The organism is Nocardia sp. Marseille-Q1738 (assembly GCF_965283145.1).
This window is the reverse complement of the sequence record NZ_CBDIMS010000008.1, coordinates 111,889-337,967: the sequence shown is the minus strand read 5'-3', so window position 1 is coordinate 337,967 and position 226,079 is coordinate 111,889. Positions and strand designations below refer to the sequence as shown.

Sequence of the window (226,079 nt, the reverse complement as noted above, 5' to 3'; positions counted from 1 at the left end):
GTTGCCGATATGCCACTGGTTTCCGATGTCGCTCGTGACAGTCTCGAGGGCTTGTCCGTCGGTGATGCGCTGGGTGCTCAATTCTTCGTGCCGGGCCATTCGCTACCTGATCTTCTCGCTGGCCGAGTGCCGGCGGCGCCGTGGGAATGGACCGATGACACGGAGATGGCCTGCTCGGTGTACGCGCAGATCCGCGGCTGCGGCCGGATCGACCGCGACGCGCTTGCGGCAGCCTTCGCCGACCGTTGCGAGCCCTACCGGGGCTACAGTGGCGGCACAGTCGCTGTGCTGCACGAGATTCGCGACGGACGGCCTTGGGCCGACGCGGCGGGCGCCCTGTTCGACGGGCGCGGCTCCTGGGGCAACGGTGCTGCCATGCGGGTCGCTCCGCTCGGAGCGTATTTCGCCGGGAACCTGGACCGTGCCGCGGCCCAAGCCGCATTGTCGGCCGAGGTGACGCATCGGCATCCGGAAGCGATCGTGGCCGCCATGGCGGTTGCCGTCGCGGCCGGGCACGCCGCGGCCACCCGCGGAAGAGATTGCGCGCCTGAGGAATTGTTGGCCGTTGTGGAGCCGTACCTGGTCGAGGGCCGGACCGCCAGTGGTGTCCGCCGTGCCCGGCGGTTGTTGGGGCGCTCGGTGGCCGAAGCGGCATATGAACTCGGTAATGGTGCGCAAGTCAGCGCCCAGGACACGGTGCCGTTCACCCTGTGGGCGGCCGCGACCTTTCTCGACGACTATCCCGCTGCTGTTACCGCATGTGTCGAGGCCGGTGGTGATGCGGACACCACGGCCGCGATCGTCGGCGGGATCGTGGCAGCGCACACAGGCATCGGCACGCGAAGCGGCGTACGCGGAATACCCGCGCAGTGGTTATCGGCGCGAGAGCCACTGCCTGCCTGGGCGACGGATGGCGACGCCCGGCAAGAGCTCGACGACAGGCACGGCTCGAACGTGCGGTAATGCCGGGATCGGGTGGTGAATAGCTCGCCGATCGCGGTCATCGTGGGGCATGGGTACTTCGACCGGCATCGATTCGCCGTCGCTGGGTTGCGGATCTTCGAAGCCTGTCAATCCGACATCGAAGACCTCGCAGAGGAACATGGCCACCACGACTACATGTGGTGGGCACGATCGCCAAAGTCGTTCTGGAGCTTCTGGCTCCGGCAGTCGGCCGGGAGACCGACCGATCGTGCGGTGACCGGTTATGTGGCCCTATCCTGCTGAACCACTCGCGGCCGGAGGATGGACCGGCAGTGCGCGACTCGCAGGCTGCGGCAGTTGGCGCAAGCGTCGGTGGTGCGGTTGCCGCGGATGCACCGGAACCCGAACTACATCCTGGCCGCGTATATGGCTCGGGTACATGAAATCTCAACACGCACTACTTTGCCGAATTGAGTGTGTTCAGCCAGCCGGTGACGACGCGTTTGGATCCGGCGAGTATGGCCGCAAGCTCACGACTGATGTTGGGTATCTACCGCTATATCCACGTACAGTTGCTACCTTGGCCGGACGCCGCTTCCCAGCGCCTTGCAACACAAACCACTACTGAGACACGGCCTAGCAGCGTTCATACTGACGCGCGTAGGGCTGCGACTCCGGTGGAACATCGCGCCAGGATTCCTGGCAACCGCCGATGAAGACCGCGAAAACGGGGACGTTGCGTGTTTGGATCGTGTAGTCGACCACGGCACCGGGCTGGGCCAAGTAGGGGAGATGCTTTTCGGCGAGTTGTGTTGCCTGCGCAGCGGTGAATTGCTTTCCGACAGGAGGGTATATCGCGACGTCCAGGGTGCGGCCTGCTTTGCCGGGCGGGTCGTATACGGAAATCTCGACGAAGAACGGGGTGGGTTGATCGGTCAGGAACCACTCCCACATCTCGAGTTCACCATTGGACGGGAAGCGGGGTCGGCTGTACGGGAAGCGGAATGGGCGGTCCGTGTGGAGCCACCCGGGTTCCAGGCTCGAGTGATTCTTGAACCCGCTCTCCTCATGAACGGTGGACACCGTCCAGTAGTTGGATGCCAGTTCGGGGAAGTCCTGGATGATTCGGCGCATCGCCGCGGTGGCACGGTGGGGTTCGGCCTCGGAGCCCGCTGAGACGCTGATGGAGTTGCTCATGCGGTTCACGTCGCCGCCGCGTGACCGCCAGTGCACCTGCGTGCCGGTACCGGGGGCCGACATTCGTACCCAAGTGTCTGTCGTGTGGGCTTCGCTGCCCACGTCCCGGCCGAAATGCCAGCTCGCAGAATAAGAGTCCGTCATCCGGTCGATGTTGACCGATGTCGGGTCTCCTTGGTAGCGCGGCGGAAGCTGTTGGGCGCCCATAACACTCACCACAGACGCGGCCTCGGCTGGTGTCGCGTCATCCTCGAGCTGCACGTCGAGTCGGGATGTGTACTTGCCGTCCCGGTAGTGCTGGAACCAATGTGACGCATCGGCCACCCCGGGAAGGGCCCGGATGGCAGTCTCGATCACGCGTGACCAGCTGTCACGCTCGGCCTGGTCTGGTCCTTGTGCCGGAATAGCACATCCTGTCAGCAGGACTGCCGCCATCATCAATATGACGGTCGGGGTGGTTAAGCGCATAACGTTTCATTCTGGCATCCGGGGTGCCAGGCGATGCTAGCGAATTTCGGTCATGACGTTGGTCGGATCATTGCCAGCGACACTGCGAAGTGGTGGCCGACCGACCCGACCCGACCCGGCGCGGCCACGGCGGCGGCGATACCACGAACTCGCCACCACCCACCGAGCCGGATTCGTCCTGGCCCGCGTCGTCGAATGGCTCGAAACATCGGGAGACACGACCCAACGGCCGCGGCCGCTAGAGCCGGGCCCCGCCATGGCGTCGAGGAGCTGGCCCGTGCCCCAGCCCCACAGTCGGCCCGCCGCCGCAGGATCCAACCACGCGGCGGGCCCACTCATGCCATCGCACTGTAGCCGCATACCGTCGCCCGCTCGCGGTGCACTTTTACTGTCGATTTGCTTTGACGGCCAGATAGCTCCCCACCAAGTGGCCGCCGGTGGGGAATTTCCACTCGCTGCTGATAGCAGTCCCACCATCGCGTCGTTTGGGTGTACCCGGTGTCTCGATCACGGGTTGTGGCGTGTGAGGTCCGGATGCTCGAGCGCGGAGCGGTATCGGGATGCTCCAGCGATGCTGAGTCCGAACAGGTCGCAGATACGTCGAATGTCGCCGCCGGTGGCGTGGAGTTCGTCGAGAATTCGATCTTCGCGGATGGCTTGGGCGGTCAGGCCGAGTCGTTGCGTGATCCATTCCACCCCGACGGGTTCAGTGCGGATGGCCGTGCGCTTGCTGATGAACAAGTATGGGTTGAACGAATTGGGCCAGCGCCGTGCGCGTTCGGACAACCACGCCTGGATCCGGACGCGAACCGGCCCGGCGAGGGGGATGACGCGAGTGTCGAGATGAAGTCGACCCGAATGGATGTCGGTAAGCCGAATGGTGCGCAGATCGCCGGACCGCAGGGCGTGGAACGCGGTCAGCGCGACTGCTGCAGCTGTGACTGGGTCGGATGAGTTCAGGCCGTCTCGGATGACGACTGCGGGCAGAGGTATCGGGTGGCGACGTGAATGCGTGCCGGTGCTGAGTTCTCTCAGCGGATTGATGAAGACGATCCGCTGAGCTTTCAGTACTCGGAACAGGCATCGCAGTCCTTGGCCCATCGCGGCTCGAGGGTTGCCGGATTCGGGTAGGACGGCGATGACGTCGTCATGGGTGATTTCGCGCAGGGACAGGTGTCCGGCGGCCGCCCAGTGTCGGAGAGCGGGCATGCACCAACGCAGGTACAGACGCACAGTCGCTTCCGACCGCGGGCGGCGGCGTGGCGGAGTGGGGCTGCCTTCGATCATGATGGTGCGCCAGCGGCAGATTTCGGTGTGCATCGGCTCGGGTAGTTCGGCGATCATGTCGGCGAACCAGTCTTGAAACGCCGGGGTCCGGTCGTCATCGAGGACGCCGGCGGCCTGGCAGATCTCCAGCAGGCGCAGCGTGGTCAGCTTGATTTGGTGCAATTGCAGGATCTCGGTTGCCCGCAATGGCGCACCGGGAGTGTCTTGCAGGCTGAGCACGATCCTCAGTCCAAGCAGGGTCGTCTTGAACGCGGCCTTGCTCCACCCGTCCCGAGCAGCGTGGTCGACGAGGAATTGCTCGAGGTAGGCGGCCATCTGTGGGTCTGCAGGTTCAGTGAAAATGGCCGGGTGCACCTAGCCGCGTCTGCGCAGCACGAGCAGGCCCACGATGATGCCGACCACGACGACGGCTGCGGCGCCGAGGCCCGCGACCAGCAGCCATCGACTCCGCGACCCGGTTTCCGCGTCGTCGGCGGCGGCCACGGCGTCCGTCTGGTGCGCGACGCGCTGTGCGGACGCCTTCTCCCCGAAGACGCCGTCGGCGACGCCGGAGGAGTATGTCGGTCCCGGTTCCTGCGCGCCGGTGACGGTCAGATCCAGCTGGATCGGCACCGGCGCCGCGTTGCCCTCTTCGAAGGTCGAGCCGACCTTCACCGCGATGTAGTACCAGCCCGGCACCGATTGCCTGCGGGCCTTGATGTCGTCGGCGGTGCGGTTGGCGTAGCGGATCGGGACCGTCGCCGCCGCGTCCTTGCTCGGCAGCACCGTGTCGGTTCCGGTGTAGGCGCCGGTGTCGAAGCCGATCTCCTTGCGGATCGGGCTGTAGAGCACGGTGCGGATATTGGAGAGGTTGTCCAGGCCGCGTCCGCCGTTACCGCCGAAATGCACGCGGTAGGCCAAACCCTGGCCCCAGTCCAGCCGGACGCGGTAGAACACGAACTCGCCTTGCCGCAGGGTGTCGGTGTAGCGGCCGCTACCGGCGAGCGGCGCGGCAACATTGAACGATCCGCCGCCGGTCACAGGGGTGCCGGAACCGGTCGGCTCGGCGAAAGCCGTGGGGGTCGTCGTGGGGGCTTTGCCCGGATCGGCCGCCGGGGGCTCGATGCCGACCAGCAGTTCGATCGGCAGTCGCTCCGGGACGCCGGAGGAGACTTTGTCCCAGGTCAGGGCGAAGGAGTAGCGGCCGCCGCCGCGGCATTTGTCGCCGCTGGCGCTGCCGGTGCGCTCCTTTGTCGCGCCGTCGAAGGCCTTGGCGACGGTAAGTGCCTCGCCGTCACTGGATTTGGTGGTCAGCTCGGATTCGAAGACGTGGCAGTCCTGACCGTCCGCGCCGTACACGCGCAGTTGGAGGGTGTTGAGGTCATCGGTCGGCCCGACGTCCGGGACGCGCGGAAACGACACCGTGCCACTGAAATAGGCGGTCGCCCCCGCGGGCACGTCCACCGCCCAATACCGAGTCTCCTTCTGGCCGATGGTGTCGAGATACTGGCCGGGGGAGGCGACCGGCGCGGTCTCATGGCTGCCGGTGCCGGTGATGGGCGTTCCCGCGGCGCGGTAGTTGCGCAGGGCCGCGGCACTCACTCGCGGCAGGACACGTTCCAGCGCGCGGCCGTCGGCCGCGTCGGTGTAGGTGCCGCCGGTGGCCTGCGCCATGCAGGTCAGCTGGGCACGTGCCTTCGCGTCGACCGCGAAGCCGATCGCGTGCATCACCAGATCGATGCCGCGCTGCTTTACCTCACGCGCGACCTCGCACGGGTCCGGCGGGGCGCAGGTGTCATCGCCATCGGAGACCAGCACGACCGAGCGCGGGCCGGAGCCGGGCAGGGCGTCGGCCGCCTGGCGCAGGGCGGTGCCCATGGGGGTCCAGCCGCGGGCCTGGATGCCGTCGACGGCGGTGGTCAGCGCCGCCTTGTCGAGTGCGTCGGCGGGCCGCAGCAGCCGGACGTCCCGGCATCCGGCGGCCTTCTCCGCCTCGGTGTTCCCGGTGCTCGTGCCGTAGGTCACGAGACCGACCTTCGACTCGGCGGGCGCGGCCTCGACGAACGAGCGGACCGCGCTCTTGGCGGCGTCCATCATGGTGCCCGCCGGATCCGGTCGTTGCATGGACCCGGACGCGTCCAGGATCAGCATGGTCGGCGCGTATTGCGGCGGCTGTTCGGCGCGGCCGGGCTGCGCCGATGCGCCGGGGGCGGCAAGTGCCGCACCGATGAGAAGGGTGGCGAGCACGGCGGTGAACTTGGTGAATCTCGGCATGGTCCTCGTCAATGTGTTCGCCATATCGCATGGCACGCGGTACATCGTTCCCGCACACCGTATTGGGCAAACACTCCGCGCAGCGATCCGAACTGCCCCACCACGGGAAGTGGCCCGCGCGAGGACGTTCGCGCGGGCCACGGGGTGATGTGGATCAGTGCAGGTCGCGCCTGCGGAACGCGGCGATGCCGACGGCGAGCAGAGCCGCGGCGATCCCGAGCAGCCACAGCACCGGCTCCGCCTGGAACTGCGCGCCGGGCAATTTCGGCGGATGGACGAACGGCACCAGATCGACCATCCACTGCGGCAGTCCGTCCAGCGAACCGACGAAGAAGATCACCACCATGGCGCTGAGCACGGCCCAGGCGACCGGCGCGAACCGCGGCACGACACCGTACAGGGCCACCGCGATGCCGGTGACCACCCAGACCGCGGGCAGCTGCACGGCCGCGGCGCCGATCGACTGCGGCAGCCGCGCGCCGAGGTCGCCGTCGGAGGCGCCGTAGACGATGCCGATCGCCGCACCGGAGATCAGCAGTGCCGCCGCGGGACCGAGCAGCGCGAAACCGATGTGGCTCAGCGCGTAGCGGGCGCGGCCGACCGCACCGGACAGCGTGGACTCGACTCGGGTGCTGGACTCCTCGTCGTGCAGCCGCAGCGCCGCCGAAATCGAGTAGGCCGCCGCGGCCGCGGCCAGCATCGTGATCGCGTAGGTGATGAACGACTCCTGCAACTCCTGCGAACCGCCCATCCGGGTGACCATGTCGCGGACGGCCGCGCTGCCGTCGAGCATGTCACCGACGCTGTTCACCGCGCCGCCGATCAGCAGGCCGTACAGCGCGAAGCCGACCGTCCACGCCACGAGGGTGCCGCGCTGCAGCCGCCAGGCCAGCCCGAGTGGACCGGCGAGGCCGGCGCTCGCCGTCGACGGTCCCGGACGTTCCGCGATCAGTCCCGAGCCGGTGTCGCGGTTGCCGAGCAACACGTACGCTGCCGCGGTAGCGAGCACCGCGACGGCGCCGAGCGGGATCAGCACCCACCAGCGTTCCTCGGCGTACGGGCGGATCTGCAGGCACCACCCGATCGGCGAGAACCAGGACAGCACACCGTTTCCGGCGTCGCCGACCGCCCGCAGGGCGAACGCGGCACCGAGCGCTCCGAACGCGACGCCGCGCGCCACCCGTGCCCCCGCGCTCACCTGGGCGGCCACCGCGGCGATGGAGCCCCACAGGATGCCCGACGCCGCCAGCGCGGCACCGAAGGCCACCGACCCCGCACCGGGCAGGTCGGCGCCGTACAGCGACAGGGCACAGGCGATCCCGGCGAGCAGCGCGCCGGCGTAGGTCATGATGAGGGTGGCGGTGAGGCCGGCGAAGCGGCCGATGCTGGTGGCGCCCACCAGTTCCGCGCGTCCGGTCTCCTCCTCGACCCTGGTGTGCCGGATGACCGTGAGCACCGTGGCGATCGCGATCATGCTGTACATGGCGCCTGCTTTCCAGGTGCCGATCGAGCCGAGCTCGGAGCTGAACACCGGGCCGTACATGGCGATGAGCGCCGGGCTGTCGGCCGTAGTCTTCGCGAAGTTGTCCAGATCGGCCTGGGTGCTGTACAGATCCTTGACGCTGACCACCTGGAACGCGGGCATCAGGCCGATCAGCAGCGTCCATAGTGGCAGTACCACCCGGTCCCGTCGCAGATACAGTCGCAGCAGCCTGGCGGTTCCCGCGAATTCTCCGCCGCCGAATGCCGGTGCCGCGGCGGCGCGGTCGGCGATGGCGGTGGTCATGCTCGCACCTTCTCTCCGGTGGTCGTGGCGGACTCGGCGGTGTCGCCGTCGACGTGGTAATGCCGCAGGAACAGCTCTTCCAGCGTCGGTGGCGCGCTGGTGAGACTGCGAACGCCGGTGTCGCCCAGCACCCGGATCAGCTCTCCGAGGTGCTCGCCCTCGACTTGGCAGCGCAGCGTGGCGCCGTCGAGCTCGATGTCCTCCACACCCGGGATGCGGCTCAGATCGCCTGGGTCGCCGAGCAATTCGGCGGTGATCGACGTCCGCGAGAGATGGCGGAGCTCGGACAGCGACCCGCTCTCCACCGTGCGTCCCGCCCGGATGATGGTCACCCGGTCGCACAGCACTTCGACCTCGGACAGGATGTGACTGGATAGCAGGACGGTTGTGCCGCGCTCCTGCGCCTCGTGCACGCACTCCCGGAAGACCTGCTCCATCAGCGGGTCCAGGCCCGAGGTCGGCTCGTCGAGCAGCAGCAGCCGGACGTCGGAGGCCAGCGCGGAGATCAGGGCGACTTTCTGGCGGTTGCCCTTGGAGTAGGTGCGCGCCTTCTTGCGGGGGTCGAGGTCGAAGCGCTCGATGAGTTCGGCACGCCGCTTCTCGTTGATGCCGCCGCGCATTCTGGCCAGCAGGTCGATCGTCTCACCGCCGGACAGTGACGGCCACAGCGTGACATCGCCTGGGACGTACGCCAATTCGTGGTGCAAGGCGACCGCGTCGGCCCACGGGTCGCGGCCGAAGAGCCGAGCGCGCCCGCCCGTCGCCCGTAGGATGCCCAGCAACACCCGGATGGTGGTGGACTTGCCCGCGCCGTTGGGGCCGAGGAAGCCGTGGATCTCGCCCTCGGTGACCGTGAGGTTCAGCCCGTCCAATGCGGTGACATGGCCGAAGGTCTTGCGGAGGTCGCGGACCTCGATGATGTCGGACATCAGTTCTCCTTGGTGAATGTGTCCAAGATCGTGGGATCGGTGAGCAGGCCCTGGGTGTAGAACTCCAGAGCCGGAGGAGTGAGTTCTTCGGTGAGTTCCCGAATCGCTTTGCGGTAGTCGATCTTCTCGCCGCGGTTCTGGCGCATCTGCATGTAGAGCAGGGTCGCGCCGACGTTCAGCATCATGAGGTATCTGGCCCGCGCGGCGGGGTCGCGGCTCGGTTTGATCGTGCCGGTCTCGACGCCCTTCTCGAGATATACCTCGGCGTCGGCGGCCATGTGATCGAACAGCGATTCCGCCATCGGTCCCCCCGCCTGGAGGCTGCGCACCATGTAGGCCACCAGCGGCGCGTACGACTCGATCTCGGCGAGGGCATTGAGCATGCCCGACGCGACCGATGACGCGGTGATCGCCTTGATCTTCTCGTCACGGATCAGCTGCAGCACCCGGTCGTCGCAGGCTGCGCGCAGGCCGTCCTTGGAACCGAAGTGATGGTTGACCAACCCGGGGGAGACACCGGCGGCGGCGGCGATCTTGCGGACTCCGACCTGGAATCCGTGTTCGCCGAATACCTCGATCGCGGTATCGCGAATGCGGGCCGCGGTGGTCAGATCCGCGGTGGATCCTTGCGGAACGGGCTGTCGGTTAAACACATGTTCAGTATATTAAACGCATGTTCAATGTCTAGCAAGAGCCCGTGTGGACTTGTCGCGTCAACCGTTTGGGCCCCGCGTGCGGGGCTATCGTCGAGTCATGACGACCGGCACGACGACCACGGCGGATCACCTACGCGCGGCACTGGACGGCCCCTGGGCGGCGGTCCGGGAAGAAGCTCGAATCCTGCTGGCGGGCGATGAGTTCACCGCGGACCCCTATCTGGACTACAAGGCCGCGCGGGCGCGGGTGCTCGACCAGATGCGGGCCATCGCCACGATGGGATTGGCCGAGCGAGGGTTCCGCCGGGAGCACGGCGGAACCGGCGAGCCGGGTGCGGCGGTGGTCGGGCTGGAGATGCTGGCCTACGCGGATCTGTCGCTGTGGGTGAAATCAGGGGTGCAATGGGGACTGTTCGGCGGCGCGGTGGAGAATCTCGGCACCGAACGGCACCGGGAGTACATCAAGCAGTTGATCTCGCTGGATCTGCTCGGGTGCTTCGCCATGACCGAATCCGGGCACGGCAGCGACGTCGCGAACCTGGAGACCACGGCGACCTACGATCCGCGGACCCAGGAGTTCGTGGTGCACTCGCCGACGCCGTCGGCGCGTAAGGACTACATCGGCGGCGCGGCCGAACATGCCAGGATGGCAGCGGTTTTCGCGCAGCTGATCACCAACGGCGCGAACCAGGGCGTGCACTGCCTGCTGGTGCCGATCCGGGACGAGAACGGCGCCGACCTGCCCGGCGTGACCACCTTCGACGACGGCCTCAAGGGCGGTCTGCCGGGCGTGGACAACGGGCGCATCGTGTTCGATCACGTGCGGGTGCCGCGGGAGAACCTGCTCAACCGCTACGCCGACGTCGCACCGGACGGCACCTACAGCTCCGAGATCGATAACCCCAGCCGCAGGTTCTTCACCACGCTCGGCACGCTGGTGCGCGGCCGGGTCAGCGTCGGCGGCGCCGCGTCGGCCGGTGCGCGGGTCGCGCTGAGCATCGCGGTGCGCTACGCGCTGAAGCGCCGCCAGTTCGCCGACCCCGACACCGGGGTGGAGACCGTGTTGCTGGACTACCGCAGCCATCAGCGCCGGCTGCTGCCGCTGCTCGCGAAGTCGTACGCGCTCGCGTTCGCGCAAAACGATCTGGTGCGCCGGATGCACCTGGTGCAAACCGGTCAGGATCTGGAACCGGGCGCGCAGCGCGCGCTGGAGAAGCGCGCCGCGGGCCTGAAGGTCGCGCAGACCAGGCACGCCACCCGTGCCATCCAGGAATGCCGCGAAGCATGCGGCGGCGCGGGCTATCTGACGGAGAACCGGCTGGTCACGCTGAAAGCCGACACCGACGTGTTCACCACCTTCGAGGGTGACAACGTCGTGCTCACCCAGTTGGTGGCCAAGGAATTGCTCACCGCCTACGCCGACGAGGTGCGCGACCTGGACGCCTTGGGGTGGGTGCGTTTCGCCGCCACCATGGCCGGTGACGTGGTGCGCAAACGATCGGGTGTGCGCCAGCTGATCCAGACCCTCCGAGACCGCAGTGGCGAGTCCGTCGACGACGGTGACCTGTCGCGCCGGGCGGTGCAGCTGCAGCTGTTCGCCGACCGCGAGGACTACCTGGTTCGGACCGCGGCGCACCGGCTGCGCGCCCGGGCCCAGGACACCCGCCCGTTCGAGGCGTTCAACAACGCCCAGGACCACATCCTGGCCGCTGGCTCGGCGCACATCGACCGCTTGGTGCTGGAGGCGTTCATCGAGGGCATCGCGGGCATCGACGATCCGGACGCGCGCGAACTCGCGGGATCGATGTGCGATCTGTACGTTTACTCCACCATCGAGGAGAGCCAGGCCTGGTTCATCATGCACCGGTTCATGTCGGTGGAGCGGGCGAAGGCGGTGCGCCGCGGTGTGAACGAACTGGTCGACCGGCTGCGCCCGCACGCGCTGACCCTGGTCGAGGCCATGGGCGTCCCCGAGTCGATGCTGCGCGCGGCCATGCTCGACGACGCGAGCGTGTACGAGCGGGCCTAATGGCGCGGCCGGACGGAACCTGTCCTCGGGTCTTGCCGCGGCCGACTAATTCGGCAGCCCAGCACAGCGATATCACCATCGTGATCGCCGCCGCGACGCCGCCGAGAATATCGGTCGGATGGTGATAGCCGAGGCCGATCATCCCCACTGCCGCCGCCGGCATCGCCACGCTCGCCACCGCGCAGACCACGCGCCGCGCATGCGCCAGCTCCGCCAGCAGCACGAAGGTGGCCGCGATCGCGACCAAATGGACCGTGTGCCCACTCGGGTAGGCGAGATAGTCATGCCACTGTCGCCCCCATAGTGGTTTCAGCAGCCAGGTATTGATCGCAACGGCCAGCTCCGGCACGACGAGCATTGTCGCTGCACGTCGTAGATCGCCACGGCGAGCGAACCAGACGCAAGCCAAGACCAGCAGCGGAAGCAGGACGTACCCATTGCTCGGGACGACGAGCGCTTCGTAGATACCTGGTCGCGCGTCGAGTGCCGCGTGGATGGGATCGGCGATCGCGCGATCGAATGCCGAGGGTCCTCCGTCGGAGGGAAGAGTCGCAGGAACCGCAGCGGTGGCGGCCGCGCCCGTGGCGGCGACACCGGCACGGAGGGTTACTACGGGAGCGTTCTTTCCTCGACCGGTCTGCCTGACTGCGAGCACCGGTCGACGATAGCGAGCCAACGACCCGCACCAGCTGCCGAACCGCAGCGGTGCGCCCTTCGACCGCTCAGCCAGGTCCGTAGGTCGTGATCGCGGTGACGACGAACCACAGGACCCACACGAAAACGACGACCATGCCGATCGCCAGGACGGTGCGCATCACCGCGCGACCGAAATCGAGATCGCCCGGCTCCCGCGGATACAGCTTCCACGGGCTGTACCAGGGCGCCCGGACGACGAAGGCGGAGGCCGACGCGTCCCGTTCCAACTGCGCGAGTTCCTCGGCGTACGCCTCCGCCTGCGCCTGGTTGGGGCCGCCGTGCCACAGCGTGATGTCGATCGGACCGAGGAAGCCTTCGGCGAGCAGGTCCTGCGGGGCGGGCAGATAGGGCAGGATGCCAAGACCGCGGAACGCGACGGCGACGTCGTTGGCGGTCCAGAGGAATTTCTCCTCCGCGGCGAGCGCGTCGAAATAGTGCCGCAGCCGGGACGGGTCGTCGCCGATGATCACGTCGAAACTCGGGTCGCCCCAGGCCTGCTCGAGCCGCAGCTGGGCGCCGGGCAGCGGGACCACCAGCGCGACGCCGTGCACGACGCGCTGCCCGAGACCGCGGGCGGCCAGCCACTCCTGCAACGCGAAGGTGTGCTCCCGCGACTTCTCCAGCGGCGTGCGGCGGTCGCGGCTCTCCATCGCCGCGGGCTCGCCGTTGATCGTCCACGGTCCGTTCAGCGGGACCTCCAGCACACCGTCCTGCCTGGCCACGAGCGCGTCGACCTCGATGATCACGCAGCTGGTCGGCGTCCAGATCACCGCATCGAACGGATGCAGCCGATCCTTGTGGAACAGGCTGCAGGTGATCGTCGCGACACCATGCGGACTTTCCGGGTCCTTCCAGGTGCGCAGCCAATCGATGAGCGCGCGCTCGGCATTGGTGCCTGCGGCGTTCTGCACTCGCACGAGCATTGGCGACCGCCCTTCACGTCGACCCGACAGGGGACAGAATACGAGGTACCGAACCGAGTTCGCCGCGCCCACGCCAACACTCGGCGTGTTGAACGGTTTCCGCGGCCGGAGCGCTTGCCGCTACTCCGGCTCTTCGGCCGCGACGCGGCCCGCTCGGACCGCATCGACCAGTTCGGCGTGATCCGCCTCGGTCCGATCGGCGTACCGCACCGCGAAAGCGGCCACCGCGTCGTCGAAACGCTCGTCGCCGTCCAGATATCCCGACAGCAGGCGTGGATCCAGCGAGCGCGAATGAGCCCTCGCCAGCAGCGCGCCCGCCAGTCTTCCGTAGTCGTCGAGGTCGTCCGCGGGCAGTTCGGCGGGATCGATGCTGCCCTTCAAATTACGGAATTGCCGCACTATGAACGGCAATTCGACACCGTCCCCGGTCGGGTCGAGTGTGGTCCAGCCCAGCAGAATGTCGGATTCGGACTGAACCAGCCTGGTGCCCTGCACGATTCGCTCGCCCTCGTGCCGCACCGCGCGGGTGGGCAGGAACGGGGCCAGCGCCGAGGGATTGGCCTGCTTCACTTGCAATACCAACGCCTCACCATCGTTGCCGTGTAGCAGCGCGAGGTAGGTGTGCATGCCGACGCTGCCGGTGCCGACGATCCGGAACGCGATGTCGGAGACCGCGAATCGGGCCAGCAGATTACGCCGTGACTCGGGCAGGCTTTCCGCGTAGCGCTCCAGGCCGTCGGTCACCGCCTCGGCGACGTGCGCGTCCACCCCGGTGAGAATCGGGGGGTCACTGATGAATCGGTGCTTGCGGATACCGGTCTGGTGGTCCTCGAGGTGCTCGGTCCACTTGGCCACCACCTTGGCGCTGGTGTTCTTGCGCGCCTTCTTCGCCGCCTTCTTGAAGTCGTCGAGCAGGTCGTCGGCCTTGGCGCTGGTGATCACCGATTCGTCCGGAAGCGCGCTCCAGGACGCCATGAACGGCATCGCGGCCAGCGCGTCGACGGTGCGGCGGTAGGAGCCGGCGGCGTCACGCGCCGCGGCCCGGCAGTCGTCGGCATCGGCACCGGATTCGCGTCCGGCAAGCACCAGGCTGGCCGCGAGCCGCTCCAGGTCCCATTCCCACGGCCCCAGCACGGTCTCGTCGAAATCATTGATGTCCATGATGATGTCGCCACGCGCCGTGCCGTACAGGCCGAAGTTGGCCGCATGCGCGTCGCCGCACAGCTGGGCGCGCAGACCACTGTCCGGGCTCCCGGCCAGATCGGCCGCCATCAAGCCCGCCGCGCCACGGTAGAAAGTGAACGGTGAGGCGATCATCCGCCCGATGCGCAGCGGTATCAGGTGCGGCAGCCGCCCCGCGTTGCTCGCCTCGATGAAGGCGAGCACGTCCGGGCGTCGCGCGCCGGTCGCCTCCCGGTCCCGTTCGGTGACCGGAACCCGCTGACGCAGCGCGCGCCCCTCGGCCCGGACCTCCTCCGCGGGGATGAAGGAGCGCAGGTCGATACCACTGTCTGACACAACGGATCACGCTAGCCGGTGCGGGCCGCGCGCTGGTGCGGGGCCGGCCTCAGTGTGCCGTGACCGACGGCGGCACCGGCTCGATCGGCAGCCGCAGCGCGCCGGGAGCCGCCGCGGGCACCGCGGGACGCGCGGGCGGCACCGGCGCGATGCGCTGGTAGGCCGCGCCCAGCTCCGGCCGGGTGTCGGGTTCGCCGCGGTTCGGCCAGAACGCCATCGCCCGCTCGGCCTGCGCGGTGATGGTCAGCGACGGGTTCACGCCGAGGTTGGCGGTCACCGCGGAGCCGTCCGCCACGTGCAGGCCTGGATGTCCGTAGACCCGCTGGTAGGGATCGATCACGCCGGTCCGCGGACTGTCGCCGATGACGCATCCGCCGATGTAGTGGGCGGTGGCCGGAATGTTGAACACGTCCATGATCAGGCCGTGGGTATCCCCGTCGATCTTCGCACCGAACCGGCGGCCGATCTCGTGCGCCAGCGGGATCCAGGTCGGATTCGGCTCGCCGGTGCCCTGCCTGGTGCGCAGCAGACCGCGGCTGCGGAACGAGGTCAGCGAGTTGTCCAGCGACTGCATGATCAGCAGGATCACCGACTTCTCCGACGCGTGCCGTGCGTTGAGGCTGCGCAGGAAGACCAGCGGGTGCAGCAGTATGGCCAGCAGGAAGCGCAGGAAACGGAACGCGCCGCCGTCCACGATCGGCACCGACATCGGGAACAGCGCGTTCTGCCCTTTGCCGTAGTGGCACACCTCGACGTGGGTGTCCGCCTCCGGATGGATCGAGGAGGTGATCGCGATGCCCTCGGCGAAATCGCGGCGGGTGCGGCTGACCACGTTGAGGATCGCCTCGGAGTTGCTGCGGGTCAGCTCGCCGAGCCGGGGCGAGAGGTGCGGCAGCACCCCGTCGTCGCGCAACTTGTGCAGCAGCTTCTGGGTGCCGAGGGCGGCGCCGGCGAACACCACCTGCTCGGCGGTGACGGTCCTGCGCTGCTTGCGGATCCAGCGGCCGGACCGCTCGGTGTCGACCGCGTAGCCGCCGCCGGGCAGCGGGCGGACGGCGGTGGCGGTGGTCAGCGGATGCACCTGCGCGCCCGCCTGTTCGGCCAGGTAGAGATAGTTGGTGGTGGTCGTGTTCTTGGCGTTGTGCGGGCAGCCGGTGAAGCAGCGCGCACAGTGCACGCAACCGTTGCGGCGCGGGCCGGCGCCGCCGAAGTAGGGGTCGTCGACCTCCGCGCCCGGATCGCTCTCGTTGAAGAACACGCCGACGTCGGTCGGGTGGAAGGTGTCGGCGACGCCGAGGTCCCCGGCTATCTCCTCGAGCACCTCGTCGGCCGGGGTGGTGCGGGGATTGGGAGCGACGCCGAGCATGCGCTTGGCCTGGTCGTAGTACGGCGCCAGCTCCGCGCGCCAATCGGTGATATGCGCCCACTGCCGGTCGGTGTAGAAGTTCGGCAGCGGTTCGTAGAGCGTGTTGCCGTAGATCAGCGAACCGCCGCCGACGCCGGCGCCGGAGAACACGGCGCACTTGCCGAGCAGGCTGATCCGCTGCGGGCCGGTGAGGCCGAGGCGCGGCGCCCAGATCGATTTGCGCACATTCCAATTGGTGCGCGGGATGTCCTCCGGGTTCCACCGGCGACCGGCCTCGAGAACGCCGACCCGGTAGCCCTTCTCGGTGAGCCGCAGGGCGCTCACGCTGCCACCGAAGCCGGAACCGATCACTACCACGTCGTAGTCGAATGCGGACATTGCTTCCTCTCGCTCACCGGACTATACGGTGAGAAATTTTTCTACTCATTCTGTCACGACCGAGTTGTGGCGGAAAACATCGTCGCACGCGACCGGCCGCGCGGATATCCGAAAAATCGGCGCGTGGAGATGGCCAGGGTAGGGGTCGGTGGGGTATGCACGGGGTCGTGACAACCGAATCGGGTACCGCGGAACCGGAGGGACGCGCCACCGCCGGGGCGGGGCAAGGCGTGTTCGCCGACCGCATCCTGACCGTGCCGAACGTGCTGAGCGTGCTGCGCCTGCTCGGCGTTCCGCTGTTCCTGTGGTTGCTGCTGATCGAGCGGGCCGATGGCTGGGCGTTCGCGCTCCTGGTCGCCAGCGGTGTCACCGACTTCCTGGACGGCAAGCTCGCGCGGCTGCTGGACCAGTCCTCCCGGCTGGGCGCGCTGCTGGATCCGTTCGTCGACCGGCTGTTTCTGGTGACCACGCTGGCGGCCTTCGTGATCCGCGGCCTGCTGCCCTGGTGGGTGGCGGCGCTGCTGGTCGGGCGCGACCTCCTGCTCACCGCGACGCTGTCGGTGTACAAGCGCCGTGACCTGCCCCCGCCCGAGGTGATCTATCTGGGCAAGGCGGCCACCTTCGCGCTGATGTCCGCGCTGCCGTGGCTGCTGGCCGGGCAGATGGACTGGGCGGCCGCCGGTTTCGGGCGGGCCTTCGGCGGGGCATTACTCATCTGGGGTACGGCGGTCTACCTGTGGACCGGCGTGCTCTATACCGGCAAAGCCATCGCCGTCGCAAGAGCGATACCGGCTGTGGGGCACCGGACCGCTTAGCCGATAGAGTTTGCGTGCAACGTTCAAAAGAAAGGACGGCATGTGACCCAGACCCCCGAGGATCTGCGCTACACCGAGGAGCACGAGTGGGTTCGCCGGATCGCCCCGACCCGGGTTCGGGTGGGCATCACCGACTACGCCCAGTCTCAACTCGGTGACGTTGTGTTCGTGCAGCTGCCCGAGACGGACGCGGACGTGGCCGCCGCGGACAGCATCGCGGAGGTGGAGTCGACCAAGAGCGTGTCCGACATCTACGCGCCGTTGAGCGCGAAAATCGTTGCGGTGAACGACAAACTCAGCTCGGCGCCGGAGACGTTGAACACCGATCCCTACGGTGAGGGGTGGCTGTTCGAACTGGAGGTGAGCGATGCCGCGAGCCTCGACGTGACGCTCGGTGAACTGCTGGATGCCGCAGGTTATCAAGGAGTTATCGGGGGCTGAAGCAGCCTTCCCAGTTCTACCTGCACGGGTGCGGCCCGGCAGGGTACGGTCAATGCCAACAGATGCACCCGGCGGCTGTGCCGGGGATCTAGGGACTCGACGGCAGGTCGTGGTGCCAGAGGTATCACCTGCTTGCATGGATAATCAGGTTCGAGGAGGAGAGAAACGGTGAGCGAGAACAAAGACCCGGGTTACGGGGAGACCGCGGCCGAGACGACGTCGGTCTTCCGCGCGGATTTCCTGAACGAGGTCGACGCGTCGCGCGCCGGAGAGGTGACCGGCGAGCAGCCGGTCCAAGGGGTCGAGGGTCTGCCGGTCGGAGCGGCTCTCCTGGTCGTCAAGCGTGGCCCGAACGCGGGCTCGCGGTTCCTGCTGGATCAGCCGACCACGTCGGCGGGTCGCCACCCCGACAGTGACATCTTTCTCGATGACGTCACCGTCAGTCGTCGGCACGCCGAGTTCCGTCAGGACGACGATTCCTTCCAGGTCGTCGATGTGGGCAGCCTGAACGGAACGTACGTGAATCGGGAGCCGGTGGACTCCTCGGAGTTGCAGAACGGCGACGAGGTGCAGATCGGCAAGTTCCGGCTGGTATTCCTCACCGGACCGCGCGCCCAGGTGACCGACTCGTCGGCGGGTGCGGGGAGTCTATGACAGCGCCGACGCTGGGTCTCACACCTCTGGAAAGGCTCGGGGTCATGAAGGACCTGGCGCGGTGACCGGTGCGGCGCAGTGGGCACGCGGAGGGATGTCGATCGGCTCCGTGCTCGACCTGCTGCGCCCCGACTTTCCCGACGTCACCATCTCCAAGATCCGCTTCCTGGAAGCGGAGGGCCTGATCCGGCCGGAGCGGACGCCTTCGGGCTACCGCAGATTCTCCGTCGCGGATGTCGAACGGCTCCGGTTCGTACTGACCGCGCAACGCGACCAGTATCTGCCGTTGAAGGTGATCAAGGAACAGCTCGAGGCAATCGACAGTGGTGCGGCGACGCTCGGCGTGCGGGAAGCCCGCGCCCGAGCGCACTCCGTGCCGACCGGGGTGACGGAGTCCGGGCACGTCTCGCCGGATGGCGAGCAGTCCACGCGGGGTTCCGACCGCGGCGGGCGCCCGGCCCCGGCGCCCCGGCGGCTGGGTGTCGTGCCGAACGAGATCTCCCCGGACGACCTACGTTTCGATCACGAAATCCGGGTCACCCGGGCGGATCTGCTCGACCAGGCCGGGATCGATGACCATTTCCTGGCCGACCTCATCCGGGCCAACCTGATCACGCCGGGCCCGGCGGGATACTTCGACGCCGACGCGGTGACGTTGGCCAAGACGGCCAGGGCGATGGCCGAATTCGGTTTGGAGGCGCGCCATTTGCGGGCGTTCAAGCTCGCGGCCGATCGGGAGGCCGCGCTCGTGGCGCAGATCGCCGCCCCGATCGCGAAGAGCCGCGACGCGGATGCCCGCGCCCGCGCGGAGGAGACGGTGCGCGAACTCGCCGCGCTGTCGCTGACATTGCACACCTGTCTGGTGAAGTCCTCGGTCCGGAGTTCGCTGGGGGGTTGACCCCTCCGCGGCTCGGGTTCGGCGGGTTTCGCCGACCCAACACGCTGATTTCGGCTGTGTAGACCGATCGCTGGACCGGTGCGGGTTCGCCTAGACTCGTGGTACGGCTAGCTCTGCAGCGGTCATGCCGGGCCGGCGGCGAGTATGGGAGGCAGTGCGATGAGCGAAATGCGCGTGATCGGCATCCGTGTCGAGCAGCCACAGAACCAGCCCGTGCTGTTGCTCCGCGAGGTGGCGGGCGACCGGTACCTGCCGATCTGGATCGGGCAGGCCGAAGCGACCGCGATCGTGCTCGAACAAGAGGGGGTGACCCCGATACGCCCGCTGACGCACGATCTGATCAAGGTCCTGATCACCGAGTTGGGGCACACCCTCAAGGAGGTCAGGATCGTGGACCTGCAAGAGGGCACCTTCTACGCGGATCTGGTCTTCGAGAACGATCTGCGGATCTCGGCGCGGCCGTCGGATTCGGTTGCGATCGCCTTGCGGGTGGGTTGCCCGATCTACGCTGAAGAGTCCGTCCTCGAGGAGGCCGGCCTGGTCATGCCGGACGAGCGCGAGGACGAGGTGGAGAAGTTCAAGGAGTTCCTGGAGTCGGTGTCTCCGGACGACTTCAAGGCGACCGACAGCTGAAGTAGAGGTCGAGAGTTTTACCGCGCGTCGCGTTTGGCTCGACGACGCCGCTCCCTGGACAATCGGGGGGAGTAATCTCGACAGTTGGGCCACGTCCGTTTCGGCCGAATCCGCACCGGTTCGGTCGACGGAGCCGGGTCATCGATGAGGCTGGGAATGCGTCGGCGAAGCAAGGGAGTGGTCAGTGGCAGAGCAATCGCAGGATGTGGTACAGCCAGGCCTGTTCCCGGACGACTCGGTACCTGACGACCTGGTCGGCTATCGCGTCCCCAGTGCCTGCCAGGTGGCCGGGATCACCTACCGGCAGCTCGACTACTGGGCGCGCACCGGTCTGGTGGTGCCCTCCATCCGAAGCGCGGCGGGTTCGGGGAGCCAGCGGCTGTACTCGTTCAAGGACATCCTGGTCCTCAAGATCGTCAAGCGGCTGCTCGACGCGGGCATCTCGTTGCAGAACATCCGCATCGCGGTCGATCATCTGCGCAGCCGCGGCGTGCAGGACCTGGCGGGAATCACCCTCTTCTCCGACGGCACCTCGGTCTACGAGTGCACCTCGGCCGAGGAGGTCGTCGATTTACTGCAGGGCGGGCAGGGCGTCTTCGGCATCGCCGTCAGCGGCGCGATGCGTGAACTAACCGGCGCCATCGCGAATTTCCCCGCGGAACGGGCGTCGACGGTCACCGAACGACCCGAAGACGAGTTGTCGTTCCGCCGCAAGGCGCGGATGAACCGCAAGACGGGTTAGACTCCGCGCTCGAGACAGGACGATCGACAGCGCTCCCACAGCCGGGTCAGGCGCGCAGCCTCCCGGCCGTGGTGCGGGGTAGTGCGGTCGCGGCAGAGGAAAGGGCCGCCGCGGCAGCGAGGAGGGGGGCGCTGTGCGGGCAGCCGATGACATCACCGAGTTGGTCGGGACGATCGGCCGCATCAGCGCGTTCCCGACCGTCGATGAGCTGAACGGATTCGCCGACCTGCTTGCCGCCGATCATCCGGAGCGGGTGTCGATCACCGAACTCGGTCGATCGCGCGGCGGTGATCCGATTCGTGAGGTACGGGTCGGATCCGGGGCACGGCACATCCTGGTGCTGGGCAACCCGCACCCGAACGAGCCCATCGGCATGGCCACGATCCGCCATCTGCTCGGCAGGATGGTCACCGACGACGCCGCGACCTTGGGCGCCACCTGGCATTTCGTGCTCTGTGTCGACCCGGACGGAACCCGGCTGAACGAAGGGTGGTTCGCGGGCCCGCACACCAGGACGGGCGTGGCGCGCGGCTTCTACCGCCCGCCCGCGGCCGAGCAGCCGGAATGGTGCTTTCCGACCGTGTGGCGCGGCCGGTCCGTCGGCGTCCCGCTGCCGGAGACGAAGGCCATGATGGCGCTGATCGACCGCACCCGGCCCGCGCTGATCGCGTCGCTGCACAACGCCGAGTTCGGCGGCGGGTTCTTCTACACCTCCGGCGGCGATGCCGAGTACTGGTCGGCGCTCACCGATCGGCTCTCGGCGGCGGAGGTCCCGATCTACCTCCGCGGACCGGACGCGCCGGGCGCTCGCACGCTGGCGCCAGGGGTCTTCGAGCTGCCACTGTTCGGCGCGATGGCCGACTTGCTCGCGGCGAAGGGCCTCGACGCGGTCGCCGCGCTGGGCGGGGGTGGCTGCCGGGACTACACGGCGCGCTACGGCACGGCGATTCTGGTCTGCGAGTTGCCACTCTGGGTCGACGAGCGAATCGGCGACGGATCCGCGGGCGACCGTGTGCTCGGCGACCTGCTGGACGCCACCGCGGCCGACTACCGGGCCATGGCCGAGATCGCCGCCGACGTGCTCGCGCGAGTGACCGGCCGATTGAGCGGCCGCAGCCCGTTCGAGCGGTCGGTGCGCGCGTTGGTCGCCGGACTGCCGGGTCTCGCGGTGAGCAAACAGGCTGTGCCGGAACGGAATCGGATCGCGACCAGGGGCGAGATCTTCGTCGAGCAGTACGACTGGACCGCGATGCTGCGCCTGCGGCTGGGCGGCATGCTGCTGCGGCTGCTCGACGACGAATACCGCCGCGACGCCACGCCCGCGCTGGCCGCCGAACGCGCCCGGTTCGCCGCGGTGTTCGACCAGTGGTGCGCCGACGTCGAGCAGAACGCGCCGGGCGTCGCGGTGCCCCTGGAGCGCCTGGTGCGGATCCAGTCGGAATCGATCCTGCTCGCGGCGACCAGACTGCGTGACGGCCTGCCGATCTGATGGCCTGGCGATTTGCCGGTGTGGCTCGCCCCCGAGGAACGCGACAGCTGATCTCGGGAGTACATGGGTAACTCATCGGGAACGCCCAGAACCCGAGCGGCACTCCACGCAGGACCTGAACGCAAATCCCACGTCACCCGACTAGTACGGCCTGAAGTCCCGGAGAGGCGGGACAGCCTGAAGACGCGGAGAGGCGGGCAGCTTAGACTGACGGTGCGTCGCCGCCGTGCGGGAGAGTCCCGGTCTCGAAGCGAGTCCGGGCGCCGAAGGAGCAGCACCTCCCCGTCAATCTCTCAGGCAACAGGGACCGTGCGGGCTTCGGCGCCTCTGGAAAGCGGTGGCTTCGAGCCGCCCGCCCATGGGGAAAGGGTCTCGGCCACCGGTCGCGGCACCCGAATCTCTCAGGCGCCACGACAGAGGGGGAGGGCCGGTACCCGTCGACCGCGCGGTCGACCCGACCCGACCTTGGGAGCTGTTGTGACTCGCTCATTCGCCGACCGCCATATCGGACCCGACCGGGAGGAACTAGCCCGGATCCTGGAGGTCGTCGGCGTGCCGTCGCTCGACGAGCTGGCGGCCAGGGCACTGCCCGCCAGCATCCTGGACGGTGACGGCCTGACCGGACTGCCCCCGGCGGCCAGCGAGCACGAGGTGCTCGCCGAACTCGCGGAACTCGCGCAGAGCAACACCGTCGCCACGTCGATGATCGGCCTCGGGTACTACGACACGCTCACCCCGCCGGTGCTGGTGCGCAACCTGCTGGAGAATCCGGCCTGGTACACCGCCTACACCCCGTACCAGCCCGAGATCAGCCAGGGCAGACTCGAGGCGCTGCTCAACTTCCAGACCATGGTGTCGGAGCTGACCGGCATGGACGTCGCGAACGCCTCCATGCTGGACGAGGCGACCGCCGCCGCTGAGGCGATGACGCTGCTGCGTCGCGCGGGCAGAGCAAAATCCGGACGGCTACTGATCGACACCGATCTGTTCCCGCAGACCAGGACGGTGCTCTACACCCGGGCCGAGCCGCTGGGCCTGGAGATCGTCGAAGCCGACCTGTCCACCGGCGTGCTGCCCGATGGCGAGTTCTTCGGTGTGCTGGCGCAGACACCAGGGACCTCCGGCCGCGTCGTGGACTGGACCGGCATCATCACGGCGGCGCACGATCGCGGCGCGCTCGTCGCGATCGGGGCCGACCTGCTGGCGATGACGCTCATCACGCCGCCGGGTGAGCAGGGCGCCGACGTGTGCTTCGGCACCACCCAGCGCTTCGGCGTCCCGCTCGGCTTCGGCGGCCCACACGCCGGGTACCTCGCCGTGCGTCAGGCGCAGGCCCGCCAGCTGCCCGGTCGCCTGGTCGGCGTCTCGGTGGACGCCGACGGCGACCTCGCCTACCGGCTCGCGCTTCAGACGCGTGAGCAGCACATTCGCCGGGAGAAGGCGACTTCCAACATCTGTACCGCGCAGGTGCTGCTGGCCATCGTGGCCGCGATGTACGCCGCCTACCACGGCGCCGACGGTCTGCGCGCCATCGCTCGCCGGGTGCACGGGCACGCCGCGGCGATCGCGCGCGGGCTGGACGGCGCCGTGGTGCACGACAGCTTCTTCGACACGGTGCTCGCGCACGTGCCCGGCGGTGCCGAAGCCGTGGTGGCGAAAGCGAAGTCACGCGGGATCAACCTGCGCCTGGTCGACGCCGACCACGTCGGCATCGCCTGCGACGAGGCGACCACCGACGCGCATGTCGCGGCCGTGCTCGAATCCTTCGGTACCGCGATGTCGTCCGAGCCGGGAGCGCCCGCACCGGTCGCCGCGATCGAGAATCGCACTTCGGAGTACCTGACCCATCCGGCGTTCACGAAGTACCACACCGAGACGGCCATGTTGCGCTATCTGCGCTCGCTGGCCGACAAGGACATCGCGCTGGACCGCAGCATGATTCCGCTCGGCTCCTGCACGATGAAGCTCAACGCCACCGCGGAGATGGAAGCCATCACCTGGCCCGGCTTCGCCCGCGTGCACCCGTACGCTCCGGTGGAGGACGCACCCGGTCTGCTGCGGGTGATCGCGGACCTGGAACGCTGGCTGTCGGACATCACCGGCTACGACTCGGTGAGCTTGCAGCCCAACGCGGGCAGTCAAGGCGAGTACGCCGGACTGCTGGCCATCCGCCGCTACCATCTCGACCGCGGCGACACCCATCGCGACACCTGTCTCATCCCGTCCAGCGCGCACGGCACCAACGCGGCGTCGGCGGCCATGGCCGGGCTGCGCGTCGAGGTGGTGAAGTGCCGCGACAACGGGGACGTCGATTTGGACGATCTGCGCGCCAAGATCGCCGACCACGCCGACCGGCTGGCCTGCATCATGATCACCTACCCGTCCACGCACGGCGTGTACGAGCACGAGGTGGCCGAGTTGTGCGCGCTGGTGCACGACGCGGGCGGCCAGGTCTACGTCGACGGCGCCAATCTCAATGCCTTGGTGGGTCTGGCCAGGCCCGGCCGTTTCGGCGGCGACGTCAGTCACCTGAATCTGCACAAGACGTTCTGCATCCCGCACGGCGGCGGCGGTCCCGGTGTCGGCCCGGTCGCGGTCCGTGCGCACCTGGCGCGCTACCTGCCCGGCGATCCGCTGGAAGCGGGGTCGCATGCCGTGTCGGCGGCGAAGTACGGCTCGGCGTCGATCCTGCCGATCACCTGGGCATATATCCGCATGATGGGCGCCGACGGGCTGCGCAGGGCCACGTTGTCGGCGATCGCGTCGGCGAACTACATCGCGCGGCGGCTCGACGAGTACTTCCCGGTGCTCTACACCGGTGAGCACGGCATGGTGGCGCACGAGTGCATCCTGGACCTGCGCGAGATCACCAAGCAGACCGGCGTCACGGTCGACGATGTGGCCAAACGTCTCGCGGACTATGGATTTCACGCGCCGACCATGAGCTTCCCGGTGGCGGGCACGCTGATGGTGGAGCCCACCGAGAGCGAAAACCTCGCCGAGCTGGACGACTTCATCGAGGCGATGATCGCCATCCGCGCGGAGATCGACCAAGTCGCCGCAGGCGTGTGGCCGGTGACCGACAACCCGCTGCGCGGCGCGCCGCACACCGCGGCGTCGCTGGTGGGAGAGTGGGAGCACCCCTACAGCCGGGAGATCGCGGTCTATCCACGCGGTCTCGGGCATGCCAGGGCGAAGGTATGGCCTCCGGTGCGCCGGATCGACGGTGCGTATGGCGACCGCAACCTGGTGTGCTCATGCCCGCCCCTGGAGGCCTACGCGGACTGAGTCCGACAGACCGCACTAGTCCGCTCAGGTCGCGGCACCCAGCCGTACTCCCCGTCGAGAGCGGCCGCTACGGGCGATTCGATCCTCGGGAACGTTGCCGCGAAGGGCGCACGGGCGGGTGCGCGATTCCGGCCGCGATGCGGTATCGGGCATGCCAGGGCGAAGGTGTGGCCTCCGGTGCGCCGGATCGATGGCGCCTATGGCGACCGGAATTTGGTGTGCGCTTGTCCGCCTCTCCGCGATTTCGGCCGTCGACAGTTGGTCAGGTCACAGCGCGCAGCCGCACCTGACACGAGCACGCCGTCCCAAACGCCCGAGGTTCGGGACGCGACAACTGATCTCGGAAGCACATGGGTAACTCACCGGGTACCCCCAAAACCCGAGCGGCACCCAACGCAGGACCTGAACGCGAATTTCCCGTCACCTGACTAGTACGGCCTAAAGACGCGGAGAGGCGGGGGAGCCTATGGGGTGGTTAGTGACTTGACGACGGCGGAGCCGAAGCCGAGGTCGTTGGAGGTGGCCAGGCGGGTGTAGCTGCCGCCGGTCTGCTGCGCGAGCGCCTGGAGGGTCTGGGTGCCGCTGCCGCCGAGGACGATCACGTCGATGCGGACCGGGTGGGCCGGGTCGATCGCGGCGGTGATGCTCGAGGCCAACTGGGGGCCGGTGACGGTGGAGTCGTCGTCGGGTCCGTCGGTGATCAGCAGCACCGAATTGGTGCGGCCCGGCGCGTAACCGGAGACGGCGCTCTTGTACGCGGCGATCAGGGAGGGGTAGGCCTCGTCGGAGCGGGATTCGCTGGGACGCAGGGTGCTCAGCGCGGTAGTGATCTTCGTGCGCTGGTCGTCGGAGAGCGCGGCGGTGGCCGCCGTCACCTCGTACGGATCGGTGCCGTCGAGGTTCTTGCCGAACGCCCAGACGCCGAGGCCGAAGTCGGGCGGCATGACCGTCATCGTGGAGTTGAGGGCGGCGACGACGTTCGCCAGTCGCGTCTTGGTCCCCTCGGTGGTGCCCATCGACGCCGACACGTCGACCAGGACCGTGGCCCGCACGCCCAGAACCGGGTTCGCGAGTGTGGCGCGCACTTTGTCGAGCGCGGCGCGCGACGGTGCGGCGTGCGGCGTCTGCGGCGTGCCGGCGAAACCGGCCGCGACGAAGAGCTGTGCTTGCTCCGGGTTGCGCAGGTAGTCGGTGAACCGTCCGGCGATGAGATTCTGCGTCTTGTCCACCCAGGATCCGGACATCAGCGCGGCTGGGTAGTCGGCCGTCGGCGCCGACCCTGCGGGCCGGAACGCCGCAAGCCCGGGCTGCGCCTTCAGTTGCTGTTCGGTCGCCGCCACCGCGTGCACCGGACCGTTCTGGGCAGCGACCGCGGCCAGCGCGGCCGTGGTGTCGGTGACTTGCGGGGCGTCGACGGCGAGCCCCGAGATCGCGGCGACCACTTGACCGGACCGCGCGGCATCCTCGGTGAGCGGATCAGCGCCCGACACCGCGGAGCCGACTGCGGTGGCCGCGGCCAGCGTGGCGTCACCGGACGGCACCGCCATGCGCAAGCCGCCCCAACCGGACAGGCCGAGCTCACCCAGCGACCCCTGTTGCAGGCGGGGTAGATCCGCCCACGAGATCTCGGCCTGCTCCAGCGCGCCGCGCAGTTCCTCCGGCACCGCGAGGACGATCGGGCTTGCGGCCACCGGCACGGGCGTGCCCTCGATCAATCCGGGCACCCGCATGGATTCGATCGAGCGGGTCGAATCGGCGATCCACAGCGCGGGCTGCGGACCGAGCGCCTGATTCCACGGCTTGCCGCTGGTGAACGCGGCGATGACGGCCGAGGACGGCTGCGCGGTCACCGCGACCCGCGCGCAATGGTCGCGCACCTTCGGCGCGGTCGCGTTGTAGCTGTCCGCGATGGCCCGCACCTGCTCCGCGATGCCCGGATCGGCGGTCACGTGCAGCGTCGCCGGCCCCTCCACGCACTCGGCTGCCGCCGCACTGTCCTGGTCGGCCGCGCGATCGCGCAGCTGGAACCAGCCGACGACGATCGCGGCCAGCAACGCAACGGCAACCACTGCGATAACCGGACCTTTGCTGACGCCCCGGGATCTGGTTCCGCTGCGATGAGAGCCCACGCGGTCAGTGTATGGTCACCCGCACCGAGCGGACTCGGCGAGGTTCCCACCGCCCGAGCATGCGGCGCGCCCGATGCGACCCCTCAGCCGTCGCGTGCCGCCCGATCGGTCCAGCCTCGCCGCCGGCTCCGCTGGCGAAGAAGAAGGCCGGATCGGTGACCACGGGGCTTCGACGCATCGCCGCACGTCTGCCCGACAGTTGGTGGCGTGACAGATCGACGGTCCGCCGGCACGCGCGACGGGCGCGCCGGCGGAACCTCATCGGCGAATCACGCGTCCGCGGTCGAACTCGCGCCCGCCCCAGACGCCGGATTGTCCGGTGCGCGCGGCGAATTCAGCGCACGCGGCCAGGATCGGGCAGCGGGCGCAGACTTCTCGCGCGTAGCCGAAGTCCTGCGACGGGTACGGGAACCAGGCTTCGTGGTTGGGGTCGCCACGGCAGGCCGCCCGGTGCCACCCTCGGGAGTCCGAGAGCGGGAGCAGGTCGGCCAGGGTCAATTCCGTGACGGCGGTGGTCGCGGTGCGCGTCATCGCGATCTTCTCCTTTCTCGGGTCGTGGTCAGGTGGTGGCGAGCTGCTTCCAGATCCGCCGCTGCTGCCTGACCCGGTGGGTGGGTGCTTTCGGTTCCCAGAGCAGACGCATGCCCGCCTCCTCCGGGGTGCGGTCGGCCTTGGTGGTATTGCATGGAGCGCAGCAGGCCACCAGGTTGCTCCAGGTGTTCGGGCCGCCCCGGGACCGCGGCCGGATGTGGTCCACGGTGCGTGCCCAGCCCGCGCAGTAGCCGCAACGGTGGTTGTCCCGGCGCAGCACGCCCGCCAAGGTGGCCTTGCTCTCGTCGTTGACCAGCGTGGTGTGTGTCAGGTAGACGTAGCGCAGCAGTCGAATCGTCTGCGGCAGAGCGAGTTCCACGTGCCGCGACCGGATCGGGAAGTGCGGCTCGCGGTCGGCGATCGACTCCGCGGCACCCGCGACGAGCAGCACCACGGCACGGTCGGCCTTGATCTCGTCGAGCGCCTCGTAGGAGGCGTTCAGGACGAGGACTCCGGTGTGTATCCAGTTGTCGGCGGTCACCGCCGCCGGATCGGCGGCACGGCGGAACGTCATGGGAATCACCATGTTTCGTGGGAATCGAGCGAAGGGAGAGGAATGCGGCGGTCAGCCGATGGCCTGGAGGCGGCTGTCGTCCGGTTCGCCGTGCCGCGCACGGGTAGGTTCGCCGAACGCGTCGCCCGCGGTCGACAACCGCGTCGTCTCGACATCCATTCGCTTGGTCGTCTCCGGAATCACTGCCGCCCCTCCTCTCACTGCTCAGCGACCACCTTCGATGCGGTGGTCATCGTCGAAACACATGGTGGCACAGCGCACCCGCCGTTGTCGGGTCATTTTTCGGCGGTGCGGTGTCTCTGAGCGCGTCGTCGATCAGCGGTGCCCGGATGGCTTGATGGGAGCTGCCCCGCTGACGTGCCGATGGCGTGCCTCCCGGTCCTTCCAGTGGTGTGCAGGCGGGCACTGCCGATCGTGCGCCTGACCGCCCGGTCGATCAGGCCGGCCGCAGTTCGGCCGCGCCGAAGGAGACGTTGAACCGGTCGCACCAGATGGCGACGCTGGTCAGCTGGGTGAGGTCCGTGTCGGCGGGCACGGTGTAGTTCTGACTGCCCTGATTGCCCTTGAGCTTGCCCAAGTCGGTGTGCACGCCGTCGTCGAAGACGAACCACCCGTCGCGCCCCTCGCGTACCGGGGCATCGGTGAGCCAGACGTGCAGGTCGGGCCCGTCCGAAGTGTCGAGGTCTTCCAACCGCAGCACCCTGCCGCCGTCGGGCAGTTGCAAGATCACGACCGTGCCCGCCGTCGCGTGCTCATGCGAGACGAACGTGCCGCGGGCGATGGCGCGGGGCTGCGGTACGTCGGCACCGGGTGCCGGACCGGCGGAGACCGACGGCGCCGCCTCCTGGACGGCGGTATCGGTGAACAACCGCCACGGCTGGAACAGGGCCAGGCCGACGCCGAGCCCGGCCACCACCAGCACGGCGACGATCCAGGTGATCGGCGAACGGGTGATCCTGCGTGCGGACACCATGGCATCTCCTCGGACGTCGTCACATGGCCTGCGAGTTCATTCTGCCTGGAGGCCGGCGTCTCCACCGGACAACGGGCTCGGGGAGCGGCATGCCCGTGGTCCGGTCCACGCGGGTCAGAGATTCCCGACGATGTGCTCGAGGCGCTGGGCCACGAGTTCGCACGCCTTCTCCCGCAGCGCGGGCCGGTATCCGCTCGGGTACACCGGGTCGCCGGGCGCGTAGTCCTTCAGGACCTGGCGGCGTCGGTCACCACGCCGTCGAGCAGGGTGGTCGCGAGGATCTCGGCGATCTCGCCGGGGGAGCGGTCGCCGTGCGGGCGGTACCAGAACGTCACCATGTTCAGCATGCCGAGCACGCTGTTGGTGACCACGTGGTCGTCGGTGCGCAGCAGCCCCTCGGCGTGGCCCGCGTCGATGACCCGCTGCCAGCAGCGCTGGACCCGGTCGCGCAGGTCCTGGAGCTCGACGGCGCGCTCGCCGGTCAGTGCGCCGACGTCGCGCAGCTGGATGGCCACCGCACGCTGATGGCGAATGATCAGCCGGACGTGACTGTGGATCAGCTTGCGCAGCTTGGCGATCGGATCGTCCGGGCCCGCGGCGATCTGTTCGGCGTCGACGAGCATCTGCTGGATGTAGTCGCGCAGGATCTGCCACAGCAGCTCCTCCTTCGAGCCGATGTGGTAGTACAGCGCGCCGCGCTGCACGTCGGCGCGCTCGCCGATCTCGGCCACGCCGGTGCCGTGGAATCCCTTCTCGGCGAACAGGTCGATCGCCGCGCGCATGATTCGGTCCCTGGTGTCGCTCGCCGTCGATTCGGCGGCGGGCGGGCGGCCGCGGCGGCGCGACGGCGCGGTCATCGGGCCGGGTCCAGCACGACCTTGCCCACACCGTCGGCTCGATCGGCGAACATGCGGTAGGCGGCGGGTCCGTCCGACATCGGAAGCTGATGGGTGACCACGGCTTCGGGCCGAAGCCTGCCGCCCGCGGTGAGTTTCAGCAGGGTGGGCAGTTCGTATTGGACCGAGCACAGTCCGATGTGGAACTCGAGCTCCTTCACCTGCGCCGCCATCATGTGGAACGGGTAGGCGCGGTTCTGGCTCACGCCGACCACGCTGACCCGCCCGCGGTGCCCGACCGCGCTGATCGCGAGCTTGATGGTGGCGTCGGCGCCCACCGCCTCGATCGCCACGTCCGCGCCGCCGCCCAGCGTTTCGCGGATCGCCTGCTTCGGGTCGTCCGATTCGACCGGCTCGGCGCCGAGATCGGCGGCTCGCTTGCGGCGTTCGGCCAGCAGGTCGACGCCGAGCACCCGCGCCGCGCCCATCGCGAACGCGGACTGGACCGCCATGAGCCCGACCGGACCGAGCCCGATCACCACGACCGTGTCGCCCGGCGCGATCCGGGCGCGGCGGGCGCCGTACCACGCGGTGGGCGCGTTGTCGGTGAGGACGACGGCGGCCGCGTCGCTCACCTCGTCGGGCAGCTTCGCCAGGTTGCCCGCGGCGTGCGGGACGGCGAGCAGCTGGGCCTGGCAGCCCGGCAGCAGCGAGCCGCCGAGCCCGTAGCAGGCGTCGACCGGCAGCGGGTGCCGAGCGCACGCGGCGACGATCCCGGCGCGGCACTGGGCGCAGCTGTCGCAGCCCACCGAAGCGGGCACCAGCACGCGGTCTCCGACGGAGAAGCCGCGGGTCTGCGGCCCTAGTTCGACGATCTCGCCGACCGCCTCGTGCCCGACGCAGTAGCCGGTGGTGGACACGAAACCGTGTCCGCCGTAGATGTGCAGGTCGCTGCCGCAGATACCGGTGGCGGTGACCCGGACGATCGCGCCGTCGGGTCCGGGCAGCGCGGGGTCGGGACGATCGGAGTAGGAAATCCGTTCCGGGCCTTCGTAGGTCAGTGCTTTCATCGCCAGCCTCCGTCCACGGCGAGGGTCGCTCCGGTGCAGAACGCCGAAGCATCGGTTGCGAAGAACAATGCGGCGCCGACGATCTCGTCCGGCTCTCCCACGCGCCGCAGTGCGTTGTGCTTGGTGAGTTCGATGCGCAGCTCGTCTGGCCACGCGCTGGCGATATCGGTGGCGAACGGGCCGCACTGGATGGTGTTCACCCGCACCGTCGGCGCGAACGTCTGGGCCAGCCCTCCGCTCAGAGCGCCGAGCCCGGCCTTGGCCGCCGAGTAGGGGACCGCGAACGGCTCCGGTCTGGTCGCCTCGATCGAGGAGATGTTGATGATCGAGCCGCCTCCCGCGGCCGCCATGCGACCGCCGATCAGCGCCGACAGCCGGAACGGTCCTTTCAGGTTCACGCCGATGACTTTGTCGAACAATGCCTCGGTGACCTGATCCAGGCTCGGGTACAGCGGCGACAGCCCGGCATTGTTGACCAGCACGTCGACCCGTCCGAACTCCGCGTAGACCGTCTCCACCAAGGCGTCGCACTGCGACCAGTCGCTGACGTTGCAGGCGACCGGCAGGGCGCGGCGGCCGAACCGCTCGGTCACCTCCTCGGCGACGGCGGCGCATCCGTCCGGCTTGCGGCTGGCGATCACCACGTCCGCGCCCGCTTCGGCGAACGCGAGCACCATCTGCTTGCCCAGGCCCCGGCTCCCCCCGGTGACGACGGCGACCTTGTCGGTGAGTGACACCTGAACTCCTGCTGTGTGGGTAAATGTTCCGATCAGTACATTAAATCGGCCCCGCGATACGATCAAGGGGCTGTGCGGCCGACCGCCGACGGCCGCAAGACCCGCCGGGCGACGAACCTGTTCACCACGGCGTGGCGGAATGGATGGGGCAGAGGCCGGATGACCCGGCGCGCGGTGGCACCACTACCCGCGGGTAACATGACCCTGTTTCCCACTTGGCTTTCTCGGAAGTGAGGCAGTAGATGACAGAGCGGATTCAGGTCGGCGGGCTCCAGGTGGCCGGCGTTCTCCACGAATTCGTCGAGAACGAGGCGCTTCCCGGTACCGGCGTCGATTCCGCCGCGTTCTGGGCCGGCGCCGAACAGGTCATCAACGATCTCGCTCCGCGCAACCGCGCCCTGCTGGCCGAACGCGACGAGATCCAGGGCAAGGTGGACGCCTGGCACGCCGAGCACCCCGGCGCCAATTACGACAAGGCCGCCTACAAGAACTTCCTGACCGAGATCGGGTACCTGCGGCCCGAGCCCGCCGATTTCCGGATCGCCACCCAGAACGTCGACGACGAGATCGCCGTTACCGCGGGCCCGCAGCTGGTGGTGCCGGTGATGAACGCCCGCTTCGCGATCAACGCCGCGAACGCGCGCTGGGGCTCGCTGTACGACGCGCTCTACGGCACCGACGCCATCTCCGAGGCCAATGGCGCGGAGAAGGGCACCGGCTACAACAAGGTGCGCGGCGACAAGGTCATCGAGTGGGCGCGCAACTTCCTCGACGACGCGGTCACCCTGATCACCGGCTCGCACATCGGTTCGAGCTACTACAAGATCGTCGACGGCGAGCTGGAGGTCGGCCTGGAGGACGGCACCAGCATCGGTCTGGCCGACGCCTCCCAGCTGGTCGGCTACCTGGGTGATCCGGAGTCGCCGAGCTCGGTGCTGCTGAAGCACAACGGCCTGCACATCGAGATCCAGATCGACCCGCAGTCGCCGATCGGCAGCACCGACACCGCGGGCGTCAAGGACGTCGTGCTGGAGTCCGCGGTCACCACCATCATGGACTTCGAGGACTCGGTCGCCGCCGTGGACGCCGAGGACAAGGTGCTGTGCTACCGCAACTGGCTCGGCCTGATGAAGGGTGACCTCGCCGAGAAGGTCACCAAGGGCGACAAGACCTTCACCCGCACCATGAACCCCGACCGCGTGTACACCGCGCTGGACGGCGGTGAGCTGGTGCTGCACGGCCGTTCGCTGCTGTTCGTGCGCAACGTCGGTCACCTGATGACCTCCGACGCGATCCTCGACGCCGAGGGCAACGAGGTGCCCGAGGGCATCATGGACGGGCTGATCACCTCGCTGATCGCCAAGCACAGCCTGGCCGGTGACGCGAAGCTGACCAACAGCCGCACCGGCTCGGTCTACATCGTGAAGCCGAAGATGCACGGCCCCGACGAGGTCGCGTTCACCAACGAGCTGTTCGGCCGGGTCGAGGACGTCCTCGGCCTGGAGCGAAACACCCTCAAGGTCGGCATCATGGACGAGGAGCGCCGCACCACGGTGAACCTGAAGGCGTGCATCCAGGCCGCCGCCGAGCGCGTGGTGTTCATCAACACCGGCTTCCTCGACCGCACCGGTGACGAGATCCACACCTCCATGGAGGCCGGGCCGATGGTCCGCAAGGCCGACATGAAGTCTCAGCAGTGGATCCTGTCCTACGAGGACTGGAACGTCGATACAGGTCTCAGCGCAGGTTTGCCGGGACGCGCACAGATCGGCAAGGGCATGTGGGCCATGCCGGACCTGATGGCCGACATGCTCACGCAGAAGATCGGTCACTCGCGCGCGGGCGCCAACACCGCCTGGGTGCCCTCGCCGACCGCCGCCACCCTGCACGCGACCCACTACCACCTGGTCGACGTGTTCAAGCGGCAGCAGGAGATCGCCAAGGGCGGCCGCCGCGCCACCGTCGACGAGATCCTCCAGATCCCGCTGGCCGCCGAACCGAACTGGACCGACGAGGAGAAGCGCCAGGAACTGGACAACAACTCGCAGTCCATCCTCGGCTACGTGGTGCGCTGGATCGACCAGGGCGTCGGCTGCTCCAAGGTGCCCGACATCAAGGACGTCGCGCTCATGGAAGACCGTGCGACCCTGCGTATTTCCAGCCAGCTGATGGCGAACTGGCTGCGCCACGGCGTGGTCACCGCCGACGAGGTGGTGGCCAGCCTGGAGCGGATGGCCCCCGTCGTGGACCGGCAGAACGCCGGTGACCCCAACTACCGGCCCATGGCGCCGGACTTCGCGGGCAGCATCGCCTTCCAGGCGGCGAAGGAACTGATCCTGGAGGGCACCAAGCAGCCCAACGGATACACCGAGCCGATCCTGCACCGCCGTCGTCGCGAGGCGAAGGCCCTGGCCTGCGTCTAGTCCGGCGGGTGTCGCGAATCCCCTGGCCGAGTCACGGCCGGGGGATTCGTGCTTTTCACGAGTTTCGATCCTGTTTATCGGTCCGTTACCCTGGGTGCCGCACGAGATCGTCTATTTGTGAGGAAGATTCATGGGAAGCGTTGTGCTCGACATCGTGGCATTGGTCGTCAACCGCGCGGCGATGTTCTGGAATTGGATGGCCACCGGATCGGCGGGCTTCCCGCCGCTGTGAGCCTGCGGCGCATGCGGATCTAGAGCATTGAATCCCCTGGTCAGGAGCATTGGCCGGGGGATTTTCCTTTCTCGGCCGGATCGATACGTTCCGGAATGTTTGTTTCACCGTCCGGTCGTGTGTGGACCGGCCTGACATGGGTGAGTGAGCGTCGTGATCGCCCCGAGCGCGGGCGATTCGGTATCGATACCCGCGCGTGAAACCGTTGTCCCTCGTATCTTGAACACGTGAACTCCGCAGGTCCCGTGCGCACGCGCACTCCCCGTTGGTTCGTGCTGTGGATGGGACTGCTGACCGCGTGTATCGCGGTCTGCTGCGCAGCGCTGTTCTGGCAGCTGGCCGCCGAGGGGACGTTCCCGACCCTGGTCGTGCTGTGGGTGGTACTCGGCGTGCTCGGCGGGATCGCCACCCTGTTCGGACTGCTCGGACTGCTCCGCTACCGCGCTTACTTCTACAGCCTCGCGTCACCCGTCCTCATCGCGGTCTTGCTCGGGCTGACGTTGTACGGCGTGCCGCAGAGCACCGGCTGGAAACTTTCCCGCGCCATCCTCGAGGACCAAGCCGCCGATTGCGTCAACCCAGGTCACCGCACCCGCCTGGGCCTCTACACCATCACCTTCATCACACCCCGCGACGGCGGCTGCCTGTTCTACACCCAGGCGGGCGAATCGAACTCGGAAGGATTCGCCTACTTCCGCGACCCGGCAACCCCACCCCACCTCGGCCCGCCCGCCATCGACGGCATCGAGTACGCCGCGTTCGACCGGCAGTGGTACCGGTTCGTGGACGATCACTGAACCTGGTCGTCGAAGACCTCTTCGAGGGTGTTCGCCGTGGCGGCGCGGGCAAGCCAGGCGGTGAGTCGGGTGTGGTCGGTGCAGGCGTTGATCTTGGAGTCCAGTGCCGCTGGGACGTCGAATCCGCGGGCCTCGAGCACGGTCAGCAACGCGTTGGCTTCTGCCTCGGCTTTGCCTTCGGCTTTGCCTTCGGCGTGCAGCTGATTGAAGAACTCGCTGTAGTACGGGGACGTGTCGGTCATCATCAGCATCTCCAGAAAGTGCCGGGCCGCCGCTTTCGGCAGTGCGGCCAGTACCAGGTCAATGTACCTTTTGCCGTCCGCGGAGTGGTGTGCAGTCGCGGCGAGGGCGGTGAAAATCGAGTCGCGTTCGGGGTCGTTGCGATGGGCTATGGCGGACAGGGCGGCCAGGTCGGGGCGCTCGAGGGCGGTATCGGCGTCGCCGACCACCGGCACGTTGGCCGGGCTGAGCACCATCGGTGAGAGCGTGAATCCGGGCGCGACGGTGATCGGACGACGGCAGTGCCCGGCGGCGCGCTCGTTGGGGCAGACCACGACCAGCAGCACGAGGCAGCGCAGGCGGGCTCGCAATGTGGTCAGGTAGACCGGCCAGCTCCATGTCTTGTCGTCGTCGCGTTGGAGCTGAACCTCGACGACGATCCCGAGGACGGGGACGGTGGCGGCCGTGAGGGTAACGACCAGATCGGCGCGATACTCGGTCGGCTCGATATCCGGTAGGTCGCCGGAGTCGACGCGCGCGTGATCGTACTCGGGAAGTGCCAGTCCGAGTGTGGAAGTCAGGAGTTCGGCGACCAAAGTCGGTCTGCGCCGGACCAATTCGATGAGAACTTCGTGTACCGACGAGGGCATAGCGCGCACGGTACCGATAGCCACCGACAGGTAGCGGTGGCGCGTATCACCAATCGATCGGCAATGCCTGGCGGGGTTGGATCCAGAGGGCTTCGGCGAGTGCGCAGAGGGTTCCGTCGGCGCGGGCCAGGGCCACGCCGACCATGTATTTCCGGCCGTCTTGGGAGATCGGCCAGCCGTAGGAGATATAGGGCTCGCCGGCGCGGACGGGCTCGAACTGGGTGGCGGTGAGGGCCGCGGTGACCGCGCCGGGGCGCAGGTCGCGCAGCGCCATCGCGGACCAGCCGCCCGGGCAATCCAAGGCGGCCCAGACGTTTTCGGTGGCGAGCAGGCCGTCGGGTCCACCGAGGGACGGGTCGGGCGTCCAAGCGGAGACGACCATGTCGTGCGCGGAAACGGCCCAAGGCGACAGCCGCAGCCCGCGGCCGGGCGGGCAGGCGGCGCCGCAGCCGTAGCAGTGACTCATCTTGCGCAGGACCTGCGCGGTGGCCGTGGCCGCCTGGATCTCCGCCCAGGTGGGCACTGGTGGTGGGCTGATCGTGACCACCGACGCCGACGCTTCGGCGAGCACGGTGCCGTCCTGATCGGTCAGCGTGGCACCGCCGGAGCTGCCGGAGGACAGCATGATCGGGGTGTCCACGGTGACCGCGCGCCGGAAGTCCACGCGCACTTCCGCAGCGCTGCTCGCGGAGGCGAGCAGTCCCGCCACGTACCCGCCGAACGCCACGCCCGGATAGCCACGCACGTGTCCCGGCACGGTGAACGCATCGGTGCGAATCATCGGTAGCTCAACCTCTCCCGGCGACGATCATGATCCGGTCACGTCAGACGATACCGCCGGACCGGGTATGCTCTCGCGCCGCGGTGCGGAACTGGTCACGCCGCCGACCGGCCGCCGTCGACGAGGATGATCTCGCCGGTGACCAGAGCTGGCCGGATCGTCTCGGCAGTGGCAACACGCCGCACCGCCCCGGCATTCCACTCGCCGCGGCGCCATACGTCCGTGCAGGTCGACGGCTCGGTGGAATTCCGCCATGACGACCGCTGTTGCGCCGAGGGTGACGAAAGCTGGCATGAACGTACTGATCGTGTACGCCCACCCGAAGCCGGACTCACTCACCGGCGCGCTGAAAGACGTTGCTGTGCAGCAGTTGCGGGCGGACGGGCACGAGGTGCGGATCACGGATCTCTACGCGATGGGCTGGAAAGCCGCTGCCGACACCGATGATTTCGGCTCTGTCGAGGAAAGCAATTTCATGCTCGCCTCCGGCGAGGCTTATCACAACGGGACACTCAGCCCCGACATCCGCGCCGAGCAGCAGAAACTGCTCTGGGCGGACACCGTGGTCCTGCATTTCCCGCTGTGGTGGTTCGGCCTGCCCGCCATCCTGAAAGGCTGGGCGGATCGGGTCCTCACGTGCGGCTTCGCCTACGGGGCCGGAGGCAAGGCGGTGCCGAGGTACGGAGCGGGCGTGCTGGCGGGACGGCGCGCGATGCTGGTGGTCGGCATCGGAGGCAAGCAGCCGTCGTATTCCGATCGCGGCATCAACGGGCCGGTCGATGATCTGCTGTTCCCGATCCACCACGGCATCCTGTACTACACGGGTATGGACGTGCTGCCGCCGTTCCTGGTGCACGACACGATCCGGCTCGGCTCGGAGCGTTTCGAGGAGGTCGCGGACGACCTACGGCGCCGGATGTCGGACCTGCCGGGACTGGACCCGATCCGGTACCGCCCGCAGGGCGGAGGCGACTACGACCGCAGTCTGCGCTTGGAGCCGGGCCGCGAGGCGGACGGCGCGACCGGGTTCGGGTTGCACGTGGCGTCCTGACTACGCGACGCGGTCAGGGCAGCGGGACGGCCCCACGCTGGGTCAGCAGCATCCCTAGCACCCCGGCTTCCTGACCCTGCCCGTGGATCATCGCGCGGGCGAACTCCTTGACCGGACCGGAGTGCAGCAAGCTGTCGGCGGCTTCGGCCATCGCGATGCCGCCTCGATGGTGGCGAAACATCAACTGGAGAAACAGGATTTCGGCCTCGCGGCCGCGCGCCGCCGCCAAGGCGTCGAGCTCGGCGGTGGTCGCCATCCCCGGCATGGCTCCCGGGCTCACGGCCGACGCGGCGGGGACGGTGGCCGAATGCCGATGCGCGGTGGGCATCCACGCCATCGGACGCGCGGCGGCCGGGGCCGCCTCTGCCAGGCGTAACCAGCCGAGCATGGTCCCGATCTCCAGGCGCTGCGTGCGGTCGAGTTGCTCGGCCAATCGGGCGACCGCCGGATCGGCGGCGCGGTCGAGCCGCTGCACCATGAGCAGTGCTTGCTGGTGGTGGGCGGTCATGTCCTGCGCGAAACCGATTTCCACCGCAGTGAGAATCTTTGTTACGGAAGGCGTTTCGGGGAACACCAGCGGTCGTAACGCGGCGCCGAGCACGAGCAGCGCGAAGGCCGCGGACGCCGCGGCCGCGGTTCGGGTCCACGATGACATCGTCACGACCCCACGATCGACTTCTGGTCCGGCGGCGGCGAATACACCTCGTCATCCAGCTGCAAAACCATGAATCCGTTGTCCGAACAGGCGACGTAGAGTTGCGAGCCGCGCCATTCCGGCGGCGAGAAACACCAGTCCGTGGACACGTCGCCGAAGGCGAGACGGCCGGTGCGGGGCGTGGTGGCGTCGTGCGGGTTGAACTGTCCCTCCAGCACGGCGCGCACCGCGGGCGGCGTGCTCATCAAGGGCACGCCGATGATCGAGGCCAGCGCGTGCGGCGAGTTCCACAGGCTCAGGTTCTGGCCGGTGCGGGCGGGCGGGTTGTAGTAGGCGATCTCGCGGATGGCGAACGGATCGCGGATATCGAAGACCCGGATGCCGGAGGAGATCCACCCGCAGGCCAGCGCGGTCGGATTGTCCTGGCGGTCGGCGGCGCAGTAGTGCGACTCGTACGCGAACGCGGATCCGCCCATGGACGAGCCGATATTGCTGTCGATGTGCTGCGGAAGGTTGATTTCCAGCTTGATCTTGCCGGCCACCTTGGGCGCGGTCTCGTCGGAGATGTCGATGAGTTTGACACCGCCGGAACCACCCTCATCGACGGTGTACAGGTAGGGCTTGCCGTCGTAGCTGACCGGGACGCTGTGCTGAGTGGCCCAGCCGTCCGTCCAGAACACCCGGCCGATATGGTGCACCTGCGGATTCGGGTCGCGGCGCTGCACCGCGCTGATGTCCAGGACGGTGAATCCGCCGAGGGCGGAGATGTACATCCGGTTGCCGTCCGGGCTGATGCCGAACCCGTGCGCCTCGATGCCGGTCAACCCCTGCCAGATCACGCGCGGATGGGCCGGATCGGCGAGGTCGATAGCGCTGACGAAGCCGGGCGCGATCCCCGACGCCCAATAGGTGTTGCCGTCCGGGGAGAAGCCACCCTCGTGCGTGGTGATCGGCAGGGGCATCAGCATATTCGTGCCCGGCCCCGGGTTGAGCAGCCGCGGGTACGCGCAATCGGAGACGTCGTACACCGACAGATAGCCGACACCTTCACCGACCGGAACGCCGGTGCCGACCAGCAGTTTGCGTTCGGTGTTGACCTTGAGGCTCTCCCAGGTGCCCGCGAGCATGGCGGGCTCGGTCAGCGTGACCGTCGGGCGCGGATTCGCGGGATCGGACACGTCCAAAACCTGGACGCCGCGTCCCTCGCTGATCAGGTTGCCGGGAAAGAACGAGCCCAGATACGCGCAGTGCTCGAAGCTGGTGGAGGTGATGCCCGCGCCGCGGCCCGCGTACCCCCCGACGAAGGACATGTTGCACCGGTAGCCCTGGGTACTGCGCCCGCTGTCACGGTCGGCCGCGGTGACGTCGCCCTGCAGACCATTCTCCGGCGCGGAGCCGGGTCCGCAGTTCGCGCGGGGGACCGAAGTGCGCCCGACGTCGAGGAATTCGTGGATGGCGTTCTGGATGCCGGATTGCGGATCAGCCGAGGCGCTCGCGGGCAGCAGCATGGCCGTGACCATGCCGATGGTGAACAGAACCAGCGTTTTGGCGCGGCAGAGTCTGGCCATTGGGCGCATCGTCGCGTCCCCCCAACTTCGTCTTCGGAACCGGGCAGTCCGGGCTGACTGGGACAGTCACCGAACTGACTGAATGGTAGTAATACTCGTTAACTTGAAGGAGGGTTTCGGCGAATCCCGGGCACGATTCGCGAAGATTTTCGCCGAATCGGCGCCTGCGACGACGTCAGTCCCGGCGGCCGCTGCCGATTCGTTCGTCCGAGGCCAGCAGTTCGTCGCAGACGCCGAGGAAGGTCCGGCGCAACTCGGCCGCCCGCTCGGCCAGCGCGGACTGTGCGCGGACGTACTCCGCACGGCCCGCGGGCGTCTCGATGCGGACCGGCTCGTAGCCGTACCGGGACAGGTCGTAGGGGCTGGCGCGCATGTCGAGTTCCCGGGCCGCGCAGGCCATCTCGAAGCAGTCCAGCAGCAGGTCGGAGGAGATCAGCGGGACCAGCTTGAAGCCCCACTTGTACAAGTCCATGTTCGCGTGCAGGCAGCCCGGCTGTTCGCGGCGGAGCTGGTCGGCGCGCGTCAGCGGATCGGCATTGCGGCCGACGGCTTCCGGGGTGAAGAAGCGGTAGGCGTCGAAATGGGTACAGCGCAAGGACATCGATTCGACCACCGCATCGGTGCCCGCCCGTCCTAGCCGCAACGGCACCTGCTGGTGGCGGATATCGTCGGTGCGGTACACCATCGCCCACTCGTGCAGGCCGAAACAGGACAGCTGGGTGGGCCGGGACGCGGTGGCGCGCAAGAGATTCGCGACGAACGCGAGGGTGTCGTAGCGCTTGGCCAGATACGCGGGGTCGGCGGTGAAGACGTTGCCGGGCGCGGCATCGCCCGCATCGATCGCCGGACTGTCCATGGTGACGCGGTGATATCCGCGGGCGCCGTCGTACTCGGCCGCGTCGGCGAGCGCGATGCCGTACCCCGGGTGCCAGCGGCGCAGCTGGGCGGGTTTGTGACCGTAATAGGTGAACAAGAAGTCGATCACCGGATGCGAGGACCCTTGCGCCCGCCGTTCGAGATACGGCCCGACCAGATCATCGAGCCGGGCGCGGTGCGCCGCGGCGGCCGCCCGCCACCGCGCGCCAGGCAATACCCGCACGGTCACGCCGGCACCCGGGAGTATCCGCCGCCCGGACGCGCTGTCAGGGCCGTCATTCGATCACCCGGTGCGTGACGTCTCGGACGGTGCCGACGAACTCCTCCACCAAGTCCTCCAAGGCGACGATGCCGGTGGTGTTGCCCCGCTCGTCCACCACCCGGCCGAGGTGGCTGTTGGTGCGGCGCAGGCGGGCCAGCGCCTCGTAGAGCGTCGTGCCCATGCTGACGGTCGGCAACGGGCGGATGTCGGTGCGCGGGATCGGCGTCGCGGGACCGGCGCTTTCGTCGGCGACCTTGTCGAGCACATCCTTGACATGCAGGTAGCCGACCAGCGAGCCATCGCTCGCCCGCACCGGGTAGCGGGAGAACCCGGTCTCCGCGACGGCGGACTCGACGTCGCCGAGCGTCGTCCCGTTGCCGCGCAGCGGAACCGACCGTGTCGCCTGCAGCGGCACCACCACGTCGGCGACCACGCGTTCGCTGGTGCCGAGCGCCTGGGTGAGGCGCCGGTGCTCCTCTTCGTCGAGCAGGCCCTCCGAGCGTGATTCGCCGATCATCTCGGCCAGCTCGACCATGGACACGGTCGCCTCGAGCTCGTCCTTCGGCTCGATCCGCAGCAGCCGCAGCGACAGGTTGGCGGACAAGTTGTAGAGGGCGATGAGCGGCCGGGCCAGCCGCAGCCACACCAAGTGCGCCGGAACCAGCAGCAGCGCACTGCGTTCCGGACCGGCCAGCGCGATGTTCTTCGGGATCATCTCGCCGAACAGGATGTGCAGGATGACCACGATGGTCAGCGCGATGGCGAACGCCACCGGGTGCAGCACCTGCTCGGGCAGGCCGATCAGCTCGAACGGGCCCTCCAGCAGATGCGCGACGGCGGGCTCGCCGACCCGCCCGAGCAGGATCGAGCAGATGGTGATGCCCAGTTGCGCGGCCGCGAGCATCATCGAGAGATTCTCGCCCGCCCGGATCACCGTGTTCGCGTTGCGTTTGCCCTGTGCGGCCAGCGCTTCCAGCCGGTCGCGCCGGGCGGAGATGAGCGCGAACTCCGCGGCGACGAAGAAGGCGTTGCCGCCGAGCAGCACGATCGTGAGCAGCACGCCCAAGATGTCACCCATGGCTGTGCTCCCTCGTGGCGAGGGTGCCGGCGGCGACCGGGATCAGGCGCACCCGGTCGATGCGCCGTCCGTCCATCCGTTCCACCCGGGCGATCCAGCCGCCCGCCTCGGGATCGTCCGTCGCGGACCACTGCTGCGAGCGGGGATTGGGCAGCACGACTTCGTCGCCGGCCATCGGGATGCGGCCCAGCTTGGTCAGAACCAGGCCGCCGAGGGTCTCGTACTCACCTTCCGGGGCGTCGTATCCGGTCGCCCGGGACACCTCGTCGATACGCAGCAGGCCCGAGCAGTCCCAGCCGTCCGAGACGCGCCGGACGTCGCGTTCCTCCTCGTCGTGCTCGTCGCGGACGTCGCCGAGGATCTCCTCGATGATGTCCTCCATGGTGACCAGACCCGCGGTGCCGCCGTACTCGTCGACCACGAGGGCGACCTGCATGCCGTCGGCGCGGATGCGTTCGAGCACCTCGTCGCCGTCCAGGCTGGCGGGCACGATCGGGACCGGACGGGCGAGCATGTGCAGGGGGAGGGTCCTGCGCTCACCGGCCGGATGCGTGAACGCCTGCTTGATGTGCACGAAGCCGAGGGTGTTGTCGAGGTCGCCGTCGATCACCGGGAACCGGGAGTAGCCGGTGCGGCCTGCCGCGTCGATGAGATCGGCGATGGTGTCGTCCTTGTCCAGCGATTCGATCGTCACCCGTGGCGTCATCAGTTCCTCGGCGCTGCGCTCGCCGAACTGCAGCGAGCGATCCATCACCTGGGCGGTGCGCTGATCGAGGGCCCCGCGCAGGGCCGAGGTACGGACCAGGGAGCCCAGTTCCTGCGGCGAGCGAGCCGAGCGCAACTCCTCGGCGGGTTCCACGCCCAGCCTGCGGACCACCCAGTTGGCGGTGCCGTTGAGGAAATGGATCATCCACTTGAACACCACCGAGAACGTGACCATCGGACCGGCCGTGACGCGGGCGGTGGCCAGCGGCTTGGCGATGGCGATGTTCTTGGGTACCAGCTCGCCGTAGATCATCGACAGCGAGGTGGCCAGGACCAGAGCCAGCGTGAGGGCGATACCGTGCCCGGCGGCGTCGCTGAGTCCGATACCGGTGAAGACCGGCTTCAGCAGCTTGGCCAGCACCGGTTCGGCGATATAACCGGTGACCAGCGTGGTGATGGTGATGCCGAGCTGGGCGCCGGACAACTGGAACGACAGCGTGCGGTGCGCTTTGCGGACCATCCTGGCGCGGACGTCACCGGTGCGGGCATGCGCCTCGACGGTGCTGCGTTCCAGCGCGGTGAGGGAGAACTCGGCGGCGACGAACAGGGCGGTGCCGACCGTGAGAGCGATGAATCCGATCAGGCTGAGCGCGGTGAGCGCGACGGACATCGTCAGCACCACCTGAACGGTGCCGGGAAGCGGCCTGTGCGGAATGGGACTACTGCGGGGTGGAGGACGCCGGGTTCGTCACCCGGCTCGATAGAGGAGCCCTCCTGTGCGGCGCCCTCGGACGCGGGTGACAACTGGATCCTTTCGCGAAGTCGTGGTGCCGGTATCCGGCAACCACTATGCTACCGGCCCACGCATCGGGTCGCGTGGGCCGGTGCCGCTCCGGTCCGCGTGTCGGGAAACCAGCCCACCGCGGCGGTTCCCCGGGTGGCTTCGCAGCCGTCGCTGGTGCGGTAGCTCCGCGCTCACCAACCGCTCGGCAGCGGGCGTCCTTCGGCGAATCCGGCGGCCGACTGCACGCCGAGCACGGCCCGGTCGTGGAACTCGGCGAGCGTGCGCGCCCCGGCGTAGGTGCAGGCACTGCGGACGCCGGAGCAGATGTGGTCGATGAGGTCCTCGACGCCGGGCCGCTCCGAATCCAGCCGCATCCGGGAACTGGAGATGCCCTCCTCGAACAAACCCTTACGCGCGCGGTCGAATTCGCTGTCGGAGGCGGTGCGCGCGGCGACGGCCCGCTTGGACGCCATGCCGAAGCTCTCCTTGTAGGCGTTGCCGTCGCGGTCGACACGCAGGTCGCCCGGGGACTCGTAGGTGCCGGCGAACCAGGAGCCGATCATCACGTTGGACGCGCCGGCGGCCAGGGCGAGCGCGACGTCGCGGGGATGGCGGACGCCGCCGTCGGCCCAGACGTGCACGCCGAGTTCCTTGGCGGCGGCGGCGCATTCGGCCACCGCGGAGAACTGCGGACGGCCGACGCCGGTCATCATCCGGGTGGTGCACATGGCGCCGGGGCCGACACCTACCTTGACGATGTCGGCGCCCGCCTCGGCCAGGTCCCTGGTGCCCTCGGCGGATACCACGTTGCCCGCCACCAGCGGGACGCCGAGACCGAGATCGCGGACCGCGGCGAGGGTTTCGAGCATCTTGGCCTGATGGCCGTGCGCGGTGTCGATGACGAGCAGGTCGGCGCCGGAGTCGACCAGGGACTTGGCCTTGGCGGCCACGTCGCCGTTGATACCGATCGCGGCCGCGATGCGCAGCTTGCCCGCGGGGTCGACGGCGGGCTGGTAGATGCCGGCGCGCAGCGCGCCGGTGCGGGTCAGCACGCCGGCCAGGGTGCCGTCCTCGGCGGTGAGCACGGCGAAGTCGGCGTGCTGGGCGTGCAGCAGGTCGAACAGGTCGCGCGGGGTGGTGCTGGCCGGTGCCCGCACGAAATCGCCGTCCGCGACCTCGCGCAACCGGGCGAAACGATCGACATCGGCGCAGGCCGCCTCGGTGACCACGCCGACAGGACGCCCGCCGTCGACCACGACGACGGCGCCGTGTGCGCGCTTGTGCATGAGTGCGACGGCCTCGGAGACCGAGCGGTCCGGCTCGAGGGTGACCGGGGTGTCGGCGGTGAGCGAGCGGCTCTTGACGAACGCGATGGTGTCCGCGGCCGCGGTGATCGGCAGGTCCTGCGGGAGCACGACGAGACCACCGCGGCGGGCCACGGTCTCGGCCATTCTGCGCCCGGCGACGGCGGTCATATTGGCGACGACGATCGGGATGGTGGTGCCGGACCCGTCGGCGGTCGAGAGATCGACGTCGAAGCGCGACGCGACGTCCGTCCGGTTCGGGACGAGGAAGATGTCGTCGTAGGTCAGGTCGTACGGCGGCTGATGACCGGGGAGAAAGCGCACTTGACCGATCATAACCGGGAGCCGACCGGCGCGGGCCGTCGTCGGTCATCGACCCCGCGGTGCGCATCCGGCGCACCCGCTGTCCGCCACCGACACGGAAGCCGGCCGACTTTCCGCGCGGCGAGGACAGGGAACCGGTGGCGGCCGGCGCGACGTGTCAGGCGGTCGCCTGTGAACGCGAGAGTGTGACGGTGGTAGCACACATGACGACGACCGCGATTCCGGTGATGACGAGGCCGGACGTGGTCGTGCGCAACCTTTCCTCCAGCACGGCGATGCCGATGAAGGCGGCGGCCAGCGGTTCGGCGATGGTGACGGCGGGCAGCGAAGTGGCCAGCGGCCCGGCCTGGAACGCGCGTTGCTGGAGGTAGACGCCGGTGCCGCCCGCCGCGATGAGCGCCCAGGTCTGCCAGCCGCCGAGCACCTGGCCGAGACCGTGCTCGAACAGGTCGGTGACGTAGGAGGTGAGGGCGGCGGCCAGTCCGTACAGCGAGCCGCTTGCCGCGCCGAGCAGCAGCGCGCGCCACGCCGGGTCGGCCGCGGCGACGCCGCCCGCGGTCGCGGCGGCGATCAGGCCGAGCAGAACGCTCAGCGGTAGCAGCCAATCCCGCAGTGGCGCATTCGCATTGCCCGCGGCCGGATTACCGATGAGCAGGAAGCAGGCCAGCGCGGCGGTGAGCGCCAGCGCGGCCGCCCAGGTGCGGGGTGTGACGTGACGGTCGTTGAGTCGTGCCGACAGCGGCAGCGCGAAGACCAGCGCGCTGACCAGGATCGGCTGCACCAACAGCACGGCGCCCAGCGCGAGCGCCGCGACCTGCATGGCGTATCCGCCCGTGTCGCCGACGACGCCCGCCCACCACCGCGGATTGCGTAGCAGGGAGCGGACCAGGGATTCCCCTTCCGGCACGGCGGCCGCCGCCCGCTGCTGCGCTACCGCGGCGACCGCGAACAGCAGAGCGGCGAGCAGCGCGCAAAGGACGGCCGCGGCCGGATGTGTCACGACCGATCAGTGTGCTCCGCGATTGCCACGCGGCGGCGGCTGCTGGGATCGCACGGCGCGTCGCCGTGTTCGCCCTGCCGTGTCACCGGAGGCCGAACCCGCGGCAAGGCGGGAGAACCCACCCGCGCCAGAGTTCCGGACGGGTGCGGCATCGGCGGTGCGTGCCAGGCTATTGCCCGTCGCGGACTTTCCCCCGGCATTCGCGCCGCCGCGGCGAGTTGTCACCGGCCCGCTGACCCGGCCCGCCCCGGAGTGGCTCCCTGACTGTGTCGCGTCATTCGTGCCACGCCCACTGGCCGCGGTCGGCTCCACGTGCCGCCCCGGATTCCGCCGCGCGGGTTTCCGCGTTTCCGCGCGGGGCGTCGAGGCCGAGCGACCCGACTGTGTGGTTTCACTCGCGCCGCGACCTGCGGTGCCGGTCGGTGCTGCGCGCCGGCCCCGCTTCCGCCGGGCCGGCGTGTCGGTGACAGGTGCCGCGGGCGCGGTCGGTGCGGCCACCGGAACGCCGGACGGTCGGCGCGCGCCGGTGATCTCGATCAGCGTGCGGTCGCCGGGACGGACTTCGACTCCGTCGACCTCGACCCCGGCCTTGCGCGCCATCGCCTCGACCTCACGGCGCTCCTCGTCCATCACCAGCGTGACGACCACGCCGTCCTCGCCCGCGCGGGCGGTGCGCCCGGCCCGGTGCAGGTAGGCCTTCGGCTCGGCGGGCGGGTCGACGTGCACGACGAGGGAAATCCCGTCGACGTGGATGCCACGTGCGGCGACGTCGGTGGTGACCAGCACCGGCACCGAGCCGTCGGCGAACGCGGCGAGGGTGCGGGTCCGGTTGTTCTGCGCCTTGCCGCCGTGCAGCGCGCCCGTGGCGATGCCCGCGCCGCGCAGCTGTTTGGCGAGCCGGTCGGCGCCGTGCTTCGTACGGACGAACATGATGGTCAGCCCGTCACGCGCGGCGATCTCCGTGGCGACCGCCCGCTTGGCCACCTTGTCGCGCACGTACAGCAGGTGGTGCGACATCGTTGCGACCGACGCCGACGGCGGCGCGGTGGAATGCGTGACCGGCGCGCGCAGGTAGCGCTTGACCAGCTTGTCCACCTCGCCGTCCAGCGTGGCGGAGAACAGCAGGCGCTGACCGTCGCGCGGCGTGCGGTCGAGCAGCTTGGTCACCTGCGGCAGAAAGCCCATGTCGGCCATGTGGTCGGCTTCGTCCAGCGCGGTGATCGCCACGTCGGAGAGGTCGGCGGAGCCTTGCGCGAGCAGGTCGGCGAGCCGTCCCGGTGTGGCGATGAGCAGGTCGACGCCGCGGGCGAGCCGGTCGGCTTGGCGTTTGATCGGTGCGCCGCCGACCACCGAGGCCACGCGCAGGCCGAGCGCGAGCGCCGGTTCGTCGAGCGCCCGCTCGATCTGCGCGGCCAGTTCGCGGGTCGGCACCAGCACGAGTCCGCGCGGCCTGCCCGGCTTGGCCGCAGCGCCCGCCAGGCGGGTCAGCATCGGGAGGCCGAAGGCCAGGGTCTTGCCGGAACCGGTCGGGCCGCGGCCGAGCACATCCTTGGCGGCCAAGACGTCCGGCACCGTGGCGGCCTGGATCGGGAACGGCATATCGATGCCGTCGCGTCGCAGTGCCTGCACGAGCACGGCGGGCAGGCCCAGCTCCGCGAAGGTCACGGTGGGCGCCGCGGCGACCGTGGTCGATGGGGTCACGAGGTGGGTGTGCCTTTCGTTGCACAGCGAGTTCGAGCGAGAACGCGCTGTTCGATGGGATCGATAGCGGTGCACGATGCGGTTCACCGCGTTGCGGCTCGAGCGATGACGCGCCGAGAGCCGAGAGAGTGCGGCCGACCGGAAAGCCGGGCCGAGTGTCCAGGATACGTGGCCCGGGCGTCAGCCGTGGAACAGCCGACTCAGCTCCACGAGCCAGGGGACGGCAACGGCCAGCGTCGGCACCACCAGGATAGCGGCGGAGCCGAGATACGCGGCGGTGGCGATGCGCACGTCGCCGATCCGCTCGCTGAGCCGCTGGATACGGATGAGCGTGGTGGGTCCGCCCGCGGCGAGCGCGCCTTGCGGCGCGGTGGACTTCGCGCACGCGACGAGGGCCCGGGCCAGCGGCTTGGGGCCGGTGACCTTGACGGCGGAATCGTCGGCGAGCAGTTCGATCAGCAGTTTCACCGAGCCGAGCGCCGCCTTGCTGCGCACCAGCCGGGGGAACGCCTCGTGCACCGCGGTGAACGCCTCCAGCACCAGATCGTGCCTGGCCCGCAAGTGCGAACGCTCATGGCTGACGATGGCGGTGATCTCGGCGTCGGGGAGCTTGGTCAGGGTGCCTTCGCTGAGCACGACGCGCTGGCGCAGACCGGGCAGGCAGTAGGCGATCGGCTCGGTGGCGGCCAGGACCCGGATGTCGGCCGCGCGCCGCTGCGGACCGCTCTGGTCGAGCAGGTCGACGAGCATCCGGTGATGTGCCCGCCGCCTGCGGGTGTGCACGCCGACCCGGATGATCGCGTAGATGAGCCGCCCGCCGATCAGCAGCGTCAGCGCGAACACGAACACGTATGCCGACCACAGCGGCAGACCGAGGGCGTCGATCTCGCGCGTCGGCGCGGTGGTGGGGCGACCGTCCGGGCCGGGCACGAGCAGCTCGGCGGCGATGGCCAATCCGGAGCCGAACGCGCTGAGCACGGCGGCGAGCGCGATGGCCTGCCAGAGCACGAGCGCTGCGCGGGGCGTCCGGTAGGTCCAGGTCGCCCGGCTGAGCAAGGCCGGGGCAGGCCCCGCGAGAAGCAATGCGAGTCCGGCGAAGACCGGCGCGGTTGCGTTCATCGACTCAGCTCACTGCGTTGTGGGGCCAGGGCGCCCGAGGAGTCTACTGCGGCGGCGGTGCCGAGTCCTCCTCGGTTGCTTCGAGCTTAGCGAGTGCTTCGCGTAGTGCGGCAGCCTCGTCCTTGCCGACCTGCTCCACGAAGTGCACCAGCGCGGCGGCGCGGCTGCCCGCCGCGTCGGCCTGTTGCAGCGCGTCGACCATCAGACTGGCCACCAGCTCGTCGCGGGTGTGCACCGGCGCGTAGCGGTGCGCCCGATCGTCGCGCCGCTGGACCACGAGGTTCTTCTTCGCCAAGCGTTGCAGCACGGTCATCACCGTGGTGTACGCGAGCTCACGGCGTGCGGCGAGCGCCTCGTGCACCTGCCGGACCGTCTGTGGTTCGTCGGCCGACCACAACTGGTCCATGACCGCTTTCTCGAGTTCACCAAGACCTGCCATTCCACAATCTTAGGTACTCAACGACGAGGATGCGTACTACAGGGTGTCGTAACTATGAAGTAGCTGGTGTGGCATTTCTCATAGTGGCGGATTCCGGTGGCGCGGCCGCCGGTCCGCCCGCCTTGCCGCGCACATGCCTTGCGCCGATCGGCACGATCATCGGCCGGCCGGAAACCGGGTCCTCGAGCACGGCGGCGTCCAGCTCGAAGACCTCGCGCAGCAACTCGACGGACATCACCTCGGCCGGGGCGCCGCTGGCGACCACGCGTCCGGCGTGCATGACCACCAGCTGGTCGCTGTAGCGGATCGCGAGGTTCAGATCGTGCAGCACCATGACGACGGTGCGGCCCAGATCGGCGTGCAGCCGGTCGACCAGGTCGAGCACCTCGATCGAATGCGCCAGATCCAGGTAGGTGGTCGGCTCGTCGAGCAGGAGGATGTCGGTGCCCTGGGCCAGCGCCATGGAGATCCAGGCGCGCTGGCGCTGCCCGCCGGACAGTTCGTCCAGCGCGCGGTCGGCCAGGTCGGCGATACCGGTTTGCTCCAGCGCCGTCATCACCTCGGTTTCGTCCGCGGCCGACCACTGCCGGAACCAGGACTGGTGCGGGTGGCGTCCGCGTGCGACCAGATCGGCGACGGTGAGTCCTTCCGGGGCGACCGGCGATTGGGGAAGCATGCCGATGATGCGGGCCACATCCTTGGTCCGCATCGTCGAAATGGCCTTGCCGTCCAACAGGACTCGGCCTTCGCGTGGCCGCAGCAGGCGGCCGAGCGAACGCAGCAGCGTGGACTTTCCACAGCCGTTCGGCCCGATCACCGTGGTGACCACACCCGGCGCGATGTCGAGGCTCAGACCGTCGACGATCACCCGTTCGCCGTAGCCGAGGGTGACACCGTCGGCGCCGAGCCGGTGCTCCGGTGCGTCGGCCTGCGCCGTGGTGTCGGGGGTGATGTCCGCGATCGTCATGACAGCGTCGCCTTCCGGTTCATACGCACGAGCAGATACAGCAGGAACGGACCGCCGAACGCCGCGGTCACCACACCGACCGGCAGGTCGACCGGAAATATCGTGCGCGATGCGACATCCGCGCCGACCACCAGGATCGCGCCCATCAGGGCCGCGCCGACGAGCGGTTCGCCGGGCGTGCGCAGGAGGCGGCGGGCGATCTGCGGGGCGGTGAGGGCGACGAAGCCCACCGGCCCGGCGGCGGCCGTGGCCAGGGACGCGGCCACCACGGCCGCGCCGATCAACACGGCCTGCTGCGTCTGGATTCGCACGCCGAGCGCCCGCGTGGTCTCCGCACCGAGGCGCAGGGCGGCGAGCGTGCGGGCGGAGCCGAGCGCCAGTACGGCGACGACGGACACCGCGACGGCCGTAGGTGCCAACTGCGCGGAGTCGGCCGAGTTCAGTGATCCGTTCAGCCACAGCTGCGCGCGCTGGGCGTCCGCAAGGCTGGCTCGGGTGAGCAGCCAGCTGATGGCCGCCAGCAGCACTGCGTTCACGCCGACGCCGATCAGCACCAGCCGCAGTCCGGTGGCGCCGTGCGCGCCGGTCGGGCTGCGTCCCCAGGCGAGCAGGTAGACGGTCACCGCGGTGAGCAACCCGCCCGCCAGCGCGGCCAACGGCGCGCCCACCGAGGCGGCCAGTCCGGTGCTCGCGCCGCTGCTGACGACCAGCACGCCGACCGCGCCCAGGCCCGCGCCCGAGGTGATGCCGAGCATGTCCGGCGCGGCCAGCGGGTTGTGCAGGATGGACTGAGTGATCGCGCCCGCGAGGCCGAGCGCGAGACCGACCACCAGCGCGGTGAGCGCGCGTGGGAGCCGGGATTCCAGCACGATGAACCGCTGCGCTTTGGTGCCACCTCCGGTCAGCACGTCCAGCACGCGCCCGAGCGGCAGATGTGACTCGCCGACCGCGATGTCGAGACACAGCAGTCCGAGCGTGATCGCCGCGAGCACCGCGACGGTCAGAACCATCGTCGGCCGCAGCACGATCGACACCGGGCCGACGCGCAGGGCGGGACGTGCGCTCGTTGTTCGTAGCGAAATCGTCACCGCGTCACCAGCTTCGGCAGTGCCAGTGCTACCGGCACGACGCGCGGCGCGAGCGCGGGGTCGGTGGCCTCTGGCGAAATTGTCACCGTCTCACCAGCTTCCGGATTGCCAGGGATACCGGCCCGACGTGGAGCGGGACGCGTGCTCGTGGTTCGTAGCGAAATTGTCACGGGCTGACCAACTCCGGAGCAGCGGCCGGACGCAGGAGGCGAGGCCATGTATTCGTGGAACGCGGCGAAACACTCATAGGCTCACCAGCTTCCGGCGCCGAACGAATGCGATGAAGAACGGCGCGCCGAGCACGGCGAGCATCACACCGACCTCCAACTCGCCGGGCCGGACCACCATGCGGCCGAGGACGTCGGCGATCAGCAGCAGCAACGCGCCGAAGAGTCCGGAATACGGAATCAGCCAGCGATAGTCCGGTCCGGTGACCGTCCGCGCGAGATGCGGGACGGCCAGGCCGAGGAACGCGATCGGCCCCACCGCCGCCGTCGCCGCGCCCGCCAGTAGCACGACGGCCGCCAGTCCCAGCGCACGGCTGCGGCCGACGTGCACGCCGAGCCCGCGCGCGACCTCGTCGCCGAGGCCGATCAGATTCAGTCCCGGCGCCGCCACCGTCGCGAGCAGCATTCCGGCTCCCAGAAACGGAAGCACCTGCCAGAACACCGCGGCGTCGCGGCCCGCGACCGTGCCGACCACCCAGAACCGGTAGCTGTCCAGGGCGGCGGCGTCGAACAGCACGACGGCGTTCGTCATCGCCTGCAGGAACGTGGTCACCGCCGCGCCCGCGAGCACCAGGCTCAGCGGGCTCGCCTTCCCGCCGCCCACGGCCGAGGTCCCGAACACCACCAGCCCGGCGAGCAGCGCTCCTGCGAAGGCGAACCAGATGTACTGCTCCGGTGCGCTGAACGAGAACAGATACACGCTCAGCGCCGCGAGGAACGCCGCGCCCGCGTTCAGTCCGAGCAACCCGGCGTCGGCGAGCGGGTTGCGGGTGTAGCCCTGGATGAGCGTGCCCGCGATGCCCAGCGCCGCCCCGCAGACCAGCGCGAGCGCGGTCCGAGGAAGACGCAGACCGCGCACGATCTGCTCTTCGGTCGAACCGGCCGCGCAGGTGAAAGGCCCGCCCGGGCAGGTGAGCGCATGGTGCACGGCGTCGTACACGGTTCCCGGCGCGAGTGCGCGGGCGCCGACCGCGATACTGGCCACCACGGCGAGCAGCAGGAGCGCGGTGACGGCGAGGAGCCCGGAAAGACGACGCCGCCTCGCGGTGGCAAGGGAAGTCACGGCGACGAACTGCTCCTGAATCGGCGGCACGGTTGCTAAGTCTGGTAAGCCTAACCTATCTTTCGCTATCGACGGCGCACGGCCGAATGTCCGTGGCGACGGAGCCGATCCCCGAGGAGGTTCGATGACCGAGCTCATCACCATGCCCCATCGATCGACTGTGGCGTTCGGACGCGCCTGTGCCCGGCTCCGCGCACTGCAACCGGAGCATCCGCGGGTCTACGCCGTGGCCGCGATGGCCGAGCAGGGCAAGCGGCGCTGGTGGCGACTGTCCGACGGCGTACGCGAGGGTCGCGTCGAACTCATGTACCGGCGTCACGCGGCGGAGATGATCAGCGCCGACATCGCCGCGGAAGTGGTTGCCACGGCGTTGATTCACGCGATCGCGGGGCGGGTTGTCGCACTGCTCGTGGCGGAGGGGCGGGCATGGGACCCCGGCCTGGAGAACCTCTGGATCCACACCGACAACGATGGCGGCATCGACTGGGCGGGGTTGTCGGACACCACTGTTCGAGTGCTGGACGGCGATCCGCTTGCGGGCGAGCCGGGCGTGGTCGCCCTGCCCTGCGCGGAGGCGATGTACGTCTGGCTCGCGCACCGCTGTGCGTCCGCGCTGACGATCGTCGAAGACAACATGACGCGCTGCTCCGGGTTGAGCCGTCGCCGGTTCTGGTCGCTCGTCGTCGAATCCATCGCGGGCGCTTCGACTTACGTACCGGATCTCGCGCGGACCGATTCCGCCGTCGGCGCGCGGCGTGGTCAGGGCTTGCTGGCGGCCATGGCCGAGCGCGGACTGCCGGTGCGCCGATCCGGGACTTGCTTAGTTAGGTAAGCCTGACCTATAATTGTCTCGGCGTACGGATCGCGAGAGAGTCCCGAGGGCTGCGGTGACCCCCGATCCCTTGCCGCGACGGGCTCCACCATTGGTGGGGCCCGTCGCTCTGCTTCCGTGTGAACTATGTCGCGGCGCCCTGCTCTGGCGTGCCGTCACGCTCCGGGTCTACGCTGTCGCCGACACGAACGTGAAACCCGCCGAGCGCCAGGGTATCCGACGTCCGGGCAGGCGTCGGCCGGTCCGTCGCCGCGCCCGTGTCGCGATCATCGATGCGCAGCGCCGCGCACCGCATCCGAGTCGTCGACGAGGCCATGCACGTGGTCGGACAGGCCTTCGCGGTGGCTCACCGAACAGTCCGAGGGGTGTGCCGGTTTGCCCAGCATCAGAGCGTCCCGTTTTCGTTCGATCGCGGCCGTGTCGGCCACTGCGGCAGTGCTCGCCTTCCCCGCCTGCGGGCGTGGCGAGCAGCCGGAACTACACAGCGGTGCGGACATCCCCGGCAGCGCGCCCGCGCATGTCGCCTCGCACTGGGACTACGACGCGGACGGCCCCGACCATTGGGCCGACCTCGACCGGGACTACCTGACCTGCAAGAGCGGTCACCAGCAGTCACCGATCGACCTGCCGAGTCACGCGCGACTCGAGCCGTCCGAGCACATCACCATCGACTACCACTCGGTGCCCGGGCTGACCCTGCTGAACACCGGGCACACCGTGCAGGCAAACCTCCCCGCGGGCAACGGAAATCGCATCGTGGTCGACGGCGTGCCGTTCGACTTGGCGCAGTTCCATTTCCACCTGCCCAGCGAACACACGCTGGACGGTGCGGGCGCGACGATGGAAGTGCACTTCGTGCACAAGAGCGCGGCCGGCAAAATGGCCGTACTCGGTGTGCTCATGCAAGCCACGCCGGACCCTTCGCCCTTCGACCCGATCCTCACGCTCGCCCCAGATGTCGTGGACGCCGAGATCACCGTCGCCGGGCCGGTCGACCTGCGCGCGCTACTGCCCGGTGTCCTCGATCAGTTCCGGTATCAGGGTTCGCTCACCACGCCACCATGCAGCGAGGGCGTGTCCTGGACGGTGCTCGGCAATCCGGTCCCGGTGGCCGCGGCCGACGCGGACCGATACCGGACGCTGTTCGCGCACAGCAACCGGCCGACCCAGCCGTTGAACGGACGGACCGTCACGCTGGCAGGCGGATGAGGCCGCTGCGACCGGCGCTGCCCGCTATGCGACAGTGAATGCATGACACAGCAGGAGACTCAGCGGTTCGGCTCGCTGGCGGGCGTCACGGTCGAGCAGATGCAGGAATACAGCGAAGGTACCTTCGCCGACCTGATCGGCCTGCGCTACACCGAGCTGACCCCCGACCGCGTGCGCGGAGAGTGGGTCGTCAAACCGCACCTCTACCAGCCCGCTGGTCTCCAGAACGGTGGCGTGTACTGCACCGTCATCGAAACGCTCGCCAGCATCGCCGCCGGGATCTGGTTCGGCGACCAGGGCACGGTGGTCGGCGTCAACAACAACACCGACTTCCTGCGCGCGGTGCGCGAAGGCACGCTGACCGGCGAGGCCACCCCGCTGCATCGCGGCAGGCTCCAGCAGCTGTGGCAGGTCGTCATCACCGACGAGCAGGATCGCACCGTCGCCCGCGGCCAAGTGCGGTTGCAGAATCTGCCGCACCGTTCCTGAGCGCGCTCGTCCGGCGACGGCGGAACGGGCGTGCCAGAATGTCCGTCACCCCGCCACTGCGACCCGGTGAGGAGCCAGGATGCGACTGTCACCGCATGAGCAGGAGCGCCTGCTGCTCAGCTACGCCGCCGAGCTGGCCCGGCGCAGGCAGGCGCGCGGACTGAAGCTGAACCATCCGGAGGCGGTCGCGCTGATCACCGACCACGTGCTCGAGGGCGCGCGGGACGGCCGCACCGTCGCCGAACTGATGTCCTCTGGGCGCACGGTGCTCACCCGCGACGACGTGATGGAAGGCGTGCCGGAGATGATCCCCGACGTCCAGGTCGAAGCGACCTTCCCGGACGGCACCAAGCTCGTCACCGTCCACCATCCGATCGGCTAGGAGGGCGGCATGCGACACCAGCGGTCCCGAGGCGCGGCATGATCCCCGGTGAGTACTTCTGCGCCGAGGGCGTCATCGAACTGAACTCCGGGGCGGACCGGATCGAGCTCGAGGTGGTCAATACCGGCGACCGGCCGGTGCAGGTCGGCAGCCACGTGCATTTCCCGCAGGCGAACCAGGCGCTGGAGTTCGACCGCGACGCCGCGCACGGCCGTCGGCTCGACATCCCGGCCGGGACCGCGGTGCGCTTCGAACCGGGGCTCGGGCAACGGGTGCGGCTCGTGCCGCTCGGCGGCGCCCGCGAGGTCCACGGGATCACCCAGACCCCGCCCGGCCGTCTCGATGATTAGCCGGGACGTTGCAGTGGTGCTCGCAGATATTCGGCCCGGGAGGTAGGACGCAATGAATGTGCTCAGCGGGGCGGTATGCCGAGTTGTTCGCACCGGCCACCGGAGATCGAGCCGAGTCGACGGGCGGCGAACCCGGTCCGAGGCCGACCATTTCGTTGATCCAGGGTGGCGGTCGGCCCGCTTCGGCGGGCGCGGGGCAATTAGCGGATATTCGGCAGGTGGCTCGGGAGGTACGACGCGATGAGTGAGCTGAGCCGGGCGCGGTATGCCGAGCTGTTCGGGCCGACAACGGGGGACCGGATCCGGCTGGCCGATACCGATCTGCTGATCGAGATCACCGAGGACCGCAGCGGCGGACCGGGGCGCGCCGGTGACGAGGCCGTGTTCGGCGGCGGGAAAGTGCTGCGCGAATCCATGGGCCAGTCCCGCGCGACCCGCGCCGAGGGCGCCCCCGACACGGTGATCACCGGCGTGGTGATCATCGATCATTGGGGAATCATCAAGGCGGACATAGGCATTCGCGACGGGCGGATCAGCGCCATCGGGAAGGCGGGCAACCCCGACACCATGACGGGCGTGCACCCGGACCTGGTCGTCGGCCCGTCCACCGAGATCATCGCGGGCAACGGCCGCATTCTCACCGCGGGCGCCATCGACTGTCACGTGCACTTCATCTGCCCGCAGTTGATGGACGAGGCGCTCGGCGGCGGCATCACCACGCTGATCGGCGGCGGCACCGGACCGGCCGAGGGCAGCAAGGCCACCACGGTGACGCCCGGCGCATGGCATCTGGCGCGGATGCTGGAGGCCACCGACGGCTGGCCGCTGAACATCGTGCTGCTCGGCAAGGGCAACACCGTCAGCGCCGAGGCCATGTGGGAGCAATTGCGCGGCGGCGCTTCGGGTTTCAAGTTGCACGAGGACTGGGGCTCGACACCGGCCGCGATCGACGCCTGCCTCACCGTCGCCGACGCGGCGGGCGTGCAGGTGGCGTTGCACTCGGACACGTTGAACGAGGCCGGTTTCGTCGAGGACACTCTCGCGGCGATCGCGGGCCGCGGCATCCACGCCTACCACACCGAGGGGGCGGGCGGCGGGCACGCGCCCGACATCATCACCGTCGCTTCGCATCTCAACGTGCTGCCCAGTTCGACCAACCCGACTCGCCCGCACACCGTCAACACCCTCGACGAGCATCTGGACATGCTCATGGTGTGCCATCACCTGAGCCCGTCGATCCCGGAGGATCTCGCGTTCGCCGAAAGCCGCATCCGCCCGTCCACCATCGCGGCGGAGGACCTGCTGCACGACCTCGGCGCGATCTCGATGATCGGCAGCGACTCGCAAGCCATGGGCCGCATCGGCGAGGTCGTGCTGCGCACCTGGCAGACCGCGCACGTGATGAAACGCCGCCGCGGTCCGCTGCCCGGCGACGGCGCGGCCGACAACGCCCGAGTCCAGCGCTACGTCGCGAAGTACACCATCTGCCCGGCCATCGCGCACGGCGTCGAGCACGAGATCGGCTCGGTCGAGGTGGGCAAGCTCGCCGACCTGGTGTTGTGGGAGCCCGCGTTCTTCGGCGTCCGCCCGCATGCCGTGCTCAAGGGCGGCGCGATCGCCTGGGCCGCGATGGGCGACGCCAACGCCTCCATTCCCACACCGCAGCCCGTGCTGCCGCGCCCGATGTTCGGTGCCGCCCCCGGGCCCGCCGCCGCCACTTCCGTGCACTTCGTCTCCGAGCAGGCGATCGAGGATGGACTCGCCGACCGCCTGCGCGTCCACCGCAAACTGGTGCCGGTCCGCAACGTTCGCCGCGTGACGAAGACGGACATGCCGCACAACGACGCCATGCCGCGCATCGAAGTCGACCCGGACACGTTCACCGTCCGCATCGACGGCGAGGTCTGGCGCGAACAGCCCGCCACCGAACTCCCCATGGCCCAGCGCTACTTCCTGTTCTGAGTGTCGCGCGGACGAGTGGAACCAGCGGCCTCGCCTTCGGTGTAGCGCTTTCTGCGCGAACCGCGTCACCCGGAGATGCCAACGGACGATGCCTGACCGGGACGGACGTCAGCCGGGTGCGAACGTCACCACCAGGACGTCGCGGTAGGCGGGACGGCTTCGGTCCACCGGACGCACCGGCGACACGCCGTGCAGGGTGCGACGGTCATCCCCGATCAGCAGGTCTCCCGGCTCACGGAGCGTGGCCGTCAGCAGTTGTCTTCCCTCCTGGTCGAGCACGGAGCTTTCACCGCCGTCGGCGTTCTGCCGACCGACCAGAAGCGAAGAAACCAGGGTGACGCCGTCGCGGTGCATGCCTTCCGGTGTGGGCAATCCGTTCGTGTCCGCCGATGCGATGACACGAAAAGGATGCACCTTCGCAATCCACACCGCCGGGTCGCCCAGTGCCGTCGCCAACCGTCCGAGCAACCGCAGCACCGCGCGGAACACGGGGTCAGCCAGGAACGACCCGGTCAAAGGCTCGAAGGTGCGGTCCACGCCGATATAGAGCGGATTGCTGTCCTCCGGCTGTACGAAGGAGCCCTGCGGAAGCAGCCTGATCTGCCCCGTGGTGGCGGTGAAGGCGAACCGTCCATATCGGCGTAGCCTGCGCGTGCCCTGCTCGGAGGCGTACCTGTCCGTGCTCAGCGTTTCCCAGTGGGTACCGAAGCGGTCCCAAGCCCCCGCTTCCACGCCGAGACATGATGTCGTGACAGCAGCTGGCATCAGGTGGGCGCCATCGGAGACCAAAGCCTTGCGCGCGGCCACTACCAGCTCGTCCGCCGACCGCCCTTCGGTGGACGGAGCAGCCTTGGAAACGTTCCGCGAACCGTAAGAGTTTTTCTGCACGATGGGTCCTGCCTTCCTTGGCCTATGCCGGGAGAATTCCCCACAGGGGCTGGGCAAACAGGCTGAATCGCCGTACACCCGGGCCGTCAGGTTTGCCTGCGGGTCACGTCGCGTCCGGACACCACTGTCGTGAAGACCGCCTCGTCGCACGTGCGGCGCGGCGACGCGGGTGTAGCCGAGCCCCGCGTCGCGCGTGAGATAACGCAGGCGTCGGCATGCGTTTGCTGCGGGTGCGCCGATCGCACCGCGTAATTCTCGGCACGAGGCAAGATCAACTGAGTTGTAGCACAAGCACTCTGGGTAACGGCGGCTTCGCGATTGACGATGGTTCGAGCGCGACGGTCGGTCGGGGAATTTGTCCGTCGGTCATCACTCAGTCGCACGTTTTACTCCGGGAACAGGAAACCATGGCTTTATCACCGCGACGCACCGCGATCGTTGCCACCCTCATCGCCGCAGCATCGATCGGTGCTGCCGCATGCGGGACCGACGCCGCGTCCACCTCGACGACCTCCACCCGCGCCACCAGCCCATCAACTGCCACGACCACCCGCGTCGAACCGACGACCAGCGCCGCGACCACCTCGCCACCGCTGGTGCCGACAACCGCTTCCACCACAGCCGCTCCGGCGCCGCCTCCCGCGGCCGTCGCCCCGTCAGCCCCTCCTGCCGTCGTCGCTCCGGCGCCACCAGTCGCCCCTGCCCCTGCCGCGACCCCGCCGCGGGCGCCTGCCCCCACTGTGTACTACCCCAACTGCGCCGCCGCTCGGGCGGCGGGCGCGGCACCACTGCGCCGCGGCGAGCCCGGCTACAGTGCCAAGCTCGACCGCGACAACGACGGAATTGCCTGCGAATAACCTTCAGCCCGAACGAATATTGTCCGTTGCCGATCTGCAAGTCGGTCTTCGGTTACTCGCCTGCTCACTTCTGTTGGTGACCGGCGCGAATTCTGTCCAAGCCGTCGAGGATCAAGTCGAGTCCGAATTCGAACTCGGTTTGATCGTCGCACCAACCCAATGTCGAGTCGGGGTCGTCATGCGCGATCTCCGACAGCATTCCCACGATATTCGGCAACTGCTCGGCCATCGCGGCAAGATCGGCGTCGGTCCCCGAATCGGCGCCGGTGTCACCGGGATCGAACAATTCCTGGGTGAATCCCAGCGCCCGGCTGCCCAGCGCGTGCATCGCGTGGTGGGCCAGGTCGTAGGAGAAACCACCCGCGAGCATGAGGCCGAGCAGCGCGTCGTAGTAGCGCAGCACCTCCAGGCTGACGGTGGTCCGCGTTTCGAACAAACCCGGTGCCCATCGGTGGCGTAGCAGTACCTCGCGTGCGGTGAGGATGCGCTGCCGCACGGATGTCTTCCAGTCGGCTGTGCGCGGCGCGATGTCGATCTGTTCGACGGCATCGTTGATCTCTCGAGCGACGAGGTCGACGATGCCGTCGAGGAGGTCGTCCTTTTTGGCCACGTGGTAGTACAGCGACATCGCCTCGGCGCCGAGTTCGTCGCCGATTCGGCGCATGGTCACCGACTGGATTCCGTGCTCGTCGGCGATCCGGATCGCGGCTCGGAGCACGCGCTCTCTGCTGAGCCGGACACGGGGCTCGGATCCCGGATCGACTCGAGCGGCCACTGGCGCCCTCCCTTCGTCGCCGAGATCGTACAACGTAAGGCCGCTGCTCTCGCGTGGGCATTGACCGCCGCCGGGCGCACCGCTACCTTACAAGGTAAGACTTACAAGGTAAGACTGGAGAGATCACATGCAGGCCTTTGTCACGTGTCCGTATGGTTCGCCCGCACTCGGGCAGCTCAGGGAAATCGATCGGCCTGCGCCCGCCGCCGACGAGGTCCTGGTCAGAGTGCGGGCCACGTCCATCAATCCGTATGACTGGCACCATCTCAGGGGCGAGCCGCGGATCGCCCGCTTGATGCCGAGCGGTCTTGGGCTGCGTCGTCCGCGCTACAGCGTGCTGGGCTGCGATATGGCGGGAACCGTCGAGGCGGTCGGCGCCGACGTGTCGCGATTCCGGCCCGGCGACGATGTCTTCGCATTGCTCTCGCACGGCGGTTTCGCCGAGTACGTGACCGTTCGCGAAGACATGCTGGCGGCCAAGCCGAACAGTCTGTCCTACGAACAGGCTGCCGCCGTTCCGATGGCGGCGATTACAGCGCTGCTCGCCCTGCGCGACAAGGTCGAACCCGGACAGCGGGTTCTCGTCAACGGTGCGTCGGGCGGTGTCGGCACCTTCGCCGTGCAGATCGCGCGCGCGTTCGGCGCGGACGTCGTCGGCGTATGCGGCAAGCACAACATCGATCTGGTCCGCTCGATCGGCGCCGGCGATGTCATCGACTACCGCAGCGAGGATTTCACCCGGCAGCAGCGCCAGTACGATCTCGTGCTCGACATCAGCGGAGGACGTTCCCTCGCGGCATGCCGAAAGGCATTGGCGCCCAGGGGGATCTTCGTCGTCGTCGGCGGACCGGCTGGACGTTGGCTACAACCGGCCGGGCACGCGTTCGGAGTTCTGCTGACAGCGCCGTTGCTGAGCCGGCGGGCGGTACTGGCCGACACGGTCGCACACCCTGGCAAGCAACAGGACCTGGTGACGCTGACCGAGTTGATCGAGGCAGGCAACGTCAGCCCAGTGATCGACCGATGCTATTCATTCGACGAGATCCCGGCCGCCATCGAATACCAAGAAGCCGGCCACGCCAGCGGCAAAGTGGTCGTCACGGTCTGAGACCGGCCCACCGCAATGCGCGATGAGCGTGCATTGCGGCGCCGTGGCCCGTCGCAGCTCGATGCGAGCGGGCCGCGATCCCATTCAGTTCGAAACGTTACTGCTGTAGAACGGACAAGACATTGCCCGCGGGGTCGGTGAACCAGGCGATCAGCGGACCGCCACCGCGGTGGATGCCTTTCTCGTCCTGCTCGGCGAAGTCATAGCGTTCGAAACGCACATCGCGGCGGACGAGCTCGTCGACGGCCGCCTCGATGTCGGGCACCGGAAAGTTCAATATCGTGAATGTCGCGGGGGTGTGGTCTGATTTCGGGTATACCAGGACGGTGCCCCCGCCGCCGAGATGAAGGTTGAGCATCCCGTTTTCCTCGGAGACCCGTAGGCCCAATGTCTCGGCGTAGAACTTCTGGGCTGCCTCGATGTCGTCCACCGAGAACCCACTGAACGCGTTACTGTCGGCAAGCATCACTCTGTCCTCTCGGTCATCGCGGCCTTATGCTGCGGGCTCAGTTGAATGAGTTGAACGTAGTTTCCATCCGGATCGATCGCGGTCGCGAACAGACTGCCGTCGCGGTCTTCGAGTTGGGCCAGCCACCGGCCGCCCAGGTCATCGATCCTATCGACTACCGCGCGGGCGTCGTCCACGTCGACGTTCAGGATCACCCGACCGGGCTCGGGGTTCGTGTCCCCGACGTCGTCGCGGCTGTCGATCAGTATGTAGAAGCCGCCGAAGTCGAGGATGTCGTAGCCGGGCTCGCCGGGCGTGCGATCGACCTTCAGCGTGAATGCCGTCGCATACCAGTCACGCAGGCGCGTCGGGTTGGTGCTGGACAACAACAGACTGCCGATTGTGGATGTAGTCATACCGGTAAGACGACACGAAGGCGGCAAACTCATCGGTGGGGCACCGTGCCGATGCGCAGTCCATACGACTGGGGGGACATGTCGCGGGCAGGCGTGTGGCTGAGATGGTCGCCGAGGGCGGCACACGACGGAATTGGGGTGCAGCGGAATTCGTTAGAGTGGATCCGGTGACCCGAGAGTTTGTCGCATTGCCAGCCGATGCGGTACGGCGTCCTGACGAAGTTCGGCACTACCTTCTATCTCAGCGCTCTCGCCCGGCCACCGAGGACGACCACATCCTCTCCCTGAACGCAGCGCTCGAGGGGTGGAACAAGGCGGTTGCCGGCAAACGGCGGCCGGATTATCTGGTGCGATGGGCCATCGCCGGCGATACCGTCCAGGTGTGGATGCCGGAACATGTGGTCGCCGGATTACTCGAGATCGTCAAGGACGTGATCCGGCCGGGCGCGGCGCTGTATGACGCCGACAACGACCAGCTGACCTTCCTAGGGGAGCGCTACCTCGTCGAGGTCGACATCGGCGGCGTGCACAAACGTTCCTCCGTGGTCCTCGAAGAGCTGCACGACTGGGTACCTCGGCTGCACCAGCTGGCCTCGACGCCATTCCTGATCGTCGGCAGACGCGACGATCCCGCCAGGTTCGTCCAGACGTACCGTGGTTCCCCGCTCGACCCCGACTGCGAGACACCCACTTACACTCTGGAATTCGCCGATGGATCACCGGATCGGCTGTACACGACCGAAATAGCTGATCCCGCATGGGTCGCCGACCTCATCTGGGACTGGATCGAAGACCGGTGGGACCGCCTGGACCGGCTTTCCTGGCAGCGGTACGGCAGCCGTGGAATGGTGCCTGTGACGTCCTTGCGGGACGAGCTGGACCACGCGTGACTGCCGGGTGAGCCCGAACCTCCTGCGGACACACTCGACGAACGCTCTCTCCGAGGCGGATCGAGATCGGCCTGCGTTCCAGCGGAACCAAGCGAGTAGCTCTCAGCCCTGGCGGTGGAGCGCGGTAGCGATGATCTCCGAGCTATCGGCGTGCAGAGCCTGTGCCGCGGTCTGTCGTGTCGCTGTCAGGTAGGCGTCGACCAGCCTGTTGCCGACGGCGTATCCGGCGCCGGTGGGCAAGCCGACCGGGGCAGCGCCGAAGCGTTCCGCGGTGGCGTCGCCGTGCACCCAGGCCGTGAAGTTCTGCATGCCGGTCACGCCGAGTCCCGACACCACCTTGGCGAAGACCGCCTCGTCGCGCAGGTGTGGCACGCCGATTCGGGTGTAGCCGAGTTCGTCGCCGTAGAGCTGGCGGGCGAATGCGTCGGCCAGACCTTCCGAGACCACGTGCTCGCCGACCGTGACGGTCATCGGGTTCCACACCACCCCGCCCGGGCTGTAGCGCAGGTTGTGGTTGAGCTCGTGGACGGCGGTGGTCTCCAGCCGCTCCACGTTCTCGGGGTAAGGCCACAGCGTGATGACGATGTAGCCCGAGATTCCGCCGCTCCCGGTGACGCCGAGGCTGGGACCCATGAAGTGGGCGTCACCGGGATCGCCGAGCACGAACAGCACGGTGATGTCCGGGACCGCCAGTCCCGGCGTCGCCGCCGACTGGACGGCGAGCGCATCGTCCAGAGCGTGCTGCATTCGTTCCCATGCCCCGGCCGCCACCAGTGTTTCGAGTGCGTCGAGGCACCGGTCCTCGTCGCGGTCGAGGGGGAATCCGGCCGCTTGCCGGTGCATGTCGACCAGGTCGACATCCCCTGGGAAGTAGCGGTACATGCCGCTGACGGGCTCGAGCATCGAGTGCAGCATGGCAACGCGATCCGCAGCCGGAGCCCGCAGGATTCGCCGCATCGCCGAGTAGGTATCGAGAACGGTGATCGTCATGACCGCTGACACTAAACATTGACGCACGGTCGAGGTCAACCGAATAAATGGTCTACCGAACCGGCGGATCGACATCCTCTTCTCGGCGGAAGCCAGTGCGATCTCGGCGTTACCTCGTGCGCCATCGCATCTCTCGGCGCACGAGGTCGTCGAGCCGAACCGGCACGTCGATCACACCGTCGTGAAATTCGGTCCCGCAGAATCGATCGGGGGTTCGGCCTCAGTAGGCGATGAAGAGGATTTCGTCCCGGGTGTAGTCATGGCCGGGGTGGTTCGCGGCGAGGTGGGCTTTCGTCTTCTCGACGAGGTCGTCCTCGTCGGTGCCGGTGATGTATTCGCCGCAGGGGCAGCTGAGCTTGGTCTTCATGTCGCCTCTTCGAGTCGTCGGTTTCGTCAACGCCGCAAATCATCTTCCACTGGCGCTGAGGGCTCGACAATTCGGCCACCCGACCGACCTGCGCTCGGCCTCGGCCAGAGGCACTGAATGCCCTGTCGAACAGCGCATCCGCGGAGTGCGCAGGCCGCGTTGTGGCGCCAGGGGTAGTGACCTGTCCCGGGCGAGGAAGCGGCGGGTCAGCGGGTGCGGAATAGATCGCGGAGCCAGGGGGATCGGCGATGGTGGGGGCGGTTCCGGTCGGCCCAGAGGGGATTGGATTCGTCGCGGCGGTAGACCGCGAGCTGGCCCGCGATGGTGAAGTGCAGGCGGGTGGCTTTGCCGATCACCTCGCCATCGGTGGCCAGCGCCTCCGGAGTGGGTAGTTGCACATACAGTTCGGGGAGTTGGCGCTCGCCGTAGACCTTGCTGTGGCCGATCGCGGCCAGCAGGAGCGCCAGCACCGCACGGGTGCGCGACCAGCGCAGATCGGCGCGCAGCCAGCGTAGGTCGAGCAGGCCGGCGTCGAGCCGGTCACGGAAGGCGGGTACCGCACCGTGCGGGTGGTAGGGGCCGTTGCCGACGAACAGGAACCACACCCGCTGCCAGCGTCCGTCGAGGTAGATCTCGATCGGTTCGGCTCGGCGCAGGGTGACCACGAGCGCGGCGGCGAAGGCGGGCCATTTGCCCCAGCGCGGCTGCCATTTCTCCCGCAACTGCACCAGGTCCGGGTAGGTGCCCAGGCTTGCGGTGTTGATCAGATATCGAGTGCGCGAGCCGGTCTCGTCGTCGTATTCGACGCTGGCGATATCGACGGCGACCGCCTCGCCGACACCGGTGGCGTCGATCACCTCGCGCAGGTCGTAGACGCCGAGGTCGCGGGCGAAGTGGTTGAGCGTGCCGGTGGGTATGACAACCAGCGGCAATTGGTGGCGCAGCGCGACCGCGGCCACGGCCGCCACCGTTCCGTCGCCACCGGCGACGCCGACGGCAAGAACCGGCTCGACGTGCTCGGCGATGGCCTGTTCGAGTTGGTCGGCACAGTCGAGATCGCGTTCGGTGCGCAGCACGGTGGCGGCGGGCAGAGCCGCGATGACATCGGCGGTGGGATCGTAATTCGGCGCGCCGGACACCGGATTCACCATCACCACGAGCCCTTTGCCTTCCACGAGTGTGGGTACCTCGCGGGCCGGGCGGGCCTCTGCCTCGTCGGATTCGCGCACCGGCCACCAGCGCTGGGTGGCCAGGGCCACACCGGAACCGACGGCCGCCCCGACGAGCACATCGGAGCTCCAGTGCACGCCGGTGTGCACCCGGGAGTAGGCGACAGCGGCGGCCACCGGGGCGACCACCAGTGCGGTGCGCGGACTTTCCAGCGCGACAGCCGTGGCGAACGCCGCCGCGCAGGCAGCGTGTCCCGAGGGGAAGGACGAGGACGTCGGAGCAGGGGACAATCGCCGGTACATGGGCACAAGCTCGGCGGCCGGTCGACGCCGCGCGATGAGTGTCTTGAGCCCGGCGTTGACGGTGAGACTCGCGCCGGCGACAGAGACGACACCGCGCAGCGCCGCCCGCCGCGTCGCACCCTTACGGGTGGCCAGCACCGCCGCGAAGATCAGCCACAGCCCACTGAAATCGGCGCTGTTGGTCAGCCGCAGCAGACCGTGGTCGACCACCGAGGCAGGCAACTCGGCGACCGCGCCGCCGACCACCCGATCGAATCGCCCGACTCTATGGAACTTCCGGCGCACCCAGCTACTCACTCGCCCGAGATTACCGATCACCGCTCGACTGTTCGCAAACCAAGCGGCGCAGGCATTCGGCACCGACCACGCCGGGCGGCTCGCGCGTCGGGCTGTGCAGAGCACAGTGATGTCGCGGGACCTGCTCCGATCACGGCGCTGGCGGTCCGTCGAAAATCCTTGTAGCTCAGGTTGTTCGGCGGCTCACCGTTTCCAGATTTCCGGCGAGTGGCGCGCTGTCGAATACTTGGTCAACTGATTGACGTACCCCGGTCGGGGGTTTCTAATGATGGATGGCGCAATTCGTGCGTCGATCGACCGACGGAACGAGGTGAGCGGCAGATGCCGGATGACAGTATCGACCTCTACCGCCGATCCGTCCTCGCGGAACTGGTTGTGCCGGTGCGTCGTTGATCTGTGCGTGCGATCGGTGACCGGGCGGTTCCGGCCTGATCGTCCGGCGCGGTACGGAATTCCACGGTCGTCCTTCGTGGACGTGGGGCGGCGAGCCCTGCCCTGGTTGTCCGTGCGGCGCGACCGGCGGTGCTCGGCGCGGCCGGTCTATGCGCGCCCATCCCTTGGGGAGGGGGTGCGCTCACCCCGAACGATAGTAGGTATTGGAGCCCTCGCTATGGCCACATTGCTCGAGAAAGCCGAAACGTTATATCGCGCACCGGATCGGGCGCTCCGGTCGCTCCACTGGCCGTGTCCGCAGGGGCTGATCGGCTTCTCGTCGGGCTCGACTTTCTCGGGGTAGCGGCCGATGACCACTTTTCTCGACGCCGTGACCGCTGACCACTTCGATACCGAAGTGCTCCAGCAGCATTGGATTCCCCTCGCGAACGACGACACCGACACCGCTGCCGTGCTCCGGGAACGGCTCGGCGTCGACTTCGCCGCCGCCCGCGACCGGGTCTGGGAGACCGACGACTTTCTCTATTTCCCGGTGGTCGCCAACTATCAGCGCGGGGAGACCATCGAGCGCGAGACGATCGTCTTCGCGCTCGGTAGTGAGTTCCTCGTGACACTGCAACCGTCCGAGCATTTCCTCCCGTTCGACAAGGCGGTCGCGAAGATGCGCCACAACCCGGCGCTCACCGGCTCCGCGCAGGGGGTGATGTACGCGCTGCTCTGGGCGCTGAACGAGACGTCGGAGCGGGTGATCCGCACCACGAGCGAAACCTTGGCCCAGGTGCGCGACGAGATCGAGACGGCGACGGGCGGCCACGACGAGCGCGGCCGCGCGATCGACCTGCGCGGCGCGATGTCGCGGACGGACGCGGCCGAACAGATCGTCTCCCGTATCCAGGAGACCCAGCTGCAATTGGCCCGCGCCGCACGCCACCTGGCCGCCGACACCCCGCCCGGGCATCGCGAGCTGGACGGGCTGATCAGCATCCTCCTCGCGGACATCGACGGGGTGAAACAGCACGCGGGCATCCAGCACGACAAAGTCCGCTATCTCCAGCACTCCGTGCTGACGTGGTCGGCGGTGCGGCAGAACCGGATCGTCACGGTTCTCACCACCATCGTCGCGATCTTCCTGCCGCCCACGCTGATCGCCACCCTCTGCACGTGGATGCCCGAAGTGCAGTGGCAGTACGGGTTCCTGGCCGCCACCCCGATGACTCTGCTGGCCGCGGTGTTCCCGCTGGCCTACATCAAGAAGAAAGGTTGGCTGCGCTGAGTCGTAGCGGCACCGGTATCCGGCAATCATTACCTCGCGCGTAATCGACGCCGCGACCGGCGCACGGCATGGTAGGAGTCAGCCGATCGGAGAGAGTCCGGATCGGATGACGAAAACCATTACGACGCAGGAGGATTCATCATGTCGCGCTACCAGGAAGCGGTCGATCGGTACTTCGCCGCGTGGAATGCCACCGACGAGGAAGTCAGGATGAAGGCGGTCGCCGCCGCCTGGACCGAGGACGGCACGTACACCGACCCGCTCGCGGACGTCGGCGGGCACGACCAGCTGGCGGCGGCCATCGGGGGAGTGCAAGCGCAGTTCCCGGGCTTCGAGTTCCGGCTCCTCGGTCCGGTCGACGGCCACCACGACATCGCACGTTTCTCGTGGGAACTGGTCTCGCTCGCCGACGGCAGCGCACCGGTCGCGGGCTCGGACGTGATCACCCTCGCCGCGGACGACAGGATCACGAGCGTGCACGGGTTCCTCGATCGGCTGCCGTCGGCGTAACGCGGTGGGCCTGGGCGGGGCCCGGTCCGTCGCATCCGGCCCCGGACGGGCGCGCGAGCATTGAAGCCGACATACCCCGCGAGCGCCTACACCGCCGCTCGAATCCAGCGTGTGGACATCAGCGCGGCCCGACCGCGCGTGGTGCTGACACCGGTGCGCCTGACCGCGGGTTGTCGACACCGAGTGCGGGCCCGACTCCGCACATGGCTTGGACAGCGAGCCGCGCGGCTCTCACCGCCGAAGCAGGAGGTGTCATTGAACTCGACCACCGGCTCGAGTCATTTCAAGGGATCGACCGGGCGACGATTTTCGGATCGCGGTGGGTGGCGTCCCTCGGAAGGGCGAAGCGGCGGACGGGGGGATGGCCGTCCGCGAAGCACGAATCCCCGGACGCATTGGCGACACGCCCGGTCCACCGCAGTCCGGTTGCGCCTGTGGCGAACACGGTGCGTCGCGGGCGTCCCGGAGGCATGCTGGACACAGTGGTGCAATTCCGGCAAACAGGGTGGTGGTCGGCGTGGACAACGCCGCGATGGATGCCTACTCCCGCACGGTGATCGCGGTGGCGGCGTCGGTGACGCCGCACGTGGCCAGCGTACGGACCAGGCGGGGGAGTGGATCGGCGGTGGTGTTCACCGACGACGGGTTCCTGCTGACCAATGCGCACGTCATCGGATCGGTCCGCTCGGGTGAGGTCGTCTTCGCCGACGGGGTGGAGTCCCGGTTCGAGGTGAGCGGTATCGATCCGCTGTCGGATCTGGCCGTGTTGCGCGCACGCGGCGGCGCGCCGGATGCGGTGACGCTCGGGGACGCCGATCACTTGGTGGTCGGCCAGCTGGTGGTGGCGGTCGGCAGTCCGCTCGGCCTGGCCGGTTCGGTCACCGCCGGGGTGGTGAGCGCGCTCGGCCGCGCGGTTCCGGTCGCCTCCCGCCGCGCCGGACGGGTGATCGAGGACGTCATCCAGACCGACGCCGCGCTCAACCCCGGCAACTCCGGTGGCGCGCTGTCGGATTCGGCGGGCCGGGTAGTCGGGATCAACACCGCGGTGGCCGGAATCGGCCTCGGTCTCGCCATTCCGATCAATGCGACGACGCGCCGGATCATCGGCACACTGCATCGCGAGGGACGGGTCCGGCGCGCCTACCTCGGGCTGGTCGGCGTGCCTGCGCCGCTGCCCGAGCCGGTCGCCGAACGCACCGGCCAGGCCGCCGGGGTGCGCATCGTCGAGGTGATCCGCGGCGGTCCCGCCGACCAGGCCGGACTGCGCCGCGGCGACCTCGTACTCAGCGTCGCGCGCTCGCAAGTGCATGACGCGCAAGGCATCCAGCGCCAGCTGTTCGCGGAGGCGATCGGCGCACAGCTGCCGGTGACGGTCCTGCGCAACGGCGCCATGGTGGACGTGATCGCGGTCCCGGTGGAACTTACCGCGGACTGAGCGCCGCAGAGGACACACAGTCGGACGGAGTCCGTCCATAGCCCGCGCCGGGCCGAGTGATGGCTCGAGGTGGCCGCTCATGTGCCGGGCTGAGTGAAGGTTCGAGGTGGTCGTTTATGCGGCGGGCCGGGTGAGGGTTCGAGGTGGTCGTTTATGCGGCGGGCCGGGTGAGGGTTCGAGGTGGCCGTTTATGTGCCGGGCCGGGTGAGGGTTCGAGGTGGCCGTTTATGTGCCGGGCCGGGTGAGGGTTCGAGGTGGCCGTTTATGCGGCGGGCCGGGCGAAGGCTCGAGGTGGCCGCTTATGCGCCGTGCCGAGCGAAGGCGAGGCAGCCGCCTAGGAAGAGACCGGCACGGGCTCGGTGGACGCTACCGGCGCGGTCTTCCATCGTGCGTCGACGAGCAGCCCGGCGAGGCCGATCGCGAGACAGGCACCGGACAGCGCCAGCATCGCCGGATGCGTAGTCCCGGTGAGCGCGTCGCCGAGGATGACCGTGCCGATCGTGCCGGGCAGCACGCCCAGCAGCGTGGCGATCAGATACGGCCAGAACCGGATCGAGGACAACCCGCAGCAGTAGTTGATCACCGAGAACGGCACCGCCGCGATGAGCCGCAGCGAGCCGACGGCCAGCCAGCCCCGGCGCGCCAGCCGGTCATCGATGGCGCGCACCGCGGGATGGGTGAGCCGGGCGGCGACTTGATCGCGGTCCAGCGCGCGCACGAGCAGGATCGCCAGCGCCGCACTGACGGTCGTCGCGCTCACCGCGAGCGTGATACCCAGCAGCGGACCGAACAGCAGCCCCGCGCTCACGGTGAACACGGTGCGGGGGATCGGCGCCACCGTCACCAGCGCGTGGACCAGGAAGAACAGTAGGGGGAATGCCGGGCCGACTGAGGCCGCCCACTCTTGGATCTGGCGTGGACTCGGCAGCGGAACCAGCAGCGCCGCGCCGAACAACGCGGCCGCGCCGAGGATCAGCGCGACGATACGCGGGTCACGGATCAGCCTCGTCACGACTCCACCTCGCCGGCGCTCGGCTGCGCCGTGCCGGTTCGCGCGGTGTTCGATGGTTCCCTCCCTGCGCTCGGTCACCGGCGACAGGTTACCGGTTGGTAGTGGCGGGCAGGGTCAACCGGTCGGGATTCGCCCGCTAGCATCAGAGGAAACGGGACGAATACTCGTTAACCGAAGTAGTCGCTGAGCTGGGCGAATATGAGGGTATCGGGTGCACACTGCCGGTGCGCTCGTGTCGAGGAAGAGGTACAGCAAGCTATGCCGATTGCTTCAGATTCTGGGGCGGATCCGGTGCCCGAGTTCGCCGCGTGGCGCAAGGGTGTCGCCGGGGTGCTGGCGAAGGCTCGCCGGGTCGATGTCACCGAGCTTCCCGAGGAGCCCGAGCGGCTGCTCGACGAGACCACCTACGACGGACTGACCATCGCCCCGCTCTACACCCGGCGCGACGAGTTGCCCGAGCAACCGCTGCCGGGAAAGTTCCCATTCGTCCGCGGGCGCGACGCCACCCGGGACGTGCACCGGGGATGGTTCGTCAGCGCGCAGGTCGGTGAACGTGATGCCGCGGCGGCCAACCGGGAGATCCTGGCCGGGCTGGAGAACGGGATAAGCGCGATCTGGCTCGGGGCCGGCGAACGCGGCGTGCCGGTGGCCGACCTGCCGACGGCGTTGGCCGGACTGCTGTTCGAGCTGGCTCCGCTCACCCTGAACGCGGGCGGCGCCGTCGCCGACGCGGCGGAGCAGGTGTTCGCCGTACTCGACGGCTATGCGGCGCCCGCGCGCGAGGACATCCGGGTCGCGCTCGGCGCCGCGCCGCTGACCAGCCGCTTCGCCGGTCTCGCCGACACCGGTCTGGCGGAGGCCGTCGCACTTGCCGGGCGTGCGGCGGGGCGGTCGGAGACGGTGCGCGCGATCACCGTGGACGGCACCGTCTTCCACGACGCGGGAGCCTCGGACGCCCAGGAACTGGGCGCGGCCGTGGCGGCCGGACTGGCCTACCTCCGGGCGCTCACCGAGGGCCTGGATCTCGCCGACGCGCTCGGTCAGCTGGAATTCCGTTTCGCGGCCACCGACGACCAGTTCGCCACCATCGCGAAGTTCCGCGCCGCCAGGCAACTCTGGGCGCGGGTCGCGCAGGTGTGCGGAGCACCGGATTTCGGCGGCGCACCCCAGCACGCGGTCACCTCGGCCGCCATGATGAGCCGGCGTGATCCCTGGGTGAACCTGCTGCGCACCACGCTCGCCGCGTTCGGGGCGGGCGTCGGCGGCGCCGACACCGTCACCGTGCTGCCGTTCGACTCCGCGCTGCCGCCCGGCGAACTCGGCGTCTCGAAGTCGTTCGCCGACCGCATGGCGCGCAACACCCAGCTGCTGCTGCTCGAGGAATCGCATCTGGGCCACGTGCTCGACCCCGGCGCGGGCTCCTGGTACGTCGAGGACCTCACCGCCGCGCTGGCGGCGAAGGCGTGGGAGTTCCTGCAGGAGATCGAGGCGGCCGGTGGCTACCCGGCCGCGCTGGAGTCCGGTCTGCTCGCCGAGCGGATCGCCGCGACGAAGACCGCCCGCGACACCGATGTCGCGCACCGCAAAACCGCCGTCACCGGCGTGAACGAATTCCCGAACCTGGCCGAGCGGCCGCTGTCCGAGGCGGCGCGGCAGCCGGGCCGGGTCGCCGGCTACGGCGCCGCGTTCGAGCAGTTGCGCGACCGGTCCGACGCCTACCTGGCCGAGCACGGCACGCGGCCGAAAGCGCTGCTGGTGCCGCTCGGTTCGGTCGCCGAGCACAACGTCCGGGTCACCTTCGTCGCGAACCTCCTGGCTTCCGGCGGAATCGAGTCGATCAATCCCGGCCCGCTCGAGGTGAGCGGAATCGCCGCGGCGGCAATCGCATCCGGTGCGCCGATCGCGGTGCTGTGCGGCTCGGATGCGCGGTACGGGTCCGAGGCCGGTGCGGCGGTGGAGCAGTTGCGCGCCGCGGGTGTGCCCACCGTGCTGCTGGCCGGTGCGGCGAAGGCCGTCGCCGACCTGGACGACGCGCGGCGCCCGGACGGATTCCTCGCCGCGCGCATCGACGCGGTCGCCGCGCTGTCCGGCCTGCTGGAGAAGGTGGGAGCCTGATGACTACTCGTGAGATCAAGCACGTGATCGGCAGTTTCGCCGAGGTGCCGCTGACCGAGCGCGCGCCGGAGCCGGCCGCGGTCGACGCGGCGCAGGTGGCGGCCTACGTACGGGCTGCCGCGGCGGCCAATCGGTACGCACCCGAGCAGCTGGTGTGGTCGACGCCCGAAGGCATAGACGTGCCGCCGGTGTTCACCAAGGCCGATCGGGATGCCGTTGCGGCCGAAGGGTATCCGCTCGACAGCGTGCCCGGTGTCGCGCCGTTCCTGCGCGGGCCGTACCCCACGATGTACGTCAACCAGCCGTGGACCATCCGCCAGTACGCGGGCTTCTCCACCGCCGCGGACTCCAACGCCTTCTACCGGCGCAACCTGCAGGCGGGCCAGAAGGGCCTTTCGGTGGCGTTCGACTTGGCGACGCATCGTGGCTACGACTCCGACCACCCGCGTGTGCAGGGTGACGTCGGTATGGCGGGCGTGGCCATCGACTCGATCCTGGACATGCGCCAGCTGTTCGACCATATCCCGCTGGACCAGGTCAGCGTCTCGATGACGATGAACGGCGCGGTGCTGCCGATCCTGGCCCTGTACGTCGTCGCCGCCGAGGAACAGGGCGTCGCGCCCCAGCAGCTGGCCGGAACCATTCAGAACGACATTCTGAAAGAGTTCATGGTCCGCAACACCTACATCTATCCGCCGAAGCCCTCGATGCGGATCATCTCCGACATCTTCGCCTACACCAGCGCGAAGATGCCGAAGTTCAACTCGATCTCCATCTCCGGCTACCATATCCAGGAGGCGGGCGCGACCGCCGACCTGGAGCTGGCCTACACCTTGGCCGACGGCGTGGAGTACATCCGCGCCGGCATCGACGCGGGCATGGAGGTCGACGAGTTCGCGCCGCGGCTGTCGTTCTTCTGGGCCATCGGCATGAACTTCTTCATGGAGGTCGCGAAGCTGCGCGCCGGGCGCCTGCTGTGGAGCGAGCTGGTCGCGAAGTTCAACCCGAAGAGCGCGAAATCGCTGTCGCTGCGCACCCATTCGCAGACCTCCGGCTGGTCGCTCACCGCTCAGGACGCCTACAACAACGTCGCGCGCACCTGCATCGAGGCGATGGCCGCCACCCAGGGCCACACCCAGTCGCTGCACACCAACGCACTCGACGAGGCGCTGGCGCTGCCGACGGACTTCTCCGCCCGCATCGCCCGCAACACGCAGCTGCTCATCCAGCAGGAGTCGGGCACCACCCGCCCGATCGACCCGTGGGGCGGTTCGTACTACGTCGAGTGGCTCACCCACCAGCTGGCCAACCGGGCGCGGGCGCACATCGCCGAAGTCGAGGCGCACGGCGGCATGGCGCAGGCGATCGGCGAGGGCATCCCGAAACTGCGCATCGAGGAGGCCGCCGCGCGCACCCAGGCGCGCATCGACACCGGCCAGCAGCCGGTGATCGGCGTCAACAAGTACCAGGTCGAAGAGGACCACGAGGTCGAGGTCCTCAAGGTCGACAACTCCCGGGTGCGTGCCGAGCAGATCGAGAAGCTGCAACGGCTGCGCGCCGAGCGGGACCCCGACGCGGTGCGGCGGGCGCTGGCCGAATTGACCCGAGCCGCGGCTTCTTCGGAGGGCGGCATGGCGAACAACCTGCTCGCGCTGGCCATCGACGCGGCACGGGCCAAAGCCACCGTCGGCGAGATCTCCGACGCGCTCGAGCAGGTGTACGGCCGCCATCAGGCCGAGATCCGTACCCTCTCCGGTGTGTACCGCGACGAGGCAGGAAAGGTCACCAACATCACCAAGGCGAGCGAGCTGGTCGAGGAATTCGCCGAGGCGGAGGGCCGCCGCCCGCGCATCCTCGTCGCGAAGATGGGCCAGGACGGCCACGACCGGGGACAGAAGGTGATCGCCACGGCTTTCGCCGACCTCGGCTTCGACGTCGACGTGGGCCCGCTGTTCCAGACCCCGGACGAGGTGGCGCAGCAGGCGGCCGACAACGACGTGCACGTCGTCGGGGTGTCGTCGCTGGCGGCGGGCCACCTCACGCTGGTGCCCGCCCTGCGGCAGGCACTGGCCGATGTCGGGCGCCCCGACATCATGGTCATCGTCGGCGGCGTCATCCCGCCCGGTGACTTCGACGAGCTCTACCAGGCCGGAGCCGCGGCGATCTTCCCGCCCGGCACCGTGATCGCCGACGCGGCGATCGACCTGCTGAAGAAGCTCGGCGCCGAACTCGGTCACGAACTCGGTAGCAGCGCCGCGGATTCCGCCGCCACGGAATGAACGAAGCGGGTTCAGCAGCGCGGCACACCGCGAAGGCGGCCGCGGGCCGGACGATCGATGTCGACGCGCTCGCCGCGGCGGTCCGTGCCAATGAGCGGGCCGCCCTGGCGCGGGCGATCACGTTGGTGGAGTCCACCAGGGCCGATCACCGAGCGCTTGCGCAACAACTGCTGCTGAAGGTGACGCCCGAGGCGGGTGAATCCGGGAGCCCGCCGGTCTCGAACCGAGTCGGCATCACCGGCGTTCCCGGCGTGGGCAAATCCACCTTCATCGACGCGCTCGGCATGTACCTGATCGGTAAGGGGCACCGGGTCGCCGTGCTCGCCGTGGATCCGTCCTCGACCAGGACCGGCGGCTCCATTCTCGGCGACAAGACCCGGATGGCGCGGCTGTCGGTGGAACGCAACGCCTACATCCGTCCCTCGCCCACCGCGGGCACGCTCGGCGGCGTCGCCAAGGCGACCCGCGAGACCATCGTGCTGCTCGAGGCCGCAGGGTACGACGTGATCCTGGTCGAGACCGTCGGCGTCGGCCAGTCCGAGGTCACCGTCGCGAACATGGTCGACGTGTTCTGCTTCCTCACCCTGGCCAGAACCGGTGACCAGCTGCAGGGCATCAAGAAGGGCGTGCTCGAACTCGCGGACGTGGTGGCGGTGAACAAGGCCGACGGCAAACACGAGGTCGAGGCCAAAGCCGCCGCCAGGGAACTCGCGGGGGCGCTGCGCCTGATCCACCCGCACGACGCGCTGTGGCGTCCGCCGGTGCTGACCATGAGCGGGTTGCAAGGGATCGGCTTGGACCGGTTCTGGGACACGGTGCTCGAGCATCGCCGCGTGCTCACCGAAGCCGGGGAGTTCGACGAGAAGCGCCGCCGCCAACAGGTCGATTGGACCTGGACCATGGTGCACGATCAACTACTGCGCAGGCTCGCGGACAATCCGGACGTGAAAGCCATTCGGGCGCAGGTGGAAAAGCAAGTCCGCGACGGGACTCTGACCGCGGCTCTCGCCGCCGAGGAACTACTGCGAGCCTTCGACGGCCGCTGATCGCGCGGTCGCGCCGGACGCGGATGCCGTGCTGGGACTGCGCGGAGTGGACGGCGCACCCGAGCCCGTGGCATGCTGCCACGGTACGAATCAATCAGATCGTCAGCGCCAGGTAGGTCGGTGGAGCGCGTTGGCGTGCCGGAGGACTTCGCGATCGCGCTCCTCGACGAGGCGGAACGGCCCGCCCACCGGCGCACCCGGTTCACGGTCGTCGCAGCCTGACCGGCATTTCGACGCCGAACCGGGTTATTCGATGCCGAACAACGTAGCCGCGTTGCGATAGCAGACCTGACGCAGCCAGTCGTCGCCGAGCTCGAGCCGCTCGAGCGCCTGGATCGAATGGGCGTAGGAGTGCGGGATATTCGGGAAATCGCTGCCGAACAGGATGCGGTCGGCGTAGGAGCGCAGCCTGCCGTGCTCGCCGATCGGGAAGGGGGCGTCGGCCTCGGAGAAATCGGTCCACACCATGGTGGTGTCGAGTCGCACGTTCGGGTAGTCCTCGGCAAGGTCGAGGAATTCGGAGTACTCGGGTGTGCCCATGTGCGCGACGATCAGCGGCAGACGTGGAAAGCGCCGCAGCACACCGGAGATCGGTTCCGTCCCGGTGTGCGTTCCCGGCGCCGGTCCGGAACCGCAGTGGATCACGACGGGGATCCGCGCGTCCTCCAGCAGGCCCCAGACCGGGTCCAGGAGCGGGTCTCCAGGATGGTAGCCCCCGACTTGGACATGCGCTTTGAAGACGCGGGCTCCGCCCTGCACGGCCGCCGCGACATAGCGCTCGGCTCCCGGCTCGGGAAAGAACGTCGCGGTGTGCAGGCAATCCGGGGTGCGCGCCGCGAAGTCGGCGGTCCATTCGTTGAGCCATGCGGCCATGTCCGGCTTGTGCGGGTACACCAGCGCGGTGAAGGCTCGGACGCCGAAGTCGCGCAAGGTCTTCAACCGGACCTGTTCGTCGGCGCGGTAGGCGATCGGCCAGGCTCGGCCGAGCAGCGGACCGGCCGAGTCGAAGTAGGCCCACACCTTCCGCAGCACCTGGTCGGGCATGAAATGGGTGTGGACGTCGATGATTCCGGGCAGTCCGAGCTCGGTGCGGAAGGCGGACAGGTAACCGGTGTCGTCGGCGCCGGTCACCGGACCTCCTGGGTGACGGGCGGGTGGACCGCCCTGGCGAAATCGCCGACCCGGCTGATCAGCCGTTCGAAGAACAACTCCGGGTCGGTGCCGATCACGATGTCGGCGTTCGGTTCGCGTCCCCACATGCCCGCCCAGTCGGCGACCGTGGTCGCGCGGGTGATGGTGCCCGCCAATTCCACGTCCACCGTCGCGGGCCGGGTGCGCGCGAGCGACGGATCCAGCGCCACCGCGGCCGCGAACGGATCGTGCATGTGGGCGAGGTAGCCCAGGTCGTAGCCGTCGTGAAAGTCGAAGTAGAACCGCACCGCGTCGGTGACGTACCGGACTATCGGATTGCTCGCGACCGAGCGGGCCTCGGGTGGCTCCGCGGCCGAGACGAGTTCCACCGGAAAGCTTTTCGCGCGCTCGGCGAGACGGACCAGGTGCTCGGGTCGCATCTCGATGGTCTCGGTGACGTCGAGCGCGCACACGATCGGCCTGCGGTCCGCCGGTGCCGCGGCGAAGGCGTCGAAAACCTCTTTGGCGGCTTCCGGGTCGACGTGCACGTTCCACTCGTTGGTCGGCGTCGTGTTGCCCGGGTGGTTGAACGCGCCGCCCATGATCACCAAGCGGTGCAGCAACAGCGGCAGCTCGGGGTCGATCCGCAGGGCGAGGGCGAGATTGGTCAGCGGTCCGGTGCAGATTCCGATGATCTCGCCCGGGTGCGCGCGCACCAGCTCGGCCCACATCCGCGCGGCCGAACGCGACGAGAGACGGCGGGCCGAAGCGGGCAGTTCGGCGTATCCGACGCCCTGGGGCCCGTGCGTGTCCTCGGTGGTGCGCAGCGGGATCGCCAGGGGGTCGGCGGCGCCGAGCGCGACCTCGATATCGGGTGCGTGGCAGACGTCCAGCCAGGCGAGGTTGTTGGCCGCCACCTGCGCCGCGGACACGTTGCCCGCGGTGGCGGCGATCCCCGCGATCTCGGCCTCGGGGGAGCCGAGCAGGTACAGCAGGGCGAGGGAATCGTCGATGCCGGTGTCGACGTCCAGGATGATCTTCTGCCGCACAGCATGAGACTAGCCATCCGGAGGGTGGTCCCCGCGCCGAGGTGCCGATAGCCGGATGGTGGCGGCAATTAGTACATGCGTCTAGTACATTTGTCTAAGACGTTGTAGCCTGTGGTTATGGGAAATCGCGAGGATCTACTGGCGGGAGCACGAAAAGTCATCATCGAGCGCGGCGTGGCCAAAGCCACGGCCCGTGACATCGCCTCCGCGGCCGGAGTGAGCCTGGCGGCGATCGGCTACCACTTCGGCTCCAAGGAGCAGTTGATCACCGAGGCGCTGACCGACGGTCTGGGCACCGCGATCGGCGACAGCATGGAGGCGCTGATCCGCCAGGGCGGAGGCGCTACGCCGCTGGCCGCGTTCGCCGCCTTGTGGAATTCGATGCCCGCGGTCTTCACCGACAATCGCGACAGCATGCTGGCGAGCATGGAAAACCTGGTGCGTGTCGCACGCTCGCCGGAATCGCAGAAATTCTTCGCCGAGAGCCTGCCCGGGGCCTATCGCGACATGGCGGAGGCCATGCGTGCGGCGCACCCGCAGTTGAGCGAGGATCAGGCCGAAGCGATTGCGGAGCTATATTTCGTGCTCGTGCAGGGACTCGGCGTACTGCAAACCATCGCACCGGAGGCGAAGCTTCCGGACGGGGACCGGCTGGCGCAGGCGGTGGCAGCTCTAGCCGCTGCTGATTAGTCATCGCTCGCCAGTTCTCGGCGGGGTAGGGCGCAGTCGAATCCGCGGATCGGCTGGACCCGTAGGCCCAGTCCAACCTGGCGCGGCTGGTTGAGGCGGAACCGGGGTGGTTGCCTTAAGGCTGCTGGGTCGGACAACCGCGGATTTGCGTCGACCCAATGCATGCGCTCAGGAGGAACCGGACCGCTGTTCGAGGGCCGCGGAAATCAAGGCACGCGCAGCCTTGCCCGTCACGGACTGCTTGGCCAAGACGTCGAACGCTCGCCCGTAGGTGGCGACCTCCCGCGGCTGGGTGATCGTGAGTTCGGCTGTCACGTTCTCGACCATCACCATGCGATTGTCGAACATGATGAAGTTCGAAATGGGAACTCGGTAGACGGTTTCGGCTGGCACGATCCCGAATAGAACCCGCGGCATGCCCAGTACGGCGAGCAGGCGATCCAGTTGTCCGGCCATTGTCCGGTCATTGCCGACGGTCGTCCGTAGCGCCTGTTCGCCGATCACGAAGTGGAACCGATGCTTCCGCTGGTACAGGATCTGTTGGCGTTCCATCCGCTTCGATACGCCTTCTTCGAGGTCATTCGGTATGCCCTGGAACTCGATCACGTTGCGCATGATCTCTTCCGCGTATTCGGCGGTCTGTAACAAGCCAGGGATGAGAACCGGCTCATACCAACGCATCAGCTGCGTTTCGGCTTCCAACTTGATCGACGCCTGCTGCCGCCGTTTCGTGCCGGTTCCGAGTACTCGGCGCCACTCCAGATACGATGCCTCGATGTTGCGGACAGTCGCGATGAGGTCCGGCAGGTGGTCGGCGGAGTTCGTGTGTTTACACCATGTCCGGATGTCGGCGTCGGTCGGTTTGGTCTTCCCATACTCGATCTTTGACACCTTGGTCTGATGCCAACCAGCGAGGTCGGCGAGTTGTGTACCGGTGAGCCCCGAGTTGAGGCGAAGCTCCCGGAGTCGACCCCCGAGAGCTTCGCGCATTTGGTGAAGCGAACCACTCACCGGTCGGCGTACTCCGCGAGAGGAGTAGCGAGCGTCCACACGCGCTCTTTCACAGCCCGACAGTACTCGATCAACCGACGATCGGTGGTTACGGCGCCACCGACCCAGCGGCCCGACGGCTCGAAGATCGTGTACGCCAGTAACGAGTCATCGAACAACCACCAGTCATCTACGGTCAGCTCGTCCGAGTCGATCAAGTGCCTCGGCAGATAGCGGACGTTCTCGCCGGCGTCAGCATTGAACCGCGCCACCGCTTTCGCGAATCGCGTGTAGTCGGTGTGAGGTTCTGTCACTACGCGGGCGCGGTTGACCGCTACCCCACGGCCGGTCACTTCCCGCACATGATCGAGCCACGGTTGGAACCATGCATAGTCGTCTGGTTGGTCCTGAAGGAACTTCCGGAACGGCTCGAACTCCTCTGGAGTCTCGTAGGTGTCCTGGACTTCCAGATGGAACGCTTCGCGCTGGCAGGAGCGAAATAGGTCGTTGAATGCCTCATCCTGCACGAGTTGCACCGTAGAATGTCCTTTCTGTCATCGGAACCTCGATGCATGTTTCGTCGTCGTAGAGGTCCAGCTTTTCAAGTACTTCCGGGTCGGTGACCGGCGTACCCGTGAGGGTGAATGTGCCCCGCCCGGTGTCGGTCATCTGCGCCCCGAGGAACGTGTCCGGGAGTGCGAAGCCGAGCAGCAGGTGAGGAATCTCGATGGTTCCGGGTGATTCGGTTTTCCATCCCTGCGCTAGGTAGCCGTGGTCGGTCGCGTAGAGGCTGGGGCATCCGCCTCCGGTGGTGCCGCCCTTGCCGAGAAACTGTAACCGCATGGCTCGAATCTCCAATCGCTTTATGTGGTTATATGCTCGCGCGCCTTCAATGATCCACGTTGAATGCCTGTATCGCACAGGAAAAATAGATTCCGAGCATATTGGAGCATGAGTCTGGACGAGCATGCTTCGGCTTCTTACCGTCGTTGCTTGGCACCCGACGTCGGGGTGATGCCGGTGTCGATCACAGAGCCCTCGGTGTCGGGTGTCACCACGCGAAAGTCCACGCGCAGAGGGGTATCGAGGTGCCCGAAGAACTTGCAGTCGTATTGATCGTCGCAGCCGTCGTCGTCGGAGTGGTGCTATTCCTGTTCTGGGTGCTGCCCTGGATGATCGAACACGCACCACAGCTGCCCGAACTCGAGCACGATGACGAACGCCTAAGCCACCACTGTCACCACGCGCCCACGGTGCCCTACACGGTCGCACAGGCGCAACGGATCATGCAGCGGCTTATCGATTGCGACGCCACCGCATGCCACGCCAAAGCCGCCGTGTTCCGCGTCCTCGCCGAGGCTGGAATGGTCAAGCCTGCGAAAGACCTCCGATGAACCCCGTCACTCGCGCCGATGTCCTCGATCGCCGGAGCGCGCAACCCTGCAGGAACCAGGTGATCGAGAACATCGAGCACGCCCGGTTCGCGCTCACCTATCACGGCGGACACGGCTGTGATCAGTTCATGGCCGCGCTCGGGCACGGATCGGTGGTGCTGTGATGAGGAAGCGACTCGTCGGCGAAGGGTGCGAGGACGCTGCGGTGGTGGGCATCGATATCCGCCAGGCTCGCGGCATCATCGCCATCCACGAGCACTGCACCCCGCCCTGCCCTCGAAAGCACACCGCGATCGAATACCTCTGGCAGCAGGGCGCTCCCACGGAAGGCCAGACCGATGGCGCTGGCTGAGCCGCAGGCGAAGATTCTCGGCGCGCTCTGCGCAACGCCATTGACCTTCGCCGACATCCGAACCCGCACCGGACTTTCCGAGCACACCACACGCGCCACCGTGCACGCACTTGCCTACCTCGGATGGGCCCGCCGCACCGTCGCCTGCTGGCAGATCACGGACGACGGACGACGGGTGATCGGCGAGCCGCGTTACCGAGACTTCCGCCCCAACAACACTCGGCAGGAGGTCTAACCGACACACGGTCCCGAACTGCGCCGCGTCGTGCCTCGGCGTGACCTTACGAACGGTGGCGGGTATCGCTACCAGCTGCTTTGTGCGGTCGGCACGCGATCGGCACGCTGTCGGTGATCTGCTGCGGTTGCCTGGAAACCAGATGGCACCGCAGTCCATCCGTCTAATGAGCGGTTCGGTTTCGACGTTGGGGCAGCCTGCAGCGATCTCGTAAGCTGACGCATCGGGTCGAACAATAAAGGCCGTAGCAGTTCTCGGCGATCTCACAACGATTCGGAAAGGATCACGCATCACACTGATCTGAAAGGACAGGGTTTGATGATCGAGACCACGCTCTTGCAGAAGCTGGCCGGTGAGGCCGACCGCGACGGCGTGCAGCAACTTGTCGTCGGAGCCGTCGTCCAGCGCGGCGACAACGTGCTGCTGCTGCAACGGCCTGCGGATGACTTCATGGGCGGCATCTGGGAACTGCCCAGCGGCAAAGTTGATCCCGGCGAACCACTCGACCAAGCGCTGATCCGGGAGGTCAAGGAAGAGACCGGGCTCGAGGTCGCCGCTATTCGCGACTACCTCGGCGAATTCGACTACCAATCCGGCAGCGGCAAGAAGAGCCGCCAGTTCAACTTCACCGTCGACGTAACCAGCTCCGAGCCAGTGCAGTTGACCGAGCACGACGCCTATACCTGGACCAGCCTGGCTGAGGAACCCCCGGTCACGGATGCCGTGAAAGAGGTGCTGAGGCGGTACCGGACGTCATAGTCGGCCGATGACCTAAAGGACGGAGCCACAGCCCAGACGTGCCCGGCTACTCCTCGCGCTCCTGCCCTGTCAAAGTCCACTGCCGATCACTCCAGCAATGGGCAAGAGCAGTTCCGGCGCCGGTGCGGGCTCGATAATCGAGATCAGTACGGCTGAGGTCGCGACCGGCCGATCAGTCCTCGCTCGACAGTTCCCCGGCGGGGATGTAGCGCAGGCGGAGGACCGCGACCACGGACAGTGCGAGGGCCGCTACGGCGGCGACGCCCGCGGTGACGTGCACGCCGTGCAGGAACGCTTGCCGCGCGGCGAGCAGCACCGCGTCGCCCAGCTCGCCGGGCAGCGTGGTGGCGGTATGCGCGGCGGCGCCGAGAGTGTCGCGTATGGATCGCTCGGCCTCGGCCGGGACTCCAGCAGGCAGTGAGCCGGTCAGATCGCCGCGATAGAGGGCGACGCTGATGCTGCCGAGGATCGAAATACCGAGGGCGCCACCGAGTTCCGCGCCTGTTTCGGAGACACCGGCGGCCGCGCCCGCCTGTTCCTGTGGCGCGGAGCCGACGATCAGTTCGGTGGTGATGCCGAACACCGGCGCCAGTCCCAGCGCGATGATCACCGAGGCGGCGAGCGCGAGCAGTACGCCGCCGGTCACCCCGACCCGCGTCATCAGCAGCAGGCCGACGGCCGAGGTCGCCAAGCCGGAACCGATCAGGTACGCCGGGCGCACCACCCGGACGATGCGCGGAGCCAGCTGCGAGCCGATGATGAACCCGAGTCCGGACGGCGCCATCACCAATCCGGCCGCCAGGGGTGACAACCCCAGCACGAGCTGGAAGTACTGCGCAACGAACAGGAAATAGCCGAACGCGACGAAGATGCCGACCACGTTGATCAGCAGCGCGATCCGGAACGTGCCCAGCCGGAACAAGCGCAGGTCGAGCATCGGGTGCGCACTGCCGAGCTGGCGGCGCACGAACACGACTCCGACGGCTAGACCGGCGACGATGGCGAGCAGCGCGCCCGCGCCCGGCCCGTCTTGGGCGATCTTCTTCATGCCGAACACCAGCGCGATCATCGCGCCCACGCACAGCGCGGCGCTGAGCGGATCCAATCGCCCCGCGTCCGGATCGCGGTATTCCGGAAGCACCTTCGGCCCCAAGACCAGCAGCAGCGCCATCACCGGCACCGCGAGCAAGAAGACCGACCCCCACCAGAACCGTTCCAGCAGGACGCCGCCGAACAGCGGGCCGACCGCGCCGCCCGCGGAGAACGCGCCGACCCACACGCCTACCGCCACCGACCGCTGCTTGGCGTCACGGAACATGCTGAACAGCAACGACAGTGTCGACGGCGCGAGCGTCGCGCCCGCGATCCCTTGCAGCGCGCGGCAGGCGATCAGCAGCTCCGCGCTCGGCGCGAACGCCGCGACCACCGACACCACCGCGAACGCCGCCGCGCCCGCCATGAGCAGCCTGCGCCTGCCGATCCGGTCGCCGAGTGTGCCCATGGTGACCAGCAGCCCGGCCACCATGAACCCGTAGACGTCGATGATCCACAACAGCTGCGAGCTGGTCGGATGCAGTTCGGCGCTGATCATCGGCACGGCCAGGTGCAGAACCGTCATGTCCATCGCGTAGACCAGGCAGGCGAGCGCGAGCACGCCGAGCCCGATCCACTCCCGCCGGCCGGCCAGCGGCTCGGCGACGCGGTCGAGCGTGGTGTCCACGGCGCGGGTTCCTTCCGAAATGGTGTCGGTGAGCGTCATGCTGGTTCAGACGACGCGAGACGAACCATTTCATCGCCCGCCACCGGGACGCCGCAAAGGATTTTCCCGGCGCCCCGGTGGGACGGTCAGTGCGCCGGCAGCGGCCAGGCGGGACGATCCGCGCCGTAGGCGGGCGCGGGCCAGGTGTAATCCGGGTATTCGGCGAGGGCTGGTGTCGCGGTGACGACCTGTCCGTGCCGGGCCACCAGCGCCGGGTTCGGCACCGCGGCCTTGGGGTGACGCGGCGTGCGATCCGGCGCGTTCAGCAACCAGGACGCGGTGCGCGCCAGCGCGACGCGCACGTCCCGGCCGACGCCGTCCTCGCCACGGGCGACCAGCGCATCGATCACGCCCGCGGCGAGCAGATAGCCCGACGCGTGGTCCAGCGCCTGCGCGGGTAGCGCACCCGGTACCGCGGGCGCGCCTTCGAGTATCGAGATGCCGGAGGCGGCCTGCACGATGCTGTCGAAACCGCGGTGCCCGCCCCACGGACCGGTCTCGCCCCACGCGGACACCCGCCCGTGGACGAGGCCGGGGCGGCTGGCGGCGCGCACGCCCGCGCGCTCCAACGCGCCCGGCCGGTAGCCGGTGATCAGCACGTCCGCGGCGGCGATCAGCTCGTCGATCCGGTGTGTGCGCAGGTCGACCAGCGTGGAGCGCTTGCCCTGGCAGGTGTCCGCGTACTGCCACGGGATCTCCGGCAGCTGCGGCGGATCGACCCGCAGCACCTCGGCGCCGAGTAGCGCCAGCGCCCGCGTCGCGACCGGTCCCGCGATCACCCGGGTCAGATCGAGCACTCGCAATCCCCGCAGCGGCTGCAAAGGCGCAGCACCCGACGGCAACCCGGGTTCACCACGGTCGGCGCGCGGTGCGATCGCCACCACGGGGCCTGCGGCGGCGGCCTGTCCCTGCGGGCTCGCGGCCCACTCCTGCTCGGTGCGGACCCGGACCGCGATCGCGCCGTGCGCGGCGGCCCGATCCTCCAGATCGGAGGCGCGGCTCATGGCCATCTGGGCGACGGCCAGATCGACGGGCGCGGACTCGGGCAGGTCGAGGGCGGCGAGCAGGCGGGCGCGGTGGTGCGGATAGTTGGCGTGTGTGCGGACCCAGCCGTCGAAGGTGGGGAAGAATCCGGACAGGTCGGTGAACAGCGTCGGCCCTTGGCCCCCCACGCGTAGCAGTTTCTCGCTGGAGAAGGCCGCGGTGATGCGGGTGGGGTCGATGCGGTGGGCCACCGGGTCGAGGCCACGTGCTTCGCGCATGCGGTTCGCCGCTGCCGTCAGCGTCGCGACCGAACCGGCCGCCAGCGCCCAGACCGGTAACGTCGCGGCGAGATTGCTACCCGGATCGGGCGCGGGGGAGATGGGCGAGGCGGTGACACCGATACCGGCCTCGTAGTCATGGACGAGCCGTGCGTGCGTGTTCACTCGCTTCAGGGTAGTTGCCGCACCGGAGAAGTCGGGTGCCGCGGTTGATCTTCGCGCGGGCACGAGGAGGCCCCCACTGCCGGGTTGCGCCGCCGATCTCCGGTGCCACCTGCGGCGTTGCGGATCTTGGTGGGAACGTTGCTGGTGCGCAGGCGTGCGGTATCACACGGCGCCGGACCCATCGCCGCTCCGATCTCGTAGCCATCGGTGCCGCGCCGCCGAGCATCCGGAGGCTGCGATCATGCGATCGCGGATACTTCTCGGCGCGATTGCGGAACGAGTGCCGCCGACCGGGTCGGACCGGAGCGGCAGCGCACTGCGGTTCAGAGCGTACGCGCGAACAGTCGGATTGCGTGGGCGTTTCGGCGCGATTGCCGATAAAAGGCGTGAAAAGAGCTGTCACACATGTCTTCTCGCCAGTGAGGATAGCGGCAGGCGACGAGACGCGGGAATTCGGTCAATATGTCCAGGTGCTGCACCGCGGCTCACGGCGCGGAGAACAGCGCGTGAATCCGATGACCTGTCCGTTACGTGCGGACATAGGGCTAGAGCATGACTGGCCGCACCGCACCACCACGCGGCACCGATATGTGAGGTCGAGCGACGATGACGAACGCCTATGCCGGCAGTGCGGAGTACGCAGTCCCGACGACGAGGATCATAAGGAACCCCCCTGGGCGGGAGAGAACCCCGGCTTTCGGCAACGATATGCAGCCGCGTTCCGCACTGATCCCGGACCGGGTTCGCCGAGCGCCGATCAAACACGACTACGAACTGATGGCGGTGCAGGACGCCCAGAACGCCGGGTACCTGCGGGAAATCCAGGATCTCGCCGCCGAACGCGCCGCGCTCGGCGGGAGGAAAGGCCATGACCAGGCCAACCGGCTGCGCTTGGAGCAGCTCGAGGCGGCCCTCGCGGCGGCCACGGCGGACGCCACCGCGGCCGGGGTTCCCGCGGGCGACGTCGATCGTGCGGTGGAATACGGACGCGCAGGCGACTACTGGGCCGATCGACCCGCGCACCGATATCTCGGCCGCATCGCCCAGCTGACCCACGAAATGGCTTCGCGGCTCAGTGAATTGGACGACTACCGGCAGCGGGTCGCCGAACTCGAACGACGGCTGTCGCGGACCAGCCTCGGCGACGCCTGATCCGTCCGGCCCGCGCGACCCCGGCCCGGTGCGCACGCTCCGGCGCGGGAGCGGGCCACGGCGCGACGAGACGGTGGTGCTGCCTCGGTGGTGCAGCTGCTGTTGGTTCCGGAGTTCGCCAGACGGGTGGTGGCGGGGCAGCTGGACCCCGCCTACTGGGCGCGGGCGCGCGCCGACCGGCTCGGCGGGGTCGGCACTGCGGGCTGTACCGACGATGTCAGCGGAGCCTGCGCGACGCGGCATCCTTCGCGCTCATCCTCAGCGACGACACCGAAGCAGACCTGCCGTTCGACCCTGACGGGCTGGAGCACGACCGCTGCGCGAACTCGGCCTCGCCGCCATACCGGTCATCGCTCCGCCACGCGACCTCGTGCAATCCGTGGCCGAGAACATCGGCGCCGCGGACGCGACCGAATTCGCCCGCCGGTTCCCTGCGCTGAGTGGCGCTGAGGTGCTGCGTACCCGGGCGCTGGACCCTGGGCGGGCCGCCGCGAGCACCGCACGCGAGATGATGCAACTGCTCACCGTGACCGCCCAGGTACGCCGGAAGCATGCCGATGGGCCCGTGCCACGGTCGCCGAGGTGAGCCCGCAGCGCCTGCGGTGCGCGCCTGTTGGTCCTGTGCGACAGGCGATGTCACCCGGTATTTGCGATCACGCTGGTTGTATCTCTCGGGCGGTCTTTCCGCGGAACATAGCATCGCCGGACGGAACGCGCCGGTGACTCATCGATCCCGGCTGACCGATTGTCAACCGGAAAGAACCGATTACCGTGCCGCCGAAGCCTTCCCTGACCGCTACGGATGTCGTTGCGACGGTGGGGGACACAGGCGCGCCGTGTTCATGGACCGCCTGGGATATGGCGTTCTGGGATCCGGCGCGCTGGCAACCGCACGCGCTGCTGGGGCGGTGGCATGCGTGGATCGGTGCGTCCCGCACGCGCCGCCGGGTCGTGTATATGTTCGCGTTCGTCTTCGTGCTGTTCGTCTTTCCCGGTGTCGTCGGGGCCACCGCGACGGCCTTCGTGGATGGCACGAGCGCGGTCGGCTCCAGCATCGACGCGGTGGGCTGGATGAACGTCCGGGACTCGGCCGGTGTCCGGGTGACCGACTACCTCTTCGCCTCCAGCGGTGGCAACGTCCTCCGCCCGATCGTGACGATCGTGGTGGTCGTGATCGGTCTGGAGTTCGTCGGATACATCGTGATCACGACCACCGGGGTGTGGGTGATCGGCTTCGTGATCAGCTTCCAATGGCTCGATCCATTCGGGCGGGCGCTGACCGGTGTCGCCCACAGCGTCACCGGCCAGATCGCCACCCCGCTCTTGATGACGGTCGCGGCGGCGATCGGGGCGTTCTTCGTCGGCTGGTTCGTGGTGCGCGGATACCACGCCAAGGCCACCGCCCAGGTGGTCACGATGGTGGGGGTCGCGGTGCTCGGTCCGATCTTCCTCGCCGAGCCGCTGGCGGACGTGTTGTCCTCGCATGGTCTGCTGGCGCAGGGCCGCGACCTGGGGATCTCGGTCGCCGCCGGGCTGAACGGCCATGCCGCGCCGAATACCGGCCAGCTGATCGCGACGATGCAGGGCGATCTGGCGGACAACTTCGTGCGGAAGCCGGTGCAGGTGTGGAACTTCGGGCATGTGGTCGACGAGTCTCCGCGCTGCGCCGCCGCCTGGTCGGCAGGAGTGCGGTCGGGTGACGACTCCGGGGTGATGAACGGCATGCGTGCCTGCGGCGACACGGCGGCCTATGCCAAGGCCGACAATCCGAGCTTCGGGCAGATCGGTTCCGGTTTGGTGCTGCTGTTCTGCGCCGCGGTCCTGCTCTGCTTCGGGGTGTATCTCGGGCTGAAGATCATCTGGGCCGCGCTGGATTCCGTCTACCACGGCTTCATGTCGATCTTCGGATTCGCGGCGGGCGGATTCGTGTACGGGCCCACGCAGACCTTCCTGGTGCGCAACATCGTGGACAGCTTCGTCGCGGCCGGGCGGATGGCGGCCTACACCATCTTTCTGGGGGTCTATGTCCTGTTCCTGGGGAATCTGTTCCGCGAAGCACGCGGACAGGTGATGGTCGTGCTCGTGCTCGGCGCCATCGTCGAGGTGGTAGCCATCCTCCAGTTGAAGCGGCTCAGCGCCGGTATCAGCCGCGGCAACGAGTGGATCGCCAACCGGTTCGCCCTCGCCGTGCAGGGCGCGGGCGGCGGCAAGGGTGCCGGCTCGGGCACCGCCCTCGGGATGGGACCAGGTGGCACGTCGCATTCCCTGCCCGGAGCAGGATTGATCGCCGGGCTCGCCGCCGTCAACACCGTCAACAACAGCCCGATCGCCGCATTGCTGCTCGGCAACAAGCGCAATCCGCTCGACCCGCATGCGCGGCTGCGCAATCGCGCGGAACTCGGGGGTTGGCGATCGAACGCGTTGATCAACGAACGCGGCTGGAATGTCAACTACATGCGGACCCGCGAACAGCTCATGGAGGGCGCCCGGAGTGCCGTCCGCGAGCACGGCGGGCGGCACACCCCACGCAGCGCCGCCGCGGCCATCGATCGCGTGGTCAATCGCGGTGGCGGGCTGAGTGATCTCGGCAGCGCGCTGATCGATGCCGGATTCACCGATCAGGAGATGGTCATCGACGCGATCCGGGCCTACAACTACCGCCAGAACTTCGCGCCCAGCGTCTGGGACGGCGACAAGTACATCGGCGAGGCCGCGGCGTCACTCGCGGTGCTGAAGCTGGGCCGCTCACCCGCCAACATGGCCTTGTTCCAGCAGACGGCGCACCGGCTCGCGAACCGCCGCTACATCGACCATGTCGCGGAATCCGAACTCACCCGCGAAGAACGCGACTATCTCGGGGACTACTTCCGCGCGCCGACCCGGGACAAGATCAGGGGTATCGAGGCGCTCGCGGGAGGGAGCACGATCACGCGGGACAGCGCGGGCAACATCGTGCAGTCCAACCCGGATTACCCGCTGCCCGTGCAGTTCGAAGGGTGGAGCCAGGAACGGGGCCAGCTGATGAACAGGTTCATCATGCCCCACCTCGCCAGCCAGTACCTGGACGCGGCCAACACCGCCGATCTCCCTCGAGCGTCGGAACTCCTGCAGACCATGGCGAATTCCGAATACTGGACCGGCAATGTGAAGCTGACGCCCTCGAAGGCGATCCCGAGGTTCTGAGGCAGAGGCGGTATCCGCGCCGCGCGACGGGGAACACGACCCGACGACTACCGTGATTTGATCCAGGGCGACGCCGGAACGGACGACGGGCAAGGAGGCCGAACGTTGGCTGGAACTTTCACCGATTCGGAGTGGTTGCGGACTTTGCGAACGGAGACGGTCGTGCGTGACCGCCTGCTGTGCTTCCCACCCGGCGGCGGACCGGCCACGGCGTATCGGAATCTGGCCCTGCGATTCGGTGCGGGCGTGGCGGTGCACGCCGTGCAGTACCCGGGGCGGCAGGACCGGCTGGGCGAGGAACCGATCACCGAGCTGGGCGTGCTCGCCGACCGGATCGCCGCGGAAGTGCTGGCGCAGGGAGTGGTCGGCCGGCTGTCGTTGTTCGGGCACAGTATGGGCGCGACCGTGGCGTTCGAGACCGCGCGCAGGCTCGAACGTGGCGGGCAGCCGATCGCCACGCTGTTCGTCTCCGGCCGTCCGGCACCGACGTTCGAGGAGACGCGGCGACTGCACGTGGCCTCCGACGACGAACTCATCGGCGACCTGATCCGGTTGGCGGCCGATCCCGCGCCACTCGAGATGCTGCGCGCGGAATCGAGTCTCGCCGAACTCGTCCTGCCCGCGGTACGTGCCGATTACCAGGCGGTGGAAACCTATCGCTATCAGCCCGGCGATCCGTTGCGCGCCGATATCGCGGCACTGGTCGGCACCGAGGATCCGACGATGCGGCCCGAGCAGGCCGACGAATGGCGGGCCCACACCAGCGGTGGCTTCGATCGGGCGACGTTTCCCGGTGGGCATTTCTATCTGGACCAGCTCACGGCGGAGGTCGCCGACTTCGTCGCACGCCGTCTCGCGCACGCCTGAGGCGCGGCAGGACGTTCCCGCTCAGTGCGGAGCACTCAGCCGGACGGCGGCCGACCGCTGCCGCCGGATCGATACGTAGCCGATCCAGGAGGCCGCGACCAGCACGGCGGCCAGCAACCGCACCAGCCCGAGCGCGTCCTCGGGGTAGAGCACGCCCGTTATGTAGTGGTCGATGAATCCGCTCGACGGCAGCCGGGCCCGGCCCGCGCGCTCGCGCGCCCAGTTCTCCACATGGGTCAGCGGGCATTCGAGCCCGAATACGATCGTGCTGAACCCCCACCCGGCCGTGACGACGTGCAGCCAGATGGTGCGCGGAAAGCGCCACGCGAGGAATCCGCCGACCACCACGTAGGCCACGAAGGCGAAATGCGTGGCGGCCGTGGCGTCGGCCAGCAGCCGGTACAGCACGCCTCCAGGGTATCCCTCGCCGGGAGTCGAAGATGCCGTACGACCGCTGGCGCAACGGTTTTACCAGGGGGATGGCTGGTAGTCCTTGAGGAAGCAGCCGTACAGGTCGGTGCCGTTCTCACCCTGCACGATCGGGTCGTAGACGCGCGCCGCGCCGTCGACCAGGTCCAGCGGCGCGTGAAAACCCTCCTCGGCGAGGCGGATTTTCGTGTAGTGCGGGCGTTCGTCGGTGATCCAGCCGGTGTCTACGGCGGTCATCAGGATTCCGTCCTGTTCGAACATCTCCCGAGCGCTGGTGCGGGTCAACATGTTCAGCGCGGCCTTGGCCATATTGGTGTGCGGATGTCCCGGCCCTTTGTAGGCGCGGGAGAACTGCCCCTCCATGGCCGACACGTTGACGACGTACTTGCGCCGCGCCGCCGCGGCGGCCATCGCCGGGCGCAGGCGGGAGACCAGGATGAACGGCGCGACCGAGTTGCACAACTGCACTTCGAGCAGTTCGGTCGGATCCACCTCGGCGACGGTCTGCACCCAGCTGTTGGTGTGCGCGAGGTCCGGCACCAAGCCACCCGCGTCGATCGCCACGCCGCGCGAAATGCGTTCCGGTGTCGCCGATCCGGCGACCAGTGCCAGCTCGGCGACATCGGCGGCGGACAACGCCGGAGTCAGCGAGGCCGTCAGAGCGCTGGGGTGGGCCTGCATGGTCTTGCCGAAACTCACCACGTCCGGCAGCGCGCCCGCGGGCAGCGGTCCGGACTCGGCGTCGACCAGCGCGCTGTAGGCCCCAGCAGAGCGGCGCACGGTTTGCGCTGCGTTGTTGATCAGGATGTCCAACGGACCCTGCGCGGCGACATCGTCGGCCAGGGCGACGACCTGGGCCGGGTCGCGCAGATCGATGCCGACGATGCGCAGGCGGTGCAGCCAGTCCGCGCTGTCGTCCATCGCGGTGAAACGCCGGATGGCGTCGTTGGGGAAACGGGTGGTGATGGTGGTGTGCGCGCCGTCACGCAGCAGTCGCAGAGCGATGTACATGCCGATCTTGGCGCGGCCGCCGGTGAGCAGCGCGCGGCGCCCGGTGAGATCGGTGCGTGCATCGCGCTTGGCGTGGCTGCTCGCGGCGCAATCGGGGCACAGCTGGTGATAGAACGCGTCCACCCGGGTGTAGCGCTGCTTACAGATGTAGCAGGGGCGCGGACGGATCAGCGTGCCCGCGCTGGCACCGGTCGCGTTCGAGCTGATCGGGATGCCCGCGGTCTCGTCATCGATCCGGTTCGGCGAGCCGGTCGCGGTGGCCGCGACCACCGCCCGGTCGGCGGCCGTCACCGACTCGCGCGCCGCGGACCTGCGTCGCTGCTTGAGCTTCTTGAACATGTGCCCGACCGCGCGCTGCACCGCGACCGAGTCGGGATGATCCTTGTCCAGCGTTCCAGCTTGCTCCAGGACGCGCAGACAGGTCGCGAGGTCGTCGGGATCGATCATGCTTTCGGCCATCGCGGCGGGGGACATCCTTCGGTGAGCTGGGCAAGCGACCGGCCCATTGTCGCAAACCCGCCCGCGGGGTAGCTCTCCGGTTGCGATCAGCCGCTGCGCCGCGGGCTGATCGCCGCGCGGTCGGCGCGCAAGTCGTCGACGAAGTTGGCGATCGCCTCGGCGACCAGCAGCGGTTCGGTGACCGGCAGCCAATGATCGGCCGGGACGGCGCAGCGCCACAGCTGGTCGACCCAGCGCGCGGAGGCGTCGTAGGCCGCGGCCGGGACGAACGGATCGGTGGTGTCCACCAGCAACTGCACCGGAACGGCGGTGCGCCGCACCCGCGGCTCGCTCAGGTGATGCAGCAGGTTGACCTGCGCGATCCGTGCACCAGCGACCAGATCCGCCGGCCAGGTGCGCGCGAGGCGCGCCGGCACCGGCGAGATACCGCCGAGCCGCCGCACCAGCAGGCCGCGGACGCGCGGTGGGTAGAGCCTGCGGGCGATCGCGCCGGGCGTGAGCGCCCACCGTGCCCCGCGCAACCACCAGCCCAGGTCGCCGAGCTCCCGGCGGGCACGCGGCGCCAGCGCGCGCAACCACAGGCCGAGGTGGTCGAGATTCGGGCCGGAGATCGCGGTGAACGACGCGACGCGGGTGTTGGCCCGTTCGTCGCAGACCGCCTCCCACAGTTGCACCGCGCCCCAGCCGTGGCCGCAGATGTGCACGGGCCGGCGCGGGCTGGCGGCATCGATCACCGCGAAGAAGTCCTCCGCCAGCCGGTCGAGGCGATAGTCCGAGAGCAGTCCGCGCCCGGTCGAACGGCCGTGTCCGCGAACGTCGTAGCCGATCACGCGGAAACCGTCGGCCAGCAGCGCCGCCACCGTGGCCCAGGCGCGATGGGTATCGGTGAGACCGTGCACCAGCACCAGGGGTTCGGCGGCGGGATCGCCCCATTCGAAGACGGCGAGATCGGCGCCGTCCCGGGCGACCGTCCAGACGCGGTCGGGGCTGGGCGCTTCGGTGGCGTCGAGCGGTTCGGTCATGTCCTGCCTCGTTCGTACCGATTCCAAAGGCACGTCGCCGTCGTGCACCACGTCAGTCATGCCATACGGAGAGTACGAAGAATCGACCGGGCAGGGGAGACGCGCGATGCCGAATATGGCGCAGCTCACGGGGATACAGCCGCGCGCGCCCGGACGACGTGGCCGACGGACCGAACGAGGAACGCCACGCTTGTTGACAACTCGCCAATAGTCCGGGAATCTGAGGGCGGAACCGGCGACGGGGCCGGAGCGGAGCGAGCAAAGGATCGGGCGATGGCACGCGCGGCGTGGAGTGACGACGAGGTCGAGGCGGTTCGAGACCTGGCGAGGACCTTCTTCGAGAAGGAGGTCGTTCCGCACGAGGAGAAGTTCGTCGCGCAGGGGCACCCGGACCGCGCGCTGTACAACCGGGCGGGCGAACTCGGGCTCCTGTGCCCGGCGATCCCGGCCGAGTACGGCGGTGGCGGCGGCACGTTCGCCCACGAGGCCGCGATCATCGAGGAGCAGGCGCGCGCGGGTGACGGTTCGATGGGCATCCCCGTGCACAGCTCGATCATCGCGCCCTACCTCGACGAGTTCGGCTCCGAAGAACTCAAGCGGCGTGTGCTGCCCAAGGCCGCCAGCGGCGAAATGGTCCTCGCCATCGGCATGACCGAGCCGAGCACCGGATCGGACCTGCAGAACATCAAGACCCGCGCGGTGCGGGATGGCGACGAATACGTGATCACCGGCTCGAAGATCTTCATCACCAACGGTTGGCTCTGCGACGGCATCGTCATCGCCGCCAAGACCGACCCGGCCAAGGGCGCGGCGGGGGTCTCGTTGATCTTCGCCGAAGTCGGCGACGACACCCCTGGCTTCACCCGCGGACGCATCCTGAACAAGATCGGGGGCAAGGCCCAGGACACCGCCGAGCTGTTCTTCGACGGCCTGCGAGTGCCCGCGACCAACCTGCTCGGGGAAGTCGAGGGCCAGGGCTTCTATCAGATGATGCGGCTGCTCGCGCAGGAGCGCTTGGTCACCGCGATCATCGCGGTCGCCATGATGGAGAAGGCCGTGCAGCTCACCGTCGATTACACCAAGGGCCGCGAGGCGTTCGGCAAACCGCTGTTCGCGATGCAGAACACCAAGTTCGAACTCGCCGAGTGCGCGACCATCGCAACGGTCTCGCGCACCTTCCTGGACGATTGCATCGGCAGGCACCTGCGCGGCGAGCTCGATGTTCCCACCGCTGCCATGTCGAAGTACTGGTTGACCGATCAGCTCGGTATCGTGGTTGACCGCTGCCTGCAACTGTTCGGCGGCTACGGCTATATGACGGAGTATCCGATTTCGCAGCTCTACACCGGCGCCCGCGTCCTGCGCATCCTCGCGGGCAGCAACGAGGTGATGAAGGATCTCATTGCGCGGTCTCTCTGAAACCGGCAGCGCCATCCCGGACGGTAGCGCGGACCCGGCGCTACCGCGCCGCCGTAGGCTCGAACCCGACGAGCGGCGCGCGCAGATTCTCGCCTGTGCGATCGACATGTTCGGCGAGCGGCCGTACGCGGCCGTGTCCACCGCCGAGCTGGCGCAGCGGGCCGGGGTGGCCCGCGGCCTGATCAACCACTATTTCGGCAACAAGCGCGACCTCTATCTCGCGGTGGTGCGGCGGATGGTGACGCTGCCCAAGCTCGACGACATGATCGTGCCCACCGGCACCGCACGCGAACGCGTCGACGCCAGTGTGCACTGGCTGCTGGACACCATCGCCGAGCACGGCAGCACCTGGGTGAAGGTGACCAGCCACGAGGGCGTCGGCGATGACCCGGAGGTGCAGCAGATCCTGGACGCCGCCGACGACGCGGCGGCTGAACGTCTGCTGCTGATGGTGGGGCTCGCCGACTCGGCACACGGTGCCGAATTGCGCGCGATGGTCCGCGCCTACGGCGGCCTGGTCAAGGTCGCGGGCCGGGAATGGATCACCCGGGGCACGCTCACCCGCGAACAGGTGCACGAGCTGCTGTGCGACATGCTGCTGACGCTGGTCACCGAGTCGCTGCCGAAGGTGGACCGCAGACGATGAGCCCGCGGCCGGGCGGTCAGCGCCGGTGCCGCTCGAGGCTGTAGCGGACGGGTCGCAGATCTCCAGGAGCGTGCCCATGACGACCGTGCTTCAGCTCGATCACCTGCTCCCGGTGGTGCTCCAGCGCCAGGGCGCCGATGCCCGTGATCCACAGGGCCGCGGTCACCACCGCGCCGACCCCGGTCCAGCCGGTGAAGCCGTACCCCGCGGCGGTCAGCGTGCAAGCCACCGCCACGATCGCCAGCGCGCACAGCACGATGCCCGGCAGGTTGAAGTTGTCGTCGAGCAAATCCCCGGCCCTGGCATGCCAGTCGGGCGTGTCCTGACCGGTGGACGTCGTCTTATCGGACATGGATCCTCCTGGGGAAGCGCCGTGGCCGCACCAGCTGCTTGCCGACCAGCATGCACCTCCGCTAACAGATCCGCGAGGGTACGGAGGGTTTGTTATTACGGCTCGATCACGGATATTGCATACTTCGGATCAACTTTTGGCGTTGTGCACCCTATTCTGTGTCGGTATATCGGGGCGCGTCCGGACAGTTCGAGGTTCCTGCGCGGTGTGTTGGTGTGGAGAGGGACCTGGATGACACGAGCGGAACGGCGTGAGACGGATCGCTGGGCTGCGGCACAGCCGGAGGAGCGTTGGCCGGAGCCGGAGCCCGACCGCCGCTGGCCGGATGACGAGGACGAACGCTGGCCGGAGCAGCCGCCGAGCCGCCGCCGGACCGGACGGCTCCGGGTGGAGATCCCGCCGATCGTCAATCCGTACGCGATCATCGCGCTGGTCGCCGCGCTGCTCGGGCTGTTCCCGGTCGCCATCGTGTTCGGGTTCATCGCCTTCAGTCATCCCCGCGGTCGCGTCATGGCGATGTTCGCGCTGCTGCTCGGTGTCGCGGAGATCACCGCGGTGGCGGGATTCGTGCTGCTGTCGGGCAACTGGTTGCCGGATGTGATGAACCGCACGTCCGCTGTCGGGCCGACGCCCGTCGCCTCGGTGCCGACGACCGTCGAGCGGCCGGTGGCGACGACGCCCGCCGCGTCGAGCCCCGCCCTGACGAGCACGCCGCCGACAGCCGCCCAAGGACCCGTCACCAAGGGTTCGGTGTGCACCGAGGCCCAACTCGGCCAGATCGGCAGCGGCACCGACGGCAGCACGCTGATCTGCCTCACCACCGCCGGCGGCTATCAGTGGGCCGGTCCGCACACCGTGGCGACCGCCGTGCAACAGTCCGGAGCGAAGTGCGACGCATCGGGACCGAAGACCGGCCGTACCGCCGACGGCCGCGCCCTGGTGTGCGAGGTCAGCGGCCGCAGCGGCACCTGGGTCCTGTGGACCGAGTAGCGGTCGCTATTCGTTCTTCCTCGCCCGGCTCGGCTGCACGCGAGGCGGCTCGTTGGGCATCTTCGGATACTGCGGCGGCCAGGGAGCGTCCATGAGCCCCGCCGCCATGTCCCGCTCGGACATCTCCAGCAACGGGGCGATCGACTGCGGCGTCCGGTCGGCCCACGGGTCGCCGAATTCGGCGTAGCGGGCGGGTACGGTGGCGATGGTCAGATCGTCGGGTACCACCGAATCCAGATCGGACCAGCTGATCGGCGTCGACACCTGCGCACCGACTTTGGGCCGGACACACCAGGCGCCGAAAACCGTTTTGTGCGGCGCGTTTTGATTGAAATCGATGAACACCCGATTCCCGCGCTCCTCTTTCCACCACTGCGCGGTGATGTCTTCCGGATATCTCCGCTCCAATTCCCGCGCCAGCGCGACCGCGGCGGCCCGCACCTGATAGCCGTCCCACTTCGGTTCCAATGCGACGTAAATGTGTAATCCGCGCGAACCGGAGGTCTTGATCCGCGATTCGATGCCGAGTTCGGCGAACAACTCCCGTGTCCGCACCGCGGCATGTTGGAGATCGGCGAACGCGATGCCGGGGGAGGGATCGAGGTCGATGCGCAACTCGTCGGCGATCTCCAGATTATCGGCGCGGTTGGGCCAGACATGGAATCCGAGACACCCCTGATTCACCGCCCACAGAATATGGGCGAGATCGTGCGCGACGAGCGCGTCGCTGGTGGTGCCGTTGGGCGTGGAGACTTCCACGGTGCGCAGCCACTCCGGCGCGGATTTCGGCACCCGCTTCTGGAACCAGGATTTGCCCGAGGCCCCGTCGGGATAACGCTCCAGCAGCAACGGCCGTCCGCCGACCACGTTCAGGAACGGTTCGGCGACCGCCTGGTAGTAACGCACCAGATCGAGTTTCGTTTCGCCGCGCTTGGTGAAATACACCTTGCCCGGGTTGCTGATCGTGACGGTTCTGCCGTCGACCTCGATATCGACCGACTCGCTCATGACCGCGCCTCACCGCTCGGCTCCGCCATGAGCGAGTGCTCCGCCGTCGCACGCGCCGCGCCTTCGCCGAACAGGGCGCTCAATTCCGCGGGCGCGACTTCGTCCAGCTGCGCGTAGGTGCACGACTCGGGGGTACGGTCGGCGCGGAAACGCACCAGCCTGCCGCCGTGGCGCAGCCGGCCCGATTGGACGTGCTCGTAGCGGACCTCGGCGACCAGTTCCGGTCGCAGCGCTTCCCAGGACAGATCTTTGCCGCCGGTCCAGCGACTCACCCCGCCGGGCATCTTGCCCTCGCCCGCGGCCTGCGCCGCGGCGTCGGCCCAGTCCCGCCACGGGTGCTTCTCCAGTGCGTTCGCCCGCAGCGGCGCCAGCTCCTCGACGAGCTCTTTGCGCCGCGCCGCGGTGAAGCTGCTGGCCACGCCGACGTGATGCAGGTTGCCCTCGTCGTCGAACAGGCCCAGCAGCAGCGAGCCGACCCCTGCGCCGTCCTTGTGCCAGCGGAAGCCCGCCACCACACAGTCGGCGGTGCGCTCGTGCTTGACCTTGAGCATCACCCGCTTGTCCTGCAGGTAGGCCAGGTCGTCGGACTTGACCATGACGCCGTCGAACCCGGCGCCCTCGAACCGGGTGAACCAGTCCTCGGCGACATCGGGGTCATGGGTGATCGGAGTGAGGTGCACGCGGGCGAGCGCGGTGTCCAGGATCGTCTCCAGCAGCCGCCTGCGTTCGGCGAACGGCTCGCCGGTCAGATCCTTGTCGCCGAGCGCGAGCAGGTCGAACGCGACGAAACTGGCGGGCGTCTCCCTGGCGAGCTTGGCGACCCGGGACGCGGCCGGGTGCAGACGGTTCTGCAAGGTGTCGAAGTCCAAGCCGTGCTCGGTGACCACCACGATCTCGCCGTCCACCACGCACCGATCCGGCAGCGCCTGCCGCAGCAGCTCGGCCACTTCGGGAAAATACCTGGTCAGCGGGCGGTCGTTGCGGGAGCCGAGTTCCACCTCGGCGCCGTCGCGGAACACGATGCAGCGGAAGCCGTCCCACTTGGGTTCGTAGCTCAGGCCCGGCTCGCGCGGTACCGCGGACGCGGATTTGGCCAGCATCGGCCGGACGGGTGGCAGCACCGGTAGGTCCACGCGATCCTCCTCGGGTTCGATCCTCACCCATACCGACGTCGCGCCCGCGACAAACTCATCGGTATGTGGCCGGGCTCGGCTCGATCGTAGGTGGCCGCACCGACACCGGCGTGCCGCCGCTCAGTTCTCCAGCCACCCGTGCTGGTCGGCGAACGCGGTGAGCCGGTCGCGGATGGTGAGGATCTCGCCCGCGGTGAGGGCGGGGCTGGCATCCAGGAGCAACTCGGTGATCAGACGTTTGTGTTCGGCGACGGTGAGTTGCCCCGAACCCGGCCGGTCCTTTCCCTTGTGCCGGGGCGGTGGGGCGGACGATCCGCCGACAGCGCTGAGATTGACCGCCTTCGGCCCGCGGTCGCCTTCGGTCACCTCGAATTCGAACACCCGCCCCTGACGCAACTCGTCCTCGTCCAGACCGATGTCGTTGACATGGACGAACACGTCCGGTCCGCCATCTTCCGGCCGAATGAATCCGAATCCCCGAGAGCTGTCGAACGACACCAATTTCCCGATGGACACCAACACCCGCTCCTCGTCGCCGTCGCTACCCGGTCACTTTAGCCCGCCTTTTCGTCGTCGTTGGACGAAAGCGCCTTTTGCAACGAATTGAAAACGGTCAGTCCCTGACCGACCATTCCGTTCACGAGTTCGCCGACCCCATCGGGTCCGTTCAGCACGGTGAGATTCGCGTTCGCCAACCCGTGCGACGCCTGCTTGACGATTTCCGGAAGTTGTTCGATCAACAACTGGTCCAGCGCGATCCGGTTGTTCGACGCGGCCGCCGCGGCCTGGATCCGGGTGCGGTCGGCCTCCGCCTCGGCCAGGATGCGCACCCGATCCGCTTCGGCCTGAGCGGGTTTGACGACCTCGGTCTGCAACTGCTGTTCCCGCAGCTCCGCCTCTTTGCGCGCCTGCTCGGCCTGGGCGGTGAGCACCTCTTGCAGCGCCATCGCCTCGGCGAGCGGTCCGGCCTGCGCCGCTTCGGCGTTCGCCTTGTCGATATCGCGCTGGTACTGCGCGCGCAGGATCGCCGTCTCGCGCTGATATTCCGCCTGCCTGCGCTGGGATTCCTGTTCGGCCTGGGCCGCCAGCTGGGCGGCCTGCGACTGCGCGATCTGCGCGTCCCGCTGCACCGCGGCATTGTGCGGCGCGGCCAGCGCGGCGATATAGCCCAGGTTGCCGTCGTCGATGGACTGGATCTGGAAGGAATCGACCCACAGGCCGATATTGCTCATTTCCACTTTCGAGGCGACGAGCACTTCGTCGGCCAGCCTCTGCCGCTCGCGGATGATCTCCTCGACCGTCATCGACCCGACGATCGAGCGCAGGTGCCCGGAGAAGATCCGCCCGGTCAGCACCGACATCTCCCGCTCCTGTTCGGAGAGGAACCGCTGCGCCGCGTTGACGATGGACTGGGTGTCGTTGGCGACCTTGAATGCGATCACCGCGCGGACGTCGAGCTGGATCGCCTGCTTGGTGACGCAGCGCTCCTTGATCTCGGATTCGAACATCGCCAGCGACAGATACCGCACCTTGCGGAACAGCGGAATCACCCACGCGCCGCGTCCGATGATCACTGTGAACGGTGCGTTGTCGCGGCTCTTGGCACCGCTGACCAGCATCGCCTCGTCCGGGTCCGGCACGTGGTAGCCCAGCACGTCTGTCTCCCTTACTGTTTCAGGTTGCTTCCGCCGCATCCGGGCCGAGCGGAATCCACGGGACGACATCGACGATGCGCCCGGGATGGACCGCGATGACGAGCACGGGCGACCCGGCCGAGATCGGCTCGGTGGCCTGTGCGATGTACAGCTCGGTTCCCCCTCGAATCGCGACCAGGACCTCACCCAGCGTCCCGGCGCCCCGGATCGGCGATGTGAGCGTACCCGTCAAACCCACCACCGGGTCGGTCATCCTACGAATCTCCTTTTCCGCCGCTCGAACCGTCACCCTACGTCTGGCACAGCACCTTTCGATATCGCGCAGAAACCCGGCGGACTCGATGCCAGCGCGGGTAAGCCGCGGCCGCGCAGGTATGTTTTTCGCATGGGAGGGCGTCTCGCGCTGGTGGTGGGTTCGGAATGTGCGGCACTGGGGGAACTGGGGTTCACCGAGGAACTGGCCACCGGGCTGTACACGAGCCTGACCGAGGTGGGCGGTTGGCGGCCGGCGACCGAGCTCGACGGACCGATCCTGAATCCCACTGCGGCGCAACTGTTCACCGCGGTGGACGCCGCGTTCGCGGCGGCGTCGGAGCGCCAGGCCACGCTGCTGCTGGGTTTCATCGGACACGGGGTGGCGACCAACGCGGAGGACTTCTACCTGCTCGGGCACGATTCACCGTCGGCGCCCAACTCGCACAACGCTTTTCACCTGACCCAGGAGATCAGGGAGCGGCTCGATCGCGCGGCGCTCGACGGGCTGGTGATGCTCGTCGACGCGTGCGAGGCGGGGCAGGGCGTGCAGGGCGCGGCGCGCCGCTGGACCGACCTGCTGGCGCAGGCGGGCGGGCGGATGGAGCTGCTGGTCGCCTCGGCTGACGGGCCCGCGTTCTCCGGATGCTTCACCAGAACCATGCTGGCCACCTTCGATACCGGGCTGCCGCTGCGCGGGGAGAACCTGCTGCCCTCGGACCTGGTCGACCCGATCGCGGTGCAGTGCGCACAGCAACAGCCGCAACATCTTTCGTTCAATTCCGGGGCGGTCTCGACAGCGCAGGGTGTCGACCCGGGGTTGTGGCTGGTACCGAACACCGCGCGGCACCGGGACGCGGTGAGCGGCCGCTCCGCCGCGGGCTTCGTCGACCAGCTGACCAGAAGGCTGCTGCTGACTCCCGACGTGCGTGAGAGTCTCGCCGCGATCGTCGACGCGGGCAGCTACCGGCTCCGGGCGGTGCTGGGGCCGGCGGGGGTGGGCAAATCGACGCTGCTGGCCATGCTGATCCGCCCCAGCCTGGTCGACGGGCTCGCCGTGACCCCCGAGTACATCACCGCCGCGGTATTCCTGACGGTGAGCAGCTCGGTGGAGTCGGTCGCCGCGGAGCTGGCCGCGCAGCTCGGTGCGCGCGTGCCCGGCTTCGAGGAGGCGGCGCGCGCGGCGCGCACCCCTCGGGCCAAGGACGAGTCCGACATCTTCGACATCATGGTCCGCCATCCACTGACGCGACTATCCACCGCGGGCCGCCGCGTGACCCTGGTGTTCGACGGGCTCAACCAGCCGCAGGAGGGGACCAGGCGACTACTCGTCGCCGCGATCGCCGATCTGACCCGGCGGGAGGATCTGCGGCATGTGCGCGTGATCGTCGGCATCCGGCCCGGTACCGGCGTCGAGGACGACCCGGCTCTGGCGCATATGTACCGGATCGAGGTCGCCGAACCGGGAGCCGACGACATCGCCGCGGTGGTGGAGACGGCGCGCGGGACGGCGCCGATCGGCCCGGTCGACTGGATCGGCTGGATCCAGCGGTTGCTGGCCGAGACGCCGACGGACAAGCATGGTTCGCGAGTCGTGTCGGGCGGCTGGTTGCTGGCGCGGCTCCTGCTGGAGGTGGCCGGGCGGTTGACCGACGGCGCCGTCGCCGCCGGGATCGGTCTCGATCACGTCGTCGCGCTACGGTTGGAGACGGCGATGCGGCCGCTCGCTCCCGAAACCGCCGGGGCGACCGGAGCTCTGCTGGGTGTGCTGGTGGCGGCTGGGGTCGGCCCGGTGTTGCCGCTGGAGTTGCTGGACGCGGCACTGGCGTCGTTGGGTGTGGACCTCAACACCGTACGGATCCGCGACATCGCCGTGAATCTCGGAGCACTGGTCATCCGCGGCCATCCCGGTACCGTCCGCGAGTCGCTCGGTGTGAGCCACGGCGCGTTCCTGCCCGCCTTGGACGAGGAATGCCGCAGGCTGGGTGTGTCCCTCATGGACGCACACCGCGCGCTCGTCGCGGCGATCCAGTCCACCCCCAGCGACCGCTCCGCCGACTACGCGCGCGGCGCGGCGGTGCGCCACTGCCTGGCCTACGGCGATTCCGCCTTGGCCATCGACTTCCTGGTGAAGTTGGAAACCGGGAGATCGGCCGACGATCGTGACCTGTGGGCCGCGTGGCTGCCCGACTTCGTCGAGGCGCTCGGCCCCGATCACCCCGACACCTTCACCACCCGGGACCGGCGCGCCTACCACCGCGCCGAAAGCGGCGATCTGGTCGGCGCCATCGCCGATTTCGAGCGGCTGCTCGCCGACCGGCTGCGCGTATTCGGCCCCGACGACCTGAACACGCTGAACACCCGGGACCGGCTGGCCAGCTACCGCGCTCGCTGCGGCGACCACTCGGGCGCGGGCGTGGAGTTCGAGCGGCTGCTCGCCGACCAGCTCCGCCTGCTCGGTCCCGACGATCCCGAAACCCTGCGCACCAGAACCAATCTCGCGTCCAATCGGGGTGACATCGGCGATTTCGCCGGGGCGATCGCCCTCTTCGAGCAGCTGCGCGCCGACCGCGCCCGAGTCCAGGGACCGGATCATCCGGACACCCTGCGTACCCGCAACAGCCTGGCGTACTGGCGAGCCGGCAGCGGCGATCTCGCCGGTGCCCGCGCCGAATTCGAACAGCTGGTGGCCGACTATCTGCGCGTCCTCGGTCCCGACCATCCCGAGACGCTCGGCGCCCGCAACAACCTCGCCGCGTTCCGGGCCCGCAGCGGTGACCTGGCCGGGGCGGGGGCGGAATTCACCCGCTTGCTCGCCGACCGGCTGCGGGTGCTCGGACCCGAGCACCCCGACACATTGCTGACCCGCGGGCGGCTGGCCACCTATCGCGCCGACAGCGGGGATCTCGCGGGTGCGATCGCCGACCTGGAGAAACTTCTCGCCGACCGGCTGCGGGTGCTCGGACCCGATCATCCGGACACCTTGGATACCCGCAACGATCTCGCCGCCTCCCGCGCCCGCGACGGCGATCTCCCGCGGGCCATCGCCGAACTCGAGGTGCTGCTCGTCGCGGAGTTGCGCGCCCTCGGGCCCCATCACACCGCGACCATCCGGACCAAGAACACGCTGGCCTACTGGCGTGGCCGGTCCGGGGATTAGCCGCCCGTCCCGGCGGCGCGATCGCGGAGACCAGCGGGCCTGATCCGGGCCGTCAGGGGCGGTACAGCGAGCGGTACGCGGTGAGCGTCGCGACGCAGTGCTCGATGATCTGTTCCCGGGAAGCGCGCAACGACCCATTGAGCCACGCGGAGAACATGCCCGCGTTGCCGCTGGCCATCGTTACCGCCGCCAGCCTCCGCTTCACCGGGTCATCGATATGGGCGAACAGATGGTCCTGCATGACCCGGGTGAAGACCGGCATCACGGCGAAGGTGGTCTGGCCGAGGCCGGTGCTCGAGTAGGGCTCGACCAGGAACAGCCGCGATTTGCGCGGGTCGGCCAGCACCTTGTCCACCAGGATTTCCGACAGGGCGCGGGCCCGCGACGGGTCGTCGGTGGCGGCGAAGGCCGTCATCGGCTGCAGGAATTCGTCGGCGACCTGGCGGTAGAGCACGTCGAGCAGCTCGTCGCGGCTGGCGAAACTCTCATAGAAGTAGCGGTCGGTCAGGCCCGCCTTGCGGCACACCGCGCGCATGGTGACGCCGCTCGCGCCCGACTCGCCGATCAGATCGAGCGCGGCCTCCAGCAGCGCCGCCCGGCGCGCCTCTCTGCGCTCGGTGAGCGTCGTTCCACCCCAGATTCGTGGGCCGGCGTCTCCGTCCGATTCCTGACCTGTCTGCACGGCCCAACGATAGTGCCCTGCGGGTGTGCCCCGGCGCGTCGCTCACCGCCCCCGCGCACCACGGGCTTGCCGAAACCGATTCCCGGCGGTCACGGTGCGGTAACTGAAGGTTTACTCGAGCCGGTTAACGTCCCCAGGTCGATCGATGGTTCTGTGGTGGAGGATAACGGCGCGTGAACAACTCCGCTGCGGGGATCTTGTCCGAGCCGATCGGCCACGGCTTCTGGCCCGTCGTGGCACGCGGTGCACGACCAGCGGTTCGTCTCGTTCCGCCGCCGCGGCGCCCAGTGTTGCTCGCTCGTGGTCCGCGTCCGGCGTACGTGCCGCTCGCGCCCGCCCAGGAACGGATGTGGCACGCCGCGCGGGCCGGAAACTCGAGTGACTGGAATGTGGCTCGTGCGGTGCGCTTGTCCGGACCCGCGTTGCGACCCGAGGCGCTCGTCGCGGCGATCGGTGACGTCGTCGCCCGGCACGAACCGCTGCGCACCCGCTATCCGGAGACCGCTTCCGGTCCGGCCCAGGTGGTCGTCCCGGCGGCCGAGGCACTCGTGCGGCCCGAACTCATCGCGGTCACGGAAGACGAACTGCGCCAGCACATCGCGGAATTCGCCGCGCGCGAATTCGATCTGGCCGCGGGCCTTCCGCTGCGGGCACGGCTGTGCGTGCTCGGTCCGCACGACATCGTGCTGGTTCTGGTCGTGCACCACATCTCCATCGACGGCCGTTCGGTGGCCCCATTGCTGCGCGACCTCGTCACCGCGTATCTCGCCAGGCAGGCCGGCGCCGCACCGGCTTGGACGCCGCTGCCGGTCGACTACATCGACTACACCCTGTGGAAGCACGCCCAGCTCGGCGACTATTCGGACGAATGGAGTCGCGCCACCCAACAGCTGCGCTACTGGGCCAACACGCTGGCCGGTCGGCCCGCGGTGCTCGAATTCCCCTGCGATCGCCCGCGTCCGGCCCGAAGGGCCGGCATGGCGGGCGCTGGGGCAACCGTGCCGGTCGCCTTCGGTCCCGACGTGCACCGGGCGTTGCTCGAACGAGCGTGCGAGGCGCGGGCCAGCCTGTTCATGGTGCTGCAAGCAGCGTTCGCGGTGGCGGTCGGCGCGTTCTCCGGCAGCGACGACGTCACGGTGGCCACCGCGGTGGCGGGCCGCGATCATCGCCTGCTGGACGATCTGGTCGGCAACTTCGCCGACGACGTACTGCTGCGTGTGCGTCTGGACCGCGCCGCCGACGTGGATGAACTGCTCGACCAGGTGCGGCGGGTGGCGCTGGCCGCGTTCGCCCACCCCGACACGCCGAACCAGCGGTTGAAACGCTGTTTGCTGCAAGACGCGAGCTGCGCGCTGTTCCAGGCCACGCTCATCCTCCAGCGGGGTGCGGCCGCCCAGCCCGCCGACACCGGCGGCGAACTGACCGTCAGCGAGATCGACACCGGCGTGATCCGCGCCGAGCACGATCTGGAGTTCGGCTTGGTGGACCGCTACGACCGGGTGGGCACGCCCGCGGGCATCGACGGCGTTTTCATCTATCCGACCGCGCTGTTCGAGCGCGGTACCGCGGCGGCATTCGTCGAATTGTTCATGGCGACAGTCGAATTGTTCGCCACCGGCTACCGCGGCCCGCTCGCCCCATTGCTGGGTCACGCCCGGCGCCCGATCGCGGTGCGGTAGCGGCCACAGTCGGCGGCCCCGGAAGGTCAGCCGCGCTCCAGCGGCAGTCCCGCGTCACGCCACGCGACTACGCCGCCCGCCAGGCTGGCGGCGTCGTATCCGGCCCGCCGGGCCCGCGCGGCGAACCGCAGGGACAGCTCGCCGACGGGACAGACGAAAACCACCGGGCGCGACCGCGGAAACGGGATGCCGTGACCGAACATGTCGTCGAGCTGGTCGTCCCGGATGTTGAGCGCGCCGGGCACATGGCCGATGCGGTAGGCCATCGCGCCACGGGTGTCCACGATGGTCGGGCGGCCGGTCCGGTCCAGTTCGGCGAGCTGCGCAGGGGTCAGGACCGGTGTCGCGGCCAGTTCCTCCGCGGTCGGCTGCGCCTCGCGGTCGGCGCGGCCGAACAGCTCCGGCCTGCGCTTCTTGATATACGACAGATATGGCTCGAGCCGGTCAGAGACGATGAACACGGCGACGATCGGATCGTCCGGGTCAGCCGCCGAAAGATCCAGCGCGGCAAGTGTTTCCAGCGCGGCGGCGTAGCTCGCGCCGCTGGTCGGCCCGGCCAGCACACCGTACCCCGTCGCCAGCCGCAGCGTGGCGTCCACGGCGTCGCCCGCCGCCACGGTGACGATCGAGTCGTAGAAATCGGGCTGGAACAGTCCGACATCCCACATCTCGCTCTCCGACCGGATACCGGGAATGAAGTCCGACCGTTCGGAGACCACCGCGACGGTCCGCAATTCGGGATTGTGCTTGCGCAGGTAGGTGGCGGTGCCGCGGGTGGACCCGGTGGTGCCGAGCCCGCCGATCAGGTAGTCGATCCTAGTGATGCCATCAGCCGCGAGGTCCTCGTGGATCTCCCGCCCGGTGCCCTGATAATGCGCCTCGACGTTCTTCTCGTTGGTGTACTGCGACAGATGGTGGTACGCGCCGGGCCGCTGCGCCATGGTCGACTCGATCACCGAGTAGACGTCGTTCGGTGTGGTCGGGTCCGGGCATTCGGACAGCCCGGGCAGTTCGACGATCTCGGTGCCGAACAGCTCCAGGAGTTCGCGAACCTCGGCAACTTTGATCCGATTGGTCACCGCGCGCAGGCCGATGCCGTGCACCGCCCCGAGAACGCGCAGGGCCTTGGCCGTGTTGCCGCTGGAGGCCTCGATGAGCGTCTGTCCGCTCGCGCGGATCTCGTCCAGGTCGTCGCGGATCATCCCCCAGGCCACCCGGTCCTTGATCGAGCCGAACGGGTTGTGCGACTCCAGCTTCGCGTAGAGCTCGACGTTCGCCAGCCCGTGCACCGCGGGATCGAGCCGGAGCAACGGTGTGTTGCCGATGAGTTCGGTGATGTGGTCGTAGCGCATCAGGAAGCCTCGACGGATCGGACCGGCCTGGTGGGGCGGTGTTCGGTGGGTGGCACGGCAGGGTGGGGCCGCGACGGTTCGACGCGCACGTCCGGTTCGTAGTCCGCGTCGGGGACGATCTGGAAGCTGTCGGCGTGCCGAGTGACGGCGAGTTTCGCGGGCAGCGGATGCATCGAGGCCGTGGCCGCGGACAGATCCATGTGGTAGGCGGCCGTATTCGGGAACACGACCGCATCACCGGGCCTGGGCTCGGCCCGCAGCCACACCTTGTGGTTGGTGATCAGGTCCCGTTCCAGGCACAGCCGTCCGGCGAAGTACACGCCGACCGGTCCAGGGCGGAAATCGGCGGTACGGGCCGCGGCGTCGGTGGGCAGCAGGATCGGATCGACCATCACTTCTTGGTCGGCGGGCGTCACCGAATCACGACTGAGATCGACATGCACCAGGACGCTGCCGTCGGCGACCTCCTTGACGAACTCGACCGTGGCCACCGTGATGCCCGCGTGGTCGACCAGGGCCTTGCCCGGCTCCAGCCACACATCCAGCAGGTTGTCGCCCGCCACCTGCGCCACCGTGCGTCCTCCGTGCCGCTCCAGCGGCGCGACCAGCAGGTCTTCGAGCATGTTCGCGGCCGGGATGGTGTTGGCGTACTTGTGGAACACCGGCGTCCCCTGCACGGCGCCGCCCGTGACGTGATAGCCGAAGGTATTGCTGCCCCAGCTCATCGGCTCGCCACGCCCGAGCAGCGATTCGCGCAGGGCGAGCACGTAGGCGTCGAACCGCTCGGCGTCGGCGGTGAAGACTTGCCGGAATCCGCCGCCGATGTCCAGCACCGACGGCGCCAGCCCGCGATCGTAGGCCTGCTCGATCGCGTGGAGGCAGGCGTCGATCGCACGAACCCGCTCGCCGAGATCGCCGGAATCGAGGTGGAAGGCGAAGCCCAGGAACGCCAGGCGCCCGCGATGCGCCGACAGTAGATCGAATGCCTGCCCGAGCCGCGCGAGCGGCACGCCGAACCGGCTCACCTGACCGGCCTCGAATCCGGAGACACGAAGCAGCACAGGCACTTTCGCGTCGCCATCAGCCAGCTCGGCGATCCGGCCCAGCTCCCACAGGTTGTCCACGTTGACGGTCACCCCGCGGCCGACGATATCCCGCAGAAAGGACTCCCCCTTCGGGCCGGTGACCTCGATGCGCGCCGGATCGAACCCGGCGTCGAGGGCGCAGGCGAGTTCGAACGGTGAGGCGACGTCGATGGCGATGCCCGCACGCTCCGCGGTGCGGACGAACGCGCGGGACTGATTGACCTTGTGCGCGTAGCAGATTCGGTGCCGCGTCAGCCCGCGATCCAGTACGGCGCGCAGGTCGGCGAGATTGTCCGAGTAGACCTGCGGGAAGACCAGGTGCGCCGGAGAGCCGAAGCGCGCCAGCGTTTCGGTCACGGCGCCTGGCGCGTCGAGGAAGGCGCGTACCAGCGGATGCAGCTTCGCCGGTAGCGCCGGAGGCCGTGCCGTCATACCGCGGCTTCCGACGGTTCGGTGGCCGCTGCCCGCGCCGCGGCGTCCGGCCGCTGCGCGACCGGGTTGTAGCCGCCGTCCCGGATCGCCTCGAACGCCCTGGCCCGGTTGCGCGGGCTACGGAACTCCGCGACCACCCGTTTGCTGTCCAGATCGATGTCGAGCACGCGGATATCCATCGATTCCAGCACTCCGCCGATGGTGCGGACGCAATGCTTGCAGGTCATGTCGGGCACGTAGAACACCTGGTCCTCGGCGGTGGCGGCGCGGTCGGCGGTCGCCTCGTCGAGTTCGGCGCTCACCTCGACGACCTCGCAGCGATCGACGATCTCGCAGAACACGGTGACGAACCGGTCCACCAGCGCCGGAAGAATGCTGTAGTGCCCGCTGTCGAGCTGATGCGGCATGGCCGCCAGGCAGGCGGGATGGGTCCCGGCGGGCAGCAGCGCGTACTGCCGGGAGATCAGGTCGAGATCGTCGTGGTACTTGGCGATCGCCTCCACGACCGTGAGCCCCTCGGCGGTGGTCGCGCGCTGCATGACGGCGTGCGCGTCGGCGATGGTGGCGTCCTTCATCGCGCGCAGCGTCGCCACCGTCTCCGCCGAATAGCGGACGGTCCCGTCGGTCTGCGCGACGAGGCCGACCGGAATCATGCCGCGCCGATAGGTCGACGCCTGCAACTCCCAGTACCAGCGGGTGGCGACCGCGGCGAATAGCCCGGAATCGCGTATGCCTCTCGCGAATTCGGCGGCATCGCGGTACGGGGTCTGCCCGGCCAGCAGCGCGTGCTGGGCCAGCGTGCGCCCGGCGGCTTCGACGCCGACCCGGAAGATGTCGCGCGGATCGTGATCGGTGGTCGTGCCCGCCAGCACCGCGTGTTCCCACGGTCCGAGCATCGAGATCCGCTCGGCGAAACCGTGATTCGCGTCCAGCGCGTGCCATAGGGCCAGCACGGTCTCGCGCATCGCGATGGGCACCAAGGGCCCGAGGCCGTCGGCGTGGAAATGTCCGGTATTCGGGATGCCGTCGCTGTCGGTCCAGGCGATCCGGTGCGTGGCGCTGGTAACCTGATCCGCGCGGCACGGCCGCATGAAACGCTCCAGATACAGCCGCTGCGAATACGTGAGATGGCTTCCGGCCTCTGGACGTAATGCGCTACAAGTGAATTCGAAACGACGCGGTGCAGGAGGAGGCGGCGTCGCCGCGGTGAACAGCCCCGGCTGCGCCAGCTCGGCCAGCACCCGGGACGCGGCCCGCCGGTCGTAGCTCGGCGTGTCGATGTTCACGTGACCTCCTCGGCGACGGACTGCACGCACGCGACGAACCGGTCGATCTCGTCGGGCGTGTTGTAGATGTGCGTGCTGACCCGCACCGAGCCCGCGCCGTCGTGCACGGCGGGGACGCAGTGCGCGCCGGTGCGCACCAGGAAACCCAGCTCGCTCAAGACGAATCCCAGGTCGGTCGCCGAGATCCCGTTCAGCGTGAACGAGACGATGCCGTAGCCGACCGCGCATGCCGCATGCGCGGGTCCGGGCAGGAACTCGACGCCGGGAACCGGTCGCAAGCCGTCGATCAGGCGCAGGGTGAGGGTACGGTTGTGCACCGCGATGGCGCCGACGCCGAACGACTCCAGCACCTCCAGCGCGCTGCCGAGCGCCAGGATGCCGGGGATATTGGGGGTGCCGCCCTCCAGCAGCTCGGGCATCGTCCCCGCGGTGAGCCCGGTCGCGTCCGGCCGCACCCCGGAATTGCCGCCGGGCAGGAACGGCACGAGTCGGGCGTGCACGCGCCTGCGGCAGTAGAGGATTCCGGTGCCCGGCGCGCCGAACATCTTGTGCGCGGCGAAGATCGCGAAATCCGCGCCGAGCGCGGTCACGTCGACCGGAAGATGCCCGCCGCTCTGCGAGCAGTCGAAGCACAGCAGGATGGCGGGGTCGATGCGCCCGCGCAGTTCCTCCAACGTGCTGAGCCCGCCGAAAACGTGGTGCAGATGGCTGGTCGTGATCAGCCGGGTCCGCGGCGTGATCTTGGCCAGGATGTCGTCGGTGTCCGCCTCACCGGCACCGGTCACCCGGTAGGGGATCAGCTCGATGCGGCGCCCGAACCGGGCGAGCAGCCCGCGCAGATGCAGCCACGGATACACGTTCGAGGCGTGATCGCTCGGGTTGTAAAGGATTTCGTCGCCGTCGGCGAGCGCGGCCAGGCCCCACGACAGTGCGACGGCGTTCACCGCCGCGGTGGCTCCGCCGGTGAAGACCACCTCGTCCGGGTGCTCGGCGCCGATGAAGGCGGCGGCCCGCTCCCGCACGCGAGCGATCCGCGCGGTGAGGCCGGTGGCCCACGGGTAGGTGCCGCGTCCCACGTTGGCGGTGCCGCTGCTGTGATAGCGGTGGATCGTCTCGATGACCGGCAGCGGTTTCTGCGTTGTCGCGGCGCTGTCGAGGTAGATCTCGGTGGTGTCGGCGAGCGCGGGGAACAGCGACCGCACCGTGGCCGGCGCGAGCACGGGCGCCGCCGGTAGCCGGGGAGCATCCGCCCGCTCGAGCGGCGATCTCGAGGCAGGGGACCGCAACGTGACGCTCCCTTCATCGGCTGCTCGGACGCCACCCACGATACGCATTTTTGGTACGGACCACGAAGTTTTGTCGTGGCCAAGGAGTTTCGCGACTAGCCTGAACGACATGCCGCTGACCCTCCAAGAGCGTCAAGAGTTTCTCGCGCAGCCGCACATCGCGGCGTTCTCGGTGTCCGCGGGCGCCGATCATGGCCCGCTGACCGTCCCGATCTGGTACCAGTACCGTCCCGGCGAGGAGGCGTGGGTGCTGACCGGTCCGGAGTCGCAGAAGATGCGCCGGCTCCGGGAAGCAGGCCGGTTCACCCTGATGGTGCAGCAACTCGAGCCGACTGTCCGGTATGTCAGCGTGGAGGGCCCGGTAACCCGGATCACCCCGATGACCGACGAGATGTCCCGCGAGATGGCCGCGCGGTACCTGCCCGCCGAATCGGTCGACGGCTATCTGAAGGCGGCAGCGGCCTTCGGCGAGCAGGTCGCGGTCTATCTGCGGCCGGAGCACTGGCTCTCGGCCGACCTGGGCAACCCCGGGGAGTACTAGTACCGGCCCTGCAGGTACTCGACGAGGTGCTCGCGTTCGGTCGCCAGTTCGGAGATCGCGCTCTTCACCACGTCACCGATGCTGACGATGCCGACCAGCCGGCCCTCGTGCACCACGGGCAGGTGCCGGATGCGGTGCTCGGTCATGATGCCGCGCAGGCCGTCGACCCGGTCGTCGAGAGCGCAGGTGCGCACGTCGGAGGTCATGATCTCCGAGACGGGTGTGTCCAGCAGGTCCGCACCGCGGGCATGCAGACTGCGCACCACGTCGCGCTCGGAGACGATGCCCGCGATCGCGTTGCCGTCCGGTGAGACGACCACCGCACCGATATTCCGCTCGGCCAGCGCGGCGAGCAGCGTGCGCACTGTCGTGTCGGGTGCGACCGTGGTTACGTCGCTGCCCTTCCTGCGCAGGATCTCCGAAATTCGCATGTTTCACCATCCAGACGTCGCGGCACTACCAGGATCGCAAGTTCGCGGTTCGGTGACCAGCACGAATCCGTTACGGGCCACGATTCGGTCACGGGACGGGCGTCAGAGGCGCCGGGCGACGCTGCGGTCGAGGTCGCGCGCCAGCAGCGCGATCGCCGCCTGCGAGATGCCCGCCGAGGTCGCCAGATCGATCGAGGTCAGCTGGGCGATGCGCCGCAGCCGGTAGTCGACGGTATTCGGGTGCACGTAGAGCTGGCGTGCGGTGAGCTGGCGGTTCATGTCGTTGCCGAGGTAGGCGCGCATGGTGTCGAACAGTTCGGGATGGGCATCGAGCGGATCGAGGATGGTCGCGATCCGCCGCGTCGCCGGGCCGCCGCGGGTGAGCTGGTATTCGACGGCCAGATCCGACATCTGATAGAGACCGGGCGGTCTGTCACCGACGCGGACCAGATTGAGCAGCTCGTGGGCCTGATCGGCGGACTCGGGTATCTGATCGGTGTCGCTGGCCACCACCGTCGCGGTGAGCGGGACTTCCGCCGCAGTGGCCAACAGGTCGAGCGTCGCGTCGGTGAGGGCGCTTTCGGCGTCGTCACCGAGCGGGATGAGGAGGGTGCCGCCTTTGATGCTGAGCAGCGCGAGCGCGCGGGAGGCGAACACGGTGGCCAGCTCCGACTGCAGCCTGCGTAGTTTGCGGCGCGCCGCGACGTTCCCGTCGACGCGTGGATCGCGCTCGTCCGGGTGTTCCGGAACCGACAGCGCGACAACCTGATAGGACTCCGCGATCGGAATGCCGGTCTGTCGTGCCAATGCCGAGCTGCCGCGACCGCTGAGCAGGGCCGAGGCGAGGGTCTGCGCCGCCGTCTGATGCTCCTTGGCGACCAGATGCTGCTCGTCGACGTAGGCGTCCGACACCGCCGCGGTGATCGCCTCCAGTAGCTCGAGGATGAGGTCGGTGGCGATCAGCACCTCGCCCACGTCATCCGCCTCGGCCCGCGCGGTGACCAGGCCGAACGCGATGCGCAACCCCTCGTGGTAGGCGCGCAGGATGGTGCTGAGCGGCACACCCTCGCGGGCCCAGCGGGTCGCGGCCGCGCGCACCGCGCCGAGCTGTTCGTCGTCCGGCACGGCGCGCCGGTCGAGCATCTCGGCGGCCAGGCTGAGGCAGCTCCGGGTGAGTTTGGTGACGTCTCCGCGTAATTGCTCGCCGGGCAGCGTCCGGCAGGGAGCCATACGGTTCTCGAAGTATCCGACCATGCGCGAAGCGACGCGGTCGGTGTTCTTGAGTGGCACCGAAGCCGGCTGTCCACCGATTTCCAGCGCCGAGTCGGACGAACCAGCGGACAGGTCCAACGCGAAGTAGGTCATGACGAGTTCGCTCCAAATGCCACATCAGGCGTGTGAGAAATGGCGCCCGAGTCGATTCGGATCACTATACGAAAGGGTGGTGCGCACGGGTAGTGATCGGTGAGATCGATGGGAGGCCCGAGGTATTGCGTGTGCGGCGATGGTGACTCGAGGCGCGGAGCGTCGCGGCCGGTGTGTTCCCGGTTCTGTGACAAAGCGCCGCGCATGCCTGAAGCGTTGCGTACCAGACGTTTCGGGGGCTTACTCGTCGTCCAGCCCGGCGGATAGGTAGGCGGCGGCCGCCAGCCACTGCCTGCACTGCGGGCCGTGGACCTCATGGGCGGAGAGAATGTCGCGGGCCTGCCGGTAGGTGAGGCCGCGTGGCTCCACCGCGCAGTCGGACATGGAGAAATCCGGTGCCGGGTACTGACGCAAGGGCTCGGCACCGGCGCCATCGATGACGGCAACCGGATGGGGAGTTCGGAATGGCTGGATCATTCGACTGCCCCTTGCCTCCAACGTGCGGTGGGAGGCTGACATGATGGCGACGCGGGCTCGAACTCCCTGCGTACCTCCCGGATTTCATATCCGAGTCTATGCCTGCGTCACTTACAGATGCAAGTACATCTGCACGATCGGTGAGAGAAAAAACGGCGGCGGTCGGCCGGTCTCGGACCGGCGACCGCCGCTGTGCCGCTTGCGGTTTGGCGTTCAGGGGCCTTACGGCTTGCGGGCGACCGCGCCGTACGCGGAGATGGGACGGATCTCGCCCACCTGCGTCTCGGACGGGCGCCACTGAGTAATGGACACGAAACCCGGCTCCACCAACTCCAAACCGTCGAAGACAGCCTTGATCTGAGCCTGGGGACGGGGGATATAAGGAGTGCCTCCGGTGCCGGTGTAGTTCTCGCACAGCGTGACATACGCCTTGCTGTCGTCGGTGCCGTCCCACATCACCAGATAGCTGCCGGAGGGCACCGAATCGAGCACGGTCCGGACGATCCGCAGAAGCTCGTCATAGGTCTTCGCGTGGCCGAGCACACCCATGAACATCACGCCGATCGGCTCGTTGAAGTTCAGGACGTTCTTGGCATCGGCGATGATTCGCTCGGGGTCGTGGTAGTCGGCGTCGACGTAGGTGGTCACGCCTTCCGGCGTCGTGCTGGTGAGCAGCGCCCGCGCGTGCGTGAGCACCAAGGGGTCGTTGTCCACGTAGACGATCCGCGACTCGGGCGCGACGCTCTGCGCGACCTCATGGGTGTTCTGCATGGTGGGCAGGCCGGTGCCGATGTCGAGGAACTGCCGGATGCCCTGCTCGCCCGCGAGGTAGCGCACCGCGCGGATGAGGAACTGGCGTGACTGCACCGCCATGGTGGTGATGTCGGGGTCGACCTCGATGCCCGCGTCGCCGGCGATGCGGTCGATCTCGTAGTAGTCCTTTCCGCCCATCCAGTAGTTCCAGATCCGCGCGGAGTGCGGGATGTCGGTCCGGATGAGGGGGCTGTGATCTTCGGGCATGGTGGGACTCCTGGCGAAACGTGTTCGGCGGCACTGCCGTGCGGGTGGGCGCTGCGGGTGTCGCGAATGACTGGTACATCCGATGTGCACTGTGACACTACAAGATTCGTCTTCCCTCGGCCGGTGGGATCGGGCAGCTGATCACGGTGTTCGTGCGGTGACGCGATCGTGTTTCACATACTCGTCCGGATGGCCCGAATTAGCAGGGGCGCAAGGGGCGAACTTCGTGCTATCGTCCCGTGTTGGTGCAAATGCAAGAACGTTTGAACGTGCATCTGCACGAACCGATTCGCCGAACTGCGGTAACCGAGGAGTGGGCAAGATGTCGGATACATCCACCAACAAGATCATCGGGACTTGGCGCAAGAGTTCCTTCAGCAATCCGAGCGGCAACTGCGTCGAGCTGGCCGAAGCGTCCAATGGCCAGGTCGCCGTCCGTAACTCGCGGGATCCGGAAGCCGGTGTCCTGTTCTATACGCGTCCGGAGATCGATGCGTTCGTCCGCGGCGCGAAGGCCGGAGAGTTCGACTATTTGACTAGCTGAGCGGTAGCATTAGCGGTCGGTGCGGTGTGTCTTCGCGACCGGTGGTTGTGACACACTGTGGGCAACCCCGGAGTATCGGAGACGAACTCGATGATCGCTGAACCCGATGACGATGGCCACGTGCAATCTCTTGTCGCAGAACGTGGTCCGACCGTGCTACGCATCGCATTGGGCGGCCAATTGCGCAAGCTCCGGGAGAAGAAGGGCATCACCCGCGAGGCAGCGGGTGATGCGATCCGGGGTTCGCACGCCAAGATCAGTCGTCTCGAGTTGGGCCGTACCGGTTTCAAGGAACGCGATATCCGCGACCTGCTGACCCTGTACGGCGTGCACGATCTCGAGGAGCGGGAGTCGTTCCTCGAATTGGCCAGGCAGGCCAACGAGCCCGGGTGGTGGCATCGCTACAACGATCTGCTGCCACAGTGGTTCGGCACCTATCTCGGCCTGGAGCAGGCCGCGAGCAAGATTCGCACCTACGAGGCGCATCTTGTGCCCGGCCTGCTGCAAACACCCGAATACGCCAGGGCGGTCGTGGCGCTCGGGTATGACGACGCCGACACGGATCGGCGGGGTGCGGTGCGGGAACCCAAGCCGGAGATACCTTTTCCGGCGGAGGCCGCCGGTGGTCTGGGCAGTGATCGACGAGGCCGCGTTGCACCGGCCGGTCGGCGGCGCGCGGGTGCACCGGGAGCAGATGCTGCATCTGATCACACTGGCCGACCTGCCGAACGTGACGATCCAGGTGCTGCCGTATTCCGCGGGCGAGCACGCCGCGGCGGGCAGCTCGTTCAGTATTCTGCGTTTCGCGGAAGCGGAACTCCCCGACATCGTGTATCTCGAACACCTGACCAGTGCGCTGTATCTGGAACGACGCCAGGACTTGGCGCTCTATCTGTCGGTCATGGACCGGCTCAGCGTCCAGGCCGAACGCCCGGACAAATCGATCGAGATCATCGAGAAGTACGCCGCCGGTCGCTGAGACCGCGCGGCGGCATGTCGAACGGCTGAAACAACTGCGAGGTCCACCTCGAATCGGAGGTGGACCTCGTTGTGCGCTCGCTTCGACTGCCAGTGGTCGCACTGACGGTGGCCATGGGTGAACGCCCGGCGCCGGTGCTGCGTAGGGCGTCGGGCGTGCGCGACGGAAGTACGTGCGGCACAAGGCGATTCGGTCCGCCGGGCATCGGACGGCGGGACCGGTGGGTTTACTGCTTGATGAAGCTGGAGGCGATTCGCCAGAATGTCGCGGGCTGTAATGCGTCGAGATCCCAATCGTCGGCCATAGCGTGCGCTGTGGTGACGATTCGCTCTATATCGAAGTCGTGCCGTGTTGCCGCACCCGTGGATTCGACGGCATCAATGACATACGCCACGGCGGTTTCTCGGGAGAACGTGGTGTTCGCGTGGCCGCTGCGGGCCGACGATGTGTTCATAGTTCTGTCACTCGCTGGCTGGTCGGCCAGTGCGGCGTCGGCTGATCCGAGCCTGCCGCCGGTAAGTGGTTGTTCCATTCGAATGCCCCTGCTGTTCGGCAGCGGTAAACCCGCGGCGACTTCGGCCTTCGGCTCGCCAACACTGCCTCCCCTGGTGGTCCCCTGTAAAGCGTTGCGGCACTGAGTTTATGTCGCTGCAGCTTTCAGATGCAAGCACATCTGCACGATCGATTGCACGTGCGCACTGCGCATTTCGGCTGCGTAAGTTTGCGGACGCGGTGCTCGCGACGAAAATTCACTCGCGGCCGAACAGGACGTCCGTGCTGTAATCGATCTGTGTACCGGGCTCGACGAATTGATCGGCCGCCTCCCGCCAGGCCAGGAAATGCTCCGTGAAACGGTGTGCCTCGGCCGCCTCGTCGTCGGTGTAGAGCTGGTAGAGGAAGAAACGGTGCGGGTCCACCCGATCTGCGCAGATGTCGAAACGTAGACAGCCGGGCTCGGTCCGCACGGAGGCGTCGGCGCTGCGGGATATGGCCGCCAGGAACTCGGCGCGGGAGCCGGGGCGGATCTTCATGGAGACGATACGACTGAACACGGTTGTTCTCCCATCGTGACCGTTCGGGTCGATCGGCAAGGGCTGCGGCTGGATTCGTCCGGCTCAGCCGGCCAGTTGCGCAATCGCCTGGCTAATCGGCGTGTGGCCGGAAACGAGTTCGAGCGTCCTGCCGAAGGTGTGCGCGGCGGGCAGGAGCCCGGCCAGAACGGCTGCCACATCGGCGCGGGGGACGGCCGCCCGCCCGACCGGCGGCGGGGCGAGCGTCACCAGTCCGGTGCCGGGGGAATCGACCAGCACACCGGGACGCAGGATGGTCCAGTCCAGATCCCGTCCCCGCAGGTCGTCTTCGGCTCGGGTCTTGGCATCGACATAGGCCGCCCACACCTCGTCGGTGCCGGGCGCGGGTGGCCGACCGGCGCCCATCGTGGAGATCTGCAGGAAGCGACGTACCCCGGTCCGCTCGGCGGTCTCGGCCAGCCGGACGGACCCGCCCAGATCCACGGTGTACTTGCGTTCCGCGCTGCTGCCCGGACCGGCGCCTGCGGCGAAAATCGCCGCGTCGCCGCCTTTTACGACGTCTGCCAGGTCGTCGCCGCCTGCCTTCTCCAGGTCGCACACCACCGGCTCGGCGCCGGCGGCGCGCACCTCGGGGGCGTGCTCGGGATTGCGGACGAGCGCGGCGACCTCGTGGCCGTCCGCGGTGAGTAAGGGGGCGAGCAGCAACGCGATCTTCCCATGTCCGCCTGCGATGACGACACGCATGGATCGCTCCTTTCCGTCTAGGCGGTACCCGCGCTAGCGCTCGGGGCCGCCGGGATTGCAGCGTGCTTCGACGGTGGCCGGATAACCGACCGCCGGACGCCAGGGTTCCAAATTCCAGCTCGGCTTGGCCGGTTGCACCAGCCGCGCCCACACCCAGTGACAGAGGAACTGGTCGCGCATACCGGGCGCGTCGGCGTCCGCGGAGAGGGCCAGGATCTCCTGCCACGCCCGCTCGTCCGAGCCGGGGAAGGTGGTCTGCCGCCCTGCCTCGGTCGGAAAGACGAGCAGCCGGGGCCCGTCGATCGTTTCGGTCCAGGTGACGTGGTCCACCAGCGGCCGGCCCGCGTAGGGGTCGACGGTCGGCACGGCGCCCACCGGAGTGGAGACCGGGGATGCCGGTGGGATCGGGGTGGCGGTCGTCGCGACGGTGCTCGTCGTCGCGGTCGTCGCGAACGTGGGCTTATCGGAACCACAAGCCGCCGTCACCGACAGCAGGCCGACGGACAACAGCGCGGCGGCCCGGCGCGAGCGGACGAGGCGGTGCGGGTACCGCTGCGCCACGATCGAACCTCCTGTGTTCTCCTCGGCACCGTCGGCGTGCTCTGTCGAGCTTAATGGGCGCGGCGGGACGAGGTCCGTCCCAGCCTGCGCCGAGCGGAGCGAAGGCCGAGGTAGCCGCATGGCGAACCGGGCGGGGCGGGCGGTCGGGCCACCGATTGTGGTGGCTTGCCGGTGCGGCTCGGGCCGGAGATAGTCGGTCATGCGTTGTGGACGGTTCATGGCGGGAGCGGCGGTGGTCGTGGTCTCGATGACGGTCGCGCTGGGCGGCCCCGCCGACGCGCGGGTGGGTGAGGCGCCGGGGACCGTGACGGATCTGGTGGAACTGGCCGGGCGATTGCATGTGCGGGGAGCCGTGACGGCCGAGCGGTTCACCTATTGGTCGCGTGGCCCGCGTGGCCCGATGCAGAGCACCGGCGTGCTGTACCTGCCCGAAGGCACGCCGCCGCAGGGCGGCTGGCCGATCGTCGCCTACGCGCACGGCACGTCGGGCATCGCCGACCACTGCGCGTTCACGCTGCAACCGCGGGACTACTACCTGGCGTCGGTGTACCCGGATCTGCTGCGCGCGGGGTACGCGGTCGTGGTCTCCGACTACGTCGGGCTCGGCACGCCCGGCATCCATCCCTACCTGGACGGGCCGGCGCAGGCCCGCAGCATCATCGACGGCGTGCGCGCCGCGCGCGCGGTGGCCCCCTCCCTCGGCACACGCTGGGCGGTGTTCGGCCAGTCCCAAGGCGGGCATGCGGCGCTGTTCAGCGCCCAGCTCGCGCCCGGTGACGCGCCGGAGCTCGAGTTACGCGGCGCCGCCGCCACCGGGGCGCCGTCGAATCTGGACCTGGTTGTTCCGCTCGCCGGGCCATGGTTGCCGCGGTTGCCGCTGCAGAAGACCACCGCCTACTTCGGCATGCTGCTGGCCGGGCTGCGTTCCAGCGCACCGGAACTCGATATCGACGCGTATCTGACGCCGGCGGGCCGTGACGTGCTGCGGATCGTGGAATCGGAATGTGCGGTCGAGGCGGACGCGAAGGTGTCCGGTATCGGGATCGGCGCCATGCTGTCGCGGCCGCTGGACGATCCCGCACTGCTCGCCGCATTGCGCGCGATGCTGCGGGTGCCGACGAGCGGTTACTCGGTGCCGCTGTTTCTCGGTCAGGGGCTGACGGATCTGGAAGTGCCCGCGCCGCTGACGCTGGAACTGATCGCGCAGTTGCGGTCCTCCGGAACCGATCTGCGCGTGGGCTGGTATCCCGGCGATCATCTGGGTGCGGCCCGCGAAGCGTTTCCCGACGCGCTCGCGTTCCTGCATGCGGTGCTGGATCGTCCCTGAGTTCGCGTACTCAGCGCCAGAGCGAGCGGCAGGGTAGCCTGCGCAGGTCGGGTCGAACCTCGCCGTCAACGGTGACGGTGATCCCGGCGTGCACGGCGGCCGAGGTGAACTCCCACGCCTCGGTTCGAGTCGCCGCGTATTCGAGGATCAACGCGTCCTCGGGGGTGGGTCCGTCGAAGTAGACAGTGATCCGCCGGGTCGGCGTCTCCTGGGTGTCGTCGCATGAGCGAGCGTAGCGAGCGAACGAAGACACAGCCGAGCAATCGCTCGTGCCGGAGCCGAGCGCCAGCGAGGTGTAGGTATGAGCGATTCTATGCGCAGTGCCGTCCATGCCACCGTCTCCTTCCGGCCGGCGCGGCAGCCGCGCCGTACGACTGACGGTAGAGGGCCGCCAATGCTGAGAACATGTTCCAGGTTATCGGCTGGAAATGTCACAGATCGGGCACCCGGCGGTGGGGTACAGTCACGAGCCGGGCGGCGTCGCGGCTACCGGCTGGACACCCCAAACTTGTGAATTGTCAACATGTTCGCGGTGCAAGGGTGCCTTACGCGCGTCATGTTGTCGAGGATGGTCACAGCGTTGGACGATTCAGGAGGCACACGTTCGATGAGTCAGGACCCACGTTCGCTGGGTAGGGGAGTGGGGCGACGACGTCTCGCACGTGCGATCGGCGCGATGGCCGCGGGCCTGGCGCTGGTAGTGAGCATGGCCGGTGCGGCAACCAGCACGCCGTTGTACCCGGAGCCGGATCCGGACCCCTTCTACCAGACACCCGCGGACATCGCCGACCGCAAGCCGGGCGATGTGCTCGCGACCCGGGTGATGCCACCGCTGGCGGTCTTCCCGGAGACCACCGTCACCGTCGTGCGGTTCCGGTCGACGAATTCGGAGGGGAAGCCGATCGCCGCGACCACCACGGTGCTCACCCCGAAATCGCACCGTCCCGACGGGCCGCTGCTGTCCTTACAGCACATCATCAACGGGCTCGGCTCGGAGTGCTCGGTCTCGCGTGTTCTCTACACCGGTGACCCGAACCTGGTCGTGCGGGAGGCGCCGGGCTGGAACGTGCTGCTCGCCCGGGGCTGGAGCGTCGTTCTGCCCGACCACCTCGGGCCGAACTTCGCGTATGGCGCGGCCAAACTCGGCGGGCAGATCACGCTCGACAGTCTTCGCGCCGTGAAGCAGGTCGCCGAGCTCGGGGTGCAGCGCAGCCCCGTGGCCATGGTCGGATACTCGGGCGGTGGTATGGCGACCGCGTGGGCGGCCGCTCTGCAGCCGAAGTACGCGCCGGAGCTGGAGATCGCCGGTGCGGCCATGGGCGGTGTGCCGATGAATTTGGTGAAGATGCTCGAGGGACTGGGGTTGAACCCGCACCCGGTGTTCGGGCTGGCGCTGGCCGCGGGATTCGGGCTGGAACGGGAATATCCGCAGCGCTTCCCGCTCAGCGACCAGCTGAACGATCGGGGCTTGGCCGCTCGCGCGCAGATCGCCAACAGCTGCACCAACGACATCCTGGCCGCGGGCGCAGGCCGCGGTGCGCTGGACTTCGCCAAGACGACCTCGATGATGAACGACGACACGGCGCGTGCGGTCGTCGAGGAGAACAGTCTCGAGCTCTACGACGGCGTGCCCGAGACGCCGGTGTTCGAATGGCATTCGCCGATCGACGGTCTCATCCCGATCGACTCGGTGGTCAACACCGACAAGCGGTGGTGTGCCGCCGGTGTCAAGGTGCAATCCGAGCAGATCCCGGTGCCCGACCACCTGACGGCGGCGGTTCTCGGCATCCCGGCGGCACTGAACTGGCTGGACGCCCGTTTCCGAGGGGAGCCCGCACCGAGTAACTGCTGATCGACCGGACGCGACGACCGAGCCGGACCCGTTGTCTGCGCACGGGTCTCGGCCGGTTGTTGCGATATGGATACGCGACAACACAACTCGAGTGCTTTCCCGCCTCGGGTTGCGGGTACTGACGTAGCCTGACGTCCTGGCTCCCGGACCGACAGGGGAGATTCGGGGGTCGAAGGCCGTAACGCCCGGGTGCCAGAGGAATCAGCCGTCGCACCCAAAGGCGTGTGCCATGAGATATCTGCCTGCCGTTGCCGTCGCATTGCTCATCGCCGGTTCGGTCCTGGCCGCCCCTGTCGCCGCCGAGCCGCCGCCCGCGCCGCCGCCCGACGTGTCCGGTGCGTTCCCACCGCCCGGTGGGCTGCTGCCCGGTCTGCAACAGCTCATCGATCGGGTGATCCCACCGCCGCCGATAGCGCCCCTACCGGAGTCGAGTTCGCCTACGCAGCAGGCCACCACACTGTCGCCGTCCCTGGCCGCGCTGCGCCTGGCCAGCTTGCCCGCGGCCGTCGGTGACCCGATATTCGATCTCCGCCCCGCGAACCTCGAGGAGCTGATCGAGGGGCAGGTGATCGATGTGCGCGACGTCAGCGCGACGACGGCGCCGCTGATGCTGCTGCCGATCCGGCGCGCCCTGCTGGTGAAGTACCGCACGACCGATGCGCACGGCGCGCCGTCGTACGCCACGGCCACCCTGGTCGTTCCCGCGGCGGCCTGGCCGGGCCCGGGCCCGCGGCCGGTGGTGGTGAACAACTTGCCGATCGACGCACTCGGCCGTGTCTGCACCCCGGGATACACCCTCGCCCACGGGCTCCACCCGGACACCAGCATTACCGACTTCATTCCGCCCACAACGCACGTCGCGGCGCTGCGCGGATACGCCGTGCTGATTCCCGACCACGAGGGTCCGTCGATGGCCTACGCCGAGCCGATCGTGGCCGGTCACGCGGTGCTCGACTCGATCAGGGCGGTGCGTGAACTGCTGCCCGAGGAGTTCGGCGATAGCAAGTTCGGGATGGCGGGCTATTCCGGTGGAGCGATCGCGACACATGGGGCGGTGAAGCTGATCGCCGGTTACGCACCGGAATTGGCGGAGGTGATCGTGGGCGCGGCGCTGGGCGGGGTGCCCGCGGACTACGAGATCCTGGCCCGCAGCATGAACGGGAATCTCGCGTCGGCGGTGTTCATGGGCGCGGTGTTCGGGATCGGCCGTGAGCGGCCGGAAATCCTCGCCAGGATGAACAACCTCGCCCAGTGGGTGGCGACCTCGCCGGTGAAAGACATGTGCGGCAGCAGTTATGGACTGGCGGGCCTGCTGATGCTGCCGATCGATGTCGCCGCGAATTACCCGGACCCGCTGAACTCGGCGCTGGCCGCGGACGTCTATCGGGTGACCAGGATGGAAGACATGAAGTCGGCGGCTCCGCTCTATATCTACAACGGGGAGCAGGAGTTCTGGATCCCGGCCGAGGGCGCGCGCAACCTCTACTGGGAACAGTGTCGTCTCGGCGTACCCGCGGTGTACCGTAGTGTTCTCGGTGAGCACATCATCGCGGGGGCGCTCGGTTATCCGGAGGCCATGGTCTGGTTGGACGACCGGCTGCGCGGGGTCCAGGCTCCCGACGAGTGCTGACCGTGTGACGGCGCCGGGGGAGGCATCCGGTAACGCGGTATGGCAGTGGTGTGCCGGTCCGGGCGGGGAAGCCGAGTTCCGAGAGGGCACATGAACGACAGCACGACCGCCGCGTCCGAGCAGGCAAAGGCATTGGTGGGACGGCATTACCGCTTGACCGACCACTACGAGGTGGGGCGCGAGAAGATCCGCGAGTTCGCGCGGGCGTTGCAGGACGACCATCCGGCGCACCGATACGAAGAGGCCGCCGCGGAGTTGGGCTTCGACGGGTTGGTCGCGCCGCCGACCTTCTCCTCGATCGTCCTGCTGCTGATGCAGCGCAAGATGTTCGAGTCCGTGCTCACCGGCTACGATCTCGGCCAGGTCTTGCAGACCGAGCAGTCCATCCAGGTGCACCGCCCGATCGTCGCCGGCGACCAACTGCGGTGCGACTCTTATATCGAGTCGTTCCGGCAATTCGGTGACAAGGACTTCATGGTCACCAAGAACGTGCTCACCAACCAGTACAAGGACGTGCTGCAGACCGCGTACAGCACCGCGGTGGCGCAGACCGGGGTGGATCTCGCCCCCGACCTGGGCGCCACGGTCGAAGGCGTGATCATGACCGGGCAGTCCGCGGCCGACCGGTCGGCCGCGGCGGCCACGCGGACGACCGACGAGGACGCCGGGCTGGTCGAGTGCTTCGATGAACCGGCACAACCGGATCCGTCCGGCCAGCCGCGAACGCCACGGTCGATCCCCCTTTTCGAGGATTTGTCCGTCGGCATGGTGCTTCCCCCGCGAACGACGCTGCTCACCCGTGGCGATCTGGCGAATTACGCTGGCGTGTCGGGTGATTCGAATCCGATCCATTTCAGCGACCTGGTGGCGCGCAGCGTGGGCCTGCCCGACGTCGTCTCGCACGGACTACTGACCATGGGTCTCGGCGCCGGGTACCTCACATCATGGCTGGGCGATCCAGCCGCCGTGGCGAAGTATGCGGTTCGGTTCGCGACGTTCGCACCGGTTGGTGCGACCAAGGCGAGTGCGATCGAATTCCATGGCCGGGTCAAGGAATTGGATCCCGAACGTCGCGCCGCCACCATCGCGCTGAGCGCCACTTCCGAGGGGCGCAAGCTGTTCGGGCGCGCGACAGCGACGGTGCTGTTGCGCTGATCCCTTCCGTCGGCATTTCGTCCAGGTGAGCAGCGGGCGTCGGTTGTCATCGCCGTGGGCGTATACCACGTCGACTTCGCACGTCGAATGGATCCGACTGCAGCCCAGCCTTTCTCAGAACTCCCGTCCGATGATCTTGCGAATGTGCTTGCACCTGCGCATACGCTTCGATTCGACCAAGTTGGTGCTGGAGTGTGGCGAACGCACATGGGAGACTCGAAACATGCGTGCTTCGGTAGTGCGGCCTCGAACTGAAACCACCACTCGCGCAACGGCTCCTGCCGTCGACGGTGGCCCGACCGTTTTGCGGATGATTCTCGGCGGGCGGATGCGACGGCTACGCGAGGCGTGCGGCATTTCGCTCGAGGAGGCGGGCGAGGCGATTCGCGGTTCGCATTCCAAGATCAGCCGGCTCGAGCTGGGCCGGACCGGGTTCCGGGAACGAGATCTGGTCGACCTGCTCGAGCTGTACGGGGTCACCGACGAGGACGAGCGCGCCGAGTTCAAGCGACTCGCCGAGCAGGCCAACACCTCGGGGTGGTGGCACCACGACTCCGATTGGCTGCCGAAGTGGTTCGACACCTACCTGGGCTTGGAGCAGGCGGCACAGCTGATCCGCTGCTACGAGCCGCGCGTGATACCCGAGCTGCTGCAGACTCCCGACTACGCGCGCGCCCTGCTCGTTCTCGCCCATCCCCATGAGGACGAGGAGTCGATCGAGCGGCGGGTTGCCTTGCGTATGCGGCGCCAGGAGATCCTCACCAGACCCAACCCGCCGCAGCTCTGGCTGATCGTCGAGGAGGCGGCGCTGCGGCGCAGGATCGGCGGATCGCAGGTGTGGCTGGCCCAGCTCGAGCAGGTGCTACGGGCCGTGGACTCGCCGAACGTCACCGTGCAGGTGCTCGCCGATCACGTCGGCGGTCCCGCGCTCGCCGACGGCGCGTTCACCATGCTGCGCTTCGCCGAGGCGGATCTGCCCGACATCGTCTACCTCCAGCAGCTCACGGGTGCGCTGTATCTGGACAAGCACGCCGATCTCGCCGCCTATCGCGCGGTGGCGAACCTGCTTTCGGTCCACGCCGCGCCCCCCGAGTACACCCGGGAACTCGTCGCGGCGTTGCGCCAGCGCCAACCGGAGATCATGGATCGACCGTCGGGCTCCTCCTGACCGGATCCGCCGGCCCATCGCGAATACCCGGACGTACAAGGCATTTCGGCCATAGCTGGCGCCCGGGCGCCCGTGGCACACTCGGGAGATGCCCCCTTCGAAGGTGCGACAGGCGATGGATCTCGGCTCCGGTGACAATCCTGTGGTCGGCGGCGGGCCCACGGTTCTCCGGATGATGCTGGGTGGTCGCCTGCGCCGCCTACGCGAGGCCCGCGGGCTCACTCGCGAAGCCGCGGGTGAGGCCATTCGCGGGTCGCATTCGAAGATCAGCAGGCTGGAACTCGGGCGCACCGGCTGCCGGGAGCGTGACCTGGTCGACCTGCTCGACCTCTACCGGGTGAACGACCCCGACGAGCGGGAGCGGTACCTGGAACTGGCCAGGCAAGCCAACGCGTCGGGCTGGTGGGCTCGCGACAACGACTGGTTGCCGAAGTGGTTCGACACCTACCTGGGCTTGGAGCAGGCGGCGCGGCTGATCCGGGTCTATGAGCCGCGGGCGGTGCCCGAACTGCTGCAGACGCAGGCGTATGCCCGATCGGTGCTCGGCATGGCCAATGCGAGTGAGTCGCCGGAGTCGATCGAGCGTCGCGTCGCACTGCGTATGCGCCGCCAGGAGATCTTGTCCCGGCCGGAACCCCCACAGCTCTGGATAATCATCGAGGAAGCCGCGCTGCGCCGCAGGATCGGCGGCTCCACCGTCTGGCGTGCCCAGATCGACCATCTGCTGCGGGCGGAGGAGCAGCCGCACATCACCATCCAGATCCTGGCCGACCACGTGGGTGGGCCCGCGCTCGCCGACGGTGCCTTCACCGTGTTGCGTTTCGCCGAGCCGGACCTGCCCGACATCGTCTACCTCCAACAGCTGACCGGCGCGCTCTATCTGGACAAGGTCGCCGATTTGGACGCGTATTACGCTGTGCTCAACCAGCTTTCGGTACTCGCCCCGCCGCCGGAGCACTCCCGGCGACTGCTGGAAGCGCTGCGCGACGGCGCTGCGCCGACCGTCGACGAACCAGGGGCCCGCGCACACGCGTGACGACAGGGCGCGGCAGTGTGTGTTCGCGCGTGGAGTGGGCCGGGCCACAGCGAAGTATTGTCCCAATGAGACAATAAGGCGTAGGCTATGTCCATGAGCGACGACGGAGTCGGTCTGGACGGCCGTCGGCTGCGCACGCGCCGCAGCCGGGAGGCGCTGTCGCGCGCGGCGTTCGACCTGCTCACCGAGCGGGGGCTCGACGCGGTCGCCGTCGAGGACATCGCGGTGCGGGCCGGGGTCACCCGCCGCACCTTCAGCAGGCATTTCGCCTCCATCGAGGCGGCCATTCTCGGCGATGTCGATCAGGACGTGCACCTGTTCAACGAGGCGCTGTGCCGTCGGCCGCCGTCCGAGCCGCCCTTGGTCGCCTATCGCAACGCCGTCCACGACTGGCTCGCCACCGAGTACGGTGGCGCGCGCGCCGCGCTGCTGGCGCGGCGCTGGGCACTGTTCCAGCGTTTCGAGGACGAGCCCGAGCTGTTCGCCGGTTATCAGCGCATCCGCATCGACGGGCAGCGCGAATCGGTCCGGATCATCGCGGCGAGGCTGAGGGTGGATCCGCTGACCGATCCGCGTCCGGCCGCCGCCGTCGGCGCCGGTGCCGGCATGCTGCTCGCGGCGTTACAGAGCTGGGCGGCGGGCCCGGACCCGATGGGCCTGCCCGGCCTCGTCGAAGAGTTCTTCGACACCCTCCTCACCCTCACTGCCGAATTCCGTTCCGAGGAGTCACCGTCATGTCTACCGGGTCGGTGAGCATGTACCGCCGGACGTGCCGACGCGTCGGGCTCGACCGAAATCCGCTTCGCCGCAGGGAGGACCGCCTGCAAACCGGGTTGGCCGCCCTACTCGCCCTGGTGTTCTTGATCGTCGCCCCCGTGCTGGCGGTGACCGTCGGCGGTGCGGTCTACCGCGTGGAAACGGCCGCGGTGCAAGCCGAAACGGCGCGGCTGCGCCAGGTCGACGCCACCGTGATCGAGACCGGGAAAACGCCGCTGTACGCGCCCGTCATACCCGCACGAGTGTCCTGGAAGGACGCCGAAGGCGTGACACACACGGCCGACTACCAGTCGACCACGGTGGTCGAGCCGGGTTCCACCGTGTCGATCTGGTTGAACGAAGGCGGGGCCATCGTGGAGCCGCCGTCGTCGACCCAGGCCGCCAGCAAAGCGGTACTGCTCACCGCGGGCGCGCTGCTCGGCGTCTCGGTCGTGCTCGGTGGCAGCTACTGGCTGCTGCGCCGCGGCCTGGACCGGCGGCGCCTGCGGCGGTGGGAATCGGAGTGGATGACCGCCGATCTCACCTGGGGGCACGGCTGAGCCCGAGTGCGGCGTGCCCGCCGGGCGGCGGTAGGGACCCGCGCAGCGGGCACGTCGCGTGCCGGGCCACAACGCGGCGAACGATGCACCCGGCACTGCTGCGACAGTAAGTCATGGGCGAGCCGGTCCGCCCGTTCGGCACCGATCATCGGAGATCCCACCATGGTCGTCTGGTTGCGTTGTGACACAACATAAACCGAGTGCGCGCGGAGGCCGGATGAGCGCGGCGCGCCGCGGCATGTGCGATGTCCCAATCGCGGTCATCGGTGCCGATGAACCGTCCCGAGGGCGCGGACGGGGACTTCTCAGAGCGACCGACACGGCTCTAGGGTGACCACGACGCAGCGCCGGAATGCGCGGTCGGCGCTGCGTCACCTACCTCGACCACCCGGACCCACGGGGCCGCAGCATTTCTGGCGACCCGGGTCACGGTATGCGCCGAATGGCCCGAGTGCTTGTGATCCCGCCCAACGCGTCGGGCGGTCCCTGATGAGTTACCTGATACGGTGGAACATATCTCGATTTCATCACGATCAGTCGCTAACCTTCGGTAGGCATGATGGGCAGGCAGCCGAAAACGAGTACCGAGATGTTGACATCAAAACTTGTCGAACATCTGGCCGAGAACTCCGGCCACGACGCGTCCGGCGATGTGGTGACCGCCGCGCGAAACTGTTTGGCCGCGGCCGTCGAACTCCTCGCTCCACAGAGGTCACCCGCTGAAACGCGGCCCCCGGAGATCGCCGGATTCGCCGCGCGCTGGGCGCGTGAGGGCATCGCGCTGGAAACGGTGCTCGGCGCCTACCACGAGGAAATCAAAAACGGATTGGAATTCCTCGCCGACCAGGTCGCCGACGAGCGGGCGGATCATTTTCTGGCCGGGGCGCGGCTGGCGGTCCACGTGCTGGAAATGGTGACCTTGGCCGCGTCGACCGCCTATGTCGACGAGCATCGCGCGGTCGCTCGGGAACATCAGACCGCCGCTCAGACGCTGGTCTCGGCCTTGCTCGGTGGACAGGCGGTCGGCGAGCTCGCCCGGGAGACCGGCATTTCCATCGCGCGGTCCTACCAGGTGGTGGCCTTGGGCATTCCGCCGCACCCGGACGAGCGAAGACCTGGCGCGGGCGCGGTCGCCGCCCGCCGCAAGCTCCGCCGTGTCCAGGCCGCACTGGCCGGCCCGCTCGGCTCCCGCGCGCTGTCGGTGCTGTCCGCCGCGGGCGGCACGGTGCTGGTGCCCCTGGACGACCCGCTCACCCACACCGGATCGTTCAGCATGACCGGCGAGGTACTGGCCATGGTCGGCGACGCCGCCGAGGTGCCGTTGACCGCAGCGGTCGCGACCGGCCGCACCGCACGCATCCCCGAACTCGCCGGTCGCGCGCACGATGTACTCGACCGGCTGCGGGCCGCGGGCGGGCCACCGGGGCTGTACCAGGTGGCCGAAGCGGGTGAAGCGCCGGGTTGTGAGCTACTCCAGCCGAGCCATATGAACATCGTCACCGCGCCCAACGATCACGTAATTGGACGCTCCGCATGACTTTTCGTCAGCTATTGTCGACTGTGCCCTGTTGTCGAGGGTGAGCTAAGGAGTGCGAGTGACCACCGCGTTGTCCGATCGCCATATTCCGCGCGAACTCGAGCCCGCCGTCGAACGCCTGTTCAACGACCATCTGCACAATCCCAAGACCTGGAATCCGTACGATTACGCGCAGTGGGACGATCGCTGCGAATTCACTGGGGTGGGCCGCATTGTCCGGGAGCCCGGTCGATCCGAATTTTCCGACGGTGCGCAGACCGCGATGATCACGAATCCGTGCATCGAAGATAGTCTGCCGTCCTATCACCGGCAGATCTCGGAGCCAGTCACCCTCGACGGCGTGTGGGCTGCCCGGGGTGGCCGGTGCGGCGCCCCGCAACGATTCGACGAGCAGCGCCGACGCGCGGCGGCCCGGCAGGCGGAATGGGCCGCCGCGGCGCGATGAGGCTGCGCGGACCGATCACCGCGGCGATGGCGGTCATCGCCGCGGTGGCCGCTGCGCCCGTGCTCGCCGATCCGGTGACGCCGACCCCGCCGACCCCGCCGACGCCGCCGACCCCGCCACCCGCCGTCGACCCCGAGATGACCCGGACCGGCTTGATCTCGATCGAGAACGTGGCGCCGCGCCGGCAACGGCTGGCGATCGCATCGGCGGCGATGCGCCGGGTCATCACCGTCGACGTGCTGCGCGGCAGCGGCACGGGGCCCCGGCCGGTGCTGTATCTGCTCGACGGCGTCGACGGCGACGCCACTTCCGCCTGGCTGACCAAGGGAAACGCCGCGGAGTTCTTCGCGGACAAGCCGGTCGACGTGGTGCTGACCGGCGGCGGTACCGGCAGCATGTACAGCGACTGGGTGCGCCACGACACCGCGCTGGGACTCAATCGCTGGGAGACCTTCCTCACCACCGAGCTACCGCCCATCGTGGAATCGCTGCTGCGCACCGACGGCCGCCGGGCGATCGCGGGGGTGTCGATGGGAGCGCAGGCGGCGATGATGCTCGCGCAGCGCCATCCCGGCTGGTACCGCGCCGTGGCCGGCATGAGCGGCTGCTATTCCACCTCCGACCCGCTCGGTCACGCCGTCACCACCATCACGGTGGCCTCACGCGGCGGGAATGTCGACAACCTCTGGGGCCCGCCGACCTCACCGGAATGGGCCGCGCACGACAGCCTGCTGCACGCGGAAGGGCTGCGCGGCACGGGGATCTACCTCTCGGCGGCGACCGGCCTGCCCACCGGCGCCGACCTGGTGGCCGTCGCCAACTCGCCGACGATCGTGGAGGCGCTGCGCACCGCGGGTGGTGGTGTGGCGCTGGAGGCGGGCGCCCGAGCGTGCACCGAGCGGTTCGCCGCGCGCCTGGCCGAACTGAAGATTCCCGCCACGGTCGAGTACTCCGCCGCGGGGATGCATACGTGGCCGGATTTCCAGGCCCAGCTACCGAAGATGTGGCAAGTGCTCGCGCCGGCGCTCGAGGTTCCCGAGTCCTCCTGAACGGCGCCGCGGAATCTCCGCGGTGCGGTGGCGTTGACATCGGTATGACCTCGGCCCTGTCCTCCGTTCGGTTCTCCGTGCTGGACCGCTCGCGCGTCCGGCACGGCCAGAGCCATCCGGCCGCGCTGCGCGAGAGCGTCGAGTTCGCTCGACTCGCCGAGGAGTGGGGATATCACCGCTTCTGGGTGTCCGAGCACCACAGCGTGCCCGGCGTGGCGGGTTCGGCGCCGACGGTGCTCGCGGCGGCCGCGGCGGCAGCGACTTCCCGGATCCGGATCGGCACCGGCGGCGTGATGTTGCCCAATCATCAGCCTCTGGTCGTGGCCGAGCAATTCGGTGTGCTGGAGTCGCTGTATCCCGGACGTATCGATATGGGCCTGGGCCGGTCGGTGGGTTTCACCGACGGCGTGCGGCGCGCCCTTGGGCACGACAAACGCGATGCCGAGGACTTCGACGCCCAGCTCGCCGAGCTGCTGGCGTACTTCGCCGAGGGCAGGCGGGGCGTGCACGCCTGGCCCGCGGAGGGGCTGCGGGTTCCCGCCTTCCTGTTGGCGACCGGGTCCGGCGCCGCGCGAGCGGCCCGGTTCGGTCTGCCGCTCGTGATCGCCGCGGTGGGCGGCGAGGACCGCATGATCGAGGCCATCGAGCGATATCGCGCCGAGTTCAGTCCCGGGGTGGCGGGCGCGGAACCCTACGTGGTGGTCTCGGGATCGATCGTCATCGCCGACACCACTTCGCAGGCGTATCGGCTGCTGCTATCGGAGGCATGGTCCGCCGCGTACGCGCGCACCCGCGGCGAGTTCCCGCCCCTGATGCCGCCATCGGACATCGAGGCGCGCGCCATGACCGATCGGGAACGGGAGATCTTCCACGAGGGGCTGCGCGGGCATCTGTACGGCACCGAGGACGAGGTGGCCGACCAGTTGGAGCGGTTGGTGACCAGGACCGGCGCCGACGAGATCCTGGTGCATACCAGTACCTATGACCGCGCCGCCCGCTTGGCATCGCACCGCAGGCTGGCGCTGCTCACCGGCCTGCTGCGTGACCCCGCTCGAGTCGACGGGCCGGATATGGGCCGGTCCGATGCGGCGGCCTGATCAGTCGGCGGCCCGAATCGCTTGCGGGAACAGCACTTCGGCGGCGGCGTAGCCGAACAGCTTGCGACCTTCGGCCCGTGCGTCCACCGCGATGGTCGCCCGTCGCCTGCGCGGATCGATCGAGGTGACCCGGCCGCGAAACTCGACCGTCCCGGTCGCCAAGGGGGGAATGCGCAAGTAGTGCGTGTTGTGCGCGAACTGCGCGCGGAAACGGGTGAGCGCCGTGGGGTCGCCGAGCCAGGCACTCAGGAACGAAGCGGCCAGCCCGAGCTTCAGCATGCCGGGGGCGACCACGGTCGGCAGACCGCTGGCGACGGCGATTCGTTCGTCGAAGAGCACCGGATTGGCGTCTCCGGTCACCCCGGCGTAGTTGACCAGGTCCCCACGAGACAAGCGCACGGTCCGAGGGGGCAATTCCGTGCCCTCCGCGAGGTCGGCGAAATCGATATCCGGTTGCGATATCCGGCGTGCGGGCGCTGGTGCAAGGGAGTCGGCGGCGGCGGGGACGACGGCTTCGGTTCGGCCCTGCCGCGTCGCGACAGGGGAGCGATGACCCATGGCGACGGTGCGTACCGCCTGGGCCAGCCCCGGATCGCGACCGCCGAGGCGTGCGAGCAAGGCGCTGGAGCCGGTCTGCACCACCATGCCGTCCTGGTCGATGAGCACGCTCTTGATCGCGAGGACGTCGTAGTCGCCGAAGTGCCGGAACGATTCGAAATAGACGTCACAGGTCAGGCGGTCCCCGGCGACCAGCGGCCTGCCGAAGTCGAATATCTGGTCCGCGTGCAGAATCCGGGTCGGGTCGTACCCGGTGATCAGCGAATCCATGATTTCGCCGTGCACCCTGGTGAGAATTATCGAGCTGAAGGTCGCGGGCGCGACGAGTCCGGAATATCCGAGTTCCGCCGCGGCGGCCTCGCTCCAATGCGCCGGATGGTAATCCTGGACGGCGCGGGCGAATTCCCGGATCTTTTCCCGTTCCACCTGGTAGGGGACGGCGGAACGATAACGACGGTCGACGAGCGCCCTCGCCTGATCGGCCGGATTCACGGCGGTCTCGTTCATGGATGCTCCTGTATTGCGATACGGTGCTGGTCGGCAGGATCCGGTCAGGTGGCGGGCCGATCCGCCGGCGAAGCGAAGACATCCGCTCGGCTGTCACCGGTCCCCGCGATGCCGACGCCCGCGTTGTGAAAAGAGCTACCCCGCAGTCGATATGGCTGGCGGCCAACGGCACACCCTCGCGTGAGCGCCGACGCGTGTGATGGGAACCATGATGGGGGACACGGGATCTCCAAGCGGTTAGCCATCGGATGGCCACCGACGGCGATGTGCACGTTTTTCCATGATGCCCCCGCACGCCGATGCGGAACTGTGATCGCTTGGTGATCTGGAGAATTCACCGTTTCGCCGCGGTCTTTTTGTGCTGCATGCCCTATCGCCTCGCAAACGCGGTAATTGTCGTTGCCTTTGTGGCGTATCCCTAGCCGCGACAAAGGCATTCGTGAGGTCTCCAGATCCGTTCGTTCCGAGTCGGTGGTCACGTTGCGCGGTTCTAGCGTTGGCGCAGTTTCGGTGCCGTCGACCCGCAAGAACGGCACCGCCCCTCGAACACCGTGGTTCTGCAGGAAGGCATGTAATGAAACGAAGTACTTACGGGCGCTCGTCTATCGCGGCGGTGCTGCTGAGCGTGTCGGTGCTCGCGGTCGGTTCGGCCGGCGTCGGGGCGAACGCGGCGCCGGAGGAGCGGCCGACCGAACAGACGCTCGCGGACTACATCGCCGCCGGTCGCAAGGCCGCGCCGGTCGCCGACTCGGGCAGCGCGGGCACCGGCTCGGCGTGCACGTCGGGCAGCGGCGCGGGGTCCGGCAACGGTTCCGGAGACTGCTACGGCGGATCCGGCAGCAGCTCGGGGTCCTCCGGCGGATACGCCAGTGACACCGTGGGTTACGGCCCGCCGATGACGTCGTGGCTGGCCGCGTTCGGTTACGGGCTGATGCATCCGGACGCCGCCCCGCCCGGTGCCAACGACTGGAACTGCAAGCCGACGGCCGAGCATCCGCGCCCGGTGGTCATGGTGCACGGCACCTGGATGAACGCCTACAACGGCTTCGCGTTCATGGGCCAGCCGATGAAAGACGCGGGCTTCTGCACGTTCACCGTCAACTACGGCCGGTCGAACCTCCTCGAAGGGGGCGGTCTCGGTTCGGTGCTCCCCGGCGTGATGGGTACCGGCTATATCCAGGATTCGGCCAAGCAGCTGGCCACGTTCGTCGACCGGGTGCTGGCCGCGACCGGCGCCTCCGAAGTCGATATCGTCGCGCATTCGCAGGGCGGTTCGATGTCGAACTGGTACACCAAGTTCGAGGGCGGCGCGGCCAAGGTGAAGAACCTCGTCACGTACGGCGCTACGCACCACGGCACGAGCCTGATCGGTATCGGCGCGCTGGGCCGGGCGATCAACAACTTCGGCATCGACATCCTCGGCTTCATCGAGATCTTCGTCGGCCACGCGGGCATCCAGCAGACGGTCGGCTCGGACTTCGTCAATAAGCTCAACGAGAACGGCGACACCATTCCCGGTGTCGACTACACCATTGTCGCCACCCGCTACGACGAGATCACCAACCCTTACGACCTGACCTTCTTGAAGGCGGCGCCTGGTATGTCGGTGCAGAACATCACCTTGCAGGACGGATGCGAGCAAGACGTGTCCGACCACCTCACCATCATGTACTCGCCCCGCGCGCTGTCCATCGCATTGCGTGCGTTGGACCCGGTCGGCCACCCGACCTTGGTGTGCACCTTCAACCCGTGGCTGATCGGCGGCGGAGGCTCGCTCTGACCATCCGATAGACGTGCCTTCGTCGCGCGGCGTGCATTGTGCCCGACTTCGCGCTTGCTCGACGGGGGCACCGGCCGCCTCGCGTTCGCTGCTCGCCGGACAGGATCCCCTCGAACCCGCCCCTGTCCTGGCGCGCACATCCCGGCGCGTGGCGGTGAGCCCACCGAGCGGACCTTCGCACCCGCCGCTCGGTGGGCACCACGGTGTCGACCCACGGCGTGCGCTGACCAGAACAGGAGCATCCGGCTATGACCCGCCCCGAAAAATGTTGCCGCCCGTGGATACCCGCCATCACGGCGGTCGTGGCCCTGTTCGGCGTGGTCGCGGCGTCACCGAACGCGACAGCGGACCCGCCGTCGGCGATCACCGGCCGGTGGGCCGAGGACGACCGCACGGTCCAGCTGCGGGTGTACTCCGCGGCGATGCGGCAGGACATCATGGTGAAAGTGCTGCGCCCGGCCGATCGCTCGGCGCCGCGGCCGACGCTGTATCTGCTGAACGGAGGCGGCGGTGGCCAGGACAGCGCGACCTGGCAGAAGAACACCGACGTGCTGCGTTTCCTCGCCGACAAGGACGTGAACGTCGTCCAGCCCGTCGGCGGTCGGTGGAGCTACTACACAGACTGGCGCGCCCCCGACCCGAAACTCGGCCTGTACAAGTGGAAGACGTTCCTCACCGAGGAACTGCCCCCGCTGATCGACGCGGAATTCGGCACCACCGGTGCGAACGCCATCGCGGGACTGTCGACGTCCGGAACCTCGGTGCTCCAGCTGCCGATCGCGAAACCCGGCCTGTACCAGGCGGTCGCGGCCTACAGCGGCTGCGCGCAGATCAGCGATCCGCTCGGACGCGAGTTCGTGAAGCTGGCCGTGGAGAGCTGGGGCGGCGGCGACACCGACAACATGTACGGCCCGCCCGGCGACCCGATGTGGGCGGCCAACGACCCCTACGTGCACGCCGACCAGCTACGCGGACTGCGCCTGTTCCTGTCCACGGGCACCGGCGTGCCCGGGATGTACGACACCTACAACGGCACACACATGCAGCCCGGCCCGCGTGGCTATCTCAATCAGCTGGTCTTGGGCGGCGTCATCGAGGCGGCGGTGAACTGGTGCACGCACAACATGCGTGACCGCCTGAACGCGCTCGGCATCCCCGCGACCTATGACTTCCAGCCCACCGGAACCCATTCATGGGGCTATTGGCAAGAGGCACTGAAGAAGTCGTGGCCGGTGCTGGCCGACGGACTCGGCCTGCCACACTGAGTTGCCGCACACGTGTGGCACCACTGATCATCGCTCGAGAACCCTTACTGCGGGAGGGAATTCTTCGCCCTCGCCGCACAGCCGCGTCAGGAGGTGGTCTCGCCCGGGGTCGGAAGATTCGCGGCGCAAATGGCTTCGACGAATTCGCCGACTTGATGCTCGGGCAGCTGTCGCGCGAGATCCGCCTCGGTGATGATGCCGGCGAGCCGACCCTGAGCGGTTACCGGAAGCCGGCGGATACGGAACTCGGTCATACACGCCAGAACGTCGCTGATATCCGCGCTGACGTCCACGGTGTGCATCCGATCCGCGCCCTGGGTGAGTTCCCCGGCTGTGGTCGTCCTGGGATTCAACCCGACACCGACCACCTTCACGACGATGTCGCGATCGGTCACGATCCCGACCGGATGGCCTTCGCCATCACAGATGGGGAGTGCGCCGACGTCGAGCTGGCGCATCCGCTGGGCGGCGAAGTCCATGGTGTCGCGCACGTTGATGCACTCGACATCCGGGCGCATGACGGTCTCCGCAGTGATCATGCTGAGCCTCCTCGATACGTACCGTCGCTTGCCGCTCGACCATCACTCGGATTCCGCCCTGGCGGTAGGGGACAAGGTCACAGTCTCGTCCTCGACTTCGCCGGAGTCGGGCCCCGCGCGCCGCCACCCCCGGCCTGCTATCTTGAACGTCGTTCAAGTTTTAGCGGAGGGTTGTCGTGGAGGGTGTCGAGAACTCTCGGGAGTCGAGGATTGGCATTTCGGCGCGCGATATGGCGCAGATCGCCGTTTTCGCGGCGCTGATCGCCGCGCTGGGTCTGCCCGGGGCCATCACGGTCGGGTTCAGCGGCGTGCCGATCACCGTGCAGACGCTCGGTGTCATCCTGGCCGGAGCGGTGCTCGGGGCGCGCAAGGGCACCGCAGCGGTGCTGGTCTTCCTCGCGCTCACGATGATCGGTCTGCCGCTGCTGTCCGGCGGCCGCACCGGTTTGACCGCGCTGGCGGGGCCCAGTGCCGGATACTTGGTCGGCTGGATTCCGGCGGCACTGTTCATCGGGCTGCTCACCGCACGGATCCTGCCGAAATACCCCCTCGTGCTCGGCCTGCTGATCAATGCCGCCGGCGGGATGCTGGTCATCTACCTCTGCGGCATCGTCGGGCTGCTCTTGCGCACGGATCTGGGGATCGGGGCCGCGATCTCCACCAATGCCGCGTTCATTCCCGGCGACCTGGCGAAAGTGGTCGTCGCGACGGTGGTGGCCAAGGGTGTCCACCGTGCGTACCCCGGTCTGATCCATGCTTAGTCCCGAACTCGGCGGCGCGGGCGATCAGCCTGCCCTCGACTTCGACGGCCGCACCCACACGTATCGCGACCTCGACCGGGCGATCGAGCAGTGGATCTCTCAGCAGGATGACGCGACCGTCTACGACGCGTCGGCCCTCTCGGTTCCGGACGCGTTGATCTGTGTCTGCGCCGCGGCTCGGCGCGGCATCCCGGTGATGGTCGAGAACCCGGACGCCCGTCCGCACCGGCCGAGCATTCCACCCGCGGCGTTTCTCCTGGTGGCGACGTCGGGGTCGACCGGGCGTCCGCGACCGCTCGCCCGGACGGCCGCTTCCTGGTACGACAGCTTCCCCGCGTTCACCGCGATCACCGGCGTGGCGCCGACCGACCGCGTACTGATCACCGGCCCGTTGCACGCGACCATGCATCTCTTCGGCGCGCTGCATGCGCTGTGGCGGGGTGCGTGCGTCACCGATGACCCGTCGCGGGCCACCGTGGTGCATGCGGTTCCCGCGGTGTTGCGCGAGGTGGCGCGTACCTGCCCGCGCTTGCGTACCGCGATCGTCGCGGGCATCGCGGTGGACGACGGTGCGCTGGCCGCTGCCGACCGCATCGAGGTCGTCGAGTACTACGGGTCTTCGGAAGTCTCTCTCGTGGCGGCGCGGCGCGTCCCCGAGCCGATGCGGCTGCTCGACGGAGTCGAGGCCGACGTGCGCGGCGGACTGCTCTACGTCCGATCGCCCTACACGGTGCTCGGCGCGCCCGAGTGGTTCGGGGTGGGTGACCTCGCCGAACTGGGGGCCGACCGCACGCTGACGGTGCGGGGCAGGGGCGACTGCGCGATCAACGTGGGCGGCACCACGGTGCTGGCCGAGGATGTCGAGCGCGTCCTGGAGGCACTCGACGGAATCGCCGCCGCGGCCGTGATCGGATCGCCCCATGCCGTTTTCGGTGAAACGGTCACGGCCGCGGTGCAACTGGACGGCCTGGTCGAACTCGACGAGATCCGGGCGCGGGCGCGGCGGGTGCTGACGAAAGAGGCGATGCCGCGTCGGTGGGTGCCGCTTCCTGCGCTGCCGAGAACTGCCGCCGGGAAAGTCGCCAGGGGGCAGCTGAAAGACTTGCTGACATGACCCCGGTCCCGGTTCTGGTGGCGCCGCGTCGCACGCCGATCGGCAACGCGGGACACGGGTTCGCCGATCTGACCACCACCGATCTGGCCGCTCCCGTGCTGCGTGAGGTTCTGTCGTCGGTGCGCGCCGCCGGGATCGATGCCGAGGTGGACGACGTCGTCCTCGGCAACTGCCTGGGACCTGGCGGCGATCCGGCCCGGATCGCGGCATTGCGGGCGGGTCTGGGCGTGCACGTTCCCGGCGTCACCGTCGACCGGCAGTGCGGGTCCGGCCTGGATGCGGTGATGCAGGCCGCGTTGCGCGTGCGCAGCGGCGCGGACGAACTCATCCTGGCCGGCGGCGTCGAATCGGCGAGCACGGCGCCATGGCGCTTCTGGCCTCCCGTCGCGGACGCCGACCCCGTGCGATACACCCGCGCTCCCTTCGCACCAGAAGGTTTTCCCGATCCCGACATGGGCGTGGCCGCCGATGATCTCGCCCGAGCACGCGGCATCAGCCGTGCGCGGCAGGACGCTTACGCGGCGCGCTCGCACACCCTCGCCGCGGCGGCCGACTTCTCCGCGGAGATCGTGCCGATCGGTGACGTGCACCGGGACGAGCGCATCCGCGCGGGCATGACCGAGACTCGGCTCGCGCGGCTGCGCCCCAGTTTCGGCGTCGACGGCACGGCTACCGCGGGGAATTCGTGCGGAATCTCCGACGGTGCCGCGGCGATGGCGGTCACCAGCGAGGCACTGGCCGCGGGGCTGCCCGCGTTGCGGATACTCGGCTGCGCGGTCGCCGGATCCGATCCAGCGCTGCCCGGACTCGGTCCCGCGCCCGCGATACGAAAATTGCTGCGCCGCACCGGATTCGACGTGGCCGATCTCGGCGTCATCGAGATCACCGAGGCGTTCGCGTCGGTGGTGCTGGCGGTGGCGGACGAATTGGGCCTGGACGAAGCCAGGATCTGCCCCCAGGGCGGCGCCATCGCGATGGGTCATCCCTGGGGCGCGTCCGGAGCGATCTTGCTGGTGCGGTTGGCGAGTCAGATGCTGCGCGCGGATGGCCCCGCGCTGGGGCTCGCGGCCTGCGCCATCGGAGGCGGGCAGGGCATCGCAATGCTTGTGGAGCGCGTGTCGTGAGGGAGGGGCAGCGAGTGAACCGAGGGCACAGCGCGCATTCGCGCGCGACGGATCCGAGCGTCAGCGAGGCGACGTCGTGAGCGAAATCGTCTTCGACTCCGTCCAGCACCGCTTCGGTGACCGAAACGTGCTGCACGACATCGACTTGCGGATCAGCGAGCGCCGCGTCGGCATCATCGGCGCCAACGGTTCCGGCAAGTCCACCTTGGCGCGCATGATCAACGGCTTGCTGACGCCGACCGCGGGCACGGTCACGGTGGACGGTGTGGACGCCGCCCGCAAAGGCGCGCAGGTGCGGCGGAAGGTCGGGTTCGTGTTCACCGACCCGGATACGCAGATCGTGATGCCCACGGTCGCGGAGGATCTCGCTTTCTCGCTGCGGCGAACGGGCCTGAGCAAACCGCAGGTCGCGGCGCGTGTCCGGGAGATACTGGAGCGGTTCGGGCTGGCCGACCACGCCGAGCACCCCGCGCACCTGTTGTCCGGCGGCCAGAAGCAGTTGCTCGCCATCGGCGCCGTCCTCATTCGCAGGCCGGAGGTGATCGTGGCCGACGAGCCGACCACGCTGCTGGATCTGCGCAACGCCAGGCTGATCGCCGAGGCGCTCGACGCCGTGGATCAGCAGGTGATCGTGGTGACGCATCAGCTGTCGCTGCTGGAGGGTTTCGACCGCGTCATCGTCATCGACAATGGTGCGGTGGCGTTCGACGGCACTCCGGCCGACGCCGTCCCGGCGTACCGGGCGTCGGTCGAATGATCGGCGTCTACCGTCCGGGCGATTCGCCGCTGCACCGGATGTCCGCCGGACCCAAATTGGTGCTGCTGCTCGTTTCGATCGTGGCGGCCACGGTGTTCGTGCGCAGCCCGCTTCAGGTGCTGATCGCCGCGGTGGTGGTGGCGGGATTGTTCGCGGTGGCCGGGATTCCGCGGCGAGTCGTCTCGGCGCAGTTGCGTCCGCTGGGGTGGATGGTGGCGCTCATCGCGGCGTTCCAGGTGCTCATCACGTCCCCGGCGCGGGCTGTGGTGGTGTGCGGTGTCCTGGTGATCTCGGTGGCGCTCGCGGCGCTGGTCACGCTCACCACTCGCGTGACGGACCTGCTCGACGCCGTCACCCGGGCGCTGGGGCCGCTGCGCAGGGCCGGCGTCGATCCCGAGCGGATCGGTCTGCTGCTGGCTCTGGCCATCCGGTGTGTCCCGCTGCTGGCCGGAATCGTGCACGACGTCGCCGAGGCGCGGCGGGCCCGCGGACTGCAATGGTCGATGACGGCGCTGGTCACGCCGACACTGGTGCGGGCGCTGCGGACCGCCGACGCGATGGGCGACGCCCTCGCGGCGAGGGGAGTGGACGATGCCTGACCTGCTGGCCGCACGGATCGCCCGACAGGCCGCGGAGAACCCGCGCGCGACCGCGGTGCTCGCCCGGCGCGAGCGCATCGACTACCGCGAGTTCTGGTCCCGGGTCGTCCGCACCGCCGCGGGGATCCACGGTATGCGCCGAATCGCCGTGCTGCCCACGTCCGATATCGAATCGCTGGTGGTGGTGACGGCGGCAATGCACGCGGGCGTGAGTGTCGTACTGTTGCACCGCCATCTACTGCCCGCCCAGCTGAGCAGGGTGCTGGAACTCGCGAAGCCCGCAGCGGTCGTGGCCGCGCCGCATCAGCATCGGCGGCTGCGAAGGCTGGGATTCGAGGGGCACGTGTGGACCGCCGCCGCACTGGAATCCGACGGCGTGGCGGGCGGTGCGCAGCCGGATGGCGAACTGCTGGTGGGCATTACCTCCGGTACCACTGGCGAGCCGAAACTCTTCGTGCGCGACCAGCGATCGTGGGCCACCACGTTGGATCGCTCCGACCGCACGTTCGACATCGGCGCCGACGATCGCGTGTCGGTGCCCGGCGTGCTCGATCACACGCATTTCCTGTACGGCGCATTGCACGCTCTCACCCGGGGCGCGACGGTCGATCTGCGGCCGGTCGTCCAGTCGCTGAACGACGGTGCGACACATCTGTATTCGGTGCCGACGATCGCGTGGGACGTGGTGCGGGCCGGCGTCGGTCCGATCGAGAGCGTCCGGGAAGTGCTGTCCTCGGCGGCCCGCTGGCCGCGCACGGGACGTGGAGCGTTGCGGGAGGTCTTGCCGAACGCGTCGCTCGTGCACTTCTACGGTGCCTCCGAACTGAGTTTCGTGTCCTTCGACCGCGGACTCGGGGCCGCCGAGGAGAACTCGGCGGGAGAACTGTTCGACGGCGTCGAGGCGCGGATTCGGCACGGCCTGGTATATGTGCGCAGCGACATGCTGTTCGGCGGCTACCTCACCGCGGACGGCGTGGTCGACGGCCCCGTGGACGGGTGGATGACGGTGGGCGACCGGGGCCGTGTGATCGGCAACCGTCTGTACCTGTTCGGCCGGGACTCAGAGATGCTGATCCGGGCCGGACTCAATGTGGAACCCGCCGCCGTCGAAGCGGCGCTCACCGCGATACCGGGTATCGCGGAAGCCGCCTGCATCGGTGTGCCGGACGCACGCATGGGGGAGGCGCCCGCGGCCGCGATCGTCGTGGACAACGCCGCACCGAGCACCGACGAGATCTGGCGGCGTCTGCGTGCGACGCTGCCGAGTCCCAGCATGCCGGTACAGATTCTCACCGTGGACAGCCTGCCGCGTACGCCACGGGGGAAGCTCGATCGACGGGCGCTGGCCGTGACGCTCGCCGCCCACCGCAGCGGCGGCCGCGCCGCAGGCACCCACCGCTGACGCCCAGTACGACAACGCGATCACGTGCTCGCGGGACCGGGTCCTCGTCGTGGCCCACCTGCCGCGGGCATCTTTTCGGCGCGTCGCGCAAAGAGATTCGCCCGAACGGGCAACGCCGCGGTTACCGACCTCTGATACTGGTTGGATAGGCACGCCATCGTGCGCCCTACGAGCCGATCTGGGAAGCGACGCACCGAGAATCGACAGGATCCGGCTATGAAGATCAAGAATCTGAATCCGCTCCCGATGGCCGACATCGGCGGCTCCGATCTGTTCATCCCGTTCCGGATGCCCACCGGTGACATCGGGTTCCTCCCCGGTGATACGTTTTCCGGCACCGAGCCGAGAGTTGGCGGGCCGAACTGGCGTTCGCCCATGTTGCTACGAAGCAACACGCACGATATGTCCAGACCGATCGAGTTCCAGTCGGCCGCGCGCGGCGCTCGGCAGCTCTGGGACTACGTCCACGACAACCCGGAGTATTCCACGGTCCTGCCCTGCGACGCGATCACTATCGGCGGCCGAATCTACTTGTGGGTGATGGTCACCCAGGGTCTGGGTAACGAGCGATGGTGCGAGATCCGGTATTCCGACGACAACGGCGAGAGCTGGACCGATAGCGGGGTTCGCTGGTCGACCAGCGCGTTCGGCGGCAAACGCGTCATGATCTCCTGGGAGCGCGGTGGTGACGGCTATGTCTACGTCATCTCCACCGGAGGGCTCGTTCGGAACAAGAACATGCTGCTGTGGCGGGTGCGCGAGATTCATGCCGCGCTCACCGACCCGGCGGCCTGGGAGGGCTGGGGCTGGAACGGCCAGAACTGGGGGTGGGGCCGGGACCCGGGCAGCGACCCGCGATTCGGCATCCTGCCCGACGGCACCAGGCTCGGAGAGATCGGGCTACGCCGGATACAGGGAAACTGGGTGATGTCCGGTTTCGACGCCGGAGCCTATGGTGCGTTCGTCAAAGTCGCCGGGAGGATCACCGACAATTGGTGGACGGCGCGAACATACCGGCCCGTGAAAGGCTCGTTCTGGGCACCGGGCGGTCCGGATATCGTGCCGCGCCTGTACGGCTGTTATGTTCACCCGGACAGCAGGTTCGACGGTGCATTCGGCATGATCGTGAGCGAGTGGGCGGAATCCGGTATGCCCTATCGCGCCATGCAGTTCCGTATCTTCGGCATCCGTGCGGCGGTTCCGATCAGTTAGTCGCCCCGGAGCAGCTCGAGTACGTGCGGGCCACCAGCGCGGAACGCAGATACCACAGGCCCGACGGCTGCGTCGGATCGAAACCGGTGAGCTGCCCGATCCGCTTGAGCCGGTAGTCCACGGTGTTGGTGTGCACGTGCAGCACCCGCGCGGTGCGCTGCCGGTTGAGGTTGTTGGCGATGTGCCGCCGCAGCGTCTCCAGCAGTTCGGGGTGCGCGTCCAGCGGGTCCAGCAGGGAGCCGAGGTATTCGCGGCCGGGTCCCGGACGGGTCAGCTGGTATTCCAGCGCCAGTTCGTCGAAGCGGTAGAGACCTGCCACCGCCTGCAACCGCTGCACCATGTCGAGCAGTTCGTGCGCTTGGTCGGCGGCGGTGGGAATCTGCACCGGGGTGGCCTCGACCATGGTCGCGGTGATACCGACCTGCGCGGCGTGCGAGAGCTGGGTGACCAGCGCGTCCAGCTGCTCGTTGTCGAGGTGGCCGGTCGGGATCAGCACGGTGCCGCCGTCCACGCTCAGCAGTGAGAGCGCGGCCTCGCCGCACCGGGTGGCCAGCTCGGCCTGGAGCCGCCGCAGTTTCCTGCGCGCGACCACCTTGCCGTCCACCATGGGGTTGCGTTCCTCGCGGTGTGGCGGAATAGCCACGGCCAGCACGGCATACGAGGACGCGATGGTGATGCCGCATTCGCGCGCCATGGTGGAGGTGCTGTGCCCGCCCAGCAGCGCGGAGGTCAGCGTGTGCACCGCCGTGTGGTGCTCGCTGACGACTGCCCGCAGCTCGCGGACGTAGGCCATGGAGACCGCCGAGTTGATCATGTCGAGCATCTCGACGACCATTTTGGCGCCGTCGACGAGGTTCTCGTAGTCCTTGGTGGACGCGTTGGAGACCACGAGATCGAGGCCCATCTTGAAGCCCTCGTGGATCGAGTGGTGGATGGTGTCGATCGGCACGCCCTCGCGCGCCCACCCCGCCGCGGCATCCCCGAGCCGCTGGAGCTTCTCCGGTAGGTCCTGTCCGTCCAGCATGCTCACCGCGAGCTCCAGGCACACGCGGGTGATGGTGGTGACGTCACCGGAGATGGCGTCGCCCGGCAGCGTGCCGCACGGGATGACGTTCTCGACGAAGTGGCCGACCATCTGACGCGATAGCCCGCGGACGTCTTTCAACGGGGACGACATCGGCTTCCCCGACAGGGTGAGGCTCGGCCGGGCCGAACTGTCGACGGACATTGGCGACTCCCTTCCACCCACATTGGTGTGTAGCGCATTCACACTAATCGGTCGATTCTCTTCGCGGACCCGATCCGCGGGTTCTGTGAGAGCACGGGATGCCGGTCGACGCGTCACTGTGAACGGTCACAGAGCATGGGCACACTGCTGGTCCGCGATGAGGCCGGGCGCGTCGCGTGGAAGGCGAGCGGTCCGTAACGTGTTGGTGGACAATAGGACATCGGTGAACCAGCGGCGATAGGTTGTCACCATGGAGTGCTATGGCGTGACCGCGAGCGATTCGAAGTCGTGGACCACGATCGCCAACAGCTTCGTTCCGATGGACTATGAGTACCGGGATCCCGACCGGTGGTATTCGGGGCTCACGGTCCAGGAATCGGCTGTCTATCGACTGTTGCGCTGGGAGCAGCGCGGCAGCAGTACGTCCTATCGCACACGGACGAACATCCGCCATCAGCCGTGCGACGATTTCTACTGGGTCGTCGTCCCCGAAAAGGGCGTGTACTCGGTTCGGTACCGGGATGAGGTGATGCGGGCGAATTCCGGTCAGGCCGCGGTGACCGCACTGGATGACCTCTGCCAACTACACATTCCGCTGTTGTCCGCGTACGCGTTCCAGGTACCGCGCGCGGAACTGGATCACCGCGCGGGACCCGTTGCCGAGCGGAGCATGACGATCGACTTGAACTCCGGCCTCGGCCGCGTCGCGCAGGCCATGATCCGCAGCACCCACGCCGAACAGGAGAACCTCTCCGACCGGGAGTTCAACGCGGTCTGCGATCGCATCGCCGAGTTGCTGTGCCTGATCGCGCTCGGGGACAACCATCCGCAGCGGGCCCATCACGCCCAGATCGCCGCGCAGGTCCGGCAGTACGTGCGAGCCAACGTCGGACGAGGTGACCTGCGGCTGCCCGCCGTCGCGCACGCGCTGGGCTGGTCGCCCCGGCAGCTGCGGTCGGTGCTGCACCACATGGGCACCACCTACCGCGACGTGCGGCGGGACGAGGCACTGCGCGCCGCGCGCGATCTGCTGGAGGATCCGGCGCGCGAGGAAGTCCCCATCCAGGAGCTGGCGGTCCGTGCCGGATTCACCCCGGCGTGGTTCTCCTCGGCGTTCAAGGCGCGCTTCGGTGAGACACCACGGGATTTCCGGCGACGTAGGCTGGCGGAGCTGGCCGCGCCCCATGGCGAGCGGGAGCCGGTGGTCACGCGCTGATCGAACGCCAGAGGCCGGGCGCAGCGGTTCGCGTCCGGCCTCTCGTGCTCGGTTACCGGGCCGATTCGCCTCGCACCGGAAGCGGAGCGGCCCCGCTCGCATGTCGGTAGCTGCCGAGATCAGTTGGGTAGCACGGTGATCGGCAGCCGCCGCAGCCGGGCGGGATCGGCGATCACCTCGTAGGCGGCGACTCGATCGCCCCGCACGGCGACCGTGAGCGCCAGCAGGATTCGGCCGTGCGGCGCGACCAAGATGCCCACGCCACCGTCGACCAGTGCGGGCACCGCCAGCCGCGAGCGGCGGCGCAGCAGCACGGTTTCCCTCGCGACTGCCGACGCACCGCGCACGGTCGCAGGCAGACCGGCGGGGAGTGCGGCCGGGTCGGCGGTCCGGAGCACGTCGGGTGCGAGAACAGCCAAGAGCCGGTCGAGATCGCCGCCGCGGGCCGCGTCGAGAAACGCGTCGACGACGTGCCGCTGCGCGGCGAGATCCGCTGGGACGGCGGCAGCACCGCGCACACGTTGCCGGGCGCGACTGGCGAGCTTCTTGGCGGTCGCCGTCGTGCGACCGACGATCGGCCCGATCTGGTCGAACGGCACCGCGAACAGGTCGTGCAGGACGAACGCGACCCGTTCGTCGGGGCCGAGCCGGTCCAGCACCACCAGCAGCGCGCGTCCGACCGACTCGATGAGCACCGCTTCGTGCTCCGGCTCGTTGTCGTCGTTCTCCAGCCGGTCCACGTGGTCGAGTGGATCCTCGCGCCGCGCCGCCCTGCCGCGCAACATGTCCAGGCAGATCCGGGACACGACCGTGGTGAGCCAGCCCGGCAGATTGCGCACGTCCGCCACATCGTGCCGGGCCAGCCGCAGCCACGTCTCCTGCACCGCGTCGTCGGCTTCGGTCGGCGAGCCGAGCATCCGGTAGGCGACCGCGTGCAGGTGGTCGCGCTGGAACTCGAATTCCCGCGTCAGCACGTCATCGGTGCGCATCGGTCACCTTTCTGCTTCGCTGCCCGTCATCGGGATGACGGATTCCACAGCGCCCAGGTGACCGTGGTGCGGCATTTGTGCCGCCGTTCCACGTTCGTGGACGGGCGCGACCCGGACAGAAGGATATTTCGTATGGTCATCGTCTCTGTTGTCGCCACGGTGCTCGCGGCGGCGGCCGCATTGCTCGCCGCGGGCATCGACGTCTTTCGCGCCGAGTGGGTTCGCGCGAATATGCGGGCGTACGGCGTTCCGGATTCGTGGCTGTTGCCGCTGGCCGTCATCAAGGCGATCGGCGGGGCCGGATTGCTGGTCGGTCTCGCGGTGCCGCCGATCGGCGTGGCCGCGGCCGCCGGGTTGGTCGTCTACTTCCTCGGCGCGGTGCTGACCGTGGTCCGGGCTCGGTGGTACACGCATATCGGGTACCCGCTGCCGTATCTGGTGTTGGCGGCCGCCGCGTTGGGGCTGTCCATTGCGTCGTAGGTGTGGGCGAACGCGCCGGGGAAGAGTGCGGATGCGACGACCGCCGAACTCGAAACGCGCCGACTCCTTCGGCCTCGGCAATCAGAGCGCACCATGCCGCCCGCTTCTCACGGGTGGATGAACGCGGACCCTATCCGGCGAGGATGAACTTGGCCGCCTGTTCGCCGATGAACACCGTGGGCGCGTGTGTGTGGCCGCGGATGATCAGCGGCATCACCGAGGCGTCGGCGACCCGAAGTCCTTGCACGCCGCGCACTTCCAGCCGCGGCGTGACGACGCTGGCGGCGTCGGCGCCCATCCGGCAGGTACCGACCGGGTGGTAGAGCGTGTGCGAATAGGAGTTGAGCGTCAGCTCCAGGGCGGCTTCCGGTTCGGCGGGCGCTTGCGGCGGGTAGATCAGCGGACCGAGCACCGCCCTCATCGACGGCTCGGCGGCGATGCGGGCGCACACCCGCAGTCCGGCCATGATGGCGGCGCGGTCGGCGCCCGCGCTGTCGGACAGGTAGCGCGGATCGATCACCGGCTTGGCGGACGGATCCGCGGCCGACAGCGCGATGCGGCCACGGCTGCGCGGGCGCAGCAGCACCGAAGCCAGGACCACGCCGTGCTCGGTCGGGTCCTGGAGTCCCTCGTAGAAGAATGGCGCGGGCGCGAAGATCAGCTCCAGGTCGGGCAGGTCCAGATCCGGCCTGCTGCGCACGAACCCGTACGCCTCGCCGACGTTCGAGGTGAGCATGCCGCGGTGGCGGATCAGGTAGTCCAGCAATTGGCGCGGCTTCTCGGCGCCGAACAGCGAATCGCCCGCCACGCCGTAGCCGAGGGCCGCGACCAGATGGTCCTGCAGATTCGCCCCCACCTCGGGCGCGTGGTGGCGCACCTCGATGCCGTAGCGGGTCAGCTCGTCACGGTCGCCGATGCCCGAGAGCATCAGCAGTTGCGGGGTGTTGATCGCGCCGCCGCACAACACGACCTCGCGCCGCGCGGTCACCGTGTGCGTTCTGCCGCCTCGGCGGTACTCCACGCCGATGGCGCGCGTGCCGTCGAAGAGCACCCGGGTGGCCAGCGCCTCGCTGTGCACCGTGAGGTTCGGACGGCGCAGTGCCGGTCGCAGGTAGGCGTCGGCGGTGCTCCAGCGGCGACCTCCGCGCTGGGTCACCATGGTCTCGCTGAATCCCTCCGGCTGCGGACGGTTCGGCGGCTCGACGGCATAGCCCGCCTCTTCGACCGCGGCCAAATAGGCGGCGGTGAGAGAGCGGGGGCTGCGCTGGCGGGAGACGTGCAGCGGTCCCTCGGTGCCCTCGTCGGGATACTGGGCGTCCTCCACTCGTTCGATGCGGCGGAATTGCTCGACGGCCGCGGCGAAGCCCCACTCGTCACCGGCCAGCAGCGCCCATTCGTCGTAGTCCGCACGGAAGCCGCGGACCCACATCATGGCGTTCATCGAGGACGAGCCGCCGTACATCTTGCCGCGCGGCCAGTAGATCTCGCGATTCTTCAGCTCCGGCTGGGGCTGCGTGAGATAGTCCCAATCCACCTCGGAGCGAAAGAGTTTCGCGAATCCGGCGGGAATGTGCGCGAACTTGTTCTTGTCCGGCGGACCGGCCTCCAGCAGCGCCACCGTGGTGCCGGGATCGGCGCTGAGCCGATTGGCCACCACTGCGCCGGCCGATCCCGAGCCGACGACGACGTAGTCCGCGGAAAGCCCACCTGGTTGCACTGTTCCCTCTCCGATCTGCACCGACTACGGCAAAGATACGAGCAAGCGCGCGCGGAAGGTTCGGTTTCGGCGAACCCGGATGAATCAGGTGGTATCGAGCTAGCGCAGGATGAGCTGCGCGGAGATCTCGATCCGGTCGGCGATCTCGGAATACGAGCCATAGCCCATGCCCGCCCGCACCAGCGCGCCCGCGTAGAGCAACTCCAGCGATTCGACCACGTCCGGATCCGGATCCGGGCCCAGTGCGCGGATGATGCGCTTGCGGATCTCGGCCCCGATGCGTCCGCGCAGGTGCTCCACGTCGGGGTCGCGACCGAGCAGGGCGCTGGTGACCGCGCCGGAGAGCTCCTGCTCGTCGGCCACCAGCATCGCGATATTGCGCAGCTCGGCGATCACTCGGATTGTCGGATCCGGGTCGTCGCTGACCGGTGAGGGGGAAGCGACCAGCCGTCGCCAGAAGATCTCCGCGACCAAATGCTCCTTCGAGGAGAAGTAGGTGTACGCGGTGGCCGTCCCGACGCCGGCCGCGGCGGCGACCATCCGGATGGTCATGCCCGCGAAGCCTTCGCGCGCAAGCACTTCCACCGCCGAGCGGGTCAGCTTCTCCACGGTGTCGGCCTGCTTGCCGGAGAGCCTGCGGCGGGTCGCCTCGAGCATGACGGAATCGGGTTCGGACATGTGTCTGGATACTACTAGGCGGGACCGAGTGGTTCAGTTCTTGGCCGCGGCGATGCCCGCTCGCCGCCCGTAGAAGCTGCCATCGCCCAGCGAGGCGCCGCTGACATAGCCGCCCGCGCAGAGACCGGACGTGCACCGCCCCGCCGCGAACAATCCCTTGATCGGCTCGCCGGAAACGTGCAGTACCCGGGAATCGAGGTCGGTGCGCAGCCCGCCGAGGGTGAAACCCGCGGTGAAGCCGCGCATGTCGAACGCCGCCAGCGGACCACGCAACGGGTGTACCCATTCCGGTTTCTTGCCCAGCAGCGGGTCTTTTCCGTCGGCGGCGTGCAGGTTGTAGCACTCCACCGTGGACTGCAACGACTGGCCGGGCAGGCCCATCTCGGCCTCCAGTTCGGCGATCGTCTCCGCCACCCACGTCGGTGGCTGACGGAAGAACGGCGTCGCGGTCTCGGTGGCCAGCGCGGCCTCGTAGGACGCTTCGTCGATCACCAGATACGCCTGGTTGTCCTGCTGGATCAGGGTGGCCTGGCCGATCCGGCCGGGATAGGTGTCCTCCGGTATGTAGCGCTGGCCGCGTCCGTTGACCAGGATGCCGCGCGCCAGCAGTTGCGGGTCGCCGAAGAACGCCACCTCGGTGGCGTCCATGTGGGCCAGTTCCGCGCCGAGCGCCTGCGCCAGGCGGATGCCGATGCCGTCGTGTTCCTCGATCGCGGCGGCGGGTCTGCCGATCAGTCGCGGCGCGTACCGCTCGACCATCTCCTTGTGGTAGGCGAAGCTGCCGGTGGCCAGGACGACGCCGCGCTCGGCGCGCACCGCCACCTGCTGTCCGTAGCGGCGGGCCAGCACTCCGACCACGCGATCGTCGTCGTCGACGATCAGCCGCGCGATCCGCATGTCGTATTCGACTGCGACTCCGAGCGCGTCCGCGGTCTCGGCCAGCGGCTTCATCAGCATGTATCCGCCGCTCTTCTGCCCCGTGCGTTTGTCGGCCATGCGCGGGACATGCCCGCGCGGAGCCGGTTTCGCGATGATGTTGAAGGGCGCGGCGTTCTCGCCGCCCGAGTACATCAGTCCCTCGTCGTGCGGCGGCTCCCAGCCCGGCTCGCCCCAGAACGCCTTGCGGAAAGGCACACCGCATGCGACCAGCCAGTTGTAGTGCTCCACGCTGCCGCGGCAATAGTCGGCGATCTTCGCCTTGTCCACGCCGGGACCGAGCGCGGCGAGCAGGAAGGTCTCCATGTTCTCGGGCGTGTCGTCGAAGCCGAGAGCTTGCTGCAACGGTGTGCCGCCGCCGAGGTAGATGAACCCGCCCGCCATCGCGGCCGCGCCACCCCAACCGCCGGTACGCTCCAGGATCAGCACATCGGCACCCGCGCGCGCGGCCTCGATCGCCGCGCACACCCCGGCGATGCCGTAGCCCGCGACGACCACGTCGGCTCGGTGGTCCCACGTCGTGACGCTGCTGGCGCGCAGCGGGCGAATGCTGGTGGCATCGGACATGATTCGGATCCTTCACTGCTCGGCGCGATCGGACCGGTCGCGTGCGGCCTTTTTCTGCTGCGCGACAATCGTGCCAACCAGCAGGTCGAGTTTGGTGCCGTTCGGCCAACCGACGTAATGGCACAAGAAAACTGCGATCTCGTGCAGCTGCTCTTCGGTGAGTTCGCCATTGCGCAGCGCGGCCCCGATCTGGATGCCCGCGGTGTCGATGGCGCCCTGCGCGGTCAGCGCGCCGAGCAGCAGCAGCCTGCGATCGCGAATCGTGAGCCCGGGACGTGACCAGATGTCGGCGAAGAGATGGTCGGCGGTGACGGCGAAATGGGCGCCGGGGTAGTCCTGGAATTCGGTGCCGTATACTTCGGCCATCTTGGCCAGTCCGCGCTGCCGCACAGTGTCGGCGGAACCATTGTCGCTCATGAACGATGCCTTTCCGGTGATATGCCCGCCCCGACGCCGAGTCCGGGGCCGAGCCGGTCGAGGGCGAGTTCGGCCAGCGGCAGTGCGGTGCCGAGCCGTTCGCCGAGTTCCAGGGCCAGGCCGAGGTCCTTCTCGCCGAGATCGCGCACGTGCCGCAGGATCGGCAGCCAGAAGTCGCCGTCCTCGATCGGCGCGGTGGAATCGCGCAGCATGATGGCGCCGGGGCCGCCGGTGACCGCGTCGGAATGCCGCACCACCTTGCCGAGCGCGGTGATGTCCAGGCCCGCCGCCTCGGCGAGCCGCTGCGCCTCGGTGGCGGCGGCGAAGGAGACGAAGTGTAAAAGATTGCGCGCCAACTTCATTCGTGTTCCCGCGCCGACCGGTCCGGCGTGCACGATCAGATCGGCGAAGCATCCGAACGGTTCGCGCACCCGCTCGAAAGCCGCCGCGCTGCCGCCCACCATGACCGCGAGCGCGCCGCGGGTAGCGCCGGGTGCGCCTCCGCTGACCGGCGCGTCCACGAGTTCGACGCCGTGTTCGGCGCACGTCACCGCAAGGTCCTCGGCGGTGCGGTCGCTGATCGTGGAGTGCACGGCCACCACGGTTCCGGGCGCGGCGGTCCGCAGCACTCCGTCGGAGCCGGTGACCACTTCGCGGACCTGTGCGTCGTTCACGACGGTGATCGAGATGATCGCGGCCTGCTCGGCCAACTCGGCGGGGGAGGAGGCCGCGGCGGCCCCGGCTTCGATGAAGCGCACGACCGCCTCTGGGCGGACATCGCACACCACGAGCCCACCCGGCCAGCTCGAAAGACGTTCGGCCATCGGCGCACCCATATTGCCGAGGCCGAGAAAACCGACGCGCTCGCTCATGCCTGCACCTCGCTGGCGCTCGGTTCCGGCACGAGCGAGCGCTCGGTCACCTGAATGGTCTGCGCGCTCATGACCGCACGATCTGTCCGCCGTCGACATTGAAGATCTGCCCGGTGACCCAGCTCGCCTCGTCCGACAGCAGGAACAGGCAGGCGCCGACGAGATCCTGCGGAGTACCGATCCGCTTGAGCGGCAGGCGTTTGACGATGTCGTCGACGATCACGTCGGGGGTGACCGATTTGGTGGCGTCGGTGTCGATCGGGCCCGGCGCGATGGCGTTGATCCGGATGTTGGATCCGCCGAGTTCGAACGCCAGCTGTTGGGTCAATCCATTGACGCCGACTTTCGCCAGGCCGTAGAAGCTGGAATACAGCCATGCGGCGGTGGACGATTGGTTGACGATCGATCCGGCGCCGCGCGTGGACATGTGCGGCCAGACGGCGCGGGTCATGTTCAGCGCGCCGTCCATGTTCACGCTCATGAACGTCTTGTAGTAGTCCCACGGCACGGTGAGCAGCAGGTTCAGCTTCATCTCGCCGTAGATCGCGGCGTTGTTGACCAAGTGGTCGATGCCGCCGAACTCGGCTGCGGCGAAATCGGCCAGCGCGGTGGCCGATTCCGGATCCGCCACGTCGACCTGTCCGAACACCGCGGTGCCGCCGTCGGCGATGATCTTCTCGACCACCGCCGCACCACCGTCGGCGTTCTTGTCCGCGACGACGACGCTCGCGCCCTCGGCGGCCAGCGCCTGCGCGTAGGCCGCGCCGATCCCTTGGGCGGCGCCGGTGACGATGGCGGATCTTCCCGTGAAACGGGCCATGGAGTTCAGCTCCTCTGTGTTGTCCGGCGGTTGGGGTTCATCCGGCGGTGGCGATCAGCTTGGTTTCCAGGTACTCCTCGAATCCGGCGACGCCCATTTCGCGGCCGATGCCGGATTGCTTATAGCCGCCGAACGGAGCGTCGGCGGAATACCAGACGCCGCCGTTGACGCTCAAGGTCCCGGTGCGCACGCCTTCGGTGACGCGCCGGATGCGGTCCGCGTCGGTACCCCACACCGAGCCGGAGAGGCCGTAGGGGGAGTCGTTGGCGATGCGGACGGCGTCCTCGTCGCCGTCGTGCGGGATGATCACGAGTACCGGGCCGAAGATCTCCTCGCGGGCGACCGTCGCGGTGTTGGGCACGTCCGCGATCAAGGTGGGTTCGATGAAGAACCCGCGCTCGCGCTGTGGCGGTCGGCCGCCGCCGACCACGATCCGCCCGCCCTCGGCGCGGGCGATATCGAGATAGCGCTCGACCCTGGCGCGCTGGCGTTCGGAGATCAGCGGGCCGCAGACCGTTCGCGGGTCGGCCGGGTCGCCCGGCGTGATCGCGCCGAGGGTGGCCGCGGCGGCCTGCACGGCCTGGTCGTAGGCGGCGCGCGGGACCAGCAGGCGAGTGGTGAGCGCACATCCTTGCCCGGCGTGCACGCACACCGAGAACGCCGCTACCGAGCAGGCTGCCGCGATATCGGCGTCGTCCAGCACGATGAACGCCGACTTCCCGCCGAGTTCCAGGAACGCCTTCTTCAGTGTTCTCGCGGCGCCGGTCATGACGGCGCGGCCGGTAGCGGTGGAGCCGGTGAAGCTGATCATGTCGACGCGCGGGTCCTCGGTGAGCCGCGCGCCGAGCGCGTGGTAGGCGGAGGTCACGATGTTCACCACGCCGGGTGGGATGTCGGTCTCCTCGGCGATGATCGCCCCGACCGCCGCCGCGCACCACGGGGTGTCCGGGGCGGGCTTGAGCACCACGGTGTTCCCCGCCGCGAGCGCGGGGCCCAGTTTGGCGAAGTTGATCTGGTGCGGGAAGTTCCACGGCGTGATCGCCCCGACGACGCCGATCGGCTCGCGGCGCAGCACCCGGTGCGTCTTGATGCCCATCGGCTCGGCGATACCCAAATCGGTTTCCCACGCATAGGTTCGGGCGAGCCCGGCCGCGTAGCCCAAGTCGGCGACCGGGCCTTCCAACTGCGGCCCGCTGGTGAGCATGGCCGGTGCGCCCGCCTCGGCGATGGTGAGCTCGCGCAGTTCCTCGACGTGTGATTGCAGCGCGCTGCGCAACTGTTCGAGGCAGCGGGCGCGGAAAGTGTGCTCGCGTGACCAGTCGGTGTGGTCGAACGCGGTGCGTGCGGCGTCGATGGCCGCGTCGAGATCGGCCGCGTTCGCGTTCGCGGCTCGGCCGAGGACTTCCTCGGTCGCGGGGTTCACCGTCGCGAAGAGTCCGTCGGCGCCCTCGACCAGCTTGCCGCCGATCAGCAGGCGCGACCCGTCGGCGGGCAGGAGGCTGTTCATAGCTTGGCTCCGATGCTGTCTGGACACGTGTACGGAATATAGTCTCGGGCGGTGAACAGGTGCAATAACAGGTTCTAATTTGATCATTCTCGCCGAGGTTGCGGCCGGCGGGTGGAAATCTGCTGCTGTTCGTCGGTTCCGTTCCTGTAGACGCCCGATAGTTGGAGGTATGACTGGCTGAAGATTGTCGGCGCGCGGAGCCGGTGGTACTGTCCAGACACATGTCCAGCTATCTGTCTTCGCGTCGGGAGCGATGCTTCGATGCCGTGGGGAACCTGTTACCGAATAGGGAGGACGGGAGATGACGGCGGCAGTGCAGCCCGTGACATTCGATCCGTACGACTACCAGTTCCACGAGGACCCGTATCCGACATATCGGCGGCTGCGGGAGGAGGCGCCGCTCTATCACAACCCGGACCTGGATTTCTGGGCGTTGTCGCGGCACGCGGACGTGACCGGAGCATTTCGCGACAGTGCGCGGTTGTCGAGTGCGAACGGCGTGTCGTTGGATCCCGCGGCATGGGGTCCGCACGCGCATCGGGTGATGTCGTTCCTGGCGATGGACGATCCGCGGCATATGCGGATGCGGCGGCTGGTCTATAAGGGCTTCACGCCGAAGCGGGTCGCGGAGATGGAGGACCGCATCCGGGAGTTGACGCTGTCGTACTTGCAACCGGCGCTGGCAGGCGAGACCTTCGATTGGATCGACCAGGTCGCGGGCAAGCTGCCGATGGACGTGATCTCCGAGTTGATGGGCGTGCCGGAGGCCGACCGCACGGAGATCCGCAGGCTGGCCGACCTGGTCGTGCACCGCGACGACGGCGTGCTCGATATCCCGCTGGCCGCAGCCGAAGCATCGATGAAACTACTGAGCTATTACGCCGAGATGGTGGCCGAGCGGCGACGTGTGCCGCGCGCGGATCTGACTTCGGCGCTGCTGGACGCCGAGACCGACGGTGACCGGTTGTCCGACGAGGAGATCATCGGATTCCTGTTCTTGATGGTGGTGGCCGGAAACGAGACCACGACGAAGCTGCTGGGCAACGCACTGTATTGGGGTGCGCGCAATCCCGGGGAGTACGCGAAGGTGGTCGCCGATCCGGATCTGGTCTCCGACTGGGTGGAAGAGACGCTGCGCTACGACACCTCCAGCCAGATCATCGCGCGTACCGCGACGGAGGAACTCGCCTATCACGACGGTTCCATTCCGGTGGGCGCCAAGGTGCTGTTGCTGATCGGCTCCGCCAACCGCGATCCGAAAGTTTTCGATGACGGCGACGCCTTCCGCATCGATCGTGCCGACAAGTCCGGACTGGCCAGTTTCGGCGCCGGCGTGCACTTCTGTCTCGGCGCACACTTGGCCCGGCTGGAGGCGGGTGTCGCCTTGCGCGAGTTCGCGTCCCGAGTGCGCTCCTACGGCGTGCTGGAGTCCGGCATCGCGCGCGTGCATTCCTCGAACGTGCGCGGTTTCGCCCATCTTCCGATCACCGTGGAGAACCGATAGTGCCCAGATTCGCACCCCATCCGCAACGCAGGCCCGCCCTCATCTCCGGCGCGTCCTCCGGGATCGGCGCGGCCACCGCCACGGCGCTGGCCGAACTGGGCCATCCGGTCGCGCTCGGTGCCCGGCGCGTCGAGCGGTGCGCCGAGCTGGCGGACAAGATCCGCGCGAACGGCGGCGAGGCCTTCGCACACCGGCTGGACGTCACCGAGCCGGACTCGATCGAGGAGTTCGTGCGCGCCGCCGAGGACGCGTTGGGGCCCACCGAGATCTTGGTGTCCAGCGCGGGCGACATCGAGTTCGGCCAGGTGCACACGATGGATCCGGAACGATTCCTGCGCCAGGTGCACGTCCATCTCGTCGGCGCTCATCGCTTGGTGCACCGGGTGCTGCCCGGCATGCTGCGCAGGCAACGCGGTGATGTCGTGCTGATCAGCTCGGACTGCGCGCCGGAGCCGCGTCCGCGCACCGGCGCCTACAGCGCCGCGAAGGCGGGCCTGGAGGCGATGGCCGTGCAGATGCGGATGGAGCTGGAGGGCACCGGGATTCGCGCCTCGCTGGTGCGGCCGGGCCCGGCCCTCACCGGGATGGGCATGGACTCCACGCCGGAGGTCGTCGGTCCACTGCTGGAGGACTGGAAGACCTGGGGATTCGCCAGGCATCCGTACATGTTGCGCGCCAGCGACCTGGCCGCCGCGGTGGTCGCGGTGGTGTCGACACCGCGGGGCGCGCATCTGGTCTTGGTCGAGGTGCAACCCGAGGCGCCGGTGCGTCCGCTGGATGCCTCGTCCGATGAGGAGAACGGAAGTTGACGATGCGAGTTCTTGCCGACCTCGATCTGTGTCAGGGGCATGCGGTGTGTCAGGACGAGGCGCCGGACGCCTTCCACGTTCCCAAGCGCGGCAAGGTGGAGATTCTCGATACCGCCGCCGATTCGTCGCCGCGGGCCGACGTGGAGCGCGCGGTCCGTTACTGCCCGACGCAGGCCTTGTCGATCGTCACGGACGACTGAGCGAAATATCCGGTCCCGGCGGGTAGGCATGCGTTGCCGGGGCGAATACCATGGACGAAAACCGGAACGTGTTCTAATTTAGGTCCGGTATCCGGCCCGGCACCTGCGGCGATGCCCGACGTCATGGAGAAGACCCGATGAGCACAGCACACACCGAGAAGGCGGCGGGCACCGTGCCCGCCAGGATCACCGCGGAGCTGATCGAGCAGCTGACCGGCCTGGTCGCCGCCGACGGTAGCGCGGCGCCGTTCCCGATGGCGGAGGTCTACACCGGCGCGCCGGTCGGCGATCTGCCGCAGTCGAGGCCGCAGGATGTGCTGGCCGCGTGCGCCAACGCCCGTGCCGCCCAAACCGAATGGGCCGCGCTCCCGCTTCGGGAGCGGTTGCGCGTTTTCGAGCGGGCCCATGAACTGATCCTGCGCGAAGTGGAGACCATCGCCGACCTCATCCAGATCGGCTGCGGCAAGACCCGCCGCATGGCGGTCGAGGAATCCTGCGATGTGCCGATGGTGATCAGCCACTACCTGAAGACCGCGCGCCGCGTGCTGCGGCCGAAACGGCGCGGCGGTCCGATGCCGCTGCTGACCACCTCGACCGAGGAGCATCGCCCCAAGGGCCTCGTCGCGGTGATCGCCCCATGGAACTTCCCCTTCGCCATCGCCCTGTCCGACGCCATGCCCGCCCTCATGGCGGGCAACGGCGTGGTGCTCAAGCCGGACAACAAGACCGCGCTGTGCGTGCTGTTCGGCGTCGAACTGCTGCACCGCGCCGGGCTGCCGCGCGGACTGGTCCAGGTGGTGTGCGGCGAGGGACCCGACATCGGGCCGACCCTGATCGACAACGTCGATTTCGTCATGTTCACCGGTTCCACCGCCACCGGCCGGATCGTCGGCGAACAGGCCGGACGCAACCTCATCGGATGCAGCCTGGAACTGGGCGGCAAGAACCCGATGATCGTGCTCGCCGACGCGAACCTGGACGAGGTGACCCCCGGCGCGGTGTTCGCGGCGTTCGCCAACTCCGGGCAGGCGTGCATGCACATCGAACGGATCTACGTGCATCGCGACATCCACGACGAGTTCCTGCGCCGATTGGTCGCGGCCGCCGCGGAATTGAACGGCAAGATCGGCGCCGCCTACGACTACACACCGGAGTTCGGCTCCCTGGTCTCCGCGCAACACCTCGAACGGGTCACTGCCCATGTCGAAGACGCACGCGCCAAAGGTGCCACCGTGCACGTCGGCGGTAAAGCGCGCCCCGATGTCGGTCCCGCCTTCTACGAAGCCACGGTGCTGACCGGCGTGACACCGGAGATGACCCACGCGACGCTGGAGACCTTCGGCCCGGTCGTCACCGTGTACCCGTTCTCCGACGAGCAGGAGGCGGTCCGGCTCGCCAACGCCACCGACTACGGGTTGAACGCCAGCGTGTGGAGCCGCGATCTGGCGCACGCCGAACGGATCGCCGCCCAGTTGCGGGCGGGCAATATCAATATCAACGACGGCTTCGTCGCGACCTACGCCGCCAAGGCCACGCCGTCGGGCGGGGTGAAGCAGTCCGGTGTCGGCACCCGCCACGGTGACCAGGGCCTGCTGAAATACACCGACACCGTGAACGTCGGCGTGCTCAAACGACAGGTGCTCGCGGCGCGGGCGGGTCAGCCGTACGACAAGCAGCTGAAGATGACCCTGATGTCGCTGCGGCTCATGCGCCGAACCCGATTGCGTTGAGCGGGTGTTCGCGACGTGTGCCGACCGCGTACCCGGACGATCCGGTACCGTGGCCGTCGGAGTGGATCAACGATCAAGAATGGGCAGGTCCGATACGAATGAGCCTTCGCGACGTTCCGCTACGTACGCTGTCCGGTGAGCCGACAACCCTGGCCGACCTGGTCGGCGACAACGCCGTCCTGCTGGTCAACGTGGCCTCGAAATGCGGCCTCACACCGCAGTATTCCGGCTTGGTCGAGCTGCACAAGTCCTTCGGCCCCCGCGGATTCAGCGTGGTCGGCGTACCGTGCAACCAATTCATGGGCCAGGAGCCGGGCACCGCGGAGGAGATCCAGCAGTTCTGTTCCACCACCTACGGCGTCGACTTCCCCCTTCTGGAGAAGACGGACGTCAACGGCGAAAACCGGCACGCCCTCTACCAAACCTTGGTGGAATCCGCCGACGCCGACGGCAACACCGGCGACATCCAGTGGAACTTCGAGAAGTTCCTCATCGACCGCGACGGGAAGGTAGCGGGCCGCTTCCGCCCGACCGTTACGCCTGAGGCGCCGGAGTTGATCGCGGCGATCGAATCCGTTCTCTGAGGCAGTCATGAAGGCCGGGGCCGTCGTCCGTCTGGGCGGCGGCCCCGGTCCCTGTCCGACGACCCAGATCGTGCCGCCGCGTTCGAGGTCTGCCTGGATCGCCCGGCCGCGTCACGACGCGGTGGTGTCAGCCGGGGACTGGACGAGATTCTGTCGTGCTGCGCCCCACCGACCGGTGAGGCGAAGGCCGTCCCGGATATTGAGCGACATCAGGGTGATATTGACGGCTCCGGCGATGAGTTCGAGTGTCTGAACGCAGTAGAAGGCAACGCCGAAGTCGGCGTGTGAGGCAAGAATATCGAGGCTGATAGCGCAGGGGATGAGGATGAGCAGACCATTCGCCGCGATGAAGGGCATCCGCCCTCTTTTCGCCGCGATGGTCGGTGCGTTCGACCCGCCGGCGGTCCGCACTCCGCTCGCCCCGGCGAGGGCCAGGGCGACCACGAGCACCGGCAGGCACCAGGGGATCACTTGTTTGACAACCGTGATGGCGTGCCTGGAGCCGGAAATCTCCGTGGCGACGGTCGAGATCCAGAACGTCAGAATTGTTATCAGTCCGACCGTGCCCGCAATCGGATGGAGGCGCCTGACCATGGCGAATCGCCTTTCGTTGGGTGTCAGCCGTCGCTGGCGCGGCCGCTCTCGAAGTTGTCGATCATCAGGGAGAGGGTGCGCAGGAAGGCCGTGATCTGTGTATCGGACAGGCCATGGGTGGCTGCCGCGTTCACTTCGGCCGCTGCCGATACCAGCCCGGCCTCCAGGTCGCGGGCACGCTGTGTCAGCGTGATTCGGGTCCGCCGCCGATCGACCGGGTCGGCGGTCCGGCGGATCAACTCGTCCCGCTCCATGCGTTTGAGAGTGTGCGCCATGGTCGACTGATCGATCCGCACTTTCTCGCACAGCTCGTTTTGCGTTGTGTCGTCCTCCTCGTACAGCGCGAGCAGTTGGGCGAATTGACCGGGCACCACGCCGTACTGGGCGATCCGGGCGCGCAACGCCTGCTCCATGAGTCGGGCGAGGTGGTTGACCACGTATCCCAACGAGGTGTGTCGGTCGAGTGGGAGTTGCGTCTCCGAACCCATTGCCTGTGCTCCCATCGGTTACATGGCTGCCATGATAATACATGGCTAGCCATGTATTGACCAGATGGGATCTGCCGTCGGACGGGCGCTGTGGCGGGGACGGCAACAGCTGCACGGGTCCGCGATCAGAGCCACGTCGGCGATCGAATCCGTTGTCCGAGTGACGATGAGCCAGCGGCGTCGTCTTGGGGCGGCGGCCGCGTGTCAGGACCGCCGGGTCAGCGGCTCCCGCAACCCGAGGTGCTCGCGCAGCGTGGTGCCGGTGTATTCGGTGCGGTACACCCCGCGCTCCTGGAGCTCGGGGACCAGCCAGTCCACGATCTCGTCGAGTCCGCCGGGGACCAGGTAGGGGGAGATGTTGAAGCCGTCGGTGGCGCCGTGCCGGACCCAGCGGGCGAGTTCGTCGGCGACCTGGGCGGGGGTGCCTGCGAAGCCGGAGCGTTCGGTCGTCGCGATGACGACTTCCCGCAGCGAGAGGTTCTCGGCTTCGGCTCTGGCTCGCCATTCGCGGGCGATGGCCAGCGGGTCCTGTCCGGAGCGGGGCGCGCCTCTGGTCTCCGAAATCGGGCGCGGCTGTGGGTCGTCCGGGGGGGAGTGGGCCGTCCGGGTCGAGTCCGGACAGGTCGCGGCCCCAGATCTGGCCGGCCAGCGACAGCGCGGTCCGGCCGGTGTACTGGCCGTTCTTCACCCAGCGCACCTTCTCCTCGACGTCGGATTCCTTCTCCGCGAGGATGATCTGAGTTCCGGGCAGGATTTTGATGTCGTCCTCCGGGCGTCCGGCCGCACGCAGGCGTGCCCGGATGTCGTTGGCGAAGGTGAGCGCGTCGTCGAAATGTGTTCCGTGCCTGGAGAAGATGACGTCGGCGTGGGCCGCGGCGAAATCGCGGCCGGTCGGTGAGTCACCGGCCTGGAAGATCACCGGATGTCCTTGGGCGCTGCGCGGCAGCGTGGGGGTGATCGCCACCTGGATGTGGTCGCCGGCGCGCTCGACCGGGTGGATGGCGTCGGCGCGCGCCCAGGATGGGCCCTGCTGCGAGGTCGCGATCGCGCCGTCTTCCCAGGCGTCCCAGATCGCACGCACTGTTGCGACGAACTCGGCGGCGCGTTCGTAGCGCGACGCGTGGTCCAGGTAGCCGCCACGCCGGAAGTTGGCGCCGGTCCAGGCGTTGTCCGTGGTGACCGCGTTCCAGCCCGCGCGACCGCCGGACAGCAGGTCGAGCCCGCTGAGCTTGCGCGCCAGGTCGGCGGGCTCGTTGTAGGTCGTGTTCTGGGTGGCGACCAGGCCGATGTGGCGGGTGATCCCCGCCAGCGCGGCCAGTTGGGTGATGGCGTCGGGGCGGCCCGCGATGTCGAGTTCCAGGATGGCGCCGTCTTGTTCGCGCAGGCGCAGTCCTTCGCCGAGGAAGAACGCGTCGAACAGTCCGCGCTCGGCGGTCTGCGCGAGCTTGCGGAAGGTCTCGAAATCGATCTGCGAGCCGCTGGACGGGTCGGACCAGATCGTGGTGTGGTTCACGCCCTGGAAGAAGACGCCGAAATGGACCTGGGCGTCCGGGCGCGGGAAGTCGGTCACGGGAAGGGGCTCCTGGTGATCAGCGTGTGGTGGCGTAGCGGTTGACGGGACGGGCCAGGCCGAGGTTGGCGCGCAACGTCGAACCGGGGATCGGTCGGTGCGCGATGCCGGTCCGCAGCAGGACGGGCAGGACCTCGCGCGCGAGCACGGGCAGGTCCTCGTCGAGCACCGCGGGGTGCAACCGGACGCCGTCGAGATGGGCACTGAGTTCGGTGAGCAGGCCGACCAGCTCCTGCGCGGAGCCGGAGAAGGCTAGTCTGCCAACGGAATCGGACGCCGAGGAGAACCGCTCCGCGGCGCTCACGGCGAGCGTGTCGAGGGTGACGTCGAGCTCGGCGAAGACCAGCGGAGCACCCACCGAACGCGCTCGGGCACCCGCCTCGATCACGGCGGCGACGGAACCGGCCGCGACGAGCCGAACGTCGACCTCACCCTCGGTGCCGAACACCACCGGCTGGCCCTGCGGTGGGCGTGGCACGATCGCAGGACCCTTCACCGCGAAGCTCTCGCCCTGGAAGTCGATGTAATGCAGCTTGTTCCGGTCGAGGAAGCGGCCGCTGGAATAGTCGCGGATTACGGCGTCGTCCTCCCAGGAGTCCCACAGGCGGCGCGCAACCTCGATCGAGTCCCGTTGCTCCCTCGCCAGATCGGCGTCCGCGAGCACCGGAGGGCGGCCCCAGGTCGCGGCCGCGCGCGGGTCGTCGACGCGTTCGGCGATCCATCCGGCCCGTCCGCGCGACGCGTAATCGAGCGAGGCGACCTGCGAGGCCGTGTGGAACGGCTCGGCGTAGGTGGTCGCGACCGTGGGCACCAGCCCGATCGTGCTGGTCGTCGCGGCGACGAATGACGCCCGGGTCACCGCGTCCATCCGTCCCGGCAGCTCCCCCGGCAGAATCGAGTCGGCGAACGTGGCGAGGGTGAACCCGGCGTTCTCGGCGGCGGCCACCCGTCTGCGCACGGTGTCGGCGGTGAGCAGACGATCCGGCGCGTGCGCGGCATGCCGCCACGCCTCGGGATGAAAACCCTCGCCGTCGAGTTCTACGCCGAGCGCGAAAACGCCCATCCGACACCTTCTTTCGTACCGCGATCGATCACGGCGCAGCGATTGTGGCGGCCCGGGCTCGGGGTGACCCGGGCCGCCGCCGGCGCACCCCTTCCGAGCATCGCGGGCGGTGGCAGTCGGGCGCGATGGTTTGCGTCGCGATGATTCGAAGGTTGTCGAACAGCGGCGTGTGCGGGAGCCGTGCAGGTCTCCGGCGCACGCCGCTGTGCGGTTACCGCGCCGCGCGGGCCGCGAATGCCGCGGCGAGCAGGACCGTGCCGCCCTCGGCGATCGCCGTGACGCCCAACGCGTGCGCCGCGCTCGACACCGTGCTGCCCGTGCGGCCGAGGAACAGCGACCCGAAGGTGGCGATGCCGACCACGATGCCGAGCTGCACGGTGGTCACCAGGATGCCGCTCGCATCGGCCGCGAGGGTCATCGGGACCTTGGCCAGCGTGCGCGTCATGAGCGGACTGAACGCCAGACCGTTGCCGAGGCCGCAGAGGCCGAGCAGCACTAGCGCGATCACGCCGACATCGGCTCCGTCGCGCAGCAGCGCGCCGAGCGCGACCATGCTTGCCGCCCCGAGCACCAGTCCGAGCGGAATCATGGTGGTGTGGAACCGGTGCGGGATCCGCTCCCAGTTCAGGCTGGCCACCGCGAAGGTCACGCCGAGCGGGACGAACAGCAGGCCCGCATGCAGCGCGCTATAGCCGAGAGTGCTCTGCAGGTGGATCGCCATGACGAACATCCAGCCGCCGAAGGTCGCCATGATCACGAACAACGTGACCGCGGTGAGCACCAGGCCCGGAGCCGCGAGGACCGGCCGGGCGAAGAGTGGTTCGCCGCCACGCGCCGCGACCAGCCGCTCGATGGTCACGAACAGTGCGAGTCCGATAACGCTGGCGGCCAGCGAGATCCACGACCACAGCGGCCAATCCAGCTCCCGGCCGAGCACCAGCGGAAGCACCAGCAGCAGCACCGAAACGGTGAGCGTCGCCAACCCGGGTAGGTCGAGCTTGCGCTCGACGCGCTGGGTCGCCGACGGCAGAACACGCGGCGCCACGGCGAGCAGTACCACGCCGATCGGCACGTTCACCAGGAACACACCGCGCCAGCTGCTGCCGAACAGGTCGGCGTTGACGATGACCCCGCCGAGCACCTGTCCGGCGACCATGCCGCCGGAGATGATCGCCGAGTACACACTGAGCGCCCTCGCCCGGGCATCACCGGTGAAGACGCGCTGGATGAGCGTCATGATCTGCGGAACCATCGCCGCCGCGCCGACGCCCTGCGCGAACCGGAAGACGATCAACGATGTCTCGTTCCATGCCAGCCCGCAGGCCAGTGAGGCCAGCGTGAACGCCGCCAGTCCCGCGATGAACGTGCGGCGCTGGGTGAACCGATCGCCGAGCCGCGCGCCGGTGACCAGCAGGACGGCGTAGGCGATGACGTAACCGGCGACGATCAGCTGCAGAGCCGAGCCGCTGGTGTGCAACGAGCCGCGAATCGAGGGAATCGCCACGTTGACGATGGAAGCGTCGAGCACGGCCATGAACTGGCCGGTGAGGATGACCGTGAGGATGGCCAGCGGGCGCCGCGCTCCGAGCGCGGCGGGCGGTGCGGCGGCGCGCGTCGCCGCCGCACCCGGCGAGATGGTCTGTGTCATGCTCCGAGCTTGCGGTCTGCCGGGCACCGGTAACAGGAGCCCGATAACACTGGTACCGGCAGCACCAGGCTGAGCGGCTGGGCCACACGGGATGGATTCTGGGCACAGTGCAGCTCGACCTGACCACTCGACTCATGTCGCTCCGCGGCTACCGGCATTCGAGGGAAAAGGCTGCGCGCCACGAAATCCGGAGCCGACTGCACCGAAGCGCTGGCCGTGTCGCTGCGGATATCCGGTCGAGTCGTGTACGGCATGGGCACGGACACGACACCGGGGCACGTGGATCCGGGTCGTCGTCGGCGACGAGGTATCGCGACCATCCGGCGCTCGAGCCTGGGCGATTGCCAGAAATTGGCCAACCGGATCGACACCGTCGGGCGGCGGATCGGAAACCACTCCATCCAGCGGCAGTTCAGAGTCGTGATCATGGAGCGACATATCTGGGTTCTGCGTGGTGCGTCCCACGTAGCCGTGCCGGAGAGGAAGTCGGGCACGCTGGCGGGTACTTCTCGGCGCTTCAGGGACACAACTCTGTCTCCGGGGTAAACTCCCGTTTGCTCGTTAGTGTCTGCACGGTGAACACGACGGAGTGAAAATGAACATTTCCGAAGGTGCGGTGGACGTGATCACCCGGACAGCCGACGCGACGGCGGCTGCGGCGGGGGCCGTGGGCGGTGCCGCCGTCAACGGTGTGATCGGCGGCTTGCAGGGCGCCGCCTCCGGCGTGAAGAGCGGGCTGAGCCGAGGCAGCCACTCGACACCGGCGGCCGCGCTGACATTGGCGGCGATCGGTGCCGCGGGTCTGGTGGACTGGCCTGTGCTGCTGGGTGTCGGAGGCACAGCCCTGGTGATCCGCCAGCTCAATCAGCGGTCGAGCAAGCAACCGACGCCCGCCGCTTCCGGTCGTCCCAGACAGCTCGAGCCGCACTCGGAAAGCGGCCGAACGGCCCGCAAAGGCGACGAAGGCGTGACCCCGGCGCGCAAGAGCGCGGCACCATCGCGACGCTCCCCGAGCAAAGGTTAGCCGTCGACGGTGGACCTGAGCCGACTGGTACGGACCTCCGCGTCATTGCCCCTGCGCGCCCTCGACGCGGGCGTGCGGTCCGCTGCGGCCGTCACCGCGGCGGGCGTGGATCTCGCGACCTCGCCGGTGCGCACGATGCCCGCCGGTCGCGTGATCGAGGCGATCACCGAGGCCGCGTCGGAACTGCTCGGCGGTAAGCCGGCCCGGCGCCGGTGGCGCGGCGACGGCCGCTGCTGGATCGAAGTCCGAGGCCTCTCCGAGCACGAGCCCGACGACGTGGGCTCCGCGGTACTCGCCGCTCTGCGCGCGCATCGGGGTGTGATCTCGGCGGCCCTCAACTACCCGCTGTCGCGTGTCATCGTCGAAGTGGACGAAACGGCAAGCGTCGACGAGCTGTGCGAAGTGGTGACCGCGGCCGAAAATCGGCAGCCCGATTCCGGTCGTTCGCCGGTCGACCTGCCCGACGACGGCATCGTACTGACCGGCAGCATGGTCTCGGCGGCGGTGGACACCGTCGGCCTGTGTGTCGCGCTGGCCGGCCGGGTGATCGGTTTGCGACGGCTACCGGCAGGCATCAACGCTGTTGTCGCGCTCGTCGACTACCAGCCGCGGCTGCGTCGCGCCGTCGAAGAGCGCCTCGGCGCCAATGCCGCGGATACCGCGATCGCGCTGGCCACGGCCGCGGGGTACACCGTCACCCAAATGCCGGCGGCACTGGGCGTGGACTTGTTCATCCATCTCGCGAAGGCCGCCGAGACCCGCGCCGCGGCCACCATCTGGCAACGCCGTGAGCCCGGGCTCGCGCCGCACGCGACGTGTACCGACCGTGTCCGGCCCGGGGACCGGCCGAGGCCGCTGCCGCCGGGACCGATCGAGCGCCACAGGGACCGCAGCGGACAGGCGCAGGCGGCGGCCGCACCGGCGATCGGCATTCTCACCGCCGACCTCGACGCCGCCGCTACCGCCGTCATGGTCGCCGCGCCCAAAGCCGCCCGCACCAGCCGGGAGTCGTTCGCCGCGATACTCGCCCGCGGCCTGGCCGAGCGGCACGGCGTACTGCCCTTGCGGCCCCAGGTGTTCCGGCGCCTCGACCGGGTCGATGCCGTGGTAGTCGACCCTCGGGCATTGTGCTGCGACGAACTGCGGGTCGCACGCATCCGCGACGTGCCCGAGCACGAGCGAGCAGCGGTATGGCAGTGGGCACAGGACCAGCTGGACTGCGGCGCATTGCGACCCGGATGGCAGCCCGTGGCACGGTCGGTGTCCGGCAATGGCAGCGGCAGCGCGGTGCTGGTGCGGAACGCGCATCATCCACTGGCGTCGGCGGTGCTCGGTGAAGTGCGCCGCAGCGGCGCCGAGGTGGTGTCGATCGACGTCGATACGCTCGACGACCTGCGCTCGTCGTTCGACGACCTCGATCCGGTGAACGGTTCCCTCGACGAAGCGCTCGCCCGTACGGTGCACCGGTTGCAGCGGGAGGGCCGCACGGTCGCGATGGTGTCGAGTTCCGCGCCGCAGGCACTGGCCGACGCCGACGTCGCGATCGGTGTTGCCTCGGGCGGGCCGCCGCCGTGGCACGCCGACGTGCTCGTCGATGACCTGGACAGCGTGTGGCGGATCGTGCACGCCCTGCCCGCGGCCCGTCAGGCCAGTGAACGCGGTGTCGAAATCGCCACCGGCGCTTCCCTTTTGGGTACGCTGCTGATGATTCCCGGGGTGCGGGCCCGTGGCTTGGTTCCGGTCACCGCCGGGGCCGCCGCCGGCGCATGGACCGGATACCGGCTCGCCAGCGGAGCGCTCAGGGTGGCGCCGCCGCCTGCCATGAGCGTGCGCGAGTGGCACGCCATGTCCGTCGAACAGGTGCGCCGGGTGCTGCAACCGTCGCAGGCTGCCCCCGCGCGCAACCGCTCGCGGCTGGCATCTGCCGCTCGCCCCGCGCGCTCGGTCATCGATCCGCTGCGCCGGGCGGTGTGGGATTTCGGCGGCGCGATGCGCGACGAGCTGTCCGACCCGTTGATCCCGGTGCTGGCGGTGGGATCGGCGGCCAGCGCGGTGCTGGGCTCGCCTGTCGACGCGATCCTGGTCGGGTCGGTGCTCGCCGGGAACGCGGCCCTGGCGGCGACCCAGCGGATCCGGGCCGAACGACTGCTGCGGCGACTACTGGCCGCGCAGGACCCACCGGCCCGCAGGCTGGTCGGCGCCGATCGATACGAGACGGTCGATGCCGCCGACCTGCGCCCCGGTGACGTCATCGAGGTACGGCCCGGTGAAGTGGTGCCCGCTGACGCGCGGCTCACCCACGCGCTCGACGTGGAAGCCGACGAGTCGTCCTTGACGGGGGAGTCGCTGCCGGTGCCCAAGCAGGTCGACGCCACACCGGCCGCGCCGGTCGGCGAGCGGGCTTGCCTGCTGTTCGCCACCACGACGGTGGTCACGGGCACCGCGGTCGCGATCGTCACGGAGGTCGGTGCGCAGACCCAGGCGCGCCGTGCCACCGCGACCCCGCACACCGACGGCTCGGCCGCCGGCCTGCAGACCCAGCTCAAAGAGCTGACGAAGAAGGTGTGGCCGTTCAGTCTTGCCGGTGGGGGAGTGGTCACCGCGCTCGGGCTGCTGCGGCGCACCGGTCTGCGGCAGGCCGTCAGCAGTGGTGTGGCCGTCAGTGTGGCCGCCGTTCCGGAGGGTTTGCCGCTGGTCGCGACGCTGGCTCAGCAGGCGTCGGCGCGGCGGCTGACCCGCGCGGGCGCGCTGGTGCGGAGTCCGCGTTCGGTCGAGGCGCTCGGCCGCGTCGACGTGGTGTGCTTCGACAAGACCGGGACGCTCAGCGAGAACCGGCTCCGGGTGACCAGGGTGCACGCCGCGACCGGGTTGTCCGACGACGATGTGCTCAGCCACGCCGTCCGGGCCGCACCGCTCGCCAACGGCGTGCCGCACGAACACGCAACCGACCGCGCGGTCGCCGAGGCCGGGCGACACCTCGACCGCGGCGCGTCGGCGGCGCATATGCCGTTCCGGTCGGGTCGCCCGTTCTCGGCCTCCCTGCACGGCGAACAGTTGTCGATCAAGGGGGCGCCGGAGGTGGTGCTCGCGGCGTGCGCGGACGCCGACGAGGAGGTACAGCGGCAGGTGCGCAAGATGGCCGCCGACGGGCTGCGGGTGATTGCCGTCGCCACACGGCAGCTCTCCGCGTCGCAGGCGCAATCGGTATGCGACAACGCCGATGCCTTCGCCGAATTGTGTCGCGACGGACTGCGGTTCGCCGGGTTGCTCGGCATATCGGACACGCCGCGCGCGGACGCGACCGAGGTGCTTGCCGAGTTGGCCGACCGTGGCATCGGGGTGCGGCTGATCACCGGTGACCACCCTGTGACGGCCACCGCGATCGCCGCCGCGGTCGGCTTGCCCCTCGATGAGGATCAGGTGATCAGCGGGCCCGAATGGGAGGCGCTGTCCCGGCGTGAACAGGAGCAGGCGGTGCAGAGCCGCAGGGTGTTCGCCCGGATGTCACCCGAGCACAAGGTGCAGATCGTCGAGACGATTCAGCGGCTGGGTCACGTGTGCGCCATGGTCGGCGACGGCTCCAACGACGCGGCAGCCATCCGCACCGCCACCGTCGGCATCGGCGTGGCCGCGCGCGGGAGCGATCCGGCCCGCACCGCGGCGGATGTCATGCTGCTCGACGGGCGGATCCGTTCGCTGCTGGACGCCCTCGACGAAGGCCGCCAACTGTGGCGGCGGGTGCAGGCAGCCGTGGCCGTGCTGCTCGGCGGCAACGCGGGCGAGGTGGCTTTTGCGATCGCCGGCACCGCGCTCACCGGCCGGGCGCCGCTGAACACCCGCCAATTGCTACTGGTCAACATCCTCACCGATGCGCTGCCGGCCGCGGCCCTTGCGGTCAGCCCGCCGAGTGCGGAGCTGCGTTATTCCGGCCGGGGGCCGGACCGGGCCGCGTTGTGGCGGACAGTAGCGGTGCGTGGTGCGACGACCGCCTCCGCCGCGATGGCCGCGTGGGTGATGGCGAGGTTGACGGGCCGGCGGCGCCGCGCGTCGACAGTGGCACTGGTGGCGTTGGTCGCGACGCAGCTGGGACAGACGCTCATCGACTCGCGCAGCCCGCTGGTTGTCGCCACCGCGGCCGGCTCATTGGTGGTACTCGGCGCGTTGATCAGCACGCCGGGAGTGAGCCAACTGCTCGGCAGCACGCCGCTGGGACCGGTCGGCTGGTGTCAGGCGCTGTCGACGGCCGCCGTCGCGACCGCGGTCGCCGCCATCGCCCCGCGTCTGTTCACCGCGGGCCGGCAGCAACGGGATGATCAGTCGACGATCTCGATGACGCCCAAGCGCCACAGCACCGCGTACACCTCGCGCAACGGCACGGTCAGCACCTGCGTCAGCGCATCCGTCAACGGTTCCGAGGCGGCGCCTACACCAGTTTTGATCACGCCAGACACCGTGCGGACGTCAGGCGTCGAATTCGCGAATGCACCATGACCGGGAGGCAACAAATGGCCGAAAAGTCGGCTACCAGCCACAGGAACGCCGTCGATCGGGTGCTGGCTGCGCAGGGTTTCGCGGTGGAGCTGCCGGTGGTCGGCCGGGTCCGCATCCCTCGGCCCGAGCAGTTGGCATACTACGGCGCACTCGGCGCGCTGGCCGCGGCGGAAATCATCGAATGGCCGGTCGCGCTGGCCCTCGGGGCCGGTCATTGGCTGGTGCAGAATCAGCACGATCGTGTCGCCCACGAAATCGGCGAAGCACTCGAAGAGGCGTGACCGAGCGGCGACTCCTGCTCGACCGCGCGACCCCACCCAGGTGGATTCGAGGGCGCCGTCTAGGACGGGGGCACGAGATCCAGCAGGGCTTTGCCGATCCGCTCGGCTTGGATGAGGACGTTCGTCTGCGCTGAAATGTAGTCGCCGATACCTTCCTCTTGGGCGGCCCGCAGATACGGCGGCAGCGGCTGCTGGATCTCGTTCCGGATGACGTTGTCGAGCAGCGCTGCCATCTCCCCGCGCAACGGGTTTCCGGTCGCGGCCTGGTTGTCGAGCTCGAGCCGGCCGCCGTCGGTGCTGTAGTCGTAGAGTTCGAATTCCTGCTCTTGCGCGGCATCGATCTGGATCTGGCCGCGCACCCAGTGGGAGTAGGACGCAAATTTCGCGTCGGCGGTCCGCACCATGGCCACGTGGCCCGGCGCGTTCTGGTTGAACAGGATCGCGGCTTCTTCGATCGAGTCCTCGTCGGTGGTGTGCGCGACCCAGGGACGGCCCGCGCCGCCCGGGTTACGGCAGAGCGCGGCGAGGTCGAGTCGCCCGCTGAGGTGTTCGTAGCGTCCGTCGCCGCGCCAGCCGTTTCCGCCGGTGGCGATGGTGAGCAGCAATGGCGTGAAATCGACGCTGGAGGTGAGCTGGGTCCTGGAGCTCGTACCCGCGACCGGGCTGAGATAGCCGCGCGGATCGTGGACGTAGAGCGGAACCCGGATCGCCTCGTCGTAGGCGGCGCCGCCTTTGCCGTGCAAGCCGTGCGAACCGGCGTAATCGCCGTGGTCGGAGGTGAAGACGATGACGGTGTTGGCCGCGACCTCCGGGCGGGAGTTCAGGGTGTCGAGCACGCGCCCGATCTGGATATCGACCTGCTGCTGGGCCCAGAGATAGAGGTTGCGCATGTCGATCCAGGCGTGCATGGCTTCCGGCGTTCCATAGGGCGCCGGCCCGAATGCCACGGCCGAGACCTCGACCAATGCCATCTGCAGCCGTGGCTTCTTCGACAGTTGCTCCAGTGATTCGAAATTGGGCGGCAGGTCGTTCATCCAGCGCGGGATGTCGGCGTTGAATTGGTCGCGGCGGGTCCAGCGTGGCCACCACTGGATGTCGTGCGGGTTGACCAGCGACACGGTGGTGCACCAGGGTGCGCCGCCGGAATCATTGTGGAACCAATCGACGAATTGGTCGACGATCTTCGGATCCGCTTGCAGCCCTTGGCCCGGCGCGCCATTGGGCGAGGGATAGGTACCGCCGTGAAAGCCGTACGCCTCGAGCGCGCCCGGCGTGCGATCCGGGTAGCTACCGAGATGCCACTTGCCCCAGTAGGTGGTGTCGTACCCGTGCTCGCGCAGCATCGACCCCCACGTCGGGAACAGCGGCGTCAGCGTCGACCCCGACACGACCATGACGCCCGTCTGCTGCGAGTAGAGGCCGGTGAGCAGGCAACCGCGGGCCGGTGTGCAGTCGTTCGCCGCGGTGTAGTGGTTGTCGAACGACACACCGCCCTCGCGGATCCGGGCGATATTCGGCAGCACGCGATCCAATATCCCCTGATCGGGAAACCACATCGGTGTGCGCATCTCGTCCACGATGATCACGAGGATGTTCGGCTTGTCCGGATCGATATCCGCTCGCGCTTTGCCCGGTGCGGCCCCGGCCGAGACTGCGGCCGCGGCCGTTGCCGAGGTGGCCGCGCTGGTCAGAAATCCCCTTCGAGTGAACGAGCTCGGCAATGTTCCTCCACGATGAGTGATGTTCGGTCGTCGAATGGAACGCGGCGTATCTCGGTGCTGTCACCGTAGCGCCGAGCGGCGAATGGTCGCTCGAACCGGACGGAGACACGCCGCTGCCGAGCCGGACCGGCTACGGCAGGCCCACCAGATCCGCCATCAGGTTCATGTGGTGGGCGAAGTAGTCGGCACGGGCTTCGATGGTGCTGTCGAGGCGGCCGAAGATTTCGAAATTGAGCAGGCCGAACAGGTGGGTCCAGGCGAGGAAAACTCGGTCGAGCACCTCCTCGGGCAGGTCGGAGGCTTGCTGCTCGATCAGGTGGCGCAGGTCGGCGCGGACCGGCGCGGGTAGTGGAGTCGGAAGCGGCGGCGTCGTCAGCTCTGTCGAGCCGGCCTGCGCGATGGCGACGAGCCGGAAAACGACGGCGGCCGCGGGCGCCACGGTGTCGTCGGGTGCGTTGTAGCCGGGTACCGGACTGCCGTAGAGGAGGCCGTACTCGGCCGGATGTGCCAGCGCCCAGTCCCGCACGGAGGAGCACACCGAAAGCCACCGGCCGCGGAGGTCGGTGGCGGGCGGCTTCGCATCGGCGGCTTCGGCGGTGGCGGCGAGCGCTCCGTACGCCTCCGTGATCAAAGCCGTCAGCAGTTCGTCGCGGCTCGGGAAGTACCGGTAGAGCGCGGAGGCGACGATGCCCAAGTCGCGCGCGACACCCCGCAGGGACAGATTCGCGCCATCCACCGCCAGTCGCCTGCGCGCGGCCGCCTTGATCTCCTCGGTCATCTCGGAGCGGACGCGGGCGCGCAACGACGGGGCGGACATACCCGAAGTATAGAGAACAACTAACCGTTCAGAGAACGGTGGATTCGATAGAGAACATTGTTCTTGACTCGGAGCGGCGTTCACGGTTACGCTCAATTCGAGCGAGAACAGTGTTCTCGAAACGGAACGCAAAAGAATGGATCGCCATGTCTCTGTACGTCGTACTCGGGGCCGGTCCGGTTGGATCGGCCACCGCCCAGCTGCTCGCCGCACGCGGCGACCGGGTCCGCTTGATCACCCGGCGCGGCAGCGGTCCGGATCACCCGCTGGTCGAGCGGATCGCCGCCGACGCGACCGATGCCGCCGAGCTGAGCCGGCATTGTGCGGGCGCGGGCGTCGTCTTCCAGTGCGCTCAGCCCGCGTACCACCGCTGGACCAGGGATTTCCCGCCGCTGGCCGCCGCCGCGCTCCATGCCGCCGAGGTGACCGGCGCCGGACTGCTCAGTGTCGGAAATCTTTACGGCTACGGGCAAGTCGACGGGCCGATCACCGAGCGGCAGGCGCTGCGCCCCAACAGCGAGAAAGGGCGGGTGCGTGCGAAACTATGGGGCGAGGCGCTTGCCGCCCACGAGGTGGGTCGGGTCCGTACCGCCGAGGTGCGCGGGTCGGATTATCTCGGTGCCGGGGCGAAATCGGTCTTCACCGCCACTGTTCTGCCCGCCGTGCTCGTCGGCCGCCGGGCGCTGTTCCCCGGCGATCTGGACACCGCGCACAGCTGGACCGATGTCGGCGACACCGCACGCACCCTGGTGGCAGTAGCGGATGACGAGAACGCTTGGGGCCGAGCATGGCACACGCCGACCGCGCCGCCGATGTCGATCCGTGACCTCGCTGGACTAGCCGCGACGGTTGCCGACGCAGCACCCGCACGTGTGCACCGAATGCCGGCCGCGATGCTGTGGGCCGCCGGGCTTTTCGATGCCGACGCCCGCGAGCTGCCCGAGCTGCGCTACCAGTTCGATCGTCCGTTCGTCATCGATTCCTCCGCCGCCACCGCGGAATTCGACATCGAACCGACTCCTACCGCAGAAGCGCTGCGCGCCACTATTGCTGCCTTGCCGACACCGCACTAGCTGGGAATGGTGCTCAGGAGCGGTCACCATGAACTGGACAGCTGCTTGTCGATGGCTGATCGTGAGACCCCGAGCACGCGTGCGATCGAGGTCGTAGCAGGTTGTGCCGGCCAATTCGCGTCACAACTGTGTGTTGGCGCGGCTCGGGGGTATGCGGAACAGAGGAACTCGATGAACTTGCTCGGGTGTCATCGTTTCCGGCGGAACATCAGGAGGTTCTCATGCTCGCCATCGCCGCCGCCGTCGCATTCGGTCTTGCGCTCATTCTCGACCTGGGAAATACCACCCTCGGTGCGGCCATTACCGACGGTACCCTCGTCGTCGTCGGACTATTGTTGATCGCCCTGCATCTCGCGGGATTCGGTACCGGCGCGCGCGTAGGTTCCGGGGGCCGCTCCTGGAACTGGCGGCGCGTCCGACGCTGAGCCGTTGCCGGGTCGCGCCGCGGCGTCGGACATCTCGGCAGAGTCACTGCGCCCCAGATACATCAGCAGCCGCTCGAGCCGAGATCGTTTCAGGCGTCGGCCACCCATGGGCAATCCCGCGCTCGCCACGCACGGAGTTCTAGATGTCCGAGAATGAACCCGGCCCGGGAAGGGTGAAGATCTCGTAGGCCGCGTGGAGGCGTCGGTATACCGGTGCCTGAGGATCGACCAACTGCTACGACGGCGGACGGCGTGACCCGAGGCCGTCGGCGCGAGCGCCGATCATGCCAGCGCGGCAACCACTTCCTGGGCAGCGCGTTCACCGGATTGCACGGCGCCCTCGAAGTAGCCGGTCCAGCGGGGCGCTGTTTCGGTTCCCGCCCAGTGGATCGGGCCCGTCGACGCCGCCGCGTGGGTGATCGCGGTCAGGAAACCGGGCGTCGGCAGGGCCGAGTATCCGCCACCGACGTGCGGGTCGTGGTGCCAGGACTTCTCGTGCCAGCTCAGTGGCTTCGCCGCGGGTCCGCCGAGGTGCCTGGCCGACGCGGCCAAGATGGTGTCGCGACGGTCTGCCGGTGTGAGCCGGTCGAGGGCGCGGGCGGCTCGGCCGGGGATGAGAAAGCACAGATGGCCGGGTCCGCCGGGCGGCGAGATGTCGAATGAGGCCGGGGCCGGACCGTCCAGGGCGACGATCTCCCCACTGAAGCCGCTGTCGCGCCAGAACGGCGTGTCATAAACGGCGACGGCTTTGTAGATCGTGCCCATCACCGTATTGCGCTGTGCCAGTTGGCGTTGCGGAGGCAGTGGTGGATCATGCCGGATCGCTGCGGCGATCGGGGGCGGGGCGGTGATGATTACTCGCGTGGCATGGACCGTCCCGGCGGGGGTGTCGATCGTCGCGGCTGTGGCTGTGCGGGTGATCGCGCTCGCGGGGCGATTCAAGTGAACAGCGGCACCCAGTTCGGCGGCAAGCGCTTCGGCGAGCGCACCCGCCCCGCCGGACAGCAGGGACTCCTGTGCGCCGCCCACGGTACCGAGCATCACCCGGAGGCCGCCCGCCGATCGGATTCCGGTGGTCAGCGCGCGTACCGAAACCCGGTCGAGGTCAACAGCCAGCGCTTCGGACAGAACCACGTCCAGCAGCCGCCGTGCCCGTCTGCTCGACACCCTGCCCACCCAGTCGGCGACGGTCACTCGGTCCAGGCGCTCATGGGTGACGGTGCGCGCCATCAGCTCCAGCCGGAGCATGGCGAGCCCCGCGGCAGCCATGGTGAGCGGCATGTGCCCCAATCGCCGGTCACCCTCGACCACGAGAGCTCTCCCGTCGGTATGGGTGGGAAACAGCGTCATCCCGAACTCGCTCGCGAGCGCGGTCATCCGCGCATGGTCGTGGCCGATCCACTGCCCGCCGAGGTCGACTGGAGTGCCCGCGGCCGAGCGCACCGTGAGTGCACGACCGCCGACCCGGTCGGCCGATTCGAGCACGAGTACGTCGATGCCACGGGCCTGTAATGCCCGGGCGGCGGTGAGGCCTGCGAATCCGGCGCCGATGATCGCGACCGTCGTGCGATCCATGTGCAGCTCCTTTTATGAAACATGTGTTGTAAAACAAGTGTTGCATAAAGGGCTATGCTCAGGCTATGCCCCGCCGAGTCGATCACGCTGCCCGACTCGCCGCCGTGGGCGACGCCGTGCTGTCCATCGCCATCGTCGACGGGTTCGGGGCGGTGACGATTCGCGCCGTGGCCGAGCGCATCGGGGCCTCGACGTCCGCGGTGACCCATTACGTCGGTGGGCGAGAAGACATGCTGCGCGACGCGGTTCGTCGCGAGGTCGATGCCCGGCGCGCCGAGGCGGAAACGGTTGTCGGCGCCGAGCGCGGCGCGGCGGCGCTGCGAGCTCTGATCGAATGGGCCGTGCAGACCCCGGAGGAGCGGACCCACCGTTTCTGGCTGGCGCTGGTCATCGGAGCTCGCAGTGAGCCGGTGCTGCGCACCGAGCTCGACGCGTTCAACGACTGGTGGGATGCCCGGGTGCGAAGCCTGCTCTCCTCTCTCGGAATCGCCGATGCGGGCACTGCCGCGGACCTGCTGGACGTGGTCGTCGACGGACTCGTGCTCGCCGGATTCGATGAGGGGCGGCCGTGGTCTGTCGCCCGCCGGGAACGGGTGCTGGCCGCGGTGTGGCAGGTGCTCGGAATCTGAGGCCGCCCGGTCGCCTCCGCGACGGTGGCAAGACTCCAACCATGCGCAAGTCCGCGCACCTGTTGACATCCCACCTCGCCTCGGCGATCATTTAACCTGTAAGTTAATTATCCAGATGGTTAAGTAGATGACGGACGACACACTCAGCCGAACCTTCGCCGCACTGGCCGACCCGACTCGCCGGTCGATCCTCGCCCGGCTGGCCGACGGCGAAGCCACCGTCACCGAACTCGCCGAGCCGTTCGCGATGAGTCTTCCCGCGATCTCCAAGCATCTGAAAGTCCTCGAGCGGGCCGGACTCATCACGCGCGGGCGGAACGCCCAATGGCGGCCGTGCCAGTTGGAAGCCGGGCCGCTCGGTGCGGCTACCGACTGGCTGGAGCGCTACCGGAAGTTCTGGGATGGCCGATTCGATCGCCTCGACGAACACCTGCACCGGATACAGAAGAAGGACAGCTCCGCATGACCGACCGTGCTCTGCCGCAAGGCGATCTCCGCCTGCTCGACACCGACATCGCCCAACGCCTTCTCGCCGCGAATATCCCCGCGCGCCTCGCGTTCACCGCCGCCGACGGCACGCCCCGCGTGCTACCGGTCAACTTCTGGTGGAACGGCACCGAACTCGTCATGACCGGCTTCGCGCCGTCCAAGCGGTCCCGGATGCTGCGTGCCCGTCCGGACGTCGCGATCACCATCGACACCAACGACGCCCCGCCGGAGGTCCTTCTGATCCGCGGCCGTGCCGAAGTCGGCGAAGCCGACGGGTTGCTGCCGGAGTACGCGGCGGCGATGCGCAAGGGCGGCCCCGAGCAGGTCGCCGAGTATCTCCACTTCCTGTCCGAACTCGCGCCCCGGATGGAGCGAATCGTGGTGCGTCCGAACTGGGTCGGCCTGATGGACTTCCGCACCCGCTACCCCGATAGCGCGCCCGAATGGATGAAAGGCTCCGCCGACCCGGCGCCGCGCCCTGCACACGAGGAGGCAGCGCAGTAATGAGCGACCGCGAATTCACCATCGTCCGCGTCTTCGACGCGCCGCGCGAATTGGTCTTTCAGGCCTGGCTGGACCCCGGCCAGCTCACCGAATGGGCGGGTCCGCACGGCTTCTCGGCGCCGCGCGAGCACATCGTCGTCGAACCACACGTCGGCGGCCGGTACGACTCGATGCTGCGGTCCGACGCCGACGGCAGCACGTATCCGATCGCGGGGACCTTCCGCGAGATCGTCGCGCCCGAGCGCCTCGTGTTCACCTGGGGCGACCCGACCGGTGACGGTGGCGTGACGTCCGAATCCGTGATCACGGTGAACTTCGCCGACACCGCCGACGGCAAGACGACCATGTCCTTCCACCTGCTCGCGCCCGGCCCGCTCAGCCCGGACGACGGCGCCGAGGACGGCTGGGGGCAGAGCCTCGAACGGCTTGCCGCGTTACTGCGACGCTAGCGACCGTCGAGGGGCGATGTGCTGCCATGAACATGACGCAGGGGAGCGTTATGTCGGTTGCTCGGACTTGGTCATGGGCGCGGATGACAGAACGTCCCGAGAGTTGACCCCGACGCAGGGTCAACCTCTCAGCATGGTGGCATGACTACGAAATCCGATGCGACGCGGCAATTCACTGTTCACCACGACGGTGTCACGATCTCGCTGTCCCGCGGCGGTCGGGGACGACCGCTGGTCCTGTGCCCCGGGCTCCGCACGACACAGGCTGATCTGCACGAGCTGACCGAGCAGCTGCGGCGCGATCATGACGTGGTCACCTTCGACCTGCGGGGTCATGGCCTCTCCCCGGCCACCGACCGGTACTCCTTCGAAGCGTTCCTGAGCGATTTCGTCGCTGTTATGGCGGAGGTCGGACGCCTCGACCTGCCCGCGGCGCAATATCACGCAGATAGCCGACGAGCACCGCGAGGACTGTCTCAATGACCCCGACATCGAGCCACCGTTGGTCGAACTGCTGGACACGCTGGCGTTCGACACCTGGCCGCCGGCACGTCGACTGACCGAGCTACTGAAGAAGCGAGGCTGGACCGGCTGGACCAAGCTCAGGCGAATAGACCCATCACAGAGCGTCGAAACTCTGACTTGCGCCAACAAACCGGCAGCAGACCGACCTAACGCTCTGCCACATAGCTGACGCAGTCGTGCTCACTACACACGGCCTGCGCCCCGTCCGTGGCGGACGAGCACGTCGGTGACGAAGGCTCGCACGCTGTCGAGGTCGGTGACATCCAGTTGCGGTACTTGGCGTGCTGGCCGTCCTCCTTCAGTGCGGTGACGAGGCGGGCTGCTCCGATGCCGCTGGACGCGCCCTCTGTTCGCGCTAGCCTGGGGAGCATGGGCGGGAAGGCGTCCAAATCCGATCTTCGGGCATTTCGGCGGTCTCGGTGGGCCCGCATCATCCCGGAGCGAGCAGGTCTTCCCCGGTCCCCAGGTCTTCCCGGTCCCTCGGCGTGGGCCGGGTTTCCCGGTCTCCGGCGGGAGGAAGTCGCTCAGCTGGCCGGAGTCAGCATCGACTATTACGTGCGGCTGGAGCGAGTACGCAATCCGCATGCGTCGGTATCCGTTCTCGAAGCCGTGGTCGGCGCGCTGTAGCTCGACAACGCCGAGCGCGCGGACCAGGGTCTCTGAACCCGTCCCCCTACAGCAGAAGGAGCAAGCAATGTCCACCATCCACTTCAAGGAGACGACGAACTCGACACCGGAGGAGTTCGTTGCGGCGCTCACCGATTTCGGGCCGGGCCGCTCGCAGCTGTTCGGCAATAGCGCCGACGAATATCTCGAGGTGCACGACCGGGGCCGACGTCAGGCCGACGTCACGGAGGGCTCGCACGGCATCTGGGAACGCCTGCACTACGACTGGTCGGACCCCGATCGTGTCGTCATGACGACCACCGATTCGAACGTGTGGGGCGGCCACTCGGGTCACACGTATACCTTCACGCGCCGGCCCGATGGGACGACCGATGTGGATGTCGTCGTGGTGCGCGAGGGCAAGAACCTCAAGGGACGGGTCCTCGGAGTCGTGGTCGGGACCATCGGCAGGCGCGTCTTGAGACAGGCACTCGGAAAGACCGTCAAGGCTATCGAAGCCCGCGACAACGGCATGGGAACGGCGGAACGCCCGTGAGACGGGACCGCCCCGAGCTGAGCACTGCGGTCGCGGAGCTGTTCGCCCGCCTGCAGCAACGAATGCATCTGACCCGCCCCGCACCCGAACTGGCCCGGGTTGTGCCGGAGGAGGCGCGCAATGATCTTCATCGTCGTCAAGTTCAAGACCAAGCCCGAATGGACCGATCGCTGGCTCGACCTCGTCGCCTCGTTCACCGCTGCGACTCGCGCCGAGGAAGGCAACCTCTGGTTCGACTGGTCCCGCAGCATCGATGACCCCACCGAATTCGTGCTCATAGAAGCTTTCCGCGACCAGGCCGCTGGCGCGGCGCACGTGGGCAGCCCCCACTTCGAAACCGCGATGAACGAATTGCCGCAGGCACTCGCGTCGACTCCCCAGATCATCAGCCAGACCATAGATGCCACCGACTGGTCCGAGATGGGAGAGATGACCGTTGCGTAGCCGCTGGTCGGCGGCGTCGACACCGGCGCACGGCCGACTCGGCGTGAGGCTCCCGAAGCAGGATCGCCGCGACGGTACAGGCTTACGTCTCAGCGGATGCGTTGCAGGTAGCTGGTCTGATCATCGAGAAAGCCGGAGGCGAACAGTGCACGAGGTGCGGCGACCGCGACGACGAACGTCTTCAGTGCGGAGCTTTCGATGTCGGCGCGGGTGAGGCCGTGGGTAGCGTCGGGGTAGTGCTGGACCTCGAGTCGCGGCACTGCACGCCGATACACGGTTTCGGTGTCGGCGACATCGACGTTGCGGTCGTGGCCGGCGAGGATGAGCAGAACCGGGACACGCAGTGCGGCCAGGTCGGCGGTGGCGTCGGCGGTGTAGTTCTTCGTGATGAACCGCCAGCGGTGGGGGGTCAGGCCGCGGGTGTCGCCAATGGCGTTCTCGTACTGTTCGAAGGTGGCGCCGGCGCGCAGCAGGTCGAGGGTCTTGTCGCTGCGCGCGACCTCGGCCTGTACCTCGGCGGGTGTGGCGTCATCGAGTTGCGCGAGTAGGTGATATCGGCCTTGCCGCAACCAGTTGACCGCTGGTGAGACCGCAATGACGAAGCGCAGTTCCGGTAGCCGGACCGCGACTTCGGGCATGACCCATCCGGCCTGGCTCGCACCCCACAGCCCGATGCGTTGCGGATCAATGCCGGGTTGCTGTTTCGCCCACGCGATGGCGGCGAGGGTCTCATCGGCCCGATCGTGCATGGTCTGATCCAGCCAGTTCCCCGGCGCGCCGCCGATTCCCGGTTTGTTCCACGACAGCGAGGCAAAGCCGGCGCGGGCGAATGCTTCCCACAAGGGCCGGTAGAACGTGTCGTGCGTGGCGTCGACCGGCCCGTCGCCGTGCACGAAAACCACGACCCCGACCGGTTTCTCGCGTGTCTCGGGCCACGCCAAGACACCATGCAGCGGCTGGAGTCCGCCGAGGATGGTGACGCGCTGCTCCCGCAGGGCGTAGGTGTTCTGATGGACCACCCACACCATCGTGGCGGCTGCCAGCACAGTGATCGCCATCAGCACGACCAATGCGTGGCGGATCCAGCGGCGCGCAGACCCGGTCTGATGCAAGTCGGTTTGTTGTCCGGAGACTGTCATACGGCACGCCATCCATCGGCAATGGAACCACATGGGTTCCGGTCGTCGGACGAGACTATGAGGGGCGAGCCTCGTCCGACGACCTTCTTCATCCCGCCGCTACGGTGGTCTCGGCGGCGGGAGGTTTGCGCCCGGTCCACGGCGGCAGGGAGGCGGTGGATCGAGGTCATGGATCGGCGTCCTCGGCGGAGCCGGTGAGCAGTCGCTGGGCCAATCGGCGCAAGGTCGGCGCCTCGGCGAGCGGATCGAAATCCGGGTCGGCGGCCACTCGGGAGAAGACGCCGTCGATGAGGGCCGCAAGCCAGGTGGCGGTGCGAGCGGGTGACAGGCTCGAATCGAAGGCGTCCCGTTCGATTCCGGCCGCGATGGCGGATTCGAACGCCGAGCGCAGCACCCGGTCGTTGTTCCGGAACAACGTGCCGAGCTCCGGATCGCGATGCGCCTCGGCGGAGATCTCCAACTGCAGGCCCGCCGCCGAGCGGTCCGCGGCCAGATGACAGATCTCCTCCAGCGTGTCCAGTAGTGCCGCCGCGATGTCGTCGGCCTGCGCGATCGGCGCCAGCGCCGCCCCGATGCGCTGCCCGTCGCGTTCGGCGACGGCGAGCAGTACGGCGCGCTTGGTGGGGAAGTAGTGGAACATGTTGCCCGTGCTCATGCCGGCCGCACGGCAGATGTCGGCGGTGCGAGTGGCGTCGTATCCGTTCTCGGCGAACAGGATGGCGGCAGCATCCAGAATCGCCTCCCGTTTGGCCGCGTACTGGTCCGGGTCGACTGTGCGCATGCGTCCTACTTTCGCGGTTCGGCCGGACCGGAGCATCGGCGGATATTATTTCATTGAGCGCTCACTCAATTTATAGCAGTCGGGGCACACGGCCCGCCACCAGGACCGTGGGGTCTGGTGTCGGTACGGTCGTCTCACACGTGGCATGTGGCGAATCGGATCCATAAGCGTGTCCTATCGGGGGATCGAACTGCGCGGCGCGGCGTTCGTGATCGGCGCGGACAGGAGAAGATTGCCGCGTTCGAGCTGTATGCCCCGATTCGGGGCACGTCACTGGAGGCCGCGCATGCGCCCCGTAATTCTGGACCTCGCCGCGCACGACTACGCGATGATCGACGCGGACGAATACTTGCGCGCTGTGATGGCGTGGCATTTCAGCGAGGAGACCGGCAGCCCGTACTGGCTGCGCCGGGCGCGGACGCTGGATTTCGATCCGGTCGCCGACGTCCGCACGTTCGCGGATCTGCGCCGCTTTCCCAATGTCATCGATGAATTCCGCACCGTCGCCGTGGAGGACCTGATTCCGCGCGGTTTGCAGGGCGCCGACCGCGACATCGCGGGCATCTACGAGAGCGGGGGCACCACCGGCGCGCCGAAACGGTTCGTCATGTTCGACCGCTGGATGGAGTTCGCGCTCAGCTGGGACGAGCACCACTACGCGGACCTCGGCACGGTGAACACGCTGGCCGTGGCGCCGAGCGGCCCGCACATGTTCGGTGAGTTCGCGCAGCGCCGGGCGCGCAGACATCGCGGCGTCCGCTTCACCGTCGATCTCGATCCGCGCTGGATCAAGCAGATGATCGCGCGCGGCGACACCGAGAACACCGAACGCTACGCAGAGCACGTCGTCGACCAGGTCGCGCAGATCCTCACCACCCAGTCCGTCGGGATACTGATCACCACGCCGCCGCTGCTGGAACGGATCGCGCGCCGCGACGACTTGGTGGAGCAGATTCGCCGGAAAATCAAGTTCATCTGCTGGAGTGGAGCGCACATGAACGCCGACTCCCGCGAGATCTTCCGGGAGGAGATCTTCCCCGGCATTCCGCTCAAGGGGCTCTACGGCAGCACCACCATTCTGGGCATGTCCCGCGAGCGCGACGAGGAGCGCCAGGACGGGCTGCCCGTCTTCGACCCGCCCAGCCCCTACCTCGCGTTCGAGGTGGTCGACCCGGAGACCGGCGATGACGTCGCCTACGGGGAGCGCGGTCAGGTCGTGATGCATCACCTCACGAAATACGCTCTGCTGCCGAACAATCCGGAACGCGACATCGCCATGAAGATCGAGGCGCCGAAGGGCGCCATCGGCTGTTCGGTCGCCGACGTCGGGCCGATGACCTCGTTCGGCGGCACCGAGGTGATCGAGGGGGTGTACTGATGGACGAGTTCGTGCACATCGACGCGCTCGGCCCGCAGGGCGGCTATCGCGCGCGCGACCGCAAGCCGCTGACGACGCTGTCCGGCGCGCCGATCGGGGAGATCTCCCAGGTGCCGCCGCTGTATGTGCGGCGCGCGCTGGCGGCGATGCGCAAGGCGCCCGTGCTGCCCGCCGCCGAGCGGTTCGCGGTGCTGGAACGTGCGGCCGACCTGTTCACCGAGGCCGAGATCGGCGGGCTGGGACCGGACGAGTACGCCCAACTGGTCTGCGTCGCGTCGGGCGTGCCGCTGGCGGTGGTGTGGCAATCGGTGCGGTGGGTCGCGGACGTGCTGCGCGAGCAGCGCGCCACGCTCGAGTTCGCGATGCCGAAGGGCGCGGTAGCGGACTGGCAGGACGAGCGCACCCTCGGCGGCTGCGCGGTCTGGACCAGGAAAGGCGACCTGTTCGCCGTGCACGCGGCCGGGAACACGCCCGCGGTGCACGGTTTGTGGCCCGAGGCGCTGGCGCTCGGCTACAAGGTGGCGGTGCGGCCATCGACGCGGGAGCCGTACACCGCGTTTCGTCTGGTCAGTGCACTGCGCATGGCAGGCATGCCGTCGGAGCTGGTCACCTTGCTGCCGACCGACTACGCGGCCGCCGACGTGCTGGTCGCCGAATCCGATTTCGCCATCGTCTACGGCGGACAGGACGTGGTCGACAAGTACGGCGGCAGCGCGCGGGTGCTCACCCAGGGGCCGGGACGCTCGAAGATCCTGGTGACCGCGGACGTGGACTGGCGCGACAAGGTCGCGCTGATCGCCGAGTCGGTGAGCCATCTCGGTGGCACGGCCTGCACCTGCACCACCGCGGTGCTCGTCGAGGGCGACCCGGAGCCGCTGGCGCGTGCGCTCGCCGCGGAGCTGGCGGCGATCCCGAGTTTGCCCGCCGAGCATCCCGACGCGATCCTGACCGTGCAGCCCACCGAATCCGTGGCGGCGATGGACCGTTACCTGCACCAGATCGCGGGCGACGCCCGTCCGCTGCTGGGCGGCGACACCATCGTCGACGAGGTGTCCCCGGGCGCGGCCGTCCTACGTCCCGCGGTCCACCTCGTCGACAGCAGCAGCGCGCCGCAACTCGCGGTGGAACTCGCCTTCCCGTGTGTGTGGGTCGGGCCGTGGTCGCCCTCGGAGGGCGTTGCGCCGCTGCGTGATTCGTTGGTTCTCACCGCGATGACCGAGCGACGCGATCTCATCGACGCCTTGCTGGACGAGCCGACCATCACCAACCTCTACCTCGGCGACAACCCGACCACCTGGTTGCGTCCCGGCGTCCCGCACGACAGCTATCTCGGTGAATTCCTCATGCGCACCAAGGGAATGGTCCGGTCCTCCAGCGGCACGCGCCGGTCAATCGGCGAAAGATCCGGGTGAGGTCACACGGTCGTGCAGAGTCAGCAGGAGATGGTCGAAACGGGTGCGCTGCTGAACCAGCGCACCGCCCATCGCGACGATGTCGGAGACCAGTTGCTCGGCCAGCGTGCGGATCTTGACGTTGGTTTCCTGGGAGCGCCAGCGCAGCACCCGGAACGCCTGATCGGCAGTGACGCCGTAGACGAACATGACGATGCCTTTGGCCTGTTCGATCACCGCGCGGGCGTCGATGAGATCGGGTAGCAGGTCGTCGAGGGCTTCCTGCCGGTTGTCCTGCAGCGTCTCGGTGACATCGAGGTAGTAGCCTGCGGTGCCGACGACGGTGCCGTCCTCGTCCACCAGTTGATCGCCGATCACGATCACGTCGTGGGTGTCGCCGGACGTGTCGATGATCCGGTGGCGGCTACAGAACGGCGCAGCCGTGTCGATGGCGTCGGTGAGCGTCTTGGCGACCTGCTCGCGGTCGTCGGGGTGCTGATGGCTCAGCACCAGCTCGGTGGACGGCTCGGCCTCACCGGGAGAGTAGCCGTGTATCGCGGCGACGTCCTCGGACCACTCCCACCTTTGATCGGCGAACCAGAATCGAAAACTGCCGATCTCGGGACAGCCGCCGAGCACCCTGTGCGCAGAGTCCTGCTGGCACCGTCCCGTCTCTGTCATTTGTCCAGTATGGCTCCGCTACCTGCTCGGCTCGGGCCGAGGTCCCCGGTCGCCCCGGTGGCCGTGACCATTGCGTTTCGGCCGCCGCCGTGGTCAGGGCTTGCGGCGGACCCCGAAGCCGATCGCGGCGAGCAGGGCCACGGCGCCGAGTGCGATGCCGATGCCACCGAGCCATCGGGCGGTCGTGTCGTCCGCGTGGTCATCGGAGGACGCGGAACGGATATCGCCGTGATGCGGGGCGCCACCGGAATGCCCCGCCGCCAAAGTCAGGGTGGGAGCGGGATATTCGGGCTCGCTGTCGCCGGACTCGGACTCTTGATCCCACCGCACCACCTGTCCGTCCGCGTAGGTCTGTACCGCGGGCGTGACGATCTTGTCGGTGTCGGGCAGTCCGTTGGCGAGCACCGAGAACTGGCCGAATTGGTCGGGGCCGATTCCGCCACCAGCGTCCGCGGTCCACGTGATCTCGGTGACGTCGCCGGCCGTGTCCTTGCGCACCGCGGTCTTCCACCCCGGCATCGCCTCGGTGTCGGCAGCCGTAACCCCGGGGATCTGGACTCGGAGCTCGACGGTCGGACTGTTTGCCGTCGATTCGTTCGGCACCCGATACACCAGTACCGCGGAGCCGCCGCGAGACGCATCCGGGGCCGACACGGTGACGTGGGCAAGCCCGGGAGCGGCCTGGGCAACGAGAACCGCCACCGCCCCGGTGCCGGCCACGATGCTCCGGGAAATCCAGGAACTGGTCATCGACGGACTCTCCTTCGTGCCGAGGAAGATCGCTACCGACGCTCTTCCGGACAATAGGTCACCGAGCTCCCGAGTGGGCGAGATCAGCTGGAATTCGGTAGCTAAACGTTTGCCGACTTGATGTCGAGAGCTTGGTCCCGTGTGGAGGGCCGGGTTTCGTGGCCACGTCGGCCTGCGCGCGGAAGCATCGCATCAGTGTTCACCGATCCATCGAAAATCCGATGTCTGAAATCGGTCCTCTTATTCGTCAGCCATGGATGTGCAGGACTACCGTCGACGGTGTCGCCGCTGACGACCCAGCGTGCCTGGAGAACGGCTGAGAACTGCGTTCGAGTCGGCGCGACATTGTTCGATGATCGAACCCCGGTTACCGGGTTCCTGACGACGGAGACAACATGTCGAAGATCCTTTTCGTGATGACCGGCGTCGACTACTGGACGCTCGCCGACGGGACGAAGCACCCGACCGGCTTCTGGGCCGAGGAGTTCGTGGTGCCCTTCGAGAAGCTGAAGGCCGCGGGCCACGAGATCGTCGTCGCCACGCCCGGCGGCGTCGTACCGAGCGTGGACAAGAGCAGCCTCGCCGCGGAGGTCAACGGCGATCAGGAGACCGCCGACCATCGCGCGCAGGTGATCGCCACGAGTACCGAGCTGAACAACCCTGTCGTCCTGGCGGACGTCGACCTCGCCGACTACGCGGCGGTGTTCTACCCGGGCGGGCACGGGCCGATGGAAGATCTCGCGGTCGACGCCGACTCCGGACGCCTGCTCACCGCCGCCTTGACATCGGGCAAGCCCTTGGCGGTGGTGTGCCATGCACCGGCCGCACTGCTGGCCGCCACCGAGGATGACGGCGCCAACAGCTTCGCGGGCTACACCCTGACCGGCTTCACCAACGCCGAAGAGACGCAGGCGGGTCTCGCCGGCAAAGCCAAGTGGCTGCTCCAGGACCGCCTGAGCCAGATCGGTGCCGATTTCCGCGAGGCCGACCCCTGGACGCCGAACGTGGTGGTGGACCGCACGCTGATCACGGGCCAGAATCCGGCTTCGTCGGCGGGTGTCGCGGACGAATTGCTGAAGACCCTGCGCTGATCGCGGTCGCCGACCGGCTCCGGTGCGTGCTCGGCGCCGGAGCCGGTCAGAGGTCGATCTCGACGTCGCTGTGTCCGACAGTCGATTCAATTCTCAAACAAATCATATGACCCATAAAAAGACTCCTTTCGAGTAGTTCACTACTCGTGCACCTCCCCGTCCGGCGAACCAAGGATGGTGGTGGCCGGTGGCCTGCGCCCGGCGCCACCACGTTCGCCCGAACATGGAGTCAACAAATGCCTGCGAAAAACTATCTATCCGACCGTCGGCAGGGCGACCTGATCATCGCCCTGCGAAAGTTCCTCCGGACCAAGGGTGAGGATTTGCTCGCGGATCCCGACATTTCCTCGATCGGTGTCGGCTACAAGGACATCGACGGGGAACCGGCCACCGAGATATCGGTGCAGTTCACCGGGAACGAGAAGGTATCCGAACCGGAAGCGTTCGAAGCGCTGGGAACGTCGATTCCGGAGAGCATCACCGTCGAGGAGGCCGCGACCGCGACCGGATACGACCCGCGGTTCCTCGCGCCGCCGATTTCGCTGCCTGTGGTCGACGCGGCGGTTCGCCCCGACATCGCGACGGCGTTCGACGGCTCGGAGGTGCTGCATTACAAGCATTTCTCCCTCGCGATGCGCCGCTCCCGCCGGTTCGCCGTCTGGGTGGCGTGGAACATCGACGGCGCCTCGATCAAGAAACTGTCGCGAAAGAAGATCGACTTCGTCAAAGACCCGAGACTCGATGCGGACGCACAGGTCGGCAACGAGTTGTACCGCGAAAACCGGCTCGATCGCGGCCACCTTGCGCGACGGGCCGATCTGCTCTGGGGCAGTCCGGCCGAGGCCGCGAAAGCCAACAAGGACTCGTTCTTCTACACCAACATCACCCCGCAGATGGACGACTTCAATCAGAGCGGGCGCAACGGGATCTGGGGCCGTCTCGAAGACGCGGTCTTCGCCGACGCCAGCGTCGACGACCTCAAAGTGAGCGCGTTCGGCGGCCCGGTCTTCGCCGACGACGACCGGGAGTTCCGGCAGGTCAAGATTCCGCGCGAGTTCTGGAAGGTCCTCGCGTTCGTCGAGAACGGCGAGCTGAAGGCCCGCGGATTTCTGCTGAGCCAGAATCTGCAGCCACTGGAAGCGCTGGACCTGGACGAGTTCCGCGTCTTCCAGGTTCCGCTGACCGAAATCGAGCAGCGGGCGCTCGTCCACTTCCCGCAAACCCTGCGAGACGCGGACCTCCACGTGGCGCCGGAGGAACTATCCGGCCCGTTGAGCGCGGTTTCGGAGATCCAGTGGTGAATGGAAGTCGAAGATGGTCCAGGGATCACGTAGTGGGCTACTCGCGCCAAGAGTTCCTGGCATGGGCATGATTTCTGCTATGAGGTAGCCGAGATCCATCGGCCCGCCGTACGCCATCGAAATGAAGACCGACGTCGCGATCGAGTGGTGAAATGGTGCTCATCGACCACAATGCCATGAATACAACGTGTTTCCAGCTCACGTTGGTCGAGGAATTCGCCGTGCGCGGCAGCGGTCGCCCGCTTTCCGTTCCGCACGCGGCAGAACGGGTGCTGACCTATCTGGCACTGCTGAACCGACCGGTCGCCCGGGGCCGCCTTGCCGGTGCGCTGTGGCCGGAATGCGCTGATCGTTGCGCGGCGCAGCGTCTGCGAACCGCTCTGTGGCGCTTGCGCCGCGTGCAGGACGCACTGGTGGAGATCAGCGGTGATCGGCTTCGCCTCCACCCGAATGTCTCCGTCGACCTGGCATACCTCACCGAATTGGCGCACAACCTGGTTCACCAGCCGTGCTCGGAGGACCTCGCGCGAGTTCCGCTGCTCCTGACTCGCGGGGAGCTACTGCCGGACTGGGACGAGGAGTGGGTGGTCGTCGACCGCGAACGTTATCGATTGGTCCGCATCGCGGCGCTCGAATCGGCGGCCGAAGCATTGCTGGAACGCCATCAGGTCGGCGCCGCCCTGATGGCGGCGTCGGCGGTCGTGGCGGCCGAACCGCTTCGAGAAAGCTCCCGCCGGATTCTGATGCGGATTCATCTCGTCCAGGGCAACAAGATCGACGCGCTCCGCGAATACCAGCGATACCGCGACCTGCTGTGGGCCGAGTTCGGCGCGGAGCCGTCGTCCGAAATCGAGGCCCTGCTCCTTCGCGTCCACGAGTGTGATGCCGCGACGATCGAGCGCCTCCCGGATTACGGGCACGAGGCACTGCGAGCTCCGTGACGAGGGATGGCGAACGTCATCGGGTGAGACCTTCCGCGGCGGGCGAGACGGCGAGGTGACGGTGGTGTGACGCGCACGATGGAAACTCCGCTGAGAGCGGACGTGACAACACCAATTTCTGTTCGAGGCGGATGGACTATGAATTCTCGCGAACAAATCCAGGCGGCGTTGTTGACGCAGATCGAGGCCGCCGCGGGGCGTTACGCTGCGACCGAGACCAAGCGTGAGGACATCGAGCAGCTCCGCAAAAAGAAGGACAGCCCGGTTGTCGACTCCCCGGAACAGATCAGCGCTCGCGCGCAGCGGCTGGCGGCCAGTGGCGAGATGCCCGTCGAGGCCATGATCGAAGTCGGCCGGACCGAACCCTCGGACCGGATCACCACCCTCGAGCGGATCATCGGCGCCAGCAATGAACTCCAACCGGCCAACTTCCTGGCCCGCGGCGCTCGCACGGCGGCGACGGTCGCGCGGATCTCGCTGCTTCGCAATGGCCGGGAGATACCTATGGGCACCGGGTTTCTGGTGTCGCCCAGACTGCTCCTGACCAACAATCACGTACTTCCCGACCAGGACACCGCCCGGCAGGTCGTGGTCGAATTCTGCGCCGAGACGACGATCGACAACGCCCCCTGCCTTGCCCTGCGGTTCCGTCTCGACCCCGACTTCTTCGTGACCGACGAGCACTTGGATTTCACTCTCGTACCGGTCCGTCCCGGTACCGACGGCAAACCGCCCGGGGACGTCGTCGGTTGGTGGAACCGCCTGATCCTGCAGCAGGGAAAGATCGTCATCGGTGAGGCGATGAACATCATCGGTCACCCGATGGGCCGGCTCAAGGAGATCGGGATCCGCAAGAACCAGCTCGACCTGCAGCTCGATCACTTCCTGCACTACTCGACCGACACCGAACCGGGAAACTCCGGCTCGCCGGTCTTCAACGACCAATGGGAGGTCGTCGCGCTGCACCACTCCGGCGTACCGCGCACCGACGCGCAAGGACGAATTCTGCGCCGCGACGGCACACTCTGGCACCGGGACGACGGCGACGACGCGATTGCCTGGACAGCGAACGAGGGTGTGCGAATCAGTGCCATCCTCAGGCACCTGGCCGGACTGCAGCGCTCGGCGCGCGACCATGAACTCCTCGCCGAACTCGGTCCCGACTCCGGGCTGGCCGCCGGACCATCGGCAACGATCCCCGGACTCGCACCCGCCGAGGACCACACCGAGCTGGTAACTCGACCTGCAACGCCCCGTGAGAGCACGGGACTCCGGCGTGGCGTCACCGCCCGAGCAGGTGCCTTCGGCGGTACACGTCACCTGCTGTTCCTGCACGGCCGCAGCCAGCATGGTCGCGATCCCGAGCTGCTGCGCCGGGAGTGGACCGCCGGGCTCAACAAAGGTCTCACCCTCGCCGGGCTCAGCCCGCTCGATCCGTCGGATGCGTACTTTCCCTATTACGGCGATCGTTTGGCGGCCCTGCTGCAGCCCCTCGAGAGGGCCACTCTCGCGCCCGAAACCATGGCCGTCGACCACGCCTTGGCAATGGCTCCGACCGCACCGCCTGCTCGCCGGCTGTACGAGCAGATCTTGCAGAACGCGGCCGCGGATGCCGGCATGCCCGTCGACGTCGAAGAACCGGCGCGCCCCACGGAAATGGAGGGTTTCGGTTCGCTCGGCGCTGCGATCGTGAGCACACTGCAGCGACAGCTCAGCTGGGTCGCGGCCCGCAGTGACCTGGACGAGCTCATCATCGCCCAAGTCTTCCGTGACGTCGCCACATACCTCGCCGACGAGCAGATCCGCCGAGCGGTACTCGACTGTGTCCTGGAGACAGTCCCCGCTTCGGGGCGGTTGACCCTGGTCAGCCACAGCCTCGGAACCGTGGTCGCGATGGATCTGCTCACCCGGCTCCAGCCACAGCTCGACGTCGCCGTATTCGTCACACTCGGCAGCCCCCTCGGGTTGGACGCCGTCCATGACAAACTCCTGGTCCGAGGGCCGCACCGGCCGGAACGCGTTGGCGACTGGCTCAATGCCTGGTCCGCGGTGGATCCGATCACCATCGGAAGCCCACTACGCCATATCTGGAAGGGTCAGCTCCGGGAAATCCCCGTCGACAATCCCAAGGAACGGGCACACAGCATCGCCGAATACCTTGCCCATCCAGCTGTCGCGCAAGCCATCCACACCGGTGTCGTGTCACCGACGACGTGAATATGACAGTCGGCGGCAGTCTCGCCGCTGAATTCCAGCGCCGCTTCGGATCCGGCGCCGCTTCCCGATGAGAAGAACGGACAGAAAGCGTACTGAGAATGTCGACATCACTGGAATCTCTGCACTACCACGTCGCCGACGATCCGGTAACGGGGCCGGATGTGTCCGCACGCTCACGCGAGTCGTTCCCGGCCGGTGCTGCCGCGCCGGAATTCGAGGCGCCTACATTGCCTTTCACGAGTAACGAGGCGGCGGCTCGGTTCTACCTGGACCAAATCCTTCGTCGCGACAACCGCCCCGCACTGGAGTCACTGGTCGAACCCGAGCGTGCCGAACGGGTGCCGAGCTTGATCCTGGAGAGCGAACACGATCTGCGGAGCCTCGGAACTCGGCAGGTGCGTTTCGCGCAGACCGCCCGGAGCATCCCCGTCTTCGGAGCCGGCGCTGTGGTCGAACTCGACGAGTCCCGAGAGCTGGTGAGCGTGAACGCACGGCTCGACGAGGTCTCCGGTGTGGACCCGGTCGAGTCGCTCAGCCGTTCCGAGGCACTGGAGCGGGTGGCGCGGTACACCGGAGTGGATATTTCCCCTGAGGCGGGCGTGCGCGGCAGGCTCAATTTCTACAAGGACGAGGACGCTGGATCATGGCACCTGGCCTGGTTCTTTCCCGAAATTCCTGCCGAACCTCCAAGGCCGGCGGAAAGCGCGGACGCGGATATCGAGGCAACCGAGGGCCACGGATTGGGGCGTCGGCCGATCCCACCGAGCTTCAATTACCTCGTCGACGCACACGACGGCGAGATCCTGTACTACTACAGTGCGGTCCCCACGGCACTGCCGCGCCCGACCCGGTGCAAAGGAACCGACGAGAACGGCGTGGAGCAGACTTTTCTCGGAAAGCTGGCCTCTCCCGCTGGAACGACTTGCCAGCTCGATGACCCTCTGCGTGCTGTGCGGACCTACGACCTCGAGTTCGCGGATCTCGACAGCGGTCCACCTGTGCCGAATCTGCCTGTGCAGGCGGGCAGCAGCGATTTCGGTACGGCACACCGCGCCGCTGTCTCGGCTCATCTCAACGCATCCCGGGTTCAGGACTTCTACAAGGGCGTTCTGCAACGAGACGGCATCGATGACCAAGGGATGGACCTGGTGTCGTTGGTCAACGCCACTGCTTCGAGCATGGAGCGACCGCCCGGCCTGCTCAACGCCTTCTGGTGGAAACGCAAGATGTGGTACGGACAGATCCAGCGGAACGGCCGACTGGTCAGCCTTTCCCGCTATCTCGACATCATCGGCCACGAACTCACCCATGGCGTGATCGAGTCGACGTCGAATCTGGTGTATGCGACGCAATCCGGTGCGTTGAACGAGTCGTTCGCCGACATCGCCGGCATCATCATCAATAACTGGTACAACGCGCCGGACCCGGAAGACGTGGGGACGTGGAACTGGGAACTCGGTGCCGGTCTGCGCGACGACGGTCGCCCACTGCGCGATTTCGCGGACCCGACTCGCACCGGACATCCCGAGCACATGGACCAGTTCCGCGCGCTCGGCCCCGGTGAGCATCCAGGTCCCGGCAACGATCAGGGATGGGTGCACCGCAACAGCAACATCCACAACAAGGCGGTGCACAACCTGCTCACCATGTCGAAGAATGGCGAACGCGTGTTCCGCGTGCAGGACGTCGCAGTGCTGACATATCTGGCCATGGCCCGTTTGACACCACGTGCGACGTTTGCCGAAGCGCTGCAGTCCATAGTGGATGTCGCCCGAACCTACTTCGGTGGTGATCCTGACCGGAAAGACAAAATCGACGCGATTCGCGAGGCATACCGCTTGGTAGGTATCTCCTCTCCCTGAAACCGTGCCCGGCACCTGTGTGGTTGCCCGGTTGAAGTGACTCTGGTCTCCGGTCGCAGTACCGGCCCGCGCCGCGGCGAACTGCTGTCGCTCCCCGCCACCGCGTCGAATGCCACGACCAACCGGCAGTGCACCGCTGGAAGACCACCAGGGTGAGACATATTCTTGACCTCGCTACCGTTTACTTAGATCCCGCGGCGTCGCTATTCTTCGTGCCGTGCCGCGTGCGGGATGGGTGAAGCCGCAGGATGATCAGCAGTTGTCCGATCACATTGCATTGGCTGCGTTGAGCAGGGTTTTTACGCCCGCGGTTGTCGACGGGGTGCTGGTCGAGCACGGACGGGTCGAACGCCGGAATCGATTGCTGCCTGCGCGGGTGGTGGTCTACTACGTGCTCGCGCTGGCGTTGTTCACGTCCTGCTCGTACGAGGAAGTGATGCGGAAGCTCGTCTCCGGGTTCCAGTGGGCGTCCGGATGGCCTCACGAGCGGACGATCCCGACCAAGGCAGCGCTGTTCCAGGCCCGTAGGCGCCTGGGCTCGGAGCCGCTGCGCGCGTTGTACGAGAAGGTGGCCGTGCCACTGTCCGATCCCTGGGTTCCGGGAAGTTCTTACCGGTCCTGGCGGCTGATGAGCATCCACGGATCAACCATGGACGTGCCTGCCAGCGACGCGAATATCGAGCACTTCGGCCGGCCGCCGTCTTCTCGGGGTGGCCGGGGCGGAGTGTTACCTCAGGTGCGAGTCCTCGGGCTGGTCGAGTGCGGTTCACACGCGGTCGTCGATGCCGCGCTCGGGACCCGCGAGCACCGCGAGCAGGCACTGACCGAATCGGTGGTGCGATCGCTGCGCCCGGGCATGTTGCTGCTCGCGGACCGCGCCTTCTTCAGCTACCGCCTGTGGGACCTGTGCCGATCCTCCGGCGCGGACCTGCTGTGGCGAATGCCGTCCGATTCCGTGCTTCCCGTCGAAAAACGTTATCCGGATGGATCTTTCGCTTCTCATGTATATCCCGGAACGAGCGCGCGCCACAACGACGCCGAGGGGATCGATGTGCGCGTCGTCGAGTTTGTCGGCACCGCTTCCGGTGCCGACGCGGACCACGACGCGGAGCGAATCCACCGACTGCTGACCACCATCACCGATCCCGAGGCGGCGCCCGCGGACGAGCTGGCCCTGTTGTATTCACAGCGAGGGGATATCGAGGTCCCCTTCGTTGGGCTCGAGACCCACCGACGCCGCGGTCTGGTGTTGAGGTCGAAGACACCCGACGGAGTGATTCAGGAGGTCTACGGCCACCTGTGCGTGCACTACGCCATTCGCAGCCTGATGTGTCGGGCGGGAACCGATTCTCTCATTAAGTAAACGAATGGCCAACGATGCTAGTTGCGAAACCGTGTGTGCCGTGTCACAGTTCCTCCGCCAAATCGTTACCGGTCGGTAACTGTGAGTTCGGTTACAGGAGTTTTGTATGGTCAAGGACGTTCGCACGCGGATCGCTGCTGCGTTCGCCACGGCAATCGCGACGGGCCTTGGCCTCGTTGCGGCCGCCCCCGCCCAGGCCGCGCCGGGCCTGAGCCCCTACGTCGCCATGGGCGACAGCTATAGCGCGGGATCGGGCATCCTCCCGACCGATCCCACAGTCACCCCGGCTTGCTCGCGGACCACCCGTAACTACCCCAACATCATTGCCCGCACCCTCGGCATCGAGTCGTTCACCGACGTGACCTGCATGAACGCCAAGACCGAGGACTTCTACGGGAAGCAGTGGCCGAGCCTCATCCCACAGCTCGACGCCGTCACCAAGGACACCAAGCTCGTCACCCTGACCATCGGCGGCAACAACAACGACACCCTGATCACGGTGATCTCCTCCTGCATCAGCGCAGGGACCGGAACTGCAGGCCAGGGCAACCCCTGCGAGACCATTTACGGCGACCAGTTCACCAACGACATCTTGAACAAGACCTACCCCGCGGTGAAGAAGGCGCTCACGGACATCCATGCCAAGGCGCCGTCCGCGAAGGTTGTCATTCTGGCGTACCCCCAGGTCATGCCCAAGGACAACAGCAACTGCTTCCTGACGATGCCGATCGCCAAGGGCGACGTCCCCTACGTCAACAACATCCAGGACACCCTGAACGGCGTCGTCAAGCGCGCCGCCGACGAGACAGGTACCACCTTCGTCGACATGCAGAGCTCCATCGGCCACGACGTGTGCAAACCCATCGGCATCCGCTGGGTCGAGCCGGCCGTGTGGGGTGTGAACTTCGTGCCGATCCATCCGAACGCGCTGGGCATGGAGAAGATGGCCGCACAGGCATTGGCCGCGATCGGCGGCTGACACCCGAGTATCGAACGGGCGGTTTCCTGACCCATCGGGCCGAAAGGCCGGTCGGGAAACCGCCCGCGTTCGGGGTGAGCGCGCTCACTGCGCATCGCCGATTCAGGGAAATGATGGCAGCGCTCTCTTCGTCGCCATCCACGAGCGCAGGCTACGCCCGCCAGCGCCAAGCCTGTCTCGTCGGGCATTGCCCCGTATCTCGCGGCCGAAATCGCTTGGTAGGGATCTCCTCTCCCGGAAACCGTGCCCGGCGCCTGGTGATTTGCCCGGTTGACCTCGGCGCCGCTGGCGGGCATGGTGGGCCGATGGGCAGCGAAGAGGTCCGTCACGGGGTGGCATTGACCAACCTCGATCAGCCGCTGTTCGATGGTGCCGAGGCGACCAAGCGCGACCTGCTGGACTATCTCGAGGCCGTCGGCGAGCGCCTCGTGCGTGTGTTGCGGGACCGTCCGCTGTCGGTGGTGCGCGTGCGCCCTGGGCAGGACCCCTTCATGCAGAAAAACCTGCCGAAATACACGCCGGAGTGGGTGCGGCGGGTGACGGTGTGGGCGGAGAGTTCGCGGCGTGAGATCTCCTACGCGTTGTGCGATGACGTGCGGACGTTGCTGTGGTTCGGCAACCAGCGGGCCGTCGAGTACCACCCGACGCTCATTCCGGCCGACCACGCTGTCGGGCCGACGCATCTGGTGCTCGACCTCGACCCGTCACCCGGGCAGACCTTCCGGCACGCCGCGGACGCGGCGAAACTGATTCGCGTGGCACTGGCGAACGCAGGGTTGGCGGGCGCGGTGAAGACCAGTGGCGCCAAGGGCGTGCACGTGTTCGTTCCCATCGAGTCCGGCACCTCGGTGGAGGACGCCGCCGCGGCCACTCGCGCGATCGCGGCCCGAGCCGAGCGCATCGATCCCGGCCTCGCCACCACCGCGTTCATCAGGGACGATCGCGAGGGCAAGGTGTTCCTCGACTCCACCCGCGCCGGCGGCGCGACAGTTGTCGCGGCCTACAGTCCCCGCATACGTCCTGGCACCTCGGTGTCGTTCCCGCTCGCGTGGTCGGACCTCGATGACGTGGCGCCCGCGGACTTCACCGTGCACACGGCGCCGGATCTCCTGGCGGACGCGGACCCGTGGGCCGCGGCCATGCCCGCCCCGCAACGACTTCCGGCGGATCTCGTCGCCGAGGGCCACACCATTCCGGTGGCCCGCGTCCAGGCGATGCACGAGGGCAAACGGCGCGCCCGCGCCCGCCGCGCGACCTGAAACGATCGTCGCGAAAGGGCTCAGATCTCGATGGGTTCGTAGATGGCGATATGCCACGGCGAGCCGGGGGTCGGCCGCAGGACCGCGCGGCGCTCATGCGGTCCGATGACCGGTTGTCCCGCCTCGAAACCCTTGGCGCGCAGACGCTTCAGGGTCACATCCAGGTCGTCGACCTTGATCGCGAGGAACGGGGTGTCGTCATCGCGGTCGGCGCCCGCGAGCATGACGCGGACGCCGTTGGTGTCGAACTGCGCCCAGCGGTCGCCGTCGGCGACGGTCGGTTGGGCGCCGAAGACGGCGGACAACAGCGCGACGGCGGCGGCCAGGTCGTCGGTGGGGTAGGCGGGGCCGATCCGCTGGATTGTCATTGGTGCTCCATAACGGTTCCGTGGTGACGGCTTCAGGGGCGGCGCTCGGCGTGCGCGGCGCGTACGACCGAGAAGGCGGCGGTGTTCGCTCGCACCGCCTCGGGCAAATCGCCGGCCATGCTCATGAAGCCGTGGAACATACCGTCGTAGCGGCGGATGTCGACAGCGACACCGGCTTGCCTCAGGCGCTGCCCGTAGCGTTCGCCTTCGTCGCGCAACGGGTCGAACTCGGCGGTCACGATGTGTGCGGGCGGCAGCCCGGACAAGTCGGCGCACAGCGGGTTCACGTACGGGTCGGTACCGTCGTGCGAGTCCAGGTATTGGCTCCAGTACCACCGCAAATGCGCGGCGGTGGTGAAGTAGCCCTCGGCGTTCTCGCGGTAGGACTCGGTGGCGCAGGCCGGGTCGAGCATGGGATACAGCAGCAGTTGCCGGGCGATCCGCGGCCCGCCCCGATCGCGTGCCATCAGCGCCATGACGGCGGCGAGGTTGCCGCCCGCGCTGTCCCCGGCCACGACGAGACAGCCGGGATCGCCGCCCAGGGATTCGGCGTGGTCGGCGACCCAGCGCAGCGCCGCGTACGCGTCTTCGGCCGCCGCGGGGAACCGGTGTTCGGGAGCTTGCCGGTAGTCCACCGACACGACGATCGCGTCCGTTCCGTTGGCCATGACCCGGCAGAACTGGTCGTGGCTGTCGAGGCTGCAGAGCACGAATCCGCCGCCGTGACAGAAGACCACGACCGGAGCCGGGGTGACAGCGCCGGCCGGTCGATAGATCCGGATCCGGACCTCGGGTGCGCCCGGCGGTCCGGGAATCCGCCGCTCCCGCACGTCCGCGACCGGAATGGGCTCGACGGCCGGAGCGGGACGGTCTGCGAGCAGCCGCCGTGCCTCGGCGGCATCGAGCACTGCGGTGCCCAGTTCGGGAAACGCGGCACTGGCGGCATCGACGATCACCTTTGCCTGAGGTGTCAGCGGCATCGCGTCGTGCTCCTTCAGCTACTGGTGGGCTTCCGGCGGCAGGAACTTGCCCGCTGCCAGGCCGCCGTCGATCGCCACCTCGGCGCCGGTGATGTAGGCCGAGGCGTCCGAGGCCAGGAACGCGACCAGTTCGGCGACCTCTTCCGGCACACCGGTGCGCTGCAGCGGCAAAGTGGGGAAACTGCCCGGACCGGTGGTCAGGTACGGGACCATCGGGGTCGCGATCGGGCCCGGGTGTACCGAATTGACCCGGATTCCAGCGGGTCCCAGCTCGAGTGCCGCCGTTTTGGTCAGACCCCGCAGTCCCCATTTCGAGGAGCCATAGGCAGCGTGACCCATGAGTCCTTCGAGGCCCGCCTGCGAGGAGATGTTGACGATCGAGCCGCCGCCCGCCTGCGTCATCGGCCCGGCAACCGCCTGGATGCCGCGGAATGGGCCGATCAGGTTCACTCGCAGGATCCGCTCGAGTTCCTCGGGCGAAGTCTCGGTGAGCGGCCGGGCGGTGTAGATGGCGGCGTTGTTCACCAGGACGTCCAGCCTGCCGAAAGCCGAGACCGCCGTGGCGACCGCGGCCTCCCAGTCGTCGCCGCGGCTGACATCGTGCCGGACGAAACGTGCCACGTCACCGAGGGATTCGGCCAGCTGTTCGCCTTCGGCGGCCAGAACGTCGGTGATCACCACGCGGGCGCCGCGCTCGACGAACAATCGCGCTTCGGCAGCGCCCTGTCCCCGGGCGGCGCCGGTGATCAGCGCGACCTTCCCATTCAGGTCAACCATAGTGAGCTCCTTGATGTTTCGGCGGGTCAGCTGTTGCGAAAATGGGGGATGACCTTCTCGCCCCAGTGCCGGATGGTCTCCAAGCAGGCGTCCTGCGGCACGGTGCCCATCTGGATGAGGCAGAGAATCTCGTCGGCGCCCGCGGCTTGCAGACGCTCGACGTAGGCGATGGCGTCCTCGGGGCTGCCGTAGGCGTGCTCGACATTGAAGACCGAGGTGGCACCGGCTTTCACCGGGATCTTGGCCTCGTGCAGGTAGGCCACGTGGTCGTCGGCGGCCTGTCTGATCGCGGCGACCTCGTCCACGTTCGGATCGACGGCCTCGTCGGGGGCCGGGCCCGCACCGTAGTAGTGCTTGATGGATTGGGCGAAGAAGCGCTGCCCGCGGGCGCCGATCTGCTGGGCCTTCTCCCGGTCGTCGAGGACGATGGTCGGGCACAGCGCCGCGAAGTGATCGTTCACGACGCTCGACACGAAACGCTCGCCGGTGCGGGCGGCGATCGCCTCGTCATAGGTGCGGCGCAGTTCCGCGATCTCCTCCACACCGGCGAAACCCAGGACCAGAGCGCCGATTCCATAGTCGGCGGCCATCTTCAGGGTGTCCTTCTTGGTGCAGGCCATGAACAGCGGCGGATGCGGTAGCTGCACCGGCCGCGGGAGCAGCGAATGCGGCGAGACCTGGAGCAGCTCACCGTGGTACTCGAATTCGGCTTCCGGGTCCTGCCACGCCTTGCCGATCATCCGCAGCGACTCCTCGACCTCCTGGTAGGTGCGCTCAGGGTCGACACCGCACATGGAGGTCTCGACCGGAGTCGCGCCGCGGCCCGCGCCGAGATTCAGCCGGCCACCGGACAGCACGTCGAGCATCGCGGCGCGTTCGGCCGCCCGCACCGGGTGGTTGAAGTTGAACGGCATGCACACCACGCCGTGCCCGATGCGGATCCGCTCGGTCTTGGCGGCCACCCAGGTCAGGAAGACCTCCGGGGCGCTCATATGCGCGTACCACTTCAGGCCGTGGTGTTCGACCGCCCAGACGGTGTCGAACCCCATCTGGTCGGCGAGCACGGCCTGCTCGACGCAGTCGCGCAGCACTTGGTGCTCGTGCTCGCGCGACGGGTCGGCCATCTGGGCCTCGAAGATCATCGAGAACTTCATCCGGTCTCCTTCTCGCATCGCCCGGTCGGGGGCGTGTGGCGGTTTCGTCGAGTGGCTCGTCCCGGCCCGGGACGGGCGGAAGCTGTATGCCTAATCGAAATATGGCCGCTGGAACTTCTCAGGTCAGGAGCTGGTCCCGCTGGCCGGGACGGTTCGATGCCGGGCGCCGGGGGCCGCCTTAGCGTCGGTGCCGAGCGACGGTCAGAGAGGACGGGAATCGGTGGGACAACTCGACGGCAAGGTGGCGCTGGTCACCGGCGGAGCGCGCGGTATGGGCGCCGAGCATGTGCGGCAGTTCGTCGCCGAGGGCGCGCGAGTGGTGTTCGGCGACGTGCTCGATCACGAAGGGATGGCGCTGGCCGCCGAACTCGGTGCGGCCGCGCGATACGTGCACCACGACGTGACCAGTGAGGCCGATTGGTCCACTGCGGTGTCCGCGGCGGTCACCCACTACGGGCGGCTCGACGCGGTGGTGAACAACGCGGGCATCCTGCGATTCGTTCCGATCGCCGAGATGGGCCTGGACGACTTCACCACGATCATGAATGTGAACGTGACCGGCACCTGGCTCGGCATCAAAACCGCCGCACCCGTGCTCGCCGAGACCGGCGGCGGATCGGTGGTCAACGTTTCCTCCGTGGAAGGCTTCGTCGGCGCCGCCGGTCTATCCGCATACAGCGCGAGCAAGTTCGCGATTCGCGGCATCACCAAGTCGGCCGCCCGCGAGCTGGGGCATTTGGGCATCCGGGTCAATTCGCTGCATCCGGGCGGTATCGCCACGCCCATGACCGCGGGGGTGGCCGGAGTGTCCGGCGTCGACGGGGACGAGTTCTTCGCGAGCCTGCCGATCCCGCGCTGGGGGCAGCCGGTGGAGGTCTCCCATGTGGCGGTGTTCCTGGCGTCGGACGCCGCCAGCTATTGCACCGGAGGCGAATTCGTCGTCGACGGGGGCATGCTCACCGGTTGCGGCTACTGACGGAAGCGATGCGATGACTCAGCAATTCGAATTCGACGTGGTGGTGGTCGGTTCCGGCGCCGCGGGCATGACCGCCGCCCTGACGGCCGCCTACCGCGGACTGTCGGTGACGCTGATCGAGAAGAGCCGATCCTTCGGCGGTTCCACCGCACGTTCGGGCGGTGGTATCTGGATCCCCAACAACCCGGTGCTGCAGCGCGAAGGCGTGCCCGACAGTCCGGAGCTGGCTCGCACCTATCTCCGGGCGGTGGTCGGCGAGCGGGTTCCGGAGGCCAAACAGCGGGCCTTCCTCGATCGCGGTCCCGAGATGATGCGCTACCTCGGCGCCCGCAGCGATTATTGGGAATTCTGCTACGACCGCGGCTATTCCGACTATCACCCGGAGTTCCCCGGCGGTCTTGCCCAGGGACGCAGCATCGAGCCCGCGCCGCTGGACGGACGGCTGCTGGGCGACGATCTGCACAAGATCAACCAGCCGACCATGTCCGGGCCCAAAGGAATCGCCTTCACCGTCAGCGACTTCCACGATCTCAACATGATCGCCCGCACCTGGGCGGGGAAGCGCACCGCCATCAAGGTCGGTGTGCAGGCGGTGCGCAACAGGCTGCGGGGGCGGCTGCCGCTGAGCCTGGGCAAGGCGCTCGTGGCCCGGCTGTGGTTGTCACTGCGTGATGCCGAGGTGCCGGTGTGGCTGAACACGCCGCTGACCGAACTGATCACGGAGGGGAACGCGGTGGTCGGCGTGCGCGCCGAGCGCGACGGGACCCCGGTGGTGATCAGGGCGCGCCGCGGCGTCGTGCTGGCGGCCGGCGGCTTCGAGCACAACCTGGAGATGCGCAAGCAGTACCTCAGCGGGCCACAGTCCACCGACTGGACCGTGGGCGCCACCGAGAATGTCGGCGAGGGCATCGTCGCGGGCCAGAAGGCCGGTGGCGCCGTCGATCTCATGGATGACGCCTGGTGGGGCCCGTCCGTGCGCAATCCTGACGGGCCGCCGTTCTTCTGTTTGGCCGAGCGTTCCCAGCCCGGGGGCATCATGGTGAACCACGCCGGTGAGCGGTTCGTCAACGAATCGGCCCCGTATGTGAACGTGGTGCACACGATGTACGAGCAGGAAGCGACCGGCATCGGCCACATTCCGTCGTATTTCATCATGGATCAGCGCTTCCGGGACCGGTACCTGTTCCTGGGGAACTTCCCCAAACGCCCCCTCCCACAGAAGTATCTGGATGCCGGGATCATCGAGCAGGCCGGCACCCTCGCCGAGCTCGCGGTGAAGATCGGCGTGCCGCCCGCGACGCTGACCGCGACGATCGAGCGGTTCAACCGCTTCGCTCGTGCCGGTCGCGACGAGGACTTCCGGCGCGGCGACTCCGCGTACGACCGCTACTACGGCGATCCGACCGTGCGGCCGAATCCGTGTCTCGCGCCGATCGAGCGGGGCCCGTTCTACGCGGTCGAGATGGTGCCGGGCGATCTGGGCACCAAGGGCGGCCTGGTCACCGACGAGCACGCCCGCGTCCTCGACACCGACGGCCGTCCGATCACGGGCCTGTACGCGGCGGGCAACAACTCGGCCTCCGTGATGGGCAACGACTACGCCGGTGCGGGCGCGACCATCGGACCAGCCATGGTGTTCGGCTACATCGCCGCCGATCACATCGCCGCCGAGCCCGGCGGGCCCTCGAAAAAGCCTGCGAGCCAGGCGGATGCGGTAACCAAAGGAGGACGTTGATGGGACGGGTCGACGGTAAGAACATCATCGTGACCGGTGGCGCCCGCGGCATGGGCGCGGCGTTCGCACGGCGGCTGGTCGCGGAGGGCGCCACGGTGGTGGTCACGGATGTTCTGGTCGACGAAGGTGTAACGCTGGCTTCCGAGCTGGGTGACGCAGCGACCTTCGTCCCGCTCGACGTCACCGACGAGGCGGCCTGGAACGACGTGGTCGCATACTCCGAGAAGGTGTTCGCGCCGGTCTCCGGCCTGGTCAACAACGCGGGCATCGTCCACGTCGACCCGATCGAGACGCTGTCGGAAGCCGACTTCCGCAAGGTGATCGACGTCAACCAGGTCGGGGTGTTCCTCGGCATGAAAGCGGTGCTGGGGTCCATGCGCCGGGCGGGAGGCGGCTCCATCGTCAACATCTCCTCGATCGGCGGCCTCATCGCCTTCTCCAACATCCTCGGCTACACAGCGTCGAAGTGGGCGGTGCGCGGCATGACCAAGACCGCCGCGCAGGAGTTCGCCGCCGACGGCATTCGCGTCAACTCCGTGCACCCCGGGGTGGTCGCCACGGAGATGACCGCCGATTCGGCACGCTCCCATGGCATGTCGGCCAACCAGCCCATCCCCAGGCCCGGCCGCCCGGAGGAACTGGCCGCTCTGGTGCTGTTCCTGATCAGCGACGAGTCGAGCTTCAGCACCGGCTCGGAATTCGTGGCCGACGGCGGCTACACGTCCCTGTGACAACACCCGGCAGGGCAATTCGGCGGGCCGACCGCCATGTGAGACAAGGAATCGAACCGTGCAGAACTTCGAAGGCAGGACCGCGGTGATCACCGGCGCGGGCGCCGGTATCGGCCGCGCATTGGCGGTGGAGCTCGCCCGCCGCGGCGCCCGGCTGGCGCTGTCCGGCCGCACCATGGACAACGTCGCCGAGACCGCGGCGCTGTGCGACAAGGAGGGCGCGCAAGCCCGCGCCTACCAGCTCGACGTGACCGATCGGGACGCGGTCTATCGCCACGCCGACGAGGTGGCGGGCGACTTCGGCCGAGTGAACCTGGTCGTCAACAATGCCGGAGTGTCGCTCACCGCGAACGTCGAAGAACTCAGCTGGGCGGACTTCGAATGGATCGTGGGCATCAACTTCTGGGGCGTCGCGTACGGCACCAAGGCGTTCCTGCCGCACGTCATCGCGTCCGGCGACGGGCACATCGCCAACGTGTCGAGCATGTTCGGCCTGGCCGCCTGCCCCAGCCAGGGCGCCTACAGCGCGACCAAATTCGCCATCCGGGCCTTCACCGACGCGCTGCGGCAGGAGATGACCATCGCCGGGCACGCGGTGGGCGTCAGCAGCGTGCACCCCGGCATGATCAAGACCGAGATCGCCTGGAAAGCGCGGGCGGGCGGGGACCGCGATCGCGACGCGCTAGCCGCCAACTTCGACCGCCTGGCCAAGACCACGCCCGAGCACGCCGCGCGGGTCATCGTGAACGGCATCCGCAAGAACAAGGCGAAGATCCTGGTCGGCCGCGATGCGCACGTGATCGACTGGCTGCCACGGATTTTCGGGGCAGGCTATCAGAGGATCCTCACCGCTCAGATGAAGAACGAAGTCGCCTAGACTAAACCAAGCTGCAAACGGCGTTGATTCTGGCAGGGTACGCCAACGATCGAGTCGGCTACCCAGGCTATGCGCTACTCCCACGCAAGCACGGGTGTGTGTGGGAGTAGCCCTCACCGGCCCGGGGTCCTTGTCCATGCGTCATGCTCGGCCGGTGAGAACATCCGGGCCGTCGCTGCAACCCGGTGCCCATCGGGCGTAGGTGTTCTGGGGGCTGACGGTGATCACGTCAACGGCCTTCACCAACTCCGAAGGCACTTCCCAACCGAGGTGCTGGACACCGGGAACGATCACGGCGTCTGCGTCCACCCGGCGAACAACGTTCAGCAGACGACTCAGGGGGCTGTCGGTCTGAGGGCCGAACACGACGGTTTTCGCAAGTTCGTACCCGAGCCGCTTTGCGACACTACGAATCTGGATCTCATCCCAGGTCTGCGAGAGGCCGGATACGTCCCGCCGCAAGTACCCGATCGCTGTTGGCCGTGCCCTCATCTGCTCACCTCGCTCGTAGCCGTTGGTAAGCACCCGACGCCGGGGAACAGCCGTCCCCGATGACCTAGTGAATGGACTCACCCGGCGTCGCGTGCTGCTGACTGACGCTACGAACCGCCAACCAGGCTTGTCTTCCAACTTGCGGATGCTTGCGTAAATAGCTTGATCCGCGCACATCGCCCGGACAGCAGCGGAATAATGAGGATTGCCTTCGCAAGGAGACGCAAGCCACTAGACAGGAGAATCGATCATGCGTTTACAGTTCCTCGGAAGCGGGGGGTCCGACAGGAACGGATGCCCTACCTTGTTCGCCACTGACCACGGATACGTCGTCCAGGCATGGAAGACCGACCGGCCCGATACGGTCGAGCTTCCTCATCTCCTGCTGGGCTTCGTCGAGCCGGATACCTTCGTAGGTGCACTCCTCACGGACACCGGGCGAGGTACGTTCCTCTTGACGGGTAGGCCGGTCACGGATCTCGAGACGCTGGGGCAGATGGCGATCGAGGACAACGAGACCGCTATCGAAGTACCGAAGGCTGAAAGGACTTACTACGGTGGAGTTTCGCGGAGTCGATGACTGGGTTCATCCGTTCCACGAGTGCCGACATTCGGCCTTCCATATGGAGGTTCGCGACTCCTACGCCGAACCTGCCGAATCGGAGGCGCTGCGACGGTTTCTGAACAACGAACCACCGCCGGAATACGACAAGAGTGATTGGCTCGGACTCATCCGGGACATGACCAGCCGAGGTGTCACGGTCAGTCGAATTCGTGTGGTCACCGTGCCACATGTCGGATATCAGCGCTGGCTACTATCGGTCACAGGGGAAAACGTAGAAGCGGGTGAAGACATTCGATATGTCCCGCGCTATTCGGTAGACCCCGAGATTGTACCGAGTGACGATTGGTGGTTGTTCGATGACGAATCTGTAGTCTTCAATCTCGCGCACCCGGACGGAAAACCTGCCGGGACCGGGACAACAACCGACCCGGCAATTGTCGCATACTGCCGAGAGGTCAAGAATAAGCTCTGGCCGTTTGCGACACCTTATCGGGATTACTACGTCGACTCGGCGAACACCCGGTAGTGACCAGCTCAGTTCAGGAGGCAAGAGAGGCTTTCGGCCTGAGACTGCGAGAACTCCGAAAGGATTCGGGAATCTCGGGCCGGGAGCTTGCCGCTCATCTCGGCGTACACGAATCGAAGATAAGCCGAATAGAGCACGGCAAGGCCACACCTTCACCCGACGATGTGCGGGCCTATTGTCGGCTCTGTAATGCCGACGACGAGTTGCCGGAACTCCTGGCGAGTCTACACAATATCGACGCTGCGTATATGGAGTGGAGGCGGGTACTCGGCGCGGGGATCAAACGTGCTCAGCAGCTCGTCATGAAAAACGAGGCCGCCGCCGAGTTCATACGAAACTACGAGCCTCAGGTAATTCCTGGACTGCTCCAGACCGCCGAATACGCCGAAGCCAAGCTCCGAAGCGTCATCCAGTTCTACAACCTTCCAAACGATTTGGACAGCGGTGTATCGAAACGGATGGAACGTCAGCAGATACTCTACAAGCGCGGACACCGATTTCATTTCCTGATCAGCGAGAAATCGCTGTACGGCACAGTCGGCAATGATGCCGTTATGCTCGGGCAACTCGACAGACTGCTCTCGATAATCGGAATGCCGAGAGTCACGTTAGGAATCGTCCCCCTCACCGCCGAGGTCATCGTATCCGTGGAGAACTTCATGATGTTCGACAACCGCGTGATCAAAGTCGAGGGTCACACAGCAGAACTGACCATTACCCAGCCACGAGAGATAGCTCTCTATGGTCGCGCGTTCGATATCCTTGCCAGGCAATCCGCAACCGGCGAGGCGGCGCGGACGCTGATCAAGAAGGCGATCAACGCCCGACGTAGCAGTCCGAATAAGCATGACCTCACCGAATGAACATAGAGCCTGGACGGCACTCTGGTCGATGATGCACCGCCTTTTCTCTCATTGCCAAATTGCCTGGTAACCAGGGTTAGTTCAGCCACATCATGCACAACTCCTCGTCGGGTGGTCGGATGGCGTTTTCTTTACCGTGACGACCTGGGAGGGTGAGCTGGAGAATCGCGAGCCTGAAAAGTGCAGCGGCCTGGAGTGGTTCGCCATTGATGCCTTGCCCGATCACATGATCGGCTGCTGCCGCACGGCGATGCAGCGCATCGCCGACGGAACGGTCTTTTCGGTCTACGGCTGGTGGCGATAAGGCTCCAGCCGACCCGGTGGTGTGCGTCAGAGACCCGGCTCACCGCATTCGCGGGGGCCGGGTCTTCGGCGATTCATGCCAAACTCCCGTCGTCGGATTCGACGATGCCGTTGTTCAACGAGAGCGGAGAACCGAAAGGCTCTCGGCGAGGTGACACAGGTGCTCATGATCGGGCCGCGGATGAACGCAGGATGCGTTTGAGAACCTTGCCGTTGGCGTTGCGGGGTAAGGACGCCAAGAACTCGATGCGACGCGGGACCTTGTATCCGGCCATGCGGGTACGAGCCCACGCGATGATCTCCGCCGCGTCGATATCGGCGGGGCCGTTGCGGACGACGAAGGCGCAGCCCACTTCGCCGAGCCGGGAGTCGGGGACGCCGACCACTGCCGCTTCGCGAATAGCGGGATGCATGAGGAGGATTCGCTCGATCTCGGCGGGGTAGGCGTTGAAGCCACCGACGATGAACATGTCCGCGAGGCGATCGGAGATGCGCAGGTAGCCGTCGGCGTCCAGGGTGCCGATGTCACCGGTGTGCAGCCAGCCGCTGGAATCGATGGCGGCCGTGGTCGCCCCGGGGTCATCGAGGTAGCCGTGCATCACAGTGGGACCACGAACGACGATCTCCCCGGGCTCACCGGCCGACACGGGCCGACAGGCCGCATCCACGATGCGAACCTGCACTCCCGGCAGCGCTTTTCCGACCGTGCCCGCGATGCGATCGGCGGGTGCATCGGGCGGGCACACCGTGACGACGCCGTTCGATTCGGTCAGGCCGTATGCGGTGAACACCTTTTCGGCGCCGAGATCACGGCGGATCCGGTCCACCAACCCGGTCGGCACGCTCGAACCGCCGGTACCCACCAGACGCAATGAACTCAGATCGTGGGCTTCCCGCCGATCATGGTCGAGCAAGTCGTGGAAGAGCGTCGGGGGACCGGTCAGCACGGTGGCCCGCTCACGCTCGACGAGACCGAGCACCTGCTCCGGATCGAATCGGTTCACCGGCATCATGGCGGCCCCGCGCAGTAGGCACGCGATGACCCCCGCTTTGTAGCCGAAGGTGTGGGAGAACGGGTTGACCAGCAGGTACCTGTCGTCGCCGGAAAGGGTGACCGCGTCAGCCCAGCGCGCGAACGTCTCGATTGTCTGCCGGTGGGTGGCCGGTACGCCCTTCGGGACACCTGTGGTGCCGGAGGTGAACAAGATGTCGGAGACCGCCTCCGCGTCCACGGACGCGCTCCGCGACTCGGCCTCCGCCCGGGGTACCCCAGTGCCGAGCGCGAGAAACCCAGGCCACGAGAGATTCTCACGCGTGCCCTCGGGAGCGTCGTCGAGGAGCACCGTCGCCCGCAGCTCTGGCAGCGCGTGTCCTGAATCCCGCAGCATCCGCGGGTAGTCGTTGCCGAGGAACTTGCGCACGGTGAACAGCATGCGACACCGGCTGCGAGCGAGGATTTCGGCCGCCTCGGGACCGCGTAGCCGTGTGCTGACCGGAACGAGCGTCGCCCCAGCACCGAGTACGCCGAGCGCGGCGATCACCCATCGCGCGCCGTTGGGTGCCCAGATCGCCACACGGTCCTCTGGCTGGACCCCCAGCGACAGCATCGCCCGCGTGACGCGCTGTGCTTCCGTGGCCAGCTCGGCATAGGTGAGCTGCTCCTCGGGCGTCACCACCGCCACGCGCGCACCGTGTAGCCGTGCCCGGTCGGCCACTACCGCGGGAATCGTCGCGAGCTCGCTGGTGGCCGCGCACCGTCGATCCATGCGGCGATCCTGCCGCACGAGCTGATCGATCCCGCCCGATCACTGCCACATATCCCGCTGATCGGGAATGCTCCCTCTCCCACACATTCCGGACCTGGTGTTTGGCACCGATGTTCATCATCGGGTTCGGCATCGGTGATTCGTTCGAGATCGCCCTGACCATCGTGGCGCCGAACGCAACCCTCGCAGGTCGCCGAGCGGTGGCGCCGCCAGCGCGGGCGTCGTTGACGAGACGCGGCATCTCGGCGTCGGTATCGGGGTCGGCGTCGGGGTCGGGCATCGGCATCGATCAATGGGCATCGATCAATGGGCCGACTACCACGTTCGGCTCGGTCCCGCGACCCATCGGCAGCGCCGCCACTCGATCGGCGAGCCTACGTGCGAAGACGTCCGCAACGCCGCGCTGGGCGAGGACGCGGTTGGCGGCGGTGCAGTACCCCGCGGTGGCGGACGGTGGCGCAACGTCTGCGGACCCCGTTCGGACAGCCGCGGGCTGATCCTGCTCAGCGGGACCACGGCTACGGCAGGTGACCGATGACACGGCAGGCTCGAATCGGGCGACAGGTGTGCCGCGCCGCGGTTCGCACTCGGCTGGACGCAGTCCGGATAGGAAGTACGAATCCCACTGCGGCGCAGGCTGTTCAGTGATTGCTAAGGAGTGATATGACCGCCGGAGCAGAGCTAGTGGAGCGAAACGACGAGGCGGCGGGCGCGGCGCCGGTCGTCGCAGTCGACGGCACCTGTTCGCTGTCCCGGGAACGAATCGGTGGGAAGGCGTGGAGCATCAACCGCATGCGCGCCCTCGGTCTTTCGGTGCCGCCCGCGTTCGTGATCACCATCGACGGCTGGGCGGACTTCTCGGCACGCGGGGTGATCGGCGACGACATCTGGCGCGGGGTCCGCGCGGGCATCGCCGCGCTCGAACGCGGTACCGGGCGGAACTTCGGATCCGGTACGCGTCCGCTGCTGGTGTCGGTGCGCTCGGGCGCCGCGGTGAGCATGCCGGGGATGATGGACACGGTGCTCAACCTCGGCATGAACGAGGCCGTGGCGCAAGCACTGGCCGCCGAGAGCGGGAACCCGACTTATGCGGTCGATACCCGGGAACGCTTCCGCGCTCAGTACAGCGAAACCGTGCTGGGTGACGCCGCCGGTTCGGTGCCCGAGGACCCGTGGGAGCAGCTACGCGCGGCCATCAGCGCGGTGTTCCGGTCCTGGGATTCGACGCGGGCGCGGACATACCGGCGCAATCGCGGCATGTCCGGCGCCCCGGGCACCGCGGTCACGGTACAGGCGATGGTCTTCGGAAACCTCGACGCGAAATCCGGCACCGGTGTGCTGTTCAGCCGCGACCCCAACACGGGCGAGCGCGCGATGTTCGGCGAATGGCTGGTCGGCGGACAGGGCGAGGACGTGGTGTCGGGCCGGACGACCCCGCGGCCGCTCGACGAGCTGGCCACCCTGCTGCCGCAGGCGCACGGCCAACTCCTCGCGGCGGCCGAACTGCTGGAACGCGATGGTCGCGATATCCAGGACATCGAATTCACCGTCGAATCCGGCGTCTTGTGGCTGTTGCAATCGCGTCCGGCGAAGCGTTCGGCGCGGGCGGCGGTCCGCGCCGCGGTGGCGATGGCCGACGAGGGACTCATCGGAGCGGACGAGGCGCTGGACCGGGTCACCGCCGATCAGGTGCGGGCCGTGCTGCGTCCCGCTACCGGTGCGTACACGGGGACGCCGCTGGCCCGGGGCGAATCCGCGTGTCCTGGACTCGCCACGGGTGTCGTCGTGAGCGATCCGGACGAGGCGGAGCGCCGCGCGGAGGCGGGTGAGGACGTGATCTTGGTGCGCCCGACCACCAGCCCGGACGATCTGCACGGCATGATCGCCGCCCAGGCGATCGTCACCGGACTGGGTGGCGTCACGTCGCACGCCGCGCTGGTCAGTCGGGAAATCGGCAGGCCGTGTGTGGTCGGCTGCGGTCCCGGTGTCGTCGAAGGGCTGGTCGGTCAGGTCGTCACCGTCGACGGCGGCGCGGGCACGGTGTGGCCGGGCCGGGTCGAAGGCAAACCCGTCGACGCGGGCACCCTCGCGGATGTCGGCCGGTTGGCCGACTGGGCGGGTATCGACGTCGACGGGTTGGCGGCGTGGCTGGACGCACGTGCGACCGCCACCTCGACCCAGGTGGACACGCAAACCGCCACGGTGACCAAGGTTCCCGACCTGGATCTGCTGCGGCTGATCGGGATCAAGGGCCGGGCCGCCCACGATGCGCTCGCCGCGGGCCTCGGCGCCGCGGCGGAGACCGTCACGGCCCGATGCGAAGAGCTGGTGGCCGCGGGCCTCTGCGCCGCGACGCCGATCGGTGTGCGCCTCACGGCCGAAGGCAGACAGCACTTGGAGGGCCTGCTTGCGACGGAGCGACGGGACACCGACCGGGCCGCGATCGCCTCCGTCTACGCCGAATTCTGTTCGTTCAACGGCGATCTCAAGACCATCGTGACCGCGTGGCAGATGAAAGATCCGGCCACCGTCAACGACCACGCCGACGCCGACTACGACGGCGCCGTCCTGGCCCGGCTGACCGAACTGCACCGCACCGTGCAGCCACTGCTGCGGCGGATCGGCGAGGTCGCACCGCGTTTGGCGCGGTACGCCGCTCGGTTCGCGCACGCGATCGAGCGGATCGCCGCCGGAGATCACTCCTGGGTCGCCCGGCCGGTGCTCGACAGCTACCACACCGTGTGGTTCGAGCTGCACGAGGACCTGATCGGACTGTGCGGCCTGAGCCGCGCCGACGAGGCGGCGGCCGGCCGTGCCCACTGACACCGCGGGGGAGTCGACCGTGCCGGACGGCCGCTGGGTCGAGTTCGCCCAAATCGACAACGTGCGCGATCTGGGTGGCCTACCCGTGCAGGGCGGGGGCACAACCCGTTTCGGAGTGGTCTACCGTTCCAGCACTCCGCAGCACCTCACCGAATCCGATCTGGCGAAACTGCTCGGCCCGATCGGTCTGCGCACGCTGATCGACCTGCGGCTGCCCGACGAGGTGGAGCGCGAGGGCTACGGACTGCTCGCCACCACCGACGTGGCGCGAGTCGGCCTGCCCGTGCGGAAGTCGCCGCAATCTTCCCTGGCGGCACGGGATCTGGTGCCGGACTCCAGCCGGGTCGACTTGGTGGACCTGTACGACAAGCTGCTGGCGGGCAGCGTCGATACCATCCTGGCGGCCGTACGGCTGATCGTCGACGCGGACCGCCACTCGGTGCTGTTCCATTGCGCCGCGGGCAAGGATCGCACCGGTGTACTCGCCGCGGTGCTGCTGGACGCGGTCGGCGTGCCCCCGGAGGCGATCGCGGCCGACTACGCGCTGACCGGGGAACGCATGCGGCGAGTCCGCGACCGGCTCGACGCGCTCCCGTCCTACGCGGGCCTGCCTCCGGTCAGCACCGGCATTCTCGGCGTCGAAGCCGAGGTCATGCGTCGCTTCGTCGCGAACCTGTCCGCCGAGCACGGCGGTTCGGCCGAATGGTTGCTGACCAGCGGGTTGACCACCGCGGAGCTGGCAGGACTGCGCGAAGTGCTGATCGCACCTACCTAATGGACAGCCTTGAAGCACTCGGTTTCGAGGCTGCTGCCGCGCAGTTCGGCAATCCAGGTCAGCTGGAGGTGAGTCGAACCGGCCGATCGTGAATGAGGTATGTTCCGAAACGGTCGACTCGACAGGAGGATTCAACGATGACTGCGGTGCACGGTATGTCGGTCGACGTTCAGACACCCGATGGTGTCGCCGACGCGTATGTCGCCTACCCAGACGATGGCGCCGCCCATCCGGGAGTGCTGGTGATTCAGGACGGTTTCGGACTGCGGCCGAGCCTGCGATCGCTGGCCGATCGCATTGCCGCCCACGGCTACACCGTCCTGCTGCCGAACGCCTACTACCGGCACGGGCGTGCGCCGGTGATCGAGCTGCCGGACTTCATCGACCCGGCGGAGCGGCCGGAGATCTTCCAGCAGGTCTTCCCGATGATCCGCGAGCTGACACCGGAACTCCTGCGTTCCGACGCCGGCGCCTACCTCGCGTGGCTGGCAGCGTCGCCGCAGGTCGCCGAGGGGAAGGTCGGCCTGACCGGCTACTGCATGGGTGCGCGGCTGGCGGTGCTGACTGCCGCTATGTTCCCCGATCGGGTTGCGGCGGTGGCCGGATTCCATGGCGGACCGCTCGTCACCGACACCCCGGACAGTCCGCACCTGACCGTCGGAAACATCACGGCGGAGCTGTATTTCGCCCACGCCGGCGAGGATCACCACATGACTCCGGAACACATCGCCCAGTTCGACAAGGCACTCGATGCCGCCGGCGTCCGCCACCGCACCGAGGTCTACGAGGGCGCCCAGCACGGCTACACCCAGGCCGATACTTCCGCCCACGACCCCGAGGCCGCCGAACGGCACTACCGCGAACTGCTGGCCCTGTTCGACCGCAATTTACGCCACTAGCCGGCTCGCCGAGCCCGCGGTTACGCACCGACGGATCAGTCGGTCGGGCGGCGCGCGATCTCGACGACGGCGGCGGGGACCGGCCACATAACCACCGCTGGAGCTACACCAGTGCATATCGCCAGTCGATTTGGGCCGCCGAGTGTGTGAGCCGTGCGCCTGTTTTCGGCCGCGGGATCTCGTTGGGCTGAGACGAGCGAGTGGGTCGGTGGATCACGATCCACCGACCCGCCCTTTTCCCGACTACCGAGGCAACAGTTTGGATTTCAGCGCGTCCAGCGTCGCACCGTCGATACCGAGCCCGTCGGAGACGAACCGGTCGAACGACCCGAACGACGCACCGGCCTGGTCGAAAGCGGCGTCGAGGTAATCACTGCGCACGCCGAGGATAGGATCGAACAGCGCGGGATCGGTGACCAAGCCCCTGGCCACCAGGCCATCCGTCAGCGCCTTGTTGCCCGCGGCCAGGTTGTCGTTCGATTCCAGATAGTCCTTGTACACCTGGCCCTTCGGGACGCCGAGCGCGGTCATCAGTATCGCGGTCATCCAGCCGGTGCGGTCTTTGCCCGCCGTGCAGTGGTAGAGCACCGGTCCGGTGGCGTTCGCGACATCCCGGATCGCGGCGCCGAACTGTGCGCGAGCCGTTGGGTCGGCGACGAACCAGCGATAGTAGCCGCGCATGATCTCGGCGGCCCTGCCGTCACCGAACATCTGCTGCTGCACCGCAGGACCACCTTGCACGGCCTTGCCCACCATGACGTAGAAGTCGTTGGCCGGGTCGTACACCGGGCGCGCCTGCGCGGGGATCGAGGCCGGGAGCTTGTCGGGGTTGGCCTGGACCTCGGCCGGGCTGCGGAAGTCGATCACACTGGTGATGCCCAACGTCACCAGCTTCTGCTGGTCAGTGGCGGTGAGCTTGTCCAGGGCTTCGGTACGGAAGACGACGCCTGTGCGCAGCTTGCCATTGCCCTGGGTGGGATAGTCGCCGATATCCCGCGCATTCGGAGCCGTCGATAGCTCCATGGAACGGTTGTGCACGGTGTGGACCAGCACCGGGCCCGCCAATGCGGTGGTGGTGGACGGGAACACGGCGATCAATGCGGCGGCGACACCGGCCATTGCACCGCGAACAGCACGCGAAATCGTCACTGGATCATTCCTTCCATAGGGGTCGCGGCCCGGCGACGCCGAGCCGGCGGATGGGCCGGGTGCGTGATCCCGGTCCGAACTCAGGCGTCGACGAGCAGGGTGACCGTGCCTGCCGACCCGTCGACGCGCACCCGCTGCCCGTCGGCCAGGCTGGTGCTGGCGGTCTTGGTGTCGACGACACAGGGGATGCCGAATTCCCGGGCCACGATGGCCGCGTGCGAGGCCGAGCCGCCGATGTCGGTGACCACCGCGGAGGCGTAGGCGAACATCGCGGTGTGCCCGGTATCGGTCACCGAAGCGACGAGGATGTCGCCCGGCTCGATGTCGTCGTCCAGGGACAGCACCCGCTTCACGGTGCCCTCCACCACGCCGGGGCATACTCCGATGCCGGTCAGGCTTTCTCCCGGCGCCAGAGCACCCGCGTCGGGTAGCGGTTCCCACGCACCCGCGATTACATCCGGCATCCGCACGCCCCGCAGCCGCGCCAGTTCCGCCCGCCGTCGTGCCACGCGCTCGGCCATATCCGCAGGTGCCCAGAGGATTTCGTCGAGCGTCAAGAAGCAGGCGTCCTCGGCGTCCTGGAGCCACCCCGCCCGGACCAGCCGTTCCGCGCGTTCCCGCACGGCCAGGCGCAGGCAATGGGTGTACCGGACGACCGCGTCGCGGACGCGTTCGCGCGCCATCGTCGCTCCGGCGGCCATCCGTGCGGTGCGGCTCGGCGCCGGGTCGACCGGTTCCCGCTTGGGCGCGGGCATTTCGGCAGCTCGCGCGGCGGCGATCACCAACAGTTCGGGCCGGTCGCCGAAGGTCGGGTTGATCAGCTCGCATTCGCCCGGTCCGCGATGCCCGATCTTCCGCAGCTCCTCGTCCAGCGCGGCGGCGAAGGCCGGGGAGACCGCCCCAGCCGCCGCGAGATCGCCCGCGTGTGCCGCGCCGTGCAACGCGGTGTCGCTGCGGCACAACTCGGCGAGCCGTTCCACGGCGAGCATGGTCCTGGCCGACTCCAGCCGCTCCAGGTCGATCGGCACGGCCGCGGATTCCTTCCCGCGAGAGTGGATGGCAGTGGCCGCGCCGGTCATCATGACGCCGATGGAGGCCGCCGCCCAGGATTGATTCAGCCGGTCGCGCCAGAGCAGCGTTCTGGCATGCAGCTGTTCGTCGGTGAGCTCGCGTATCGCCGCGGCGCCCAGGGATTCCTGATGCGCGGCGGCGTTGATGCCCTCGGTGGTCTCGCGATACCTCAGCGCCGTGCGCAACACCCGGCCCGCCGCGCGCCAGGTGGCGCGGGTACTGGCGAAACCGGTCGGGGTCGGCGGCTTGCCGTGCGGGGTGAGTGAGATCTCGGCCGGGATGTTGCCGTACACGTCGCGGCGGATGCTCTGCTCGTCCCAGCCGGGCATGTTCTCCGCGGCCAGGACGCCGATGGAGGCGTTGATGTAGATGTGGTGCCCGAGCACGGTCGTGACGCGACTGGTCCAGTGCTCCAGCGCTATTCCGTCCAGCGCGATCATCCTGCCCATCGCCGCGTTGGCCAGCCGGATCGCGCCTGCCTGGAGATCGACGGTGAGCGGTGTCAGCGGTCCGGGCAGCGCCTCGGAGGTATTCGTCGCGGTGTGTACCGGGTAGGCCGGGTCGACGCGATCATCGAATTCGCCTTCGAGTCCTTCCGGAGCCACCGACACGAGGGAGTGGCCGTCCGACGTGCTCGCACGAGCGGGTATCAGATAGCCGGGCAAGGGGATCGCGCCGGGCCGGGCGACGAAGTCGTGGCCGTCGAACCTGCGGCCCACAAGTCCGCGGACGATGTCGGCAGCTACTTCGGCGGCGGTCCAACCGCAACGGAATCCCCACTCGTCGCGCGCCGCCGTCGCATCCACCAGCGGCACCGGCCGGGAACGGGCCACCCAGCTGGACACTCGCCTGCCCGCCGCCTCGACGATGCGGCGCGCTTCTTCGCCGGAAACCGTGCCGGGCGCGGCCAGTTCGACAACGCCGGTCCGCGGCAGCACCGCGGCGATCACCAGGAACCGTTCGAAGTCGTCGGTGTGCAGCACCTGGAACCCGCCAGCTCGGCGAGAACCGAGCAGCGGCGCCATAGTTCGCCAACTGTCACGCTCGACGCGCCTGCCCGCGACCGTGGCGGTACGCACGATCAGGGCGTTCGCGCCGCTGGATCGCATGACATCCGTGGCGACCGAATCCCGGCCCGCGACCACGGGGACCACCAGCCGTGCTCCGGCCTCCCGGGCCGCCGCCGCGATCGCGGTGAGTGAACCGCCCAAGTGCACCACCGTCGCGCAACCGGCGACGGCCTGTGCGCAGATCGGTGCACCGGACGGATCACCGGTGATCACCTGGACCCCGGGGTCGACGTACCGGTGCCGCGCACGGTCCAGCCCGACCACGTCGTAACCGGCGGCCAGCAACATCCGCGCCACCGCGCGACCGGTCGGCTCGGAAACTCCGGTGACCAGGACCCGCATGAATTCTTCCTCCTCGCTGGCGTCCACGCAGACGTGACGCCGTTCACACACCATCGCCAGCCCGTGACCACGCGACGGTCCACAGTCCCGGTGAACGGGACCCGAGGGTCGCTCACCAAGACAGCCGACCAGGTATCTCCGGCCGCCGGGGAAGGTCGTTGCCATGAGTGGTCGTTATTCGGTCGCACCCCGGGAGGTCGCCGAGGTGCCCACCTACGACATCGAAACCGACGTGCTGGTGGTCGGTTACGGATGCGCCGGGGCCGCGGCGGCGTTCGAGGCGGCGCGGGCGGGCGCGCAGGTGCTGGTGCTGGATCGGATGGGTGGTGCCGGCGGCGCGTCGGCCCTGTCGGGCGGCGAGATCTATCTCGGCGGCGGCACACCGATTCAGCAGGCGTGCGGATTCGACGACGACCCGGCGGCCATGGCCGCGTTTCTGTCGGCCGCGCTCGGCCCGGGCACAGACACGGACAAGATCACTCGCTACAGCGAGGACAGCGTCGCGCATTTCCACTGGCTCGCCGCCCGCGGTGTACCGTTCAAGCCCACGTTATGGGATGCGCCTGCCTGGGTGCCGCCCACGGATGACGGGCTCATGTGGCTGGGGGAGAACAGCTGGCCGTTCTGCGACCTCGCCGCGCCCGCGCCCCGCGGACATCGCCCGGCCGCCGCCGACTTCGGCGGCAAGCTCCTCATGGACTGCCTGGCCGAGGCCGCCCGATCCGCCGGTGCCACCGCGCTTTTCGACACTCGTGCGACCTGTCTGATCGTCGCGGACGACGGCGCGGTCGCCGGTGTGGTGGCCCGGCGGTACGGCACCGAGCTCGCCGTCCGGGCCCGCCGCGGCGTCGTGCTGACGACCGGCGGATTCGTCGACAACGACGCCATGCTGGCCGCGCACGCGCCGAAACTGCTGGGGCACACCAAAGTCAGCGCGGGCACCGACGACGGCAGCGGCATCCGGATGGCGCAGGCGATCGGCGCGGCCGTGCGGCACATGGCCACCGGCCAGGTGGGTATCTCGCTCATTCCCGGCCTCGCCGCGCGCGGCATGGTGGTGAACGGGCGCGGGCAGCGGTTCGTCAACGAGGACACCTACCCCGGCAGGATCGGTCAGGCGGCGTTGTTCGGGCCCGGCATGGACACCTGGGTCGTGCTGGACGAACGGGCCTACGACGAGGTGCCGCAACAGCAGCGGTGGGGTGTGCGGCCCACCCATGTGGCCGCGACCGTCGAGGAACTCGCCGAGCTCATGGGCGTCCCGGCGGCCGCGCTGGCCGATACCGTCCGGCGATACAACGCCTTCGCTTCCGACGGTGTGGACCCCGAGTTCGGGAAAGCGGCGCGCTGGGTGCGGCCGCTCACGCCACCGTTCGCCGCGATCGACGTCAAGGCGGGCGTGCGGCCACCGGCGGAGTCCGGCGATCGCCGCGGTACCGGCGCCTCCGTCTTCACACTCGGCGGTCTGCACACCTGCATCGACGGTGCGGTGCTCGATATCGACGGCGCCGCGATCCCCGGACTGTTCGCCGCGGGCCGCGCCGCGAGCAACCTGCACGGCGAGGGCTACATCAGCGGTACCTCGCTCGGCGACGGCACCTTCTTCGGCCGCCGTGCGGGCACCGCCGCGGCCCGCGACAACTGAGCCGCACGGTGGATTCCGATCATCGGGATGGATCGGATCCGATGGCGCCGCACCGGCCTAGCGTCGAAACGCAAGCACAACGAGGAGGACTACCGGTATGACGAACAAGGTGCTCGATCGGGTGCGGGATCTGTTGCCCGCCATCCGGGAGCGAGCCGCCGACACCGACCTGCGGCGCAGCGTGCCCGAGCAGAGCATCCGGGAGCTCACCGAGGCCGGCGTGTTCCGCATGCTGCAGCCGTCCCGCTTCGGCGGCGACGAATCCTCGCCGGTGGCGTTCTACGCGGTGATCCGCGCCATCGCCACCGCCTGCCCGTCCACGGCCTGGGTGTCGTCGGTGCTGGGCGCGCACCCGTGGCAGCTGGCACTGTTCCCGCTGCGAGCGCAGGAGGACGTGTGGAGCGCCGATCCGGACACCTTGGTCTCGTCGTCGTACGCGCCGACCGGCAAGCTCACGCCCGTCGAGGGCGGGTACGAGATCAGCGGTCGCTGGAGCTTCTCCTCCGGGTGCGATCACGCCGGCTGGGCCTTCCTCGGCGCGGTCGTGCCGAACGGCGAAGGGGGAGCGGAGTACCTGACCGTTCTGGTGCCGCGCACCGACTACCGCATCGAGGACGTGTGGCACGTGTCGGGTCTGTCCGGCACCGGCAGCAACGACATCGTCATCGAGAACGCGTTCGTACCCACCTACCGGACCTACAGTGCCACTGATCAGGCGGAACTGCGCGGACCCGGTCAGGAGGTCAATACCGCACCGCTGTATCGGATCTCGTTCGGCGCGGTGTTCTCCAACACCATCACCGCACCGATCATCGGCGCCGCCGAGGGCGCTTACGAAGCGCACATCGAGCGCATGCGGGAACGGGTGCGGATCTCCTATGGCGGGCAGAAAGCGGCCGAAGATCCATTCGCGCACGTCCGGGTCGCTCGCGCCGCCTCCGAGATCGACGCGGCGATCCTGCAGATGGAGCGCAACGTCAGCGAGCAGCTGCGCTATGCCGAGGCGGGCGAGGAGATCCCCTTCGAACTGCGGGTGCGCAGCCGCCGCGACCAGGTGCGCGGCACCGAACGTGCCATCGAGGCCATCGACCTGCTCTTCGACAACTCCGGCGGCCACTCGATCCGCAAACCCAATCCGATCGAACGGCACTGGCGTGACGCGCACGCGGGCAGCGTGCACGTCATCAACGACGTCGAACGCGCGCTCGTTCTCTACGGCCGGAACGCATTCGGGCTGCCGGTCACTGATCGGATGATCTGATGACGCTCACCGCCGAGAACACCACACGTTGGAGCACTACGGCCGGACCGGCAGTGCGCTACCACGAGGCGGGGTCCGGCGCACCGCTGGTGCTGCTGCACGGCTCCGGGCCCGGCGTCTCGGGCTGGGCCAACTTCGGCGCGAATCTGCCGGTGCTCGCTGAGCGTTTCCGCTGCCTGATCGTGGATCAGCCGGGCTTCGGCGGCAGCGGCCGCCCGGAGGTGTACGAACGCAACTATCTGCGCATCTCAGCCGAAGCAGTGCTGGGCATGCTCGACGATCTCGGCCTGGAACGCGTGCACCTGCTGGGCAATTCGATGGGCGGCGCGGTCGCGACGCTGCTGGCACTGGAACATCGCGACCGCGTCGATCGGCTGGTGCTGATGGCGCCCGGTGGCGTCGGGGTGAATGTGCTGGGGCCGGAACCGTCCGAGGGGATCACGCGGCTGCTGGAGTTCAGTGCCGCTCCCACCCGGGAGCGCCTGCTGTCCTGGCTGCGCACCATGGTGTCGAATCCGGCGACCTTGACCGACGAGCTGATCGACGCCCGGCTTGTCGCGGCCTCGGACCCAGCCGCCATCGCCGCGCTGCGCGACGCCTACGCGACCTTCGCCGATCCCGCTCTCGCCGAACCGGTTCCGTTGTGGGCCCGGCTGCGCGGCCTCCGCCCGGAGACACAGATCCTGTGGGGCCGCGACGATCGGGTGACACCGGTCGAGGCGTCGCTGTTCCCGGCACGGCAGATCCCTGGCGCCGACCTGCGCATCTTCGCCCGGTGCGGACATTGGGTGCAGATCGAGCGCAAGTCGGCGTTCGAACGCGCCGTCGTCGATTTCCTCACCGCGGGGCTCTGATCGCGGCCACCGGTCACACACCGTGATCCCGGACCCAGCCCGCGATCTGGGTCCGGGAGGTGAAGCCCAGTTTGGTGAGAATGTGCTCGACGTGGGTCTCGGCGGTGCGCACCGAGATGACCAGGTCGGCGGCGATGCGTTTGTTGCTGTAGCCGGCCGCCACCAGCCGGGCGACGTCCTTCTCCCGGCGAGTGAGGACATCCGCCGCCTCGGACTCGGCGGATGCGGGCTGCGCCGCAGCCGGTGTGCGGCCCAGCGCATAGTCGATCGCCTCGTCCAGCGGCAGCGCCGCACCGCTGTCGAATATCTCCTGGAACGCTTTCGCACCCAGTGCTTGCCGCACCTGGTTGCGCATCTTGTCACCCAGCACGCCGGTGATGGCGTGTGCGAGGCGTACCGTACTGCGCGCGAGAATCTCCGCGGCGCCCAGCAGGCGCGCGGCCCGCTCGAAGTCACCGCGTGCGACCGCCGTCCACGCCAGTCCCTCGAATGCCGAGGCCAGCCAGACGCATCGGTCGAACAGGCGGAACATTTCGATGGACCGGGACAGGTACTCGGTAGCGGCAGCCTGATCGCCGCGACGCCAGTGATCCAGTCCCATCGACCACTGCGCCAGCCCGCCGAGCAGATACGGTCGCCGTTCGCTGGTCACGTCCAGCAGCCGCTCGGCGAAGACGGTCGAGCGCGCGTCGCCGAGCACCAGCGCACACACGAAGGCGAAGGCGAGGCTGTCCATCTCCATTGCGTGATGGCCGCACTCCGCCGCGAGATGCACTGCCGTCTCGGCCGATTCGAGTGCACGTGCGGTGTCGTCGTCGTTGAAGGCCAGCAGCGACGAGTCCAGCATCGCCTCCGCGAGGATGTCCGGCGTGTTGAGTTTGCGTGCCAAGGTGACGCATTCGTCCACCAGCTGGCGAGCGGACCCACGATCCGACAGCAGCGCCGCGAGCGAGGCCGCCGAGGACAGCGCGCGCGCACGAAGCTCCGTCGGTTCGCTCGACTTCGCCAGCGCATCGGTGAGCCATCGATAACCCTCGGTGAGGAAGCGGTTGTGCTCCCAGAACGGCCGCAGCACCGTGGCCATCTCCATAGCCGACTGCGGTGCGTCGGTGAGGCAGAACTGCAGAGCCGCACGCAGATT

At 68.2% G+C, this 226,079-nt stretch carries 211 protein-coding genes, 5 pseudogenes and 1 riboswitch (1 of these 217 running past the window's edge); of the genes and pseudogenes, 110 read left to right on the top strand and 106 right to left on the bottom strand.

The window, feature by feature from the left end; translation table 11 throughout:
- The first annotated feature begins 9 nt into the window (after positions 1 to 9).
- A complete protein-coding gene (locus ACWPXK_RS26600; protein WP_454198883.1) occupies positions 10 to 963 on the top strand; it encodes an ADP-ribosylglycohydrolase family protein in 954 nt (317 codons plus the stop codon).
- A gap of 597 nt (positions 964 to 1,560) precedes the next feature.
- On the opposite strand, the gene ACWPXK_RS26595 is transcribed toward ACWPXK_RS26600, so the two are convergent.
- The 6 genes from ACWPXK_RS26595 to ACWPXK_RS26570 all read right to left on the bottom strand — a co-directional run bounded on the left by ACWPXK_RS26595 (position 1,561) and on the right by ACWPXK_RS26570 (position 9,497).
- Positions 1,561 to 2,589 (bottom strand): hypothetical protein, encoded by a 1,029-nt coding sequence (locus ACWPXK_RS26595; RefSeq protein ID WP_454198882.1) that lies wholly within the window; start codon positions 2,587 to 2,589, stop codon positions 1,561 to 1,563.
- Between the two features lie 507 nt (positions 2,590 to 3,096).
- Complete coding sequence (locus ACWPXK_RS26590; protein WP_454198881.1) at positions 3,097 to 4,191, bottom strand: hypothetical protein; 1,095 nt, start codon at positions 4,189 to 4,191, stop codon at positions 3,097 to 3,099.
- A 39-nt stretch (positions 4,192 to 4,230) separates the two neighbouring features.
- Complete coding sequence (locus ACWPXK_RS26585) at positions 4,231 to 6,129, bottom strand: vWA domain-containing protein (RefSeq protein ID WP_454198880.1); 1,899 nt, start codon at positions 6,127 to 6,129, stop codon at positions 4,231 to 4,233.
- 154 nt (positions 6,130 to 6,283) lie between these two features.
- A complete protein-coding gene (locus ACWPXK_RS26580) occupies positions 6,284 to 7,915 on the bottom strand; it encodes an ABC transporter permease (protein ID WP_454198879.1) in 1,632 nt (543 codons plus the stop codon).
- Positions 7,912 to 8,844, bottom strand: a complete 933-nt coding sequence (locus ACWPXK_RS26575) for an ABC transporter ATP-binding protein (protein ID WP_454198878.1) — start codon at positions 8,842 to 8,844, stop codon at positions 7,912 to 7,914. The genes ACWPXK_RS26580 and ACWPXK_RS26575 overlap by 4 nt, the downstream gene beginning before the upstream one ends.
- Positions 8,844 to 9,497, bottom strand: a complete 654-nt coding sequence (locus tag ACWPXK_RS26570) for a TetR family transcriptional regulator (RefSeq protein WP_454198877.1) — start codon at positions 9,495 to 9,497, stop codon at positions 8,844 to 8,846. Before ACWPXK_RS26570 ends, ACWPXK_RS26575 begins: the two co-directional genes overlap by 1 nt.
- A gap of 100 nt (positions 9,498 to 9,597) precedes the next feature.
- On the opposite strand from ACWPXK_RS26570, the gene ACWPXK_RS26565 reads away from it, so the two are divergent.
- Positions 9,598 to 11,529 (top strand): acyl-CoA dehydrogenase family protein, encoded by a 1,932-nt coding sequence (locus tag ACWPXK_RS26565; RefSeq protein ID WP_454198876.1) that lies wholly within the window; start codon positions 9,598 to 9,600, stop codon positions 11,527 to 11,529.
- A gap of 76 nt (positions 11,530 to 11,605) precedes the next feature.
- Here ACWPXK_RS26565 and ACWPXK_RS26560 read toward each other — a convergent pair.
- The 4 genes and pseudogenes from ACWPXK_RS26560 to ACWPXK_RS26545 all read right to left on the bottom strand — a co-directional run.
- Positions 11,606 to 11,887: pseudogene (locus tag ACWPXK_RS26560) on the bottom strand (phosphatase PAP2 family protein); the annotation flags it as partial.
- A 364-nt stretch (positions 11,888 to 12,251) separates the two neighbouring features.
- Positions 12,252 to 13,136 (bottom strand): nuclease-related domain-containing protein, encoded by an 885-nt coding sequence (locus tag ACWPXK_RS26555; protein WP_454198875.1) that lies wholly within the window; start codon positions 13,134 to 13,136, stop codon positions 12,252 to 12,254.
- Between the two features lie 132 nt (positions 13,137 to 13,268).
- The gene (locus ACWPXK_RS26550; protein ID WP_454198874.1) at positions 13,269 to 14,666 is read right to left on the bottom strand and encodes a DUF2252 domain-containing protein; all 1,398 of its coding nucleotides are present in this window, start codon (positions 14,664 to 14,666) and stop codon (positions 13,269 to 13,271) included.
- A gap of 49 nt (positions 14,667 to 14,715) precedes the next feature.
- Positions 14,716 to 16,410 carry a GMC oxidoreductase gene (locus tag ACWPXK_RS26545; RefSeq protein ID WP_454198873.1) on the bottom strand — a complete coding sequence of 565 codons (1,695 nt, stop codon included), beginning with the start codon at positions 16,408 to 16,410 and terminating at the stop codon, positions 14,716 to 14,718.
- A 167-nt stretch (positions 16,411 to 16,577) separates the two neighbouring features.
- On the opposite strand from ACWPXK_RS26545, the gene ACWPXK_RS26540 reads away from it, so the two are divergent.
- From ACWPXK_RS26540 to gcvP, 8 genes are all read left to right on the top strand, one after another.
- The gene (locus ACWPXK_RS26540; RefSeq protein WP_454198872.1) at positions 16,578 to 17,225 is read left to right on the top strand and encodes a CDP-alcohol phosphatidyltransferase family protein; all 648 of its coding nucleotides are present in this window, start codon (positions 16,578 to 16,580) and stop codon (positions 17,223 to 17,225) included.
- Between the two features lie 42 nt (positions 17,226 to 17,267).
- Positions 17,268 to 17,666, top strand: a complete 399-nt coding sequence (gcvH, locus tag ACWPXK_RS26535; RefSeq protein WP_454198871.1) for a glycine cleavage system protein GcvH — start codon at positions 17,268 to 17,270, stop codon at positions 17,664 to 17,666.
- A 168-nt stretch (positions 17,667 to 17,834) separates the two neighbouring features.
- On the top strand, positions 17,835 to 18,320 hold the full coding sequence (odhI, locus tag ACWPXK_RS26530) for an oxoglutarate dehydrogenase inhibitor Odhl (RefSeq protein ID WP_040777937.1): 486 nt from the start codon (positions 17,835 to 17,837) through the stop codon (positions 18,318 to 18,320).
- A gap of 94 nt (positions 18,321 to 18,414) precedes the next feature.
- Positions 18,415 to 19,218 carry a transcriptional regulator FtsR gene (gene ftsR, locus ACWPXK_RS26525; RefSeq protein WP_454198919.1) on the top strand — a complete coding sequence of 268 codons (804 nt, stop codon included), beginning with the start codon at positions 18,415 to 18,417 and terminating at the stop codon, positions 19,216 to 19,218.
- Positions 19,219 to 19,377: 159 nt separating this feature from the next.
- Positions 19,378 to 19,851, top strand: a complete 474-nt coding sequence (locus ACWPXK_RS26520; RefSeq protein ID WP_040777944.1) for a bifunctional nuclease family protein — start codon at positions 19,378 to 19,380, stop codon at positions 19,849 to 19,851.
- Between the two features lie 184 nt (positions 19,852 to 20,035).
- Complete coding sequence (locus tag ACWPXK_RS26515; protein WP_067479230.1) at positions 20,036 to 20,593, top strand: MerR family transcriptional regulator; 558 nt, start codon at positions 20,036 to 20,038, stop codon at positions 20,591 to 20,593.
- Positions 20,594 to 20,726: 133 nt separating this feature from the next.
- Positions 20,727 to 22,082, top strand: coding sequence for a M14 family zinc carboxypeptidase (locus ACWPXK_RS26510; RefSeq protein WP_454198870.1), 1,356 nt, complete (start codon positions 20,727 to 20,729; stop codon positions 22,080 to 22,082).
- Positions 22,083 to 22,301: 219 nt separating this feature from the next.
- Positions 22,302 to 22,402: riboswitch (glycine riboswitch) on the top strand.
- 157 nt (positions 22,403 to 22,559) lie between these two features.
- Positions 22,560 to 25,370: an aminomethyl-transferring glycine dehydrogenase gene (gcvP, locus tag ACWPXK_RS26505; protein WP_454198869.1), complete on the top strand. Its 2,811-nt coding sequence runs from the start codon at positions 22,560 to 22,562 to the stop codon at positions 25,368 to 25,370.
- A gap of 464 nt (positions 25,371 to 25,834) precedes the next feature.
- On the opposite strand, the gene ACWPXK_RS26500 is transcribed toward gcvP, so the two are convergent.
- The 8 genes from ACWPXK_RS26500 to ACWPXK_RS26465 form a co-directional block, all read right to left on the bottom strand.
- Positions 25,835 to 27,439: a VWA domain-containing protein gene (locus tag ACWPXK_RS26500; RefSeq protein WP_454198868.1), complete on the bottom strand. Its 1,605-nt coding sequence runs from the start codon at positions 27,437 to 27,439 to the stop codon at positions 25,835 to 25,837.
- A 318-nt stretch (positions 27,440 to 27,757) separates the two neighbouring features.
- A complete protein-coding gene (locus tag ACWPXK_RS26495) occupies positions 27,758 to 28,030 on the bottom strand; it encodes a WhiB family transcriptional regulator (RefSeq protein ID WP_454198867.1) in 273 nt (90 codons plus the stop codon).
- Positions 28,031 to 28,058: 28 nt separating this feature from the next.
- On the bottom strand, positions 28,059 to 28,604 hold the full coding sequence (locus tag ACWPXK_RS26490) for an HNH endonuclease (RefSeq protein WP_454198866.1): 546 nt from the start codon (positions 28,602 to 28,604) through the stop codon (positions 28,059 to 28,061).
- A 51-nt stretch (positions 28,605 to 28,655) separates the two neighbouring features.
- Positions 28,656 to 28,787: a hypothetical protein gene (locus ACWPXK_RS26485; protein WP_454198865.1), complete on the bottom strand. Its 132-nt coding sequence runs from the start codon at positions 28,785 to 28,787 to the stop codon at positions 28,656 to 28,658.
- A gap of 253 nt (positions 28,788 to 29,040) precedes the next feature.
- Positions 29,041 to 29,577, bottom strand: a complete 537-nt coding sequence (locus ACWPXK_RS26480) for a DM13 domain-containing protein (protein WP_454198864.1) — start codon at positions 29,575 to 29,577, stop codon at positions 29,041 to 29,043.
- Between the two features lie 227 nt (positions 29,578 to 29,804).
- Positions 29,805 to 30,434: a TetR/AcrR family transcriptional regulator gene (locus ACWPXK_RS26475; protein WP_454198863.1), complete on the bottom strand. Its 630-nt coding sequence runs from the start codon at positions 30,432 to 30,434 to the stop codon at positions 29,805 to 29,807.
- A complete protein-coding gene (locus ACWPXK_RS26470) occupies positions 30,431 to 31,483 on the bottom strand; it encodes a zinc-binding dehydrogenase (RefSeq protein ID WP_454198862.1) in 1,053 nt (350 codons plus the stop codon). Before ACWPXK_RS26470 ends, ACWPXK_RS26475 begins: the two co-directional genes overlap by 4 nt.
- Complete coding sequence (locus tag ACWPXK_RS26465; RefSeq protein WP_454198861.1) at positions 31,480 to 32,220, bottom strand: SDR family NAD(P)-dependent oxidoreductase; 741 nt, start codon at positions 32,218 to 32,220, stop codon at positions 31,480 to 31,482. Before ACWPXK_RS26465 ends, ACWPXK_RS26470 begins: the two co-directional genes overlap by 4 nt.
- Before the next feature lie 242 nt (positions 32,221 to 32,462).
- On the opposite strand from ACWPXK_RS26465, the gene ACWPXK_RS26460 reads away from it, so the two are divergent.
- The gene (locus ACWPXK_RS26460) at positions 32,463 to 34,643 is read left to right on the top strand and encodes a malate synthase G (RefSeq protein ID WP_454198860.1); all 2,181 of its coding nucleotides are present in this window, start codon (positions 32,463 to 32,465) and stop codon (positions 34,641 to 34,643) included.
- A gap of 459 nt (positions 34,644 to 35,102) precedes the next feature.
- The gene (locus ACWPXK_RS26455) at positions 35,103 to 35,672 is read left to right on the top strand and encodes a hypothetical protein (protein ID WP_454198859.1); all 570 of its coding nucleotides are present in this window, start codon (positions 35,103 to 35,105) and stop codon (positions 35,670 to 35,672) included.
- Here ACWPXK_RS26455 and ACWPXK_RS26450 read toward each other — a convergent pair.
- Positions 35,666 to 36,541 (bottom strand): hypothetical protein, encoded by an 876-nt coding sequence (locus ACWPXK_RS26450; RefSeq protein WP_454198858.1) that lies wholly within the window; start codon positions 36,539 to 36,541, stop codon positions 35,666 to 35,668. The genes ACWPXK_RS26455 and ACWPXK_RS26450 overlap by 7 nt on opposite strands.
- Before the next feature lie 46 nt (positions 36,542 to 36,587).
- Complete coding sequence (locus ACWPXK_RS26445; RefSeq protein WP_454198857.1) at positions 36,588 to 37,322, bottom strand: PaaI family thioesterase; 735 nt, start codon at positions 37,320 to 37,322, stop codon at positions 36,588 to 36,590.
- Between the two features lie 292 nt (positions 37,323 to 37,614).
- On the opposite strand from ACWPXK_RS26445, the gene ACWPXK_RS26440 reads away from it, so the two are divergent.
- Entirely contained in the window at positions 37,615 to 38,373 is a 759-nt protein-coding gene (locus tag ACWPXK_RS26440) for an NAD(P)H-dependent oxidoreductase (protein ID WP_454198856.1), read from the top strand.
- A gap of 13 nt (positions 38,374 to 38,386) precedes the next feature.
- Here the strand turns inward: ACWPXK_RS26440 and ACWPXK_RS26435 are convergent, their stop codons facing one another.
- The 13 genes from ACWPXK_RS26435 to ACWPXK_RS26375 all read right to left on the bottom strand — a co-directional run bounded on the left by ACWPXK_RS26435 (position 38,387) and on the right by ACWPXK_RS26375 (position 53,533).
- Positions 38,387 to 39,028, bottom strand: coding sequence for a DUF305 domain-containing protein (locus tag ACWPXK_RS26435; RefSeq protein ID WP_454198918.1), 642 nt, complete (start codon positions 39,026 to 39,028; stop codon positions 38,387 to 38,389).
- Positions 39,029 to 39,030: 2 nt separating this feature from the next.
- Positions 39,031 to 40,596, bottom strand: a complete 1,566-nt coding sequence (locus ACWPXK_RS26430) for an LVIVD repeat-containing protein (protein WP_454198855.1) — start codon at positions 40,594 to 40,596, stop codon at positions 39,031 to 39,033.
- 175 nt (positions 40,597 to 40,771) lie between these two features.
- On the bottom strand, positions 40,772 to 41,695 hold the full coding sequence (locus ACWPXK_RS26425) for a 3-methyladenine DNA glycosylase (protein WP_454198917.1): 924 nt from the start codon (positions 41,693 to 41,695) through the stop codon (positions 40,772 to 40,774).
- Positions 41,696 to 41,747: 52 nt separating this feature from the next.
- Complete coding sequence (locus tag ACWPXK_RS26420) at positions 41,748 to 42,812, bottom strand: hemolysin family protein (RefSeq protein ID WP_454198854.1); 1,065 nt, start codon at positions 42,810 to 42,812, stop codon at positions 41,748 to 41,750.
- Positions 42,805 to 44,187, bottom strand: coding sequence for a hemolysin family protein (locus ACWPXK_RS26415; protein ID WP_454198916.1), 1,383 nt, complete (start codon positions 44,185 to 44,187; stop codon positions 42,805 to 42,807). The genes ACWPXK_RS26420 and ACWPXK_RS26415 overlap by 8 nt, the downstream gene beginning before the upstream one ends.
- A 305-nt stretch (positions 44,188 to 44,492) precedes the next feature.
- Positions 44,493 to 45,929, bottom strand: a complete 1,437-nt coding sequence (locus ACWPXK_RS26410; RefSeq protein WP_454198853.1) for a GuaB1 family IMP dehydrogenase-related protein — start codon at positions 45,927 to 45,929, stop codon at positions 44,493 to 44,495.
- Between the two features lie 157 nt (positions 45,930 to 46,086).
- Positions 46,087 to 46,929: a DMT family transporter gene (locus ACWPXK_RS26405; RefSeq protein WP_454198852.1), complete on the bottom strand. Its 843-nt coding sequence runs from the start codon at positions 46,927 to 46,929 to the stop codon at positions 46,087 to 46,089.
- A 6-nt stretch (positions 46,930 to 46,935) separates the two neighbouring features.
- A complete protein-coding gene (locus tag ACWPXK_RS26400; RefSeq protein WP_454198851.1) occupies positions 46,936 to 48,630 on the bottom strand; it encodes a DEAD/DEAH box helicase in 1,695 nt (564 codons plus the stop codon).
- Positions 48,631 to 48,810: 180 nt separating this feature from the next.
- A complete protein-coding gene (locus ACWPXK_RS26395) occupies positions 48,811 to 49,749 on the bottom strand; it encodes a M56 family metallopeptidase (RefSeq protein ID WP_454198850.1) in 939 nt (312 codons plus the stop codon).
- 43 nt (positions 49,750 to 49,792) lie between these two features.
- Complete coding sequence (locus tag ACWPXK_RS26390; RefSeq protein WP_067475860.1) at positions 49,793 to 50,188, bottom strand: BlaI/MecI/CopY family transcriptional regulator; 396 nt, start codon at positions 50,186 to 50,188, stop codon at positions 49,793 to 49,795.
- A 52-nt stretch (positions 50,189 to 50,240) separates the two neighbouring features.
- Positions 50,241 to 51,155 carry an ABC transporter ATP-binding protein gene (locus ACWPXK_RS26385; RefSeq protein ID WP_454198849.1) on the bottom strand — a complete coding sequence of 305 codons (915 nt, stop codon included), beginning with the start codon at positions 51,153 to 51,155 and terminating at the stop codon, positions 50,241 to 50,243.
- Positions 51,152 to 52,243: a FecCD family ABC transporter permease gene (locus tag ACWPXK_RS26380; RefSeq protein ID WP_454198848.1), complete on the bottom strand. Its 1,092-nt coding sequence runs from the start codon at positions 52,241 to 52,243 to the stop codon at positions 51,152 to 51,154. Before ACWPXK_RS26380 ends, ACWPXK_RS26385 begins: the two co-directional genes overlap by 4 nt.
- A gap of 243 nt (positions 52,244 to 52,486) precedes the next feature.
- Entirely contained in the window at positions 52,487 to 53,533 is a 1,047-nt protein-coding gene (locus ACWPXK_RS26375) for a FecCD family ABC transporter permease (protein ID WP_454198915.1), read from the bottom strand.
- A 124-nt stretch (positions 53,534 to 53,657) separates the two neighbouring features.
- Here ACWPXK_RS26375 and ACWPXK_RS26370 point away from each other — a divergent pair, with 124 nt between their 5' ends.
- Positions 53,658 to 54,365, top strand: a complete 708-nt coding sequence (locus tag ACWPXK_RS26370) for a hypothetical protein (RefSeq protein ID WP_454198847.1) — start codon at positions 53,658 to 53,660, stop codon at positions 54,363 to 54,365.
- 266 nt (positions 54,366 to 54,631) lie between these two features.
- On the opposite strand, the gene ACWPXK_RS26365 is transcribed toward ACWPXK_RS26370, so the two are convergent.
- Complete coding sequence (locus ACWPXK_RS26365) at positions 54,632 to 54,793, bottom strand: hypothetical protein (protein ID WP_454198846.1); 162 nt, start codon at positions 54,791 to 54,793, stop codon at positions 54,632 to 54,634.
- Between ACWPXK_RS26365 and ACWPXK_RS26360 the strand changes: the two genes are divergently transcribed.
- The 5 genes from ACWPXK_RS26360 to ACWPXK_RS26340 all read left to right on the top strand — a co-directional run bounded on the left by ACWPXK_RS26360 (position 54,783) and on the right by ACWPXK_RS26340 (position 58,757).
- The gene (locus ACWPXK_RS26360) at positions 54,783 to 55,574 is read left to right on the top strand and encodes a carbonic anhydrase (RefSeq protein ID WP_454198845.1); all 792 of its coding nucleotides are present in this window, start codon (positions 54,783 to 54,785) and stop codon (positions 55,572 to 55,574) included. The genes ACWPXK_RS26365 and ACWPXK_RS26360 overlap by 11 nt on opposite strands.
- Positions 55,575 to 55,673: 99 nt before the next feature.
- Positions 55,674 to 56,063, top strand: a complete 390-nt coding sequence (locus ACWPXK_RS26355; RefSeq protein ID WP_454198914.1) for a PaaI family thioesterase — start codon at positions 55,674 to 55,676, stop codon at positions 56,061 to 56,063.
- Between the two features lie 79 nt (positions 56,064 to 56,142).
- Positions 56,143 to 56,445 (top strand): urease subunit gamma, encoded by a 303-nt coding sequence (locus ACWPXK_RS26350; protein WP_062967452.1) that lies wholly within the window; start codon positions 56,143 to 56,145, stop codon positions 56,443 to 56,445.
- A 38-nt stretch (positions 56,446 to 56,483) separates the two neighbouring features.
- Positions 56,484 to 56,795, top strand: coding sequence for an urease subunit beta (locus tag ACWPXK_RS26345; protein ID WP_454198844.1), 312 nt, complete (start codon positions 56,484 to 56,486; stop codon positions 56,793 to 56,795).
- A gap of 240 nt (positions 56,796 to 57,035) precedes the next feature.
- Positions 57,036 to 58,757 carry an urease subunit alpha gene (locus ACWPXK_RS26340; RefSeq protein WP_454198843.1) on the top strand — a complete coding sequence of 574 codons (1,722 nt, stop codon included), beginning with the start codon at positions 57,036 to 57,038 and terminating at the stop codon, positions 58,755 to 58,757.
- Positions 58,758 to 58,865: 108 nt separating this feature from the next.
- On the opposite strand, the gene ACWPXK_RS26335 is transcribed toward ACWPXK_RS26340, so the two are convergent.
- Both ACWPXK_RS26335 and ACWPXK_RS26330 read right to left on the bottom strand, forming a co-directional pair.
- Entirely contained in the window at positions 58,866 to 59,522 is a 657-nt protein-coding gene (locus tag ACWPXK_RS26335; RefSeq protein ID WP_454198913.1) for a 2OG-Fe dioxygenase family protein, read from the bottom strand.
- Between the two features lie 496 nt (positions 59,523 to 60,018).
- Positions 60,019 to 60,261: a hypothetical protein gene (locus ACWPXK_RS26330; RefSeq protein ID WP_454198922.1), complete on the bottom strand. Its 243-nt coding sequence runs from the start codon at positions 60,259 to 60,261 to the stop codon at positions 60,019 to 60,021.
- Here ACWPXK_RS26330 and ACWPXK_RS26325 point away from each other — a divergent pair.
- The gene (locus ACWPXK_RS26325) at positions 60,242 to 60,502 is read left to right on the top strand and encodes an excalibur calcium-binding domain-containing protein (protein ID WP_454198912.1); all 261 of its coding nucleotides are present in this window, start codon (positions 60,242 to 60,244) and stop codon (positions 60,500 to 60,502) included. The two genes, ACWPXK_RS26330 and ACWPXK_RS26325, sit on opposite strands and share 20 nt — an antisense overlap.
- Before the next feature lie 64 nt (positions 60,503 to 60,566).
- Here ACWPXK_RS26325 and ACWPXK_RS26320 read toward each other — a convergent pair whose 3' ends face one another.
- Positions 60,567 to 61,277, bottom strand: coding sequence for a TetR/AcrR family transcriptional regulator (locus tag ACWPXK_RS26320; RefSeq protein ID WP_454198842.1), 711 nt, complete (start codon positions 61,275 to 61,277; stop codon positions 60,567 to 60,569).
- Between the two features lie 127 nt (positions 61,278 to 61,404).
- Here ACWPXK_RS26320 and ACWPXK_RS26315 point away from each other — a divergent pair, with 127 nt between their 5' ends.
- Positions 61,405 to 62,385, top strand: coding sequence for an NAD(P)-dependent alcohol dehydrogenase (locus ACWPXK_RS26315; protein ID WP_454198841.1), 981 nt, complete (start codon positions 61,405 to 61,407; stop codon positions 62,383 to 62,385).
- A gap of 97 nt (positions 62,386 to 62,482) precedes the next feature.
- On the opposite strand, the gene ACWPXK_RS26310 is transcribed toward ACWPXK_RS26315, so the two are convergent.
- Together ACWPXK_RS26310 and ACWPXK_RS26305 are read right to left on the bottom strand one after the other, a co-directional pair.
- Entirely contained in the window at positions 62,483 to 62,851 is a 369-nt protein-coding gene (locus ACWPXK_RS26310) for a VOC family protein (RefSeq protein WP_454198840.1), read from the bottom strand.
- Positions 62,851 to 63,249 (bottom strand): VOC family protein, encoded by a 399-nt coding sequence (locus ACWPXK_RS26305; RefSeq protein ID WP_454198911.1) that lies wholly within the window; start codon positions 63,247 to 63,249, stop codon positions 62,851 to 62,853. The genes ACWPXK_RS26310 and ACWPXK_RS26305 overlap by 1 nt, the downstream gene beginning before the upstream one ends.
- Positions 63,250 to 63,416: 167 nt before the next feature.
- On the opposite strand from ACWPXK_RS26305, the gene ACWPXK_RS26300 reads away from it, so the two are divergent.
- Positions 63,417 to 64,139, top strand: a complete 723-nt coding sequence (locus ACWPXK_RS26300; protein WP_454198839.1) for a hypothetical protein — start codon at positions 63,417 to 63,419, stop codon at positions 64,137 to 64,139.
- A 102-nt stretch (positions 64,140 to 64,241) separates the two neighbouring features.
- Here the strand turns inward: ACWPXK_RS26300 and ACWPXK_RS26295 are convergent, their stop codons facing one another.
- The 3 genes from ACWPXK_RS26295 to ACWPXK_RS26285 form a co-directional block, all read right to left on the bottom strand.
- The gene (locus ACWPXK_RS26295) at positions 64,242 to 65,129 is read right to left on the bottom strand and encodes a DUF2268 domain-containing protein (RefSeq protein WP_454198838.1); all 888 of its coding nucleotides are present in this window, start codon (positions 65,127 to 65,129) and stop codon (positions 64,242 to 64,244) included.
- Positions 65,130 to 65,349: 220 nt separating this feature from the next.
- Positions 65,350 to 65,496 carry a DUF1059 domain-containing protein gene (locus ACWPXK_RS26290; RefSeq protein ID WP_364323510.1) on the bottom strand — a complete coding sequence of 49 codons (147 nt, stop codon included), beginning with the start codon at positions 65,494 to 65,496 and terminating at the stop codon, positions 65,350 to 65,352.
- A gap of 206 nt (positions 65,497 to 65,702) precedes the next feature.
- Entirely contained in the window at positions 65,703 to 67,265 is a 1,563-nt protein-coding gene (locus tag ACWPXK_RS26285) for a phosphatase PAP2 family protein (RefSeq protein ID WP_454198837.1), read from the bottom strand.
- Between the two features lie 742 nt (positions 67,266 to 68,007).
- Here ACWPXK_RS26285 and ACWPXK_RS26280 point away from each other — a divergent pair.
- The 3 genes from ACWPXK_RS26280 (at position 68,008) to ACWPXK_RS26270 (ending at position 70,876) form a co-directional block, all read left to right on the top strand.
- On the top strand, positions 68,008 to 68,931 hold the full coding sequence (locus ACWPXK_RS26280; RefSeq protein ID WP_454198836.1) for a magnesium transporter CorA family protein: 924 nt from the start codon (positions 68,008 to 68,010) through the stop codon (positions 68,929 to 68,931).
- 141 nt (positions 68,932 to 69,072) lie between these two features.
- On the top strand, positions 69,073 to 69,441 hold the full coding sequence (locus ACWPXK_RS26275) for a nuclear transport factor 2 family protein (protein ID WP_454198835.1): 369 nt from the start codon (positions 69,073 to 69,075) through the stop codon (positions 69,439 to 69,441).
- Positions 69,442 to 69,973: 532 nt separating this feature from the next.
- The gene (locus ACWPXK_RS26270) at positions 69,974 to 70,876 is read left to right on the top strand and encodes a S1C family serine protease (RefSeq protein WP_454198910.1); all 903 of its coding nucleotides are present in this window, start codon (positions 69,974 to 69,976) and stop codon (positions 70,874 to 70,876) included.
- 334 nt (positions 70,877 to 71,210) lie between these two features.
- On the opposite strand, the gene ACWPXK_RS26265 is transcribed toward ACWPXK_RS26270, so the two are convergent.
- Entirely contained in the window at positions 71,211 to 71,888 is a 678-nt protein-coding gene (locus tag ACWPXK_RS26265) for a TVP38/TMEM64 family protein (RefSeq protein ID WP_454198834.1), read from the bottom strand.
- A gap of 258 nt (positions 71,889 to 72,146) precedes the next feature.
- Between ACWPXK_RS26265 and ACWPXK_RS26260 the strand changes: the two genes are divergently transcribed.
- Genes ACWPXK_RS26260 through meaB form a run of 3 tightly spaced genes read left to right on the top strand, consistent with a single transcriptional unit; the run spans position 72,147 to position 77,328 of the window.
- A complete protein-coding gene (locus ACWPXK_RS26260; RefSeq protein ID WP_454198833.1) occupies positions 72,147 to 74,003 on the top strand; it encodes a methylmalonyl-CoA mutase family protein in 1,857 nt (618 codons plus the stop codon).
- Positions 74,003 to 76,282 carry a methylmalonyl-CoA mutase gene (gene scpA / locus ACWPXK_RS26255; protein WP_454198832.1) on the top strand — a complete coding sequence of 760 codons (2,280 nt, stop codon included), beginning with the start codon at positions 74,003 to 74,005 and terminating at the stop codon, positions 76,280 to 76,282. The genes ACWPXK_RS26260 and scpA overlap by 1 nt, the downstream gene beginning before the upstream one ends.
- Positions 76,279 to 77,328 (top strand): methylmalonyl Co-A mutase-associated GTPase MeaB, encoded by a 1,050-nt coding sequence (gene meaB, locus ACWPXK_RS26250; RefSeq protein ID WP_454198831.1) that lies wholly within the window; start codon positions 76,279 to 76,281, stop codon positions 77,326 to 77,328. The genes scpA and meaB overlap by 4 nt, the downstream gene beginning before the upstream one ends.
- Positions 77,329 to 77,574: 246 nt before the next feature.
- Here the strand turns inward: meaB and ACWPXK_RS26245 are convergent, their stop codons facing one another.
- Together ACWPXK_RS26245 and ACWPXK_RS26240 are read right to left on the bottom strand one after the other, a co-directional pair.
- Positions 77,575 to 78,459, bottom strand: coding sequence for an amidohydrolase family protein (locus tag ACWPXK_RS26245; protein ID WP_454198830.1), 885 nt, complete (start codon positions 78,457 to 78,459; stop codon positions 77,575 to 77,577).
- Positions 78,456 to 79,508 (bottom strand): nucleoside hydrolase, encoded by a 1,053-nt coding sequence (locus ACWPXK_RS26240; RefSeq protein WP_454198829.1) that lies wholly within the window; start codon positions 79,506 to 79,508, stop codon positions 78,456 to 78,458. Before ACWPXK_RS26240 ends, ACWPXK_RS26245 begins: the two co-directional genes overlap by 4 nt.
- Before the next feature lie 117 nt (positions 79,509 to 79,625).
- Between ACWPXK_RS26240 and ACWPXK_RS26235 the strand changes: the two genes are divergently transcribed.
- A complete protein-coding gene (locus ACWPXK_RS26235; protein ID WP_454198828.1) occupies positions 79,626 to 80,198 on the top strand; it encodes a TetR/AcrR family transcriptional regulator in 573 nt (190 codons plus the stop codon).
- 168 nt (positions 80,199 to 80,366) lie between these two features.
- Here the strand turns inward: ACWPXK_RS26235 and ACWPXK_RS26230 are convergent, their stop codons facing one another.
- Genes ACWPXK_RS26230 through ACWPXK_RS26220 form a run of 3 tightly spaced genes read right to left on the bottom strand, consistent with a single transcriptional unit; the run spans position 80,367 to position 82,031 of the window.
- Positions 80,367 to 81,188, bottom strand: coding sequence for a helix-turn-helix domain-containing protein (locus ACWPXK_RS26230; protein ID WP_454198827.1), 822 nt, complete (start codon positions 81,186 to 81,188; stop codon positions 80,367 to 80,369).
- A gap of 17 nt (positions 81,189 to 81,205) precedes the next feature.
- A complete protein-coding gene (locus ACWPXK_RS26225) occupies positions 81,206 to 81,715 on the bottom strand; it encodes a DUF6879 family protein (RefSeq protein ID WP_454198826.1) in 510 nt (169 codons plus the stop codon).
- Complete coding sequence (locus ACWPXK_RS26220; protein ID WP_454198825.1) at positions 81,705 to 82,031, bottom strand: hypothetical protein; 327 nt, start codon at positions 82,029 to 82,031, stop codon at positions 81,705 to 81,707. Before ACWPXK_RS26220 ends, ACWPXK_RS26225 begins: the two co-directional genes overlap by 11 nt.
- A gap of 245 nt (positions 82,032 to 82,276) precedes the next feature.
- On the opposite strand from ACWPXK_RS26220, the gene ACWPXK_RS26215 reads away from it, so the two are divergent.
- The 4 genes from ACWPXK_RS26215 to ACWPXK_RS26200 all read left to right on the top strand — a co-directional run bounded on the left by ACWPXK_RS26215 (position 82,277) and on the right by ACWPXK_RS26200 (position 83,928).
- Positions 82,277 to 82,582: a hypothetical protein gene (locus tag ACWPXK_RS26215; protein ID WP_454198824.1), complete on the top strand. Its 306-nt coding sequence runs from the start codon at positions 82,277 to 82,279 to the stop codon at positions 82,580 to 82,582.
- A gap of 163 nt (positions 82,583 to 82,745) precedes the next feature.
- Positions 82,746 to 82,934, top strand: coding sequence for a hypothetical protein (locus ACWPXK_RS26210; RefSeq protein ID WP_454198823.1), 189 nt, complete (start codon positions 82,746 to 82,748; stop codon positions 82,932 to 82,934).
- On the top strand, positions 82,921 to 83,169 hold the full coding sequence (locus ACWPXK_RS26205) for a hypothetical protein (protein ID WP_454198822.1): 249 nt from the start codon (positions 82,921 to 82,923) through the stop codon (positions 83,167 to 83,169). Before ACWPXK_RS26210 ends, ACWPXK_RS26205 begins: the two co-directional genes overlap by 14 nt.
- Before the next feature lie 318 nt (positions 83,170 to 83,487).
- A complete protein-coding gene (locus ACWPXK_RS26200; RefSeq protein WP_454198821.1) occupies positions 83,488 to 83,928 on the top strand; it encodes an NUDIX hydrolase in 441 nt (146 codons plus the stop codon).
- A gap of 172 nt (positions 83,929 to 84,100) precedes the next feature.
- Here ACWPXK_RS26200 and ACWPXK_RS26195 read toward each other — a convergent pair whose 3' ends face one another.
- Both ACWPXK_RS26195 and ACWPXK_RS26190 read right to left on the bottom strand, forming a co-directional pair.
- Positions 84,101 to 85,687: an MFS transporter gene (locus ACWPXK_RS26195; protein WP_454198820.1), complete on the bottom strand. Its 1,587-nt coding sequence runs from the start codon at positions 85,685 to 85,687 to the stop codon at positions 84,101 to 84,103.
- Positions 85,688 to 85,773: 86 nt separating this feature from the next.
- A complete protein-coding gene (locus ACWPXK_RS26190; protein WP_454198819.1) occupies positions 85,774 to 87,114 on the bottom strand; it encodes a CoA transferase in 1,341 nt (446 codons plus the stop codon).
- A gap of 708 nt (positions 87,115 to 87,822) precedes the next feature.
- On the opposite strand from ACWPXK_RS26190, the gene ACWPXK_RS26185 reads away from it, so the two are divergent.
- From ACWPXK_RS26185 to ACWPXK_RS26170, 4 genes are all read left to right on the top strand, one after another.
- Positions 87,823 to 88,266, top strand: coding sequence for a hypothetical protein (locus ACWPXK_RS26185; protein WP_454198818.1), 444 nt, complete (start codon positions 87,823 to 87,825; stop codon positions 88,264 to 88,266).
- 379 nt (positions 88,267 to 88,645) lie between these two features.
- Positions 88,646 to 88,852, top strand: coding sequence for a hypothetical protein (locus ACWPXK_RS26180; protein ID WP_454198817.1), 207 nt, complete (start codon positions 88,646 to 88,648; stop codon positions 88,850 to 88,852).
- A 230-nt stretch (positions 88,853 to 89,082) separates the two neighbouring features.
- A complete protein-coding gene (locus ACWPXK_RS26175; protein WP_454198816.1) occupies positions 89,083 to 91,449 on the top strand; it encodes a hypothetical protein in 2,367 nt (788 codons plus the stop codon).
- Between the two features lie 105 nt (positions 91,450 to 91,554).
- Positions 91,555 to 92,316, top strand: a complete 762-nt coding sequence (locus tag ACWPXK_RS26170) for a thioesterase II family protein (RefSeq protein ID WP_454198815.1) — start codon at positions 91,555 to 91,557, stop codon at positions 92,314 to 92,316.
- 21 nt (positions 92,317 to 92,337) lie between these two features.
- Here ACWPXK_RS26170 and ACWPXK_RS26165 read toward each other — a convergent pair whose 3' ends face one another.
- The 3 genes from ACWPXK_RS26165 to ACWPXK_RS26155 all read right to left on the bottom strand — a co-directional run bounded on the left by ACWPXK_RS26165 (position 92,338) and on the right by ACWPXK_RS26155 (position 95,237).
- Positions 92,338 to 92,724, bottom strand: coding sequence for a DUF2784 domain-containing protein (locus tag ACWPXK_RS26165; protein WP_454198814.1), 387 nt, complete (start codon positions 92,722 to 92,724; stop codon positions 92,338 to 92,340).
- A 60-nt stretch (positions 92,725 to 92,784) separates the two neighbouring features.
- Positions 92,785 to 94,215 (bottom strand): SDR family NAD(P)-dependent oxidoreductase, encoded by a 1,431-nt coding sequence (locus tag ACWPXK_RS26160; RefSeq protein WP_454198813.1) that lies wholly within the window; start codon positions 94,213 to 94,215, stop codon positions 92,785 to 92,787.
- An 86-nt stretch (positions 94,216 to 94,301) separates the two neighbouring features.
- On the bottom strand, positions 94,302 to 95,237 hold the full coding sequence (locus ACWPXK_RS26155) for an alpha/beta fold hydrolase (protein WP_454198812.1): 936 nt from the start codon (positions 95,235 to 95,237) through the stop codon (positions 94,302 to 94,304).
- A gap of 273 nt (positions 95,238 to 95,510) precedes the next feature.
- Between ACWPXK_RS26155 and ACWPXK_RS26150 the strand changes: the two genes are divergently transcribed.
- Positions 95,511 to 96,656: an acyl-CoA dehydrogenase family protein gene (locus tag ACWPXK_RS26150; protein WP_454198811.1), complete on the top strand. Its 1,146-nt coding sequence runs from the start codon at positions 95,511 to 95,513 to the stop codon at positions 96,654 to 96,656.
- Positions 96,640 to 97,302, top strand: a complete 663-nt coding sequence (locus ACWPXK_RS26145; RefSeq protein WP_454198810.1) for a TetR/AcrR family transcriptional regulator — start codon at positions 96,640 to 96,642, stop codon at positions 97,300 to 97,302. The genes ACWPXK_RS26150 and ACWPXK_RS26145 overlap by 17 nt, the downstream gene beginning before the upstream one ends.
- Positions 97,303 to 97,318: 16 nt before the next feature.
- Here ACWPXK_RS26145 and ACWPXK_RS26140 read toward each other — a convergent pair whose 3' ends face one another.
- Positions 97,319 to 97,654: a hypothetical protein gene (locus tag ACWPXK_RS26140; protein WP_454198809.1), complete on the bottom strand. Its 336-nt coding sequence runs from the start codon at positions 97,652 to 97,654 to the stop codon at positions 97,319 to 97,321.
- Positions 97,655 to 97,885: 231 nt separating this feature from the next.
- Here ACWPXK_RS26140 and ACWPXK_RS26135 point away from each other — a divergent pair, with 231 nt between their 5' ends.
- The gene (locus tag ACWPXK_RS26135) at positions 97,886 to 98,644 is read left to right on the top strand and encodes a DUF4190 domain-containing protein (RefSeq protein ID WP_454198808.1); all 759 of its coding nucleotides are present in this window, start codon (positions 97,886 to 97,888) and stop codon (positions 98,642 to 98,644) included.
- A 6-nt stretch (positions 98,645 to 98,650) separates the two neighbouring features.
- On the opposite strand, the gene ligD is transcribed toward ACWPXK_RS26135, so the two are convergent.
- The 5 genes from ligD to ACWPXK_RS26110 form a co-directional block, all read right to left on the bottom strand.
- Positions 98,651 to 99,652, bottom strand: coding sequence for a non-homologous end-joining DNA ligase (gene ligD / locus ACWPXK_RS26130; RefSeq protein ID WP_454198807.1), 1,002 nt, complete (start codon positions 99,650 to 99,652; stop codon positions 98,651 to 98,653).
- Complete coding sequence (locus ACWPXK_RS26125) at positions 99,649 to 100,785, bottom strand: ATP-dependent DNA ligase (RefSeq protein ID WP_454198806.1); 1,137 nt, start codon at positions 100,783 to 100,785, stop codon at positions 99,649 to 99,651. Before ACWPXK_RS26125 ends, ligD begins: the two co-directional genes overlap by 4 nt.
- Positions 100,786 to 100,905: 120 nt before the next feature.
- Entirely contained in the window at positions 100,906 to 101,301 is a 396-nt protein-coding gene (locus ACWPXK_RS26120; protein WP_454198805.1) for a cold-shock protein, read from the bottom strand.
- Between the two features lie 38 nt (positions 101,302 to 101,339).
- A complete protein-coding gene (locus ACWPXK_RS26115; protein WP_454198804.1) occupies positions 101,340 to 102,440 on the bottom strand; it encodes an SPFH domain-containing protein in 1,101 nt (366 codons plus the stop codon).
- A gap of 19 nt (positions 102,441 to 102,459) precedes the next feature.
- Positions 102,460 to 102,693, bottom strand: a complete 234-nt coding sequence (locus tag ACWPXK_RS26110; protein WP_454198803.1) for a hypothetical protein — start codon at positions 102,691 to 102,693, stop codon at positions 102,460 to 102,462.
- A 132-nt stretch (positions 102,694 to 102,825) separates the two neighbouring features.
- Between ACWPXK_RS26110 and ACWPXK_RS26105 the strand changes: the two genes are divergently transcribed.
- Positions 102,826 to 105,852 carry a tetratricopeptide repeat protein gene (locus ACWPXK_RS26105; protein WP_454198802.1) on the top strand — a complete coding sequence of 1,009 codons (3,027 nt, stop codon included), beginning with the start codon at positions 102,826 to 102,828 and terminating at the stop codon, positions 105,850 to 105,852.
- Positions 105,853 to 105,904: 52 nt separating this feature from the next.
- On the opposite strand, the gene ACWPXK_RS26100 is transcribed toward ACWPXK_RS26105, so the two are convergent.
- Positions 105,905 to 106,534, bottom strand: coding sequence for a TetR/AcrR family transcriptional regulator (locus tag ACWPXK_RS26100; RefSeq protein ID WP_454198801.1), 630 nt, complete (start codon positions 106,532 to 106,534; stop codon positions 105,905 to 105,907).
- A 173-nt stretch (positions 106,535 to 106,707) separates the two neighbouring features.
- On the opposite strand from ACWPXK_RS26100, the gene ACWPXK_RS26095 reads away from it, so the two are divergent.
- Entirely contained in the window at positions 106,708 to 108,213 is a 1,506-nt protein-coding gene (locus ACWPXK_RS26095; protein ID WP_454198800.1) for a condensation domain-containing protein, read from the top strand.
- A 26-nt stretch (positions 108,214 to 108,239) separates the two neighbouring features.
- On the opposite strand, the gene ACWPXK_RS26090 is transcribed toward ACWPXK_RS26095, so the two are convergent.
- Genes ACWPXK_RS26090 through ACWPXK_RS26075 form a run of 4 tightly spaced genes read right to left on the bottom strand, consistent with a single transcriptional unit; the run spans position 108,240 to position 113,588 of the window.
- Positions 108,240 to 109,565, bottom strand: coding sequence for a pyridoxal-phosphate dependent enzyme (locus ACWPXK_RS26090; protein WP_454198799.1), 1,326 nt, complete (start codon positions 109,563 to 109,565; stop codon positions 108,240 to 108,242).
- Positions 109,565 to 111,082: a decarboxylase gene (locus tag ACWPXK_RS26085; RefSeq protein WP_454198798.1), complete on the bottom strand. Its 1,518-nt coding sequence runs from the start codon at positions 111,080 to 111,082 to the stop codon at positions 109,565 to 109,567. Before ACWPXK_RS26085 ends, ACWPXK_RS26090 begins: the two co-directional genes overlap by 1 nt.
- The gene (locus tag ACWPXK_RS26080; RefSeq protein ID WP_454198797.1) at positions 111,079 to 112,368 is read right to left on the bottom strand and encodes a heavy-metal-associated domain-containing protein; all 1,290 of its coding nucleotides are present in this window, start codon (positions 112,366 to 112,368) and stop codon (positions 111,079 to 111,081) included. The genes ACWPXK_RS26085 and ACWPXK_RS26080 overlap by 4 nt, the downstream gene beginning before the upstream one ends.
- Entirely contained in the window at positions 112,365 to 113,588 is a 1,224-nt protein-coding gene (locus ACWPXK_RS26075) for an aminotransferase class V-fold PLP-dependent enzyme (RefSeq protein WP_454198796.1), read from the bottom strand. The genes ACWPXK_RS26080 and ACWPXK_RS26075 overlap by 4 nt, the downstream gene beginning before the upstream one ends.
- Positions 113,589 to 113,763: 175 nt before the next feature.
- Between ACWPXK_RS26075 and ACWPXK_RS26070 the strand changes: the two genes are divergently transcribed.
- Positions 113,764 to 114,195, top strand: coding sequence for a pyridoxamine 5'-phosphate oxidase family protein (locus tag ACWPXK_RS26070; RefSeq protein ID WP_454198795.1), 432 nt, complete (start codon positions 113,764 to 113,766; stop codon positions 114,193 to 114,195).
- On the opposite strand, the gene ACWPXK_RS26065 is transcribed toward ACWPXK_RS26070, so the two are convergent.
- The 4 genes from ACWPXK_RS26065 to ACWPXK_RS26050 form a co-directional block, all read right to left on the bottom strand.
- Positions 114,192 to 114,626 carry a CBS domain-containing protein gene (locus ACWPXK_RS26065; RefSeq protein WP_454198794.1) on the bottom strand — a complete coding sequence of 145 codons (435 nt, stop codon included), beginning with the start codon at positions 114,624 to 114,626 and terminating at the stop codon, positions 114,192 to 114,194. The genes ACWPXK_RS26070 and ACWPXK_RS26065 overlap by 4 nt on opposite strands.
- Before the next feature lie 102 nt (positions 114,627 to 114,728).
- Positions 114,729 to 115,991 carry a PucR family transcriptional regulator gene (locus ACWPXK_RS26060; protein ID WP_454198793.1) on the bottom strand — a complete coding sequence of 421 codons (1,263 nt, stop codon included), beginning with the start codon at positions 115,989 to 115,991 and terminating at the stop codon, positions 114,729 to 114,731.
- Between the two features lie 240 nt (positions 115,992 to 116,231).
- Complete coding sequence (locus ACWPXK_RS26055; RefSeq protein ID WP_454198792.1) at positions 116,232 to 116,468, bottom strand: hypothetical protein; 237 nt, start codon at positions 116,466 to 116,468, stop codon at positions 116,232 to 116,234.
- A 222-nt stretch (positions 116,469 to 116,690) separates the two neighbouring features.
- A complete protein-coding gene (locus tag ACWPXK_RS26050; protein ID WP_454198791.1) occupies positions 116,691 to 117,488 on the bottom strand; it encodes an SAM-dependent methyltransferase in 798 nt (265 codons plus the stop codon).
- A 322-nt stretch (positions 117,489 to 117,810) separates the two neighbouring features.
- Between ACWPXK_RS26050 and ACWPXK_RS26045 the strand changes: the two genes are divergently transcribed.
- A complete protein-coding gene (locus tag ACWPXK_RS26045) occupies positions 117,811 to 118,032 on the top strand; it encodes a DUF397 domain-containing protein (RefSeq protein WP_454198790.1) in 222 nt (73 codons plus the stop codon).
- 90 nt (positions 118,033 to 118,122) lie between these two features.
- Positions 118,123 to 119,011: pseudogene (locus ACWPXK_RS26040) on the top strand (helix-turn-helix domain-containing protein).
- A gap of 226 nt (positions 119,012 to 119,237) precedes the next feature.
- Here the strand turns inward: ACWPXK_RS26040 and ACWPXK_RS26035 are convergent.
- From ACWPXK_RS26035 to ACWPXK_RS26020, 4 genes are all read right to left on the bottom strand, one after another.
- Positions 119,238 to 119,543, bottom strand: coding sequence for a hypothetical protein (locus ACWPXK_RS26035; protein ID WP_454198789.1), 306 nt, complete (start codon positions 119,541 to 119,543; stop codon positions 119,238 to 119,240).
- Positions 119,544 to 119,760: 217 nt separating this feature from the next.
- A complete protein-coding gene (locus tag ACWPXK_RS26030) occupies positions 119,761 to 120,063 on the bottom strand; it encodes a putative quinol monooxygenase (RefSeq protein ID WP_040778103.1) in 303 nt (100 codons plus the stop codon).
- 63 nt (positions 120,064 to 120,126) lie between these two features.
- Positions 120,127 to 120,786, bottom strand: coding sequence for an SDR family oxidoreductase (locus ACWPXK_RS26025; protein WP_454198788.1), 660 nt, complete (start codon positions 120,784 to 120,786; stop codon positions 120,127 to 120,129).
- A 33-nt stretch (positions 120,787 to 120,819) separates the two neighbouring features.
- Entirely contained in the window at positions 120,820 to 121,347 is a 528-nt protein-coding gene (locus ACWPXK_RS26020; RefSeq protein ID WP_454198787.1) for a DUF2599 domain-containing protein, read from the bottom strand.
- Between the two features lie 217 nt (positions 121,348 to 121,564).
- Here ACWPXK_RS26020 and ACWPXK_RS26015 point away from each other — a divergent pair, with 217 nt between their 5' ends.
- The gene (locus tag ACWPXK_RS26015; protein ID WP_454198786.1) at positions 121,565 to 122,674 is read left to right on the top strand and encodes a lipase family protein; all 1,110 of its coding nucleotides are present in this window, start codon (positions 121,565 to 121,567) and stop codon (positions 122,672 to 122,674) included.
- Positions 122,675 to 122,684: 10 nt separating this feature from the next.
- Here the strand turns inward: ACWPXK_RS26015 and ACWPXK_RS26010 are convergent, their stop codons facing one another.
- On the bottom strand, positions 122,685 to 123,005 hold the full coding sequence (locus ACWPXK_RS26010) for a hypothetical protein (RefSeq protein WP_454198785.1): 321 nt from the start codon (positions 123,003 to 123,005) through the stop codon (positions 122,685 to 122,687).
- A gap of 345 nt (positions 123,006 to 123,350) precedes the next feature.
- Between ACWPXK_RS26010 and ACWPXK_RS26005 the strand changes: the two genes are divergently transcribed.
- The 11 genes from ACWPXK_RS26005 (at position 123,351) to ACWPXK_RS25955 (ending at position 134,959) form a co-directional block, all read left to right on the top strand.
- Positions 123,351 to 124,526, top strand: coding sequence for a lipase family protein (locus tag ACWPXK_RS26005; protein ID WP_454198909.1), 1,176 nt, complete (start codon positions 123,351 to 123,353; stop codon positions 124,524 to 124,526).
- Positions 124,527 to 124,755: 229 nt separating this feature from the next.
- Positions 124,756 to 126,156 carry a lipase family protein gene (locus tag ACWPXK_RS26000; protein WP_454198784.1) on the top strand — a complete coding sequence of 467 codons (1,401 nt, stop codon included), beginning with the start codon at positions 124,756 to 124,758 and terminating at the stop codon, positions 126,154 to 126,156.
- 90 nt (positions 126,157 to 126,246) lie between these two features.
- Positions 126,247 to 127,311 carry a fused (3R)-hydroxyacyl-ACP dehydratase subunits HadA/HadB gene (locus ACWPXK_RS25995; protein ID WP_454198783.1) on the top strand — a complete coding sequence of 355 codons (1,065 nt, stop codon included), beginning with the start codon at positions 126,247 to 126,249 and terminating at the stop codon, positions 127,309 to 127,311.
- A gap of 310 nt (positions 127,312 to 127,621) precedes the next feature.
- Positions 127,622 to 128,479 carry a helix-turn-helix domain-containing protein gene (locus tag ACWPXK_RS25990; protein WP_454198782.1) on the top strand — a complete coding sequence of 286 codons (858 nt, stop codon included), beginning with the start codon at positions 127,622 to 127,624 and terminating at the stop codon, positions 128,477 to 128,479.
- Positions 128,480 to 128,567: 88 nt separating this feature from the next.
- On the top strand, positions 128,568 to 129,515 hold the full coding sequence (locus tag ACWPXK_RS25985; RefSeq protein ID WP_454198781.1) for a helix-turn-helix domain-containing protein: 948 nt from the start codon (positions 128,568 to 128,570) through the stop codon (positions 129,513 to 129,515).
- A gap of 93 nt (positions 129,516 to 129,608) precedes the next feature.
- A complete protein-coding gene (locus ACWPXK_RS25980) occupies positions 129,609 to 130,268 on the top strand; it encodes a TetR/AcrR family transcriptional regulator (RefSeq protein ID WP_454198780.1) in 660 nt (219 codons plus the stop codon).
- Positions 130,250 to 130,831 carry an Rv1733c family protein gene (locus ACWPXK_RS25975; RefSeq protein ID WP_454198779.1) on the top strand — a complete coding sequence of 194 codons (582 nt, stop codon included), beginning with the start codon at positions 130,250 to 130,252 and terminating at the stop codon, positions 130,829 to 130,831. The genes ACWPXK_RS25980 and ACWPXK_RS25975 overlap by 19 nt, the downstream gene beginning before the upstream one ends.
- 589 nt (positions 130,832 to 131,420) lie before the next feature.
- Entirely contained in the window at positions 131,421 to 132,368 is a 948-nt protein-coding gene (locus ACWPXK_RS25970) for a transcriptional regulator (protein ID WP_454198778.1), read from the top strand.
- A 58-nt stretch (positions 132,369 to 132,426) separates the two neighbouring features.
- Positions 132,427 to 132,813 carry an acyl-ACP desaturase gene (locus ACWPXK_RS25965; protein WP_454198777.1) on the top strand — a complete coding sequence of 129 codons (387 nt, stop codon included), beginning with the start codon at positions 132,427 to 132,429 and terminating at the stop codon, positions 132,811 to 132,813.
- Positions 132,810 to 133,862 carry an alpha/beta hydrolase gene (locus ACWPXK_RS25960; protein WP_454198776.1) on the top strand — a complete coding sequence of 351 codons (1,053 nt, stop codon included), beginning with the start codon at positions 132,810 to 132,812 and terminating at the stop codon, positions 133,860 to 133,862. Before ACWPXK_RS25965 ends, ACWPXK_RS25960 begins: the two co-directional genes overlap by 4 nt.
- Before the next feature lie 44 nt (positions 133,863 to 133,906).
- Complete coding sequence (locus tag ACWPXK_RS25955) at positions 133,907 to 134,959, top strand: LLM class flavin-dependent oxidoreductase (RefSeq protein ID WP_454198775.1); 1,053 nt, start codon at positions 133,907 to 133,909, stop codon at positions 134,957 to 134,959.
- On the opposite strand, the gene ACWPXK_RS25950 is transcribed toward ACWPXK_RS25955, so the two are convergent.
- Positions 134,960 to 136,024: a fused (3R)-hydroxyacyl-ACP dehydratase subunits HadA/HadB gene (locus ACWPXK_RS25950; RefSeq protein ID WP_454198774.1), complete on the bottom strand. Its 1,065-nt coding sequence runs from the start codon at positions 136,022 to 136,024 to the stop codon at positions 134,960 to 134,962.
- A gap of 574 nt (positions 136,025 to 136,598) precedes the next feature.
- On the opposite strand from ACWPXK_RS25950, the gene ACWPXK_RS25945 reads away from it, so the two are divergent.
- Positions 136,599 to 137,804, top strand: a complete 1,206-nt coding sequence (locus ACWPXK_RS25945; RefSeq protein ID WP_454198773.1) for an esterase/lipase family protein — start codon at positions 136,599 to 136,601, stop codon at positions 137,802 to 137,804.
- Between the two features lie 248 nt (positions 137,805 to 138,052).
- Entirely contained in the window at positions 138,053 to 139,069 is a 1,017-nt protein-coding gene (locus ACWPXK_RS25940; protein ID WP_454198772.1) for an alpha/beta hydrolase, read from the top strand.
- An 86-nt stretch (positions 139,070 to 139,155) separates the two neighbouring features.
- Here ACWPXK_RS25940 and ACWPXK_RS25935 read toward each other — a convergent pair whose 3' ends face one another.
- The gene (locus ACWPXK_RS25935; RefSeq protein ID WP_454198771.1) at positions 139,156 to 139,608 is read right to left on the bottom strand and encodes a CBS domain-containing protein; all 453 of its coding nucleotides are present in this window, start codon (positions 139,606 to 139,608) and stop codon (positions 139,156 to 139,158) included.
- 230 nt (positions 139,609 to 139,838) lie between these two features.
- Here ACWPXK_RS25935 and ACWPXK_RS25930 point away from each other — a divergent pair, with 230 nt between their 5' ends.
- The 7 genes from ACWPXK_RS25930 to ACWPXK_RS25900 all read left to right on the top strand — a co-directional run bounded on the left by ACWPXK_RS25930 (position 139,839) and on the right by ACWPXK_RS25900 (position 146,577).
- On the top strand, positions 139,839 to 140,369 hold the full coding sequence (locus tag ACWPXK_RS25930; RefSeq protein WP_454198770.1) for a biotin transporter BioY: 531 nt from the start codon (positions 139,839 to 139,841) through the stop codon (positions 140,367 to 140,369).
- Positions 140,362 to 141,483: a class I adenylate-forming enzyme family protein gene (locus ACWPXK_RS25925; protein WP_454198769.1), complete on the top strand. Its 1,122-nt coding sequence runs from the start codon at positions 140,362 to 140,364 to the stop codon at positions 141,481 to 141,483. Before ACWPXK_RS25930 ends, ACWPXK_RS25925 begins: the two co-directional genes overlap by 8 nt.
- A complete protein-coding gene (locus ACWPXK_RS25920; protein ID WP_454198768.1) occupies positions 141,480 to 142,607 on the top strand; it encodes a thiolase family protein in 1,128 nt (375 codons plus the stop codon). The genes ACWPXK_RS25925 and ACWPXK_RS25920 overlap by 4 nt, the downstream gene beginning before the upstream one ends.
- A 76-nt stretch (positions 142,608 to 142,683) precedes the next feature.
- Positions 142,684 to 143,364, top strand: coding sequence for an energy-coupling factor ABC transporter ATP-binding protein (locus tag ACWPXK_RS25915; RefSeq protein ID WP_454198767.1), 681 nt, complete (start codon positions 142,684 to 142,686; stop codon positions 143,362 to 143,364).
- Positions 143,361 to 143,963, top strand: coding sequence for an energy-coupling factor transporter transmembrane component T family protein (locus ACWPXK_RS25910; protein WP_454198766.1), 603 nt, complete (start codon positions 143,361 to 143,363; stop codon positions 143,961 to 143,963). Before ACWPXK_RS25915 ends, ACWPXK_RS25910 begins: the two co-directional genes overlap by 4 nt.
- Entirely contained in the window at positions 143,956 to 145,365 is a 1,410-nt protein-coding gene (locus ACWPXK_RS25905; protein WP_454198765.1) for an AMP-binding protein, read from the top strand. Before ACWPXK_RS25910 ends, ACWPXK_RS25905 begins: the two co-directional genes overlap by 8 nt.
- 216 nt (positions 145,366 to 145,581) lie before the next feature.
- Positions 145,582 to 146,577, top strand: a complete 996-nt coding sequence (locus ACWPXK_RS25900; RefSeq protein WP_454198764.1) for a DUF4185 domain-containing protein — start codon at positions 145,582 to 145,584, stop codon at positions 146,575 to 146,577.
- Here ACWPXK_RS25900 and ACWPXK_RS25895 read toward each other — a convergent pair.
- The gene (locus ACWPXK_RS25895) at positions 146,570 to 147,805 is read right to left on the bottom strand and encodes a PucR family transcriptional regulator (protein ID WP_454198763.1); all 1,236 of its coding nucleotides are present in this window, start codon (positions 147,803 to 147,805) and stop codon (positions 146,570 to 146,572) included. The two genes, ACWPXK_RS25900 and ACWPXK_RS25895, sit on opposite strands and share 8 nt — an antisense overlap.
- 265 nt (positions 147,806 to 148,070) lie before the next feature.
- Between ACWPXK_RS25895 and ACWPXK_RS25890 the strand changes: the two genes are divergently transcribed.
- A complete protein-coding gene (locus ACWPXK_RS25890; RefSeq protein ID WP_454198762.1) occupies positions 148,071 to 149,021 on the top strand; it encodes an AraC family transcriptional regulator in 951 nt (316 codons plus the stop codon).
- 119 nt (positions 149,022 to 149,140) lie between these two features.
- On the opposite strand, the gene ACWPXK_RS25885 is transcribed toward ACWPXK_RS25890, so the two are convergent.
- Positions 149,141 to 150,010 carry a sigma-70 family RNA polymerase sigma factor gene (locus tag ACWPXK_RS25885; protein WP_454198761.1) on the bottom strand — a complete coding sequence of 290 codons (870 nt, stop codon included), beginning with the start codon at positions 150,008 to 150,010 and terminating at the stop codon, positions 149,141 to 149,143.
- Positions 150,011 to 150,142: 132 nt separating this feature from the next.
- Between ACWPXK_RS25885 and ACWPXK_RS25880 the strand changes: the two genes are divergently transcribed.
- Complete coding sequence (locus ACWPXK_RS25880; protein ID WP_454198760.1) at positions 150,143 to 150,490, top strand: DoxX family protein; 348 nt, start codon at positions 150,143 to 150,145, stop codon at positions 150,488 to 150,490.
- 130 nt (positions 150,491 to 150,620) lie between these two features.
- On the opposite strand, the gene ACWPXK_RS25875 is transcribed toward ACWPXK_RS25880, so the two are convergent.
- From ACWPXK_RS25875 to ACWPXK_RS25845, 7 genes are all read right to left on the bottom strand, one after another.
- Positions 150,621 to 152,207, bottom strand: coding sequence for a GMC family oxidoreductase (locus ACWPXK_RS25875; protein ID WP_454198759.1), 1,587 nt, complete (start codon positions 152,205 to 152,207; stop codon positions 150,621 to 150,623).
- A 99-nt stretch (positions 152,208 to 152,306) separates the two neighbouring features.
- A complete protein-coding gene (locus tag ACWPXK_RS25870; RefSeq protein WP_454198758.1) occupies positions 152,307 to 152,885 on the bottom strand; it encodes a TetR/AcrR family transcriptional regulator in 579 nt (192 codons plus the stop codon).
- A gap of 33 nt (positions 152,886 to 152,918) precedes the next feature.
- A complete protein-coding gene (locus ACWPXK_RS25865; RefSeq protein ID WP_454198757.1) occupies positions 152,919 to 154,388 on the bottom strand; it encodes an FAD-dependent oxidoreductase in 1,470 nt (489 codons plus the stop codon).
- Positions 154,389 to 154,400: 12 nt separating this feature from the next.
- Positions 154,401 to 154,805 carry a carboxymuconolactone decarboxylase family protein gene (locus ACWPXK_RS25860; protein ID WP_454198756.1) on the bottom strand — a complete coding sequence of 135 codons (405 nt, stop codon included), beginning with the start codon at positions 154,803 to 154,805 and terminating at the stop codon, positions 154,401 to 154,403.
- Complete coding sequence (locus ACWPXK_RS25855) at positions 154,802 to 155,677, bottom strand: NAD(P)-dependent oxidoreductase (RefSeq protein ID WP_454198755.1); 876 nt, start codon at positions 155,675 to 155,677, stop codon at positions 154,802 to 154,804. The genes ACWPXK_RS25860 and ACWPXK_RS25855 overlap by 4 nt, the downstream gene beginning before the upstream one ends.
- 67 nt (positions 155,678 to 155,744) lie before the next feature.
- Positions 155,745 to 156,497, bottom strand: coding sequence for an SDR family oxidoreductase (locus ACWPXK_RS25850; RefSeq protein WP_454198754.1), 753 nt, complete (start codon positions 156,495 to 156,497; stop codon positions 155,745 to 155,747).
- A gap of 37 nt (positions 156,498 to 156,534) precedes the next feature.
- On the bottom strand, positions 156,535 to 158,004 hold the full coding sequence (locus tag ACWPXK_RS25845) for an aldehyde dehydrogenase (protein WP_454198753.1): 1,470 nt from the start codon (positions 158,002 to 158,004) through the stop codon (positions 156,535 to 156,537).
- 301 nt (positions 158,005 to 158,305) lie between these two features.
- Here ACWPXK_RS25845 and ACWPXK_RS25840 point away from each other — a divergent pair, with 301 nt between their 5' ends.
- The 5 genes from ACWPXK_RS25840 to ACWPXK_RS25820 all read left to right on the top strand — a co-directional run bounded on the left by ACWPXK_RS25840 (position 158,306) and on the right by ACWPXK_RS25820 (position 162,831).
- The gene (locus ACWPXK_RS25840; protein WP_454198752.1) at positions 158,306 to 159,508 is read left to right on the top strand and encodes a cytochrome P450; all 1,203 of its coding nucleotides are present in this window, start codon (positions 158,306 to 158,308) and stop codon (positions 159,506 to 159,508) included.
- The gene (locus ACWPXK_RS25835; protein ID WP_454198751.1) at positions 159,508 to 160,317 is read left to right on the top strand and encodes an SDR family oxidoreductase; all 810 of its coding nucleotides are present in this window, start codon (positions 159,508 to 159,510) and stop codon (positions 160,315 to 160,317) included. Before ACWPXK_RS25840 ends, ACWPXK_RS25835 begins: the two co-directional genes overlap by 1 nt.
- Positions 160,318 to 160,319: 2 nt before the next feature.
- Entirely contained in the window at positions 160,320 to 160,517 is a 198-nt protein-coding gene (locus ACWPXK_RS25830) for a ferredoxin (protein ID WP_454198908.1), read from the top strand.
- A gap of 137 nt (positions 160,518 to 160,654) precedes the next feature.
- A complete protein-coding gene (locus tag ACWPXK_RS25825; RefSeq protein WP_454198750.1) occupies positions 160,655 to 162,247 on the top strand; it encodes a succinic semialdehyde dehydrogenase in 1,593 nt (530 codons plus the stop codon).
- 98 nt (positions 162,248 to 162,345) lie between these two features.
- Positions 162,346 to 162,831, top strand: a complete 486-nt coding sequence (locus ACWPXK_RS25820) for a glutathione peroxidase (RefSeq protein WP_454198749.1) — start codon at positions 162,346 to 162,348, stop codon at positions 162,829 to 162,831.
- Positions 162,832 to 162,942: 111 nt separating this feature from the next.
- Here the strand turns inward: ACWPXK_RS25820 and ACWPXK_RS25815 are convergent, their stop codons facing one another.
- The 5 genes and pseudogenes from ACWPXK_RS25815 to ACWPXK_RS25795 form a co-directional block, all read right to left on the bottom strand.
- A complete protein-coding gene (locus ACWPXK_RS25815) occupies positions 162,943 to 163,425 on the bottom strand; it encodes a hypothetical protein (RefSeq protein ID WP_454198748.1) in 483 nt (160 codons plus the stop codon).
- Between the two features lie 23 nt (positions 163,426 to 163,448).
- The gene (locus tag ACWPXK_RS25810) at positions 163,449 to 163,826 is read right to left on the bottom strand and encodes a MarR family winged helix-turn-helix transcriptional regulator (RefSeq protein ID WP_454198747.1); all 378 of its coding nucleotides are present in this window, start codon (positions 163,824 to 163,826) and stop codon (positions 163,449 to 163,451) included.
- Positions 163,827 to 164,117: 291 nt separating this feature from the next.
- Positions 164,118 to 165,483 (bottom strand): annotated as a pseudogene (locus tag ACWPXK_RS25805) (NtaA/DmoA family FMN-dependent monooxygenase).
- A 19-nt stretch (positions 165,484 to 165,502) separates the two neighbouring features.
- Positions 165,503 to 166,546, bottom strand: coding sequence for an LLM class flavin-dependent oxidoreductase (locus ACWPXK_RS25800; RefSeq protein ID WP_454198746.1), 1,044 nt, complete (start codon positions 166,544 to 166,546; stop codon positions 165,503 to 165,505).
- A 211-nt stretch (positions 166,547 to 166,757) separates the two neighbouring features.
- Entirely contained in the window at positions 166,758 to 168,194 is a 1,437-nt protein-coding gene (locus ACWPXK_RS25795; protein WP_454198745.1) for an MFS transporter, read from the bottom strand.
- 595 nt (positions 168,195 to 168,789) lie between these two features.
- On the opposite strand from ACWPXK_RS25795, the gene ACWPXK_RS25790 reads away from it, so the two are divergent.
- Entirely contained in the window at positions 168,790 to 169,218 is a 429-nt protein-coding gene (locus ACWPXK_RS25790) for a hypothetical protein (RefSeq protein WP_454198744.1), read from the top strand.
- A 15-nt stretch (positions 169,219 to 169,233) separates the two neighbouring features.
- A pseudogene (locus ACWPXK_RS25785) lies at positions 169,234 to 173,688 on the top strand (HAD-IC family P-type ATPase); the annotation flags it as partial.
- Here ACWPXK_RS25785 and ACWPXK_RS25780 read toward each other — a convergent pair.
- A pseudogene (locus ACWPXK_RS25780) lies at positions 173,580 to 173,840 on the bottom strand (hypothetical protein); the annotation flags it as partial. The pseudogenes ACWPXK_RS25785 and ACWPXK_RS25780 sit on opposite strands and share 109 nt — an antisense overlap.
- Between ACWPXK_RS25780 and ACWPXK_RS25775 the strand changes: the two are divergent.
- A complete protein-coding gene (locus tag ACWPXK_RS25775) occupies positions 173,724 to 173,990 on the top strand; it encodes a hypothetical protein (protein WP_454198743.1) in 267 nt (88 codons plus the stop codon). The pseudogene ACWPXK_RS25780 and the gene ACWPXK_RS25775 overlap by 117 nt on opposite strands.
- Positions 173,991 to 174,049: 59 nt before the next feature.
- Here the strand turns inward: ACWPXK_RS25775 and ACWPXK_RS25770 are convergent, their stop codons facing one another.
- Together ACWPXK_RS25770 and ACWPXK_RS25765 are read right to left on the bottom strand one after the other, a co-directional pair.
- Positions 174,050 to 175,711 carry a sulfatase-like hydrolase/transferase gene (locus ACWPXK_RS25770; RefSeq protein WP_454198742.1) on the bottom strand — a complete coding sequence of 554 codons (1,662 nt, stop codon included), beginning with the start codon at positions 175,709 to 175,711 and terminating at the stop codon, positions 174,050 to 174,052.
- A 130-nt stretch (positions 175,712 to 175,841) separates the two neighbouring features.
- Positions 175,842 to 176,528 carry a TetR/AcrR family transcriptional regulator gene (locus ACWPXK_RS25765; protein ID WP_454198741.1) on the bottom strand — a complete coding sequence of 229 codons (687 nt, stop codon included), beginning with the start codon at positions 176,526 to 176,528 and terminating at the stop codon, positions 175,842 to 175,844.
- A gap of 146 nt (positions 176,529 to 176,674) precedes the next feature.
- Here ACWPXK_RS25765 and ACWPXK_RS25760 point away from each other — a divergent pair, with 146 nt between their 5' ends.
- Positions 176,675 to 177,601 (top strand): NAD-dependent epimerase/dehydratase family protein, encoded by a 927-nt coding sequence (locus ACWPXK_RS25760; RefSeq protein WP_454198740.1) that lies wholly within the window; start codon positions 176,675 to 176,677, stop codon positions 177,599 to 177,601.
- Positions 177,602 to 177,822: 221 nt separating this feature from the next.
- The gene (locus ACWPXK_RS25755) at positions 177,823 to 178,026 is read left to right on the top strand and encodes a hypothetical protein (protein WP_454198739.1); all 204 of its coding nucleotides are present in this window, start codon (positions 177,823 to 177,825) and stop codon (positions 178,024 to 178,026) included.
- Positions 178,027 to 178,308: 282 nt separating this feature from the next.
- On the opposite strand, the gene ACWPXK_RS25750 is transcribed toward ACWPXK_RS25755, so the two are convergent.
- Positions 178,309 to 179,601 (bottom strand): flavin monoamine oxidase family protein, encoded by a 1,293-nt coding sequence (locus ACWPXK_RS25750; protein ID WP_454198738.1) that lies wholly within the window; start codon positions 179,599 to 179,601, stop codon positions 178,309 to 178,311.
- Positions 179,602 to 179,666: 65 nt separating this feature from the next.
- Between ACWPXK_RS25750 and ACWPXK_RS25745 the strand changes: the two genes are divergently transcribed.
- From ACWPXK_RS25745 to ACWPXK_RS25710, 8 genes are all read left to right on the top strand, one after another.
- A complete protein-coding gene (locus ACWPXK_RS25745; protein ID WP_454198737.1) occupies positions 179,667 to 180,230 on the top strand; it encodes a TetR/AcrR family transcriptional regulator in 564 nt (187 codons plus the stop codon).
- Positions 180,231 to 180,357: 127 nt separating this feature from the next.
- The gene (locus ACWPXK_RS25740) at positions 180,358 to 180,696 is read left to right on the top strand and encodes an ArsR/SmtB family transcription factor (RefSeq protein WP_454198736.1); all 339 of its coding nucleotides are present in this window, start codon (positions 180,358 to 180,360) and stop codon (positions 180,694 to 180,696) included.
- Positions 180,693 to 181,223, top strand: a complete 531-nt coding sequence (locus ACWPXK_RS25735; RefSeq protein ID WP_454198735.1) for a pyridoxamine 5'-phosphate oxidase family protein — start codon at positions 180,693 to 180,695, stop codon at positions 181,221 to 181,223. The genes ACWPXK_RS25740 and ACWPXK_RS25735 overlap by 4 nt, the downstream gene beginning before the upstream one ends.
- On the top strand, positions 181,223 to 181,672 hold the full coding sequence (locus tag ACWPXK_RS25730) for an SRPBCC family protein (RefSeq protein ID WP_454198734.1): 450 nt from the start codon (positions 181,223 to 181,225) through the stop codon (positions 181,670 to 181,672). Before ACWPXK_RS25735 ends, ACWPXK_RS25730 begins: the two co-directional genes overlap by 1 nt.
- Before the next feature lie 141 nt (positions 181,673 to 181,813).
- The gene (locus ACWPXK_RS25725; protein ID WP_454198733.1) at positions 181,814 to 182,155 is read left to right on the top strand and encodes an alpha/beta fold hydrolase; all 342 of its coding nucleotides are present in this window, start codon (positions 181,814 to 181,816) and stop codon (positions 182,153 to 182,155) included.
- 411 nt (positions 182,156 to 182,566) lie between these two features.
- A complete protein-coding gene (locus ACWPXK_RS25720) occupies positions 182,567 to 182,824 on the top strand; it encodes a helix-turn-helix domain-containing protein (RefSeq protein ID WP_454198732.1) in 258 nt (85 codons plus the stop codon).
- A gap of 67 nt (positions 182,825 to 182,891) precedes the next feature.
- Positions 182,892 to 183,359 (top strand): hypothetical protein, encoded by a 468-nt coding sequence (locus ACWPXK_RS25715; protein ID WP_454198731.1) that lies wholly within the window; start codon positions 182,892 to 182,894, stop codon positions 183,357 to 183,359.
- A 120-nt stretch (positions 183,360 to 183,479) separates the two neighbouring features.
- Complete coding sequence (locus ACWPXK_RS25710) at positions 183,480 to 183,803, top strand: putative quinol monooxygenase (protein ID WP_454198730.1); 324 nt, start codon at positions 183,480 to 183,482, stop codon at positions 183,801 to 183,803.
- Positions 183,804 to 183,892: 89 nt separating this feature from the next.
- On the opposite strand, the gene ACWPXK_RS25705 is transcribed toward ACWPXK_RS25710, so the two are convergent.
- Together ACWPXK_RS25705 and ACWPXK_RS25700 are read right to left on the bottom strand one after the other, a co-directional pair.
- Positions 183,893 to 184,861 carry an alpha/beta hydrolase family protein gene (locus ACWPXK_RS25705; protein ID WP_454198907.1) on the bottom strand — a complete coding sequence of 323 codons (969 nt, stop codon included), beginning with the start codon at positions 184,859 to 184,861 and terminating at the stop codon, positions 183,893 to 183,895.
- 247 nt (positions 184,862 to 185,108) lie between these two features.
- Positions 185,109 to 185,723, bottom strand: coding sequence for a TetR/AcrR family transcriptional regulator (locus ACWPXK_RS25700; RefSeq protein WP_454198729.1), 615 nt, complete (start codon positions 185,721 to 185,723; stop codon positions 185,109 to 185,111).
- A 286-nt stretch (positions 185,724 to 186,009) separates the two neighbouring features.
- On the opposite strand from ACWPXK_RS25700, the gene ACWPXK_RS25695 reads away from it, so the two are divergent.
- Positions 186,010 to 187,101, top strand: coding sequence for an AMP-binding protein (locus tag ACWPXK_RS25695; RefSeq protein WP_454198728.1), 1,092 nt, complete (start codon positions 186,010 to 186,012; stop codon positions 187,099 to 187,101).
- Complete coding sequence (locus ACWPXK_RS25690) at positions 187,101 to 188,513, top strand: aldehyde dehydrogenase family protein (RefSeq protein WP_454198727.1); 1,413 nt, start codon at positions 187,101 to 187,103, stop codon at positions 188,511 to 188,513. The genes ACWPXK_RS25695 and ACWPXK_RS25690 overlap by 1 nt, the downstream gene beginning before the upstream one ends.
- Here the strand turns inward: ACWPXK_RS25690 and ACWPXK_RS25685 are convergent.
- Together ACWPXK_RS25685 and ACWPXK_RS25680 are read right to left on the bottom strand one after the other, a co-directional pair.
- Entirely contained in the window at positions 188,490 to 189,173 is a 684-nt protein-coding gene (locus tag ACWPXK_RS25685; protein ID WP_454198726.1) for a PAS and ANTAR domain-containing protein, read from the bottom strand. The two genes, ACWPXK_RS25690 and ACWPXK_RS25685, sit on opposite strands and share 24 nt — an antisense overlap.
- Before the next feature lie 93 nt (positions 189,174 to 189,266).
- Positions 189,267 to 189,923, bottom strand: a complete 657-nt coding sequence (locus ACWPXK_RS25680; protein WP_454198725.1) for a YcnI family copper-binding membrane protein — start codon at positions 189,921 to 189,923, stop codon at positions 189,267 to 189,269.
- 395 nt (positions 189,924 to 190,318) lie between these two features.
- Between ACWPXK_RS25680 and ACWPXK_RS25675 the strand changes: the two genes are divergently transcribed.
- The 8 genes from ACWPXK_RS25675 (at position 190,319) to ACWPXK_RS25640 (ending at position 200,936) form a co-directional block, all read left to right on the top strand.
- On the top strand, positions 190,319 to 191,014 hold the full coding sequence (locus ACWPXK_RS25675) for a type 1 glutamine amidotransferase domain-containing protein (RefSeq protein ID WP_454198724.1): 696 nt from the start codon (positions 190,319 to 190,321) through the stop codon (positions 191,012 to 191,014).
- Positions 191,015 to 191,250: 236 nt separating this feature from the next.
- Positions 191,251 to 192,315 (top strand): DNA/RNA non-specific endonuclease, encoded by a 1,065-nt coding sequence (locus ACWPXK_RS25670; RefSeq protein ID WP_454198723.1) that lies wholly within the window; start codon positions 191,251 to 191,253, stop codon positions 192,313 to 192,315.
- A 176-nt stretch (positions 192,316 to 192,491) separates the two neighbouring features.
- Positions 192,492 to 193,256 (top strand): AfsR/SARP family transcriptional regulator, encoded by a 765-nt coding sequence (locus ACWPXK_RS25665; RefSeq protein WP_454198722.1) that lies wholly within the window; start codon positions 192,492 to 192,494, stop codon positions 193,254 to 193,256.
- Positions 193,257 to 193,394: 138 nt separating this feature from the next.
- Entirely contained in the window at positions 193,395 to 195,473 is a 2,079-nt protein-coding gene (locus ACWPXK_RS25660; protein WP_454198721.1) for a trypsin-like peptidase domain-containing protein, read from the top strand.
- Between the two features lie 98 nt (positions 195,474 to 195,571).
- The gene (locus ACWPXK_RS25655) at positions 195,572 to 197,335 is read left to right on the top strand and encodes a M4 family metallopeptidase (protein WP_454198720.1); all 1,764 of its coding nucleotides are present in this window, start codon (positions 195,572 to 195,574) and stop codon (positions 197,333 to 197,335) included.
- A gap of 217 nt (positions 197,336 to 197,552) precedes the next feature.
- Positions 197,553 to 198,698: an IS4 family transposase gene (locus ACWPXK_RS25650; protein ID WP_454198719.1), complete on the top strand. Its 1,146-nt coding sequence runs from the start codon at positions 197,553 to 197,555 to the stop codon at positions 198,696 to 198,698.
- A 106-nt stretch (positions 198,699 to 198,804) separates the two neighbouring features.
- A complete protein-coding gene (locus tag ACWPXK_RS25645) occupies positions 198,805 to 199,677 on the top strand; it encodes an SGNH/GDSL hydrolase family protein (protein ID WP_454198718.1) in 873 nt (290 codons plus the stop codon).
- 305 nt (positions 199,678 to 199,982) lie between these two features.
- Positions 199,983 to 200,936, top strand: a complete 954-nt coding sequence (locus ACWPXK_RS25640) for a DNA polymerase domain-containing protein (RefSeq protein WP_454198717.1) — start codon at positions 199,983 to 199,985, stop codon at positions 200,934 to 200,936.
- 20 nt (positions 200,937 to 200,956) lie between these two features.
- On the opposite strand, the gene ACWPXK_RS25635 is transcribed toward ACWPXK_RS25640, so the two are convergent.
- Genes ACWPXK_RS25635 through ACWPXK_RS25620 form a run of 4 tightly spaced genes read right to left on the bottom strand, consistent with a single transcriptional unit; the run spans position 200,957 to position 204,215 of the window.
- Positions 200,957 to 201,304: a VOC family protein gene (locus ACWPXK_RS25635; protein WP_454198716.1), complete on the bottom strand. Its 348-nt coding sequence runs from the start codon at positions 201,302 to 201,304 to the stop codon at positions 200,957 to 200,959.
- A 32-nt stretch (positions 201,305 to 201,336) separates the two neighbouring features.
- Positions 201,337 to 202,284 (bottom strand): alpha/beta hydrolase, encoded by a 948-nt coding sequence (locus ACWPXK_RS25630; protein WP_454198715.1) that lies wholly within the window; start codon positions 202,282 to 202,284, stop codon positions 201,337 to 201,339.
- Positions 202,285 to 202,302: 18 nt separating this feature from the next.
- A complete protein-coding gene (locus tag ACWPXK_RS25625; RefSeq protein WP_454198714.1) occupies positions 202,303 to 203,061 on the bottom strand; it encodes a glucose 1-dehydrogenase in 759 nt (252 codons plus the stop codon).
- A gap of 26 nt (positions 203,062 to 203,087) precedes the next feature.
- On the bottom strand, positions 203,088 to 204,215 hold the full coding sequence (locus ACWPXK_RS25620) for an LLM class flavin-dependent oxidoreductase (protein ID WP_454198713.1): 1,128 nt from the start codon (positions 204,213 to 204,215) through the stop codon (positions 203,088 to 203,090).
- 220 nt (positions 204,216 to 204,435) lie between these two features.
- On the opposite strand from ACWPXK_RS25620, the gene ACWPXK_RS25615 reads away from it, so the two are divergent.
- The 8 genes from ACWPXK_RS25615 to ACWPXK_RS25580 all read left to right on the top strand — a co-directional run bounded on the left by ACWPXK_RS25615 (position 204,436) and on the right by ACWPXK_RS25580 (position 211,284).
- The gene (locus ACWPXK_RS25615; protein ID WP_454198712.1) at positions 204,436 to 205,191 is read left to right on the top strand and encodes a glucose 1-dehydrogenase; all 756 of its coding nucleotides are present in this window, start codon (positions 204,436 to 204,438) and stop codon (positions 205,189 to 205,191) included.
- A 13-nt stretch (positions 205,192 to 205,204) separates the two neighbouring features.
- On the top strand, positions 205,205 to 206,926 hold the full coding sequence (gene kstD / locus ACWPXK_RS25610) for a 3-oxosteroid 1-dehydrogenase (RefSeq protein WP_454198711.1): 1,722 nt from the start codon (positions 205,205 to 205,207) through the stop codon (positions 206,924 to 206,926).
- Positions 206,926 to 207,657, top strand: a complete 732-nt coding sequence (locus ACWPXK_RS25605) for a glucose 1-dehydrogenase (RefSeq protein ID WP_454198710.1) — start codon at positions 206,926 to 206,928, stop codon at positions 207,655 to 207,657. The genes kstD and ACWPXK_RS25605 overlap by 1 nt, the downstream gene beginning before the upstream one ends.
- Positions 207,658 to 207,715: 58 nt before the next feature.
- Positions 207,716 to 208,534, top strand: a complete 819-nt coding sequence (locus tag ACWPXK_RS25600; RefSeq protein ID WP_454198709.1) for an SDR family NAD(P)-dependent oxidoreductase — start codon at positions 207,716 to 207,718, stop codon at positions 208,532 to 208,534.
- Between the two features lie 796 nt (positions 208,535 to 209,330).
- Positions 209,331 to 209,606, top strand: a complete 276-nt coding sequence (locus ACWPXK_RS25595; RefSeq protein WP_454198708.1) for a hypothetical protein — start codon at positions 209,331 to 209,333, stop codon at positions 209,604 to 209,606.
- Positions 209,584 to 210,117 (top strand): DUF6879 family protein, encoded by a 534-nt coding sequence (locus ACWPXK_RS25590; RefSeq protein WP_454198707.1) that lies wholly within the window; start codon positions 209,584 to 209,586, stop codon positions 210,115 to 210,117. The genes ACWPXK_RS25595 and ACWPXK_RS25590 overlap by 23 nt, the downstream gene beginning before the upstream one ends.
- Complete coding sequence (locus tag ACWPXK_RS25585; protein WP_454198706.1) at positions 210,117 to 210,980, top strand: helix-turn-helix domain-containing protein; 864 nt, start codon at positions 210,117 to 210,119, stop codon at positions 210,978 to 210,980. Before ACWPXK_RS25590 ends, ACWPXK_RS25585 begins: the two co-directional genes overlap by 1 nt.
- 136 nt (positions 210,981 to 211,116) lie before the next feature.
- Positions 211,117 to 211,284: a hypothetical protein gene (locus ACWPXK_RS25580; protein ID WP_454198705.1), complete on the top strand. Its 168-nt coding sequence runs from the start codon at positions 211,117 to 211,119 to the stop codon at positions 211,282 to 211,284.
- Between the two features lie 163 nt (positions 211,285 to 211,447).
- Here the strand turns inward: ACWPXK_RS25580 and ACWPXK_RS25575 are convergent, their stop codons facing one another.
- Both ACWPXK_RS25575 and ACWPXK_RS25570 read right to left on the bottom strand, forming a co-directional pair.
- A complete protein-coding gene (locus ACWPXK_RS25575; protein WP_454198704.1) occupies positions 211,448 to 213,049 on the bottom strand; it encodes a FadD3 family acyl-CoA ligase in 1,602 nt (533 codons plus the stop codon).
- 289 nt (positions 213,050 to 213,338) lie between these two features.
- Positions 213,339 to 213,590 (bottom strand): aldehyde dehydrogenase family protein, encoded by a 252-nt coding sequence (locus tag ACWPXK_RS25570; RefSeq protein ID WP_454198703.1) that lies wholly within the window; start codon positions 213,588 to 213,590, stop codon positions 213,339 to 213,341.
- A 122-nt stretch (positions 213,591 to 213,712) separates the two neighbouring features.
- On the opposite strand from ACWPXK_RS25570, the gene ACWPXK_RS25565 reads away from it, so the two are divergent.
- From ACWPXK_RS25565 to ACWPXK_RS25555, 3 genes are all read left to right on the top strand, one after another.
- The gene (locus tag ACWPXK_RS25565; RefSeq protein ID WP_454198702.1) at positions 213,713 to 215,872 is read left to right on the top strand and encodes a pyruvate, phosphate dikinase; all 2,160 of its coding nucleotides are present in this window, start codon (positions 213,713 to 213,715) and stop codon (positions 215,870 to 215,872) included.
- The gene (locus ACWPXK_RS25560) at positions 215,862 to 216,647 is read left to right on the top strand and encodes a tyrosine-protein phosphatase (RefSeq protein WP_454198701.1); all 786 of its coding nucleotides are present in this window, start codon (positions 215,862 to 215,864) and stop codon (positions 216,645 to 216,647) included. The genes ACWPXK_RS25565 and ACWPXK_RS25560 overlap by 11 nt, the downstream gene beginning before the upstream one ends.
- A gap of 137 nt (positions 216,648 to 216,784) precedes the next feature.
- A complete protein-coding gene (locus ACWPXK_RS25555) occupies positions 216,785 to 217,546 on the top strand; it encodes a dienelactone hydrolase family protein (protein WP_454198700.1) in 762 nt (253 codons plus the stop codon).
- A 243-nt stretch (positions 217,547 to 217,789) separates the two neighbouring features.
- Here the strand turns inward: ACWPXK_RS25555 and ACWPXK_RS25550 are convergent, their stop codons facing one another.
- Together ACWPXK_RS25550 and ACWPXK_RS25545 are read right to left on the bottom strand one after the other, a co-directional pair.
- Positions 217,790 to 218,695, bottom strand: a complete 906-nt coding sequence (locus ACWPXK_RS25550) for a tyrosine-protein phosphatase (RefSeq protein WP_454198699.1) — start codon at positions 218,693 to 218,695, stop codon at positions 217,790 to 217,792.
- 80 nt (positions 218,696 to 218,775) lie between these two features.
- Positions 218,776 to 221,205: a PEP-utilizing enzyme gene (locus ACWPXK_RS25545; protein WP_454198698.1), complete on the bottom strand. Its 2,430-nt coding sequence runs from the start codon at positions 221,203 to 221,205 to the stop codon at positions 218,776 to 218,778.
- A 136-nt stretch (positions 221,206 to 221,341) separates the two neighbouring features.
- Here ACWPXK_RS25545 and ACWPXK_RS25540 point away from each other — a divergent pair, with 136 nt between their 5' ends.
- From ACWPXK_RS25540 to ACWPXK_RS25530, 3 genes are all read left to right on the top strand, one after another.
- Positions 221,342 to 222,823, top strand: coding sequence for an FAD-dependent oxidoreductase (locus tag ACWPXK_RS25540; protein ID WP_454198697.1), 1,482 nt, complete (start codon positions 221,342 to 221,344; stop codon positions 222,821 to 222,823).
- Between the two features lie 97 nt (positions 222,824 to 222,920).
- Positions 222,921 to 224,084 carry a 3-hydroxy-9,10-secoandrosta-1,3,5(10)-triene-9,17-dione monooxygenase oxygenase subunit gene (gene hsaA, locus ACWPXK_RS25535; RefSeq protein WP_454198696.1) on the top strand — a complete coding sequence of 388 codons (1,164 nt, stop codon included), beginning with the start codon at positions 222,921 to 222,923 and terminating at the stop codon, positions 224,082 to 224,084.
- Positions 224,084 to 224,938, top strand: a complete 855-nt coding sequence (locus ACWPXK_RS25530; protein ID WP_454198695.1) for an alpha/beta fold hydrolase — start codon at positions 224,084 to 224,086, stop codon at positions 224,936 to 224,938. The genes hsaA and ACWPXK_RS25530 overlap by 1 nt, the downstream gene beginning before the upstream one ends.
- Positions 224,939 to 224,951: 13 nt before the next feature.
- Here ACWPXK_RS25530 and ACWPXK_RS25525 read toward each other — a convergent pair whose 3' ends face one another.
- Positions 224,952 to 226,079, bottom strand: the 3' end of a protein-coding gene (locus ACWPXK_RS25525) for an ATP-binding protein (RefSeq protein ID WP_454198694.1). 1,143 nt of this gene lie beyond the right edge of the window; the window shows 1,128 of its 2,271 coding nt (coding positions 1,144-2,271); its start codon lies beyond the right edge, outside the window; its stop codon occupies positions 224,952 to 224,954.

Bases quoted from the DNA above. Each gene is read 5' to 3' on its own strand.
- ACWPXK_RS26105 (WP_454198802.1), top strand. From the start codon at position 102,826: ATGGGAGGGCGTCTCGCGCTGGTGGTGGGTTCGGAATGTGCGGCACTG.
- ACWPXK_RS25540 (WP_454198697.1), top strand. From the start codon at position 221,342: ATGAGTGGTCGTTATTCGGTCGCACCCCGGGAGGTCGCCGAGGTGCCC.
- ACWPXK_RS25825 (WP_454198750.1), top strand. From the start codon at position 160,655: ATGAGCACAGCACACACCGAGAAGGCGGCGGGCACCGTGCCCGCCAGG.
- ACWPXK_RS25730 (WP_454198734.1), top strand. From the start codon at position 181,223: ATGAGCGACCGCGAATTCACCATCGTCCGCGTCTTCGACGCGCCGCGC.
- ACWPXK_RS26590 (WP_454198881.1), bottom strand. From the start codon at position 4,191: ATGGCCGCCTACCTCGAGCAATTCCTCGTCGACCACGCTGCTCGGGAC.
- ACWPXK_RS25685 (WP_454198726.1), bottom strand. From the start codon at position 189,173: ATGACAGAGACGGGACGGTGCCAGCAGGACTCTGCGCACAGGGTGCTC.
- ACWPXK_RS26085 (WP_454198798.1), bottom strand. From the start codon at position 111,082: ATGACGGCACGGCCTCCGGCGCTACCGGCGAAGCTGCATCCGCTGGTA.
- ACWPXK_RS25845 (WP_454198753.1), bottom strand. From the start codon at position 158,004: ATGAACAGCCTCCTGCCCGCCGACGGGTCGCGCCTGCTGATCGGCGGC.
- ACWPXK_RS25750 (WP_454198738.1), bottom strand. From the start codon at position 179,601: ATGGATCGCACGACGGTCGCGATCATCGGCGCCGGATTCGCAGGCCTC.
- ACWPXK_RS26195 (WP_454198820.1), bottom strand. From the start codon at position 85,687: ATGACGCTCACCGACACCATTTCGGAAGGAACCCGCGCCGTGGACACC.
- ACWPXK_RS26600 (WP_454198883.1), top strand. From the start codon at position 10: ATGCCACTGGTTTCCGATGTCGCTCGTGACAGTCTCGAGGGCTTGTCC.
- ACWPXK_RS26335 (WP_454198913.1), bottom strand. From the start codon at position 59,522: ATGCCAGCTGCTGTCACGACATCATGTCTCGGCGTGGAAGCGGGGGCT.
- ACWPXK_RS26580 (WP_454198879.1), bottom strand. From the start codon at position 7,915: ATGACCACCGCCATCGCCGACCGCGCCGCCGCGGCACCGGCATTCGGC.
- ACWPXK_RS26565 (WP_454198876.1), top strand. From the start codon at position 9,598: ATGACGACCGGCACGACGACCACGGCGGATCACCTACGCGCGGCACTG.
- ligD (WP_454198807.1), bottom strand. From the start codon at position 99,652: ATGAGCGAGTCGGTCGATATCGAGGTCGACGGCAGAACCGTCACGATC.
- ACWPXK_RS25970 (WP_454198778.1), top strand. From the start codon at position 131,421: ATGTTGACATCAAAACTTGTCGAACATCTGGCCGAGAACTCCGGCCAC.
- ACWPXK_RS26435 (WP_454198918.1), bottom strand. From the start codon at position 39,028: ATGTCATCGTGGACCCGAACCGCGGCCGCGGCGTCCGCGGCCTTCGCG.
- ACWPXK_RS25985 (WP_454198781.1), top strand. From the start codon at position 128,568: ATGCCCCCTTCGAAGGTGCGACAGGCGATGGATCTCGGCTCCGGTGAC.
- ACWPXK_RS25695 (WP_454198728.1), top strand. From the start codon at position 186,010: ATGCGCCCCGTAATTCTGGACCTCGCCGCGCACGACTACGCGATGATC.
- ACWPXK_RS26045 (WP_454198790.1), top strand. From the start codon at position 117,811: ATGTCGGATACATCCACCAACAAGATCATCGGGACTTGGCGCAAGAGT.
- ACWPXK_RS26480 (WP_454198864.1), bottom strand. From the start codon at position 29,577: ATGGTGTCCGCACGCAGGATCACCCGTTCGCCGATCACCTGGATCGTC.
- ACWPXK_RS26295 (WP_454198838.1), bottom strand. From the start codon at position 65,129: ATGACGATCACCGTTCTCGATACCTACTCGGCGATGCGGCGAATCCTG.
- scpA (WP_454198832.1), top strand. From the start codon at position 74,003: ATGACTACTCGTGAGATCAAGCACGTGATCGGCAGTTTCGCCGAGGTG.
- ACWPXK_RS25745 (WP_454198737.1), top strand. From the start codon at position 179,667: ATGCCCCGCCGAGTCGATCACGCTGCCCGACTCGCCGCCGTGGGCGAC.
- ACWPXK_RS25575 (WP_454198704.1), bottom strand. From the start codon at position 213,049: ATGGATCGACGGTGCGCGGCCACCAGCGAGCTCGCGACGATTCCCGCG.
- hsaA (WP_454198696.1), top strand. From the start codon at position 222,921: ATGACGAACAAGGTGCTCGATCGGGTGCGGGATCTGTTGCCCGCCATC.
- ACWPXK_RS26370 (WP_454198847.1), top strand. From the start codon at position 53,658: ATGACCGAGCTCATCACCATGCCCCATCGATCGACTGTGGCGTTCGGA.
- ACWPXK_RS25740 (WP_454198736.1), top strand. From the start codon at position 180,358: ATGACGGACGACACACTCAGCCGAACCTTCGCCGCACTGGCCGACCCG.
- ACWPXK_RS25640 (WP_454198717.1), top strand. From the start codon at position 199,983: ATGGGCAGCGAAGAGGTCCGTCACGGGGTGGCATTGACCAACCTCGAT.
- ACWPXK_RS26270 (WP_454198910.1), top strand. From the start codon at position 69,974: ATGGATGCCTACTCCCGCACGGTGATCGCGGTGGCGGCGTCGGTGACG.
- ACWPXK_RS25790 (WP_454198744.1), top strand. From the start codon at position 168,790: ATGAACATTTCCGAAGGTGCGGTGGACGTGATCACCCGGACAGCCGAC.
- ACWPXK_RS25655 (WP_454198720.1), top strand. From the start codon at position 195,572: ATGTCGACATCACTGGAATCTCTGCACTACCACGTCGCCGACGATCCG.
- ACWPXK_RS25665 (WP_454198722.1), top strand. From the start codon at position 192,492: ATGAATACAACGTGTTTCCAGCTCACGTTGGTCGAGGAATTCGCCGTG.
- ACWPXK_RS26205 (WP_454198822.1), top strand. From the start codon at position 82,921: ATGGCGCTGGCTGAGCCGCAGGCGAAGATTCTCGGCGCGCTCTGCGCA.
- ACWPXK_RS26200 (WP_454198821.1), top strand. From the start codon at position 83,488: ATGATCGAGACCACGCTCTTGCAGAAGCTGGCCGGTGAGGCCGACCGC.
- ACWPXK_RS26260 (WP_454198833.1), top strand. From the start codon at position 72,147: ATGCCGATTGCTTCAGATTCTGGGGCGGATCCGGTGCCCGAGTTCGCC.
- ACWPXK_RS25925 (WP_454198769.1), top strand. From the start codon at position 140,362: ATGCTTAGTCCCGAACTCGGCGGCGCGGGCGATCAGCCTGCCCTCGAC.
- ACWPXK_RS26220 (WP_454198825.1), bottom strand. From the start codon at position 82,031: ATGCGGTTACAGTTTCTCGGCAAGGGCGGCACCACCGGAGGCGGATGC.
- ACWPXK_RS26150 (WP_454198811.1), top strand. From the start codon at position 95,511: ATGGCACGCGCGGCGTGGAGTGACGACGAGGTCGAGGCGGTTCGAGAC.
- ACWPXK_RS25675 (WP_454198724.1), top strand. From the start codon at position 190,319: ATGTCGAAGATCCTTTTCGTGATGACCGGCGTCGACTACTGGACGCTC.
- ACWPXK_RS25795 (WP_454198745.1), bottom strand. From the start codon at position 168,194: ATGACACAGACCATCTCGCCGGGTGCGGCGGCGACGCGCGCCGCCGCA.
- ACWPXK_RS26050 (WP_454198791.1), bottom strand. From the start codon at position 117,488: ATGCCCGAAGATCACAGCCCCCTCATCCGGACCGACATCCCGCACTCC.
- ACWPXK_RS25940 (WP_454198772.1), top strand. From the start codon at position 138,053: ATGACCCGCCCCGAAAAATGTTGCCGCCCGTGGATACCCGCCATCACG.
- ACWPXK_RS25895 (WP_454198763.1), bottom strand. From the start codon at position 147,805: ATGTCCGTCGACAGTTCGGCCCGGCCGAGCCTCACCCTGTCGGGGAAG.
- ACWPXK_RS25960 (WP_454198776.1), top strand. From the start codon at position 132,810: ATGAGGCTGCGCGGACCGATCACCGCGGCGATGGCGGTCATCGCCGCG.
- ACWPXK_RS25945 (WP_454198773.1), top strand. From the start codon at position 136,599: ATGAAACGAAGTACTTACGGGCGCTCGTCTATCGCGGCGGTGCTGCTG.
- ACWPXK_RS25920 (WP_454198768.1), top strand. From the start codon at position 141,480: ATGACCCCGGTCCCGGTTCTGGTGGCGCCGCGTCGCACGCCGATCGGC.
- ACWPXK_RS26390 (WP_067475860.1), bottom strand. From the start codon at position 50,188: ATGGCAGGTCTTGGTGAACTCGAGAAAGCGGTCATGGACCAGTTGTGG.
- meaB (WP_454198831.1), top strand. From the start codon at position 76,279: ATGAACGAAGCGGGTTCAGCAGCGCGGCACACCGCGAAGGCGGCCGCG.
- ACWPXK_RS25670 (WP_454198723.1), top strand. From the start codon at position 191,251: ATGCCTGCGAAAAACTATCTATCCGACCGTCGGCAGGGCGACCTGATC.
- ACWPXK_RS25930 (WP_454198770.1), top strand. From the start codon at position 139,839: ATGGCGCAGATCGCCGTTTTCGCGGCGCTGATCGCCGCGCTGGGTCTG.
- ACWPXK_RS26595 (WP_454198882.1), bottom strand. From the start codon at position 2,589: ATGCGCTTAACCACCCCGACCGTCATATTGATGATGGCGGCAGTCCTG.
- ACWPXK_RS25620 (WP_454198713.1), bottom strand. From the start codon at position 204,215: ATGAAGTTCTCGATGATCTTCGAGGCCCAGATGGCCGACCCGTCGCGC.
- ACWPXK_RS26235 (WP_454198828.1), top strand. From the start codon at position 79,626: ATGGGAAATCGCGAGGATCTACTGGCGGGAGCACGAAAAGTCATCATC.
- ACWPXK_RS26280 (WP_454198836.1), top strand. From the start codon at position 68,008: ATGACCACTTTTCTCGACGCCGTGACCGCTGACCACTTCGATACCGAA.
- ACWPXK_RS25690 (WP_454198727.1), top strand. From the start codon at position 187,101: ATGGACGAGTTCGTGCACATCGACGCGCTCGGCCCGCAGGGCGGCTAT.
- ACWPXK_RS25720 (WP_454198732.1), top strand. From the start codon at position 182,567: ATGGGCGGGAAGGCGTCCAAATCCGATCTTCGGGCATTTCGGCGGTCT.
- ACWPXK_RS25565 (WP_454198702.1), top strand. From the start codon at position 213,713: ATGACCGCCGGAGCAGAGCTAGTGGAGCGAAACGACGAGGCGGCGGGC.
- ACWPXK_RS25660 (WP_454198721.1), top strand. From the start codon at position 193,395: ATGAATTCTCGCGAACAAATCCAGGCGGCGTTGTTGACGCAGATCGAG.
- ACWPXK_RS25625 (WP_454198714.1), bottom strand. From the start codon at position 203,061: ATGGTTGACCTGAATGGGAAGGTCGCGCTGATCACCGGCGCCGCCCGG.
- ACWPXK_RS25865 (WP_454198757.1), bottom strand. From the start codon at position 154,388: ATGTCCGATGCCACCAGCATTCGCCCGCTGCGCGCCAGCAGCGTCACG.
- ACWPXK_RS26315 (WP_454198841.1), top strand. From the start codon at position 61,405: ATGCAGGCCTTTGTCACGTGTCCGTATGGTTCGCCCGCACTCGGGCAG.
- ACWPXK_RS25765 (WP_454198741.1), bottom strand. From the start codon at position 176,528: ATGTCCGCCCCGTCGTTGCGCGCCCGCGTCCGCTCCGAGATGACCGAG.
- ACWPXK_RS26185 (WP_454198818.1), top strand. From the start codon at position 87,823: ATGCAGCCGCGTTCCGCACTGATCCCGGACCGGGTTCGCCGAGCGCCG.
- ACWPXK_RS26025 (WP_454198788.1), bottom strand. From the start codon at position 120,786: ATGCGTGTCGTCATCGCAGGCGGACATGGGAAGATCGCGTTGCTGCTC.
- ACWPXK_RS25905 (WP_454198765.1), top strand. From the start codon at position 143,956: ATGCCTGACCTGCTGGCCGCACGGATCGCCCGACAGGCCGCGGAGAAC.
- ACWPXK_RS26450 (WP_454198858.1), bottom strand. From the start codon at position 36,541: ATGCCCTCGTCGGTACACGAAGTTCTCATCGAATTGGTCCGGCGCAGA.
- ACWPXK_RS26445 (WP_454198857.1), bottom strand. From the start codon at position 37,322: ATGATTCGCACCGATGCGTTCACCGTGCCGGGACACGTGCGTGGCTAT.
- ACWPXK_RS25950 (WP_454198774.1), bottom strand. From the start codon at position 136,024: ATGAACGAGACCGCCGTGAATCCGGCCGATCAGGCGAGGGCGCTCGTC.
- ACWPXK_RS25760 (WP_454198740.1), top strand. From the start codon at position 176,675: ATGTCTCTGTACGTCGTACTCGGGGCCGGTCCGGTTGGATCGGCCACC.
- ACWPXK_RS25820 (WP_454198749.1), top strand. From the start codon at position 162,346: ATGAGCCTTCGCGACGTTCCGCTACGTACGCTGTCCGGTGAGCCGACA.
- ACWPXK_RS26420 (WP_454198854.1), bottom strand. From the start codon at position 42,812: ATGGGTGACATCTTGGGCGTGCTGCTCACGATCGTGCTGCTCGGCGGC.
- ACWPXK_RS25715 (WP_454198731.1), top strand. From the start codon at position 182,892: ATGTCCACCATCCACTTCAAGGAGACGACGAACTCGACACCGGAGGAG.
- ACWPXK_RS26385 (WP_454198849.1), bottom strand. From the start codon at position 51,155: ATGACGATCGCGGACATCACCCCCGACACCACGGCGCAGGCCGACGCA.
- ACWPXK_RS25530 (WP_454198695.1), top strand. From the start codon at position 224,084: ATGACGCTCACCGCCGAGAACACCACACGTTGGAGCACTACGGCCGGA.
- ACWPXK_RS26520 (WP_040777944.1), top strand. From the start codon at position 19,378: ATGAGCGAAATGCGCGTGATCGGCATCCGTGTCGAGCAGCCACAGAAC.
- ACWPXK_RS25860 (WP_454198756.1), bottom strand. From the start codon at position 154,805: ATGAGCGACAATGGTTCCGCCGACACTGTGCGGCAGCGCGGACTGGCC.
- ACWPXK_RS25880 (WP_454198760.1), top strand. From the start codon at position 150,143: ATGGTCATCGTCTCTGTTGTCGCCACGGTGCTCGCGGCGGCGGCCGCA.
- ACWPXK_RS25710 (WP_454198730.1), top strand. From the start codon at position 183,480: ATGATCTTCATCGTCGTCAAGTTCAAGACCAAGCCCGAATGGACCGAT.
- ACWPXK_RS26070 (WP_454198795.1), top strand. From the start codon at position 113,764: ATGCCGCTGACCCTCCAAGAGCGTCAAGAGTTTCTCGCGCAGCCGCAC.
- ACWPXK_RS26160 (WP_454198813.1), bottom strand. From the start codon at position 94,215: ATGGCCGAAAGCATGATCGATCCCGACGACCTCGCGACCTGTCTGCGC.
- ACWPXK_RS26340 (WP_454198843.1), top strand. From the start codon at position 57,036: ATGAGTGAGCTGAGCCGGGCGCGGTATGCCGAGCTGTTCGGGCCGACA.
- ACWPXK_RS26345 (WP_454198844.1), top strand. From the start codon at position 56,484: ATGATCCCCGGTGAGTACTTCTGCGCCGAGGGCGTCATCGAACTGAAC.
- ACWPXK_RS26005 (WP_454198909.1), top strand. From the start codon at position 123,351: ATGGCCGCGGGCCTGGCGCTGGTAGTGAGCATGGCCGGTGCGGCAACC.
- ACWPXK_RS25855 (WP_454198755.1), bottom strand. From the start codon at position 155,677: ATGAGCGAGCGCGTCGGTTTTCTCGGCCTCGGCAATATGGGTGCGCCG.
- ACWPXK_RS25680 (WP_454198725.1), bottom strand. From the start codon at position 189,923: ATGACCAGTTCCTGGATTTCCCGGAGCATCGTGGCCGGCACCGGGGCG.
- ACWPXK_RS26155 (WP_454198812.1), bottom strand. From the start codon at position 95,237: ATGACCGAACCGCTCGACGCCACCGAAGCGCCCAGCCCCGACCGCGTC.
- kstD (WP_454198711.1), top strand. From the start codon at position 205,205: ATGACTCAGCAATTCGAATTCGACGTGGTGGTGGTCGGTTCCGGCGCC.
- ACWPXK_RS25830 (WP_454198908.1), top strand. From the start codon at position 160,320: ATGCGAGTTCTTGCCGACCTCGATCTGTGTCAGGGGCATGCGGTGTGT.
- ACWPXK_RS25955 (WP_454198775.1), top strand. From the start codon at position 133,907: ATGACCTCGGCCCTGTCCTCCGTTCGGTTCTCCGTGCTGGACCGCTCG.
- ACWPXK_RS26000 (WP_454198784.1), top strand. From the start codon at position 124,756: ATGAGATATCTGCCTGCCGTTGCCGTCGCATTGCTCATCGCCGGTTCG.
- ACWPXK_RS25775 (WP_454198743.1), top strand. From the start codon at position 173,724: ATGGCCGAAAAGTCGGCTACCAGCCACAGGAACGCCGTCGATCGGGTG.
- ACWPXK_RS25555 (WP_454198700.1), top strand. From the start codon at position 216,785: ATGACTGCGGTGCACGGTATGTCGGTCGACGTTCAGACACCCGATGGT.
- ACWPXK_RS26305 (WP_454198911.1), bottom strand. From the start codon at position 63,249: ATGACTACATCCACAATCGGCAGTCTGTTGTTGTCCAGCACCAACCCG.
- ftsR (WP_454198919.1), top strand. From the start codon at position 18,415: ATGTCGATCGGCTCCGTGCTCGACCTGCTGCGCCCCGACTTTCCCGAC.
- ACWPXK_RS25800 (WP_454198746.1), bottom strand. From the start codon at position 166,546: ATGGGCGTTTTCGCGCTCGGCGTAGAACTCGACGGCGAGGGTTTTCAT.
- ACWPXK_RS26440 (WP_454198856.1), top strand. From the start codon at position 37,615: ATGAACGTACTGATCGTGTACGCCCACCCGAAGCCGGACTCACTCACC.
- ACWPXK_RS26430 (WP_454198855.1), bottom strand. From the start codon at position 40,596: ATGGCCAGACTCTGCCGCGCCAAAACGCTGGTTCTGTTCACCATCGGC.
- ACWPXK_RS26585 (WP_454198880.1), bottom strand. From the start codon at position 6,129: ATGCCGAGATTCACCAAGTTCACCGCCGTGCTCGCCACCCTTCTCATC.
- ACWPXK_RS26230 (WP_454198827.1), bottom strand. From the start codon at position 81,188: ATGCGCGAAGCTCTCGGGGGTCGACTCCGGGAGCTTCGCCTCAACTCG.
- ACWPXK_RS25870 (WP_454198758.1), bottom strand. From the start codon at position 152,885: ATGTCCGAACCCGATTCCGTCATGCTCGAGGCGACCCGCCGCAGGCTC.
- ACWPXK_RS25645 (WP_454198718.1), top strand. From the start codon at position 198,805: ATGGTCAAGGACGTTCGCACGCGGATCGCTGCTGCGTTCGCCACGGCA.
- ACWPXK_RS26110 (WP_454198803.1), bottom strand. From the start codon at position 102,693: ATGACCGACCCGGTGGTGGGTTTGACGGGTACGCTCACATCGCCGATC.
- ACWPXK_RS26135 (WP_454198808.1), top strand. From the start codon at position 97,886: ATGACACGAGCGGAACGGCGTGAGACGGATCGCTGGGCTGCGGCACAG.
- ACWPXK_RS26470 (WP_454198862.1), bottom strand. From the start codon at position 31,483: ATGAAAGCACTGACCTACGAAGGCCCGGAACGGATTTCCTACTCCGAT.
- ACWPXK_RS26490 (WP_454198866.1), bottom strand. From the start codon at position 28,604: ATGACGTTCCGCCGTGCCGCCGATCCGGCGGCGGTGACCGCCGACAAC.
- ACWPXK_RS26065 (WP_454198794.1), bottom strand. From the start codon at position 114,626: ATGCGAATTTCGGAGATCCTGCGCAGGAAGGGCAGCGACGTAACCACG.
- ACWPXK_RS26355 (WP_454198914.1), top strand. From the start codon at position 55,674: ATGCAGGAATACAGCGAAGGTACCTTCGCCGACCTGATCGGCCTGCGC.
- ACWPXK_RS25980 (WP_454198780.1), top strand. From the start codon at position 129,609: ATGAGCGACGACGGAGTCGGTCTGGACGGCCGTCGGCTGCGCACGCGC.
- ACWPXK_RS25735 (WP_454198735.1), top strand. From the start codon at position 180,693: ATGACCGACCGTGCTCTGCCGCAAGGCGATCTCCGCCTGCTCGACACC.
- ACWPXK_RS26275 (WP_454198835.1), top strand. From the start codon at position 69,073: ATGTCGCGCTACCAGGAAGCGGTCGATCGGTACTTCGCCGCGTGGAAT.
- ACWPXK_RS25885 (WP_454198761.1), bottom strand. From the start codon at position 150,010: ATGCGCACCGATGACGTGCTGACGCGGGAATTCGAGTTCCAGCGCGAC.
- ACWPXK_RS25850 (WP_454198754.1), bottom strand. From the start codon at position 156,497: ATGGCCCGTTTCACGGGAAGATCCGCCATCGTCACCGGCGCCGCCCAA.
- ACWPXK_RS25995 (WP_454198783.1), top strand. From the start codon at position 126,247: ATGAACGACAGCACGACCGCCGCGTCCGAGCAGGCAAAGGCATTGGTG.
- ACWPXK_RS25935 (WP_454198771.1), bottom strand. From the start codon at position 139,608: ATGATCACTGCGGAGACCGTCATGCGCCCGGATGTCGAGTGCATCAAC.
- ACWPXK_RS26090 (WP_454198799.1), bottom strand. From the start codon at position 109,565: ATGCGCTACGACCACATCACCGAACTCATCGGCAACACACCGTTGCTC.
- ACWPXK_RS25990 (WP_454198782.1), top strand. From the start codon at position 127,622: ATGATTCTCGGCGGGCGGATGCGACGGCTACGCGAGGCGTGCGGCATT.
- ACWPXK_RS25725 (WP_454198733.1), top strand. From the start codon at position 181,814: ATGACTACGAAATCCGATGCGACGCGGCAATTCACTGTTCACCACGAC.
- ACWPXK_RS26060 (WP_454198793.1), bottom strand. From the start codon at position 115,991: ATGACCTACTTCGCGTTGGACCTGTCCGCTGGTTCGTCCGACTCGGCG.
- ACWPXK_RS25815 (WP_454198748.1), bottom strand. From the start codon at position 163,425: ATGGTCAGGCGCCTCCATCCGATTGCGGGCACGGTCGGACTGATAACA.
- ACWPXK_RS25630 (WP_454198715.1), bottom strand. From the start codon at position 202,284: ATGCCGCTGACACCTCAGGCAAAGGTGATCGTCGATGCCGCCAGTGCC.
- ACWPXK_RS26210 (WP_454198823.1), top strand. From the start codon at position 82,746: ATGAGGAAGCGACTCGTCGGCGAAGGGTGCGAGGACGCTGCGGTGGTG.
- ACWPXK_RS26395 (WP_454198850.1), bottom strand. From the start codon at position 49,749: ATGAACGCAACCGCGCCGGTCTTCGCCGGACTCGCATTGCTTCTCGCG.
- ACWPXK_RS25700 (WP_454198729.1), bottom strand. From the start codon at position 185,723: ATGCGCACAGTCGACCCGGACCAGTACGCGGCCAAACGGGAGGCGATT.
- ACWPXK_RS26015 (WP_454198786.1), top strand. From the start codon at position 121,565: ATGGCGGGAGCGGCGGTGGTCGTGGTCTCGATGACGGTCGCGCTGGGC.
- ACWPXK_RS25910 (WP_454198766.1), top strand. From the start codon at position 143,361: ATGATCGGCGTCTACCGTCCGGGCGATTCGCCGCTGCACCGGATGTCC.
- ACWPXK_RS25900 (WP_454198764.1), top strand. From the start codon at position 145,582: ATGAAGATCAAGAATCTGAATCCGCTCCCGATGGCCGACATCGGCGGC.
- ACWPXK_RS25635 (WP_454198716.1), bottom strand. From the start codon at position 201,304: ATGACAATCCAGCGGATCGGCCCCGCCTACCCCACCGACGACCTGGCC.
- ACWPXK_RS25705 (WP_454198907.1), bottom strand. From the start codon at position 184,861: ATGGCGATCACTGTGCTGGCAGCCGCCACGATGGTGTGGGTGGTCCAT.
- ACWPXK_RS25605 (WP_454198710.1), top strand. From the start codon at position 206,926: ATGGGACGGGTCGACGGTAAGAACATCATCGTGACCGGTGGCGCCCGC.
- ACWPXK_RS26575 (WP_454198878.1), bottom strand. From the start codon at position 8,844: ATGTCCGACATCATCGAGGTCCGCGACCTCCGCAAGACCTTCGGCCAT.
- ACWPXK_RS25755 (WP_454198739.1), top strand. From the start codon at position 177,823: ATGCTCGCCATCGCCGCCGCCGTCGCATTCGGTCTTGCGCTCATTCTC.
- ACWPXK_RS26460 (WP_454198860.1), top strand. From the start codon at position 32,463: ATGACAGAGCGGATTCAGGTCGGCGGGCTCCAGGTGGCCGGCGTTCTC.
- ACWPXK_RS26140 (WP_454198809.1), bottom strand. From the start codon at position 97,654: ATGTCCGATAAGACGACGTCCACCGGTCAGGACACGCCCGACTGGCAT.
- ACWPXK_RS26010 (WP_454198785.1), bottom strand. From the start codon at position 123,005: ATGGACGGCACTGCGCATAGAATCGCTCATACCTACACCTCGCTGGCG.
- ACWPXK_RS26350 (WP_062967452.1), top strand. From the start codon at position 56,143: ATGCGACTGTCACCGCATGAGCAGGAGCGCCTGCTGCTCAGCTACGCC.
- ACWPXK_RS25840 (WP_454198752.1), top strand. From the start codon at position 158,306: ATGACGGCGGCAGTGCAGCCCGTGACATTCGATCCGTACGACTACCAG.
- ACWPXK_RS26055 (WP_454198792.1), bottom strand. From the start codon at position 116,468: ATGATCCAGCCATTCCGAACTCCCCATCCGGTTGCCGTCATCGATGGC.
- ACWPXK_RS26290 (WP_364323510.1), bottom strand. From the start codon at position 65,496: ATGAAGACCAAGCTCAGCTGCCCCTGCGGCGAATACATCACCGGCACC.
- ACWPXK_RS25975 (WP_454198779.1), top strand. From the start codon at position 130,250: ATGTCTACCGGGTCGGTGAGCATGTACCGCCGGACGTGCCGACGCGTC.
- ACWPXK_RS26545 (WP_454198873.1), bottom strand. From the start codon at position 16,410: ATGTCCGCATTCGACTACGACGTGGTAGTGATCGGTTCCGGCTTCGGT.
- ACWPXK_RS26035 (WP_454198789.1), bottom strand. From the start codon at position 119,543: ATGGAACAACCACTTACCGGCGGCAGGCTCGGATCAGCCGACGCCGCA.
- ACWPXK_RS26495 (WP_454198867.1), bottom strand. From the start codon at position 28,030: ATGACGCGCACCGCGACCACCGCCGTCACGGAATTGACCCTGGCCGAC.
- ACWPXK_RS26415 (WP_454198916.1), bottom strand. From the start codon at position 44,187: ATGTCCGTCGCGCTCACCGCGCTCAGCCTGATCGGATTCATCGCTCTC.
- ACWPXK_RS26475 (WP_454198863.1), bottom strand. From the start codon at position 30,434: ATGACCGCGCCGTCGCGCCGCCGCGGCCGCCCGCCCGCCGCCGAATCG.
- ACWPXK_RS26310 (WP_454198840.1), bottom strand. From the start codon at position 62,851: ATGCTTGCCGACAGTAACGCGTTCAGTGGGTTCTCGGTGGACGACATC.